This window comes from Nocardioides dokdonensis FR1436 (genome assembly GCF_001653335.1).
GTDB classification, from domain to species: domain Bacteria; phylum Actinomycetota; class Actinomycetes; order Propionibacteriales; family Nocardioidaceae; genus Nocardioides; species Nocardioides dokdonensis.
On the sequence record NZ_CP015079.1, the window covers coordinates 567,012 to 793,114 of the forward strand.

217 protein-coding genes and 6 tRNA genes (2 of these 223 cut by a window edge) are annotated in these 226,103 nt (G+C 72.2%); 70 read left to right on the top strand and 153 right to left on the bottom strand.

Features of this window, described 5'->3' with window-relative positions; translation table 11 throughout:
• Positions 1-170: the beginning of a DEAD/DEAH box helicase gene (locus I601_RS02730; protein WP_068106125.1), read on the bottom strand. The gene continues 1,972 nt to the left of window position 1, outside the view; only the first 170 of its 2,142 coding nucleotides appear in the window; its start codon is at positions 168-170; the stop codon falls past the left edge of the window.
• Between the two features lie 293 nt (positions 171-463).
• On the bottom strand, positions 464-1,207 hold the full coding sequence (locus tag I601_RS02735; protein ID WP_068106128.1) for a sulfite exporter TauE/SafE family protein: 744 nt from the start codon (positions 1,205-1,207) through the stop codon (positions 464-466).
• 116 nt (positions 1,208-1,323) lie between these two features.
• Between I601_RS02735 and casG (I601_RS02740) the strand changes: the two genes are divergently transcribed.
• On the top strand, positions 1,324-2,997 hold the full coding sequence (casG, locus tag I601_RS02740; protein WP_068106131.1) for a steroid-24-oyl-CoA synthetase: 1,674 nt from the start codon (positions 1,324-1,326) through the stop codon (positions 2,995-2,997).
• On the opposite strand, the gene dmpG is transcribed toward casG (I601_RS02740), so the two are convergent.
• The 3 genes from dmpG to I601_RS02755 are packed head-to-tail and all read right to left on the bottom strand — an operon-like array spanning position 2,994 to position 5,937.
• Complete coding sequence (dmpG, locus tag I601_RS02745; RefSeq protein WP_068106134.1) at positions 2,994-4,061, bottom strand: 4-hydroxy-2-oxovalerate aldolase; 1,068 nt, start codon at positions 4,059-4,061, stop codon at positions 2,994-2,996. The genes casG (I601_RS02740) and dmpG overlap by 4 nt on opposite strands.
• Positions 4,058-5,014: an acetaldehyde dehydrogenase (acetylating) gene (locus I601_RS02750; RefSeq protein WP_068106137.1), complete on the bottom strand. Its 957-nt coding sequence runs from the start codon at positions 5,012-5,014 to the stop codon at positions 4,058-4,060. The genes dmpG and I601_RS02750 overlap by 4 nt, the downstream gene beginning before the upstream one ends.
• Positions 5,011-5,937, bottom strand: a complete 927-nt coding sequence (locus I601_RS02755) for a 2-keto-4-pentenoate hydratase (RefSeq protein WP_084527059.1) — start codon at positions 5,935-5,937, stop codon at positions 5,011-5,013. The genes I601_RS02750 and I601_RS02755 overlap by 4 nt, the downstream gene beginning before the upstream one ends.
• Positions 5,938-6,140: 203 nt before the next feature.
• On the opposite strand from I601_RS02755, the gene I601_RS02760 reads away from it, so the two are divergent.
• A complete protein-coding gene (locus I601_RS02760; protein ID WP_068106140.1) occupies positions 6,141-6,560 on the top strand; it encodes a universal stress protein in 420 nt (139 codons plus the stop codon).
• Positions 6,561-6,720: 160 nt separating this feature from the next.
• A complete protein-coding gene (locus I601_RS02765) occupies positions 6,721-8,343 on the top strand; it encodes an ABC transporter substrate-binding protein (RefSeq protein ID WP_084527061.1) in 1,623 nt (540 codons plus the stop codon).
• 267 nt (positions 8,344-8,610) lie between these two features.
• On the opposite strand, the gene I601_RS02770 is transcribed toward I601_RS02765, so the two are convergent.
• The 8 genes from I601_RS02770 to I601_RS02805 form a co-directional block, all read right to left on the bottom strand.
• On the bottom strand, positions 8,611-9,255 hold the full coding sequence (locus I601_RS02770; protein WP_068106142.1) for an AMIN-like domain-containing (lipo)protein: 645 nt from the start codon (positions 9,253-9,255) through the stop codon (positions 8,611-8,613).
• A 106-nt stretch (positions 9,256-9,361) separates the two neighbouring features.
• On the bottom strand, positions 9,362-10,789 hold the full coding sequence (locus I601_RS02775; RefSeq protein ID WP_084527975.1) for an amidase: 1,428 nt from the start codon (positions 10,787-10,789) through the stop codon (positions 9,362-9,364).
• 5 nt (positions 10,790-10,794) lie between these two features.
• Positions 10,795-11,784 carry an ABC transporter ATP-binding protein gene (locus I601_RS02780; protein WP_068106147.1) on the bottom strand — a complete coding sequence of 330 codons (990 nt, stop codon included), beginning with the start codon at positions 11,782-11,784 and terminating at the stop codon, positions 10,795-10,797.
• On the bottom strand, positions 11,784-12,827 hold the full coding sequence (locus I601_RS02785) for an ABC transporter ATP-binding protein (protein WP_084527063.1): 1,044 nt from the start codon (positions 12,825-12,827) through the stop codon (positions 11,784-11,786). Before I601_RS02785 ends, I601_RS02780 begins: the two co-directional genes overlap by 1 nt.
• Positions 12,824-13,864: an ABC transporter permease gene (locus I601_RS02790; protein WP_068114231.1), complete on the bottom strand. Its 1,041-nt coding sequence runs from the start codon at positions 13,862-13,864 to the stop codon at positions 12,824-12,826. The genes I601_RS02785 and I601_RS02790 overlap by 4 nt, the downstream gene beginning before the upstream one ends.
• Positions 13,857-14,807 (bottom strand): ABC transporter permease, encoded by a 951-nt coding sequence (locus tag I601_RS02795; protein ID WP_179948553.1) that lies wholly within the window; start codon positions 14,805-14,807, stop codon positions 13,857-13,859. The genes I601_RS02790 and I601_RS02795 overlap by 8 nt, the downstream gene beginning before the upstream one ends.
• Before the next feature lie 179 nt (positions 14,808-14,986).
• Complete coding sequence (locus I601_RS02800; RefSeq protein WP_068106155.1) at positions 14,987-15,817, bottom strand: MaoC/PaaZ C-terminal domain-containing protein; 831 nt, start codon at positions 15,815-15,817, stop codon at positions 14,987-14,989.
• Positions 15,814-16,575, bottom strand: a complete 762-nt coding sequence (locus I601_RS02805; RefSeq protein WP_068106156.1) for an SDR family NAD(P)-dependent oxidoreductase — start codon at positions 16,573-16,575, stop codon at positions 15,814-15,816. Before I601_RS02805 ends, I601_RS02800 begins: the two co-directional genes overlap by 4 nt.
• A 192-nt stretch (positions 16,576-16,767) precedes the next feature.
• On the opposite strand from I601_RS02805, the gene I601_RS02810 reads away from it, so the two are divergent.
• A complete protein-coding gene (locus tag I601_RS02810; RefSeq protein ID WP_068106159.1) occupies positions 16,768-17,691 on the top strand; it encodes a 3-oxoacyl-ACP reductase in 924 nt (307 codons plus the stop codon).
• 16 nt (positions 17,692-17,707) lie between these two features.
• On the opposite strand, the gene I601_RS02815 is transcribed toward I601_RS02810, so the two are convergent.
• From I601_RS02815 to I601_RS02825, 3 genes are read right to left on the bottom strand one after another with little or no spacing between them, the layout of a single operon-like run.
• Positions 17,708-18,487 carry an SDR family oxidoreductase gene (locus tag I601_RS02815; RefSeq protein ID WP_068106162.1) on the bottom strand — a complete coding sequence of 260 codons (780 nt, stop codon included), beginning with the start codon at positions 18,485-18,487 and terminating at the stop codon, positions 17,708-17,710.
• A 31-nt stretch (positions 18,488-18,518) separates the two neighbouring features.
• Positions 18,519-19,274, bottom strand: coding sequence for an SDR family NAD(P)-dependent oxidoreductase (locus I601_RS02820; RefSeq protein ID WP_068106165.1), 756 nt, complete (start codon positions 19,272-19,274; stop codon positions 18,519-18,521).
• 49 nt (positions 19,275-19,323) lie between these two features.
• On the bottom strand, positions 19,324-19,956 hold the full coding sequence (locus tag I601_RS02825) for a TetR/AcrR family transcriptional regulator (RefSeq protein WP_068106169.1): 633 nt from the start codon (positions 19,954-19,956) through the stop codon (positions 19,324-19,326).
• A 214-nt stretch (positions 19,957-20,170) separates the two neighbouring features.
• On the opposite strand from I601_RS02825, the gene I601_RS02830 reads away from it, so the two are divergent.
• The 3 genes from I601_RS02830 to I601_RS02840 are packed head-to-tail and all read left to right on the top strand — an operon-like array spanning position 20,171 to position 22,442.
• Entirely contained in the window at positions 20,171-21,331 is a 1,161-nt protein-coding gene (locus tag I601_RS02830; protein WP_068106172.1) for a Rieske 2Fe-2S domain-containing protein, read from the top strand.
• Positions 21,331-21,648: a hypothetical protein gene (locus I601_RS02835; RefSeq protein WP_068106177.1), complete on the top strand. Its 318-nt coding sequence runs from the start codon at positions 21,331-21,333 to the stop codon at positions 21,646-21,648. Before I601_RS02830 ends, I601_RS02835 begins: the two co-directional genes overlap by 1 nt.
• Positions 21,645-22,442: an SDR family NAD(P)-dependent oxidoreductase gene (locus I601_RS02840; RefSeq protein WP_068106179.1), complete on the top strand. Its 798-nt coding sequence runs from the start codon at positions 21,645-21,647 to the stop codon at positions 22,440-22,442. Before I601_RS02835 ends, I601_RS02840 begins: the two co-directional genes overlap by 4 nt.
• 101 nt (positions 22,443-22,543) lie before the next feature.
• On the opposite strand, the gene I601_RS02845 is transcribed toward I601_RS02840, so the two are convergent.
• The 5 genes from I601_RS02845 to I601_RS02865 all read right to left on the bottom strand — a co-directional run bounded on the left by I601_RS02845 (position 22,544) and on the right by I601_RS02865 (position 28,873).
• Complete coding sequence (locus tag I601_RS02845) at positions 22,544-24,001, bottom strand: FAD-dependent oxidoreductase (RefSeq protein WP_068106181.1); 1,458 nt, start codon at positions 23,999-24,001, stop codon at positions 22,544-22,546.
• Between the two features lies 1 nt (position 24,002).
• Positions 24,003-24,923, bottom strand: coding sequence for a VOC family protein (locus I601_RS02850; protein ID WP_068106183.1), 921 nt, complete (start codon positions 24,921-24,923; stop codon positions 24,003-24,005).
• Positions 24,924-24,984: 61 nt separating this feature from the next.
• Complete coding sequence (locus I601_RS02855) at positions 24,985-26,169, bottom strand: acyl-CoA dehydrogenase family protein (protein ID WP_068106186.1); 1,185 nt, start codon at positions 26,167-26,169, stop codon at positions 24,985-24,987.
• A gap of 113 nt (positions 26,170-26,282) precedes the next feature.
• Positions 26,283-28,007 (bottom strand): FAD-binding protein, encoded by a 1,725-nt coding sequence (locus I601_RS02860; protein WP_068106189.1) that lies wholly within the window; start codon positions 28,005-28,007, stop codon positions 26,283-26,285.
• Positions 28,004-28,873 carry an alpha/beta fold hydrolase gene (locus I601_RS02865; RefSeq protein WP_068106191.1) on the bottom strand — a complete coding sequence of 290 codons (870 nt, stop codon included), beginning with the start codon at positions 28,871-28,873 and terminating at the stop codon, positions 28,004-28,006. The genes I601_RS02860 and I601_RS02865 overlap by 4 nt, the downstream gene beginning before the upstream one ends.
• Before the next feature lie 145 nt (positions 28,874-29,018).
• On the opposite strand from I601_RS02865, the gene I601_RS02870 reads away from it, so the two are divergent.
• Positions 29,019-29,561: a flavin reductase family protein gene (locus tag I601_RS02870; RefSeq protein WP_068106194.1), complete on the top strand. Its 543-nt coding sequence runs from the start codon at positions 29,019-29,021 to the stop codon at positions 29,559-29,561.
• Positions 29,562-29,581: 20 nt separating this feature from the next.
• Here I601_RS02870 and I601_RS02875 read toward each other — a convergent pair whose 3' ends face one another.
• On the bottom strand, positions 29,582-30,463 hold the full coding sequence (locus I601_RS02875; protein ID WP_084527065.1) for an IclR family transcriptional regulator: 882 nt from the start codon (positions 30,461-30,463) through the stop codon (positions 29,582-29,584).
• A 169-nt stretch (positions 30,464-30,632) separates the two neighbouring features.
• On the opposite strand from I601_RS02875, the gene I601_RS02880 reads away from it, so the two are divergent.
• On the top strand, positions 30,633-31,490 hold the full coding sequence (locus I601_RS02880; RefSeq protein WP_068106196.1) for a TIGR03619 family F420-dependent LLM class oxidoreductase: 858 nt from the start codon (positions 30,633-30,635) through the stop codon (positions 31,488-31,490).
• A gap of 22 nt (positions 31,491-31,512) precedes the next feature.
• On the top strand, positions 31,513-32,043 hold the full coding sequence (locus I601_RS02885; RefSeq protein WP_068106200.1) for a nuclear transport factor 2 family protein: 531 nt from the start codon (positions 31,513-31,515) through the stop codon (positions 32,041-32,043).
• A gap of 110 nt (positions 32,044-32,153) precedes the next feature.
• On the opposite strand, the gene I601_RS02890 is transcribed toward I601_RS02885, so the two are convergent.
• From I601_RS02890 to I601_RS02975, 18 genes are all read right to left on the bottom strand, one after another.
• Complete coding sequence (locus tag I601_RS02890; protein WP_068106204.1) at positions 32,154-33,419, bottom strand: HNH endonuclease signature motif containing protein; 1,266 nt, start codon at positions 33,417-33,419, stop codon at positions 32,154-32,156.
• A gap of 148 nt (positions 33,420-33,567) precedes the next feature.
• Positions 33,568-35,241 carry an AMP-binding protein gene (locus I601_RS02895; protein ID WP_068106207.1) on the bottom strand — a complete coding sequence of 558 codons (1,674 nt, stop codon included), beginning with the start codon at positions 35,239-35,241 and terminating at the stop codon, positions 33,568-33,570.
• A 94-nt stretch (positions 35,242-35,335) separates the two neighbouring features.
• Positions 35,336-36,967 carry an ABC transporter substrate-binding protein gene (locus tag I601_RS02900; RefSeq protein ID WP_169834652.1) on the bottom strand — a complete coding sequence of 544 codons (1,632 nt, stop codon included), beginning with the start codon at positions 36,965-36,967 and terminating at the stop codon, positions 35,336-35,338.
• A 20-nt stretch (positions 36,968-36,987) separates the two neighbouring features.
• Complete coding sequence (casG, locus tag I601_RS02905) at positions 36,988-38,619, bottom strand: steroid-24-oyl-CoA synthetase (RefSeq protein ID WP_068106210.1); 1,632 nt, start codon at positions 38,617-38,619, stop codon at positions 36,988-36,990.
• 73 nt (positions 38,620-38,692) lie between these two features.
• Positions 38,693-40,333 (bottom strand): steroid-24-oyl-CoA synthetase, encoded by a 1,641-nt coding sequence (gene casG / locus I601_RS02910; RefSeq protein WP_068114238.1) that lies wholly within the window; start codon positions 40,331-40,333, stop codon positions 38,693-38,695.
• 11 nt (positions 40,334-40,344) lie between these two features.
• Complete coding sequence (locus tag I601_RS02915) at positions 40,345-41,169, bottom strand: SDR family NAD(P)-dependent oxidoreductase (protein ID WP_068106212.1); 825 nt, start codon at positions 41,167-41,169, stop codon at positions 40,345-40,347.
• Positions 41,166-41,786: a PaaI family thioesterase gene (locus I601_RS02920; protein WP_218917737.1), complete on the bottom strand. Its 621-nt coding sequence runs from the start codon at positions 41,784-41,786 to the stop codon at positions 41,166-41,168. Before I601_RS02920 ends, I601_RS02915 begins: the two co-directional genes overlap by 4 nt.
• A complete protein-coding gene (locus I601_RS02925) occupies positions 41,783-42,919 on the bottom strand; it encodes a steroid 3-ketoacyl-CoA thiolase (protein ID WP_068106216.1) in 1,137 nt (378 codons plus the stop codon). The genes I601_RS02920 and I601_RS02925 overlap by 4 nt, the downstream gene beginning before the upstream one ends.
• Before the next feature lie 10 nt (positions 42,920-42,929).
• The gene (locus tag I601_RS02930; protein WP_068106219.1) at positions 42,930-44,129 is read right to left on the bottom strand and encodes an acyl-CoA dehydrogenase family protein; all 1,200 of its coding nucleotides are present in this window, start codon (positions 44,127-44,129) and stop codon (positions 42,930-42,932) included.
• Positions 44,130-44,131: 2 nt separating this feature from the next.
• Positions 44,132-45,361: an acyl-CoA dehydrogenase family protein gene (locus tag I601_RS02935; protein WP_068106222.1), complete on the bottom strand. Its 1,230-nt coding sequence runs from the start codon at positions 45,359-45,361 to the stop codon at positions 44,132-44,134.
• 40 nt (positions 45,362-45,401) lie between these two features.
• Positions 45,402-47,651, bottom strand: a complete 2,250-nt coding sequence (locus tag I601_RS02940) for an acyl-CoA dehydrogenase (protein WP_068106226.1) — start codon at positions 47,649-47,651, stop codon at positions 45,402-45,404.
• 29 nt (positions 47,652-47,680) lie between these two features.
• On the bottom strand, positions 47,681-48,835 hold the full coding sequence (locus I601_RS02945; RefSeq protein WP_068106228.1) for a steroid 3-ketoacyl-CoA thiolase: 1,155 nt from the start codon (positions 48,833-48,835) through the stop codon (positions 47,681-47,683).
• Positions 48,832-49,680: an SDR family NAD(P)-dependent oxidoreductase gene (locus tag I601_RS02950; RefSeq protein WP_068106231.1), complete on the bottom strand. Its 849-nt coding sequence runs from the start codon at positions 49,678-49,680 to the stop codon at positions 48,832-48,834. The genes I601_RS02945 and I601_RS02950 overlap by 4 nt, the downstream gene beginning before the upstream one ends.
• 4 nt (positions 49,681-49,684) lie before the next feature.
• A complete protein-coding gene (locus tag I601_RS02955; RefSeq protein ID WP_218917738.1) occupies positions 49,685-50,914 on the bottom strand; it encodes a DegT/DnrJ/EryC1/StrS family aminotransferase in 1,230 nt (409 codons plus the stop codon).
• Between the two features lie 40 nt (positions 50,915-50,954).
• A complete protein-coding gene (locus I601_RS02960; protein WP_068106234.1) occupies positions 50,955-52,139 on the bottom strand; it encodes a lipid-transfer protein in 1,185 nt (394 codons plus the stop codon).
• Positions 52,139-52,600, bottom strand: coding sequence for a hotdog family protein (locus tag I601_RS02965; RefSeq protein WP_068106237.1), 462 nt, complete (start codon positions 52,598-52,600; stop codon positions 52,139-52,141). The genes I601_RS02960 and I601_RS02965 overlap by 1 nt, the downstream gene beginning before the upstream one ends.
• Entirely contained in the window at positions 52,597-53,022 is a 426-nt protein-coding gene (locus tag I601_RS02970; protein ID WP_068106240.1) for a Zn-ribbon domain-containing OB-fold protein, read from the bottom strand. Before I601_RS02970 ends, I601_RS02965 begins: the two co-directional genes overlap by 4 nt.
• A complete protein-coding gene (locus I601_RS02975; RefSeq protein WP_068106243.1) occupies positions 53,019-53,570 on the bottom strand; it encodes an FAS1-like dehydratase domain-containing protein in 552 nt (183 codons plus the stop codon). The genes I601_RS02970 and I601_RS02975 overlap by 4 nt, the downstream gene beginning before the upstream one ends.
• Positions 53,571-53,722: 152 nt before the next feature.
• Here I601_RS02975 and I601_RS02980 point away from each other — a divergent pair, with 152 nt between their 5' ends.
• Complete coding sequence (locus tag I601_RS02980; protein ID WP_218917739.1) at positions 53,723-54,562, top strand: IclR family transcriptional regulator; 840 nt, start codon at positions 53,723-53,725, stop codon at positions 54,560-54,562.
• A 6-nt stretch (positions 54,563-54,568) separates the two neighbouring features.
• Positions 54,569-55,165, top strand: coding sequence for a TetR/AcrR family transcriptional regulator (locus I601_RS02985; RefSeq protein ID WP_218917740.1), 597 nt, complete (start codon positions 54,569-54,571; stop codon positions 55,163-55,165).
• A gap of 22 nt (positions 55,166-55,187) precedes the next feature.
• Here I601_RS02985 and I601_RS02990 read toward each other — a convergent pair whose 3' ends face one another.
• The 4 genes from I601_RS02990 to I601_RS03005 form a co-directional block, all read right to left on the bottom strand.
• Complete coding sequence (locus tag I601_RS02990; RefSeq protein ID WP_068106245.1) at positions 55,188-55,943, bottom strand: SDR family NAD(P)-dependent oxidoreductase; 756 nt, start codon at positions 55,941-55,943, stop codon at positions 55,188-55,190.
• Positions 55,940-57,487 carry an FAD-dependent oxidoreductase gene (locus tag I601_RS02995; RefSeq protein WP_068106249.1) on the bottom strand — a complete coding sequence of 516 codons (1,548 nt, stop codon included), beginning with the start codon at positions 57,485-57,487 and terminating at the stop codon, positions 55,940-55,942. Before I601_RS02995 ends, I601_RS02990 begins: the two co-directional genes overlap by 4 nt.
• A gap of 139 nt (positions 57,488-57,626) precedes the next feature.
• Positions 57,627-58,508 (bottom strand): SDR family oxidoreductase, encoded by an 882-nt coding sequence (locus tag I601_RS03000; RefSeq protein ID WP_068106252.1) that lies wholly within the window; start codon positions 58,506-58,508, stop codon positions 57,627-57,629.
• Between the two features lie 68 nt (positions 58,509-58,576).
• The gene (locus tag I601_RS03005) at positions 58,577-59,335 is read right to left on the bottom strand and encodes an SDR family oxidoreductase (protein ID WP_068106255.1); all 759 of its coding nucleotides are present in this window, start codon (positions 59,333-59,335) and stop codon (positions 58,577-58,579) included.
• Between the two features lie 120 nt (positions 59,336-59,455).
• On the opposite strand from I601_RS03005, the gene I601_RS03010 reads away from it, so the two are divergent.
• The 5 genes from I601_RS03010 to I601_RS03030 all read left to right on the top strand — a co-directional run bounded on the left by I601_RS03010 (position 59,456) and on the right by I601_RS03030 (position 63,800).
• A complete protein-coding gene (locus tag I601_RS03010; protein WP_068106258.1) occupies positions 59,456-60,220 on the top strand; it encodes an enoyl-CoA hydratase family protein in 765 nt (254 codons plus the stop codon).
• 32 nt (positions 60,221-60,252) lie between these two features.
• A complete protein-coding gene (locus I601_RS03015; protein ID WP_068106261.1) occupies positions 60,253-61,122 on the top strand; it encodes a CoA transferase subunit A in 870 nt (289 codons plus the stop codon).
• The gene (locus tag I601_RS03020) at positions 61,119-61,898 is read left to right on the top strand and encodes a CoA-transferase subunit beta (protein ID WP_068106264.1); all 780 of its coding nucleotides are present in this window, start codon (positions 61,119-61,121) and stop codon (positions 61,896-61,898) included. Before I601_RS03015 ends, I601_RS03020 begins: the two co-directional genes overlap by 4 nt.
• Positions 61,895-62,962, top strand: coding sequence for an NAD(P)H-dependent flavin oxidoreductase (locus tag I601_RS03025; RefSeq protein ID WP_068106267.1), 1,068 nt, complete (start codon positions 61,895-61,897; stop codon positions 62,960-62,962). Before I601_RS03020 ends, I601_RS03025 begins: the two co-directional genes overlap by 4 nt.
• 178 nt (positions 62,963-63,140) lie before the next feature.
• Positions 63,141-63,800: a maleylpyruvate isomerase family mycothiol-dependent enzyme gene (locus I601_RS03030; RefSeq protein ID WP_218917741.1), complete on the top strand. Its 660-nt coding sequence runs from the start codon at positions 63,141-63,143 to the stop codon at positions 63,798-63,800.
• A 65-nt stretch (positions 63,801-63,865) separates the two neighbouring features.
• Here I601_RS03030 and I601_RS03035 read toward each other — a convergent pair whose 3' ends face one another.
• From I601_RS03035 to I601_RS03050, 4 genes are read right to left on the bottom strand one after another with little or no spacing between them, the layout of a single operon-like run.
• Positions 63,866-65,029 (bottom strand): acetyl-CoA C-acetyltransferase, encoded by a 1,164-nt coding sequence (locus tag I601_RS03035; protein WP_068106270.1) that lies wholly within the window; start codon positions 65,027-65,029, stop codon positions 63,866-63,868.
• 1 nt (position 65,030) lies between these two features.
• Positions 65,031-65,648 (bottom strand): TetR/AcrR family transcriptional regulator, encoded by a 618-nt coding sequence (locus I601_RS03040; RefSeq protein ID WP_068106273.1) that lies wholly within the window; start codon positions 65,646-65,648, stop codon positions 65,031-65,033.
• 4 nt (positions 65,649-65,652) lie between these two features.
• Positions 65,653-66,456 carry an SDR family oxidoreductase gene (locus I601_RS03045; protein WP_068106276.1) on the bottom strand — a complete coding sequence of 268 codons (804 nt, stop codon included), beginning with the start codon at positions 66,454-66,456 and terminating at the stop codon, positions 65,653-65,655.
• Between the two features lie 34 nt (positions 66,457-66,490).
• Positions 66,491-67,699 carry an acyl-CoA dehydrogenase family protein gene (locus tag I601_RS03050; RefSeq protein WP_068106280.1) on the bottom strand — a complete coding sequence of 403 codons (1,209 nt, stop codon included), beginning with the start codon at positions 67,697-67,699 and terminating at the stop codon, positions 66,491-66,493.
• Positions 67,700-67,774: 75 nt separating this feature from the next.
• Between I601_RS03050 and I601_RS03055 the strand changes: the two genes are divergently transcribed.
• The 6 genes from I601_RS03055 to I601_RS03080 are packed head-to-tail and all read left to right on the top strand — an operon-like array spanning position 67,775 to position 74,204.
• Positions 67,775-69,334, top strand: coding sequence for a FadD3 family acyl-CoA ligase (locus I601_RS03055; protein WP_237089535.1), 1,560 nt, complete (start codon positions 67,775-67,777; stop codon positions 69,332-69,334).
• The gene (locus tag I601_RS03060) at positions 69,331-70,218 is read left to right on the top strand and encodes an enoyl-CoA hydratase (protein ID WP_068106287.1); all 888 of its coding nucleotides are present in this window, start codon (positions 69,331-69,333) and stop codon (positions 70,216-70,218) included. The genes I601_RS03055 and I601_RS03060 overlap by 4 nt, the downstream gene beginning before the upstream one ends.
• The gene (locus I601_RS03065; RefSeq protein WP_068106290.1) at positions 70,218-71,372 is read left to right on the top strand and encodes an acyl-CoA dehydrogenase family protein; all 1,155 of its coding nucleotides are present in this window, start codon (positions 70,218-70,220) and stop codon (positions 71,370-71,372) included. The genes I601_RS03060 and I601_RS03065 overlap by 1 nt, the downstream gene beginning before the upstream one ends.
• Positions 71,369-72,337 carry an acyl-CoA dehydrogenase family protein gene (locus I601_RS03070; RefSeq protein ID WP_068106292.1) on the top strand — a complete coding sequence of 323 codons (969 nt, stop codon included), beginning with the start codon at positions 71,369-71,371 and terminating at the stop codon, positions 72,335-72,337. The genes I601_RS03065 and I601_RS03070 overlap by 4 nt, the downstream gene beginning before the upstream one ends.
• Complete coding sequence (locus I601_RS03075) at positions 72,337-73,410, top strand: acyl-CoA dehydrogenase family protein (RefSeq protein ID WP_068106295.1); 1,074 nt, start codon at positions 72,337-72,339, stop codon at positions 73,408-73,410. The genes I601_RS03070 and I601_RS03075 overlap by 1 nt, the downstream gene beginning before the upstream one ends.
• Before the next feature lie 2 nt (positions 73,411-73,412).
• Positions 73,413-74,204, top strand: a complete 792-nt coding sequence (locus I601_RS03080) for a PaaI family thioesterase (protein WP_068106298.1) — start codon at positions 73,413-73,415, stop codon at positions 74,202-74,204.
• A gap of 94 nt (positions 74,205-74,298) precedes the next feature.
• On the opposite strand, the gene I601_RS03085 is transcribed toward I601_RS03080, so the two are convergent.
• Positions 74,299-75,477, bottom strand: coding sequence for an IS110 family RNA-guided transposase (locus I601_RS03085; protein ID WP_157519848.1), 1,179 nt, complete (start codon positions 75,475-75,477; stop codon positions 74,299-74,301).
• 325 nt (positions 75,478-75,802) lie between these two features.
• Between I601_RS03085 and I601_RS03090 the strand changes: the two genes are divergently transcribed.
• Both I601_RS03090 and I601_RS03095 read left to right on the top strand, forming a co-directional pair.
• Positions 75,803-76,177: a hypothetical protein gene (locus tag I601_RS03090; RefSeq protein ID WP_157519850.1), complete on the top strand. Its 375-nt coding sequence runs from the start codon at positions 75,803-75,805 to the stop codon at positions 76,175-76,177.
• Positions 76,178-76,511: 334 nt separating this feature from the next.
• On the top strand, positions 76,512-77,267 hold the full coding sequence (locus I601_RS03095) for a tyrosine-type recombinase/integrase (RefSeq protein ID WP_237089536.1): 756 nt from the start codon (positions 76,512-76,514) through the stop codon (positions 77,265-77,267).
• Positions 77,268-77,727: 460 nt separating this feature from the next.
• Here I601_RS03095 and I601_RS21050 read toward each other — a convergent pair whose 3' ends face one another.
• Positions 77,728-78,180, bottom strand: coding sequence for a hypothetical protein (locus I601_RS21050; protein ID WP_169834653.1), 453 nt, complete (start codon positions 78,178-78,180; stop codon positions 77,728-77,730).
• Positions 78,181-78,293: 113 nt separating this feature from the next.
• Entirely contained in the window at positions 78,294-79,466 is a 1,173-nt protein-coding gene (locus I601_RS03105; RefSeq protein ID WP_068106307.1) for a hypothetical protein, read from the bottom strand.
• A gap of 590 nt (positions 79,467-80,056) precedes the next feature.
• On the opposite strand from I601_RS03105, the gene I601_RS21055 reads away from it, so the two are divergent.
• Entirely contained in the window at positions 80,057-80,221 is a 165-nt protein-coding gene (locus I601_RS21055; protein WP_157519854.1) for a hypothetical protein, read from the top strand.
• 73 nt (positions 80,222-80,294) lie between these two features.
• Entirely contained in the window at positions 80,295-80,630 is a 336-nt protein-coding gene (locus I601_RS03110; protein WP_084527069.1) for a TraR/DksA family transcriptional regulator, read from the top strand.
• Here the strand turns inward: I601_RS03110 and hutU are convergent.
• The 10 genes from hutU to I601_RS03160 all read right to left on the bottom strand — a co-directional run bounded on the left by hutU (position 80,627) and on the right by I601_RS03160 (position 91,796).
• Positions 80,627-82,288 carry a urocanate hydratase gene (hutU, locus tag I601_RS03115; RefSeq protein ID WP_068106311.1) on the bottom strand — a complete coding sequence of 554 codons (1,662 nt, stop codon included), beginning with the start codon at positions 82,286-82,288 and terminating at the stop codon, positions 80,627-80,629. The genes I601_RS03110 and hutU overlap by 4 nt on opposite strands.
• The gene (gene hutH / locus I601_RS03120; RefSeq protein ID WP_068106314.1) at positions 82,285-83,871 is read right to left on the bottom strand and encodes a histidine ammonia-lyase; all 1,587 of its coding nucleotides are present in this window, start codon (positions 83,869-83,871) and stop codon (positions 82,285-82,287) included. Before hutH ends, hutU begins: the two co-directional genes overlap by 4 nt.
• Before the next feature lie 119 nt (positions 83,872-83,990).
• Positions 83,991-84,500, bottom strand: coding sequence for an SRPBCC family protein (locus tag I601_RS03125; protein ID WP_068106317.1), 510 nt, complete (start codon positions 84,498-84,500; stop codon positions 83,991-83,993).
• 11 nt (positions 84,501-84,511) lie between these two features.
• Positions 84,512-85,087, bottom strand: coding sequence for a TetR/AcrR family transcriptional regulator (locus I601_RS03130; RefSeq protein WP_068106321.1), 576 nt, complete (start codon positions 85,085-85,087; stop codon positions 84,512-84,514).
• Positions 85,088-85,208: 121 nt separating this feature from the next.
• Positions 85,209-86,357: a baeRF3 domain-containing protein gene (locus tag I601_RS03135; protein ID WP_157519856.1), complete on the bottom strand. Its 1,149-nt coding sequence runs from the start codon at positions 86,355-86,357 to the stop codon at positions 85,209-85,211.
• Between the two features lie 120 nt (positions 86,358-86,477).
• Entirely contained in the window at positions 86,478-86,819 is a 342-nt protein-coding gene (locus I601_RS03140) for an HPF/RaiA family ribosome-associated protein (RefSeq protein WP_068106326.1), read from the bottom strand.
• 110 nt (positions 86,820-86,929) lie between these two features.
• Positions 86,930-88,444 carry a class I adenylate-forming enzyme family protein gene (locus I601_RS03145; RefSeq protein ID WP_068106329.1) on the bottom strand — a complete coding sequence of 505 codons (1,515 nt, stop codon included), beginning with the start codon at positions 88,442-88,444 and terminating at the stop codon, positions 86,930-86,932.
• 33 nt (positions 88,445-88,477) lie between these two features.
• On the bottom strand, positions 88,478-89,203 hold the full coding sequence (locus tag I601_RS03150) for an SDR family NAD(P)-dependent oxidoreductase (protein ID WP_068106331.1): 726 nt from the start codon (positions 89,201-89,203) through the stop codon (positions 88,478-88,480).
• 8 nt (positions 89,204-89,211) lie between these two features.
• Positions 89,212-90,810 carry a flavin-containing monooxygenase gene (locus tag I601_RS03155; RefSeq protein WP_068106334.1) on the bottom strand — a complete coding sequence of 533 codons (1,599 nt, stop codon included), beginning with the start codon at positions 90,808-90,810 and terminating at the stop codon, positions 89,212-89,214.
• The gene (locus tag I601_RS03160; protein WP_218917742.1) at positions 90,807-91,796 is read right to left on the bottom strand and encodes an alpha/beta hydrolase; all 990 of its coding nucleotides are present in this window, start codon (positions 91,794-91,796) and stop codon (positions 90,807-90,809) included. The genes I601_RS03155 and I601_RS03160 overlap by 4 nt, the downstream gene beginning before the upstream one ends.
• Before the next feature lie 134 nt (positions 91,797-91,930).
• Here I601_RS03160 and I601_RS03165 point away from each other — a divergent pair, with 134 nt between their 5' ends.
• Genes I601_RS03165 through I601_RS03175 form a run of 3 tightly spaced genes read left to right on the top strand, consistent with a single transcriptional unit; the run spans position 91,931 to position 95,227 of the window.
• Positions 91,931-92,602 (top strand): PadR family transcriptional regulator, encoded by a 672-nt coding sequence (locus I601_RS03165; protein WP_068106337.1) that lies wholly within the window; start codon positions 91,931-91,933, stop codon positions 92,600-92,602.
• A 19-nt stretch (positions 92,603-92,621) separates the two neighbouring features.
• Positions 92,622-94,286, top strand: a complete 1,665-nt coding sequence (locus I601_RS03170) for an amidohydrolase (RefSeq protein WP_068106340.1) — start codon at positions 92,622-92,624, stop codon at positions 94,284-94,286.
• A complete protein-coding gene (locus I601_RS03175; RefSeq protein ID WP_068106343.1) occupies positions 94,283-95,227 on the top strand; it encodes a CobW family GTP-binding protein in 945 nt (314 codons plus the stop codon). The genes I601_RS03170 and I601_RS03175 overlap by 4 nt, the downstream gene beginning before the upstream one ends.
• On the opposite strand, the gene I601_RS03180 is transcribed toward I601_RS03175, so the two are convergent.
• Positions 95,217-96,128, bottom strand: coding sequence for an NAD(P)-dependent oxidoreductase (locus tag I601_RS03180; protein ID WP_218917743.1), 912 nt, complete (start codon positions 96,126-96,128; stop codon positions 95,217-95,219). The genes I601_RS03175 and I601_RS03180 overlap by 11 nt on opposite strands.
• A 12-nt stretch (positions 96,129-96,140) precedes the next feature.
• Positions 96,141-96,920 (bottom strand): class II aldolase/adducin family protein, encoded by a 780-nt coding sequence (locus tag I601_RS03185; protein ID WP_068106346.1) that lies wholly within the window; start codon positions 96,918-96,920, stop codon positions 96,141-96,143.
• Positions 96,921-96,988: 68 nt separating this feature from the next.
• Between I601_RS03185 and I601_RS03190 the strand changes: the two genes are divergently transcribed.
• Together I601_RS03190 and I601_RS03195 are read left to right on the top strand one after the other, a co-directional pair.
• Positions 96,989-97,711, top strand: coding sequence for an IclR family transcriptional regulator (locus tag I601_RS03190; protein WP_068106349.1), 723 nt, complete (start codon positions 96,989-96,991; stop codon positions 97,709-97,711).
• A 90-nt stretch (positions 97,712-97,801) separates the two neighbouring features.
• Positions 97,802-99,448 (top strand): ABC transporter substrate-binding protein, encoded by a 1,647-nt coding sequence (locus tag I601_RS03195; protein ID WP_084527075.1) that lies wholly within the window; start codon positions 97,802-97,804, stop codon positions 99,446-99,448.
• 66 nt (positions 99,449-99,514) lie between these two features.
• Here the strand turns inward: I601_RS03195 and I601_RS03200 are convergent, their stop codons facing one another.
• The gene (locus I601_RS03200) at positions 99,515-100,639 is read right to left on the bottom strand and encodes a Zn-dependent alcohol dehydrogenase (RefSeq protein WP_068106352.1); all 1,125 of its coding nucleotides are present in this window, start codon (positions 100,637-100,639) and stop codon (positions 99,515-99,517) included.
• Positions 100,636-102,054: an aldehyde dehydrogenase family protein gene (locus tag I601_RS03205; RefSeq protein ID WP_068106355.1), complete on the bottom strand. Its 1,419-nt coding sequence runs from the start codon at positions 102,052-102,054 to the stop codon at positions 100,636-100,638. Before I601_RS03205 ends, I601_RS03200 begins: the two co-directional genes overlap by 4 nt.
• 120 nt (positions 102,055-102,174) lie before the next feature.
• Between I601_RS03205 and I601_RS03210 the strand changes: the two genes are divergently transcribed.
• The gene (locus I601_RS03210; protein WP_068106359.1) at positions 102,175-103,590 is read left to right on the top strand and encodes an aldehyde dehydrogenase family protein; all 1,416 of its coding nucleotides are present in this window, start codon (positions 102,175-102,177) and stop codon (positions 103,588-103,590) included.
• On the opposite strand, the gene I601_RS03215 is transcribed toward I601_RS03210, so the two are convergent.
• The 19 genes from I601_RS03215 to I601_RS03305 form a co-directional block, all read right to left on the bottom strand.
• On the bottom strand, positions 103,587-104,678 hold the full coding sequence (locus I601_RS03215; RefSeq protein ID WP_068106363.1) for a Zn-dependent alcohol dehydrogenase: 1,092 nt from the start codon (positions 104,676-104,678) through the stop codon (positions 103,587-103,589). The two genes, I601_RS03210 and I601_RS03215, sit on opposite strands and share 4 nt — an antisense overlap.
• 57 nt (positions 104,679-104,735) lie before the next feature.
• A complete protein-coding gene (locus tag I601_RS03220; protein WP_068106365.1) occupies positions 104,736-106,370 on the bottom strand; it encodes a flavin-containing monooxygenase in 1,635 nt (544 codons plus the stop codon).
• Complete coding sequence (locus I601_RS03225) at positions 106,367-107,296, bottom strand: alpha/beta hydrolase (RefSeq protein WP_068106369.1); 930 nt, start codon at positions 107,294-107,296, stop codon at positions 106,367-106,369. Before I601_RS03225 ends, I601_RS03220 begins: the two co-directional genes overlap by 4 nt.
• Positions 107,297-107,333: 37 nt before the next feature.
• Positions 107,334-109,064 (bottom strand): N-acyl-D-amino-acid deacylase family protein, encoded by a 1,731-nt coding sequence (locus I601_RS03230; RefSeq protein WP_068106372.1) that lies wholly within the window; start codon positions 109,062-109,064, stop codon positions 107,334-107,336.
• 28 nt (positions 109,065-109,092) lie between these two features.
• The gene (locus I601_RS03235; RefSeq protein WP_068106374.1) at positions 109,093-109,521 is read right to left on the bottom strand and encodes a Zn-ribbon domain-containing OB-fold protein; all 429 of its coding nucleotides are present in this window, start codon (positions 109,519-109,521) and stop codon (positions 109,093-109,095) included.
• 1 nt (position 109,522) lies between these two features.
• Entirely contained in the window at positions 109,523-110,728 is a 1,206-nt protein-coding gene (locus I601_RS03240) for a thiolase family protein (protein ID WP_068106378.1), read from the bottom strand.
• Positions 110,728-111,204, bottom strand: coding sequence for a hotdog family protein (locus I601_RS03245; RefSeq protein WP_218917744.1), 477 nt, complete (start codon positions 111,202-111,204; stop codon positions 110,728-110,730). Before I601_RS03245 ends, I601_RS03240 begins: the two co-directional genes overlap by 1 nt.
• Complete coding sequence (locus I601_RS03250) at positions 111,201-111,701, bottom strand: FAS1-like dehydratase domain-containing protein (RefSeq protein WP_068106382.1); 501 nt, start codon at positions 111,699-111,701, stop codon at positions 111,201-111,203. Before I601_RS03250 ends, I601_RS03245 begins: the two co-directional genes overlap by 4 nt.
• A 20-nt stretch (positions 111,702-111,721) precedes the next feature.
• Positions 111,722-113,029 (bottom strand): CaiB/BaiF CoA transferase family protein, encoded by a 1,308-nt coding sequence (locus I601_RS03255; RefSeq protein WP_068106385.1) that lies wholly within the window; start codon positions 113,027-113,029, stop codon positions 111,722-111,724.
• Positions 113,026-114,231, bottom strand: a complete 1,206-nt coding sequence (locus I601_RS03260; RefSeq protein ID WP_068106387.1) for a CaiB/BaiF CoA transferase family protein — start codon at positions 114,229-114,231, stop codon at positions 113,026-113,028. Before I601_RS03260 ends, I601_RS03255 begins: the two co-directional genes overlap by 4 nt.
• Positions 114,224-115,375, bottom strand: a complete 1,152-nt coding sequence (locus tag I601_RS03265) for an acyl-CoA dehydrogenase family protein (protein ID WP_068106391.1) — start codon at positions 115,373-115,375, stop codon at positions 114,224-114,226. The genes I601_RS03260 and I601_RS03265 overlap by 8 nt, the downstream gene beginning before the upstream one ends.
• Before the next feature lie 9 nt (positions 115,376-115,384).
• On the bottom strand, positions 115,385-116,575 hold the full coding sequence (locus tag I601_RS03270; protein ID WP_068106394.1) for an acyl-CoA dehydrogenase family protein: 1,191 nt from the start codon (positions 116,573-116,575) through the stop codon (positions 115,385-115,387).
• 485 nt (positions 116,576-117,060) lie between these two features.
• Positions 117,061-117,136 (bottom strand) — tRNA-Ala (locus I601_RS03275).
• Positions 117,137-117,213: 77 nt separating this feature from the next.
• The gene (gene sepX, locus I601_RS03280; protein ID WP_068106397.1) at positions 117,214-118,092 is read right to left on the bottom strand and encodes a divisome protein SepX/GlpR; all 879 of its coding nucleotides are present in this window, start codon (positions 118,090-118,092) and stop codon (positions 117,214-117,216) included.
• Between the two features lie 108 nt (positions 118,093-118,200).
• Positions 118,201-118,773 carry a GNAT family N-acetyltransferase gene (locus I601_RS03285; protein ID WP_335582179.1) on the bottom strand — a complete coding sequence of 191 codons (573 nt, stop codon included), beginning with the start codon at positions 118,771-118,773 and terminating at the stop codon, positions 118,201-118,203.
• A 41-nt stretch (positions 118,774-118,814) separates the two neighbouring features.
• The gene (locus tag I601_RS03290) at positions 118,815-119,315 is read right to left on the bottom strand and encodes a MogA/MoaB family molybdenum cofactor biosynthesis protein (protein WP_237089537.1); all 501 of its coding nucleotides are present in this window, start codon (positions 119,313-119,315) and stop codon (positions 118,815-118,817) included.
• Entirely contained in the window at positions 119,312-119,800 is a 489-nt protein-coding gene (moaC, locus tag I601_RS03295) for a cyclic pyranopterin monophosphate synthase MoaC (protein ID WP_068106401.1), read from the bottom strand. The genes I601_RS03290 and moaC overlap by 4 nt, the downstream gene beginning before the upstream one ends.
• Entirely contained in the window at positions 119,800-121,044 is a 1,245-nt protein-coding gene (gene glp, locus I601_RS03300; protein WP_068106404.1) for a molybdotransferase-like divisome protein Glp, read from the bottom strand. Before glp ends, moaC begins: the two co-directional genes overlap by 1 nt.
• A complete protein-coding gene (locus I601_RS03305) occupies positions 121,037-122,425 on the bottom strand; it encodes a UTP--glucose-1-phosphate uridylyltransferase (RefSeq protein WP_068106407.1) in 1,389 nt (462 codons plus the stop codon). Before I601_RS03305 ends, glp begins: the two co-directional genes overlap by 8 nt.
• Before the next feature lie 23 nt (positions 122,426-122,448).
• On the opposite strand from I601_RS03305, the gene I601_RS03310 reads away from it, so the two are divergent.
• On the top strand, positions 122,449-123,042 hold the full coding sequence (locus I601_RS03310; protein WP_068106410.1) for a 5-formyltetrahydrofolate cyclo-ligase: 594 nt from the start codon (positions 122,449-122,451) through the stop codon (positions 123,040-123,042).
• A 6-nt stretch (positions 123,043-123,048) separates the two neighbouring features.
• Here I601_RS03310 and I601_RS03315 read toward each other — a convergent pair whose 3' ends face one another.
• Complete coding sequence (locus I601_RS03315; RefSeq protein ID WP_084527987.1) at positions 123,049-125,730, bottom strand: penicillin acylase family protein; 2,682 nt, start codon at positions 125,728-125,730, stop codon at positions 123,049-123,051.
• 146 nt (positions 125,731-125,876) lie between these two features.
• On the opposite strand from I601_RS03315, the gene I601_RS03320 reads away from it, so the two are divergent.
• From I601_RS03320 to I601_RS03330, 3 genes are all read left to right on the top strand, one after another.
• Positions 125,877-126,200 (top strand): FmdB family zinc ribbon protein, encoded by a 324-nt coding sequence (locus I601_RS03320; protein WP_068106413.1) that lies wholly within the window; start codon positions 125,877-125,879, stop codon positions 126,198-126,200.
• Between the two features lie 65 nt (positions 126,201-126,265).
• Positions 126,266-126,934 carry an SAF domain-containing protein gene (locus I601_RS03325; RefSeq protein ID WP_068106418.1) on the top strand — a complete coding sequence of 223 codons (669 nt, stop codon included), beginning with the start codon at positions 126,266-126,268 and terminating at the stop codon, positions 126,932-126,934.
• Positions 126,935-126,984: 50 nt separating this feature from the next.
• A complete protein-coding gene (locus tag I601_RS03330) occupies positions 126,985-127,350 on the top strand; it encodes an MscL family protein (protein ID WP_068106421.1) in 366 nt (121 codons plus the stop codon).
• 1 nt (position 127,351) lies between these two features.
• On the opposite strand, the gene I601_RS21320 is transcribed toward I601_RS03330, so the two are convergent.
• Together I601_RS21320 and I601_RS03340 are read right to left on the bottom strand one after the other, a co-directional pair.
• Positions 127,352-127,525, bottom strand: a complete 174-nt coding sequence (locus tag I601_RS21320; RefSeq protein WP_169834654.1) for a hypothetical protein — start codon at positions 127,523-127,525, stop codon at positions 127,352-127,354.
• Positions 127,522-128,754 (bottom strand): LCP family protein, encoded by a 1,233-nt coding sequence (locus tag I601_RS03340; RefSeq protein WP_237089538.1) that lies wholly within the window; start codon positions 128,752-128,754, stop codon positions 127,522-127,524. The genes I601_RS21320 and I601_RS03340 overlap by 4 nt, the downstream gene beginning before the upstream one ends.
• Before the next feature lie 193 nt (positions 128,755-128,947).
• Between I601_RS03340 and I601_RS03345 the strand changes: the two genes are divergently transcribed.
• Positions 128,948-129,020, top strand: a tRNA-Arg gene (locus tag I601_RS03345).
• Here the strand turns inward: I601_RS03345 and I601_RS21950 are convergent.
• Both I601_RS21950 and I601_RS03355 read right to left on the bottom strand, forming a co-directional pair.
• The gene (locus I601_RS21950; RefSeq protein WP_084527991.1) at positions 128,982-129,551 is read right to left on the bottom strand and encodes a maleylpyruvate isomerase family mycothiol-dependent enzyme; all 570 of its coding nucleotides are present in this window, start codon (positions 129,549-129,551) and stop codon (positions 128,982-128,984) included. The two genes, I601_RS03345 and I601_RS21950, sit on opposite strands and share 39 nt — an antisense overlap.
• On the bottom strand, positions 129,548-130,228 hold the full coding sequence (locus I601_RS03355) for an ArsR/SmtB family transcription factor (protein WP_237089539.1): 681 nt from the start codon (positions 130,226-130,228) through the stop codon (positions 129,548-129,550). Before I601_RS03355 ends, I601_RS21950 begins: the two co-directional genes overlap by 4 nt.
• 100 nt (positions 130,229-130,328) lie before the next feature.
• Between I601_RS03355 and I601_RS03360 the strand changes: the two genes are divergently transcribed.
• Complete coding sequence (locus I601_RS03360; protein ID WP_068106435.1) at positions 130,329-130,790, top strand: MSMEG_6728 family protein; 462 nt, start codon at positions 130,329-130,331, stop codon at positions 130,788-130,790.
• A 27-nt stretch (positions 130,791-130,817) separates the two neighbouring features.
• On the opposite strand, the gene I601_RS03365 is transcribed toward I601_RS03360, so the two are convergent.
• The 3 genes from I601_RS03365 to I601_RS03375 form a co-directional block, all read right to left on the bottom strand.
• Positions 130,818-131,765 carry a hypothetical protein gene (locus tag I601_RS03365; RefSeq protein ID WP_068106437.1) on the bottom strand — a complete coding sequence of 316 codons (948 nt, stop codon included), beginning with the start codon at positions 131,763-131,765 and terminating at the stop codon, positions 130,818-130,820.
• Positions 131,762-132,829 (bottom strand): DNA adenine methylase, encoded by a 1,068-nt coding sequence (locus I601_RS03370; RefSeq protein WP_218917745.1) that lies wholly within the window; start codon positions 132,827-132,829, stop codon positions 131,762-131,764. Before I601_RS03370 ends, I601_RS03365 begins: the two co-directional genes overlap by 4 nt.
• Positions 132,830-132,891: 62 nt before the next feature.
• Positions 132,892-134,103 carry a saccharopine dehydrogenase family protein gene (locus tag I601_RS03375; protein WP_068106439.1) on the bottom strand — a complete coding sequence of 404 codons (1,212 nt, stop codon included), beginning with the start codon at positions 134,101-134,103 and terminating at the stop codon, positions 132,892-132,894.
• 56 nt (positions 134,104-134,159) lie between these two features.
• Between I601_RS03375 and I601_RS03380 the strand changes: the two genes are divergently transcribed.
• Positions 134,160-134,429 (top strand): DUF2277 domain-containing protein, encoded by a 270-nt coding sequence (locus I601_RS03380; RefSeq protein ID WP_068106441.1) that lies wholly within the window; start codon positions 134,160-134,162, stop codon positions 134,427-134,429.
• Positions 134,426-135,277: a Sir2 family NAD-dependent protein deacetylase gene (locus I601_RS03385; protein ID WP_084527079.1), complete on the top strand. Its 852-nt coding sequence runs from the start codon at positions 134,426-134,428 to the stop codon at positions 135,275-135,277. Before I601_RS03380 ends, I601_RS03385 begins: the two co-directional genes overlap by 4 nt.
• A 12-nt stretch (positions 135,278-135,289) precedes the next feature.
• Here I601_RS03385 and I601_RS03390 read toward each other — a convergent pair whose 3' ends face one another.
• On the bottom strand, positions 135,290-135,976 hold the full coding sequence (locus I601_RS03390) for a metal-dependent transcriptional regulator (RefSeq protein ID WP_068106443.1): 687 nt from the start codon (positions 135,974-135,976) through the stop codon (positions 135,290-135,292).
• A 63-nt stretch (positions 135,977-136,039) separates the two neighbouring features.
• Between I601_RS03390 and I601_RS03395 the strand changes: the two genes are divergently transcribed.
• Genes I601_RS03395 through I601_RS03405 form a run of 3 tightly spaced genes read left to right on the top strand, consistent with a single transcriptional unit; the run spans position 136,040 to position 139,784 of the window.
• Positions 136,040-137,413 (top strand): cryptochrome/photolyase family protein, encoded by a 1,374-nt coding sequence (locus tag I601_RS03395; protein WP_237089540.1) that lies wholly within the window; start codon positions 136,040-136,042, stop codon positions 137,411-137,413.
• The gene (locus I601_RS03400) at positions 137,410-138,120 is read left to right on the top strand and encodes a hypothetical protein (RefSeq protein ID WP_068106449.1); all 711 of its coding nucleotides are present in this window, start codon (positions 137,410-137,412) and stop codon (positions 138,118-138,120) included. The genes I601_RS03395 and I601_RS03400 overlap by 4 nt, the downstream gene beginning before the upstream one ends.
• 38 nt (positions 138,121-138,158) lie before the next feature.
• Entirely contained in the window at positions 138,159-139,784 is a 1,626-nt protein-coding gene (locus I601_RS03405) for a glycoside hydrolase family 13 protein (protein ID WP_068106452.1), read from the top strand.
• Positions 139,785-139,792: 8 nt separating this feature from the next.
• On the opposite strand, the gene I601_RS03410 is transcribed toward I601_RS03405, so the two are convergent.
• The 3 genes from I601_RS03410 to I601_RS03420 all read right to left on the bottom strand — a co-directional run bounded on the left by I601_RS03410 (position 139,793) and on the right by I601_RS03420 (position 143,261).
• Positions 139,793-140,236, bottom strand: a complete 444-nt coding sequence (locus I601_RS03410) for a MarR family winged helix-turn-helix transcriptional regulator (protein WP_068106456.1) — start codon at positions 140,234-140,236, stop codon at positions 139,793-139,795.
• Positions 140,233-141,882 (bottom strand): MDR family MFS transporter, encoded by a 1,650-nt coding sequence (locus I601_RS03415; RefSeq protein WP_335582180.1) that lies wholly within the window; start codon positions 141,880-141,882, stop codon positions 140,233-140,235. Before I601_RS03415 ends, I601_RS03410 begins: the two co-directional genes overlap by 4 nt.
• Before the next feature lie 353 nt (positions 141,883-142,235).
• Positions 142,236-143,261: a questin oxidase family protein gene (locus I601_RS03420; RefSeq protein WP_068106459.1), complete on the bottom strand. Its 1,026-nt coding sequence runs from the start codon at positions 143,259-143,261 to the stop codon at positions 142,236-142,238.
• A 39-nt stretch (positions 143,262-143,300) separates the two neighbouring features.
• Between I601_RS03420 and soxR the strand changes: the two genes are divergently transcribed.
• The gene (soxR, locus tag I601_RS03425; RefSeq protein WP_068106462.1) at positions 143,301-143,759 is read left to right on the top strand and encodes a redox-sensitive transcriptional activator SoxR; all 459 of its coding nucleotides are present in this window, start codon (positions 143,301-143,303) and stop codon (positions 143,757-143,759) included.
• 5 nt (positions 143,760-143,764) lie between these two features.
• Here the strand turns inward: soxR and I601_RS03430 are convergent, their stop codons facing one another.
• The 5 genes from I601_RS03430 to pdxH all read right to left on the bottom strand — a co-directional run bounded on the left by I601_RS03430 (position 143,765) and on the right by pdxH (position 147,850).
• Positions 143,765-145,159, bottom strand: a complete 1,395-nt coding sequence (locus I601_RS03430) for an HNH endonuclease signature motif containing protein (protein WP_084527081.1) — start codon at positions 145,157-145,159, stop codon at positions 143,765-143,767.
• A gap of 347 nt (positions 145,160-145,506) precedes the next feature.
• A complete protein-coding gene (locus I601_RS03435) occupies positions 145,507-146,112 on the bottom strand; it encodes a hypothetical protein (RefSeq protein ID WP_068106468.1) in 606 nt (201 codons plus the stop codon).
• 83 nt (positions 146,113-146,195) lie between these two features.
• Positions 146,196-146,804, bottom strand: coding sequence for a GNAT family N-acetyltransferase (locus tag I601_RS03440; RefSeq protein WP_068106471.1), 609 nt, complete (start codon positions 146,802-146,804; stop codon positions 146,196-146,198).
• A gap of 2 nt (positions 146,805-146,806) precedes the next feature.
• Positions 146,807-147,163, bottom strand: a complete 357-nt coding sequence (locus I601_RS03445; RefSeq protein ID WP_068106474.1) for a VOC family protein — start codon at positions 147,161-147,163, stop codon at positions 146,807-146,809.
• Positions 147,164-147,187: 24 nt separating this feature from the next.
• Complete coding sequence (pdxH, locus tag I601_RS03450) at positions 147,188-147,850, bottom strand: pyridoxamine 5'-phosphate oxidase (RefSeq protein WP_084527992.1); 663 nt, start codon at positions 147,848-147,850, stop codon at positions 147,188-147,190.
• 126 nt (positions 147,851-147,976) lie between these two features.
• Here pdxH and I601_RS03455 point away from each other — a divergent pair, with 126 nt between their 5' ends.
• Entirely contained in the window at positions 147,977-149,080 is a 1,104-nt protein-coding gene (locus tag I601_RS03455; RefSeq protein WP_068106477.1) for a citrate synthase 2, read from the top strand.
• Positions 149,081-149,188: 108 nt separating this feature from the next.
• Positions 149,189-149,794 carry a class I SAM-dependent methyltransferase gene (locus tag I601_RS03460; protein ID WP_068106480.1) on the top strand — a complete coding sequence of 202 codons (606 nt, stop codon included), beginning with the start codon at positions 149,189-149,191 and terminating at the stop codon, positions 149,792-149,794.
• A 14-nt stretch (positions 149,795-149,808) separates the two neighbouring features.
• On the opposite strand, the gene I601_RS03465 is transcribed toward I601_RS03460, so the two are convergent.
• Genes I601_RS03465 through I601_RS03475 form a run of 3 tightly spaced genes read right to left on the bottom strand, consistent with a single transcriptional unit; the run spans position 149,809 to position 151,218 of the window.
• The gene (locus I601_RS03465) at positions 149,809-150,237 is read right to left on the bottom strand and encodes a nuclear transport factor 2 family protein (protein ID WP_068106484.1); all 429 of its coding nucleotides are present in this window, start codon (positions 150,235-150,237) and stop codon (positions 149,809-149,811) included.
• A gap of 53 nt (positions 150,238-150,290) precedes the next feature.
• Entirely contained in the window at positions 150,291-150,797 is a 507-nt protein-coding gene (locus tag I601_RS03470; protein WP_068106487.1) for a GNAT family N-acetyltransferase, read from the bottom strand.
• Positions 150,778-151,218, bottom strand: a complete 441-nt coding sequence (locus tag I601_RS03475; RefSeq protein WP_068106490.1) for a zinc ribbon domain-containing protein — start codon at positions 151,216-151,218, stop codon at positions 150,778-150,780. The genes I601_RS03470 and I601_RS03475 overlap by 20 nt, the downstream gene beginning before the upstream one ends.
• A 67-nt stretch (positions 151,219-151,285) precedes the next feature.
• Between I601_RS03475 and serC the strand changes: the two genes are divergently transcribed.
• Entirely contained in the window at positions 151,286-152,425 is a 1,140-nt protein-coding gene (serC, locus tag I601_RS03480) for a phosphoserine transaminase (protein WP_472459317.1), read from the top strand.
• Positions 152,426-152,434: 9 nt separating this feature from the next.
• On the opposite strand, the gene I601_RS03485 is transcribed toward serC, so the two are convergent.
• The 8 genes from I601_RS03485 to I601_RS03520 form a co-directional block, all read right to left on the bottom strand.
• Positions 152,435-152,773, bottom strand: a complete 339-nt coding sequence (locus I601_RS03485) for a DUF202 domain-containing protein (protein WP_068106493.1) — start codon at positions 152,771-152,773, stop codon at positions 152,435-152,437.
• Positions 152,774-152,783: 10 nt separating this feature from the next.
• Complete coding sequence (locus I601_RS03490; protein ID WP_068106496.1) at positions 152,784-153,158, bottom strand: YidH family protein; 375 nt, start codon at positions 153,156-153,158, stop codon at positions 152,784-152,786.
• Positions 153,155-153,646, bottom strand: a complete 492-nt coding sequence (locus I601_RS03495; RefSeq protein ID WP_068106499.1) for a macro domain-containing protein — start codon at positions 153,644-153,646, stop codon at positions 153,155-153,157. Before I601_RS03495 ends, I601_RS03490 begins: the two co-directional genes overlap by 4 nt.
• 11 nt (positions 153,647-153,657) lie before the next feature.
• Complete coding sequence (locus I601_RS03500) at positions 153,658-154,662, bottom strand: DNA topoisomerase IB (protein WP_084527083.1); 1,005 nt, start codon at positions 154,660-154,662, stop codon at positions 153,658-153,660.
• A gap of 13 nt (positions 154,663-154,675) precedes the next feature.
• Positions 154,676-155,710, bottom strand: a complete 1,035-nt coding sequence (locus tag I601_RS03505) for a hypothetical protein (RefSeq protein WP_157519864.1) — start codon at positions 155,708-155,710, stop codon at positions 154,676-154,678.
• Positions 155,703-156,923 carry a class I SAM-dependent methyltransferase gene (locus I601_RS03510; RefSeq protein WP_068106505.1) on the bottom strand — a complete coding sequence of 407 codons (1,221 nt, stop codon included), beginning with the start codon at positions 156,921-156,923 and terminating at the stop codon, positions 155,703-155,705. Before I601_RS03510 ends, I601_RS03505 begins: the two co-directional genes overlap by 8 nt.
• A gap of 96 nt (positions 156,924-157,019) precedes the next feature.
• Positions 157,020-159,917, bottom strand: a complete 2,898-nt coding sequence (locus I601_RS03515; RefSeq protein ID WP_335582181.1) for an FAD-binding and (Fe-S)-binding domain-containing protein — start codon at positions 159,915-159,917, stop codon at positions 157,020-157,022.
• A 43-nt stretch (positions 159,918-159,960) separates the two neighbouring features.
• Positions 159,961-161,229 (bottom strand): hydroxyacid-oxoacid transhydrogenase, encoded by a 1,269-nt coding sequence (locus tag I601_RS03520; protein ID WP_068106507.1) that lies wholly within the window; start codon positions 161,227-161,229, stop codon positions 159,961-159,963.
• A gap of 157 nt (positions 161,230-161,386) precedes the next feature.
• Here I601_RS03520 and I601_RS03525 point away from each other — a divergent pair, with 157 nt between their 5' ends.
• The 8 genes from I601_RS03525 (at position 161,387) to I601_RS03560 (ending at position 170,938) form a co-directional block, all read left to right on the top strand.
• Positions 161,387-162,574, top strand: coding sequence for a glycoside hydrolase family 5 protein (locus tag I601_RS03525; protein WP_084527085.1), 1,188 nt, complete (start codon positions 161,387-161,389; stop codon positions 162,572-162,574).
• A gap of 156 nt (positions 162,575-162,730) precedes the next feature.
• The gene (locus I601_RS03530; protein WP_068106510.1) at positions 162,731-162,982 is read left to right on the top strand and encodes a hypothetical protein; all 252 of its coding nucleotides are present in this window, start codon (positions 162,731-162,733) and stop codon (positions 162,980-162,982) included.
• Positions 162,979-165,120, top strand: a complete 2,142-nt coding sequence (locus I601_RS03535) for a glycosyltransferase (protein ID WP_084527087.1) — start codon at positions 162,979-162,981, stop codon at positions 165,118-165,120. Before I601_RS03530 ends, I601_RS03535 begins: the two co-directional genes overlap by 4 nt.
• Before the next feature lie 11 nt (positions 165,121-165,131).
• On the top strand, positions 165,132-166,790 hold the full coding sequence (locus tag I601_RS03540; protein WP_157519866.1) for a hypothetical protein: 1,659 nt from the start codon (positions 165,132-165,134) through the stop codon (positions 166,788-166,790).
• On the top strand, positions 166,790-167,257 hold the full coding sequence (locus I601_RS21060) for an SPFH domain-containing protein (protein WP_068106516.1): 468 nt from the start codon (positions 166,790-166,792) through the stop codon (positions 167,255-167,257). The genes I601_RS03540 and I601_RS21060 overlap by 1 nt, the downstream gene beginning before the upstream one ends.
• Entirely contained in the window at positions 167,254-168,426 is a 1,173-nt protein-coding gene (locus I601_RS21065; RefSeq protein ID WP_068106519.1) for a hypothetical protein, read from the top strand. Before I601_RS21060 ends, I601_RS21065 begins: the two co-directional genes overlap by 4 nt.
• Positions 168,423-169,865 (top strand): PstS family phosphate ABC transporter substrate-binding protein, encoded by a 1,443-nt coding sequence (locus I601_RS21070; RefSeq protein ID WP_068106523.1) that lies wholly within the window; start codon positions 168,423-168,425, stop codon positions 169,863-169,865. The genes I601_RS21065 and I601_RS21070 overlap by 4 nt, the downstream gene beginning before the upstream one ends.
• The gene (locus I601_RS03560) at positions 169,862-170,938 is read left to right on the top strand and encodes a hypothetical protein (protein ID WP_068106527.1); all 1,077 of its coding nucleotides are present in this window, start codon (positions 169,862-169,864) and stop codon (positions 170,936-170,938) included. Before I601_RS21070 ends, I601_RS03560 begins: the two co-directional genes overlap by 4 nt.
• Here I601_RS03560 and I601_RS03565 read toward each other — a convergent pair.
• The 18 genes from I601_RS03565 to rplJ form a co-directional block, all read right to left on the bottom strand.
• Positions 170,935-171,714, bottom strand: coding sequence for a lysophospholipid acyltransferase family protein (locus I601_RS03565; RefSeq protein WP_169834655.1), 780 nt, complete (start codon positions 171,712-171,714; stop codon positions 170,935-170,937). The two genes, I601_RS03560 and I601_RS03565, sit on opposite strands and share 4 nt — an antisense overlap.
• Before the next feature lie 26 nt (positions 171,715-171,740).
• Entirely contained in the window at positions 171,741-173,012 is a 1,272-nt protein-coding gene (locus I601_RS03570; RefSeq protein WP_068106531.1) for a geranylgeranyl reductase family protein, read from the bottom strand.
• Between the two features lie 48 nt (positions 173,013-173,060).
• The gene (locus I601_RS03575; protein ID WP_068106535.1) at positions 173,061-173,270 is read right to left on the bottom strand and encodes a hypothetical protein; all 210 of its coding nucleotides are present in this window, start codon (positions 173,268-173,270) and stop codon (positions 173,061-173,063) included.
• A 145-nt stretch (positions 173,271-173,415) separates the two neighbouring features.
• Positions 173,416-177,297: a DNA-directed RNA polymerase subunit beta' gene (locus I601_RS03580; RefSeq protein ID WP_068106538.1), complete on the bottom strand. Its 3,882-nt coding sequence runs from the start codon at positions 177,295-177,297 to the stop codon at positions 173,416-173,418.
• 89 nt (positions 177,298-177,386) lie between these two features.
• The gene (rpoB, locus tag I601_RS03585; protein WP_068106541.1) at positions 177,387-180,860 is read right to left on the bottom strand and encodes a DNA-directed RNA polymerase subunit beta; all 3,474 of its coding nucleotides are present in this window, start codon (positions 180,858-180,860) and stop codon (positions 177,387-177,389) included.
• A gap of 232 nt (positions 180,861-181,092) precedes the next feature.
• Positions 181,093-181,923 (bottom strand): J domain-containing protein, encoded by an 831-nt coding sequence (locus I601_RS21075; RefSeq protein ID WP_068106544.1) that lies wholly within the window; start codon positions 181,921-181,923, stop codon positions 181,093-181,095.
• Positions 181,920-182,606 carry a hypothetical protein gene (locus I601_RS03595; protein WP_068106547.1) on the bottom strand — a complete coding sequence of 229 codons (687 nt, stop codon included), beginning with the start codon at positions 182,604-182,606 and terminating at the stop codon, positions 181,920-181,922. Before I601_RS03595 ends, I601_RS21075 begins: the two co-directional genes overlap by 4 nt.
• On the bottom strand, positions 182,570-183,859 hold the full coding sequence (locus I601_RS03600; protein WP_068106550.1) for an MCE family protein: 1,290 nt from the start codon (positions 183,857-183,859) through the stop codon (positions 182,570-182,572). The genes I601_RS03595 and I601_RS03600 overlap by 37 nt, the downstream gene beginning before the upstream one ends.
• Positions 183,856-185,241 carry an MCE family protein gene (locus I601_RS03605; RefSeq protein WP_084527093.1) on the bottom strand — a complete coding sequence of 462 codons (1,386 nt, stop codon included), beginning with the start codon at positions 185,239-185,241 and terminating at the stop codon, positions 183,856-183,858. Before I601_RS03605 ends, I601_RS03600 begins: the two co-directional genes overlap by 4 nt.
• Positions 185,241-186,395, bottom strand: coding sequence for an MCE family protein (locus I601_RS03610; protein ID WP_068106555.1), 1,155 nt, complete (start codon positions 186,393-186,395; stop codon positions 185,241-185,243). Before I601_RS03610 ends, I601_RS03605 begins: the two co-directional genes overlap by 1 nt.
• Positions 186,392-187,372 carry an MCE family protein gene (locus I601_RS03615; RefSeq protein WP_068106557.1) on the bottom strand — a complete coding sequence of 327 codons (981 nt, stop codon included), beginning with the start codon at positions 187,370-187,372 and terminating at the stop codon, positions 186,392-186,394. The genes I601_RS03610 and I601_RS03615 overlap by 4 nt, the downstream gene beginning before the upstream one ends.
• The gene (locus I601_RS03620; protein WP_068106560.1) at positions 187,369-188,406 is read right to left on the bottom strand and encodes an MCE family protein; all 1,038 of its coding nucleotides are present in this window, start codon (positions 188,404-188,406) and stop codon (positions 187,369-187,371) included. The genes I601_RS03615 and I601_RS03620 overlap by 4 nt, the downstream gene beginning before the upstream one ends.
• Entirely contained in the window at positions 188,403-189,689 is a 1,287-nt protein-coding gene (locus I601_RS03625) for an MCE family protein (RefSeq protein ID WP_068106563.1), read from the bottom strand. The genes I601_RS03620 and I601_RS03625 overlap by 4 nt, the downstream gene beginning before the upstream one ends.
• 4 nt (positions 189,690-189,693) lie before the next feature.
• Positions 189,694-190,521, bottom strand: a complete 828-nt coding sequence (locus I601_RS03630) for an MlaE family ABC transporter permease (RefSeq protein WP_068106567.1) — start codon at positions 190,519-190,521, stop codon at positions 189,694-189,696.
• Positions 190,522-190,526: 5 nt separating this feature from the next.
• Entirely contained in the window at positions 190,527-191,312 is a 786-nt protein-coding gene (locus tag I601_RS03635; RefSeq protein WP_068106570.1) for an MlaE family ABC transporter permease, read from the bottom strand.
• A 16-nt stretch (positions 191,313-191,328) separates the two neighbouring features.
• Complete coding sequence (locus I601_RS03640) at positions 191,329-192,282, bottom strand: ABC transporter ATP-binding protein (RefSeq protein ID WP_068106572.1); 954 nt, start codon at positions 192,280-192,282, stop codon at positions 191,329-191,331.
• 258 nt (positions 192,283-192,540) lie between these two features.
• Positions 192,541-192,924 (bottom strand): 50S ribosomal protein L7/L12, encoded by a 384-nt coding sequence (gene rplL / locus I601_RS03645; protein ID WP_068106574.1) that lies wholly within the window; start codon positions 192,922-192,924, stop codon positions 192,541-192,543.
• Positions 192,925-193,015: 91 nt separating this feature from the next.
• On the bottom strand, positions 193,016-193,681 hold the full coding sequence (gene rplJ / locus I601_RS03650) for a 50S ribosomal protein L10 (protein ID WP_068106577.1): 666 nt from the start codon (positions 193,679-193,681) through the stop codon (positions 193,016-193,018).
• Positions 193,682-193,945: 264 nt separating this feature from the next.
• Here rplJ and I601_RS03655 point away from each other — a divergent pair, with 264 nt between their 5' ends.
• Entirely contained in the window at positions 193,946-195,229 is a 1,284-nt protein-coding gene (locus I601_RS03655) for an aspartate aminotransferase type Ic (protein ID WP_068106580.1), read from the top strand.
• Between the two features lie 88 nt (positions 195,230-195,317).
• Here I601_RS03655 and rplA read toward each other — a convergent pair whose 3' ends face one another.
• From rplA to I601_RS03680, 5 genes are all read right to left on the bottom strand, one after another.
• A complete protein-coding gene (gene rplA / locus I601_RS03660) occupies positions 195,318-196,037 on the bottom strand; it encodes a 50S ribosomal protein L1 (RefSeq protein WP_068106582.1) in 720 nt (239 codons plus the stop codon).
• 121 nt (positions 196,038-196,158) lie between these two features.
• The gene (rplK, locus tag I601_RS03665) at positions 196,159-196,590 is read right to left on the bottom strand and encodes a 50S ribosomal protein L11 (protein WP_068106585.1); all 432 of its coding nucleotides are present in this window, start codon (positions 196,588-196,590) and stop codon (positions 196,159-196,161) included.
• 140 nt (positions 196,591-196,730) lie between these two features.
• On the bottom strand, positions 196,731-197,585 hold the full coding sequence (gene nusG / locus I601_RS03670) for a transcription termination/antitermination protein NusG (RefSeq protein WP_068114287.1): 855 nt from the start codon (positions 197,583-197,585) through the stop codon (positions 196,731-196,733).
• Positions 197,586-197,671: 86 nt separating this feature from the next.
• Positions 197,672-197,911 (bottom strand): preprotein translocase subunit SecE, encoded by a 240-nt coding sequence (secE, locus tag I601_RS03675; RefSeq protein ID WP_068106587.1) that lies wholly within the window; start codon positions 197,909-197,911, stop codon positions 197,672-197,674.
• A gap of 52 nt (positions 197,912-197,963) precedes the next feature.
• Positions 197,964-198,036: transfer RNA gene (locus tag I601_RS03680), tRNA-Trp, on the bottom strand.
• A 130-nt stretch (positions 198,037-198,166) separates the two neighbouring features.
• Here I601_RS03680 and I601_RS03685 point away from each other — a divergent pair.
• Both I601_RS03685 and I601_RS20685 read left to right on the top strand, forming a co-directional pair.
• Positions 198,167-199,198: an adenosine deaminase gene (locus I601_RS03685; RefSeq protein ID WP_068106590.1), complete on the top strand. Its 1,032-nt coding sequence runs from the start codon at positions 198,167-198,169 to the stop codon at positions 199,196-199,198.
• Positions 199,195-199,650 carry a hypothetical protein gene (locus I601_RS20685; RefSeq protein WP_084527101.1) on the top strand — a complete coding sequence of 152 codons (456 nt, stop codon included), beginning with the start codon at positions 199,195-199,197 and terminating at the stop codon, positions 199,648-199,650. Before I601_RS03685 ends, I601_RS20685 begins: the two co-directional genes overlap by 4 nt.
• Here I601_RS20685 and I601_RS03695 read toward each other — a convergent pair whose 3' ends face one another.
• From I601_RS03695 to I601_RS03705, 3 genes are read right to left on the bottom strand one after another with little or no spacing between them, the layout of a single operon-like run.
• Entirely contained in the window at positions 199,651-200,718 is a 1,068-nt protein-coding gene (locus I601_RS03695; protein ID WP_068106593.1) for a UDP-N-acetylmuramate dehydrogenase, read from the bottom strand.
• Complete coding sequence (locus I601_RS03700; RefSeq protein WP_068106596.1) at positions 200,711-201,118, bottom strand: MaoC/PaaZ C-terminal domain-containing protein; 408 nt, start codon at positions 201,116-201,118, stop codon at positions 200,711-200,713. Before I601_RS03700 ends, I601_RS03695 begins: the two co-directional genes overlap by 8 nt.
• The gene (locus I601_RS03705; protein ID WP_068106599.1) at positions 201,118-201,516 is read right to left on the bottom strand and encodes an FAS1-like dehydratase domain-containing protein; all 399 of its coding nucleotides are present in this window, start codon (positions 201,514-201,516) and stop codon (positions 201,118-201,120) included. The genes I601_RS03700 and I601_RS03705 overlap by 1 nt, the downstream gene beginning before the upstream one ends.
• A gap of 155 nt (positions 201,517-201,671) precedes the next feature.
• On the opposite strand from I601_RS03705, the gene I601_RS03710 reads away from it, so the two are divergent.
• Positions 201,672-202,613, top strand: a complete 942-nt coding sequence (locus tag I601_RS03710) for a hypothetical protein (protein WP_157519870.1) — start codon at positions 201,672-201,674, stop codon at positions 202,611-202,613.
• Positions 202,614-202,688: 75 nt separating this feature from the next.
• Here I601_RS03710 and rpmG read toward each other — a convergent pair whose 3' ends face one another.
• The 8 genes from rpmG to I601_RS03750 all read right to left on the bottom strand — a co-directional run bounded on the left by rpmG (position 202,689) and on the right by I601_RS03750 (position 207,389).
• Complete coding sequence (gene rpmG / locus I601_RS03715; RefSeq protein WP_068106605.1) at positions 202,689-202,859, bottom strand: 50S ribosomal protein L33; 171 nt, start codon at positions 202,857-202,859, stop codon at positions 202,689-202,691.
• Positions 202,860-202,910: 51 nt separating this feature from the next.
• A tRNA-Met gene (locus I601_RS03720) sits at positions 202,911-202,984 on the bottom strand.
• Positions 202,985-203,036: 52 nt separating this feature from the next.
• Positions 203,037-203,109: transfer RNA gene (locus tag I601_RS03725), tRNA-Thr, on the bottom strand.
• A 61-nt stretch (positions 203,110-203,170) separates the two neighbouring features.
• Positions 203,171-204,580, bottom strand: coding sequence for an amidase (locus tag I601_RS03730; RefSeq protein WP_068106610.1), 1,410 nt, complete (start codon positions 204,578-204,580; stop codon positions 203,171-203,173).
• A gap of 46 nt (positions 204,581-204,626) precedes the next feature.
• Positions 204,627-205,316 (bottom strand): LrgB family protein, encoded by a 690-nt coding sequence (locus I601_RS03735; RefSeq protein WP_068106612.1) that lies wholly within the window; start codon positions 205,314-205,316, stop codon positions 204,627-204,629.
• 2 nt (positions 205,317-205,318) lie between these two features.
• Positions 205,319-205,693 carry a CidA/LrgA family protein gene (locus tag I601_RS03740; protein WP_068106615.1) on the bottom strand — a complete coding sequence of 125 codons (375 nt, stop codon included), beginning with the start codon at positions 205,691-205,693 and terminating at the stop codon, positions 205,319-205,321.
• Between the two features lie 4 nt (positions 205,694-205,697).
• Positions 205,698-206,279, bottom strand: coding sequence for a DNA-3-methyladenine glycosylase I (locus tag I601_RS03745; protein ID WP_068114294.1), 582 nt, complete (start codon positions 206,277-206,279; stop codon positions 205,698-205,700).
• 111 nt (positions 206,280-206,390) lie between these two features.
• A complete protein-coding gene (locus I601_RS03750; protein ID WP_068106618.1) occupies positions 206,391-207,389 on the bottom strand; it encodes a pirin family protein in 999 nt (332 codons plus the stop codon).
• Between the two features lie 129 nt (positions 207,390-207,518).
• On the opposite strand from I601_RS03750, the gene I601_RS03755 reads away from it, so the two are divergent.
• Positions 207,519-208,343: a DUF2189 domain-containing protein gene (locus I601_RS03755; RefSeq protein ID WP_068106621.1), complete on the top strand. Its 825-nt coding sequence runs from the start codon at positions 207,519-207,521 to the stop codon at positions 208,341-208,343.
• Positions 208,344-208,481: 138 nt separating this feature from the next.
• On the opposite strand, the gene I601_RS03760 is transcribed toward I601_RS03755, so the two are convergent.
• Positions 208,482-209,657 (bottom strand): homogentisate 1,2-dioxygenase, encoded by a 1,176-nt coding sequence (locus tag I601_RS03760; RefSeq protein WP_068106624.1) that lies wholly within the window; start codon positions 209,655-209,657, stop codon positions 208,482-208,484.
• Between the two features lie 91 nt (positions 209,658-209,748).
• On the opposite strand from I601_RS03760, the gene I601_RS03765 reads away from it, so the two are divergent.
• From I601_RS03765 to I601_RS03785, 5 genes are all read left to right on the top strand, one after another.
• Positions 209,749-210,582, top strand: coding sequence for a hypothetical protein (locus I601_RS03765; protein WP_068106627.1), 834 nt, complete (start codon positions 209,749-209,751; stop codon positions 210,580-210,582).
• Complete coding sequence (locus tag I601_RS03770; RefSeq protein ID WP_068106631.1) at positions 210,579-211,721, top strand: fumarylacetoacetate hydrolase family protein; 1,143 nt, start codon at positions 210,579-210,581, stop codon at positions 211,719-211,721. Before I601_RS03765 ends, I601_RS03770 begins: the two co-directional genes overlap by 4 nt.
• Before the next feature lie 63 nt (positions 211,722-211,784).
• Positions 211,785-213,569, top strand: coding sequence for an N-acetylmuramoyl-L-alanine amidase (locus I601_RS03775; protein ID WP_068106633.1), 1,785 nt, complete (start codon positions 211,785-211,787; stop codon positions 213,567-213,569).
• A 37-nt stretch (positions 213,570-213,606) separates the two neighbouring features.
• Positions 213,607-214,089: a nitroreductase family deazaflavin-dependent oxidoreductase gene (locus I601_RS03780; protein WP_068106636.1), complete on the top strand. Its 483-nt coding sequence runs from the start codon at positions 213,607-213,609 to the stop codon at positions 214,087-214,089.
• A gap of 9 nt (positions 214,090-214,098) precedes the next feature.
• Complete coding sequence (locus tag I601_RS03785) at positions 214,099-215,040, top strand: metallophosphoesterase (RefSeq protein ID WP_068106638.1); 942 nt, start codon at positions 214,099-214,101, stop codon at positions 215,038-215,040.
• Positions 215,041-215,055: 15 nt separating this feature from the next.
• Here the strand turns inward: I601_RS03785 and I601_RS03790 are convergent, their stop codons facing one another.
• Both I601_RS03790 and I601_RS03795 read right to left on the bottom strand, forming a co-directional pair.
• Complete coding sequence (locus I601_RS03790; protein ID WP_068106641.1) at positions 215,056-216,594, bottom strand: LVIVD repeat-containing protein; 1,539 nt, start codon at positions 216,592-216,594, stop codon at positions 215,056-215,058.
• A 103-nt stretch (positions 216,595-216,697) separates the two neighbouring features.
• A tRNA-Tyr gene (locus I601_RS03795) sits at positions 216,698-216,780 on the bottom strand.
• A 146-nt stretch (positions 216,781-216,926) separates the two neighbouring features.
• On the opposite strand from I601_RS03795, the gene I601_RS03800 reads away from it, so the two are divergent.
• The 3 genes from I601_RS03800 (at position 216,927) to I601_RS03810 (ending at position 220,709) form a co-directional block, all read left to right on the top strand.
• Positions 216,927-217,418 carry a YajQ family cyclic di-GMP-binding protein gene (locus I601_RS03800; RefSeq protein WP_068106644.1) on the top strand — a complete coding sequence of 164 codons (492 nt, stop codon included), beginning with the start codon at positions 216,927-216,929 and terminating at the stop codon, positions 217,416-217,418.
• Positions 217,419-217,611: 193 nt separating this feature from the next.
• Positions 217,612-219,582 carry a 2-oxoacid:acceptor oxidoreductase subunit alpha gene (locus I601_RS03805; RefSeq protein WP_068106647.1) on the top strand — a complete coding sequence of 657 codons (1,971 nt, stop codon included), beginning with the start codon at positions 217,612-217,614 and terminating at the stop codon, positions 219,580-219,582.
• Positions 219,579-220,709: a 2-oxoacid:ferredoxin oxidoreductase subunit beta gene (locus tag I601_RS03810; protein WP_179948554.1), complete on the top strand. Its 1,131-nt coding sequence runs from the start codon at positions 219,579-219,581 to the stop codon at positions 220,707-220,709. The genes I601_RS03805 and I601_RS03810 overlap by 4 nt, the downstream gene beginning before the upstream one ends.
• A 73-nt stretch (positions 220,710-220,782) precedes the next feature.
• On the opposite strand, the gene I601_RS03815 is transcribed toward I601_RS03810, so the two are convergent.
• Positions 220,783-221,193: a hypothetical protein gene (locus I601_RS03815; protein WP_068106650.1), complete on the bottom strand. Its 411-nt coding sequence runs from the start codon at positions 221,191-221,193 to the stop codon at positions 220,783-220,785.
• An 89-nt stretch (positions 221,194-221,282) separates the two neighbouring features.
• On the opposite strand from I601_RS03815, the gene rarD reads away from it, so the two are divergent.
• Positions 221,283-222,191, top strand: a complete 909-nt coding sequence (rarD, locus tag I601_RS03820) for an EamA family transporter RarD (RefSeq protein ID WP_068106654.1) — start codon at positions 221,283-221,285, stop codon at positions 222,189-222,191.
• Positions 222,192-222,206: 15 nt separating this feature from the next.
• Here rarD and I601_RS03825 read toward each other — a convergent pair whose 3' ends face one another.
• The 3 genes in view from I601_RS03825 to I601_RS03835 are tightly spaced (each overlapping or abutting the next) and all read right to left on the bottom strand, a layout consistent with a single transcriptional unit that may run on beyond the window.
• Positions 222,207-223,229: a polyprenyl synthetase family protein gene (locus I601_RS03825; protein ID WP_068106657.1), complete on the bottom strand. Its 1,023-nt coding sequence runs from the start codon at positions 223,227-223,229 to the stop codon at positions 222,207-222,209.
• Complete coding sequence (gene nuoN / locus I601_RS03830; protein WP_068106659.1) at positions 223,226-224,815, bottom strand: NADH-quinone oxidoreductase subunit NuoN; 1,590 nt, start codon at positions 224,813-224,815, stop codon at positions 223,226-223,228. The genes I601_RS03825 and nuoN overlap by 4 nt, the downstream gene beginning before the upstream one ends.
• Positions 224,815-226,103: the 3' portion of an NADH-quinone oxidoreductase subunit M gene (locus tag I601_RS03835; protein ID WP_068106662.1), read on the bottom strand. It continues 304 nt past the right edge of the window; 1,289 of the gene's 1,593 nt are visible here — the last part of the coding sequence; its start codon lies off the right edge, out of view — the gene reads right to left on this strand; the stop codon is at positions 224,815-224,817. Before I601_RS03835 ends, nuoN begins: the two co-directional genes overlap by 1 nt.

A 226,103-nucleotide genomic window follows, 5' to 3' on the forward strand; every position in this document is an offset into this window, starting at 1 on the left:
TTCGTGCGCACCGAGGGCCGGACGGCGCCGCGCTGGACCGCGCCCTCGACCTCGCGCACCGCCTTGGCCAGGACCGGGATCATGCCCTCGTTGTCGAGGTCACGAGCACGTCGCTGGGCGCGCGGCGCCGTACGGGTGCCGCCGGACCGACGCTGGCCTCGTTGAGCCACAAGCTTCCCCTCTGGAGTGACACCGATGCACTCGCGCGGCGGGGCTCCTCACCACCGTCCGCAACCCCGTGCACCCGGGCGTACGACGTGTCACGGAGCCAGCAGGCCGGTCACGACACGACGCTCCAGCACGTCCCGGCGGCGTCGGCGAGCCAGACGACGGACCAAGGGTCCGCGGGCCCGCAGCGACGGGATCGGTACTGGTCGGACCCGAGCGCACCCGGGTACTGCTCCAGCGTAGCGCGCGCGCCGGCTCGCCGGTGCATCGCCACGCGGCGGCCCGTCTGGGCCCGTCAGGCCAGCGCGCCGGCCAGCGCGGCGAGGCTCGCGACCACGAGGCCGCCGAGCACGAGCCGGCGGAACGTCGTGGGCGAGAGCTGCTCGAAGACCAGGTCGCCCAGCCACCACCCCACCAGCACCCCGACCACGCCACCACCGGAGGCGACCAGCACCGTGGTGGTCAGCAGACCGAGCACCGCGAACGCCGCCATCGCCATCACGTCGTGCAGGCAGAAGACCGCCTGGAGGGTGGCCCGGAACGAGCGCTTCTCCAGTCCGGCCCCGTCCAGGACCAGCACCAGGGGCGGACCGTTCATGGCCGTCGAGGTCAGCAGGGCGCCGCTGACCGCGCCGGCGACCCGTTCGGCCGGACGCCCGGCGGGCAGCCGCACCCCGGAGGCCAGGGCGACCACCAGGAGCAGGACGGTGACCGCGATCAGCACCGCGAGGGCACGGGTGCTCATCAGCGTGACCGCCACCAGCCCGAGCGGCAGCCCGAGGACCGCCCACCCGGTGAGACGGCGCACCCGCGCCGGGTCCACCTCGGAGCGGTGCTGTGCCCAGCCGCGGGCGGTGACGACGACCCCGACCACCACGGCCACGGCGACGGCCTGCTCCGGCCCGACCACCCACGTCAGCAGAGGCACCGCGGCCAGGGCCAGCCCGAACCCGGAGACGGCCTGGGCCGCCCCGGCCACGACGAAGATGCCGGCCGAGACCAGGGCCACGACCCAGACCGGGTCGTCCAGGAGGTGCATGCGTGGAGGCTCGCGGTCACCGGCGCGCACGTCAACCCGCCGCCCTGCTCACCGGAAGTCCCGCAGGCCGGACGGTTTCCTCGCCACGCGGGCCCGGACGTGCTTGTCTCACGCGCATGACGACCTCCGCGCCGGCCTCCGACGCCCCTTCGCCCCTGGACGCCCTGCTCGCCCCCGGCGGACCCTTCGAGCTGGTGCCCGAGGAGGTGCTGGGCAGCGTCGTGCCGGTCTTCGTCCGCCGGCGGCGCGCCCTGCACGAGCTGCTGGCGGAGTCGGTCGAGCACGGGGACCGCGTCTACCTCGCCACGGCCGAGCACCGCGTCACCTTCGCCGAGCACGCGCGACGGGTCTCGGCGCTGGCCGCCGGGCTGCAGGAGGAGCACGGCGTCGCGCCCGGCGACCGGGTGGCGATCCACGCCGCCAACCGACCGGAGTGGATCGAGACCTTCTGGGCCGTCACCTCCCTCGGCGCCATCGCGGTCGGCTTCAACGCCTGGTGGTCCGCAGCCGAGACCACCGCCGCGGTGGAGCAGACCACGCCGGTGCTGGTCGTGGCCGACGCGAAGCGGGCCGCCCTGGTCGGCCCCGGCACCCCGGTGCTCGCCATGGAGGAGGCCCTGCCCGCACTCCTGGCCCGTCACGACGGGGCGCCGCTGCCCAGCAGCGACGTCGAGGAGGACGACCCCGCGGTCATCCTCTTCACGTCCGGCACCTCCGGGCACCCCAAGGGCGTGGTGCACACGCACCGCAACGTGCTCGCTGTCGTGGAGTACCACCGCTTCAACGACGCCGTGGCCGCCATCTTCGGCGACCCCACCGACCCCCGCGACAAGACCTACCTGCTCACGATGCCGCTGTTCCACGTGGGCTCGCTGCACAACCTGGCGGTCCCGCGCCTGGCGACCGGGTCGAAGGTCGCGCTGCACCTCGGAGCCTTCGACGTCGACCGGGTGCTGCGCCTGGTGGAGTCCGAGCGCGTCACCAACTGGGGTGCCGTGCCGACCATGGCGCACCGGATGCTGGAGCACCCCGACCTGTCGGCGTACGACACCTCGTCGCTGCGCGCGTTCGCGCTCGCCTCGGCCCCCTCCTCCCCCGCCTTCAAGCAGCGGCTGCGCGACGGCCTGCCGTTCGCCTCGATGCTCGTGGACTCCTACGGGCTGACGGAGACGTGCACCGCGGTCGCCGTCGCGTCGCCGATGGACCTGGCCGAGGCACCGGGCAGCCTGGGTCGACCGGTCCTCGGTGTGCAGGTGGAGATCCGCGACCCCCAGGGCCGCGCCCTCCCCGAAGGCGTCGAGGGCGAGGTGTGCGTGCGCAGCATGTTCGTGATGAAGGAGTACTGGGGCCACCCCGAGGCCACGGCCGCGGCGCTGCGCGAGGACCGCTGGCTGCACACCGGCGACATCGGCGTGATGGAGCAGGGCCGCGTGCGGCTCAGCAGCCGCCGCGCCGACCTGATCATCCGCGGCGGGGAGAACATCAACCCCGGTGAGATCGAGGCCGTGCTCGCCGAGCACCCGGCGGTGTCCGACGTCGTGGTGCTCGGCCTCGACGACGAGGCGCTGGGCCAGGTCCCCGGCGCGGTCGTCGTGCTCGCCGAGGGCGCCCAGGTGACGACCGAGGAGCTGGCCGACCACGTCGGTGAGCAGCTGGCCTACTTCAAGGTCCCGGTGCGCTGGCGCCTCACCGACCAGCCGCTGCCGCGCAACGCCACCGGCAAGGTGGTGCGCCGCGAGGTCCCCCGGCCCGACCAGGACCGGCCCGGCCGGGCCGGCCGGGCCGACTAGGCCCCGGCCGGCACGGTCTCGCGCTGGGCGACGAGGTTGAGCGCGATGTCGACGATCATGTCCTCCTGGCCGCCGACGAGCTGGCGGGCGCCGCACTCCATCAGGATCGAGCGCACGTCGAGGTCGTAGCGGGCGGCTGCGGCCTCGGCGTGGCGCAGGAAGCTGGAGTAGACCCCGGCGTACCCGAGGGTCAGCGTCTCGCGGTCCACCCGCACCGGGCGGTCCTGCAGCGGTCGCACGATGTCGTCGGCGGCGTCCTGCAGCGCGAACACGTCGCAGCGGTGGCCGAAGCCGTAGATGTCGGCGACCGCGACGAAGGCCTCGATCGGGCAGTTGCCGGCGCCCGCACCGTGACCGGCCAGCGAGGCGTCGACGCGGTAGACGCCGTTCTCGACGGCGACGACCGAGTTGGCCACCGAGAGCGAGAGGTTCTCGTGGGCGTGGATGCCGATCTCGGTGCCCGGGTCGAGCGCGTCACGGTAGGCCCGGACCCGGTCCTCGACACCGCGCAGCGTCAGGCGGCCCCCGGAGTCGGTGACGTAGACGCAGTGGGCGCCGTAGGACTCCATCAGCTTGGCCTGGCGCGCGAGCTCGTCGGCGGGGGCCAGGTGGCTCATCATCAGGAAGCCGGAGACGTCCATGCCGATCTCGCGGGCCTTGGCGATGTGCTGGGCGGCGACGTCGGCCTCGGTGCAGTGCGTGGCCACCCGCACCGAGCGCACGCCGAGGCTGTAGGCCAGCTCGAGCTCCTTGATGGTGCCCACGCCGGGCAGCAGCAGGGTGGTGAGCCGGGCGTTCCGGATCGACTCGGCCGCCGCCTCGATCCACTGCCAGTCGGTGTGCGAGCCGGGGCCGTAGTTGACGGTGCCGCCGGCCAGGCCGTCGCCGTGGGCCACCTCGATGGCGTCGACACCGGCGGCGTCGAGGGCGGTGACGATGCGACGTACGTCGGCGGGGTCGATGCGGTGGCGCACGGCGTGCATGCCGTCTCGCAGCGTGACGTCCTGGATGAAGATCTCGGGGCCGCCGGCGGTCTCGACCGCGGGCTGGGTGGGGGTGCTCATCGGGCGTTCTCCTTGGCAGCAGCCATCCGCTCGGCGACCTGCAGGCCGGCCGAGGTCATGATGTCGAGGTTGCCGGCGTAGGCCGGGAGGTAGTGCGCGGCGCCCTCGACCTCGAGGAAGACCGAGACCTGGTGGGTGGGCCGGGTGGTCTCGCCCTCGGCGAGCAGCGTCTCGACCGGCTGGTCGGCGGGGATCTCGGTGATCTGCACCTGCTGCTTGAGCCGGTAGCCGGGCACGTAGGCCGCGACGTCGCCGACCATCTTCTCCACCGAGGCGCGGATCTCGTCGTGCATCGAGGCGTCCGGAGCCACCACGAGGCAGTAGACGGTGTCGCGCATGATGAGCGGCGGTTCGGCCGGGTTCAGCACGATCACCGCCTTGCCGCGCTTGGCGCCGCCGACCACCTCGATCGCGTGGGACGTGGTCTCGGTGAACTCGTCGATGTTGGCGCGGGTGCCGGGGCCGGCCGACTTCGAGGCGATGGACGCGACGATCTCGGCGTACTCCACGGGCACCACGCGCGAGACCGCGGCCACGATCGGGATCGTGGCCTGTCCGCCGCAGGTCACCATGTTCACGTTGGTCTCGTCGACGTGGGCGTCGAGGTTGACCGCAGGCACGGTGAAGGGCCCGATCGCGGCCGGGGTCAGGTCGATGAGGCGCTTGCCGAGCGGGCGCAGCCGCGCGTCGTTGGCGACGTGGGCCTTGGCGGAGGTGGCGTCGAACACGATGTCGATGTCGTCGAAGCCCTCCATGGCCACCAGGCCCTCGACGCCCTCGGCGGTGATCGGCACGCCGAAGCGCGCCGCCCGGGCCAGGCCGTCGGAGGCGGGGTCGATGCCGACCATCGCGCCCATCTCGAGGTGCTGGGAGTGCCGCATCACCTTGATCATCAGGTCGGTGCCGATGTTGCCCGACCCGATGATGGCGACCTTGGTCTTCTTCTCGGTCATGACTGGTCCTTCTGCTGCGCTTGCTGGTGGGCCTGCTGGTGGGCCTGCTGGTGGGCCTGCTGGTGGGCCTGCTGGCGGTCGGTGGTCGGGAAGTGCGCGGTCACGGAGCCGAGGCCGCTGATCTCGGCGACGACGGTGGCGCCGGGGGTCACCGCACGCATCGGGCCCAGGGCGCCGGAGAGCACGACCTGGCCGGCACGCAGCGGTTCGCCGAACGTGCGGGCCTGGTGGGCGAGCCAGGCCACGGCCTTGAGCGGGTCGCCGAGGCAGGCGGCGCCGGTGCCGGTGGAGACCTCCTCGCCGTCGATGCTCATCGACATGGTCACCTCGACCGGCTCCACCTCCGCCAGGGTGCGCTGCTGGGTGCCGAGCACGTAGAGGCCCGACGAGGCGTTGTCGGCGACGGTGTCGGCGAACGAGATGTCCCAGTCCTGGATGCGGCTGTCGACGATCTCGATCGCGGCGACCGCGTAGGCGATCGCGCCGCGCACCTGGGCCAGGTCCAGCGGGCCCTCGGCGAGGTCCTCGGACAGCACGAACGCCACCTCGGCCTCGACCTTGGGCTGCAGGAGCCGCTCGACCGGGATGTCGGCGCCGTCGGGGAAGCCCATGTCGTCGAAGAGCACGCCGAAGTCCGGCTGGTCGACCCCGAGCTGGGTCTGCACCGCCTCGGAGGTCGCGCCGATCTTGCGACCGACCACGCGCGCACCCGCGGCGGTCCGCGTGGCGTTGAGGTGCTCCTGCACCAGGTACGCCGCCGCCACGTCCGTCGACCCGATCAGGTCGCGCACCGGGGCGCAGGGCGTCACGCTCGTGAGGGCGAGGACGAGCCGCTCGCCGGCTTCGGTCACCGTCGCGGCGTCGACGTCGGAGCGGGGTCGCTGCACGTCACCGTGCGGCACGTCGTACTGGTTGGGGGTCATCGGGGCTCCCGGACAGGGGACAGGACGCCCCCAGTGTCCGGCAAGCCCGGCGCCCGGCACGCAGGCATCCCACTCAGCGACACCCCCGGGCGGGCCTCGCCGGGGTCCCGCTGAGCAGACCGGGGCTGCGCGGACGCCCCGAACGCGGGATCGTGGACCCGGACCGTCCGGGCCGTGCGCGCCCGGGGCCGGAGGAGAAGACAATGCGAACGATCATCGTGGGCGTCGACGACAGCGAGACCGCCGGACGGGCCGCCGTGACCGCAGCCGAGCTGGCCCGCAGCACCGGCGCCCGGCTGCACGTGGTGTGCGCCTACGCCAAGGAGAGCGTCACCGAGGTCGGCGACGGCAGCGACCACTGGCACCTCACCGCCTCCGGCGTCGCTGCCGGCACCGCCGAGCGGGTCGCCGCCCAGCTCTCCTCGATCGCCTCGGACATCGTCGGCACAGCCGTGGAGGGCAAGCCGGCAGACGCGCTGGTCGAGGCCGCGACCGAGACCGGGGCGGACCTCATCGTGGTCGGGAACCGGCGAGTGCAGGGTCCCGGTCGACTGCTGGGCAGCATCGCCACCGCCGTGGCCCACCAGGCCCCCTGCGACGTCTACATCGCCCACACCCGCTGACTCGTGGCGCCGGACCAGACCGGCGCCACGGCCACCGCCCACTGAGTGGGAGTGAGCCGGGCCACGCCGCTGCGGGCGTACCTACTGTGACGGCTCGCACAGGTTGCTCGTTCGGCCTGCAGGCACCGGCCTGTCCCGTGCACCCACTCTTGGAGGAACAGTGAACACACGCATCTCGATGCGGGCTCGAGTGGCAGCGGTGCTGTGCTCCAGCGCGCTCGTTGTCACCGGCTGCGCCAGCAGCGACAGCACCGACGAGGGGTCGTCCTCGACAGCAGAGTCCGCCAAGGAGATCTACGTCGACGGGCTCGTCAACGTCGAGGAGGCCGGTGACCCCGTGGAGGGCGGCACGCTGAAGGTCGTGGAGTACTCCGAGGCCGCGACCCTCAACCCGATCCAGACCTACGCCACCGGCCAGACCGGCCTGAACGTGATGGCGTCGGTCTACGACACCCTCATGCGCTGGGACATGGAGTCGGAGACCTGGGAGCCGCAGCTGGCCGAGTCGCTCGAGACCGACGACGACGGCACCACCTGGACCCTCACCCTGCGCGAGGGCGTGGACTTCACCGACGGCACGCCCCTCGACGCCAAGGCGGTCCTGGGCAGCCTCAACTACTACTTCGCCGGCTACGGCTTCGGCGGCAGCACCATCCAGTCGAACCTGGACTCGATGGAGGCCACCGACGAGCGCACGGTCACCTTCACCTTCACCTCTCCCTGGGCGACGTTCCCGCAGATGCTCGCCGGCGGCCCCGGCCTGATCATGGCGCCGGCCGCGTACAAGAACCCCGAGAAGTTCCAGCCCATCGGCGCGGGCCCGTTCGTGCTCGACGACCAGGCGCCCGGCGAGAAGACCACCGTGGTCGCCAACGAGGACTACTTCGACGGTCGCCCCCCGCTGGACGCCATCGAGTTCCTGCTGATCCCGACCGACACGGCCAAGTACCAGTCGCTGGAGGCCGGCGAGGTCGACGTGGCCTACCTGCGCCAGGACGACATCGTGGTCGACGCGGTCGAGGAGGGCTGGGCCGGCGCGATGAACGCCGTCAGCGGTGCGCGCACCCTCAACCTCAACGCCCGTGAGGGCACGCCGACCAGCGACGTGCGCGTGCGCCAGGCGATCAACCTGGCCATCGACGCCGGCACCTACCTGCAGCGGACCACCGACGCCTCCGACCTGGCCGACCGCAGCCTGATGGCTGACTTCTCCACCTGGAGCACCGACGTCGAGCCCGTCGAGGCCGACGTCGAGGCCGCCGCGGCACTGCTCGAGGAGGCCAAGGCCGACGGCTTCGACGGCAAGGTGCGCTACCTCGGCCAGTCGGACGCCTCCGCCAAGGCCGGCGCGGTCGCGATCAAGGCGATGCTCGAGGCCGCCGGGTTCGAGGTCACCCTCGACCTCGTCAACACGGTCGCCGACCAGGTCAAGAAGATCTACGTCGACGGCGACTTCGACATCGCCCTCGGTGGCACCTCGATCTCCGACTCCGACCCGTACTCGCGCCTCTACGTGGCCCTGAACAGCACCTCGGGCTCCAACCCGGGTCGCTACGCCAACCCCGACATGGACGCGCTGCTCGCCGAGCTGAAGACCGCGGTCGGTCCCGAGGAGGGTCTCGACACGATGGCCGAGATCGAGGAGCTGTGGAAGGACGAGGTGCCCTACATCAACCTCTCCGGCGGCGCCTTCTTCGAGGCCTGGGGCGACAACGTCCACGGCATCCAGCCCACCTCCGAGGCCGCGGTCCTCTTCGACGAGGCCTGGATCTCGCAGGACTGACCTGACCCGCACCTGACACACCCGTCGCCCCGGTCCTCCCTACGGAGGGCCGGGGCTTCGGCGCTCCCGGGACCGGCACTCCCTGCCCGGCACCAGGGGCCGAGAGACAGGGCCAGGGACCAAGGACCAAGGACTAGGGACCAAGACCAGGGACCAAGACCAAGACCAAGACCAAGACTGCGCGAGTCGGCCCAAATGTCGCACTGAGTCGGCGCGAACCGCGCGGACTCAGTGCGACATTTGGGCCGACTCGCGCGTCTCCTGGGGTCAGTCGTCGAGGACGTCGACCACCAGGCGCGGTGGGCCGGTGAGCGCGAAGACCCGGAACGGGGCCGGATCGTCGTCGATCCCGACCAGCACCTGCGTGTAGCCCTCGAACGTGCCACCGACGTGGACGTCCTCGACCTCGCCCCCGTCCCCCGGTGCGAACTGCCGGGGGCCGTCGTAGGACTCTCCGTCATCCGCCGGGTACGTCGTGCCCGAGGCGTAGATGTCCAGCACCGCACTGCCGTCGAGCGTGACGCCCTCGCCGCTCCCGTCGAGGACGGCCTCGTCCACGTAGCCCACCGCCCAGCCCGGGGTGCCCGAACCCGAGAACTCGAGCACGACGCGGTCGTAGCCCTCGTGCTCACCTACGCGCACGTCCACCAGCACGAGGTCCCACTCCCCCGAGTTCTCGGCCGTCTGGTCGGCCGTGCCCTGCGGGAAGGCCGGGGTGCCGGTGGGCTCCGACGAGGTGGTCGGGCTGCTGCTGCTCGGCTCGGTGCTGCTCGGCTCGGTGCTGCTCGGCTCGGTGCTGCTGGGCTCGGCGCTGCTCGGATCGGCACTGGTCGGCTCGGCCCCGTTGCCGCAGGCCGCCGCGAGTGCAGCGACGGCGGCCGCGCTCAGGAAAGTGGTCGTGAGTCGTCGCATCGTCCCTCCTCGGCTCGGTGCCGCCGATCGTAGCGATCAGTCGAGAAGACGTGCGTGAGCCCCGGCGTCCAACCCCAGCGCGAGTCAGCGCGACATTCGCGCCGGGTCAGCGCGACATCTGCGCCGGGTCGGCGAAGGGGGCGTGGGTCGGCCAGGGGGCCGCCTGCTCGAGCTGGGCCGCCAGGGCCAGCAGCAGGCCCTCGCCGCCGAGGTCGGCGATCACCTGCACGCCGATCGGCATCCCGCGCTCGTCGGTGCCGAAGGGCACCGAGACGGCCGGGGCTCCGGTCACGTTGCAGATCGAGGTGTAGGCCGAGATCAGCCGGCCGTGCTCGTACATCGTGTCCGGACGCCGGGGGTCGGCCACGCCCAGCTCCGGGGTCGGTCGGGCCAGGGTCGGGGTGAGCACGACGTCGAGGTCGGCGTACGTCGTGCCCATCTCGCGCGCGATCCGCTCGAAGCCCTGCAGGGCGCGCACCAGGTCGGCGGCGGAGAGGGTGGAGTAGCGCTCGTACATGGCCCGGGTGAACGGCTCGATGTCGTCCTCGCGCAGCTCCCGCCCCAGCTCCTGGAGACGGTCGTCGACGAGGGCGACGAGACCGGCCCCCATCACCCGCCCCGAGCAGGTGAGCACCTCGCCGAGGCGGTAGCGCAGCTCGGTCTCCACGACCTCGTGGCCCAGGTCGTCGAGCAGGTCGGCGGCGCGGCGCACCGCTGCCGCGCACTCGGGGTCGGTGTCGGGGCCGTCAGGGACCGTGGTGGCGACACCGATGCGCAGCCGACCCGGTCCGGCCTGCATCCGAGCGAGGAACCCGGCCGGTTCGGACGGGGCCGCGAAGAGCGCCCCCGGCGGTGTCGTCGAGGTCAGGTCGAGCAGCAGCGCCGAGTCGCGCACGGAGGTGCTCAGCACGTGGTGCACGCTGACGGGGCCCGCGAGCGAGGAGTCGTACGGCGCTCCGGGCACCCGGCCGCGGCTCGGCTTGAGGCCGAGGAGACCGCACATCGCGGCCGGGATCCGGATCGAGCCGCCACCGTCGTTGCCGTGCGCCACCGGGACCAGACCGGCGCTCACCGCGGCCGCCGAGCCGCCGCTGGAGCCACCCGTCGACCGCGAGGTGTCCCACGGGTTGCGGGTCGGGCCGTGCAGGAGCGGCTCGGTGCTGGTGCCGTTCTTGCCCAGCTCGGGGGTGTTGGTGGTGCCGAGCACGACCATCCCGGCCGCTCGGTAGCGCCGGACGAGCTCGCTGTCCTGCTGGGCGACGACGTCGGCGAAGAGCCGTGAGCCGCCCGCGCTGGGCAGCCCTGCGACGTCGGCGGCGAGCGGCTTGACGAGCGTGGGGACCCCGGTCAGGGGTCCCGGCGGGAGCCCCCGCTCGACGTCCTCGAGGGCGGCCTCGAACCGGGTGCCGATGACGGCGTTGAGGCCGGGATCGAGCCGCTCGATGCGCGCGATGCTCGCCTCGACGGCTTCCCGGGCGCTCAGCTCCCCGTCGCGGATCGCTGCTGCGAGCGCCGTGGCGTCCTGTCCTGGCACGGTGGTCACAGGACGGGGTGGTGGCAGGCGACGAACTGGCCGGGCCGGACCTCGCGCAGCTCGGGCTCCTGGGTCGCGCACTGGTCGGTGGCCAGCGGGCACCGGGTGCGGAAGCGGCAGCCCGACGGCGGGTTGATCGGCGAGGGCAGCTCGGTCGAGGTGGGAGTGAGGTCCCCGTCGCGGTCGTTCGCCCCCGGGATCGAGGAGAGCAGCATCCGCGTGTAGGGGTGGGCGGCGTGGTCGTTGATGTCCTCGGAGGCGATGACCTCGCAGGTCTTGCCCAGGTAGAGCACCATCACCCGGTCGCTGATGTTCTTGACCACCGACACGTCGTGGGCGATGAAGATCATGCTCAGGGAGTACTGCTCCTTGGTGCGCTCCAGCAGGTTGAGGATCTGCGCCTGCACCGAGACGTCGAGGGAGGAGACCGGCTCGTCGCAGATCAGCACCGTCGGGTTCATCATCAGGGCCCGCGCGATGCACACCCGTTGGCACTGACCACCGGACAGCTCGTGGGCGCGACGGTCCCAGACCACGTCCGGGTCCAGGCCCACCGCGGTGAGCGTCTCGCGGACCAGCTTCTCCTTGTCCGCCTCGCTCCCCCCGAAGCCCCAGATGGACAGGCCCTCGGCGACCAGGTCCTTGACCTTGCGCCGCGGGTTCAGCGACGAGGTCGGGTCCTGCATGATCATCTGCATCTTCGCGCGGGCCCGACGCAGCGCCCGCCCGGGCAGGCCCGTCAGCTCGCGCTCGCCCAGGAGCACCCGGCCCGAGGTGGGCGCGGGGAGCTGCATCAGGGCCCGACCGGCGGTCGACTTGCCGCACCCGGACTCACCGAGGATGCCCAGGGTCTCCCCCGGGAGCAGGTCCAGGTTCATGCCGGACACCGCGTGCACCTTCATGCCGCGCCCGACCGGGAACTCCACGACGAGGTCGTCGACGGTCAGGACGGGGCTGGCGTCGGTGCGCATGTGCGCGGTTCCACTGCCGGCCATCAGCGGGTCTCCTCGAGCAGCGTGCGCGCAGCGGCAGCAGCCGAGCCTGGCGCAGGGACGATCAGGGGGTAGTGACAGGCGATCAGGTGCGGGTTCGCGGAGCCGACGTGGTCCAGCAGCGGCGGCGACTCCTGGACGCAGCGGTCCTGGGCGTACTGGCAGCGCGGAGCGAACCGGCAGCCGGGCGGCGGCGAGATCATGTCCGGGGGCGTGCCGTCGATGGCGCGCAGCAGCGTGTGCGGCTTGTCCTCCATGCGCGGGATCGAGGCCAGCAGCGCCTCGGCGTACGGGTGGCCGGGCTCCGCGAAGACGGTGCCGGTCCCCGACGACTCCACGACCCGACCGGCGTACATGACCTGCACCCGGTCGGTGCGTCCCTCGACGGCCCCGAGGTCGTGGCTGATCAGGATCGTGGCCATGTTCAACGTCTGGCTCAGGGAGGCCAGGAGGTCGAGGATCTGCTTCTGCACCGTCACGTCGAGCGCGGTGGTCGGCTCGTCGGCGATCAGCAGGTCCGGTCCGCAGCACAGCGCCATCGCGATCACGACGCGCTGGCGCATGCCGCCGGACAGCTCGTGGGGGTACTGCGTCATGCGTCGGGTCGGCTCCGGGATGCCGACCTGCGTGAGCAGCTCGATGGCGCGGTCGCGGGCCTCGGTCTTGCCCATCGAGAAGTGCAGGCGCAGTGCCTCGGTGATGTGGGTGCCGATCTTCTTGACCGGGTTCAGCGACGTCATCGGGTCCTGGAAGACCATCGCCACCGTCGGTCCCCACAGCTTGCGGCGACGCTTCGCGCTCAGGGCATGCACGTCCTGACCGGCGATGCGCACCGAACCTGTCACGGAGGTCGTGGGGCCGTTGGAGATCAGCCCCATGATGGTGCGGCCCAGCACGGACTTGCCCGAGCCGGACTCGCCCACGATGCCGAGGGTCTCCCCCGGCTTGAGGGTCAGGGAGACGCCGTCGACGGCGCACACGGCGCCGCGCGGGGTCTGGAAGGTGGTGCGGAGGTCGTCGACCTCGAGCAGGTTCTCGGTGATCACAGCTTGGCACTCCTGGTGTCCCAACGCTTCTGGGCCTTCTCGCCCAGCAGGTTGAAGGAGAAGACGGTGAGGAACAGGAAGGCGCCGGGCACCAGCACGATGTGCGGGTAGTCCTCCATGGTGCCGCCCTCGGCCTCGGCGATCATGTTGCCCCAGGTGGGCTCCGGGGCCTGGATGCCCAGGCCCAGGAAGCTGAGGGACGCCTCGGCCACGATGAGCACCGAGATCATCACGATGACCATCGAGAAGACCGGCAGCACGACGTTGGGCACCAGCTCCCGGACCATCACGCGCAGCTTGGTGGCTCCCATCGCCCGAGCGGCGAGCACGAACTCGCGCTGGGCGAAGGCGATGGTGTTGGCGCGGGCCAGCCGGATCATGCTCGGGATGGTCAGCAGCGCCAGGGCGAGCGCGATGTTGCGGATCTTCGGGTCGAGCACCGTTCCGAGCGCGATCAGGAGGATGAGCGGCGGAACGGCGAGCAGGGCGTTGGTGAAGATCCCGATCACGCTGTCGACACCGGCACGGAAGTAGCCGGCCACGACTCCGATGGAGCCGCCGATCAGCGTGCCGATGGTGACGGCCATCAGGGAGACGATCAGCGAGGTCCGGGCCCCGTAGACCGAGCGCGCCAGCATGTCGAGGCCGTAGTTGTTGGTGCCGAGCGGGTGCTCGCTGGTCAGCACCGGGGTCTGGTAGCTCGGCTCGCTGAGCGCGGTGGCCACGTCGACGTGCTCGCCCAGCGGCAGCAGCGGCGCGAGGGCGGCGACCGCGATCAGCAGCACCAGCCACGCGGAGGCCAGCAGGAACAGCATGTCGGGGCGCTCACCGCGCCAGCCCCACACCAGGCGCGAGAGGCCCTGCACGACCAGGCCCAGGCCGAGCAGGAAGAGCAGGGCCTTCACGGCGAGGACGAGGGCCGGGGTGCTCCACCCGAAGACCATCAGGGCCAGCCCGGCGACGAGCAGGACCGCACCGAGGCCGGTCATCCGTCCGCGGGACATCGTGGTGCCGACGAGCGTCGGCTTCCTAGGCATGAACACGTCGCGTCCTCGGGTCAAGGTAGCCGTACGAGAGGTCGATGCCGGCGTTCACCACGACGTAGATGAGCGCGACCAGGAGGACGGCCCCCTGGACCATCGGGAAGTCGCCCTGGTTGGCGGCATTGACGATGAGGCTGCCCATGCCGGGCAGCGCGAAGAGGTACTCCACGATCACGGTGCTGCCGATGAGCCGTCCCATGCTGATGCCCAGCAGGGTGACCAACGAGAACGACGAGGGCCGCAGGGCGTCGGCGACGAGGATCCGGCGCGGGGACATGCCCTTGGCCCTGGCCGCGAGGATGTAGTCCTCGTGCAGCGTGACGATCAGGTCGTTGCGCAGCACCCGGGTGAACAGCGCCAGCTCCATCAGCGCGATCGTCAGCGCCGGCAGGATGGCGTGGTAGAGGTTCTGGACGGGGTCCTCGCTCAGGCGCACCCACTGTGCGCGGGGGAACCAGCCGAGCCCGTTCGAGAAGATCGCGATCAGCAGCAGCCCGGCGAGGAACGAGGGCACCGAGAGCACCGCGAACATCGAGGCGCCGATGGCCCGGTCGATCAGGCCCCCCTCGTGGGCGGCGCTCCACATCGCCAGCGGGACGGCGAGCAGCAGGGCGATGACCAGGCCCATGGCGCCGAGCTGGGCGCTGACGGGCAGCGCGCTCAGCACTCGCGAGAGCACGTCGCTCTGCGGCGGGACCAGGGAGGCACCCAGGTCGCCGGTCAGGGCGGAGCCCAACCACTCGGCGTAGCGGGAGAGGACGTTGCCGTCCAGGCCGAGCTCGGTGCGCTTGGCGGCGTACTCAGCCGGGGTCCGCCCCTCACCCAGGATGGAGACCGCGGGGTCCCCGGGCAGGAGCGAGACCAGCATGAAGACGCCGAAGCTCACCAGGAGCAGGACTACTGCCAGCTCGGAGAGCCGTTTCAGCGGTGTGCGCATCAGTGCTCACCTCGACGTGGTGGTCGGTGGGGTGCTGGTCGCATCCGGTGCATCCCTTCGGGTGGGGGCCGCGAACGGCCCGGTCAGGAGAAAGAGTAGGTAGGGGTGAGCCACGACACAGGGCTTCTCCCACTGACCGGGAGGACGTTGCGAGTGTCGGACCCGAGCGGCGGCCGGCCTCAGCCCACGGTGAGCGCGCCGCCGCTGATGGCCAGTCGGGTGTCGGTCGTGACGGCGAAGCGCAGGTCCCGGTCGGTGTCGCCCGCCCAGGAGTCGACCTCCAGCACGTCGCCGGGGAAGACCGGGGCGGCGAAACGCCCCTCGAGCAGGCGTACGTCGGCCGGGTGCGCGCCGAGGCTGCGCGCCAGCGGCAGGCTGGCCCCGACCAGCGAGGCCAGGCCGTGCAGGAACGGCCGCGGCTGGCCGGCGGCCCGCGCCGCCTGGGGCACGACGTGCATGTGGTGCCGGTCCCCCAGGAGCCGGTAGAGGACGGCCTGGTTGGCCGCGGTCGGGACCAAGTGCTGCCCGGTGGGCTCCCCCTCCGGCCGGCCGGGCGCACGCGGGCCGCGCTCGCCGCCGAAGCCGCCCCGACCCGGCGCGAACAGCGACCAGGTGGCGAGGAAGCAGCGGCTCTCGACGGTGACGTCGAAGACCGCGGCCGTGCCCTTGTCCCACACCGCGGTGACCCGGGCGCTGAGGTCCAGCTCGCCGGCCCGCGGCAGCACGTCGAGCACCTCGAGCCGCTGCGACCCGTGCACCGCGGTGGTCACGTCGAAGGCGCCGGCGCGACCCAGCGCGTCGGGAGCCCACTGCGCCAGGGTCAGCGCGAAGGTCGGCAGCACCCGCAGCCGGTCCTCGAGGACCAGGTCGAGGTCGTCGGGCGCGGCCCCGACGGCCAGGGCGTAGAGGATCGCCCGGGTCTCGTCGTAGCCGACGGTGCGCTCGCCCAGGTGCACGCCCAGCCAGTCGCCGGCGGGGGCGTCGGGGCCCGGAGCAGCGACCGTGCTCATCCGAAGAAGGCCTGGCCGCCGTCGAGCGGGAGAGTGGCGCCGGTCAGGTAGCGCAGGTCGCTGCCGACCAGGGCGACCACCGCGCGACCGATGTCGTCCTCGCAGTCACCGATGCGCCCCTGCGGGATCGTCGCGACGAACTCGGCGGCCTCCTCGGGGAAGCGCTCGGTCCAGCCCTTGAGCCCGGGCGACAGCGCGTGCGGGGCGATGTTGTTGGCGCGGATCCCGTCGCGGGCCCACTCGACCGCCGCGGTGCGGGTCAGGGAGCGCACCGCCTGCTTCGCCGCCGCGTAGGCGCCGTACGTCGTGGGGTCCCAGCGCACCATCGCGGAGGTGACCAGGTTGACGATGTGCCCGTCACCCCGGGCGGACAGGTGCGGGTGGCAGGCCCGCATGAACGCCAGCGTCGCGAGCGGACCGGACGAGAACGAGCGCTGCACGGCCTCGTCGGTGAGGCTGAGCAGCGGCCCGTAGGCGCCGGTGTAGGCGTTGTTGACGAGGATGTCGATGCGGCCCATCGTCTCGGCGACCTGGTCGACCACGGCGGCGATGGTGTCGACCTGCACGATGTCGCAGACGAAGGGCTCGGCGCGCACCCCGCGGGCCCGCAGCAGCTCGCAGGTGGTCTCCAGCGTGGCGGCGGTGCGCCCGACGACGGCGATCTCGACCCCCTCGGCGGCCAGCGCGAGGGCGATCCCCTGCCCCACGCCCTGCCCGGCACCGGTCACGAGCGCGACCTGTCCTGTCAACGAAGCCATCGTCCCACCTCACGTCGAGCGCCCGCGGGGTCGCGGATCGCGCCCATCATGGGTGCCGATGCCGAGGCCCCGCCCGCTGCTCTCCTGCTCAGTGGAACCTCCGGGGGGACCATCCGACGACCGCTCCTAGGGTCGGGCCGACCGGCCGGGGCACCAGGTCCCGACGCCGAGGACTCGAGGAGACGTGAGCCGATGGGCAGCACCGACCTGACCGGACGCACCGCGATCGTGACAGGCGCCGGCGCCGGCCTGGGCCGGGCCGAGGCGCTCGCCCTGGCGGCCCAGGGCGCCAACGTGGTGGTCAACGACATCGGCGACGCCGCCGACGCGGTGGTCGCGGAGATCCAGGCGATGGGTCCCGGGGCCGTGGCCGTCAAGGGCGACGTGGGCAGCTGGGCCCTGGGCGAGGAGCTCGTCGCGGCGGCCGTCGACGGGTTCGGCAGCCTCGACGTCGTGGTGAACAACGCCGGCATCACCCGCGACACGATGCTGTTCAACATGTCCGAGCAGCAGTGGGACGACGTCGTCCGGGTGCACCTCAAGGGGCACGCCGCGGTGTCGCGGGCGGCGGCCGTGCACTGGCGCTCGGCGTCCAAGGCCGCCGGTGGCCCCGTGTACGGGCGCGTGGTCAACACCGCCTCGGAGGCCTTCCTCTTCGGCGCACCCGGCCAGGCCAACTACGCCGCCGCCAAGGCCGGCATCGTCGCGCTGACGCTGTCGACCTCCCGCGGGCTGTCGCGCTACGGCGTCACCGCCAACGCCATCTGCCCCCGCGCGCGCACCGAGATGACCTCGAGCGTCTTCGCCGACGACGCCGACACCGGCCGTCTCGACATCCTGGCGCCGGAGCGGGTCGCCACGCTGGTGGGCTACCTCGGCTCGCCGGCCTCCGAGCGGATCAGCGGCCAGGTGTTCATCGTCTACGGCGACTTCGTGGCCCTGATGGCCGCCCCGACCGTCGAGAACACCTTCACGGCCGCGGACGGCACCTTCACCACCGCCGAGATGGACCAGCAGCTGGGCTCCTACTTCGCGGACCGCCCGGAGCACCGCACCTACGCGGCGTACAGCGTCGCGAAGCTGGACACCACCGGGATCGAGACCCTCAACGGCTGAGTCCGGCCCGACCGGCTCAGAAGTGGTCGGCCGACCGCAGCGTGGCCTCGGCGCCGCCGTCGACGTAGACGACCTGGCCGGTGACGTGGGTGTTCTCCGCGCTCACCAACCAGGCGGCGAGGGCGGCCGGGGCCGCCGGCGGGGCGTAGCCGTGGAGCGGCATCGGCACGGCGGCGTCCATGACCTGCTTCATCTGCGGGTCGGCGACCAGGGCGGTGGTCATCGGGGTCAGCACCACCCCGGGGGCGACCACGTTGACGGGGATGCCGGCGTCGGCCCAGCCGGGTGCGACGCAGGTGCGCCGGGCCCACTGGGCCAGGGCCGACTTCGTCGACGGGTAGATCTGCGACGGGTGCCCGGCGGCGACGACCACCTCGTCGGCCCGCTCGAGCGCCTGCTGCTCGTCGTCGGCCAGCAGGGCCTCGACCAGCGGGGCGTACGACGGCTGGGTCCCTGAGATCGAGCCGACCAGCACGACCCGGCCGTCCGAGGAGGCGGCCAGCAGCGGCTGCAGGCCGGTCGCGAGCTCGGTGCTGCCGAAGTAGTTGACGCGGACCATCGCGGGCCCGGGGATCGAGGTGCCCGCACAGGTCACCAGCCCGTCGAGCCGGCCGTCGGCCCTCTCGGCGATCGCCCGGACCGCCGCGGCGCGCCCCTCGGGGCTCGCGAGGTCGGCCACCACGTCGGCGTCGGCGAGGTCGACCCCGATCACGGTGTCGCCCCGCTCGGTGAGCAGCGCAGCCAGGGTGGCCCCGATGCCGGAGGCGGATCCGGTGACGGCGATGGTGCGGTTCATGGGGCCTCCAGGGGCTCGGGTGTCAGAGGTGTCAGATGTGGGAGCCGCCGTCGACCCGGAGGTCGACGCCGGTGAGGTAGGCCGCGTCGCGCGAGGCCGCGAAGACGATCGCGCCCGCGAGCTGGTCGGGGGTGGCCGGCCCCCAGGGGGACCGGATCCGGTCGAAGTAGGAGAAGTCGAGACCGGCCAGGGACGCATCGCCCCCGACCGCACGGGTCAACGGGGTGTCGACCTGGCCCGGCGAGACCGGGACGACCCGGATGCCTCGCCCGGCCAGCTCCGCGGCCAGGCTGAGGGTGAAGCCGAGCACGGCGCCCTTCGAGGCGGAGTAGGCGCTCATGTAGGGGTTGCCGTGCGCCGCCGACGACGACGCGACGTTGACGATCACGCCGGCGCCCTCGGGCAGGTGCGGCACCACCTCGCGGCAGAACACGGCGGTGCCGACGAGGTTGATCTCGAACAGCTCACGCAGGTCCGGGACGCTGAGGGTCTCGATGGGGGTGGTGCGGTGGACCCCGGCGGCGTTGACGAGCACGTCGATGCTCCCCAGCTCCTGGTGGGCCCGGGCGACCGCAGCGACGACGGCCGCCTCGTCACGCACGTCGACGACCTCCGTGACGACGCGCCCGCTGCCCAGCGCCCCCTGCGCCGTCTCGGCCAGGCCGTCGCCGTCGCGGTCCACGACGTACACCGCGGCCCCCTCGGTCACGAGACGTTGGACGGTGGCGCGTCCGATGCCGGACCCGCCACCGGTGAGGACGACGTTGGTGCCGCTGAAGCGGTGCATGCCGGGGAGCGTAGGGATCCGGGTCACACCCGGGGACCGAGGATTCCGATCAGCGGGAGGAGCGTTCCTCGGCGCGGGGGTACTCGCTGTCGACCAGGAGCCGGCAGGCCACCCGGACGTCGTCCTCGGCCTCCTCCATGGGGATGCGGCCGTTGAGGACGGACGTCAGCACGCCGTACCAGCAGTGCACCACCAGCCGGACCCGCCGGTCGTCCTCGGTCGAGGGCTCCGCGATCCCCGCGGTGTCGAGCACCAGCTGCTGGAACGCGACGTCGTTGGGGCTCTGCTCCCCCGCGGCGGAGGCCAGGGCCTGGGTCTTGTTGTTGGCCTGCATCATCGCCAGGGAGAGCAGGGGGCTACGCACCATCTGGCGGGTCATGGAGATCAGCAGGTCGGCGATCGCGCCCGCCGGATCCTGCGCGCTGCCCGAGGACGGGGCGGAGTAGCCGCGCGACACCTGCCACCGCATCACGGCGGTGAAGAGGTGCGCCTTGGAGGGGAAGTAGCGGTACAGGGTGGCGATCGCGACCCCGGCCGCCTTGGCGACCTCGTGCATCTGGACCCGCTCGTAGCCGCTCTCGGCGGCCAGCCGGGCCGCCGCCACCAGGATCCGCTGGTAGCGCTCGTGCTGCTCCGCCGAGCTCGGCTCGGCCGGTGCTCGGTCCTCCGCGATTCGTGGCACGTCGTCCTCTCCGACCTGGTGGCACGACGATGCTGGGCGCATGCTGTGGATGTGCGGCCCCATCGTACCGATGAGTGGGACCGATCACACGTCGCCGGCAGGGGCCGCCGCAGACTCGCACGAGAGAGCACCAGCGTCGCTGGGCAGGACGAGGTGGGGCCGGACCGGTCGGCACCACCTCCGTCCGCCCGGCACAGGGAATAGGGAGAGACACATGGCTGAAGTCCAGGACGAGGTCCGCCAGATCGAGTCGGGGGCCGCCCCCACCCGGTACGCCCGTGGGTGGCACTGCCTGGGGCTGTCCCGGGACTTCGCCGACGGCGAGCCGCACGAGATCAAGGCCTTCGGCCAGAAGCTCGTGGTGTTCGCGGGCGAGGACGGCCAGCTCAACGTGCTCGACGCCTACTGCCGCCACATGGGTGGCGACCTGTCCAAGGGCACGGTCAAGGGCAACGAGATCGCGTGCCCCTTCCACGACTGGCGCTGGGGCGGCGACGGCCGCTGCAAGCAGATCCCCTACGCCCGTCGCGTCCCGCTGCGCGCGCGCACCGCCACCTGGCCCACGATGGTCCAGGACGGCATGCTCTTCGTCTGGAACGACCCCGAGGGCAACAAGCCCCCCGAGGACGTCACCATCCCCACCATCGCCGGCTACTCGGACCCCGAGTGGACCGACTGGGTCTGGTACACCACGACCATCCAGGGCGCGAACTGCCGCGAGATCGTCGACAACGTCGTGGACATGGCGCACTTCTTCTACGTGCACTACTCGTTCCCGACCTATTTCAAGAACGTCTTCGAGGGCCACGTCGCCACCCAGTTCATGGAGGGCGTCGGTCGCGAGGACATCGCCCGTCCCACCGCGAGCACCGAGGGCCCCAAGAGCCTGGGCACCCACTCGGTCGCCAGCTACTACGGGCCGTCGTTCATGATCGACGACCTGACCTACCGCTACGAGGGCGGCCACGACGTCCCGAGCGTGCTCATCAACTGCCACTACCCCGTCGACGAGAACACCTTCGTCCTCCAGTACGGCGTGATCGTCAAGAAGCAGCCCGGGCTCGACGACGAGCAGGCCACCGCGATGGCGCAGACCATGGGTGACTTCATCCGCATCGGCTTCGAGCAGGACGTCGAGATCTGGCGCACCAAGGCGCGCATCGACAACCCGCTGCTGTGCGAGGAGGACGGGCCCGTCTACCAGCTGCGTCGCTGGTACGAGCAGTTCTACGTCGACGTCGCCGACATCGAGCACGAGATGACGGAGCGCTTCGAGTTCGAGATCGACACCACGAAGCCGAACGAGGCGTGGCGCCGGGAGGTCGAGGCCAACATCGCCCGTCGCGCGGCGGCCTCGCAGGAGCAGACCGTCTGATGGCGGTGCGTCCCGACGTCCGGCTCGAGACCGCGCCCATGCAGGCCGTGTCCTGCGGCACCTGCGGCGCCCGCGTCCAGGCCCGCAAGAGCAGCTGGGAGCAGACCAGCATCCAGTGGACCGACGAGGCGGTCGCGTCCTGCGTGGAGCGTCGTGCCTCCTCCCCCCGGCCCGGTCCGAACGGGGGGACCTTCACCGGCTGCGTCGCGCTGCGCGACTCGCTGCGCGAGGCCGCCGTCCGCGGCGACCTCGAGGTCGTCTCGGGTGAGCCGCTGCCGACCAACCCCGACGCCCTGCACGAGGAGAGCCGCTCATGATCGACGTCTCGACCTACGGCCCGTGGGCCGTCATCGCCGGTGGCTCCGAGGGAGTCGGTGCCTCGTTCGCCGACCAGCTCGCTGCGGCCGGCCTCAACCTCCTGCTGATCGCCCGCAAGCCCGGGCCCCTGGAGGAGACCGCCGAGGCCGCCCGCGCCCACGGCGTCGAGGTGCGCACCCTGGCCCTCGACCTGACCCTGCCCGACTCGGTCAAGCGCATCCAGGAGGCCACGGCCGACGTCGAGGTGGGCCTGCTGGTCTACAACGCCGGCGCCAACGCCTACGGCTCCGAGTTCGTCGAGGGTGACCTGGAGCGCTTCCAGCAGGTCATCGACCTCAACATCACCGCCCAGCTCGCGCTGGTGCAGCACTTCGGCGCGGCGATGAAGCAGCGCCGTCGCGGTGGGCTGCTGCTCATCGGCTCGATGGCCGGCTTCATGGGCGCGGCCCAGATCAGCATCTACGCCGCGGTCAAGGCCTTCTGCCGCACCTTCGCGGAGGGCCTGTGGCTGGAGATGTCCGACCACGACGTCGACGTCCTCGAGTTCGTGCTCGGGGTGACCCGGACGCCGGCCATGGTCCGCGGCGGGCTCAACATGGACATCCCCGGCTTGCACGTCTCCGAGCCGGAGGACGTCGCCCGCCAGGCGCTGGCCCAGCTCAAGAACGGGCCGGTCCAGATCGCGGAGGGCAACCAGCGGCTCATCGAGAAGCGCAGCGGTCACGACCGCGCCACGCTGCTGCGCGAGGCACGGGAGCGCTCGAAGAAGATGCTGCCCCCCAGCACGAGCTGACGGTCCCCAGGACCGACGAGGAGAGCCGGAGCCCCCGCGGGGGCTCCGGCTCTTCCTGTTCGAGGGTCGTGCCGTGGCGGGGGCTCGTGCCGTGGGGCGGGTCAGCCGCGGGCGGCGCGCCGACCCGCACGGCGACCGAAGAAGGTGCCGTCGCCCAGGGAGGTGCCGGAGATGTAGCCGTCGCCGTGGACCCCCGAGGCGGCCCGACCCGCGGCGTACAGGCCCGGGAGGAGCCCGCCGCCGACCGTGCGCACCTCGCCGTCCACCGTGGTGGCCAGCCCGCCCAGGGTGAAGCCCTGGAAGCCGGTGCCCGCCGGGGCCGCGCTGCCCTGGGCGAAGAACCCGATCCGCGGGTCGACCGCGGCCCAGGGGCCCTCGAGCACCCGCAGCCAGCGCGGGTCCTTGTGGAAGAGCGGGTCCGCTCCCCCGGCCGCGTGCCGGTTGTACTCCGCGACACCGGCCTCGAGGCTGCCCGGCACCATGGCGAGCTCGGCCTCCAGCTCGGCCAGCGTCTCGGCGGCGTACGTCGGGCGCACGCCCATGGCGTCCTGCTCGGGGACCGACTCCAGGCCGGCCTCGTCCATCAGCACCCAGCAGGGACCGGGCTGGTGCAGCGCCGCGTGACTGTAGAGCCCGGGGTAGACGTCCTCGTTGATGAAGCGTCGTCCGTGGGCGTTGACCAGCATGCCGCGGCACGCCATCGCCGGGACGGCGGTGTAGGCGGCCTCGACGGAGCCCATCCGGCGGGTGGCCGCGCCGAGGACGCTGGCCATCTCGATGCCGGAGCCGTCGTCGAGCCCGTCGCTGACCTTGCCGTGGCCCAGGAGCACCGGCGCGTGGTCGGTGAGCATCTGCTCGTTGTCGACGAACCCTCCGGTGGCCAGCACCACCCCGCGCCGGGCGCGGTAGTGGACGGTCTCGCCGAAGCGCGTGGCCCGCAGGCCCACGACCCGGCCGGACGCGTCGACGACCAGGGACCGGGCACGGGTGTCGACGTGGGTCTCGACACCGGCGGCCTCGGCGGTCGCGAGCAGCGCCGTCATCACCGTCTGCCCCGCCCAACCGCTGGTCGCGGGCCGGTGCCCGCGAGGCACGGGACGGGCCGCCTCGTTGTAGGGCCAGGCGTTCTCGCCGAGCCACATCAGGCCGTCCTGGGTGAACGGCATCCAGGTCGGGGCGTCGTACAGGGAGCCCTCGAAGGTGATCCCGCACGAGCGGAACCACTCGAAGTGCTCCAGGCTGCCGTCGCAGTAGAGCCGCAACTTCTCCTCGTCGGCGTGCGGCCCGAGGGCAGCGACGAGGAAGGCGAACATGTTGTCGGCGTCGTCCTCGAAGCCGCACGCCTGCTGCACCGCGGTGCCGCCGCCCAGGTAGAGCTCACCGCCGGACTGCGCGGAGGAGCCCCCGGGGCCCGAGGCGCGCTCGAGGGCGAGCACGGAGGCGCCGGCCCGCGCGGCCTCCATCGCCGCCGCCGCGCCGGCACAGCCGACCCCGACGACGAGCACGTCGACCTCGTGGTCGAACTCCGCCACGTCGGCCAGGTCCACGGCGCGGGTCATCTCAGCTCGTGGGGCTGAAGGCGGCGAGCGGTTCGGAACCCGACCAGTCGTGGCCCCAGTAGCTGTCGGCGGTGATCTCCTCGGCGGTGTACCAGCTCTCGTCGACCAGCGATCCCTCGCAGCCGTACTCGAGGTCCCAGCCGCCGGGGGCGCGCACGTAGAACGACACCATCTTGTCGTTGGTGTGCCGGCCCAGGGTCGAGGAGAGCGAGAAGCCGTGCTTGTTGACCTCGTCCAGCGCCCGGCCGACGGCGTCGAGCTCGTCGACCTCCATCATCAGGTGCACCAGGCCTGGTGCCTCACCGTGCGGCGCCGGGCAGACGGCCAGGCTGTGGTGCCGCTCGTTGACACCTATGAACCGGACCCGGCGCGCGGGGCCGGGGGCGGCAGGACCGCCGAGCCGGATCGCCCCGCGGGGCAGGAAGCCGAGGACCTCGGTGTAGAAGGCCACGGTCTCCTCGGGGCGCGTCGTCGGGAGGACGACGTGGCCCATGCCCTGCGAGCCCGTGACGAACTTCTGGCCGTAGCCGGTCAGCACCGGGCTGTGGTCCAGGATCGGGCCGAAGAAGACCTCGGTCGGGGTGCCCGCGGGGTCGTCGAAGCGGATGGCCGCCTCGACCCGCCGGTGGTCGCACTCCTCCTGGGACAGCACCTTGACCCCGAAGCCTGCGGCCTCGACGGCCCGACCGACGTGGGCGAGCGCGAACTGGTCGCGCACCTCCCACCCGACGGCGAGCACGTGGTCGGTGTCCCCCGGCGAGACGACCAGGCGCGCGGCCCGCTCGTCCATGCGCAGGTGCAGCGCCCCCGCCTCGGGACCGGAGGTCTCCTGCAGGCCGAGGCACTCCACGGTCAGCTCGCGCCAGCGGGGGATGTCCTGGCTCTGGACCAGGAGGTAGCCGAGGCCTCGGATCTGGGTCATGGTCGTTGCTCGTCCTTCGTGTCGGGGGTGGAGCGGGTCGTGCCGGGACAGACCGGAGGGGTCAGATCATCGAGAGCATCGGGCCCGGAGGCGGCATGAAGTCCATGTCCGTGAGGGCGGAGACGTGGAAGACCGAGCCCGGGACGTGGATGGCGTGCACCATGCCCATGTGCCCGTCGCGCCAGAAGCGCTGGATGGGGTTGTCCATGCGCATCCCGTTGCCGCCGGAGCGGGCGACGATCTCGTCCATGGCCCGCACGGCGCGCCACGCGGCGGCCACCTGCGTACGGCGCGAGTGCGCACGGTCGGCGAAGGTGATCTCCTCACCGTTCTGGACCTTGTCGTAGAAGCGCCGGACGTTGTCGATGAGCGCCACGCGCGAGGCGTGGATCTCGGCGGCGGCGTCGCTGAGCGCGAAGAGGACGTACGGGTCGTCCTTGACCTTGGTGCCGGTGATCTGGACCCGCTTCTGCTGGTACTCCAGCGAGGCGGCCAGCGCGCCCTCGGCGATGCCGATGACCGCGGAGGTGATGCCCAGCGGGAAGGCCGTGGTGAACGGGATGTGGTAGGTCGGGCTGGTCAGCCCGGCCTCGCGCGGCTGCGAGCCGTCCATGAACTTCGAGAACGGGATGGCGCGGTAGTCAGGGATGAACGCGTCCTTGACGACGACGTCCTTCGACCCGGTGCCGCGCAGTCCGACGACGTCCCAGGTGTCCTCGATGATCTCGTAGTCCGAGCGGGGCAGGATCACGTGGTAGTTCTCCGGGGGCATCAGCATGGTGCCCTCGGCGTCGCCGAGGAACGCGCCCAGGAAGATCCAGTCGCAGTGGTCGGTGCCCGAGGAGAACTGCCAGCGGCCGTTGAACACGAAGCCGCCCTCGACGGGACGCAGGATGCCCATCGGCGCGTAGGGCGAGGCGATCCAGGTCTCGTGGCTCTCGCCCCAGACCTCCTCCTGCACACGGGAGTCGCACATCGCCATCTCCCACGGGTGCACCCCCACGATCCCGGAGACCCAGCCGGTGGAGCCGTCGAGGCTGGCCAGACGCATCACGGCCTCCGCGAAGTCGGCGGGGTGCGCCTCGTGGCCGCCGTACTTGGCCGGCTGCAGCATCTTCATGACGCCGACCTCGCGCAGCAGCTCCGCGCTGCGGTCGGTCAGCCGCCCGAGCTCCTCGTTCGCGGCGCCGAGCGAGGCGATCTCCTCGGCCCGGTCCTCGATCAGGTCCAGCACTGACTTGCTCATGACATCCACCACTTCCTTGACCGGACCCCGTGCCCGCTCTCCAAAGGTCGCACCCGGGGGCACCACCCTGCTGGCCGACCTCCCGCTGATCGGGACGTCGCTGACTGCTCGGCTCAGCCGGTCCCGAGCGTGCTGGCCGCGTGCCGGCCGAGCTCCTGGCTCGCCGCGTGGCGGGCCGCGATGTAGCCGAAGACGATCGAGGGTCCGATCGTCGCGCCGGGGCCGGCGTACTCGTTGGCCATCACGGCCGCGGACGCGTTGCCGGTGGCGTAGAGGCCCTCGATGACCGAGCCGTCCTCGCGGAGCACGCGGGCGTGCTCGTCGCAGACCAGGCCGCCCTTGGTGCCGAGGTCGCCGATCTGGATGCGCACCGCGTAGAACGGCGCCTTGTCGATGACGTCGAGGTTGGGGTTCGGCAGCGTCGGGTCGCCGTAGTACTGGTCGTAGACGCTCCTGCCGCGACCGAAGTCCTCGTCGGTGCCGCTGCGGGCGAAGCCGTTGAACCGGTCGACGGTGCGCTCCAGGGAGCCCTCGGGCACGCCGATGCTCGCGCCCAGCTCGGCCAGCGTGTCGGCACGGTGCACCGTCCCGGCGTCGTAGAACGACTGCGGGAACGGCACGCCCGGGAGGATCTGGGCGTAGGGGTAGCGCGAGCGGGCCCGCGAGTCCATGACGCACCAGGCCGTCAGGTGCTGGCCCTCGAGCTGGTCGTGGACGAAGTTCACGTAGGGCGAGGCCTCGTTGGTGAAGCGCTCCCCCGTCGCGGAGACGATGACCTGGCCCGGGATGGCCCGCTCGGAGACCAGCGGGATCGTGGCACCCGAGGGGTGCTCGACCGACGGCATCCACCAGGCGTCGTCCATGAAGTCCAGCGCGGCTCCCAGCGACCGGCCGGCCAGGATGCCGTCACCGGTGTTCTCGACCGCGCCCAGGCTGTGGTTCTCCTGACCGCCCTCGGGCAGGTACGTCGCACGCATCTCGGCGTTGTGGTCGAATCCGCCGCTGGCCACCAGGACGCCGCGGCGTCCGCGCAGCCGCTCGGTGCGCCCCTCGCGGGTCACCTCGATGCCCGCGACGCGACCGGACTCCTCCACGAGCCCGGTCATCGTGGTCTCGAGCCACAGCGGGACGGAGGCGTCCTTGAGGGCCATCCGCATCCGCGCGGCCAGGGCCCGGCCGCCGGTGGCCATGTGCCGCCGGCGCACGACGTTGGAGGAGACCCGCCAGGCCGCGACGACCGAGGCCCAGCGGCCGCGCCAGGTGCGCTTGACCATCGCCAGGTCGTGGTAGTCCTTCGCGGTGATCCAGAGCCCGAGCGGGCCCTTCATGCTGTTGGGGCGCTGGAAGACCTCGTCCTCCTTCAGCTTGCGGGTGTCGAACGGCTTGCACTCGACCGAGCGGCCCAGCGGGCGCCCGCCCTCGAGCTCGGGGTGGTAGTCGGCGTAGCCCTTGGTCCAGCCGAGCTTCATCCACTTGGAACGGCCGATCAGCTCCATCGCGGCCGGGCCCTGGTCGACCAGGGCCTCGAGCCGGGCCTGCGGGACCTTGCCCTCGGTGAGCGCGTTGAGGTAGGTCAGGATCGACTCGCGCGAGTCGTCGTGGCCCAGCTTGCGCAGCGTCGGGTTGTTGGGCACCCAGATGCCGCCACCGGAGATGCTGGTGCTGCCCCCGAACTTGCTGGCCTTCTCGACCACGACGACGCTCAGCCCGACGTCGACCGCGGCGAGGGCCGCGGCCATCCCGCCGCCGCCTGAGCCGACGACGACCAGGTCGAACTCGTGGTCCCAACCCTGAGCGCTGTCCTGGGTGCTGGCCCGGGTGCTGTCCGGGGTGCTCATGCCTGCTCCTCCGCGGTGAGGAAGGCCAGCACGGTGGACTCCCAAGCGTGCTTCTGCTCGATCATGGCCCAGTGCCCGCACTGCGGGAAGATGTGCACCTGGGCGTCGGGGATGGTCCGCATCGGGATCAGCATCATGTCCAGGGGGCTGACCCGGTCGTCGCGCCCCCAGGTGATCAGGGTCTTGGCCTTGATCTGGTCGAACTGGGCCCAGCCCGGCGTCGCCTGGGCCGAGGTGCCGGACATCGCGAAGGCCGCGTCGATGGCGGCGCGGCTGTACATCCGCCGGGCCACCTCGAGGGTCGCCGGGTCGGTCGCCTGCGCCCAGCGCTGCTCGATCAGCTCCTCGGTGACCATCGCGGGGTCGAAGACCATCGAGCGCAGCCACGACACCAGCCGCTCGCGCGTGGGGTTCTCGGTGAACTCGACGAGCAGGTTGATGCCCTCACCGGGCGCGGGGCTGAAGAGGTTGCGCCCGATGCCGCCCACGGTGACCAGGCGGCGTACGCGGTCGGGCTGGGCGATGGCGAAGCGGGTGGCCACGCCGCCGCCCATCGAGTTGCCGATGACGTCGACGCGGTCGAGCCCGAGGCCGTCGAGGAACCTGCCGACGGCGGGCAGCGCCGCCATCATCGGGTGCTGGTCGGTGGTGTCGCTGACCCCGAAGCCGGGGAACTCGAGCACGAGACAGCGGAAGTGCTCGGCGAACGCGGCGAGGTTGTCGCCGAAGTTGCGCCAGCCGGTGACGCCGGGGCCGGACCCGTGCAGCATCAGCAGGGGCGGGCCGTCGCCGGCCTCGTGGTAGCGCAGGACGCCGGAGTCGGTCGTCAGCTCGCGCAGGGTGGATTCGTAGGTCAGCTCGCTCACCCGCTCAACGTAGGCGGGTCGATCGCGTGCCCGCGCGAGCGTCCCGGTGACCGGGAGGTGGGGTCCGGGGTCGGGCGCGGTGCAGGTCTAGGTTCAGTCAGGTGACCTCGGACCAGCACCGCTCGAACCCCCAGGAGGGCCCCCGATGAGCAGCACCGACCTCACCGGCCCCACACCCGTGGAGATGCGTCAGGCGATGGGCTGCTTCGCCAGCGGCGTCACCGTCGTGACCGGCGTCGACGACGGCGAGCCGGTCGGCTTCGCGTGCCAGTCCTTCGCCTCGGTCTCCCTCGACCCGCCGATGGTGCTGTTCTGCGCCGATCACCGGGGCCGGGCGTGGCCACGCATCCAGGCGGCCGGGGTGTTCACCGTCAACGTCCTCGGGGAGCACCAGGCCGACCTGTGCGACCGGTTCGGCTCCAGCCGGGGCGCGAAGTTCGAGGGCCTCGACTGGACACCGTCCGCGATCGGGACCCCGAGCCTGCACGACGTGCTCATGCGGGTGCACGCGGAGGTCCACGAGGTCGTCGTCGCCGGCGACCACGACGTCGTGATCGGCCGCGTGGTCCAGCTGGAGACCCCGGCGCCGGAGCGCCCGATGCTCTTCTTCCGGGGCCGATTCGGGGTCGAGGACCAGCACGAGTACACGGCCCCGGACCTGTGGGGCTGGGGCGACCACTGGGGCTGAGCCCCGGCGGGAGCCGGAGGTCAGCGCCCGCCGACGAGGTCGCCCATGGTGCGGGCGGTCCAGGGACGGGTCACGAGGTCGGCGTCGCGACGGGGCGCCTGGCGCTGGGCGCCCAGTCCACCGAAGAGCTCGACCGAGACGGCGCGGGCCGCGGCCAGCACCAGCGGCGCGATGCGCTCGACGTTGACCGCGAGGTCACCGACCAGCGAGATCGCGCCCAACGGGCCCTCGGGGCCCCGCACCGAGGCGGCGGCACAGGCGATGTCGGGGAAGCTCTCGCCGCGCTCGATCGCGATGCCGTTGCGGCTGCGGATGCGGTGGAGCTCCTGGTGCAGGGCGTCGAGATCACCGATCGTGCGACCGGTGAAGCGGTTCAGGCCGCCGGCGAGACGACGGTCGACCTCCTCCGGCTCGAGCCAGGCCAGCATGGCCTTGCCCAGGGCGGTCGAGTACGCCGGGGCGTGCCCGCCGACGCGGCTCGGCACGGCCGTGGCGAAGCGTCCGCCGAGCTTGTCGAGGTAGACGACGTCCGCCCCGTCGAGGGAGGCCAGGTGCGCGACGAGCCCCGTGCGGACCTGCAGGTCGTGGAGGACGGGGGCGGCGGCCGCCCGCAGCTCGCCGTCGACCTTGTCGCCCCCACCGAGGTCGAGGGCGCGCTTGCCCAGCGAGTAGCCGAACGGGGTGTGCGTGAGCCAGCTGAGCTTGACCAGCTGGTCGAGGATGCGGTGGGTCGTGGAGCGCGGCAGGTGCGTGCTCCGCGCGACCTCCTCGAGCGTCAGGCGGGCAGTGGGTGAGCCGAAGACGTCGAGGATCAGCGACATCCGCTCGACCATCGAGGGCGGCAGCTGGCGCGCCTCGGCGTCGGGGCCCTGGCCGGTCTGTTCCACGATCTGAGCGCTCATCACACATCTCCCAAAACTGAAATGAATTCTACCCTCGTGGCGAGAGTAGCAACACAGGGGTGTGTTGGGAAGCGGTCCCGCTGTCGCGCCTCCCGGTGACCGGGAACCTTTACCCGGACGAGGGCCGCCGGTGTTTCGCTCGAGCGAGCAACCGTCACGGAGGAGACCCATGAAGCTCGGCATCGTCAGTCCGGTCGTCACCGCCAACCCCGGCGCCCACGGCGACTGGGAGGCCAGCGCCGACATCGAGGAGCTCGGGCGGATCGCGGAGGCTGCCGACCGGCTGGGCTTCGACCACATGACCTGCAGCGAGCACGTCGCGGTCCCCACCGAGATCGCCCAGCAGCGCGGCGCGACGTACTGGGACCCGCTGCCCACCTTCGGCTACCTCGCGGCCCGCACCACCCGGTTGCGCCTGCTGACCCAGGTCCTCGTGATCGGCTACCACCACCCCCTGGAGATCGCCAAGCGCTACGGCACCCTGGACCGGATCAGCGGCGGCCGCCTGATGCTCGGCATCGGCGTGGGCTCGCTCGAGGAGGAGTTCGAGCTGCTCGGCGCCGAGTTCGCCGGCCGCGGCGCGATCGCCGACGACGCGCTCGCCGCGCTGCGCGCCTGCTGGGGCCGGCGCGAGCCGGAGTACCACGGTCCGCACTTCGACATCTCGGGCTTCATCGTCGAGCCGCACGGGGTCCAGGCCCGGGTGCCGATGCTCATCGGCGGCCGCACCCCGCGCTCGCTGCGTCGCGCCGTCGAGCTGGGCACCGGGTGGGTGCCGTTCGGTCTGTCGCTGGACCAGCTGCGCGACATGTTGGCGACCCGCGAGCTGCCCGAGGACTTCGAGGTCATCCTGTCGACCGGCAGGCTGCTCGACCCGAGCGCCGACCCCGAGGCCGCCGTCGAGCGCCTGCGCCGGGTCCGCGCCGCCGGCGCCACGTTGCTGACCACCACCGTCCAGGCCGAGTCGGCCGAGCACTACTGCGAGCAGCTCGAGGCGCTGGCCGTCCTGGCCCGCGACCTCGACTGAGAACCGGACCCAGGAGATCACCGTGAGCACAGACCAGACCGCCGATCAGACAGCCGAGCAGACTGCTGCCCGGCTCGCCGCGCTGGAGCAGCGGCTGCAGGTGCTCGAGGACGAGCGCGAGATCGTGGCCCTGCTCAGCACCTACGGCGCACTGGCCGACTCCGGCAGCGCCGAGGAGGTGGCGGCGATCTGGGAGCCCGACGGCGTCTACGACAACGACGAGGTCAGCATGGTCGGTCGCGACCAGCTGGTCGCGATGATCAACTCGGGCGGACACCAGGGCTGGATCCGCGGCGGCTGCGCCCACTTCAACGGCCCGCCCGCCGTCACCGTGCACGGTGACACCGCGGTGGCGGTCACCCACTCGCTGATGGTGGTCCACACCGACGACGGCTTCGTCGTCCGGCGTGCCACCGCCAACCACTGGCAGCTGCGGCGGGGAGCCGAGGGCTGGCGCGCCACCGTGCGCACCGGCCGACTGCTGGACGGGCGCCCGGAGTCGCCGGCGCTGCTGGCCGCCGGGGTGCGCGGACAGCTGCCTCCCCGGGCCTGATCCCCCTACCGGGGGAGCGGGACGTAGCCGCACAGGACCGCACGCCGCTCCCCCACCAGCTCGACGCCTTCGACGAGGTGCCGCAGTGGGGCAGCCGAGTGGACCTGTTCCTAGGTCCGTCGGTGGAACCGGACCTGGTTGTCGGCGCCGACGTCGGCCTCGTACTCCGGGTCGTGGATGCGGCGGTGGTGGACCGGGCACAGCAGCCGGCCCCGGGCGACTTTCGTACCGTGCCCGTGGGACCAGGGGTCGTCGTGGTGGGCGTGGCACATCGCGGGCGGGGCGTCGCAGCCCTCGGCGGTGCAGCCCCGGTCCCGCACTGCGAGAGCGATCCGCTGGGCGTAGGTGAAGAACCGGCGGGTCCTGCCGACGTCGAGGGGTTGGCTCTTCCCACCCAGCACGACCGGGATGATCCCGGCCTCGCACGCCAGCCGCCGTGCGGTCGCGGCGGAGACCCGAGCACCGGTGTCGAGGGTCGCGGCGGCCAGTCCGCCCATCAACGACGCTGCGGTCATCGTCACCACCACGGTCGCGTTCACCCCGCCCGCCCGAGGCAGGGCTGCGGGGTCGAGACGCTCGATCAGCTCCACGAACGCCGCACCCAGACGCTGTGCGGTCGGCCGACGTACCGGCACCGGCGCCTGATCGTCCTGGCCGTCTTGTCCGGTGCGCGTAGCGATCTGGTGCTTGGGTGCGGCGAACGCCAGCAGCGCCCGCTCCAGCATCTGCCCGACCAGCAGCGGCACCGTGAAAGACCCCTTGCAGCGACCCTCGCCGTCCTCACGGATCCGGAACACCGCCGCCTTCTCCGCCTCCCGCTCGGCCTTGGCCAGCTGCTCGGCCTCCCACGCCTCAGCCACCTCCGGGGCGACGACCTCGAGGATCCGACGCCCCAGGATCCTCAACGCCTTCGCGTCGTGGATCTCGGCGTAGGCGACCAGCGCCTTCGCGGCCTGCTCCAGCACCCCGGCGTCCAGGTCATCGGGCAGCACCTCCAGCGCTGCGGTGATCACGCCCGCCTGCTCGGCGTTGAGCTCACCACGACCCAGCGCCTCACGCACGACGCCGTACCGCTCCAGACCGGTGGCGAGGCGGACCTCGCGGAACGACTCCCGCTTCGTCGACCGGGTCGCGTAGGCGTGCCACACCGCCAACGACGGCGAGGCGTTGCGATCCTGGACCGCCACGGCCTCCGCCTGGACCAGCGCCCGCGAGCGGAGCTCGACCAACCTCGCCTCGGCCCGTGCGATCTGCACCAGCACCTCAGCGGCGTCGGCCTGGCCCATCGACCAGGCCGGGGTCTCAGCGACGTCGTCCAACACCGAGTGCACCCGCGCGACAGCGTCGCCGATGGGGTGCAGTGCCGTCGCGGTCATGGGGCCATTCTCCCAAGCCGCTAGGTAAAACGCCAGGTCAAACGGCGTTTTCCACAGGCGGATCGAAAACTTTTTCGAGCGTGCATAAAGTGACTGCTCGAGGGTGCAGAGGTGACTGGTCGATGGTGCAGAAGTGACCGCTCGGCTGTCAGCCGGAGACCGGTGCGGCCGGCAGCAGCGCCGAGCGGCCGTGCTCGGCGAACTCGGCCTCGATGGTGCGCCGTCCGGCGTCGTCGAGCGGGACGTACGCGCTGGTGCGGCCCACGCGCACGAGGACCGGGTCCCGGGTCAGCCAGCCCTCGCGGCGCAGCGGAGCCTTGTCGACCTTGCCGCTGCCGGTCAGGGGCATCTCGGCGACGATCCGCACGAAGCGCGGCCACCACTTGGCACCCATGTCCGGGGCCTGCTCGAGGTGGGCGCCGAACGCGACGGGGTCGAGGTCGACACCCGGCTCGAGCTCCAGGGCCGTCATCACCTGGTCCCCGGTGCGGGGGTCAGGCACCGCGAAGACGGGAGCCGATGCGACCCCGTCCATGCGTTGCAGCAGCCGCTCGACGGGCGCCGCGGAGAAGTTCTCGCTGTCAACGCGCAGCCAGTCCGAGGAGCGACCGGCGAAGTAGAAGAAGCCGTCCTCGTCGCGGTAGCCGAGGTCGCCCGACCAGAAGTCGTCGCCCTTGACCCGGTCGGCGTACGCCCCGGGGTTCTTGTAGTAGCCCTCGAAGGTGTGAGCAAGACCCACGGCGACCAATTGGCCGACGGCAGCGGGATCGACCAGCCGGCCCTGCGCGTCGAAGCGCGCCCGCGGGCACTCGACACCGGTGCTCTCGTCGAGCACCCGCACGGCGGCGTCGTTGGCGGGGAGCCCCAGCGCACCCGTCGGGGTGTCGGGGGTCCGGTTGATCCGGAACACGCCCTCGCTGAGGCCGTAGCCCTCCATCACCTCGCAGCCGAAGCGGGCGCTGAAGTTCGCCACGTCGGCCTCGGAGGCCTCGGTGCCGAAGGCGAGCTCGAGCGCTGAGTCGGCGTCGCGAGGGTCGACGGGCTTGGACAAGGCGTAGGACAGCGCCCGGCCGACGTAGTTGACGTAGGTGGCGCCGAAGCGGTGGAGGTCGTCGCCGAAGGCGCTGGCCGAGAACTTCCGGGTCATGCAGACCTGGGCCCCGACCGCCATCGCGGGAGCGAGGTTCATCATCACCGCGTTGCCGTGGAAGAGGGGCATGCACAGGTAGGTGATCGACGAGGGCCGCATCCGCACGCGCCCCACGATCGCCTGGGTCAACCGGCCGAGTCGACCCTGGCCGACGACCACGGCCTTCGGGGCACCGGTCGAGCCGGAGCTGAAGAGCAGCATCGCCAGCTGGTCGGGGGCCGGGAGTTGCGCCGGCAGCGCCGCTCCCCGGTGGGGGGCCAGGAGGGCGGCGTACTCCGCGGTGTCGACGTCGAGCACCAGCTCCTCGGGCACGCCGTGCCCCGTGTCGGTGACCAGGTGCCGCAGCCGGGACTCGGTGACGATCACGTCGACGTCGGCGTGCTGGACGTCCTGGGCGATCTCGGGGCCGCTGCGGCTGGCGTTGATCCCGACGACGACGGCCCCGGCGAGAGACCCGGCGCCGACCCAGAAGACGAAGTCGGGCACGTTCTCGAGCAGCACCCCGACGTGGACCTGACGGTCGTCCGGACGCGGGACCCGTGCGGCCAGCGCGGCGGCCCGGTCGGCGGCCTCCTGGACCACCTCGCCCCAGGTCCAGCTCCGGTCCTCGAACCGCAGCCCGATCGACGGGTCGCCGGCCCGGCTGCGCACCACCTCGGCAAAAGTCTCCACGTCAGTCCCCTCGATCACGTCGTGCCGATGCAACCAGTCCCCCGTGCGGGGCGCGGTCCGGCTCCCGTTGACCGAGAGCCGGACCGCGGCCCGGTCAGTCGATCCAGGCGTCGGCCATCAGGATCATCGAGCTGGCCAGGCCCACGACGCCGTGGACGTCGGTGTCCCAGGCGATGTACTCGGCCCACGGGCTCCAGTTCAGGAACGGGATGGACTCGTTGTACTCCTGCTGGATGCGGTCCATGACCTCGACCGCGGCGTCCTGGTCGGCGGTGGCCTGGAGCTCCTCGAGCAGCGCGTCCCGCTCCGGGCTCGTGGCCATGCCGTAGACCTGGGTCCCGTCGCTGTGCAGGGTCGAGTACATCTTCGAGAACGGGTCGGCCTCGCGGTAGTTCAGGCCCCAGGCGGCGACGTCGTAGTCACGGTCGATCACGATCGCGGTTATCTGCTCGGCGATCGTGCGCATCGGCCGCAGCGTGACTTCCATGCCGACCGCCTCGAGCGAGGCCTTCACCGCCTGCATCGTCTTGCTGGAGCCGGGGTCGGTGCCGTCGAGGTACTCGATCTCGCCGTCCCAGCCGTCGGCCTTGGCCTCCTCGACGAGCGCCTTGGCCTCGTCCGGGTCGTGCCCGGGGCCGCCGGTCTCGGTGTGCCACACGGAGTAGTCCTGGAAGAGCTGGTCGCCGTTGAGCCCAGCGCCCTCGAAGGCACGCTGGGCGAGGAGCACGGGGTCGATGGCCAGCGCCATCGCGCGACGCACGCGCGGGTCGGCACCGGGGCGCCCCTCCGTGGCGTTGATGAGCGCCATGTTGGAGGCCGCGGTCATGCTGACGTAGCCGGGCAGCTCCTCCTCGACCACCGTGTTGACGACGTCGGGGTCCCGAGCCACGGCGAGGTCGACGCCGCCGCCGCGCAGCGACTCGACGCTGGTGACCTGGTCGTTGAGGTAGACGATGCGGAACTCGTCGAGGTGCGGGGCGCCGTCCCAGTAGTCCTCGCGCGCCGAGAGCACCATCTCCTCGTCGCGAGCCCAGCTCTTCAGCTCGAAGGGCCCCGCGCCGACCGGCTCGAACGCGTCGTCGCCGCCCTTCACGGAGGACTCGGCGACGACCATGCCCGGACCGGTGGACAGGATGCTGGGGAAGCCGGGCCAGGGCCGGGCCAGCTCGTAGACGACCGTGCGGTCGTCGGTGGCCTCCACGCTCTGGACGTTGCCGTTCCACAGCGCCGCCTCGGGGGCCGGCATCCCGGCGTAGCGCTCCTGGCTCCAGACCACGGCCGCCGCGTCGAGGGTCTCCCCGTCCGAGAAGGTGACCCCGTCGCGCAGGGTGAGGGTGAAGGTGTCGAACTCGTCGTCCGCCTCGAGGCTCTCGGCCAGCTGGGGGACGAAGTCCTGCTCCTCGCTGTCGTAGCGCAGCAGGGTGTCGTAGATGTTGGCCATCTCGATGCCGCCGGTGGTGGCGGCCGCGATCGTGGTGCCCGGGTCGAGGGCGCCCGGCTGTGCGTAGCCGGCGTACGTCGCGGTGCCGCCGTCGACCGGGTCGCCGGCGTCGGTGACGCCGCGCATGCCCTCGGTGAGGGCGGTGGTCTCGGGCGGCTGCTCCGACTTCTGGTCGTCGGTCGAGGCGCAGCCGCCGAGGGCCAGGGCGCCGACGAGCGCCGCGCTGCTGAGGCGCGCCACCCGGGTGCGGGTGCTGCGCATGGTGCGGGGTGTCTGGAGGGTCATGGCTTCTCTCTGGTCGCGTGTCATGGACGGACAGCCACCGCGAGCTGGCCTCGGTTGACCTTGCCGGTGGCGTTGCGGGGCAGGGGCTCGTGGCCCAGCGCCCAACGGGTGGGGACCTTGTAGCGCGCGACCCGGGCCGCGACGTGGGCCGCGAGGTCGCCCTCGTCGGTCGCGGCATCGGGACGCAGCACGACCAGGGCCATCACCGCCTGCCCGAAGTCGGCGTCGGGGACCCCGATGACGATGCACTCGTGGACCGCCGGGTGGCTGGCGATGACGTGCTCGACCTCGGCGGGGTAGATGTTCTCGCCGCCGCGCAGGATCAGGTCGGAGCGCCGGCTGGAGATCCGCAACCGGCCGTCCCGGAGCGTCCCGAGGTCGCCGGTGCGGTACCAGCCGTGCGGGGCCGTCGAGGCGGCGGTCGCCTCGGGGTTGCGCCAGTAGCCGAGCATCATCTGCGGACCGCGCAGGCAGACCTCGCCCTCGACGCCGTCGGGCAGCACGTGGCCGGCGTCGTCGCGGACCTCGACCTGCATGGTCGGCACCGCCCGGCCCACCGTGTCCGGGTCCGCCTCGAGCTCCGCGGCCGTGGCGACGGTCGCCGCGGTCGACGACTCGGTCAGCCCGTACGTCGTCGCCAGCGAGCGCGCGGCGACCGGGAGGGCCTCGCGCAGGGCGGCCTTGAGCCGGGGGGACGAGGGGGCGCTGTTGACCGAGACCGAGCGCAGCGAGGTCAGGTCGTAGTCCGCGAGCCGGTCACCGAGCTCGACCACCCGCGAGAGCATCGTGGGGACGGCACCCCAGTTGGTCACGCGCTCGGCCTCGACGAGGCGCAGGACCCGGTCCACGTCGAAGCGGCCGAGGTGGATGACCGCGGTGTCACCGACCGCCAGTCGGATCACCGCCAGGTTGTGCAGGGCAGCGATGTGGAAGAGCGGGGTGGCGAGCAGGAACCGGCGCCCGGACTGCGGGACCCCCATCTCGGCGGCGACCGCGTCGTTGAGCAGGTGGTACCAGAGCGCGCAGAGCACGTTGCGGTGCGAGTGCGTGGCGCCCTTGGGTCGCCCCGTCGTCCCGCTGGTGAAGAGGATGACGGCGGGGTCGTCCTCCCTGACCGGGGTCTGATCCAGCGCCGCGCCGCGGTGCCGGGCGACCATGGCGGGGAGATCGGTCTCGATGCTGAGCACCGGGAAGGACTGCTCACCGGCGAGGGCCCCTCGCGGTCCGTCGACGAAGAGCACGCGGGGCCCGGTCAGCTCCAACCCGTGGGCCAGCTCGGGGGCCGCCCACAGGGAGTTCGCACCGACCGCGACGGCACCCAGCGAGATCGTGGCCCAGAAGACCAGGATCCACTCCGGGCAGTTGGCGGCGCTGATCGCCACACGGTCGCCCTTGCCGACGCCGTGCTCCTCGCGCAGTGCCTGCGCCAGGGCGGCGACCTCGTCCAGGTGCTCGGTGAAGCCGAGGCGACGCTCGGTCGTCACCAGGTACTCGGCGTCCCCGAAGCCGCGCGAGCGCTGGAGCAGCTCGCTCAGGGAGCGGTGCCGGTGGGCGAAGACCTCCATCGGCTCCCCCAGCACGTCCTCGGTGTGGATCTCGAAGGGCGCTCCGGGCGCCGTCAGCCGCGCCACCGCCTCGTCTCGTGTCGTCACGGGCCGATGCAACCAGTCCCCCGGACCCGGCGGGGGACGGCTCCCGGTGAACGAGAGCCGCCCGCGGCCGGGGTCAGCCGATCCAGGCGTCAGCCAGGAGCACCAGCTGGCTGCGGTCGACCTTGCCGGTGGCGTTGCGGGGCAGGGGCTCGGTGCTGAGCACCCACCGGGTGGGCACCTTGTAGCGGGCGATGGCGGCGATGACGTGGGAGCACAGCTCCTCCTGTTCAGTCCGGGCATCCGGCCGGAGCACCACGAGCGCCGCGACCGCCTGGCCGAGGTCGGGGTCGGGGACGCCGACCACGGCGCACTCGTGGACGGCGGGGTGGCCGGCGATCACGTGCTCGACCTCGGCGGGGTAGACGTTCTCGCCGCCGCGCAGGATGAGGTCGGAGCGCCGGCTGGAGATCCGCAACCGGCCGTCCCGGAGCGTCCCGAGGTCGCCGGTTCGGTACCAGCCGTGCGGGGCCGTCGAGGCGGCGGTCGCCTCGGGGTTGCGCCAGTAGCCGAGCATCATCTGCGGACCGCGCAGGCAGACCTCGCCCTCGACGCCGTCGGGCAGCACGTGGCCGGCGTCGTCGCGGACCTCGACCTGCATGGTCGGCACCGCCCGGCCCACCGTGTCCGGGTCCGCCTCCAGCTCCGCGGCCGTGGCGACGGTGGCGGCCATGGCGGCCTCGGTCAGTCCGTAGCTGGTGCCGAAGCTGCGAGCGGCCTGCGGCAGGGACCTGCGGACCGCCACCTTCAGCTCCGGGGACGAGGGCGCGCTGCTGACCGACAGGGTCCGCAGCGAGGACAGGTCGTAGTCGCCCAGCCGGTCACCGAGCTCGACGACGCGACCGAGCATCGTGGGCACCGCGCCCCAGTTGGTGACCCGTTCCGCCTCCACCAGTCGGAGGACCCGGTCGATGTCGAAGCGGCCGAGGTGGATGACCGCGGTGTCACCGACCGCCAGCCGGATCACCGCCAGGTTGTGCAGGGCAGCGATGTGGAAGAGCGGGGTGGCGAGCAGGAACCGGCGCCCGGACTGCGGGACCCCCATCTCCGCGGCGACCGCGTCGTTGAGCAGGTGGTACCAGAGCGCGCAGAGCACGTTGCGGTGCGAGTGCGTGGCGCCCTTGGGACGACCCGACGTGCCGCTGGTGAACAGGACGACCGCGGGATCGTCCTCGTCGACGGCGGTGGGGTCGGACGCGGTGCCCCGGTGCCGCGCGACGATGGCCGGCAGATCCGCCTCGATGCTGAGCACGGGGACCGACTGCTCCCCCGCGAGCGCTCGGCGCGGCTCGTCGGCGATCAGCACCCGGGGTTCGGTGAGGTCCAGCCCGTGCCTCAGCTCGGGGCCGGCCCACATCGAGTTCATCCCCACGGCCACAGCACCCAGCGACACCGTGGCCCAGAAGGCGACGACCCACTCGGGGCAGTTGGCTGCACAGATCGCCACCCGGTCGCCCTTGCCGACGCCGTGCTCGACGCGCAGCGCCTGCGCCAGGGCGGCGACCTCGTCCAGGTGCTCGGTGAAGCCGAGGCGACGCTCGGTCGTCACCAGGTACTCGGCGTCCCCGAAGCCGCGCGAGCGCTGGAGCAGCTCGCTCAGGGAGCGGTGGCGGTGGGCGAAGACCTCCATCGGCTCCCCCAGCACGTCCTCGGTGTGGATCTCGAAGGGCGCTCCGGGCGCCGTCAGCCGCGCCACCGCCTCGTCTCGTGTCGTCACCTGCTGGCCCCTCACCGCACCGTGAGCTGTCCGCCGTCGACGTTCCAGGCCTGTCCGCTCACCCACGCAGCCTGGTCGCTGGCCAAGAAGACCGCGGCGTACGCGACCTCCTGGGGCGTGCCGACGCGTCCCAGGGGGAGGTTCGCGGCGACGTAGGCCTGCCACGTCTCCGAGGACTGGTCGTCCAGGCGCCCGGTCTCGGTGACGCCGGGGCAGATGGCGTTGACCCGGATCCGGTGCTTGCCCAGCTCCTTGGCGGTCGAGGACGTCAGGGACTGCACCCCGGCCTTGGAGGCGGAGTACGCCGCCGTCCCGGCGCCGCTGAGCTTGCCGCCGATCGAGGAGATGTTGATGATGCTGCCGCCCTCGCCCTGCACGACGAGGTGGCGGGCGAAGGCGCGGGTCATCAGGAACGTGCCGCGCAGGTTGATCGCCAGCACCCGGTCCCAGGCCTCGACCTCGAGGTCGACGACGGGCACCCGGTCACCGCCGCGGGAGGCGGCGGCGTTGTTGACGACCACGTCGACGCGACCCAGCTCGTCCACGGTGCGGGCCAGCAGGTCCTCGACGGCAACCTCGTCGGAGACGTCGCACACGACCGGGAGGGCGCGCCGTCCCAGCGCCCGGACCTCCTCGGCGACCGAGTCGATGTCGCGCCAGCCTGCGGCCTGCTCGTCGTCGGGGTAGCCGCTGGGGTCGCGTCCGGTGCCCGTGATCACGACGTCGCACCCGGCGCGGGCGAGCTCGACGGCGATGGCGCGCCCGATCGAGCGCATCCGCCCGGCGCCGGTGACGACGGCGACCTTGCCGTCCAGGCCGGTCAGCTCCACGGTCATCGCGTGCGCCCGGTGATGTCGATGAAGAGCCCGTGGGCCTCGACGGTGCGCACCCCGTCGTGCTCGATCCAGCCCTCGGCGCGCGTACGGCGCCCGGTGGTGTCCACGACCCGCGCGTGCAGGTCCAACGGGACGTCGAGCGGGGTGGGCGCCAGGTAGCGCAGGTCGAGCGTCGCGGTGACGGCACGCAGCCCCAGCGACTGCGTCAGGGTGCCCAGCAGGCTGTCGAGCAGGTGGGCGGTGAAGCCGCCGTGGACCAGGCCGGGAGGTCCCTCGTAGAGGGAGTTGGCCGTGGTCCGCGCCCGCGCCGACCGGCCGTCGAAGTGCATCTCGAGGGGGAACGCCTGGGGGTTGTAGGCGAAGGAGCGCCAGGGTGAGTCGGGACCGCCGGCGCGGGCGTCGGCGGGTCCGTCGAACGGGGCCCGCAGGGCCCGGGGGCGACTGCGGGCGGAGAGGGTGCGGGTGAGCGCGTCCATCGCCCGGCCCGCCGCACGGACCTCATCGGGGTCGAGGTCGGTGGTGGCGGCGGCCAGCATCAGCCTGCGGGTGGCCTCGGTCAGCTCGGCGGCGGCCGCGACCTGGTCGTGCCCGACCTCGCTGGTCGTCACGGCGCTCACAGGCGCTCGATGATCGCGCCGGTGACCTGGGCGCCGCCGGCGCAGATGGCGACCATGCCGAAGGTCTGGTCACGCCGCTCGAGCTCGTCGACCAGGGTGGCGATGAGCCGGATGCCCGTCGAGCCGACCGGGTGGCCCAGGGCGATCGCTCCCCCGTTGACGTTGAGCCTGTCGGGATCCACGCCGTGGACCCGCTCGAAGGAGAGCGGGACCGAGGCGAAGGCCTCGTTCACCTCGAAGAGGTCGATGTCGCTGATGCTCATACCGGTGCGCTCGAGCAGCCGTTGCCCGGCTCGGACCGGGCCGTCCAAGAGGTACTGCGGCTCGGCGCCGAGCAGGCACTGGGCCACGATCCGGGCGCGCGGGCGCAGCCCCAGCTCGCGGGCGCGGTCCTCGCTCACGAGGAGTGCGGCGGTCGCGCCGTCGGAGATCTGCGAGGAGGTGCCGGCGGTGTGCAGCCCGCCCTCCCGGATGGTGCGCAGGCCGGCCAGCACCTCGGTGCTGGTCTCCCGCAGGCCCCCGTCGCGGTCGACGACGGTCCCGTCGGCCAGGGTCACGGGCATCACCTGGCGGTCCAGACGGCCCTCGTCCCACGCAAGGCGGGCGCGCTGCTGCGAGCGGGCGCCGAAGGCGTCGAGGTCCTCCCGGGTCAGTCCGCGCCGGTCCGCGATCCGGTCGGCGGCCTCGAACTGCGCCGGCAGGTCGACGGCCCAGTCGTCGGGGCGGGTGCGACCGTACGAGCCGTCGCCGAGGTTGGCCAGCAGCGGGACCCGGCTCATCGCCTCCACGCCGCAGGCGAGGCCAGCGTCGATGTGGCCCATTGCGATCTGGGCGGCGATCAGGTGCACGGCCTGCTGGGCGGAGCCGCACTGGGCGTCGATGGTGGTCGAGCCCACCTCCTGCGGCAGCCCACCGTGCAGCCAGGCCATCCGCACGACGTTGCCGGACTGCTCGCCGGCCTGCGTCACGCAGCCGCCGATCACCTCACCGACGAGCTCGGGGTCGAGGCCGGTGCGGTCCAGGACACCCTGCTGGGCGCGGGCGAGCAACTGGACGGCGTGCATGCTCGACAGGGCGCCGCCGCGGCGGCCGTACGGCGTGCGGGCCGCGTCGACGATGACGGGTGCTGGCATGGCTCTCTCCTCAGGACGGTACGGACGAACGTAGGCCGGGTCGACCGTGCGAGGGAGCCGAGCTCCCGTTGGCCGGCACTCGTGCCGACGCTCCGACCGCCGGCGCCGTCTCGAGGGTGTCGCCGAGCTCGGCGGCAGTGGCCTCGGCCCCGCCGAGGTAGCAGGCCAGCTGACGGCCCCACAGGAAGTAGCGGTGGATCGGGTAGGTGATGTCGGCACCGATGCCGCCGTGCAGGTGCTGCCCGGAGAGGACGACGCGCAGGCCGCCCGTCGCCGCCCACCACTTCGCGACGAGCGAGGCGCTGCGGGCCGCCGCCTCGGCACCCGAGTCGAGCAGCCAGGCAGCCTTGTAGGTGGTCAGCCGGATCGCCTCGGTGTCGAGGTAGCAGTCAGCGGCACGGTTGCTCACCGCCTGGTTCGTCGAGATCGGGCGGCCGAACTGCACCCGCTGCGAGGTGTACTCGGCGGTGATGCGCAACGCCTCGGCGCACACGCCGACCTGGACCGCGGCGAGGGCGACCCGGATGCGGGCGCGGGTCCAGTCGACCACCTCCTGACCATCGGCCGGGAGCAGGTCGGCGCCACTGACGACGACCTCGGCGAAGGTCCCGGTGGCGGCGTTCTCGTGGCTCGTGACCGAGATCGGTGTGAGGCCCAGCCCCGCAGCCGTCGTGGGCACGACGGCCACCCGCAGGCTGCCGTCGTCGAGGGCGACGGGGACGACGACGGCGTCGGCGACACCGCCGGCCGGGACGTGGAGGACCTCGCCGGAGACGACCAGGTCGTCGCCCTGGAGGCGGCCCCGCAGCGCGGCCCGCTCCCCCGGCGCCGCGTCGAAGGCGCCGGTGATGATCGAGGTGCCCTCGAGGAGGCCGGGCAGCCAGCGCCCGGCCTGCTCCTCGGTCGCGAACTCCGCGATCGGCAGCGCAGCACCGGCCACCACCGACCACAGCGGCACCGCGGCCAGGCGCCTGCCCTGCTGCTCCAGCAGCGCGACGAGGCCCAGCAGGCCGAGTCCGGCGCCGCCGTCAGCCTCGGGCACGGCGATGCCGAGCATCCCGGAGTCGGCCAGCACGCCGTACAGCGTGCGGTCGAAGCCGGCCTCGTGGGTCTCGACCTCGACCACCCGGTCGAGGCCGGCGAGGTCGGAGAAGATCTTGGCGGCGAGGTCGCGGACCTCGACGTGGTCGTCCTGCAGCTCGAACTCCATGGTCAGCTCCCGGCCTTGTCGGTGGTCTTCAGGGTCGTCGTGTCGGCGTCGGCCTTGCGACGCGCGCCGAGGGTCATGCCGAGGGTCTTGGCAGCGACGATGTCGCGCATGACCTCGTTGGTGCCGCCGCCGAACGTGTTGTTCTGGGCACGGCGGGCCAGCTGTTCGACGCGGCCCTCGAGGGCAGCACCGGGCGTCCCCGGACGCAACAGCCCAGCGGCGCCGAGCACCTGCTGCAGCTGGCCGTAGGCCTTGACGACGGCCTCGGTCCCGAACACCTTGGCGGCCGCGGAGTCCCCGCCACCCAGCGTGTTGGTGGCGACGTCGGCGACCAGGCGCAGACTCATCAGGTCGGCCGCGGAGAGCAGCGCGTAGACCTCGGCGAGGGTGCTGCGCACCCAGGGGATGTCGTAGAAGCGGCGGTCGCCGATCTTCTCCTCCAGCGCCCAGCGCAGCACCTGGTCGTACATCTCGTTGGCGATGCCGTTGCGGGCAGCGAGCGCGACGCGCTCGTGGTTGAGCTGACCGGTGAGCAGCTTCCAGCCCTGGTTCAGCTCGCCCACGACGTTGCTGAGCGGGACCCGCACGTCCTCGTAGTAGGTCGCGGCGGTGCTGATGCCACCCACCGTGTGGATCTCGGTGACCGAGAAGCCCGGTGCCGAGGTCGGCACGAGCACGATCGAGATGCCCTGGTGCCGGGGCGCGTCGGGGTCGGTGCGCACAGCGAGCCAGACCCAGTCGGCGAAGACGCCGGCGCTGGTGTAGATCTTGTTGCCGTTGATCACGAGCTCGTCGCCGTCGATGCGCGCCCGGGTCTGCAGGGACGCCAGGTCGGTGCCGGCACCGGGCTCGGTGTAGCCGATCGCGAACATCAGCTCGCCCTTGAGGATCGGGGGCAGGAAGAAGTCCTTCTGCGCCTGGGTGCCCTGGTGCATCAGGGTCGGTGCGACGGTGTTGAGCGTGACCAGCGAGAGCGGCGCCCCGGCGCGGATGCACTCGTCGTAGAAGACGAAGAGCGCCTCGGGGTCCTCCCCGCGACCGCCGTACTCGGCGGGGAAGCCGAGACCGAGCCAGCCGTCGGCACCCATCTGGCGCAGGATGCGGTCGAAGGTGGGCCCGCCCTCGGTCTGGGTGACCAGGTCGGCCCGGTCCTGGTCGCTGATGGTCCGAGCGAAGTACTCGCGCAGCTCGGCGCGCAGGACCTTCGAGGAGTCTGACAGTTCTGGGTGCATGGCAGCGCCGCTTCCTAGGGTGGTGGTCGATGGGGTGCTTTCAGCGGGGCAGCCTGAGCACCCGTCGGGCGATGACGTTGAGCTGGATCTCGATCGTGCCGCCGCCGAAGAGCACCGACGGCAGACCGATGTGGTCGATGACCGGGTCCGACTCGGTGCCGGCCGCGGTGCGCTCGCGGGCCGGGCGGGCCACGGCGCCGCACGGACCCAGCACGCTGAGCAGGTCTCGGGAGTTGTCGCGCTGGGCGATCGCGTTGAAGACCTTCTGGACGCTGATCTCGGCCCCGAGGTCGAGGTCGGAGAGCCGCGCCAGCACGCTGCGCAGGTTCAGCGACGACAACGCCATCTCCCGGCCCACGCAGCGTCCGAGCACCCGCAGCACCTGCTCACGGGTGGCGGCGTGGGTGCCTTCGTCGATCACCGAGCGCACCAGCGCGGTGGAGCCGTGGCTGAGCCGCGCCCCCATGGACAGCCGCTCGTTGGACAGCGTGGTGACCGCGAGCCTCCAACCTTCGCCGGGGCCGGCGACCAGGCACTCGTCGGGCACGAACACGTCGTCGAGGAAGACTTCGTTGAACTCCGAGAGACCGGTGGCCTGCTTCAGCGGCCGTACGTCGACCCCGGCCGAGCGCATGTCGACCAGGAAGTAGGAGATCCCCTGGTGCTGGGGGGCGTCGGGGTCGGTCCGTGCCAGACACACCCCCCAGTCGGCCTCGTGCGCCATCGAGTTCCAGACCTTCTGCCCGGTCAGCGACCAGCCGCCCTCGACCTTGCGGGCGCGGGTGCTCAGCCCGGCCAGGTCGGAGCCGGCGCCGGGTTCGCTGAAGAGCTGGCACCAGAAGATCTCGCCACGCAGCGTGGGGCCCATGAAGCGCTCCTGCTGCTCGGGCGTGCCGTGCACCATCAGCGTCGGCAGCACCCACTCCCCGATAACGGTGGAGGGCTGGGCGAGACCGCGGCGGACGAACTCGCGGGCGATGACGGCCTGCTCCTCGGGCCCTGCTCCGCGACCCCACGGGGCGGGGTAGTGCGGAGCGACGAGCCGCGCCGCGGCGAGCGCCTCCTGGCGGCTGCCGCCCCGCGACGGCGCCCAGCCGCTGGCCGGGAGCCCGTCGTCGGGCAGGCCGACGACGGTGTCGAGCACCTCGCGCACCTCGGCAGCGAGGTCGGGCAGCGAGTCGTCGTCGACGAACGAGAAGTCGCGCTCGACCCCGAGCGCGGTGGCGCCGAGCCGGCCGACCCACTCCTCCTCGGGTCCCCCGAGCGAGGCGAGACTGATGGCACGACGCCAGTAGAGGTGGGTGTCGTGCTCCCAGGTGAACCCGATGCCGCCCATCAGCGCCACGCACTCGAGCGCGGTGTCGACGGCCGCCGGCAGGGCCGAGACGTGTGCCTGGGCGGCCGCCAGGCGCTGCTGCTCCAGGGGGTGGTCGTGGGCGCGGGCGGCGTCCCACGCCGCGGCGCAGATGATCTCGGCGCGCACCAGCATCATCGAGGCCTTGTGCTGCACGGCCTGGAAGCTGCCGACGGGACGACCGAACTGCTCACGGGTGCTCACGTGCTCGACCGCGGTGTCGACGCACCAGCGGGCGACGCCGCTGGCATCGGCCGCGAGCAGGGCGCCGGTGACGAGGTCGAGATGGTCCGGGGCCGCCGCGGGCAGCAGGTCGGCGGCGCCGACCCGGTGACCCCGGAGCTCCAACCGGCCCACCGAGCGGGTCAGGTCGGTGGGCTCGTCGACGAGCACCTGCGCGCTCGGCGCGTCCGCCAGGCGGAACCAGACCGGCTCGGCGGCCGGGTCGGCGCTCTGGTCGGTGCGCACCAGGACGATCTCGGCCCCCGGTAGCCCCAGCACGGGCAGCGAGGTGCCGTCGACGACCCAGCCGTCGCCGTCGCGGGTGGCGCTCAGCCCGCTCGTGGCCACGAGCGCACCGGTGGCGCCGCCGGCGTACGCCTCGACCAGCTCGCCGGCCAGCGGGTGCTCGGGCAGGCTCGCCGCCACCGCGCTGGCGATCACGGTGCTCAGCAGCGGGCCGGGGAAGAGCGCACGACCCAGCTGCTCGACGACGACCGCGAGGTCGGGCAGGCCGGCGCCGGCGCCGCCCCGCTCCTCGGACAGGTGGATGGCGTGCAGACCCTGACGCACCAGTGCGTCCCAGGAATCGAGGCGCTTGCCGGCCCCCAGGTCCGTCAGCTGGGCGCGGGTCGACTCCACGGAGGCGGCGCGGCGCGCCCAGGCCGCGACGGAGTCGGCGAGGTCGCGGTGCTCGGAGGTGAGGGCGAGGGGCATGAGGTGCTTCCTGGGTGCGGTGGACGGGGTCAGGCGCGTTCGAGGATCAGGCAGGTCGTCGAGGCCGAGGCACAGATCGCCACCATCGCCAGCTGTGCGTCCCGACGCTCCAGCTCCTCGATGGCGGTGGCGATGAGGCGGATGCCGGTCGCGCCGGCCGGGTGGCCCAGCGCGATGGCGCCGCCGCTGGGGTTGAGCTTCTCCTCGTCGACCCCGTGCACCTGCGCGAAGGACATCGGCACCGAGGCGAACGCCTCGTTGACCTCGAACACGTCGATGTCGCCGATGCTCAGCCCGGTCGAGGCCAGCACCTTCGACGCAGCCGCCACGGGACCGTCGAGGAGGTACTCGGTGTCGCCGCCGATGAGGCACTGGCCGAGCAGGCGGGCCCGCGGCGCGTGACCCAGGGCGCGGGCGCGCGCCTGGGACATCAGCACCGCGGCGCTGGCGCCGTCGGAGACCTGCGAGGAGGTGCCGGCGGTGTGCAGCCCGCCCTCCTTGACCGGGCTGAGCCGCGCCAGGGCCTCCATCGACGTCTCGCGCAGCCCCTGGTCGCGAGTGACCACGGTGTCGCCATCCGCTCCGGGAGCCGTGATCGGGATGATCTGGCCGTCGAAGCGGCCGGCGTCCCAGGCGGCCCGGGCGCGCTGCTGCGAGCGCAGGCCGAAGGCGTCGAGGTCCTCGCGGGTGAACCCGCGGTTGACGGCGATCCGGTCGGCGCCGGTGTACTGGTCGGGGCTGTCGACGGCCCAGCCCTCGGGACGGGCATGGCCCAGGCCGAGCCCGGTCTTGTAGGTCAGCGGCACCCGCGACATCAGCTCCACGCCGCAGGCCATCCCGACCTCGAGCGAGCCGAGGGCGATCGAGCCGGCGACGAGCTGGAGCGCCTGGGCAGCGGTGCTGCACTGGGCGTCGATCGTGGTGGCACCGGTGTGGTGCGGCAGCCCGGCGTGCATCCACGCCGTGCGCGTGACGTGGCCGAACTGCTCACCGATCGGGGTGACGCACCCGCCGATGACCTGCTCGACGGTCTCGGGGGCGAGGTCCAGCCGCTCGAGGACGCCGCGCTGGGCGGCGCCGAGCAGCTCCGCGGCGTGCACGCCGGACAGCCAGCCCTCCCGCTTGCCGAAGGGCGTGCGGGCGGCGTCGACGATGACGGGTCGGTTGCTCGGGTCGGTGCTCATGCGGGGGTCCTCTCCCAGGGGCGGGCGTCGAGACCGTGGACGGTGAGGTCCCAGTCGCGGATCAGGTCCAGGCTCACGGTGGTGCGGCCGGTGACGCTCTCGGGGCAGTCGCAGAGCGCGAGGACGCCCTCGACCATCTCCTCGAGCGACTCCACCTGGTCGGGGCGCAGGGTGTCGCCGACGAGCTCGGCGGCACCCTCGCTGAGCACCGCTGCCCGCGGCTGCACCGCGTTGACCCGTACGCCGCTGCCGTGCAGCTCGGCGCCCAGTCCGTTGGTCAGGCGGTTCAGCGCGGCCTTCGAGGCGGCGTACACCGCCAGGTCCGCCCCGGGTTCGACGAGCTCGAAGGGCGGGCCGGGGAAGTGCCGGGCGCTCGCGCTGGATACGTTGACGATCCAGCCCTGCCCCGCGGCCCGCATCCCCGGCAGCGCAGCCTGGATCAGGTCCATCGGCGCGTGCACGTTGACCTCGAAGGTCAGCCGGCGGCGCTTCAGCGAGAAGTCGGCCATCGGCTGGTAGATCGCCGCGGCCGCGTTGTTGACCAGGACGTCGACGGGGCCGCCGAGCAGCTCGGCGGCGGCGGGGACGACGCGGGCCCGGTCGTCCTCGTCGGTCAGGTCTGCGGCCAGGGTCTCGACCCTCGTCCCGTACGCCTCGAGCCGCTCGGCGGTCTCCCGCAGGCTGCCGCCCAGCGGGTTGCCGCCGGGCTCGAGCGTGCGGGCCACGAGCACCACGTCGGCACCCTCGGCCGCGAGGCGCTCGGCGACGCCGGCCCCGATCCCCCGGCTGGCGCCGGTGACCAGGGCGCGGCGTCCCCCGAGACGCCCCGTCGTGTCCTGGGTCATCGCGTCACTTCTTGGAGGTGGCGAACGCGTCGATGCTGGCGCCGATGTGGGCGACCTCGGCGTCGGTGAGCCCGTGGCTCATGCCCAGGGTCATCCCGCGCTCGAAGACGGCGTCGGCGTGGGGCAGGCCGCCCTCGGGGACGCGGTGCTCGACACCCTTCATCATCGGGTGCCGGGTGACGTTGCCGCTCCACACGGTGCGGGTGTCGATGCCGGCGTTCTCGATGAACTCCTGCAGCTCGCTGCGGGTGAAGGGGGCGTCGGCGTTGATCAGCACCGGGTAGCAGAGCCAGGCGGTGTCCAGGCCCTCGGTCTCGCGCGGGGTCGTGAAGAACTCGGGGTGCTTGGCGTAGGCGGCGGTGTAGGCCGCGAAGGTGTCCTTGCGCCGCTTGTAGTTGGCCTGGAGCTTGTCGAGCTGCACGGTGCCGTAGGCGGCGCCGAGCTCGGACGGCTCGAAGTTCCAGGGCAGCAGGTCGAAGATGAAGTCGTTGTCGTACTCGACGCCGTCGAGGTCCTCGCGGAAGACGCGGCCCCTGCCGTTGCCGAACAGGTTCGGCTCCGAGCGACGGCCCCAGCGACGCAGCAGCAGCGCCTTGTCGCGGGTCTCCTCGTCGTCCATCAGGACCATGCCGCCGGTGCCGGCGCAGGTGATGATGTGGGCCATCGAGAAGCTGGTGACCACGATGTCGGCACGGGCGCCGGTGGGGGTGCCGCGCAGCGTGGGTCCGAGCGCGTCGCAGGTGTCCTCGATGACCTTGAGGCCGTGCTTGTCGGCCACCGCGCGGATCTTGTCCCAGTCGGGGCAGTTGCCCGCGAGGTTGGGGATCAGGATCGCGGAGGTCTTGTCGGTGACCATCGCCTCGATGGCGTCCTCGTCGACGTTGAACGTGTCAGGGGTGACGTCGACGAAGACCGGGATGAGGCCGGCGCGCACGATCGGGGCGACGTCGGTGGAGAAGGTCAGCGGCGAGGTGATGACCTCGCTGCCCTTCGGCAGGTCGAGGAGCTCGATGGCCAGGTACAGCCCCGACGAGCCGGAGTTGCACATGACTCCGAACTTCTTGCCGCTCAGCTCGGCGACACGCGTCTCCATCTCCTTGACGTGCTTGCCGATGCGCAGGCCCTGGTGGCCGCTGCGCAGCACGGCCATGACGGCGGCGATCTCCTCCTCGCCGTGGGTGGCGCGGGCGTAGGTGATGCGTTCGGTCAGGGGCGCGGGAGGGGTCTGGGTCATGGGAGTTCTCCTGGAGATGTGGGGGCGCGCCCCCGGGGTGTCAGTGGTCGGTGGAGAGGACGAGGGCGCTGTGCGGGACCGGCGAGCCGCCGGTCACGAGCACGTTGTCCAGGGTCTTGGTGGGCTGGTTGACGGAGGTACCGCGGATCAGGCGCACGCCCTCGGCGATCCCGTTGACGCCGTGGATGTAGCCCTCGCCGAGCTGCCCGCCGTGGGTGTTGATCGGCAGCCGGCCGTCGAGCTCGAGGTGGCCGTCGGCGATGTAGTCCCGGGCCTCGCCGCGACCGCAGAAGCCGTACTCCTCCAGCTGCAGCAGCACCATCGGGGTGAAGGCGTCGTAGAGGATCGCCGCGTCGATGCCGTCGGGACCGGTGCCGGACTGCTCCCAGAGCTGGCGCGCCACGAGCTCGACCTCGGGCATGTGGTCGATGTCGTCGCGGTAGTAGCTGCTCATCGAGATCTGCTGCGGGCCGACGCCCTGGGCAGCGCCGGTGATGACGGCGGGCGGGTGCGGGAGGTCGCGGGCGCGCTCCGCGCTGACGATGACCAGCGCCTGGCCGCCGTCGCTCTCCTGGCAGCAGTCGAGCAGCCGCAGCGGGTCTGCGATCATCCGCGAGGCCTGGTGCTCCTCGATCGTGATCGGGCGCTCGTGGAACCACGCCTTCGGGTTCGTGGCGGCGTGCTTGCGCGAGAGCACCGAGATGGCGCCGAAGTCGGCGCTGGTGGCGCCGTAGCGCTCCATGTAGGTCCGCGCGAGGAACGCCTCCTGCTGGGCGGGGGTGAGCAGCCCGTAGGGGTTGATCCAGTTGCGGTACTCCTGGTCGGTGTTCTGGTTGTAGGCGAACGGCGGGGGTCCGGCGCCGAAGCGGTGGCCCGAGCGCTCGTTGAAGGCGCGGTAGACGACCACGACGTCGGCCACGCCCGAGGCCACGGCCAGCGCGGCCTGCTGCACCGGCGCGCACGCGCCGCCGCCGCCGTGCGGGATCCGGCTGAAGAACGTCAGCTCGGGGATGCCCAGCGCACGGGCGACCGCGATCTCGGGGTTGGTCTCCATGGTGAACAGCGCGAAGCCGTCCACCTCCTCGACGCCGATCTGGGCGTCCTCGAGCGCGGCCAGGGTGCTCTCGCACGCCAGCTGCCACTCGCTGCGACCGGAGTCCTTCGAGAACTCGGTCGCGCCGATGCCGGCGATCGCGGCCTTGCCGGAGAAGCCGAAGCCGGTCATCAGTTGTCTCCCTCGTCGCTGGATGTGGGGCGGGTGGGCACGAGCCGGACCTCCGCGGTCACGTGCGCGCCGCGGGCGTTCCTGCCGACCACCGAGACGGTGAGCGTGGCGCCGTCCACCTCGACCACCTCACCGGTGAAGGTCATCGTGTCGCCGGGGAAGTTCGGGACGCCCAGCCGCAGCGAGACCTTGCTGATCCGCGCGGTCGGGCCGAAGACGTCGGTGACGTAGCGGTCGATGAAGCCGTTGGTGGAGTTGATGGACATGAAGATGTCCGGGGTGCCGCGCTCGGTGGCCTTGCCCGGGTCGTGGTGCACGTCCTCGAAGTCCTGCGAGGCCATCGCGGTCGCCACGACCAGGGTGCGGTCCAGCGGCAGGTCGAGCGTCGGCAGGGCGGTGCCCACGACGCAGTCCTCGAACGACAGGGTCCCGGTCACGACCGGGGCGAAGAGGATGCTCATGCCGCTCCCCCGCTCCGCGGGCGCAGCTGCGGCAGCACCTCGCCGTGGGCGTGCTCGGAGAAGCCCACCTCGAGCTCCAGGCCGATGCGCAGGTCGTCGTGGTCGACCCCGCTGATGTCGGCCACCAGCCGGGTGCCCTCCTCGAGATCCACCAGGCCCACCGCGAGGGGGTAGTCGAAGGCGTCGTCCTTCGGGTGGTGGATGACCGTCCAGCTGTGCAGGGTGCACCGGCGGGTGGAGTCCACGCTGTCCCACTCGAAGGACCGGCACGACGGGCAGGCGGGTGCCGGAGGGTGGCGCAGGGTCTCGCAGGAACTGCAGCGCTGGATCGCCAGGCGTCCCTCACGGGCGGCGGTGAACCAGAACTCGTTGTCCTGGGTGATGGTCAGGTGCGGGACCGAGGTCCGCGGTGCGTCGCTCATGCGATCTCCTTCGATCCGGGGTTGAAGCGCAGGATGACGAAGCGCTCGTCCACGACGAGCTCGTCGCGCTGGTCGACGTAGCGCTTGCGCAGGGTGATGAAGCAGCCGAGCCCCAGACCGGTCCTCTTGAGCGGTGAGATCGACTCGATGGTGAAGTGGCAGGTCACGCGGTCGCCGGGGTGCAGCTCGCGCAGGTACTCCTGCTCCTGGCCGGTGGCGACGACGGAGGTGAAGCCGTGGTCGTCGAGGAGCGCGAGCAGGCGCGAGTAGGCGTGGCTCTCCTGCTGCCCCTCGGCTCGCAGCTGCTGCACCTCGCGCCAGCGCCGGTAGCCCTGCATCACCCAGGTGGTGATCATGGCGGGCGGGCAGATGAGGTCGTCGCGACCCGTGGCACGCGCCGCGTCCCGGTCGACGTACACGGGGTTGCGGTCGTCGTGGGCCTCGACCCAGTTCCGGATCATCGCCTCGTTGACGGCGTACCTCGCCACGCGAGGCGGCTCGGCCACCTCGCCGACGAACTGCTCGAACTGAGCCTCGAGCTCGTGCACGGCTGCACCTCCGACATTGTTGAGCAAGCGCTTGGGTAAGGTGAATGAACCACACTTCGGCCGTCTTGTCGCCACCTCGGTCCCACTGGGTGCGACCTGGCCCGGACGGTGCTAGTTTCACTTGAGCAAGCGATTGAGAGGTTCCTGTGACAGTGCTGACGCAGCACCATGACCGGCCGGTCGACGCCCACCCCGAGGACGACCCCGCGACGGCCCCTCGGCCCGGGGTCGTGGAACGGATGACGCAGATCCTCGACCTGTTCCTGGCCCACGATGGCTACCACCGGCTCGAGGACATCAGCGCCGGCACCGGGCTGCCCCGCTCGACCACCTTCAGGCTGCTGAGCCAGCTCGTGACGCTGCGGTGGCTCGAGCACGATGCCCACGGCTACCGCGTCGGTGGCCGCGTGCTCGGCATGACGGCCCGCGCCACCGACCACGGCGAGCTGCGCAGCGCCGCCGCCGACCTCCTCAACGAGCTGCACGCGCGCACCGGGGCCGTCGCCCACCTCGGCGTCCTCGACGACGCGTCGGTGAGGTACCTCGACAAGATCGGCGGCCGGGCATCACCGACGCTGCCCAGCCGCGTCGGCGGGCGGCTGCCCGCCCACCGGACCGTGCTGGGCCGGGCCCTCCTCGCGTGCCTGCCGGCGGAGCGCGTCGACGCGCTGCTGGCGGCGGATCCGGCCCCCGGACACCCACGCCCGGACCTCCCCCGGCTGCATGCCCAGCTGCACCAGATCCGCCTGCGCAACGGCGTGTCCGCGCACGAGGTGCACAAGCTCGGGCCCGACGTCACAGCCGTCGCGGTGCCCGTCCGGGGACCCGACGGAGCGATCGCCGCGATCTCGCTGGCCGGGCGGGGCTCGCTGCGGCTCGACTCGATGATCCCCCTGGTCGTCGCTGCCGCTCGGCGCACCTCCCAGCTGATGTTCCCCCACTGGGAGCCGCAGCACGCGGCGCCGACGACGCGCTCCCGCGCGGCGGGCTGAGACGTCGTGGGAGCCGCACTGCCCGAGCGCCGGGCCCAGATCATGGCCGTCTCAGCGGAGCTCTTCGCGACCCGGGGCGTCACCGCGACGACCGTCCGCGACATCGGTGACGCCGCGGGGGTCCTCTCGGGGAGCCTCTACCACTACTTCAAGTCCAAGAACGCGATCATCGCCGAGGTCCTGGCGGGCTTCATGGACGACATCCACGCACGCTTCAGCGAGGTCGCCGGGACGTCGACCTCGCCCGAGGAGACCGTGCGCGGCCTCGTCCACGCCACGCTGCTGACGATCGAGCGGCACCCGCACCCGACGGCGATCTACCAGAACGACCGGCAGTACCTGCGCGAGCACGGGCTGCTCGACCCGGTCGACAGGACGTCCCGCGAGATCCGCGGCTTCTGGCTGGCCGCGATCAGCGCGGGCATCGCGGACGGCACCTTCCGCGACGACGTCCCCGCCGAGATCTTCTACCGCTCGCTGCGCGACAGCCTGTGGGCGACGATGCACTGGCCGAACCGTGCCCAGTACTCGACCGCGGACTTCGCCGACCTCGTCGCCACGCTGTTCCTGAGCGGCTTCACCCCGCGCCCGCCCCAGGGGTGATCGAGGTCCCGATCGGGCGACCTCAGCGCAGCATGGTCGCGCCGCCGTCGGCCATCAGCGTCTGACCGGTCATGTAGCGGCTGGCGTCGCTGAGCAGGAACAGGACCACGGGCGCGACGTCCTGGTCGGGGTCGCCCCACCGGCCCATCGGGTTCTTCGCGACGATCCCCTGGTACTCCTCGGGGAAGCGCTCCGCCCAGGCCATCACCCCGCCGGTCGCGGCGATCGGACAGACGACGTTGACCCGGATCCCGTCACCCGCCCACTCCTGCGCGGCCACCCGGCTCAGGCCACGGACGGCCTCCTTCGCCGCGGCGTACGACGCCTGGGTCGGCATCCCGGTCAGCCCGGACCCGGAGGCGAAGTTCACCACCGAGCCGCCGGTCTCGAGCAGGTGCGGGTGCGCGGCCTTCATGAAGTTGAAGGTGGCGTGCAGCCCGGTCCCGAGCGCGAGGTCGAAGTCGGCGCGGTCCTGCTCCAGGAGCGGTGCCTGCCTCGAGGCCTGGGCGACGTTGACCAGCATGGCGGGCGGCCCGAAGGACTCGACCGCGGCCGCCACCGCCCGGTCGGCGGTCGCGGGGTCGGCGACGTCGCCGCCGATGAACCGGGTGCGCTCGCCGAGCTCGGCCACCACCGCGGCGCCGGCCTGCTCGTCACGGTCGACGACCACGACCCGGCACCCCTCGGCCACCAGGGCGCCCACGATCGCGCGGCCGATCCCGGCGGCGCCACCGGTCACCACGCCGACGCGGTCCGACCACTCGGTCGTGCCCGTCATAGCGACGCGTCGAGCATGTCGCGCACGGCCAGGGCGCTGAAGACCATGGCGGTGCCGATCGGGATGCCGGGCCCGGGGTAGAACGCGCCGGCCATCGAGGCGCTGGCGTTGCCGGCGGCGTACAGGCCGGCGATCACGGTGCCGTCCTCGCGCAGCACGCGGGCCGAGGTGTCGGTGCGCAGCCCACCCTTGGTGCCGAGGTCGGAGAGCACGAGCCTGGCGGCGACGTACGGCGGCTGGTCGAGCGGGACCAGCGCGGGGTTGGGCCCCGTGCCGATCGCGAAGAAGCGGTCGAACTCGTCGTCGCCACGACCGAAGTCCTCGTCGCGGCCCTGCTCGGCGAACCCGTTGAAGCGCTGCACGGTCGCGGTGAGCGCGTCCGCGGGCAGGCCGGTGGCCCCGGCGAGCTCCTCGAGGGTCGGGGCCTGCACCCAGGTGCCGGACTCGAGGTGCTCGGCGGGGCTGCGCGGCGGGAGCGAGATCGCCGGCAGGTCGCCGCCGGAGCGGGCGTCGAAGACGAACCACGCCGGCACGTGACCGGGCTCGGCGAACATCTCGCGACCCATCCGGTCGTAGGGCAGCGACTCGTTGGCGAAGCGGTTGCCGGTGGCGTCGACGACGACGCCGCCGCGGAAGCCGAGGGTGAACGCCGCGGACCCGTCGGGGTGGGCGATGCCGGGGCACCACCAGCCCTGGTCCATCAGCTCGGTGGCGGCGCCGACGGCGACGGCGGCCTCGATCGGCTCGCCGGTGTTGGTGCCGGCCGGGGCCATCGCCCAGTCGGCCGCGCCGGGCACCCCGTGGGCGCTGCGCATCTCCTGGTTGCGCTCGAAGCCTCCCGAGCCGAGCAGCACCCCGCGCCGAGCGCCGATGCGCCGTGGTCCGTCGAGGGTCTGGGCGACCACGCCGACGACGCGCTCGCCGTCCGTGACGAGCTCGGTGACCGCGTGCCCGGTCCGGACCTCGCCGCTGCCGGTGCGGTCGAAGGCGAGCAGCAGCCGCCCGATCAGGGCCCGGCCGCCGACGAGCTGGGCGCCCTCGGCGTGGCCCAGCCCCTCGCGGTCGCGCTCGACCGGGGGACGGACCAGCGCGAGCAGCTCCCCCAGGTCGGCCTGCTCGATCTCGAGCGGCACGATGGAGCGCCCCATGGGCACGCGGCCTGCGGCGTCGAAGTAGTCGGGGAACGGCTGCAGCCGGAACTCGAGCGCCGGGTCCTTCTCGAGCTCGGCGACCAGGCCGGGCGCCGTGGCCACGAACGCCTCCACCTTCTCCGGCTCGGAGCCGCCCAGCACCGCGGTGAGGTAGTCACGCGCCGACTGCGACGAGTCGGCGCTGCCGGCCCGCTGCTGGACCTCGCTGCCGGGCAGCCAGCAGGCGGCGCCGGAGTACGCCGATGTCCCGCCCAGCCGACCGGCCTTCTCCAGCACCACGGTGTCGTGCCCGTCGCGGGCCGCCAGGTAGGCGCCCGTCAGGGCTCCCGCACCCGATCCCACGACGACGACGTCGTGCTCCTCGTCCCAGCTGTCGTCCCGGCTCACAGTCATCCCAGTCCTTCGTCGCAGTCGGCGGTCGGGGCGACCGCCTCGCACGGTCACACCTGTGCCGGTCAACGTCGCAGCAGGTGACAGACGTCGCACGCCCCTCTCCCGCTGTGCGGGACAGGGGCGTGCGCGGGGCAGGGGGTCAGCTGCCGTAGACCTTCTCGGGGGCCGGGGCCTGCTCGATCAGCGCCCGCAGCCGGGTGCCGACCTCGGCGGTCTCCCAGCGCCGACCCAGGTCCTCGGCGGGGCCGTGGGTCCAGCCGTTCTCGACCGTGACCTTGCCGCCCTCGATCTCGATGACGCGACCGGTGACGTCGCCGGCCTCCTCGGAGGCGAGCCAGGCGACGACGGGCGAGTTGTCGGCCGGGTCGGGCATGGCGGAGGTGTCGAAGGCACCCTCGGTCATCCGGGTGCGCGCGACGGGCGCGATCGCGTTGACGGTGACGCCGTACCGGCTCATCTCGGCGGCGGCGACCAGCGTCATGCCGGCGATCCCCGCCTTGGCTGCGGAGTACGTGGTCTGCCCGATCGAGCCCTGCAGCCCGGCGCCCGACGAGGTGTTGATGACCCGGGCCGCGCGCTGGCGGCCCTCCTTGGCCTCGGCGCGCCAGTAGGCGCCGGCGTGGCGCAGCGGGGCGAAGTGGCCCTTGAGGTGCACCCGCACGACCGCGTCCCACTCCTCCTCGGAGGTGTTGACCAGCATCCGGTCGCGCACGAAGCCGGCGTTGTTGACGAGGACGTCGAGCCCGCCGAAGGTGTCGATGGCCTGGCGGACCATGGCCTCGGCCTGGTCGAAGTCGGCGACGTCGGCGCCGTTGGCGACCGCGCGGCCGCCGGCCGCCTCGATCTCCGCGACCACGGAGTCGGCGGGGGTCTCACCGTCGCCCTCACCGGCCAGGGAGACGCCGAAGTCGTTGACGACGACCGCGGCGCCCTGGGCGGCGAGCTCGAGCGCGTGGGCGCGGCCGATGCCGCGGCCGGCGCCGGTCACGATGGCGACGCGTCCTTCGAGGATCTTCTTCACGGGTGCTCCTTGGGTCAGCGGGTGGGTTCGGGAGGAGGGTTCAGGGTGCGGGGATCAGGGTGCGGGGATCAGGCGTTCTGGACCGCGGTGAGGAACACGGGGGGCTCCCCGCCACCGTGGCAGGCCAGCGTGGCACCGCTGACGTAGGAGGCCAGGTCGGAGCCGAGGAACAGCGCGACCGAGGCGACCTCGCCGGGGCGGGCCATCCTGCCCAGTGGGATCGTCGCCTCGATGGCCGCGACCTGGGCGTCGCCGCCGTAGTGGTCGCCGGTCAGCTCGGTGCGGCACAGCCCGACGTTGACGCTGTTGAGGCGCACCTTGGGGGCCCACTCGATCGCGAGCGAGGCGGTCAGCGAGTCGACGCCGGCCTTGGCGGCGCCGTACACGGCCGTGCCCGGCGAGGGACGCAGCGCACTGATGGAGGAGATGTTGACGATCGCGCCGCCGCTGTCCTGGCCCTGCATGACCTTGTTGGCGGCCTGGGCGACGAGCAGCGGTCCGAAGAAGTTGAGGTCCATCACCTTCGCGTGGAAGCGCGGCGAGGCGTCGGCGGCCAGCGCGTACGGCGCCCCACCGGCGTTGTTGACGGCCACGTCGAGGCGACCCTCGGTGGCGGCGACGTCCTCGACCATCGCCGTGACCGCGTCGGGGTCGCGCACGTCGCAGGTCACGTGCCGGGTGCCGGCCAGCGGCTCGGCCCCAGAGCGGGCACAGGTGACGACCCGCGCGCCGGCGGCGACGTAGGCCTCGGCGATCGCGCGGCCGATGCCCTTGCTCCCGCCGGTGACCAGGACGACCCGGTCGGTCAGGTCCAGGGTGACGCTCATCGAGGTGTCCTTCGGTCGGGGGCAGGCGGACCAAGCAAGTGTTAGGGTACCAAGCAAATGCTAGGTCGTGCACCGTACGACCCACTGCGCGACCCACTCGTCCCCTGTGAGAGGCACCCCATGGCGATCACCTCCGAGCTGCGAGCCGACGGCATCCGCGTCGTGACGATGCAGCATCCTCCGGTCAACGCATTGACGGTCCAGGGCTGGTACGACGTGGCCGCGGCCCTCGACGAGGCGAGCCGTGACATGGACACCCACGTGGTCGTGCTGCGCGCCGAGGGCCGCGGCTTCAATGCGGGCGTCGACATCAAGGAGATGCAGCACACCACCGGCTTCGACGCGTTGATCGGCGCCAACAAGGGCTGCTACGCCGCCTTCAAGGCCGTCTACGAGTGCGCCGTACCGGTCGTCGCGGCCGTGCACGGGCACTGCCTGGGCGGCGGGGTCGGCCTGGTCGGCAACGCCGACTGCATCGTGGCCAGCGAGGACGCCTACTTCGGCGTGCCCGAGGTCAACCAGGGCGCGCTCGGCGCCGCGACCCACATGGCGCGGCTGGTGCCGCAGCACATGATGCGCACCCTCTACTTCACCGCCCGCACCATCAAGGCCGCCGACCTGGTGCAGTTCGGCTCGGTCCTCGAGGTCGTCCCCCGCGACGAGCTCGACGAGGCCGCCCTGGCGGTCGCCGGCGAGATCGCGGCGAAGGACACCCGGGTGATCCGTGCGGCCAAGGAGGCCCTCAACGGGATCGACCCCATCGACGTCAACAAGAGCTACCGGTTCGAGCAGGGCTTCACCATGGAGCTCAACCTCGCCGGGGTGGCCGACGAGCTCCGCGACGGGTTCGCGGGCACCGACAAGGCAGGAAAGGCACACCAGTGAGCCCCAGGAGAACAGGACCCCGCGACAAGCGGATGACCATCGACGAGGTGGTCGCTGAGCTGCGCGACGGCATGACCATCGGGATCGGCGGGTGGGGACCGCGGCGCAAGCCGATGGCCCTGGTCCGCGCGATCCTGCGCTCGGACCTGAAGGACCTCACGATCGTGAGCTACGGCGGCGCCGACGTCGGCCTGCTCGTGCGTGCCGGCAAGGTGCGCAAGCTGGTCTACGCGTTCGTCTCCCTCGACACCGTGCCGCTGGAGCCCAACTTCCAGCGCGCCCGCCAGAACAAGGAGATCGCCGAGGTCGTCGAGCTCGACGAGGGCCTGTTCCAGGAGGGCCTGCGCGCAGCGGCCCACCGGCTGCCGTTCCTCCCGATGCGGGCGGGCCTCGGCTCCGACGTGCTGGTCAACAACCCGCACCTCAAGACCGTCACCAGCCCCTACCCCGACGCCGACGGCGTGCACGAGGAGCTCGTCGCGATGCCGGCGCTGACCCTCGACGTCGCGCTGGTCCACCTGAACCGGGCCGACAAGCACGGCAACGCGACGTACCTGGGTCCTGACCCGTACTTCGACGACCTGTTCTGCATGGCCGCCGACAAGGCGTACGTGTCGGTCGAGCAGATCACCGACACCGCCGGCCTGACCGTCGACACCCCGGTCCAGCGCCTGCTGCTGAGCCGGATGATGGTCAGCGGCGTCGTGGAGGCGCCGAACGGCGCGCACTTCACCACGTGCACGCCCGACTACGAGCGCGACGAGTTGTTCCAGAAGGCGTACGCCGCCGCGGCGTCCGGCTCCGACGAGGAGTGGGCCGCCTTCGAGCAGCGCTTCCTCGCCGGTGACGAGGACGCCTACCAGGCCGCAGTGCAGGCCTTCGCCCAGGAGGAGGAGAAGTGAGCGAGTTTTCCCGCGCCGAGGTCTGCGCCGCAGCCATCGCCGACGCGTTCCGTGACGACGGCGAGATCTTCGCCAGCCCCATGGGCATGCTGCCGATGCTCGGGGTCCGGCTGGCCAAGCTGACCTCGAACCCCGACCTGGTGATCTCCGACTCCGAGTCGCTGTTCCTGGCCGGCGTGCCCCCGCTGTTCGCCAAGGGCGACGTGGTCGAGGGCTGGATCCCCTTCCCCAAGGTCTTCGACGTGGTCGCCTACGGCAAGCGGCACGTGATGATGGGCGCCACCCAGGTCGACAAGCACGGCAACCAGAACATCTCCGCCATCGGCGACTTCGCCCAGCCCAAGCGCCAGCTCCTCGGCGTGCGCGGCGCCCCCGGCAACACCGTCAACAACCGGACGTCGTACTGGGTGCCCAAGCACTCCCCGCGGGTCTTCGTCGAGGCCGTCGACATCGTCTCCGGCGTCGGGCCCAAGAACGCCAAGGCGGCCGGGGCCGGGGCGTCGAAGTACAACGACATCCACCGCATCGTCACCAACCTCGCCGTCCTCGACGTCAAGGGCGCCGGCGACACGGTCCGGCTGCTGTCGGTGCACCCGGGCGTCACCGTCGACGAGGTGCGCGAGGCCACCGGCTTCGACCTCGAGATCGGCGCCGACGTGGTCGAGACCCGCTCCCCCACGACCGAGGAGCTGGTGCTGATCCGCGAGGTCATCGACCCCAGGACCCTGCGCGACCGCGAGGTCAAGCCGGTGGAGGCCCCGGTGGTGAACCCGTGATCGAGCAGCAGCTGCGCACCGCGCTGACCGACCTGGTCGGCGTGCGCCACCCCGTCGTGCAGACCGGCATGGGCTGGGTCGCGGGTCCGCGGCTGGTCAGCGGCACCGCCAACGCCGGCGGCCTGGGCATCCTGGCCAGCGCCACGATGACCTACGAGGAGCTCGAGAAGGCGATCATCGAGGTCAAGGGCCGCACCGACCAGCCCTTCGGCGTGAACCTGCGCGCCGACGCGGGCGACGCCTCGGACCGCTGCGACCTGCTGATCAAGCACGGCGTCAAGGTCGCCTCCTTCGCGCTCGCGCCGAAGCAGGACCTGATCAAGAAGCTCAAGGACCACGGCATCGTGGTCATGCCGTCGGTCGGGCTGCCCCGCCACGCCGAGAAGGTGGCCTCGTGGGGCGCCGACGCGGTGATGATCCAGGGCGGCGAGGGCGGTGGCCACACCGGCTCGGTGCCCACCACCCTGCTGCTGCCCAGCGTCCTGGACGCGGTCGACATCCCCGTCGTCGCGGCCGGTGGCTTCTTCGACGGTCGCGGTCTCGCGGCCGCACTGGGCTACGGCGCCGCCGGCATCGGGATGGGCACCCGCTTCCTGCTCACCGCCGACAGCGCGGTGCCGCAGGCGGTCAAGGAGCTCTACCTCTCCCACGACGTCAACGGCACCGTGGTGACCGCCAAGGTCGACGGGATGCCGCACCGGATGCTGCGCACCCCGCTGGTGGAGGAGATCGAGGAGACCAGCGCCGTCAAGCGCCTGGCCCCCACGATGCGCCGCACCCTGGAGTTCAAGCGCACCAGCGGCATGTCCTGGCTCGAGCTGGCCAAGGACGGCCGGTCCATGAAGAAGACCCAGGGCCGCACCTTGGCCCAGATGACGCTGGCCGCCAACACCCCGACGATGCTCAAGGCCGGCCTCGTCGACGGCGACACCTCCGCGGGCGTGCTCGCCTCGGGCCAGGTCGTCGGCGTGCTCGACGACCTGCCGACCTGTGAGGCGCTGATCGACCGGGTCGTCACCGAGGCCGCGGCCTCGCTGCGTCGTACCGCCGGCTTCCTCGCCTGACGAGTCGGCCCACATGTCGCACTGACCCGGCGCAGATGTCCCGCCGAGTCGGCCCGCATGTCGGGCCGACTCGGCTCATCTGTCTCCCCACCCGGGCGTGACTCGGCCGGGCCTCTTGCGCAGCGCGCCGGGCGGGCGCACGCTCAGAAGGAGTCTCCGATGCGCGTAGGAGGCTGCCGTGGACAGCGACCGCTCCCCCCAGGGCCTGGACCCCGAGCAGCGCTGGGTGGAGATCGCGGCCGCCCGGATCGCCTTGGCCGGGCTCCTGGCCGACCTCACGCCCGAGGAGTGGGAGCGGCCGTCGCTGTGCAGCCGGTGGCGGGTGCGGGACGTGGCGGCACACGTGGCCATGACCCCGGCCGGCGAGCCGGGGACGTGGGAGATCATGACCGGCCTGGTCAGGGCGCGCGGCGACCTGTGGGCGTTCGGGCGCGAGGTCGCCGTCGCCTGGGCGGGGCGGCCCACCGACGAGATCGTCCGGACGCTGCGCACGCGTGCGACGTCCCGCTCGATGCCCCGGGTCACCAACGCGGCGAACGTGCTCCTCGACGTGCTGGTGCACACCCAGGACATCGCGGTGCCGCTGGGACGACAGCTTCCGGTGCCGTCGGGGGCCGGTCTCGACGCCCTGCACCGGGCCTGGCAGATGGGCTGGCCCTTCCACGCCCGCAGGAGGCTGGCGGGCGTCTCACTGGTCGCGAGCGACGCCGACGTCGTGCTCGGCTCGGGCCCCCTGGTCGAGGCTCCGCTCGGCTCGCTGCTCCTGCTCACGACGGCGCGCGAGACTGCCTCGGTGCCCCACCTCACCGGCCCGGGGCTGGCCCTGCTGCCACGCTGATCCGGCAGTCCGTCCCAGGCCGGGTCAGGGTGACATCTGGGCCGGGTCGCGGTGGCGCTCCTGGGTCAGAGGCGCTCGATGATGGTGACGTTGGCCTGGCCGCCGCCCTCGCACATCGTCTGCAGGGCGTAGCGGCCGCCGGTGCGCTCGAGCTCGCCCAGCATGGTGGTCATCAGGCGGGCGCCGGTGGCGCCGATGGGGTGGCCCAGGGCGATGCCGCCGCCGTTGACGTTGACCTTCTCGTGCGGCGCGCCGGTCTCCTTCATCCAGGCCAGCACGACCGAGGCGAAGGCCTCGTTGCACTCGAAGAGGTCGATGTCCTCGATCGAGAGGCCCGTCCTGGCCAGCGCGTGCTCGGTGGCGCGGATCGGGCCGGTGAGCATCCAGACCGGGTCGTCGCCGCGCACCGAGAGGTGGTGCACGCGGGCGCGGGGCTTGAGCCCGTGCTCGGCGACGGCCGCCTCGGAGGCCAGCAGCAGCGCGGCCGAGCCGTCGCAGATCTGGGAGGCCACGGCAGCGGTGATGCGGCCGCCGGGCTCGAGCGGCTGCAGGCCCGCCATCTTCTCCATCGAGGTCTCGCGGGGGCACTGGTCGGTGTCGACCACGGTGCCGTCGGGCAGCGTGACCGGCTCGATCTCGGCCTTGAAGCGGCCGTCGGCGATCGCGGCGAGGGCGCGCTGGTGCGACGTGAGCGCGAAGCGCTCCATGTCCTCGCGGCTGATGTCCCACTTCTCGGCGATCATCTGCGCCGAGCGGAACTGGCTGACCTCCTGGTCGCCGTAGCGCGCCAGCCAGCCCGGCGACTCCGCGAAGGGGGTGCTGAAGCCGTACTGCTGGCCCGCGATCATGGCCGCCGAGATCGGGATGGCCGACATGTTCTGCACGCCGCCGGCGACCACGAGGTCCTGGGTGCCGGACATGACGCCCTGGGCCGCGAAGTGCACGGCCTGCTGCGAGGAGCCGCACTGGCGGTCGATGGTCACGCCGGGCACGTGGTCGGGCAGACCGGCCACCAGCCAGGCGGTGCGCGCGACGTCGCCGGCCTGCGAGCCGATCGTGTCGCAGCAGCCGAGGATCACGTCGTCGACGGCCCCCGGGTCCACGCCGGTACGCCGCATGAGCGCGGCGATCGAGTGGGCGGCGAGGTCGGCGGAGTGCACGCCCGCCAGGGAGCCCCCGCGCTTGCCGACCGGGGTGCGGACGGCGTCGATGATGTAGGACTCGGACATGTCAGGGCCTTTCGTGGAGCTGCGGGGTGGTGGTGGAGATGCCGTCGAGGAGGATCGTGAGGTACTGGTCGGCGACCTCGGTGTGGCTGTGCCTGCCGCCGGGGCGGTACCACTTGACCGCGACCCAGACCGTGTCGCGGATGAAGCGGTAGGTCAGCTCGATGTCGAGGTCCTGGCGCAGCGCGCCGGCCGCGACGCCCTCGGTGAGCAGGGCGACCCACACCTCGCGCGACTGCGCGTTGCGCTCGGCGAGGTAGCCGAACCGTTCGAAGGCGCCGAGGTAGCCGGCGTCGTTCTGGAAGATCGCGACCTCGTGCGGGTGCTGGTCGATGGCCTCGAACGACAGCCGCACCGCACGCTCGATCTTGGCGCGCGACTCCGCGTCGCTGGCCAGCACGGCGTCGTAGGCCGCGAAGAGCTCCTCCTGGAAGGTCGAGAGGATCTCGTCGACCATCGACTCCTTGGAGTCGAAGTGGTGGTAGAGGCTGCCGGAGAGGATGCCCGAGGCATCCGCGATGTCGCGCACGGTGGTGTTCTTGAAGCCCTTCTCGGCGAAGAGCCCGGCCGCGATCGCGAGCAGCTGCTCGCGTCGGGTCGCCTTGGCGGTCTCGGCAGCCACCGGGTCAGGCCTGCTGGCTGCTGACGGCGACGACCTCGCCGGTCATGTACGACGCGTAGTCGCTGGCCAGGAACACCATCACGTTGGCGACCTCCCACGGCTCGGCGGCGCGACCGAAGGCCTCGCGCTGCTTGAGCTCGTGGAGCAGCTCGTCGGAGGTCACCTTGGCCAGGAACGGGTGCATCGCCAGGCTCGGCGAGACGGCGTTGACGCGGATGCCGTGCGGGGCCAGGTCGATGGCCGAGCAGCGGGTCAGCGCCATCACGCCGGCCTTGGCCGCGGCGTAGTGGGCCTGGCCCTCCTGGGCGCGCCAGCCGATGACGGAGGCGTTGTTGACGATGACGCCCTTCTTGCCCGCCTGCGACATCCGCTGGCCGGCGGCCCGCACGCAGCGGAAGGTGCCGGTCAGGGTGATGTCGAGGACCCGGCTCCACTGCTCGTCGGTCATCTCGAGCACGGAGGCGGTGCCGCCGAGGCCGGCGTTGTTGATCATGATGTCGACGCCGCCGAACTCCTCGGCGGCGTCGAGCAGCGCGGTGACCTGGGCGTCGTCGGTGACGTCGCAGACGAGCTGCCGCACGCGTTCGGCGCCGAACTCGGCGGCCAGCGCCTCCTCGGCCTCGGCCAGGCGGCGCGCGTGGGTGTCGCTGAAGACGACGGCCTTGGCGCCCTCCTCGAGGACGCGCCGCACGACCGCGGCACCGATGCCGGCGCCGGCCGCGGCGGTGACCACGACGACCTTCCCGGCCAGCAGGTCGTGGCCGGGCACGTAGTCGGGGACGGGCTGCTCGGGGCGTTCGGCGGTCATCAGGCTCCCTGGGGTGGTGGGTGAGTAGCGGAGGTCAGGCGGGACGGGGTTCGCGAGGCAGCCCGAGGACGCGCTCGGCGAGGATGTTGCGCTGCACCTCATCGCTGCCGCCGTAGATCGTGTCGGCCCGCGAGAATAAGAAGAGCCGCTGCAGCGGGTCGAGGTCGTACGGCGCTCCTCGGGCGGTGAGCCCGTCGGCACCGGCGACCTCCATCGCCAGCTCGCCGAGCCGGCGGTGCCAGCCGCCCCAGACCAGCTTGGCGATCGAGCCGGCTCCTCCCCCGGCGGAGGAGTCGGAGCCGGCGGTGAGGGCGGAGAGCCCGCGCAGCGCGTTGACCCGCATCACGTCGAGCTCGACGGCGGCCCGGGCCAGGCGGTCGCGCAGCACCGGGTCGTCGTACGCGCCGTTGCTGCGGGCCAGCTCGACGACGGTCTCGAGCTCGCGGGCGAAGCCGACCTGCTGGCCCAGCGTGGAGACGCCGCGCTCGAAGCCGAGCAGGCCCATCGCGACGCCCCAGCCATGGCCGGGCTCGCCGACGACGAGGTCGGCGTCGGTGCGGGCGCCGGTGAAGAAGACCTCGTTGAACTCCGAGCCGCTGGTGATCTGCTCGATCGGGCGGACCTCGACGCCGTCCTGGTCCAGCGGCACCATCAGGAACGACAGCCCCTGGTGCCGCTGCGAGCCGGGCTCGGTGCGGGCGATGACGAAGCACCACTGGGAGAACTGGGCCAGCGAGGTCCAGACCTTCTGCCCGTCGATGACCCACTGGTCGCCGTCGGGGCCGGCCTCGAGGCGGGCCCTGGTCGAGACGTTGGCGAGGTCGGAGCCGGCGCCGGGCTCGGAGTAGCCCTGGCACCACAGCTCCTCGACCGCGACGATCGGTGGCAGGAAGCGCTGCTTCTGCTCCTCGGTGCCGAAGGCGATGAGGGTGGGCCCGAGCAGCTCCTCGCCCAGGTGGTTGACGCGGGCGGGGGCGTCGGCGCGGGCGTACTCCTCGTGGAAGATCACCTGCTGCATGAGGCTGAAGCCGCGCCCGCCGTACTCCTCGGGCCAGCCCAGCGCGGTCCAGCCGTGCGCGGCGAGGTGCCGGTTCCAGGCGAGCCGCTCGTCGTGGGCCTCGTGGTCGCGGCCGGGGCCACCGAGCCCCTTGAGCGCGGCGAAGTCACCGGTGAGGTGGTCCTGCAGCCAGGCGCGCACCTCGGCCCGGAAGGACTGCTCCTCTGTGGAGTAGGTCAGGTCCATGGTGTTCCTCTCGACGGACAGGCGCTAGGCTACCCTAGCAAGCACTTGTTTGGTTTGACCATGAGGAGCACACCGGTGACCCAGCCACAGACCGTGCCCGCAGCGCTGCGGGCCGCCGCCGCAGCGCACGCCGACCGGGCCGCGGTGGTCGACGGCGCCACCACGCTCTCGTTCCGCGACCTGCACGCAGCCGTGCGGGACACCGCCCGCGGCTACGTCGCCCTGGGCCTCGAGCCCGGCGACACCGTGTGCCTGTGGGCCCCCAACACCTGGGAGTGGGTCGTCGCCGGGCTAGCCGTGACGTACGCCGGCGGCGTGCTGGTCCCGGTCAACACCCGGTACAAGGGCGAGGAGGTCGCCGACATCGTCGAGCGCTCCGGCGCCCGGCTGTGCGTGGTGGCCGACGGCTTCCTGGGCCGCAGCCAGGTCGAGGAGCTGCGCACCGCACTGCCCGGGATGGGCCGCGTCACCGCGATCGTGAGCATCGGCACCACCCCGGCCGCCGGCACGACCGCCTTCTCGTCGCTGCCCGACCTGGGCGCGGGCGTCAGCGGCATCGACGCGATCGCGACCGGCGTGGGCGCGGACGACATCGCCGACATCCTCTTCACCTCCGGCACCACCGGTCGCTCCAAGGGCGTGCTCACCACCCACGCGCAGACGCTGGCCGCGGCCCGGGTCTGGACGCAGAACTGCCAGGTCACCGAGCAGGACCGCTACCTGGTGATCAGCCCGTTCTTCCACTCCTACGGCTACAAGGTCGGCATCATCGCGAGCGTGGTCAGCGGCTGCGCGCTCTACCCGATGGCCGCCTTCGACGCCGACGCGGCGCTGGCGATGATCGAGGCGGAGCGCCTCACGATCGTCCCGGGCGCGCCGACGATCTTCCACTCCATGCTGGAGTCGCCGGCCTTCGCGACCACCGACACCTCGTCCCTGCGCCTGGCCAACATGGGCTCGGCCAGCATCCCGCCGCGCCTCATCGAGCGGATGCTCAGCGAGCTCTCCTTCGAGCTGGTGATCCCCGCCTTCGGCATGACCGAGTGCGTGGTCGCCACGATGTGCCGCCCGGGCGACCCCGACGAGGCCATCGCGACCTCCAACGGCCGTGCGGTCGACGGCCTCGAGATGCGGGTCGTGGACCCGGCGACCGGCGAGGTCTGCGAGTCGGGCACCGCCGGCGAGATCCAGCTGCGCGGACCGATGGTGATGCAGGGCTACCTCGACGACCCGGAGGCCACCGCCGCGGCGATCGACGCCGACGGCTGGCTGCACACCGGCGACGTCGGCACCGTCGACGCCGACGGCAACATGCGCATCACCGACCGGCTCAAGGACATGTACATCTCCGGCGGCTTCAACGTCTACCCCGCCGAGGTCGAGGCCGCCCTGGCCCGCCTCGACGGCGTGGTCGAGGCCGCGGTCGTGGGGGTCCCCGACGAGCGGATGGGCGAGGTCGGCAAGGCCTTCGTCATCCAGCGCGAGGGAGCCGACCTGACCCAGGAGCAGGTGGTCGCGTTCCTGCGCGAGCGGCTGGCCAACTTCAAGGTGCCGCGCCACGTCGAGATGGTCCCCGACCTGCCCCGCAACGCCTCCCACAAGGTGCTCAAGCCCGAGCTGCGGGCCCGCGGATGACCGCCTTCCAGGAGGGACCGGCCGCCCCGGTCGTGACCTACGACGTCGAGGGCCCGGTCGCGCGCATCCGGCTCAACCGCCCGGAGTACCGCAACGCCCAGAACTCCGCGATGACCTACGCCCTCGACGACGCGCTGCGCCGCGCGACCGACGACGACGCGGTCAAGGTGATCGTGCTGTCCGGCAACGGCGAGCACTTCAGCGCCGGCCACGACATCGGCACCCCGGGCCGCGACGTCGACCAGAGCTTCGAGCGCCGCGCCGTGATCTGGTGGGACCACGTCGACAAGGAGGGCGGCGACGCGCGCTTCGCCCGCGAGTCCGAGGTCTACCTGGGGATGTGCCGCCGCTGGCGCGAGGTCCCCAAGCCCGTGATCGCGATGGTGCACGGCGCCTGCATCGCCGGCGGGCTGATGCTCGCCTGGTCCTGCGACTTCATCATCGCCTCCGACGACGCCTTCTTCGCCGACCCCGTGGTGCGGATGGGAATCCCCGGGGTCGAGTACTTCGCGCACCCGTGGGTGCTCAACCCGCGCGCGGCCAAGGAGCTGCTCTTCACCGGCGACCGGTTCTCGGCGCGCCGCGCGATGGAGCTCGGCATGGTCAACCAGGTCGTCGCCCGCGACGAGCTGGAGCCGACCGTGCTGGCCATGGCCGAGCGGATCGCCCAGATGCCGCGCTTCGGCCTGGCCCTGACCAAGCGCGCGGTGAACCTCGCCGAGGACGCCCAGGGCCTGCGCCAGGGCATGGACGGCGTCTTCGGGCTGCACCACTTCGCCCACGCCCACAACGGTGAGACCGCGGCCGACTCGCTCGGCGGGCTCGGTGCCCGCGAGATGGCCGCCCACAACAAGTCCCGCACGGCCCCGACGGAGGACGACTGATGGACCTGACGCTCAGCCCCGACGAGCTGGCCTTCCAGGCCGAGGCACGGGAGTGGTTGGCCGCGCACGTGCCCACCACACCGCTGCCCTCGATGGACACCGAGGCCGGGTTCCGCGCCCACCAGGAGTGGGAGGCACGCCTCGCCCAGGCCCGCTGGTCGGTCGTCTCCTGGCCCGAGGAGTTCCACGGCCGCGGCGCCTCGCTGGTCGAGTGGGTGATCTTCGAGGAGGAGTACTACCGCGCCGGCGCCCCCGGTCGGGTCTCCCAGAACGGGATCTTCCTGCTCGCCCCGATCGTCTTCGACCACGGCACCCCCGAGCAGCAGGCCCGCTTCCTGCCCTCGATGGCGACCGGCGAGCAGGTCTGGGCGCAGGCGTGGTCCGAGCCCGAGGCCGGCTCCGACCTGGCCTCGCTGAAGTCGACCGCCCGACACGACGAGGCCCGCGGCGGCTGGGTCCTCAACGGCCAGAAGACCTGGTCCTCGCGTGCGGCGTACGCCGACTGGGGCTTCGGGCTGTTCCGCTCCGACCCGGAGGCGCAGCGGCACTCGGGGCTGACCTACTTCCTCTTCCCGCTCGACGCCGCGGGCATCACCGTGCGCCCGATCGCCCAGCTCGACGGCGAGCCTGGCTTCGCGGAGATCTTCTTCGAGGACGTCTTCGTCCCCGACGCCGACGTGCTCGGCGCCCCCGGTGACGGCTGGCGGGTCGCGATGAGCACCGCCGGCAACGAGCGCGGCCTCTCGCTGCGCTCCCCCGGCCGCTTCTGCGCCGCCGCCGACCGGCTCGTCGCCCTGTGGCGCGAGCACGGCGAGGCGGTGCCCTCGGCCGCCCACGGCGTCGTCGACGCCTGGGTCAAGGCCCAGTCCTACCGCCTGTACACCTGGGGCACCGTGACCCGCCTCGCCGGCGGCGGCGAGATGGGGGCGGCCGGCTCGGTGAACAAGGTCTTCTGGTCCGAGCTGGACATCGCGCTGCACGAGACGGCGCTCGACCTGCTCGGCCCCGAGTCCGAGGTCGACTCGCGGTGGCTGGACGGCTACCTCTTCTCGCTGTCCGGGCCGATCTACGCCGGCACCAACGAGATCCAGCGCAACATCGTCGCCGAGCGCATCCTCGGCCTGCCGCGCGAGCCGAAGGGAACCGGTCGATGAGGTTCGTCCCCACCTCCGAGCAGGAGGACTTCACTGCGTCCCTGGACCGGCTGCTGGCCGGCGCCGACACCGTCGCCGCCGCCCGCGGCTGGGCCGAGGGTGACACCGCCGCCGGACTGGCGCTGTGGCGCCGCCTGGCCGAGCAGGGCGTGCACGCGCTGCTGGTGCCCGAGGAGCACGGCGGCATGGGCGCGAGCCCGACCGAGATGGTGCTGGCCCTCGAGCTGGTCGGGAGGCACGCGGTGCCCGGGCCGTGGGTCGAGTCGGTCGCCTACCTGCCGCTGGCCCTCGGCTCCGGTCCGGTCGTCGAGGCGCTCGCCGAGGGTGCCGTCGGCACCGTCGCCGTCGCCCCGCACGTGCCCTACGCCCTCGACGCCGACCTGGCCGAGCACCGGTACGCCGTCGTCGACGGCGCGCTGCACGCTGCGGAGGCCGGGGAGCAGCACACCTCGGTCGACGGCACCCGCCGACTGTTCTCGGTCACGTCCGCGAGCCCTGCGGAGACCGCCGGCGACCTCGACCGGGCCTTCGACACCGCGGTGCTCGCCACCGCGGCGCAGCTGCTCGGCGCCGGCGAGCGGATCCTCGCCGACTCGGTCACCTACGTGAAGCAGCGCAAGCAGTTCGGCCGCGAGATCGGCTCCTACCAGGCCATCAAGCACCAGCTCGCCGACGTGCGGATCGCACTCGACTTCGCGCGGCCGCTGGTCCAGGGCGCGGCGCTGGCCGAGCCCGGCACCCTGTCCCGCGACGTCTCGGCCGCCAAGCTCGCCGCCGCCGACGCGGCGTACCTCGCGGCCCGGGTGGGCCTGCAGGTGCACGGCGCGATCGGCTACACCCTGGAGTTCGACCTGAGCCTGTGGATCACCAAGGTCCGCGCCCTGGTCGCCGCCTGGGGCACCACCGCCTTCCACCGCGACCGGGTGCTGGCTGCCCTGGTCGCCGAGCAGGAGGTCGGGGGCTGATGGAGTTCGCACTGAGCGAGGAGCAGGTCGAGCTGGCCTCGACCCTGCGCACGCTGCTGGCCAAGCGGGCCGACAGCGGCGCCGTCCGAGCCGCTGCCGAGTCCGGGGACGGCTACGACCGGGCCCTGTGGGAGCTGCTGTGCGAGCAGATCGGGGCCGCGGCGCTGGCGGTGCCCGAGGAGCACGACGGCGCCGGCTTCTCCGTCTTCGAGACCCTGGTCGTCCTCGACGAGCTGGGCCGCTCGCTGGCCCCCTCGCCGCTGCTGGCCTCGCTGGTCACCTCCGAGGCCCTGCTCGCGAGCGGTGATGCCGACGCCTGCGCGCGGCTGCTGCCGCGCATCGCGGCCGGCGAGGTGGCCACCCTGGCGTGGGCCGGCGTGCGCGGCCCCGGGCGCACCGAGCCCGTGCACGCCGACGGCGACACGCTCACCGGCACCGTCACCGACGTGCTCTTCGGCGACAGCGCCGAGGTGCTCCTGGTCGCGGCCCGCACCGACGACGGGGTCGCGCTCTTCGAGGTCGACCCCGCCGCGGCGGGCCTGACCCGCACCCACACGCCCGCGATGGACACCACCCAGCGCCTGGCCACGCTGGTCCTCGACGGCTGCCCGGCCACGCTGGTCGCCGCCGACGCCACCGGGGCCCTGGCCCGGGCCCACCTGGTCGGCACCGTCGGCGTGGCCGCGCTGCAGGTCGGTTGCGGCCAGCGGGCGCTCGACATGACGGTGGCCTACTCCAAGGAGCGCGTGCAGTTCGGCCGCCCGATCGGGTCCTTCCAGGCCCTCAAGCACCGGATGGCCGACATGCTGGTGCTCGTCGAGACCTCGCGGTCGATCTCGTGGGCGGCGGCGTACGCCGTCTCCGTCGGCAACGACGACGCCGTCCGGCTCGCCGCGAGCGCCGGGTCGTACTGCTCGGACGCGCTGTCCCAGATCGCCTCGGACACGGTGCAGCTGCACGGCGGCATCGCCATCACCTGGGAGCACGACGCCCAGATGGTCTTCAAGCGCGCGCACGCCCTCGGTCAGCTCTTCGGCCAGGCGCACGAGCACCGACGCGCCGTGCTGGCCTGAGGATGTCCGGCGACCGGGCGGCGTACGACTGGGAGACCGGGCCGGCCGAGCTGGCCTTCGCGGTCACCCGACGCCACGTCCCGGACGGCGCGACCGGCCGGATGCCGATCGGTCCCTGGGTGTGCGGTCCCGACGCGGCGCCGGCGGCGGGCGCGCTGGGCCTGCTCGTCGACAGCGTGCTCAGCCTCTGGGCCTTCGCGGCCCAGGACCGGGGCATGGTCTCGACCGAGATCGCCTTCGACGTGCTCGGGGCGCTGCCCGCGGCGGGCTCGGTCGCACGCGCGGTCACCGACCGGCTCGACCTCGGCCCCGACAGCGGGTTCGTGACCGGCTCGGTCCTCGACGACCACGGGCGTCCGGTCCTCGCCTGCCGCCAACGCGTCCGGCTGATCCCCGCCGGCTCCCCGGCAGAGGGAGGCACCACCCCGGCCCCCGTCCCGCCGCTGCCCGAGGCCCCGTCCCTGGCGGCGCTGCTGGGTCTGCAGGAGGGTCCCGCCCACCTGGTCCACCCCGCCGCCCCGCACCTGTGCAACGCGATGGGCAACCTGCACGGCGGCGTGATCCTCGCTGCCGCCGAGGCCGCCGCGCACCACGCCGTCGACCGGGACGGCGGCCCCGCGCTGCCGACCGCGTCGGTGCACGTCACCTACCTGCGCGCCGTCCCTGGCGGCGCCGAGGTCGAGCTGCGCCCGAGCGTGCAGCACCGGGGCCGCAGCCTGGCCGTCGTCGACGTGGTCGCGCACGCGCAAGGTCGCGCGTGCGCCCTGGTCAGGGTGGTCCTGCAGGCCACCTGAGCGGCCCACTGGTCGCCAGCACGGGGGGTACTTGGACTAGAAGAAGGGCGCCCGCTCCGCGAGGAGAAGCGCCCGCTCATGGCTCCCCTCTGTGTCAAGACACCCGGGGCAGGGGCGTTCTAGGCTGGGTGGTGACGGGTCCTGGAGTGGCTTGTCCGAAGAGCCGGTGTTGGGGTTGTGAGCCGGTCGCGCTGGAGTCAGAGTCGCTACCTCGTTGCCCTCCCGGGCCCGTCGCCTTCGCTCTCACGGCGTCGTCGAGCATGGTCTTGTAGACGATGTTCGAGAGCCGTCGTTTCAATGCGCGCATGGCCTCCATCGACGTCTTCCCCTCGGCTTTGCGGCGGTCGAAGTAGGCACGTCCCTCGGTGTCGTTGCGCAGCTGGACGGTGGCCATGATGTGCAGGACCCGGTTGATCTGCCGGTTCCCAGCCCGCGATAGCCGATGCCGGACGTTGTCGCCGGAGGAGGCGTCGATGGGGGCGGTGCCGTTCCAGGACGCGAAGTGGTCTCGGTTGGGGAACCGGGTGATCTCACTGACCTCGACGAGCAACCGTGCGGCACCAGACGGGCCGATGCCGTGCAGGTTCATCAGGCTCGTCCCGGTCTCAGCGAGCAGCTCCTTGAGCTCCTTGTCCGCGGCCTTCTTTCGCGCGTAGACCCGTTCAAGGTCCGCGATCAGCTCGGCAGCGACCCGGCGGCGTGCCTTGCCCGCGGTGTCGCGGGGACGAACTGTGGCCAGCAGAGCCTTGGCCTGGGCGGCGGACAGGTCCTTCTTCGCACCGCCGGGGATCAGTTCCAGCAGTAGCTGGTGGAGCTGGGAGATCATCCGCGTGTGGTCATCGCCCAGCGATCTGCGGCGGTCCACCAGGAGTCGGAGCACGGCGAGCTGCTCATCGTTGACCACCGGACGAAGCCCCGCCATCCGGGTGCCGACCAGGGCAACGGAGTGGGCGTCAGTGGCGTCGGTCTTGCGTCCTTGACCGGTGGCGAAGACCCGCGCACGAGCAGACAGCTTCGGTGGGACGTCGACGACCTCGTGACCCTCAGCCAGTAGCCGCATGGCGACGTGGCGTCCGATGCCGTTGCAGCCCTCGATGGCCCAGACCCGGTTCGGCCACCGGCTCGCGTAGTCGAGCATCGCCTTGAAGCCGGCGGCGTCGGTGCCGAATCGGCCACCGCCCAACACCTGCTCATCGGCAGCCATGACCTCGATGGTCACCGATCTCTTGTGCGGATCCATCCCGATCACGACCCGCTCGCCGCTGTTCGTCATGCCTTGTCCTCCTGCCTCGATCACCCAGTGGTTGTCGAGTCGGGAGGGCAACGCTGCTTCGAGCTGTGCAAGCCCCTCTTGAGCCTCTCCTGACCCTGGCGACGCCCGGGCCGCGCAGGCCAAATGAGAGCCACACGACCAGCGTGGGCAGCCGATGTGAGAGCGACGGCCCGGGCGCCTGAACCGAGCCTCGCCAGGCACCGGTTCTGAGGTCAATGGAACAAGCAGCCGATGAGCGGACGCCCGTTGGAACTCGGCGTCGGAAGTGGCCGGATGAACACTTGGCTGGCCACTGTGGGAGTTTCGTCTGGATAGTCTCATCATCGTGGCGGACGACGGACCTTCGGCTCGGCAAGGGATCGCCGGACCGCTGGCTCTGGGGTGCGCGGTAGTTGGTTTGGGCGGGTTCGGCTTCACGCCGTGGCTGGCGTACATCCCGGCTGTGCTCGCATTAGCGTTGTTCACCCTGGTCATCTGGTTCGGGGTCTGCGACTCGTTCGCCCGAACGTCCGTGCCGTTGCGTGCTGCCGCGACGCTCGTTGTGGGACTGGGAAGTAGTGCCCTGTTCTGGGTCGATGCGCCGCCGTGGTTCCTGATTCCAGCACTCTGGTCCAGCCTTGCAGCGCTCTCTACCCGCACCGGCGCGTGGGCAGCCACAGCGTGCCTAGCGGTCGCTTACGGCGTCTGGTTGATGGTCTAGCGGCGACGCACGCTCTTGCCGCTGTCCGCTCGGTTTCGACGACCAGCGGACGGGGCAGCTAGTGCTGCTGTTCAAGTACTTGCCTGCCACCAGTGCCAGATCCCACCGCCGCCATTGACCAGCATCTGTCCGCCACGGCGTTGACGGCTTCACGATGCAGGTTCTTGCTGAAGTGATGACTGCTGACGCCGCACTCCCCGTGACTATCGACATCAACGACCAGGTCCTTCATCTGGCTGTTGCCGCACACCTCGCCCGCTAGAAGGGCCAGAGCCGCACCCACACCGCCTCCGACCTGAACACCTACCTGGCGTGGTGCCGCGACCACGGCCTCTTGCCGCTGCAGGCCACTCGAGCTCACATCGAGCTCTTCCTGCGATGGATGCAGGAAGTTCGGCAGCTCAAGCCCTCCACGGTGTCCCGACGCCTGTCGGTCCTGACGGGCTTCTACCGGACCTGCGTCATCGACGGCGTTCTCGAGCACTCCCCAGCCGAGTACGTCCGCCGACCGAAGGTGACCCCCGAGTCGCCAACCCTTGGGCTAAGCCACCTGCAGTTCGAGGCGATGCTCACCGCTGCCCGCGACTCCAGCAACGTCAACGACTTCGCTCTGGTCGCCATGTTGGGTTTGCTCGGACTACGCATCTTCGAGGCCACCGGCGCCGACATCGACGCACTCAGCGAAGTCCGCGGCCACCGAGTGCTCCGCGTCCATGGCAAAGGCGACAAGGTCGTCCTGGTGCCACTTTCACCCGCGGTAAGCCGAGCCATCGATCGAACTGCCGGACACCGCGAAAGCGGCCCGCTGCTACTCAACCGCGAAGGCCGACGCATGGACCGTCACGCCGCGACCCGTCGACTACGAAGACTCGCCAAGACGTCTGGCATCACCATCGAGCGCATGCATCCCCACATGCTCAGGCACACCTTCGTCACCACCATGCTCGACGCCGGAGTCGATCTGCGCGACGTTCAGATTGCTGCCCGCCACGCCGACCCCCGCACCACCATGCGATACGACCGAGCACGCACGAACCTCGATCGCCACCCCAACTACATCCTGGCCGCCTACATGGCCTCGGCTACCTGACCTGGGCCGTGACAAGCCTCGCGCGCTCGTGCCGATGAGCGCACGGATTCGCGGTGAACTGTTGTCCTGCCGACGAGCGACGATGAGGTTCCGCCGATGTGTACGCCGGCGACTACCCGCACGGCGCGTACGGGTCGGCGGAGCGGCTTGCCGCTACTGACGAAGACGAGGCTGCGGATCATCCACATCAGTGGGACTACAGCGTGCGGATTCCGCTGTGGGATGCCGAGGGGCTACTGCCTGAGGAACCTGAGTGGTTACGCGAAGCACTTGGGTTGAGCGACTGACTTATCGTGGATCTCGGCAGGTGGGGCTTCGACATGGATGCCCTTTACGCGACTCCGAGCGCGGAGGACGACGAAGCGAATGCAAGCCCTCGATGCCTGCGCACGAGAACTTGCGAAGCGACTGCAACACGAGTTGGGCTCTCGACCCGCGGTTGAGTACCGGCCGTGCCCTGTCAACCATTCGCGTGAAGGCGAGCACACTTGGTATCTGTCAGCGCTGGCGGGCAAGTTACCTGCCTCGCCGGTAGAAACTTGGAGTACGCGACATCTCCAATCGTGTACTCGATTGTGATGCCCTCCCTTAGGGCTATCACAGGCTCGTGCACTTCGAATCCAAGAATGACCATGTAACTCTTGCCCGCGAGCAGTGTCGCCCCCTCGGCAGGGCTTTGGAAGCGACGAGGCACGGCCGCTGGCGGGTAGCCCTCCATTCGCTGGTTGAAGTCATCTGGCCGCCCAGGAAGCCCCAAGCGTGCGCCTAGGAACTCAACAGCCTCCTCGCCGCCTTGAACGGTGACATCAGTGACGGTCGCCTCCTCCGGTACGGAAATAACCTCAAGTCCATCGCTAAAGACTTGCCCGCGCTCCACGACGAAGTAGGAGGTGTGAGGCGGCTGTCCAGTCATGGGGCCGCTCTCGAGCGTCTCGGGATTGTTCTTGGGTAGCGATCCGCTACACGATGAGGCCAGAGCGGCCATGACCACGGCGACAACGAGTGCCGCCGTGGTCGACCCTCTGGTCAGGACGAGATCTCCCTCACGAAAGCGGACGTTCCTAGGCCCGAACTGTTGCTTCCGCAGTATCTGGCCGTCTGGCCAGAGTCGGGGTCGACGACAAGTTTCGTCACGGTCTCTTGCGTCTGGGTGTTATCCATTCTGACGCCGATGATCTCGAACCATCCTCCCCAGGTCACCTTTGCTGATTGGGTGAACTCAGTACGCGCCGAAATGGGGCCTTTCGTGTTGCACGTGAAGGTGGGGTTGTTGTATTCGCCCTTTGTGTACTCCATGGCCTTTTCAGGGACCCACTTGAAGACGTCTTGAGCGACGGTGGTGCCCGGCTCGCCTGCGTAATAGCACATGCGCTGATGCTTCCGGTATCGCCACTTCATGCGAACCATTTTTGAAGTACTGTTGGGCCAATCCGGCTTGATGGAAAGGTCGCTAAGTTCAGTGCTAGATGAAGACAAGCCGCCCCCGTAGTTGGAGCCGCCTTCCGGATTAATTGCGATTTCAAGGTCGGTTTTTTTCGACGTCGTCCAGTGATAGAACAACCTGGACTTGCCTAAGGTCTTCGATGTCTTGAGGGGTGCCCAAACACTCTTGCGCTTGCTCTTTGAAACCCAGATGTAGTAGCCCCCACTGCAGTCGCTGCTGTTCCCCTCAACGGCATCGACGTCAGGGCTGTCCGTGGCGTCTGGCTCGTCCACGGCCTGATCCACCTGCTCGGGTGCTGCCACGATGGGCGCCTCGCCCCCGAAGGCGCTGGAGGCGGAGTAGGCGCTACCACGCGCCGATGCCGTGCGCGCCGGTGCCATGACGAGACCCATCCCCGACTGCAGCGTGATCCCGCTGGGGATGCCCGCCCGGGCGACGAACTGCCGAGCGGTCTTGGACACTCGCTGGTGGGCGGTGTTCTCCATCGGGAAGTTATCTATCAAACTCGCTCCGTCGACAACCGCTGTAACCTCGACGGCTTCCACGGTGGCAGTTGGCGTTTGCTCGAGGAGGATCTCGAACCGCCCCTCACTATCGGTAACGTCATCTCCGAGGAATGTCGTGTGCTGTACACCGTCCTTTACTGGACGCAGCGCAGACGCTTGGATGGGGGCGAAAGGCGCGGGAGTCCCGTCACGTGAGAGCACCTGCCCTCGAACGATGGTCTCGCCGGTCTCGGCCGAAGCCGTCGACACTGGATACACGGTAGACGCCACAAGAGCGATCAGTGTGCCACTTGCTAAGCCCACGAGAGCGCGGCTGTGCATATTCAACTGTTTTCCCCGTTCGCAACCGCTGCCCCCGATGACAGCGGTGACAGCGGTGAGCGGAGCATGCCACACGGTCCTGCCCCGCGGAATAGCCAGAGCGGGTGAATTTCTGCCCGCGTGAGACGTCTTCAGGTCAGGCGCTTTGGTAGCACCCTGCTGGTTGTCGGTCGTGAAGCAAAGTCAGCCGGTGAGCCGACGGACACGCGCCGCGTCACCACAATGCGTATCACGCGCATTCAAACAACCGGAAGCGAAGACGTCGAACGAGTGCAGGTGGTGAGCGGACCCGTCCTACCGCGCCGAAGCACGCGTCACGCTGCTCATTGCCTAGTTCCGCCAGCGTGTCGAACCGCACCCTCGTGCCGCCTTGAGGGCGCCCGCGCAGGAAGCTGGGAAGGTGCTGGGCCTCTGGATTTTCGGCCATCCGTCACCCCTTGCTGGCGATCAAGAGTGGCCCTCCACAGCCCCCAGGACGGCGGCTGGCCGAACCTGAGGGACTGGCCTATGGTCGGGCCATGACCAGGCAGTGGGCAGCGGAGCAGACGGGGACGGCCGAGCCGTCGCACGTGCCCGCCGGCGCCGCCCTCCTCGCGATCATCGCGGGCGAGCTGGCGCGTGGCTGCCGTGGTCTCGACGTGCTGCACCGCAGCGTCGACCGCGCTCCGCCGTCGTCGTACTGACGCCGCCGCGCGTCACGTCGACCCCACGCACCGGTCGTGCCGGTGCGTCCCCCTTGCTGTCCGAGGAGCACGCATGTCCCTGTCCTTCCCCACCACGTCCACCGCGTCCGCCGCGTCCACCGCGCGCCGTCGCTTCCCCGACCAGCTGCGCCCCGTCCTGCTCAAGGCGGCGTACGCCCGCACCAACCAGCTGGCCCAGCTGCCCCCGCTGAGCGACCCGGACGACCGGGTCGCCGCGGCGCACAAGGCCTGCGTCCGGCGCATCCTCGCCGAGATCCACACGGCCCTCGACCGCATGGACGCCGGCACCTACGGCGACTGCGTCACCTGCGGCGGCCTGATCCCGCTGGCGCGGCTCGAGCACTGCGCCTGGACCCTCGACTGCGAGCCCTGCCAGCGACGCCGCTAGTCCTCCATCGGGATGCGCACGTCGCGCTCCGCGGCCACCTCGACGGCGCGGTCGTAGCCCGCGTCCACGTGGCGGATCACGCCCATCCCGGGGTCGTTGGTCAGCACCCGCTCGATCTTCTGCGCGGCCAGGTCGGTGCCGTCGGCGACACAGACCTGGCCCGCGTGGATCGAGCGGCCCATCCCGACGCCGCCGCCGTGGTGGATCGAGACCCAGGTGGCGCCCGAGGCGGTGTTGACGAGCGCGTTGAGCAGCGCCCAGTCGGCGATCGCGTCGGAGCCGTCGAGCATCGCCTCGGTCTCGCGGTAGGGCGAGGCCACCGAGCCGCAGTCGAGGTGGTCGCGCCCGATCACCACGGGCGCCTTGAGCTCGCCCGAGGCGACCATCTCGTTGAACTTCAGCCCGGCGAGGTGCCGCTCGCCGTACCCGAGCCAGCAGATCCGTGCCGGCAGGCCCTGGAAGGCGACCCGCTCCCCGGCCATGGTGATCCACTTGTGCAGCCGCTCGTTGTCGGGGAACAGCTCGAGGATCGCCCTGTCGGTGGCGGCGATGTCGGCCGGGTCCCCGGAGAGCGCGGCCCACCGGAAGGGCCCCTTGCCCTCGCAGAAGAGCGGTCGGATGTAGGCGGGCACGAAGCCCGGGAACTCGAAGGCCCGGTCGTAGCCGCCCTTGCGCGCCTCGTCGCGGATGGAGTTGCCGTAGTCGAAGACCTCGGCGCCGCCGTCCTGGAGCTCCACCATCGCCCGCACGTGGGTCGCCATGGACGCCTGCGCGCGCAGCGTGAAGCCCGCCGGGTCCTCGGTGCGCTCGCGCTCCCAGTCCTCGAAGGCGGTCCCGGCCGGCAGGTAGTAGAGCGGGTCGTGGGCCGAGGTCTGATCGGTGACGATGTCGATCGGCGCACCGCGCTCGAGCAGCTCGGGCAGCAGCACCGCGGCGTTGCCGAGCACACCGATGGACAGCGGGCGACGCTCGTCGCGGGCCGCCACCGCCAGCTCGAGGGCGTGGTCGAGGGAGTCGGCCTGCACGTCGAGGTAGCGGTGCTCGATGCGGCGCTCGATGCGGGCCTGGTCGCACTCGATGCAGATCGCCACGCCGTCGTTCATGGTGACGGCGAGCGGCTGGGCGCCGCCCATCCCGCCGAGCCCGGCGGTGACGGTGATCGTCCCCGCCAGGGTCCCCGAGAAGCGCTTGTCGGCCACAGCGGCGAAGGTCTCGAAGGTGCCCTGCAGGATGCCCTGGGTGCCGATGTAGATCCACGAGCCGGCCGTCATCTGGCCGTACATGGTCAGCCCGAGGTCCTCGAGGCGGCGGAACTCCTCCCAGTTGGCCCAGTCGCCGACCAGGTTGGAGTTGGCGATCAGCACCCGCGGCGCCCACTCGTGGGTGCGCATGATGCCGACCGGCTTGCCCGACTGCACGAGCAGCGTCTCGTCGTCGGCGAGGTCGCGCAGGCTGCGCACGAGGGCGTCGTACGCCGCCCAGCTGCGCGCCGCCTTGCCGGTGCCGCCGTAGACGACGAGGTCCTCGGGTCGTTCGGCGTTCGCCGGGTCGAGGTTGTTCATCAGCATCCGCAGTGGCGCCTCGGTCTGCCACGAGCGGGCCGAGAGCTCGGTGCCGGTGGCGGCGTGGATGGGCAGGCGGGGGTTGGCGGCGCTCATGCGAGGGCTCCGATCTGGTGCTCGACGGCGGACAGGACGGCTCCGGAGGCGACCAGGCCGACGGCGGTCTCGATCTCCGGGGACAGGTGGCGGTCGGGGCCGGGGCCCTCGACCCCGGCCTCGCGCAGCAGCGCGACGACAGCGGCGGTGGCGGGCGAGGGCTCGAGCGGAGCGCGCAGGTCGAGCGCGCGGGCGGCGGTGAGCACCTCGATGGCCACCACCCGGGTCAGCCCGTCGACGGCGCGGCGCAGCTTGCGCGCCGCCGACCAGCCCATCGACACGTGGTCCTCCTGCATGGCGCTGCTGGGGATCGAGTCGACCGACGCAGGCGCGGCCAGGCGCTTCATCTCCGAGACGACCGCGGCCTGGGTGTACTGCGCGATCATCAGTCCGGAGTCGACCCCGGGGTCGTGGGCCAGGAAGGGCGGCAACCCGTGGTTGCGGGTCTTGTCGAGGAACCGGTCGGTGCGCCGCTCGCTGATCGAGGCGACGTCGGCGGCGACGATGGCCAGGAAGTCCAGCGCGTAGGCGACCGGGGCGCCGTGAAAGTTGCCGTTCGACTCCACCCGCCCGCCCGGCCCGTCGTCGGCGGCCAGCACCACGGGGTTGTCCACGGCGCTGGCCAACTCACGCGAGGCGACGAGGTCGCAGTGCTCGACGGTGTCGCGCGCAGCACCGTGCACCTGCGGGGAGCAACGCAGCGAGTAGGCGTCCTGCACCCGGTGGCAGTCGGGGCCACGGTGGGAGGCGACGACGCCGGAGCCGTCGAGCAGGCGCACCAGGTTGGCCGCGGAGGCGGCCTGGCCGGGGTGCGGACGCAGCGCCTGGAGGTCGGCGTCGAAGACCCGGTCGGTGGCCAGCTGGCCCTCCACCGACATCGCGGCGGCGACGTCGGCGGTGCGCAGCAGCATCCGCAGGTCGGCGATCGCCAGCACCAGCATGCCGAGCATGCCGTCGGTGCCGTTGATGAGCGCGAGGCCCTCCTTCGCGGCCAGCTCGACGGGGGCGAGACCGGCGGCGGCCAGCGCGTCGGCGGCCGGCACGAGGTCGCCGGCGGCGTCGCGCACCGACCCCTCGCCCATCAGCGCCAGGGCGCAGTGGGACAGCGGCGCGAGGTCGCCGGAGCAGCCGAGCGAGCCGTACTCGTGGACGACGGGCGTGATCCGGTGGGTGAGCAGGTCGGCGAGCAGCTGCGCGGTCTCGAGCCGGATGCCGGTGTGCCCGGTCGCGAGGGTGGACAGGCGCAGCAGCATCAGCCCCCGCGTCACCTCGACCTCCACCTCGGGCCCGGATCCGGCCGCGTGCGAGCGCACCAGGGAGCGCTGCAGCTGGGCGCGCATGTCGGTGGGGATGTGCCGGGTCGCCAGCGCGCCGAACCCGGTCGAGATGCCGTACGCCGGCGTGCTCGCCGCGGCCAGCTCCTCGACCACCGCACGGGCCCGGTGGATCGCTGCGACGGCGTCGTCGCCGAGCCGCACACCGGCCCCGCCACGGGTCACCGCCACCACGTCCTCGGGCGTGACCGGGCCGACGCCCACGGTGATCGTCGACGGCGCGGTGCTGGAGGTCTCGGGAGCTGCCATGCCCCCATCGTCCGGCTGCGGACGACCGCTCCACCAGCCTCGCACCGGTGAAGTCGTCTCGGATACCAGACTCGTCGACGTGGCCGACGCTGCCGCATCCGGTCACGGCGTGGGCCCCATCACCTGCTCCCGGCCGGCGTGTGGTCCGACTCTACGAGCCTGGCGAACCTGCGCAGCATGAACCTCAGCCCGGCCGTCATCACCGGAGAGACCACCCGGTCGACCAGCTTCGGGGTGCTGCCGGTGTCCATCGCCATCGTCCACTCCACGGCGCTCCGTCCGCCACCGAGGTCGCTCACCCGGTAGTCCTCCGCGAACGCCCGCACACCCTTCCTGGAGGCCTCGTTGAAGCGGAACGCCATCCGGGAGCCGTGCTCGTAGGCGATGAACTCCTCGTAGCCCACCAGGCCGCCGCGCATGTGCACGGTGCGCGTCGAGCCGACCTCGAGCGGGAAGCCCGACGTCCACTCCACCGCGGTGATCGGGAACGCCCACCGCACCCACGCCTCGGCGTCGTGCAGGAGGTCGAAGATCCGCTCCGGCGTGGCCGCGACCTCCACCCGGGCTCGGTGGACGCTGGGCGCGGTGTCGAAGAACTCGACATCGACCTTGTCGCAGGGGACGGTCATGGTCTGCTCCTTCATCGGGGGGTCGGGGACACCAGCAGCGGTGCCACGAACGTCTCGAGCATCGCCCGCTCGACGCTGGGATCCTCGGCGGGCATGGCCAGGAACGAGACGATGCAGCGCAGCAGCCAGGCGCCCCGCAGCTCGACCTCCGCACCCGAGCGTGCGTCGGGGTCCAGCGCGCCCGCCAGGGCGGTGGTCATCGTCCGCAGGAGCTCGGAGTCCTGGCTCACCGCGATCGGGATGGCCACGTTCTCCGGCTGGAACCACGCCGCGAGGAGCGGATCGGCGCGGATCGCGGCGATGCCGGCGGCGACCAGGTCGACCATGGCGCCCGCGCTGCGCGTGGCGGAGGCGGGCGCCAGGTCCGCGGCGATGCGGAGCGCCGCCCGGTGCACGAAGGCCAGGTGGAGGGCCTCGCGGCTCGGGAAGGACCGGTACAGGGTCGCGCGCGAGCACCCGGCCGACCGCGCCACGTCGATCATCGTCGTCCGCGCCACCCCGTGCTCCGCGAACGCGCGGGCCGCGGCGTCGAGGAGGTCGTCGACCTCGACCCTGGCACCGGTTCGCCGCCCGTCATCGTAAGACACATCGGGCAGTCTGTCTCAGTCGATGTCCTCGTGGCAACGCCCGGAGCCTCGGATGGTCGGCGGGTGCGGTCGCGCCGTGGTCGGAAGGACCGAAGGGACCTGGAGCAGCGCGATGGCCCGCTCAGTAGCGGAAGATCGCGGCTACCTCGCTGTCGGGTGCGACGACCTGCGAGGTGGCGTGGACCTGGCCGCCGTTGCTGAGGGTCGCCACCGCCGCCGCGTCGAGATCCTCGCACGCGGCGTACCGCTCGTCGCCGCCCAGCCGCACGACCGGCTCGGGGTCGTCGGAGACTCCCTCCCAGCACCACGGGTCGGCCTGGACGAACAGCGTCTCGACCCGGCCCTCGGCCGCCGCCTGCGCCACCGTGGGCAGGTCGCTGGAGACCCGGCCGGTGCCGTTCAGCTCGTGGAAGTGATCGATCACGCCGGCCCGACGCTCACGCAGCCGGCGCTCGACGACGGGCCAGGCCCGCTCGTGCAGCTCCTCCACGGAGAGCTGGTCGGGGTTGTGGTCGACCGCCTCGTCGAGGACGTGCCCGTAGCCGTTGACCTCGCGGTAGGCACCGACGAGCTGGGGCAGCCCCACCAGCACCATCGGCGAGGTCACCCCGCTCAGCGCGTCCTCGAGACCCGTCGAGACGGCCCGCAGGAAGCGGACCACCTCGTCGTCCTTCAGGTGCCGGTCGCCGGCGCCGTGGCCGTAGAACACCGCACGCCCGCCACGGCCGGCGTTCCCCGCGGGTCGAGCCATCGTGTCCGAGCGCGTCTCCTGCGGCTCGACGACGTCCCTCAGGCTCGTCGGGACGTCGCTGAGCCGGACCTCCTCGACGCTGTGCCGGCTGCCCTCCATGAGGCGGATCTCGCGTTGGCTCAGCGCCAGCACCAGGAAGTGCTCGTCGCCGGAGAGCAGGCGCAGCAGCGGCCCCATCACCAGCCGCTCCCCCACCGTGGCCAGCGTCGGCATCGGGGCCGGGACCCGGTAGGTCCGGTGCCAGTCCGGGCGCAGGAACATCGCCAGCCCGTCACTCATGTGCTGCCAGGTCTCCGCGTCCTCGAGCAGCTCACGCGCCGGAGCGAGCAGCGCGTCGACCTGCGGGCGGCGCAGCTGGTCGGCGAGCACTCGCTCGATCCCGGTGAGCAGGTTCTTCCACCGCAACCGGTCGGCGTCCACCCCCTCGAAGCGGTGCGTCGGCATGAACAACGACACCTGGGGCTCTCCGGGTGCCGGCTCGGCGAGCAGCGTGAGCTCCGTGCGGGTCAGCAGGTGCATGGACATCCCTTCGTCGCAGTGGACACGAGCCTGCCCGGTGCCGCACGCGTCCCACCAGGGCCCTAAGACCCTGGACGCACGCTCGCCATCGGTCGATCCGCGCCACGGGTGAGCGGGGTCCTAGTGACCCCGGATCGTGTCCCGCGACTCGTGGCCCTCCTTGCGTTCGAACGTGCTGGTCAGTCGAGCCTCGATCCTGTCCGTGGCGCCGCTCAGCGCGTCGGTGAGAGTCGCGGCATGGTGGGTCACCGCGATGGGGTCCATGCCCGCCGGCCGAGCCTCGATCAGGCAACGGAAGTCGTCCCCCGTCGGGCGGCCGGCGCTCTCGTTGCCGAGGTGGACCTCGACTCGCGTCACGCGGTCCTCGAACCTCGCCAACGACTGCGCGATCTCGGCGGTGATCTCGTCGCTGCGTGCCTCGTGGACGTCGACGTTCGTGTCGGTGTTGACCTGGACCTTCATGTGATCTCCTTCTCGCTGGAGAGGCTGGAGCCGAGGGCCTCGGTGGACGATGCGCTCTGAGTCTGCGGTCGTCGAGGTCCCCGCACCAGGGACCAAGCGCCCGCGAGGACCTACCGGTCCGTCGCGCCGGAGATCGGGCCCGTCCCGGCGTCGACCCGGCCGCGCAGGGCGGCCCGCGAGACCTTCTCGGTCCGGGTCCGCGGGAGCTCGTCCAGGAACACGAACTCGCTCGGCACCTTGTACCCCGTGAGCCTGGCCCGCACGTGGGCGGTCAGCGCCTCCGGGGTCGGCGGTTCGTCGGCGACCACGACACACGCCACGAGCCGTTGACCGCGACGCGCATCAGGCCCGCCGACGACCGCGACGTCGGCGACGCCCGGGTGCTCGCGCAGCACCGCCTCGACCTCGCGGGGGAAGACGTTGAACCCGGACACGATCACGGTGTCGTCGGTGCGGCCCACGATCGCCAGTCGACCGTGCGCGTCGAGCCGGCCGACGTCGCGGGTGTCGAACCACTCGTCCGGGTGGCCCGGCTGGAGGCCGGCCCGGAGGTCGGGGGCACCGGCGTACGGACGGCTCACGGGGTAGCCACGGACCTGCACGGCGCCCGGCACACCCGGCGGCAGGGGGGCGCCCGAGTCGTCGCAGACGCGGACCTCGACGCCCGGCATCGGCGACATCCACGGCAGCAGGTCGTCGGGATCGGCCGGCAGCTCCCCGACCGCCACCGTCCCGCAGGTCTCGGTCATGCCGTAGCCGACGACGACGCGCGGGATCGCGAGCCGTCGGGCCAGCCGCGCCGTGTCCGGGGCCGAGACCTCGGTGCTGCCCACGATCGCCAGCCGAGTGTGGGCGCCTGCCACACCCGGGTCGATCTCGGCGAGGTCGTGGTAGATCGTCGGCGGCCCGGCGAGCACGCTCACCCGCTCGCTGCGCAGCACCCGGACCAGCCGCTCTGGGCGGTAGTCGGGCAGCAGGCGCACGCAAGCGCCGGCCAGGAACGCCACGAGCAGGATCCCGTTGATCCCGAAGGAGTGCGCCAGCGGCACCACGCCGAGCCAGACGTCATCCTGCTCGACGTCGAGGGCCGTCCGCACGTCGTCGTACATCCGGAGCAGCTGGGCGTGGCTCATGGGCACGGCCTTGACGGCACCCGAGGTGCCCGAGCTCGTGAGCACCAGCGCCGGGGAGGTGGGGTCCACCGCGGGGAGGTCGGACGGCTCGGGGACGGGCGCCAGCGCCTCTAGCCGGCTGAAGGCGATGCCTCCCGGCACGGCGGTGCCGGAGTCGTCCTGGAGGACCAGCCGGGGCGCCAGCAGGTCGAGGAGACCCTGCCGCTCCGCGTCGGGCACCCGGTGCCCGATCGGCACGACCGTCGCGCCGGCCAGCAGCACGCCGTACGCCGCGACCACCCAGGTGACCCGGTTGGCACCGTGGACCACGACCCGGTCGCCCACCTGGACGCCCTGCTCGCCCAGGAACCGGGCGACCACCCGGGCGCGGGCGGCCAACGAGGCGAAGTCGAGCTCGAGCTCGTCGTCGCGCACCGCGGGACGGGTCGGGTGCGTGCGCGCGCGCAGCTCGCAGAGCTCACCGAGCGTGCGCGCGTCCACGAGGTCGGCCATGCCTGGATCCAACCAGTCGCCGGGGAGCACCCGTCAGGCGGTCGCCCCGCCGTCGACCACGAAGTCGGCCCCGGTGGTGTAGGCGCTGGCGTCGCTGGCCAGGAAGGCGACCATCGCGGCCACCTCGTGCGCCGTGCCGCGGCGCGGCACCGGGAGGTGGGAGAGGTCCATGGTGCTGGACGCGATCATCGGGGTGTCCACGGACCCGGGGCACACGCAGTTGACCCGGATCCCGCGAGGTCCCAGCTCCCGGGCGGCCGAGCGGCTCGCCCCACGCAGCCCCCACTTGGAGGTGGCGTACGGCAGCGCACCGCCGTGGCCGCGCAGTCCCGAGATGGAGGCGACGTTGACCACCGACGAACCGCGCGGCATGAGAGGGACCATCGCCTGGAGCCCCAGCAGCGGGCCGATCAGGTTGATGTCGAACAGCGCGCGGAGCTCGTCCTCTGGCCACTCGACGATGTCGCCGGTGCGGTAGATGCCCGCGTTGTTGACCAGCACGTCGAGGCGACCGTGGTCGGCACGCACCGTCTCGGCCACCGTGCGCCACGCGGCACCGGACCCGGTGTCGTGGACGTGGGCCGTGGCCCGCTCGCCCAGGCCGCGTGCCACCTCCTGCACCTCGTCGCCGAGGACGTCGGTGAGCACCACCGTCGCCCCCAGCTCGACGAAGAGCGCGGCCTCGGCGGCACCCTGGCCGCGCGCGGCGCCGGTGATCAGGGCGACCTTGCCGGTGAGGTCCACGAGAGGAGCGGTCATGTCAGCGCTCACGATCCCAGCACGAAGCCGGCGTAGCCCTCGTCGCGCGCCTCGTCGCAGAGGGCGCCGTACGTCGCGAAGCCGCCCAGGTAGGGCATGAAGCCCCGGGCCTTCCCCTCGACGTTGGCGCCCATGTACCAGGAGTTCGCGCCGACGAAGAGCGTCTTGGAGGCCACCTCGTCGACGTGGCTGCCCCAGGCCTCGGCCGCGTCGAGGCGGGCCTCGACCTGGGTGTGACCGTGCTCGTCGCAGTGGTGGATCAGGTCGACGAGCCAGTTCACCTGCTGCTCACCGGTGAGGACCATGTTGGCCAGCACCGAGGGGCTGCCGGCCCCGGAGAGGCTGAACATGTTGGGGAAGCCGGGGATCGCCATCCCGAGGTAGGTCAGCGGGCCGCCGGACCATGCGTCGGCGATCCTGTGGCCGCGCGGGCCCTCGATGTCGATGCGGGTCAGCGCCCCGGTCATGGCGTCGAAGCCGGTGGCGAGCACCAGCACGTCGAGCTCGTGGGAACCCTGGTCCGTCTTGATCCCCCACGGCGTGATCGTGTCGATGGGGTCCTTGCGCAGGTTGACCAGCGTCACGTCGTCGCGGTTGAACGTCTCGAAGTAGCCGCTGTCGGTGCAGATCCGCTTGGTGCCGATGGGGTGGTCGGTCGGCACCAGGTCGTCGGCGACGGCCGGGTCCTGGACGATCTCGCGGATGCGCTCCTCGGCGAACTGGCGCGCGAACTCGTTGATGCGCGGGTCGATCGTCTGGTTCGCGAAGGTCTTGCCGAAGAGGACCCCGCCGCGCTGCCAGAACTCCTCGAGCACCTCGCGGCGCTCCTCGTCCGTCATCGTCAGCGGGTCGCCGGGGTGGCTGGTGTGCGGCGACCCGGCGCCGCCGGCCCACGACGTACGACGACGCTCGGGGTAGGCGGCCAGTGCCTGCTCCCACTCCTCGTCGTCCAGCTCGCGGTTGAAGGCGGGCACCGAGAAGTTGGGGCTGCGCTGGAAGACCGTCAGGTGCTCGGCCTGGGCCGCGAGGACCGGGATGACCTGGATGCCGGACGACCCGGTCCCGATCACGCCGACCCGCTTGCCGGACACGTCCGGGTCCGTCTGGGGCCAGCTGCTGGTCATGTAGACCTCGCCCGCGAAGTCCTCGAAGCCCGCGATGTCGGGGACCTTGGGCGCCGAGAGGCTGCCGGTGGCGAGGAGGAGGAAGCGCGCCCGGTACTCCTGACCGGCATCGGTGCGGACCACCCAGCGGCTCGCGTCGTCGTCGAACCGGGCCTGGGTGACCCGGGTCTCGAACCGGAAGTGGCGGCGCAGGTCGAAGCGGTCCGCCACGTGCTTGATGTAGCTCAGGATCTCCGGCTGGGTGGCGTAGCGCTCGCTCCAGCGCCACTCGCGCTGGAGCTCCTCGTCGAAGGAGTAGGAGTAGTCGAGGCTCTCCACGTCGCAGCGCGCGCCCGGGTAGCGGTTCCAGAACCAGGTGCCCCCGACCTCGGGAGCGGCCTCGATCCCCACGACCGACCACCCCTCGGTCCGGGCCTTGTAGGCGGAGTAGAGACCGGCGAACCCGGCGCCCACGACCACCACGTCGACGTCGAAGCGGGTCATGCGATCTCCTTCGTGGCGCTCGCCGCGGACCCGGTCGGGTGCGCGAGGAGACGCCTCATGTCGTGCCAGAGCAGCTCGCGAGCAGCACCGGCGGGCCCGAAGGAGCCGATGGTCAGGAAGCCGTGGAAGAGCTCGGGGTAGTGCCGGTGGCGGACCGGAACGTCGGCGTCCCGGAGCGCGGCGGCGTACTGCTCGCCCTCGCTGCACAGGGGGTCGCGACCGGCGGTCACCACGACGGCGGGCGGCAGCCCGGCCAGGGAGGTCGCCCGCAGGGGGACGACGTGCTCCGCGGGCTCGGGCAGGGCCGCGCTCGACGGGTCGCCGCCGACGTACTGCTGCCAGTACCACTGCATCGCGTCGCGGGTGTTGAAGTGCCCGCTCGCGTAGCGCTCGTAGCTCGGCGTGGAGAAGTCGGGGGCCAGGACGGGGTACAGGAGCACCTGCCCGGCGAGGGCCGGCCCGCCGAGGTCGCGGACCATCAGCGGGACGACCGCGGCGAGGTTGCCGCCGGCGCTGTCGCCGGCCACGACGATCCGGTCCGGGTCGACCCCGAGCCGCTCGGCGTGGTCGGCGACCCAGCACACAGCAGCGTGGGCGTCCTGCGCAGCGGCCGGAGCGGGGTGCTCGGGCGCCAGCCGGTAGTCGACGGAGACGACGACCGAGTCGGTGTGGCGGGCCAGGCGCCGGCAGAAGCCGTCGTGGGACTCGATGCTGCAGAACACGAACCCGCCACCGTGCAGGAACACCACGACCGGACGGGGCTGCGCCTCGCCGTGGGGGTGGTAGACGCGCACCGGGATCGAGCCGTGCTCCGCGTCGATGCCCAGGTCCTCGGTGCGGTCCACGTCGTCGAGGTTGTCCACCGGTGGCACCCGCGCCTCGACCAGGGCACGGGCCTCGGCTCCGGACATCGTGTGCACCGCGGGGAAGCCGGTGTCGAGCATCGTCAGCATGCGCGACGTCTCGGCCAGCACGTTCTCGAGCACGGGGCCTCCTGTTTCGGGTGAAAGTATGCCTATTCGGCATACTACGCACAGATCACCACAGCGTCGAGGCCTCGCGCCCGACATATTTCGCCTCGGCACATTTCCACGCAGTCGGCCCGCGTTACGCTGAGCCGGTGAGCGACGACGCGGAGGACCCGACCCCAGGCCCGACCTCGGACCGGGCCTCGGGCCCGTCCCTGCGTCCTACGAGCTGGGCGGTGCTCGGCCTGCTCTCGTTCGGCGAGGAGCTCTCCGGCTACGACCTGAAGAAGTGGGCCGACTGGAGCCTGAGGTTCTTCTACTGGGCGCCGTCGTACAGCCAGATCTACAGCGAGCTGCGCAAGCTCGAGGAGATCGGCTACGCCTCCTCCACCGTCGTCAACAAGGACGACGTCCGGGGCAAGCGGATGTACCGGATCACCCCGGAGGGCCAGGACGCCGTGGCGCACTGGGCGGCCGAGTCTCCGGTCGAGCCGGCCGTGCTCAAGCACGGCGTCATGCTCCGGATGTGGCTGGGGCACGCGAGCGACCCCGAGCGGTTGCGCGCGATGCTCGAGGAGCACCGCGACCAGTCGGAGAAGATGCGGGTGCGCGCCCAGGTGGACGCGGTGGGCGCTGCGGACGAGCCGGGGTGGGCGTTCCCGGAGATGGTGCTGCGCTGGTCTGAGCGCTACTACGCCGATGAGCGGGACCGGGCCGAGACGATGCTCACCGAGCTGGGCGAGGCTGTGGCCAAGCGCAGCTCCACGGTCGAGCAGGACTCGGCACGGCGGTCGTCGCAGGAGCTGCGCCAGCACAAGGCCTGACCCCACAGGAAGAAGCGCCATGACCGTGCCCCCGGTGACCGTGTACGCCGCTCGACTCGTGCGGACGATGGACCCCGCGCGACCGACCGCGGAGGCGGTCGCGGTGGTCGGCGACCGCGTACGCGCGGTCGGCTCGATGGCGGAGCTGGAGCAGTACCCCGGTGTCACCGTCGACGACCGGTACGCCGACGCGGTGCTGTTCCCGGGGTTCGTGGAGGCGCACGCGCACCCGTTCGGCGGCGCCCTGTGGGACTTCACCTACGTCGGTCGCTACGACGCGATGAGCCCGGACGGTCGGACGTGGCCGGGGTGCCGCTCGACGGAGGCGGTGCTCGCGCGGCTGCGTGAGGTCGATGCGACCCTGCCGGAGGGCGAGCCCCTCCTGGCCTGGGGCCTGGACCCGATCTACTTCCCGGGCGAGCGCCTGGACAAGCGTCACCTGGACTCGGTCTCCCGGACCCGGCCGATCGTGGTGATGCACCAGAGCTTCCACCTGATGACGGTCAGCTCGTTCGTGCTGGACGCGGACGGCATCACCCGAGACACCCCCGTCGAGGGGGTCGCCAAGGGACCTGACGGCGAGCCGAACGGCGAGCTCCGGGAGCCGGCCGCCATGGGGCTGGTCAGGAGCACCCCCTCGATGCTCGCCGGCCCCGGCGGGTTCCACGAGGCGGCGTGCCGCAACTTCGGGCTGGATGCGCGCAACCACGGGGTCACGACCCTGACCGACCTGGGCAGCCGCGCATTGGCCGACGACGACTACGTCGCGGCCTACCGGGCGGTCGTCGAGGCGGAGGACTACCCGGCCCGGATCTCCGCGTTCCTGCTGGGGGCGACCGGCAGCGCCCTGGCGGGGCTCGGGCCGCAGGCAGCAGCGGCGCGCGCCCGCGAGCTGCGCGCGACCAGCGGCGACAAGCTGCGCTTCGGCCACGTCAAGCTGATCCTGGACGGGTCCATCCAGGGCTTCACCGCACGCCTGCAGGCCCCGGGCTACCTGCCGGACGACCGCAAGGGCATCTGGGTGATGGCGCCGGAGGCCTTCGTCGAGTCGTTCCGCGCCTTCCACGACGCGGGGCTGACCGTGCACGTGCACTGCAACGGCGACGAGGCCACCGAGCTGTTCCTCGAGACCGTGGAGGAGGCGCTCGAGCTGCACCCGCGGTGGAACCACCGCCACACCGTGACCCACTCGCAGCTGACCACCCCGGCCCAGTACCGCCGGATGGCCGAGCTGGGCATGTGCGCGAACCTCTTCAGCAACCACCTCTGGTACTGGGGCGACCAGCACCGCGACGTCGTCCTCGGGCCGGACCGGGCGAGCCGGATGGACGCCGCGGCGACGGCGGCGCGCTGCCGCGTGCCGTTCACGCTGCACTGCGACAGCCCCGTGACGCCCCTGGACCCGCTGGCGACCGCGTCGTACGCCGCGGCACGCGAGACACCGAGCGGGCAGGTGCTGGGCGAGCACGAGCGGATCAGCGTCGCGATGGCGCTGGAGGCGGTCACGCTCGGGGCGGCGTACACGCTGAAGATGGACCACGAGGTCGGCAGCATTGAGGCGGGCAAGTACGCCGACCTCGCGGTGCTCGACCGGGACCCCTTCGTGCTCGAGGCGGCCGAGCTGCGCGACGTCAGGGTGCACGGCACGGTGCTGGGCGGGCGACACTTCCCCGTCGGGACGTGAGCCCCGTCCCGCCGCTCCTCGTCACCATCGTCGGCGGCTACCTCGGGTCCGGGAAGACGACCCGGCTCAACGAGCTGCTGGCCTCCTGGGAGGGCGACCCGGTGGCGGTCGTCGTCAACGACTTCGGGTCGGTCAACATCGACGCGTCACTGATCCGGTCGCGCGACGGGGACCTGCTCGAGCTGGAGAACGGCTGCGTGTGCTGCGACCTGAGCGAGGGGATGGCGTCGGTGCTGGACCAGCTGCGGGCGCGCGACCCCCGGCCCGCCCACGTCGTCATCGAGGTCAGCGGCGTCGGCGACCCGGCCGGGGTCGCCCCCTGGGCTCGGCACCCGGGCTTCGCGCTCAACGGGACCCTCGTCTGCGTCGACGCCGAGACCGTCCGGCGACGCGCCACCGACCGGTGGGTGGCGGACACGGTGCTGGCCCAGCTCCGCTCGGCCGACGTCCTGCTGCCGACCAAGGTCGACCTCGTCGAGGAGCGCCAGCGGGTCGAGGTCGAGGGATGGCTGCGTGACGTCGCGCCTGGGACGCCGCTCGCGACGGATCGGGGTGCGCTGGCGGCCCTGCTGAGCTCCGGGGCGGCGCTGGAGTCAGCGGTCCCGGCGACGTCGGCCTTCCCCGGAGCGCACGCGGTCGACGCTCACCGCTCGTGCTCGGCCTCCACCTCGGAGCCGGTCGACCTCGACCGGGTGCGGGCGTTCCTCGAGGGGCTGCCGGCCGGGGTGGTCCGTGCGAAGGGGGTGCTGCGCACCCGCCAGGCCCCCACCCGGCGCACGGTGGTGCAGCTGGTCGGCCGCCGGCTGGAGGTCCGCGAGGACGGCGACGCGGACCCGGCCGCCCCGTCGACCCTGGTGCTCATCGCCACCGCCGAACCGTCGGTCCCGGGCGACCTCGAGCACGCGCTGGCCGAGGCGGTCGGACCTCCCGTCACACCGTGAGGTGGGCGGCGACCTTCCGGGCGACCGCCGCCCAGATCCGCTCGCGGATGTCGGCGGTGATGGCTGCGGCATGGGGCGTGACGACCACCCCGGGCGCCGTCCACAGGGGGTGGTCGGCGGGGAGCGGCTCGGGATCGGTGACATCGAGGATCGCGTGCAGACGCCCGGTGCGGCTCTCGGCGAGCAGCGCGTCGGTGTCCACCAGGGGGCCGCGGCCCACGTTGACCAGGACCGCTCCGTCCCTCATCGAGGCCAGGAAGCCTGCTCCCACCATCCCGGTCGTCGACTCGACGAGCGGGAGGGCGAGCACCACCACGTCGTGGGCGGGCACCGCAGCCACCCCGGCCGCCTGGTCCAGCACGCCGGCACGGGCGGTCCGCCCCACCATGGTGACCTCGCAGCCGAACGGGACCAGCCTGGCCCGGACCCCCTCACCGATGTCGCCGGAGCCGAAGACGAGCACGCGGGCACCGACGAGGGTGCCGGTCCGGTGCGCCTCCCACCGGCACTCCTGCTGCTTGGTCCGGTAGGCGGCGAGGTCGCGGACGTGTGCGAGCAGCTGGGCCACCACCCACTCGGCCACGGCGACCCCGTGGACGTGGTCGGCGTTGGAGAGGCGCACCCCCTGCGGGACCACCCCCACCCACCGCTCGACGCCCGAGCTGAACAGCTGCACCATGCGTAGCCGTGGCAGCGCGGCCAGCAGGGGCGGTGCGTCCTCGGGCTCGATCCCGTGGGCCACGAGGACCTCGGCCCGCGCGGCCTCCGGTGGCAGCGGCGCGCCCGGCCGGTAGACGACCGCTCGGACCCCCGGCAGGCGGGTCAGGACCGAGGCACCCGGGTCTTCCGGGACCAGGACCACGACCGGTGGCGCACCGGGCGCCTCGGGCAGGTCAGGCACGTGGGTGACGCCTCAGATCGCGATGTGGGTCGGGCCCGAGGCGAGGCGCGAGTCGATCGCCGCGGCCAGGGCGGGGTCGCGACGCAGCTCTGCGCGCACCGTGGCCTCCCAGAAGCCGTGGAAGCCGTTGCCGTCGCTCCTGGCCATCCGCTCGAGCCACCAGTCCGGCAGCGACGACGTCGCGGGCCCGTTCGCGACCCGCACCATCCAGGCGTTCTTGCAGCGCTGCTCGAGCGCCACGGCCCGCAGGTAGACCGCGCGGGCGGTGCTGCCGAGCACGAACACGCCGTGCCCGCCCAGCAGGGCCCGGTCGGCGTCGCCCATGGCCGCGATCGCCTTGGTCGCCGCCTCCATGCTGTCGACGGCACCGTCGTACTCGTCGACGAGCACGACCTCCCCGCCACCCAGGCTCGAGCTCTGGTCGTGGGCCGGCGGCACCTCGCCGATGTCGGACCACACGGTGCCGTACTCGGAGTGGTTGTGCAGGGCGATCTGCACGTCCGGACGGGCGGCGTGCAGCGCCAGGTGCAGCGGGATGCCCAGCGGGGCCGGCCAGTCACCCTCGACGAGGTTGCCCTCGAGGTCGATGCGGATGATCTGGTCGGGCATGACCTCCTCCCAGGTGAGCAGCCACGGGTTGCACAGCAGGGTGCCGTCGCCGAGGTTGTAGGTGATGTGGCCCGACAGGTGGTCGCGGTAGCCCTCGTTCCACAGGGCGCGACCGAGCAGCACGACCTGCTCGCGGGGGTCGAGGTCCGGGACCAGCTGGTCGACCGTGGGAACGAAGCTCATGTCATCACCCTTAGTATTGCTATGTGATACTTTGGATCACTGAATGCCCTACCGTAGGAGAGGTCGACATGACCGTCAAGACCCTGGGCACCCTGGCCCGCGGGCTGCGCGTGCTGGAGAGCGTCGCCGCGCTCCAGCCCGTGGGCCTCACCGACCTCGCCCGCCGGATGGGCGAGGACAAGAGCGCCCTGCAACGCACCCTGGCGACCTTGCACGCCGAGGGCTGGATCCGGCCGCTGCCCGGCTCGCCACCACGCTGGGAGGTCAGCCACAAGGCGCTCGTGGTCGCCTCGGCGGCTCTGGTCGCCTCTCCCCTGCCGGTGCGCGCGCGGGCGCTGGTGGGGACGTTGCGCGACGCCACCGCCGAGACCGCCTACTTCACGATGCTCGAGGGCAGCACCGCCGTGGTGGTCGACGTCGCCGAGGGGTCGCAGGTGGTGCGCACCGCGCTGCAGGTCGGGCGCTCGCTCCCGCTCGAGGGCAGCGCGGTCGGGCACGCGCTCTTCGCCCACCTGGCACCCGCCGAGCGGGAGCAGTTCCCCGTCGACCCCGCCACCTGCCTCGACGAGGACGCCTACACGGAGATCCGCGGTCGCGGCTGGTCGCTGTCCGAGGGGTCGGTCAAGCAGGGCACGACCAGCATCGCAGCGGCCGCGCTCGACGAGTCGGGTCGACCGATCGGTGCGGTCGTCGTCAGCGGCCCCGACACCCGCCTCACCCCGGCCCGGTACGCCGAGATCGGGGCACTGGCCCGCGACGCCGCCGCCGAGCTCAGCAGTCGCCGCGCCTGAGCGCTCACCCGAGCGGGTGCGCAGAGCACATTCGGGACGATGAGACGGAAACCTGTACACCGGCCTGACTGCCATATACCTTTTCGAACTATGACTATCTACTCCAAGCGCAGTCCGCTTCGCCGCAGCCGCAGTCGCCCGGTCGCGATCGCGCGGGCCGCGATCCCCCTCACCGCCGCGCTCCTGCTGGTGGCCTCGTGCACCTCCTCCGCCTCGGACACCGACACGAAGGAGGACGCCGGCTCCAGCACCGCTTCGTTCGCACCCGGCCTGGTGAACCTGCCCGCTGCCGGCGACGTCGTCGAGGGCGGCACCCTGACCTACGGCGCCTACGCGGAGCCGCTCGCGCTCGACCCGGTCTCGACGATCGTGGCCGGCACGACGGGCGGCACCGAGATGGCTGCGATCTACGACGTCCTCCTGCGCTGGGACGAGGAGTCGCAGACGGCCGTCCCGCAGCTCGCCGAGGCGTTCACCCCGAACGACGACCACACCCGCTGGGAGCTGGTGCTGCGCCCCGACGTGGAGTTCAGCGACGGCACCGCCCTGGACGCCGACGCAGTGGAGTGGAGCATCGATCGCTACGTCGAGAACGGCGGCCACGACGCCGCCCTGTGGTCGGGCAACGTCACCGACATGGAGGTCACCGGTGACCTCAGCCTGGAGTTCACGCTGGCTCGCAGCTGGCCCAGCTTCGACGCGCTCTTCACCACCGGCATCGGCATGGTCGTGGCGAAGGCCGCGGACGCCGGCAAGACCTTCACCCCGATCGGCGCCGGTCCGTTCGTCTTCGCGGACCGCTCGCCGCAGGAGAAGATGACGTTGACCGCGAACCCCGACTACTACGACGGCAAGGCGCCGTTGGAGTCGCTCCAGTTCGTCTACATCGTCGACCCCAGCGCTCAGGCCGACACGTTCAAGCAGGGTGGCCTGTCGATGGCCATCCAGCGGGATCCGGTGATCGTCGACGAGGCACTGACCGAGGGGACGGCCGGGTACCTGCAGGTGGTGGGCGCCGGCGTCACCGGGTTGATCAACGCCACCGAGGGTCGACCGGGCGAGGATGTCCGGATCCGTCAGGCGATGCAGCTCGCCGTGGACCCGGAGTTCGTCAACGAGCGGGTCAACGGCGGTGCCGGTGTGGCGTCGTCGTCGCTCTTCCCGTCGACCTCGCGCTTCCACCAGGACGGCGTCGAGGGTCTGCAGCAGGACCAGGAAGCGGCGAAGAAGCTGGTCGCGGAGGCCAAGGCGGACGGCTTCGACGGCAAGATCACCTACATCACCGGCAGCTCGCCGGCACAGCGTGACACTGCGCTCGCCTACGAGGCCCAGCTCAACGCGGTCGGCTTCGACGCCGACTCCGAGCTCCTCGGCTCCGTGCCGGACCTCATCACGCGCGTCATCGAGGGTGACTACGACTACTCGACCTGGGCCCTGAGCTGGCGCGACTCGGCGCCGTACGCCCGGATGTTCGGCATCAACCACTCCGAGGGCAACGCCGGCTACGGCACGGCGACCTCGCCGGAGATGGACACGCTGATCGAGGACTTCCAGGCGGCGGCCACCGAGGAGGAGCAGCTCGCCGCGGCCCAGGCGTTGCAGGAGGGCTGGAACGAGCTGTCGCCGGCGCTCATCGTCGGCCCGACGGCCGAGTTCGCCATGTGGCAGGAGGACGTGCACGGCGTCCAGACCAACAGCAACACGATCGTGCTCCTCGACGAGGCCTGGGTGTCCTGACCCACGCGACCCGAGGAGAGGGCGGCGGGGAGTGGCTCAGGCCGCCCCCCGCCGCCCTCTCCTCGTTCAGCTGTCGCCGAACGTGACCACCACCCGCGCGGCCTCGCCGCGGCGCATCAGGTCGAAGCCCTCGTTGACCTGCTCGAGCGGCACCCGCTGGGACACGAGGGCGTCGAGCTCCAGGCGGTCCTGCAGGTAGAGGTCGGCCAGCAGCGGCAGGTCGCGTGGGAAGTAGTTCGCTCCCATCAGCAGCCCCTGGACGCCCTTGGCCTGGGTGACCATGGACAGGCCGGGCAGGACGATCTCCTCCCCCATGGGCGGGATGCCCACCATCCACGCGGTGCGCCCGGGGCGCAGCATGGCCACGGCGGAGCTGATCGTCCGGCTGCGACCCACGACGTCGAAGACGTGGTCGACCCCTCCGGTCAGTTCCTGCACCGCGGTCACGGCGTCCTCGGCACTGCTGTCGACCACGTCCGTCGCGCCGAAGCGCCGCGCCAGCTCCAGCTTCTCCGCGGACAGGTCGACCGCGACGATCCGGGACGCCCCGGCGATCCGCGCTCCCTGGAGGACGTTCAGCCCGACGCCTCCGCAGCCGATCACGGCCACGGTCTCCCCGGCGCGCACCCGGGCCCCGTTGACCACCGAGCCCACGCCGGTGAGCACGGCGCAGCCCAGCAGGGCCGCCCGGTCGGCCGGCACCTCGGTGGGCACGCGCACGACGGAGTTGCGGTGCAGCACCGTCACCTCGCTCAGCCCGCCCAGCCCGGCCACCTGACCGACCGGTGCACCGTCGCGCACGAGTCGAGGCTGCGGACGGTCGACCCGCCCCAGGTCGTGGCGGCGCTCGCAGATCCACGTCCGGCCGGTGCGGCACGCCACGCACCGCCCGCAGAACATCGACAGGCAGGCACTGACCCGGTCCCCGACCGCCAGGTCGTCCACGGACGACCCGACCGCCTCCACGGTCCCGGAGATCTCGTGACCGGGGACGGTGGGCAGCACGACCGGGAACTCACCCTCGAGCATGTGCAGGTCCGAGTGGCACAGCCCGCAGGCCAGGACCCGCACCCGCACCTCGTCGGGGGCCAGCCAGTCGTCCACGTCCACCTCGGTGAGCACCAGGCGTCCGGGCGCCTGGTCGAGGACGGCGGCGCGGACCCGGGTCCGCGCGGGGGAGGATGCACTCACAGCTGCACCGCCTTCGTCTCGAGGTACTCGTCCAGGCCGAAGCGCCCGCCCTCGCGGCCGTACCCGGAGCGCTTGTAGCCGCCGAACGGGGCGGAGATGTTGAACGCGCCGCCGTTGACGGCGACCTGTCCGGTGCGCAGGCGTCGCGCCACCGCCAGGGCACGGTCGGGGTCGGCCGACCACACCGCCCCCGACAGCCCGTAGTCGGTGTCGTTGGCCACGGCGACCGCCTCGTCCTCGGAGTCCACGGCGATCACGCACAGCACGGGCCCGAAGACCTCCTCGCGCGCGATGCGCATGCTCGGCTCGACGCGCAGCACCGTGGGACGCACGTAGTAGCCGCCCGCGGGCACGCCCTCCGGTGCGTCCAGGCCGCCGGAGACCACGGTGGCGCCGTCGTCCAGGGCACCTCGCAGGTGCTGGAGCACCCGGTGGTGCTGGGCGGCCGAGGCCACCGGCCCCACCGCCGTGTCCGGGTCGCGCGGGTCGCCGACCCGCAGCTGCGCGACCGCGGCCGCGAGGATCTCCTCGACCTCGGCGAGCCGGGCCCGGGGCACGATCAACCGGGTGAGCGCCGCGCACGTCTGGCCGTTGTTCAGCAGGCAGCCGTTGAGCGTGGCGGGCACGGCGGTCGCCAGGTCGGCGTCGTCAAGCAGCACGCTCGCGGACTTGCCGCCCAGCTCGAGGGTCACCCGGGTCACCCCGGCCGCGGCCAGCTCGGCGATCCGGACGCCGGTCCGCGTCGAGCCGGTGAAGCTCACCGCCCCGACCCGGGGGTCGGTGACCAGCGGCTCGCCGGCCTCCGCTCCCGTGCCCACCACCAGGTTCGCCACCCCACCGGGGAGGCCGGCCTCGGCCAGGGCCTCGAAGAAGCCGATGGTCGTCAGCGGAGCGATCTCGGAGGGCTTGAGGACCACGGTGCACCCCACGGCCAGCGCCGGCACCAGCTTGGTGGCGAGCTGGTAGAGCGGGTAGTTCCACGCGGTGATGGCCGCGGCGACACCCACACTCTCGCGGAGCACCAGTGAGCTGCCGACCCGCTCCTCGAAGGTGTGGCTCTCCACCTTGTCGGCGACGTCGCGCATCGTGGCCGCGACCATGTGCCCGTGCACGATCGGGGCCATCCGGATGGGGGTCCCGACCTCCTGCGCCGCGGTCGCGCCGAGCTCGTCGGCCCGCTTCTCGACGAGCTCGGCCGCGGTGCGGAGCAGGTCGGCCCGGTCGGTGACCGGCGTCGCCGCCCACCCCGGCCAGGCCCGGCCGGCGGCCGCGCAGGCCCGCGCGACGTCCTCGGCCCCGGCCCCCTGGAAGCGGGTGAGGACGGAGCCGTCGGCGGCGCTGGACACCTCGACCTCCGTGCTGCCCGTCCCCGGCGCCCATGCCCCGTCGACGTAGGTCGCCTGCACTGTGCGCATCCCGTACCACCCTCCTCGCCGACCGCCCGGTCGCGATCAGCCGCGGACCTTGCCAAGTCGGGATATGTTCAATAGGAATAGAACAACCTAGACCACTTCCGTCGGCCACGAGGATGAGCGATGCAGACCAGGGACCAGATCCACATCGACGGGCAGTGGGTCGAGCCGCACGGCGACGAGGTGCTCAGCCTCGTCGACCCCCGCACCGGCGAGCAGCACGCCCGGGTCCGCCTGGGCGACGAGGTCGACGTGGACCGCGCGGTGCTGGGCGCCCGACGGGTGCTCGACGAGGGGCCCGCGTGGCCCCTGGCCGACCGGATCGCGGCGCTGCGGGCCCTGCACGCGCGGATCACCGAGCGGGCCGAGGAGTTCGCGGACACGATGTCCGCGGAGATGGGATCTCCGGCGGCGTTCGCCCGTCAGGTCCAGGTCGGGATGCCGCTGGCGACGCTGGCGACCACCACCGACGTCGCCGAGGCCTACCCGTTCGACGAGGCGCTCGGAGCATCCACGCTGGTGCGCGAGCCGGTCGGCGTCGTGGCCGCGATCAGTCCCTGGAACTTCCCCCTGCACCAGGCGCTCGCCAAGGTCGGCTCGGCGCTGGCCGCCGGCTGCCCGGTGGTGCTGAAGCCGGCGGAGACCACCCCGTTGACCGCCTACCTGCTGGTCGAGGCCGCGCGGGACGCCGGTGTCCCGGCCGGCTGGCTTCAGCTGGTCCCGGGCCGCGGCACCGTCGTGGGCGCCGCGCTGGCCGAGCACCCCGGGGTCGACATGGTCTCGTTCACCGGCTCCACCGCGACCGGCCGGGAGATCGCTCGCACCGCCGCGGGCACGCTCAAGCGGGTCGCCCTCGAGCTGGGCGGGAAGTCCCCCAGCGTGCTCCTCGACGACCTCGACGACGAGGCCTTCGCGACCGCCGTCCGGACGAGCGCCGGCTTCTGCATGATGAACACCGGCCAGACCTGCGCGGCCTGGACCCGCCTCATCGTGCCCGAGGACCGCTACGCCGACGCGGTCGCGATCGCCTCGCAGACCGCCGCGGCGTTCGTGCCGGGCGAGAACCTCGGCCCGCTCGCCTCCCAGGTCCAGTGGGAGCGGGTGGCCGGACACCTGCACCAGGCCGTCGAGGAGGGCGCCACGGTCGAGCACGGCGACCCCGCACCGGCCCAGCCGGAGCGTGGCTTCCACATGGCACCCGTCGTGCTCGGCGGGGTCACCCCCGACATGCGGATCGGTCGCGAGGAGGTCTTCGGTCCGGTGCTCGCCGTCCAGACGCACCGCGGCGACGACGATGCCGTACGCCTGGCCAACGCCACCGACTACGGCCTCTCCGCGGGCGTGTTCGGCGCCGACCCCGACCGGGCCGGCGCCGTCGCCCGGCGGATCCGTTCCGGGACGGTCCACGTGAACGGGCTCAACAACAACCGGCTGGCGCCGTTCGGCGGGATGAAGCAGTCCGGGATCGGGCGGGAGTACGGCGTCCACGGACTCGAGGAGTTCCTCGAGGTGAAGTCGATCCAGCCGCCCGCCGGCTAGTCGAAGCTGAGCAGCTGCCGGGCGACGCCGCCACCGGTCAGCCGGTCGTAGGCCTCGTTGACCTCGGCCAGGGGCACGGTGCCACTGATCAGGTCGTCCAGGCGGAGGCGTCCCCGCAGGTAGAGGTCGACGTAGCGCGGGATGTCGACCAGGAACTGGTTCGACCCGATCTGCGAGCCCTGCAGCCGCTTCTCGACGAGCAGGTCCAGCCCCGAGATCGAGACCTTCTCCCCCGGCGGCAGCATCCCGACCACGGTCGCGGTGCCGCCTCGGCGTGCCATGGCGAAGGCCTGCTCGGTGGTGACCGCCAGCCCGACCGCCTCGAAGGCGTGGTGCACGCCGCCGCCGGTGAGCTCGCGCACCGCCTCGACCGGGTCGGTGGTCGAGGCGTCGACGACGTCGGTGGCACCGAACGTCCGGGCCAGCTCCAGCTTGGCGGGGTCGGTGTCCACGGCGATGATCCGCCCGGCCCCGACCAGCTCCGCGCCGTGCACGGTGCTCAGGCCGACCCCGCCGCAGCCGATCACGGCCACGGACTCGCCGGGCCGGACGGCGGCGGTCCGGAAGACCGCGCCCAGCCCCGTGACCACGCCGCAGCCGAGCAGCGCAGCCGGGCCGAGGGGCATCTCCGGTGCGATCCGGACCAGGGCGTTCTGGTGCACCAGGGTCAGCTCGGAGAAGCTCGAGAGGTTCAGGAACTGGGTGAGCGGGGCACCGTCCAGGCTGAGCCGGGGCGGCGCGCCCGCAGGCCGGTTCACCCCCTGCTTGAGACACAGGGCGGGGTTGCCCGACAGGCAGAACTCGCACCTGCCGCAGAAGACGGACAGGCAGGCCACCACGTGGTCCCCGGGCGCCAGTGCGGTGACCCGGTCGCCGACCGCCTCGACCACACCGGCCGACTCGTGGCCGAGCACGGTCGGGAGCGGGTACGGCATCACCCCCTGCATGAAGTGCAGGTCGGAGTGACACACCCCGGCTGCCACGGTGCGCACCAGCACCTCGTCCGGGCCGGGGTCGTCGACGTCGATGCGGTGGATCTCGAGCCGTCCCGGGCTGGTCGTCAGGACGGCTGCTCTGCTGCTGCTCACGGGGGCTCCTCGGGTGGGCGGACGCGCGGGGGTGGGGCGGTGGGACGGGCGGGCCGCTCAGGCGGTCGCGAAGCCGCTGTAGCCGTCGTCGGCGAGCGCCTCGCACAGGGCCCGGTAGTGGCCCACGCCGCCGATGTAGGGCAGGAAGACCCGCGGCTTGCCGGGGATGTTGGCGCCCATGTACCAGGAGTCGGTCTGCGGGTAGAGCGTCGCGTCGCCGACGTTCTGCACGTGCTGGGTCCACTCCTTCTCCGCCACGCAGTCGGCCTCGATCACCGTCAGACCGGTCTCGGTGGCGTGGGCGAGCAGGCGGGCGAGCCACTCGACGTGCTGCTCGATCGACACCACCGCGTTGCTCAGGGCCGACGGGCTGCCCGGACCGGTGATCGTGAACATGTTGGGGAACCCGGCCACGGCGATGCCCAGGTAGGACGAGGGGCCCTCGGCCCACCTCTCGCCCAGGCGCTGCCCCTCCCTGCCGATCGGGTCGATGCCGAGCAGCGGCCCGGTCATCGCGTCGTACCCGGTGGCGAAGACGAGGACGTCCAGCTCGTGCTCGCCGGCACTGGTGCGCACACCCCGCTCGGTGATCCGCTCGATCGGGGTCCGCCGGAGGTTGACCAGCTCCACGTCATCACGGTTGTAGGTCTGGAAGTAGCCCGTGTCGAGGCAGGGCCGCTTGGTGCCGTAGGCGTACCCACGGGGCATCAGGTCCTCGGCCACCTGCGGGTCGTCGACCATCTCGGCGATCTTGGACCGCACGAAGTCGGCCGCGGTGTCGTTCGCCTCCTGGTTGCGGACCAGGTCGTTGTAGGCCTGCAGGATCCCGGTGAGGGTGCCCTCGCGCCACCGCTCCTCGTAGGTCGCCAGCCGCTCCTCCTCGGCGACCTCCAGGGCCCCGCGGGTCGGCGGTTCGAGGAGGATGCCGTACGACGAGCGGCGCACCTGGTCCCGGACCGCCGCGTGGTCCTCGATCAGCCGCCGCACCCCGTCGGGGTCGGGGGCGCCGTTGAGCGCGGGGAGGCTGAAGTTCGCGGTGCGCTGGAAGACCGTGAGGTGCTCGGCCTGCTCGGCGATCCGCGGGATCGCCTGGATGCCGGAGGACCCGGTGCCGATCACCCCGACCCGCCGGCCGCTCAGGTCGACCGGCTCGTGCGGCCACCGGCCGGTGTGCAGGACCGGGCCGGCGAAGTCGTCCCGTCCGGGGATGTCGGGCAGGTTGGTGCTCGAGAGCAGCCCGACCGCCAGGACCAGCCAACGGGCGGAGACGACCGCGCCGTCCTGCGTGGTCACCCGCCACCGGTCGTCCCCCTCGTCGTACCTGGCCTCGCGGACCCAGGTGTCGAAGGAGATGTCGCGGCGCAGGTCGTAGCGATCGGCCACGTGCTGCAGGTAGGCCAGGATCTCCGGCTGCCCGGCGTACTTCTCGCTCCATTGCCACTCGCGCGCGAGGTCGGCGTCGAAGGAGTAGCTGTAGTAGATGCTCTCGATGTCGCAGCGGGCTCCGGGGTAGCGGTTCCAGAACCAGGTGCCTCCCACGTCGGAGGCGCCGTCGACGACGTGCACGTCCAGACCCTGACCGCGCAGCACGTGCAGGGCGTAGAGGCCGGCGAAGCCGGCGCCGACCACGAGGGCGTCCACGGTGCGCACCGAGGCGTCCGGCTGGGCAGAGGATCGGGCGGTCGTGCTCATCGGGAGTCCTCTCGGAGGTGGGGGTCGAGCAGGGAGGCCACGTGGGCCACGGCCTCGGCCTGGGCGGGGAGCAGCCCCACCATGGTGAAGAAGCCGTGCATCTGGCCGTCGAACTGGCGCACGTCGACCGCGACCCCGGCGCTGCGCAGCGCCGCGGCGTAGGCGGCGCCCTCGTCCCGCAGGGCGTCGTGCTGGGCGAGCACGACGATCGCGGGCGGGAGCCCGGCCAGGTCCTCGGCGCGGGCCGGGGAGACGTCGGGGTCCGGGCGCTGGGCGGGTGCTGCGTACTGGTCCCAGAACCACCGCAGGGTGTCCCTGTTCAGGGCCAGCTGGTTGGCGGGGTCGGTGTAGGAACCGTTGTCGAAGTCGTGGTCGGTCACGGGGTAGACCAGCACCTGCGCGGCGATCGCCGGACCGCCGGCGTCGCGGGCCCGGCGGGCGAGGATCGTCGCGAGGTTGGCCCCGGCGCTGTCGCCGGCGAGGACGAGCGGGAGGTCGGCCCCGAGGTCGGCCCGGTGCTGCTCCACCCAGGCCAGCGCCGCACCCGCGTCCTCGAGCGCCGCCGGCCAGGGGTGCTCGGGGGCCAGCCGGTAGGAGGCCAGCACCACGGCGCACCCGGTGGCCTCGACGAGCTGGCGCCCCAGCGCCTCGTGCTCGTCGATGCTGCCGACGACCCAGCCACCGCCGTGCAGGTAGAGCAGCACGCCCCGGGGGGTCTCGGGAGCCAGCACCCGGGCCCGCAGGCTGCCACCGGGGCCGGGGACCACCACGTCGTCGGTGCGCGCAGGCTCCGGCCCGAGGAGGTACATCGTGGCGAGACCGGCCATCCGGGCGCGCGCCTCGTCGGGTGGGACCTCGTGCATCGGGGCACCGCCGGCGGCGGCCAGCTGCTGGAGCAGGGCGGTGGTGGCGGCGTCGAGTGCCATGGTTCTCCCTCGGTCTCGGTGGGTGGCGGGCTGCGGATCAGCGGCGTGGGTCGGCCTGCCCCCCGCGCACCAACCGACCCGGCAGCTCACCGGTGGCCTCGCCGTCGACGTAGGTCTCCACACCGGAGACGAAGGTGTGCCGATAGCCGTCGGCGCGCTGCAGCAGCCGTCGACCGCCGGCAGGCAGGTCGTGGTGGATCTCGGGCTTGTGCAGGCGCAGGCCCTCCAGGTCGATCACGTTGAGGTCCGCCTTGTAGCCGGGCACCAGCAGGCCACGGTCGAGGAAGCCGACCGCCTCCGCCGTGGCCCTGGCCTGGCGCTGCACGACGAACTCCAGCGGCAGCCGGCCCCGCTCCCGGTCGCGCACCCAGTGCTGGAGCAGCGTGGTGGAGAAGCTCGCGTCGCAGATCGTGCCGACGTGGGCGCCACCGTCCGAGAGCCCGGGGATGGTGAAGTCGTGGCTCAGCAGCTCCAACGCACCGTCGAGGGAGCCGTCGACGTAGTTCGTGAACGGCTGGTAGAACATCCCGCGGCCCCCGTCCGAGACGAGGACGTCGTAGATCAGCTCCGCGACGGGCACCCCTGCACGGGCGGCCCGCCGGGCGATCGTGTCTTCGGGGTCGGGCTCGTAGCTCGGCGGGTCGGTCAGCTCGAACATGACCTCCACCCGGTCCAGGAACCCTCCCCCGATCAGGTGCGGGGCCTTGATGATGCCGTGCTCGAGGATCTCGCGGCGCAGTGCCGGCTCAGCCATCAGCCGGGCCTGCTCGGCGACGGGCAGGTGCGAGATCCGCTGGTAGGCGGGGTTGGCCTTGAAGGGGTTGAGGGTGCACTCCAGCCCCATCAGCAGCCCGATGCCGCGCGCCGCCACCTGGCCGCGCAAGCGGTGCCCCTGGCCGTTGGCCTCCTCCAGGAAGCGCAGCGCCGAGCGGAACCGGTCCGGCGCCGACAGGCTCTGGGCCAGCGAGAAGGACATCGGCCGGCCGGAGGCCTCCACCATCGAGCGGATCAGGTCGAAGTCGGTCTCGATCGACTCGTCGTCCCAGTCGGTCACCAGCTGCAGGACACCCTTACCGGTCCGCCCGATCGCCGCGGCGATGGCGCGCAGCTCGTCGCGCCCCGCGGCGTACGACGGCGTCAGCTCGCCCGAGATCGACTTGTGGTTCAGCGTCCGGGAGGTGCTGAAGCCGACCGCACCGGCCTCGATGGCCTCCACGGCCAGCGTGGCCATCATCGAGATCTCCTCGTCGGTGGCCAGCGTGTGCGCCGCGGCCCGCTCGCCCATCGAGCGCACCCGCAGTGCCGCGTGCGGCACCTGGGCCGCGAAGTCCATGTCGTGGGCGCGCTCCTCGAGCGCGTCCAGGTACTCCGGGAACGAGCGCCACGCCCAGGACAGCCCCTCGGCCAGCGCGACGCCCGGGATGTCCTCCACGCCCTCCATCAGCTCGATCAGCCGGTCGTGGTCCTCGGGCACCACGGGGGCGAAGCCCACGCCGCAGTTGCCCATCACGACCGTGGTGACCCCGTGCCAGGACGAGGGCTGCAGGTAGGAGTCCCAGGTGGCCTGCCCGTCGTAGTGGGTGTGCACGTCCACGAAACCCGGCGCGACGACCGCGCCGTCCGCGTCCACCTCGCGCGTCGCCGAGCCGGACACCCGGCCCACCTCCGCGACGACGCCGTCGCGCACGGCCACGTCGGCGGTGCGGGCCGCTTCCCCGGTGCCGTCCACCACGGTGCCGCCGCGCACGATCAGGTCGAACTCGCTCATGGGTGCCTGCTCTCGTCCACGTCCCCGGCTACCGATCCGTGCTGGGTCGGTAGTGGAGCAGCGTCATCTGGGACTCCGCGTCGTCGTGGAAGACCGGGCTGACCCGCATCCCGATCCGGATGTCGCCCCGTTCGACGTCGACGAGCTCGGTGCTCACGCGCGGCCCCTCGTCCCACTCGACGACAGCCAGCAGCTGCGGGACCGCGTCCGCCCACGGCGGTGCGGTCGGCCGCTCCGCGACGGTGAACGTGTAGAGGGTGCCCTCCCCAGAGATCTCCCGCCACTCCAGGTCGTCGGCCAGGGTCCCGGGGGCGAGCAGGCGCGGGTAGAAGACGTGCCGGCCCAGCGACGGCGAGTACTGGATCTCGATCCGGTGCTCGCGCAGGGCGTCCCAGTAGGGCTGGGAGACGGGCGTCGCCTCGGGGACCGGCTTGGACTCGATCGGTTGCTGACTCATCTCAGGCTCCCTGGAGCAGGAGGGCGACCTGCTCGCTCATGATGCCGCCGTTACCGGTGACGAAGGCGGTGTCGCAGTCGGCGACCTGGGCGTCCGCGGCGCGGCCCATGACCTGCCGGGCGGCGTCCACCACGTGGTGTATGCCGCCGGCCATGCCGGCCTGGCCGAAGGACAGCTGGCCCCCCGCGGTGTTCACCGGGAAGTCGCCGCGGAAGGTCAGGTCGTGGTCGTGGACCCACTGCATGCCGGTGCCCTTGGGACAGAAGCCGGCGTCCTCCAGGCTCATCAGGACCGTGATCGTGTAGCAGTCGTAGATCGAGGCCATGTCCACGTCGGACCGGTCCAGGCCGGCCATCGTGAAGGCTCGGTCGGCGGCCCGGGCGATCGGCGTGCGGACCAGGTCCTCGGCGTAGGTCGGGGTCTTGAACGCCAGGTGCTCGCCGAAGCCGGCGATCCGCACCGGGCGGTGGCGCGACCGACGGGCGAGGGCGGCGTCGGCCACGAGCACCGCTGCACCGCCCTGGACGCGCATCACCACCTCGAGCATGTGGATCGGGTCGGCGATCACCGGGCTGGCGAGCACGTCGTCGATGGTCAGGGGCTTGCCGTGGAACACCGCGTCGGGGTGGCTGAGGGCGTTCGTGCGCTGGTCCACCGCGATCTTGGCGGTGGCCCGCGGGTCGTAGCCGAACTCCGCGGCGTACCGGTTGGCGATCTGGGCGTACGGCGCGTTCTGCCCCACGTTGCCGTAGGGGATCTCGAACTCGGCCTGGGGCGATCCGTACTTGCCGCTCGACGCGCCGTACCAGAGCGGGTGCGCGGGCGTGGCGGGTGCGCGCTGGGAGCGCGGCAGCATCAAGGACCCCGGCACCACGCACAGCACGGCCTCGCAGATGCCGAGCTCGACCGCGGCTGCGGCCCGCCAGATCATCCCCGCAGCGGTGGCGCCGCCGAGGTCGACCCGCTCACCGAAGTCCAGGGGGATGCCCAGGTACTCCGACAGGGTCGCCGGGGCGAACATCTCCGACTCCTGGATGCCGTGCGTGACCAGCCCGTTGACCGCCGAGGCCGGCAGCCCGGAGTCCTCGATGACCAGCTTGGCCAGGTGCGCGTACTGGTCGAGGGTGGACCGGGCCGGTCCGCTCTGCTTCTTCTCCGCCGGCAGCTCAGCGATGCCGACGATCGCGGCCTCGCCCCGCAGCCCCATCAGGAGCCCGCCGCGGTGCTGGACTGCGCGCGCACGGGCAGCTCGACGGTCGCGGTGCCGGGCATCAGCACGTCGTCGCCGCGTCGGCCGACGACCTCCAGGTCGACCAGGCCGCGCCCGTCGGCCAGGCGGGTCGCGGTCACCGTGCCCCCGAAGGAGAGCTCCTCGCCGGGGAAGGCGACGGCCCGGTTCTGGGCCGAGAAGCTCACCAGGCGACCGGCGCCACCGATCCAGTCGGTGACCGCCCGCGCCAGGAGCGCGGACTGCAGCGGCCCCTGGACGAGCACGTCGTCGTAGCCCTCGCGGTCGCTGGCCCACGACGTGTCGTAGTGGATGCGGTGGCCGTTGTAGGTGGCCGCGCTGAAGAAGAACATCTGGGTCTGGTCGACCGTCGTGGTCAGGGTGGGGATCGCGTCGCCCACGGCGACGTCCTCGAAGTGCAGCTGCTCGGTGGGCATGCCCGTCCTCTCGCTCACGGCCGCGCGATCATCGAGGTGGTGGCCTCGGCCACCAGCTCGTCGCGCTGGTTGGTGTACGTCGTGCGCCAGGTGACCAGCACGAACGGCCCGGACCGGCCCTGCTTCTGCACGATGGACTCGATGCGGCGCTCCATGGTGATCTCGTCACCGTGGTAGCAGGGGCGGTGGAAGGTGGTGCTCTCCCCGCCGGCCATCCGTCGCGGGGCGTCGGGGAACGCCAGGCTCCCCGAGACCGCGCCGGAGGAGCCGTCCGCGCGCAGCCCGTCCAGCGGGGTCACCCCGAGCACGGCGTACTGCACGTAGAGCGGCGGTGCGACCACGTCGTCGTAGCCGTGGGCGCGCGCCACCTCGGCGTCGAACCAGAGCGGGTTGTGGTCCTCGACCGAGACCGCCCAGCGCTGCCAGTCGCGGCGGTACACCTCGCCGACCGCGACGGCCGCGACGGTGCCGACGCGTTCTTGCACCTCGGCGGGGATCAGGGACTCGACGGTCATGGGTTCCTCTCGGTCGGGGCTCATGCCAGCTGGTGGTCGGTGACCAGGCCACGGGCGACGAGGTCGTCGTAGGTCTCCCGGTCGTAGCCCAGGACGCCCAGGTAGACGTGCTCGTTGTCCTCGCCGAAGCCCGGCAGGGGGCGTCCGTGGGCCAGCTCGACGTCGGCGCTGCGCCAGGGGTGGCCGGGGTAGCGGTGGGTGCCCACGGACGGGTGGCTGCGCTCCTGCCACCAGCCGCGCTCGGCCAGGTGCGGGTCGTCGAGCACCTGGCGCTCGTCCAGCACCTCGCCCGCCGGGATGCCGAGGGCCTGCAGGGTGGAGACCACGTCGTCGGCCGTCCGGTCCCGGCACCAGTCGGCCAGCACCTCCCGGATCGCCGCGCTGTGCTCGCGGCGGGTCGCGCCGTCGGCGTCCGGCGCCGGCAGGCCGGGGGCACCGCCGAGACCGTCGACGGTGTGCAGCGCCGCCCAGTCCCGGTCGTCGCGGATGCTCACGGCGACCCAGCGGTCCTCGCCGAGCACCTGCAGGACGTCCTGGACCATCCACGGGTCGGTGTTGCCGAGCACGACAGGGTCGCGGTGGTTGACCTGGTGGTCGAGGAAGAACTCCCCCACCTCGGCCATCACGGTCTCGGCCTGGGCGAACTCGATGAGCCCACCGACGCCGGTCTCCTCGCGGTCCCACAGGGCGGCGGACACCGCGAAGGCGAGGCCGGCGGGAGCGGCCTCGTCCATGTGGTAGTTCTCGCCGGCGGAGTCCGGCTCCTCGCCCTCGTAGCCGTCCATCGCGGCGATGCCGACCAGGCTGTTGAAGTTCGGGCCGTAACCGAGGTAGTCGCTGATCGGGCCGCTCAGCCCGAGCGGCGGCATCCGGGCCACCACCAGGCGCGGGTTGATCTCGAGCAGGCGCTCGTGGGGGATGCCGAGCTTCTCCAGCACGCCGGCGGAGTTGTTCTCCACCAGCACGTCGCTGACCGCGACCAGGTCCAGGAAGGCCTGGTGGCCCTCCGGGGCGTCCAGGTTCATGCACGCGGCGAGCTTGTTGCGGGCGTGCCAGTTGAACAGCGCGGAGCGGTCGTACGGGCGGGCTCCCGGGTCCTTGTCGGGGTAGGTGCCGCCGTGGTAGCCGGTCTTCTCGAAGGACTCCTTCGTCACCGTGGCCGACACCTGGCGGCTGACCCGGTTGTTGCCCTCGACCCGGATCACCTCCGCGCCCATGTCGCCCAGCAGCGCGGTGGCTCCGGGACCGGACCACACGACGGTCAGGTCGATGACCCGGATGCCGGCCAGCGGCAGGTCGGAGTCGGTGGGACCCAGGTCGCCGGTCATGCCGTCACCTCCGTGGTGTCGTGCTGGGCGGTGGAGAGCTCGGCGCGCACGTCGGCGCCGTGCTGGTCGAGCAGCGGGGCGGTGCTGCGCAGCGCGTAGCCGCGCTCCATCCGCCACGGCGCCCCGGCGTACTCCAGCCGGCCGGCGGCGGGGTGGTCGCCCACCTCGAACGCGCCGCGCTCCCGGAAGTGCGGGTGCGCCATGACCTCGGAGACCGCGAGGTAGGCGGTGACCGGGATCCGTGCCCCCTCGGCCGCCTCCATCACCTCGATCTTCGGTCGCGCCGCGATCCAGGCCGTGACGTGGGCCATGAAGTCCTCGCGGTCCTCACCGACCACGGTCTGCCGGTCCAGGAAGCGCTCCCGGAACGCCGGGTCGTCGGCCGCGATCAGATGCACGAAGCGGTTCCAGAAGGCCTGGTTGGTGACGTAGACCATGACGAAGCCGTCGGCGGCGCGGAAGGGGCCGGTGAACGTGGCTCCGTGGCGGTGCGGGCTGCGGGCCCCGCGCGGCGCGATGATGCCGGAGTACGACGCCGAGAGCAGGTACGACGCCCGGCGGTCGGCGCCCGCGAGCAGGACCTCTTGGCCCGAGACGTCGATGGTGGCGCCTCGACCGGTGCGTCGGGCACGCAGCAGCCCGGCCATCGTGGCCTGGGCGGCGGTGCGTCCGACGGTGTAGTGCTCGAGCAGGCCCGGCTTGCGCAGCGGAGCCCGGTCGGCCTGACCGGTGGCGTGCATCGGGCCGCCGGCGCCCTGCAGCACCAGCCCGGTGGCCTCGCGGTCGCGGTAGGGGCCGCTCTGCCCGAACGCGCTGATCCGGGTGAGCACCAGGCTCGGGTTGAGCTCGCGCAGCACGTCCGGGCCGAGCCCGAGCTCCTCGAGGTGACCGGGGCGGAAGGACTCGACCACGGCGTGCGCGCTGCGGACCAGGTCGAGCAGCACCTCGCGGTCGGCGTCGTCGCGCAGGTCGAGCGCGACCGAGCGCTTGTTGGTGTTGAGGTGCAGGAAGAGCGCACTGCGCTCCGGGTCCGGCACGTCGTCCGGGAAGGGACCCCAGGCCCGGGTCAGGCTCCCCTCGCCGGGACGCTCCACCTTCACCACGTCGGCGCCGAAGTCACCGAAGAGCTTGGCGGCGTACTCGCCGGCGACCCAGCGGGACAGGTCGAGGACCCGGACCCCGGACAGCACCTGGTCAGTCAAGACCGATCTCCTTCTCCAGCCAGCGGCCGGCCACGTCGGGCCCGCCTCCGAGGACACCGAACCTGCGGGCGCGCTCCGACCACAGGTGCAGGTCCGTCTCCAGGACGTAGCCCATGCCGCCGTGCAGTTGGTGGGCGTCGAGCGTGGCGCGACGGTAGGCGGTCGAGGCGTGCATGACCGCCACCGCGGTCTCGCGGGTGGCGAGCCGGCCGCGGCCCAACCAGAAGAGGGCGCTGCGCGCGGCCAGCCGGGCCGCCTGCACCGCGATGTGGATGTCGGCGACGAGGTGCTGGGCGGCCTGGAACGACGCGATCGGGCGACCGAACTGCTCGCGGCCGGTGGTGTAGTCGACCGTGCGCTCGAGGACGGCCTGCGCACCGCCGACCATGTCGAGGCACTGCAGCGCGCGGATCGTCAGGGCGACCCGGCGCACGTCGTCGGCGGCGAGCCCGTCACCGGTGGGCCCGGCCAGCACGTCGGCGCCGGCCACCCGCACCCGGTCGAGCCGCAGGCGCTGCCAGCGGTCGCCGTCGCTCGCCGGCAGCGGCGTCATGGCGACGCCGGCGCTGGCGGGGTCGAGGAGCAGTCCGATGAGGCGGTCCGGCTCGCCGTACGTCGTGACGCGCGCGGTGAGGAGGAGCTGCTGCGCCTGGTCGGCGTCGCCCACGAAGTCGACCTCGCCGTTGACCTCGAAGGCGGGGCCGTCGGGGCCGGTCACCGGCTCGGCGGCGAGCCGGGGTCGGACGTCCGTCGCGTCGTAGGGGCTGTTGACGGCGACGGTGCCGCGGACCTCGCCGCGGCAGATCGTCGGCAGCAGCCGCTTGCGGTGCATGTCGTCGCCGAGGGCGTCGACCGCGAGGCCGAGGTGGAGGGTGCTCAGCACGACGCTGGGGCACAGCGCCCGACCCGCCTCGACGGCGAACACGGCGAGGTCGTCGAGCGTGCCGCCGGCACCTCCGAACTCCTCGGCGAAGGGCAGGCCGAGGACGTCGGCGTTGGTCAGCGCCCGCCACAGGTCCTGCGGGACGCCCCCGGCGTCCGCCTCGAGGGACCGGCGGACCACGTCGGTGGTGCAGTGGGTGGTGAGCACGTGGCGCAGCGCGTCGGTGAGGTCGCGCTCCTGCTCGGTGGCGATGAGCTTCATGGGTCCTCCTCAGCGTCCGTAGGACGGCATCGCGTGGCCTCGCTGCGCGATGACGTCGCGCAGCACCTCGTTGGCGCCGGCACCGAACCGCATGAGCGGGGCGATCCGGTAGAGCCGCTCGAAGCGGCCGTCGTCAGGAGCGTCCGGGGTGCGGTGACCCAGGAGGCCGTCGGGCCCGAGCAGGTCGAGAGCCACCTCGGCGATGCGCTGGCGCAGCTCGCTGGTGAAGATCTTCTCGGTGCTCACCTCGATGCTCGGGATGATGCTGTCGGCGAGCATCGAGGCCGCCTCGAACCCCATCAGCTTGGCCACCTCGACGTCGGCGTCGAGCTGGGCGAGCCGCCGCCGCACGGCCGGCTCGCTGGCGGGCACGACGCCGTCGCGGCGCGGGCGGCGCGCCAGGTCGAGGAGGTCGTCGACCGCTCGGCGCAGGTCGCCGGCGTTGGTCAGGGCCCCGCGCTCGAGGTCCAGTGCTCCGGTGATGTAGCGCCAGCCCTTGTTGGCCTCGCCGACGAGGTTCGTGGCGGGCACCCGGACGTTGTCGAAGAACGCCTCGTTGGTGCGGTAGCCGGACCAGGCGACCAGCGGCCGGATCGTCACGCCGGGGGCGTCGACGGGCACGATGATGACCGAGATGCCCTTGTGCTTGGGCGCGTCGGGGTCGGTGCGCACGCAGAGCCACTCGTGGGTGGACCGCTGGGCGCCGCTGTTCCAGATCTTGGAGCCGTTGATGACCCACTCGCCGTCCTCCATCGTCCCCTCGAGGACGGCGCGCGTGCGGAGGCTGGCGAGGTCGGTGCCGGCGCCGGGCTCGGAGTAGCCCACCGCGCAGATCAGCTCACCACGCGCGATCGGCGGGAGGAACTCGCTCTTGTTGTGCTCGGTGCCGTGGCGCATGATCATCGGCGCCACCGAGGTCACGGTCAGGTCCGGCCCGGGGACGCCCCAGTACTCGAACTCGCTGACCAGCAGGTGCTGGCGGATCGGTCCGAGCCCGAGGCCGCCGAACTCCACCGGCCAGTTGAGGCCGAACCAGCCCTTCTCGCCGACGGCGCGCCGGAACGCGGCCACCTCGCCGTCGAGGACCTCCAGGTCGGAGGCGGCCAGCTCGGCCCGCAGCTGCGGCGTGACGTGCTCGCGGAGGAAGACGCGGACCTCCTCACGCCAGGCGCGCTGGTCTGCGTCGAGCTCGAAGTCCACCCTGTTCGTCCTCTCCAGACGTACGCCGTTCCGAACTATGCCGATTCGGCATATAGGCAGTCAAGGGCATCAGACGCACGCTGTCAACGAGTGGTCCCACCCGCAGAGGAAGGCACGGGGACAGCCCGAGAGGACCGGGGAAGCGCCCCCACCCGAGCGCTTGTCCCTAGCCTCGATCGCTGGTCCCGTCCGCGCGCCAGACCATCCCGCAGCTGGTGCACTCCGAGGCCACCGATGGCGTGGGGACCCACTTGCCCTTGAGCTTGACGTTGGTCTCGAGCGGGCGCAGCGGCCCGCCGCAGTCTCGGCACCTGGCATCCGCTGGATCTGTCATCCCTGCACCTTGTCGGCTCCCGCGCTTCGCCACAACAGGCTGATCCCGAGACCGGGGTCGCAGATGAGGTGGGCGGAGCCGGCCGAGTGTCCCCACGAAGAAGAAAACGCCCCTCACCAGCGTCGCGGCTGGTGAGGGGCGTTCACCCACATGGTGGAGCTGAGGGGATTCGAACCCCTGACCTTCTCATTGCGAACGAGACGCGCTACCAACTGCGCCACAGCCCCATCGCGTCCGAGGACGCGGGTGAAACGCTAGCACCCGGGACGGACCGGACCGAATTCGGACCCGGGCCCGGGCTGGGTCAGGAACCGACCGCGCGGCCGGCCTCGCCCTGCTCGCGCTGCGCCCGACGCTCACGGTCGGCCTGCTCGCCCTCGCGGGCCAGGGCCGAGTCGGCGTCGGTGTGTCCCGAGGTCCACACGCCGGTGGAGTCGAGGTCGATGGTGCGCACCGTGCGTCGCTCGGCCACCGGCTTGGTGACGTAGGTCGGGAGCGTGACCGGCACCAGGTCCCAGCCGCCGGGCTCGCGCAGCTGGTTCCCCGTCACGACGGGGACCTCCTCGGTGACCGGACCGTCGTCGGTCATCACCGTGATCGTCATGCTGCCGGTGGCGTGCATGGGCTCGTCCGCGTCCTCGAGGTCCTCGAGGTCCTCGGCGTCCTGGGCGTCCGCCTCGTCCTCGGGGGACGCGCTCGGCTCGAGCGGCACGCCGGGGATGCGGGCGAGCGGCCCGGCGAGACCGCTCTCGCGGCGCACCATGAGGCGGCAGACGACCAGCCAGGCGACGAGCAGCACCCCGGGCACGGTCAGGGTGAGCCAGCCGACGACGCCGCCGAGGGCGAGGGCGCCGAGCAGCGCCAGCGCGCCGAGCAGCGCGACCAGGACGCGACGACGGCGGCGAGCGGCGCGGTTGGCCGCGGTCCGGCGCCGGTCGGGGGTCGCGACACCGCTGGCCTTGGTGACCACGACCGGGGGCGCGGCGGCCCGCCCGGGGGTGACCACGAGGCGCGCCGAGCGCCGGCTGACCGGCTCGCGCCGGGCCAGCACCCGCATCGTGTGCGAGAAACGGTCGACCGAACGGCTCTTCACCACGTCGTCGTGGTGCTTGAGCGCCTTCGGAACCAGGTAGACGGCCCACGCCACAGCGAGGGCGACGAAGATCAGTGCGCTCAGGTCCACGGGCAGCAGCCTAGGTTCGATAGCGCAGCACGGGGCGGATGTCTACGCGTGTGTCGCAAATTGCTGGTGTGACTCGTGGGGCGAGCGGTGTCGCCGATGGACGCGCGCTCAGCCCAGGACCAGCGCCACGAGCCCCCCGGGGGGCACGTCCTCGACGGTGATCGCGTAGAGCCGGTGGTCGCGCCAGGCGCCGTCGATGTGCAGGTAGCGCGGGGCGTAGCCGACCTCGTGGGCGCCGAGCTTCTCCACCACGCGCAGGGAGTTGGAGTTCTCGGGCCGGATCGCGATCTCGACGCGGTGCAGCCCGAGCTCGGCGAACGCGTGGTCGATCACCATCGCCACCGCCAGCGGCATCACCCCGCGCCCGGCGAAGCGCCGGTCGATCCAGTAGCCGACCGACGCGAACTGCGCCGACCCGCCGACCACGTTGTTGAGCGTCACCTGCCCGGCGAACTCCCCGTCGACCTCGACCACGAAGGGGTACGTCGTGCCCCGCCGGGCCTGGCGACGCATCCGCCACACCAGCGCGCGGAAGGTCGTGGGCCGCGGGTCGCCACCGGGCGGGACTGTCGCGTCCCACGGCACCAGCCACGCGGCGTTCTGCTGCCGGGCCCGGCGCCAGTCCTCGGCGTCGGAGACCTTCATCGGGCGCACCGCCACGTTCTCGTGCCGCAGCCGCACCGGCCAGCCGCGACGACCCGGACGACTCGACCGGGAGCGGCTCAATGGTCGCTCCCGACGACCTGCTCCACGGCGTGCACCAGCACCGGGCGCAGCACCTCCAGGCCGTCCTTCACCCCGCCCCGCGAGCCGGGCAGGTTGACCACGAGGCAGGCACCGACGACGCCGGCGAGCCCGCGCGACAGCAGCGCGGTCGGCACGCCCTTGGCCAGGCCGTGGGCGCGGATCGCCTCGGCGATGCCCGGCACCTCGCGCTCCAGCAGGGCTCGGGTGGCCTCCGGCGTGCGGTCCGTGGGGGTCAGCCCGGTCCCTCCGGTGGTGAGCACCAGGCGTGCGCCCGCAGCGACGGCAGCCGCGATCGCGTCGCGCACCGGGTCGCCGTCGGGCACCACGACCGGGTCGCCGACGGTGAAGCCCAGCTCCTCGAGGGCCGTGACGATCAGCGGCCCGGTGGTGTCGTCGTACACGCCGGCGGCGGCCCGGTTGGAGGCGACGACGACGGTGGCGGGCAGCCCGCCCGCGTCGGCGGCCCCGGTGCTCACGCTCGGACCCAGTCGCCCGAGCGGCCGCCGCTCTTGGTCTCGACGCGCACGTCGGTGATCACGGCTGCCTTGTCGACGGCCTTGACCATGTCGACGACGGTCAGCGCCGCGACCGACACGGCGGTCAGCGCCTCCATCTCGACGCCGGTGCGGTCGGTGGTGCGCACGGTCGCGGCGATCTCGACGGCGTCGTCGGCGACGACGAGGTCGACCTCGACCCCGGACAGCGCGAGCGGGTGGCACAGCGGCACCAGCGAGGGGGTCTGCTTGGCGCCCATGATCCCGGCCAGCCGGGCGACCGCCAGGGCGTCGCCCTTGGGCACGCCCTCCCCGCGCAGCAGCGCCACGACCTGGGCTGAGACCAGCACCCGGCCCGAGGCCCGGGCGGTGCGGGCGGTGACGGCCTTGTCGGAGACGTCGACCATGCGCGCGGCGCCGTGCTCGTCGACGTGGGTGAGCCGGTCGGTGCCCGGCTGCTCGGTCATCAGTGGCCGCCCTCGAGGCCGCTGTCGAGGTGGATGACGCCCACCTCGGCCCCGGCGGGCAGGGCGGTGACGTCCTCCGGCACGACGACCAGGGCGTCGGCGGTGGCCAGGTCGCCGACCAGGTGCGAGCCGGGCCCGCCGACCGGGGTGACCCGGCCGTGGCCGGCCTCGGTGGTGGCGCGCAGGAACTGCCGCCGCCCCGGCGGCGAGGTGATGGCGTGCGTCAGGCGCATCGACACCTCCGGGCGCGAGACCGGCGCCAGCCCCATCATCGTGCGCAGCGCGGGCAGCACGAACAGCTCGAAGGACAGGTACGACGACACCGGGTTGCCGGGCAGCGTGAAGATCAGGGTGTCGTCCTCGCCGACCGTGCCGAAGCCCTGGGGCTTGCCGGGCTGCATCGCGACCGGCCCGAACCAGACGGTGCCGAGCGGGGCGAGGGCCTCCTTGACCACGTCGTGGTCGCCCATCGAGACACCTCCGGAGGTGACGACCACGTCGGCGCGCACGAGCTGGTCCTCGAGAGCGTCGAGGAAGGCGCGCGGCTGGTCCGGCACGATCCCGACCCGGTAGGCCAGGGCGCCGGCGCGGCGGGCGGCCGCGGCCAGCAGGTAGGAGTTGCCGTCGTAGATCGAGTCGTGCCCCAGGGCGGTGCCGGGTTCACGCAGCTCGGTGCCGGTGGACAGGATGACCACCCGAGGGCGCGGACGCACCGCGATCGTGCTGCGTCCCACGGAGGCCAGCAGCCCGAGGTGGCGCGGACCGAGCACGGTGCCCTCCTCGACGAGGAGGTCGCCGACGGCCACGTCCTCGCCCGCGCGGCGCACGTGCTGGCCAGCGGTGGGGGCCTTGTCGATGCGCACCCGGGCGACCCCGTGGTCGGTCCACTCGTAGGGCACGACGGCGTCGGCTCCGGTCGGCACCGGGGCCCCGGTCATGATCTTGGCGGTGGTGCCGGGCGAGAGCGCGAGCAGCTGGGCATTGCCGGCGCTGATCTCGCCGACCACGGGCAGCTCGACGGGGGCCTCCGGGCCGGCGCCCTCCACATCGGCACGGTGCACGGCGTAGCCGTCCATCGCGGAGTTGTCGAAGGGCGGCAGGGCGATCGGCGAGACCACCGACTCCGCGGCCGCCAGCCCGAGCGCCTCCATCAGCGGCTGCTGGTAGGCGGGCAGCGGGCGCACCGCCGCCAGGATCCGCGCGAGGTGCTCCTCGACCGTGATCGGCGGCGGCGCCTCAGGCATCCGCGTCGCCGCTCAGCACCGCGCCGGCGTCGATGCGCTGGGCCGAGCGGCCACCGAGCGTGACGTCGCCGACGATCTCCACCCCGTGGCCGAACGTGACGTCGCCGCCGATCCTCAGGCGCTGGGCCCGGCGCAAGGACGGCGCGCCCTCGGGGAAGCGCTTGTCGAACTCGCCGACCAGCTTGTAGAAGGACTCGTCGAGGTCGACGAAGGGGAGCTGGTCGCCGACCTGGTCGAGCACGAAGTCGGCGCCGATGTCGTAGACGTCGGAGCGCAGGACCAGCAGGTCGTTGGTCGTCTTGACCGGCACGAAGCGGTCGCGACCGACCTCGATCAGGCGGGCCTCCTCGAAGACCTCGATCGCCGCGCCCATCGCGGTCTCGACCTGCACGACCTTCGGCGACGCCGGGTCGCCGGGGTCGACGGTCTTGACGTTCTTGATCAGGGGCAGGCCCAGGATCCCCTCGCGCTGGTCCAGCGCCTGCTTCATCGCGACCAGGTCGAACCACAGGTTGTTGGTGGAGCAGTAGCGGTGCCGGTCGAGGTCGCCGAGCGCGGCCTTGTCCTCGTCGAGGGTCTGCGCGGTCTCGCGCAGCACCAGCCGGCCGTCGCTCTTGCGCCGGGCGAAGTGGCCGCCCTTGCGGTCCGAGGCCGTGCGGCGCACGGCCTCGATGGCGAACGGTGCTCCCGAGGAGGCGAACCAGCCGGCGACGGCGGGGTCGGGCACGGCCCCGAGGTTGTCGGAGTTGGAGACGAAGGCGTAGCGGTAGCCGGCCTCGATCATCTGGTCGAGCAGTCCGGTGCCCCGCAGGGCGGTGTAGAGGTCGCCGTGACCCGGCGGGCACCACTCGAGGTCGGGGTCCTTGGGCCAGGTGACCGGCGAGAGGTCCTTGGCCAGCAGCTTGGGCTCCTTGTTCTGCAGGAACTCCAGCGGCAGGCCCGGGACCTGGAGGTCGTCGTAGCGGGCCACGGCGTCCATGGTGTCGCCGGAGGTGCGGAAGGAGTTCATGAAGATCAGCGGCAGCGTCGCGCCGTGCTGCTTGCGCAGGTGCAGCACCTGCCGGGCGATGATGTCGAGGAACGACAACCCGCGGCGCACGCACAGCAGCGACTTCGCGCGGTCCATGCCCATCGAGGTGCCCAGGCCGCCGTTGAGCTTGATCACCACCGTCGCGGCGAGCGCCTCGGCGGCCACGTCGTCGGCCACCTCGACGTCGGCCAGCGACTCCATGTCGATCGGCTCGATGGTGGACTCCGGGATCATCCCGGTCTCACCGTGCTCGAGCAGCCGGTAGTAGTGCGCGAACGTGTCGATCGCGACCTCGTCGACGCCGGCGGCCTTCATCTTCTCGCGGGCCGCGCGCAAGCCAGGGGAACCCATGCGACCGATCGTAGGCTCGACCCGTGCCCCGTGAGCAAACCCCCTCCACAGGACAGGACAAAACCGCGCTGCGCGACCGCATCAGCGCCGCCCGGCGCGGCCGTCCGCTGCCGGTGCGCGCCGAGGTCGCGCGAGCGATCACCGAGCACCTCCTCGCCGCCCCGGAGGTACGCCGCGCAGCCACCGTCGCGGCGTACGTCGCGGTGGGCAGCGAGCCCGGCACCGCTCTGCTGATCGAGGCGCTGCGCGCCTCGGGGCGCCACGTGCTGCTGCCGGTGCTGCTGCCCGACGGCGATCTCGACTGGGCCGCGCACGCCGGCGACGAGCACCTGCGTCCCGCCCGGCTCGGCCTGCTGGAGCCGGAGGGCGAGCGGCTCGGACCCGCCGCGGTCGCGGGCGCCGACGTGGTGCTGGTGCCCGGGCTGGCGGTCGCGCCCGACGGGATGCGTCTCGGGCGCGGCGGCGGCTCCTACGACCGCGCGCTGGCGCGGGTGCCGGTCGGCACCTTCACCTGCGTCCTGCTCCACGAGGACGAGGTCGGCCTCGACGTGCCCCGCGAGCCGCACGACCGGCCGGTCACCGCGGCGGTCTGCCCCGCCGGGCTGACCCGCTTCTGACCCCGCTCAGCCCTCGGAGGCCGGGCGCAGGGTCAACGTGTCCGCGCCCGCGTCGTGGACGGCCCCCGAGCCGAAGAGCCACGGCAGGGTCTCGCCGCGCGCCCACAGGTCGGTCTGGTCGGTGTAGTGGCTGCTGGCCGGGTGCCCGGAGACGCCCGTCAGGTTGATCCAGCGCGAGGCGTCCCAGTCACCCGGGCTGGTGACCATCCGCATCGACGGCGCCGCGGTGACCGTGTAGCCCTCGGCAGCGTCCCAGGCGGTCGCGTCGACGATCGCCGCCCCGCCGCCCACACCCCAGCCGTCGCGGTTGAACAGCGCCTCCACCACGGCGACCCCGGACTCGCCCAGCGTGGCCGATCGCAGGTCCAGGCGGTGCAGGTGGCCCCAGGTCCAGTCGTCGGCGTCGCGGGCCTGGCGGCGCACCAGCTCGTCGGCGGCGGCGAGCATCGCCACCTCGATCGTGTCGTCGCGCTGCTCGACCTCGTCGGTGGTGACGTCGTCCCACCACGGGTCGTCCGGCCGGTCGAGCAGGTCGGTGACCACGGCCATCCAGCGCTGCCCGCCGTCGGCAGCGAGGTCCTCCGGCAGCTCGTCGTCGAAGACGCGGTCGAGCAGAGTGGCCCACACGACGTTGTAGTAGGCCGCCGCCGCCGAGTGCTCGCCCTCGGCGGGCTGGGTGAAGTCCCAGTCCCCCAGCAGCCGCTGCCCGTCGTCCTGGTAGCCCTCGGGCAGCCGCGCGCCGAGCAGGTGCGGCACCAGCACCGGGGCCATGGGGTTGCGGGTGTCGAGCTGCATCTCGAGCATGTCGGCGGCCGTGACCGGGCCGGCCTCCAGCCGCTCGGTCAGCAGCTCGCGGAGGCGTTCGGACCGGGCGCCGCGGTCCCAGTCGTCCGTGAGGAAGTAGGGGTAGGACCGGTCGACGACCGCCTGGTTGGCGGTCACCAGGAAGCCCTCCTCCGGGTCCAGGACGCTCGGCAGCGCGTCGAACGGCACGAAGGTGCCGGTCCAGTCGTTCTCGGGCAGCCACCCCGCCGACGGCACGGTGCCGTCGTTGCCGGACTTGCGGATCGGGATGCGCCCGGGGGCCTGGTACCCGATCCGGCCCGCGGTGTCGGCGTACACGAGGTTCTGCGCAGGGGCGTCGAACTCCGAGGCGGCCGCGCGGAAGGAGTCCCAGTCGGAGGCCAGGTTCAGGGCCAGGATCGCGTCGGCGGTGGTGCCCGGCTCGAGCGCGGTCCACTTCAGGGCCACGGCCGCCTCCTCCTCGCCCAGGACCAGGCTGCCGGGGCGGCGGCTGGCGGCCTCGGCGACGTCGGAGAGCTGGTCGGCGACGTCGGAGACCAGCGGCCCGTGCCGGCCGGCGCGCACGGTGATCCGCACGTCCTGGCCCCCCTGCACGCGGATGACCTCCTCGCGGATCCGCAGCGGGCGCACCTCGCCGTCGTACACGGCGTCCTCGCCCCGGACCCGCTCGACGTAGAGGTCGGTGACGTCGGGGCCCAGGTTCGTGAAGCCCCAGGCGATGTCGGCGTTGTGCCCGATGATGACGCCGGGCACCCCGGAGAAGGTGAAGCCGCTGACGTCGAGCGGGCAGGCCGGGCTGACGTCGCGGCAGTGCAGCCCCATCTGCATCCACACCCCGGGCAGGCTCGAGCCCAGGTGCGGGTCGTTGGCCAGCAGCGGGCTCCCGGTCTCGGTGAGGTCGCCGTCCACGACCCAGGAGTTCGAGCCGAGGCCCTCGCCGCGACCGAGCCAGGCGGGCATCCGGGCCAGGCCGTCGCGCAGGTCGCGCAGCGCCGTGCGCTGGTCGGCGTCGAAGGCGGGGCGCATCGGGTTGCGGGTCTGGCCCTGCTGGGCGTCCTGCTCGTAGACCTGGTCGACGACCGCGCCCTGGGTCACGATCGGGGTGACCTCGCCGTAGGGGTAGCCCGGGAAGAGCTGGGCCGCGCGCTCCTCACCGACGGCGTCGGCGGTGAGCACCCGCTCGGCCTCGTCGTCCATGTTGCCGCGCAGGTCCCAGGCCATCGCCTTGAGCCAGGCCAACGAGTCCACGGGGGTCCAGTCCTCGGGCTGGTAGTCGAGGCCGCCGAGCCGCAGCACGGTGTACTCCAACGAGATGCTGGAGGTGCCCCGACCGTCCAGGTAGGCGTTCACCCCGTCGGCGTAGGCCTCCAGGAACGTCCGCGTGTCCGGGGTCAGCAGCGCGACCTCCTTCTCCGCCACCCGGCGCCACCCCATGGTGCGCACGTAGGCGTCGCTCTCGACCGCGTCCTCGCCGAACAGCTCGGCCAGGCGGCCGGCGGTGGCGTGGCGGCGCACGTCCATCTCGAAGAACCGCTCCTGGGCGTGCACGTAGCCCTGACCGCGGGCCAGGTCGCTCATCGAGTCCGCGTAGAGCTGCGCGATGCCGTGCTCGTCACGGACCACCTCGACCTCACCGTCGAGCCCGGCGACCTCGATGGTGCCGCTGGTCTGCGGCAGCGGTCGGCGCACGAGGACCGTCGCGGTGAGCGCCAGGACCACCAGCGTCAGGGCGAGCGCGAGAGCGACGTAGACCGTCAGGCGCAGCGCGACCGGTCTCGTCCGGAAGCGCCGCCAGCCGCTGCCCAGGGCTGCGGCGACCGCACCGGCCGGGCCTCCGGGGGGCGGGGGGCCGTCGCCGGCGGCAGGGGCTGGGGTGTCGGTCATGGTGCCGGTCATTCTGCCCTGACGTAGGATTGGCAGTCGTCGCGGCAGAGTGCCAGTACCCGCACGGCCCGGTCCCGGGTTCCGCTGCGACAGCCGCCCCATCCGTCCCACCAGCGCCCCCGGGCGCCACCTCCGCGGAGTGACGAATGCCGACCTACCAGTACGCCTGCACCGAGTGCGGCCACGCCTTCGAGCAGTTCCAGAGCTTCTCCGACGACACGCTGACCACCTGCCCGGAGTGCCAGGGCAAGCTGCGCAAGCTCTTCAACGCCGTCGGCGTGGTCTTCAAGGGCTCGGGCTTCTACCGCACCGACAGCCGTCCCACACCCAGCGAGTCGGGCTCCTCGTCCAGCTCGTCGGCCAGCTCGTCGGCCAGTTCATCGGCCAGCACCTCGGCAGCGCCGGCCAAGGCGTCCAGCACCAGCGCGAGCACCACCGGCTCGTCGAGCAGCAGCACCGCCGCGTCCTGAGCGGCCCGGCCGAAGGGCTGTGGAGGGCCTCGGCGCAGTCGCGCCGGGACCTCTAGCCTCGCCGGATGCTGTCCGCCGACCCCCGCCGCCCCGACCCACCGCTGACCCGGCTGCGCCGCGCCGCCCACGGCGTACGCCGCTCCGTGCTGGCCCGGCGTCGCCTGCTGGCCGCGCTCCTCACGGCCGTCGCGGTGACCGCTGGGCTGCGCGCGGCGAGCGCCCCGGCTCCCGCGACCGTGGCAGTCACGGTGGCCGCGCACGACCTGCCCGGCGGGGTGGTGGTCGGGACCGACGACGTCACGACGTCCCGGTTCGCGCCCGGCAGCGTGCCCGACGACCTGGTCGAGCAACCCGTCGGGCGACTGCTGGCGGCGCCGCTGACCCGCGGCGAACCGGTCAGCAGCGCCCGCCTGGTCGGCCCCTCGCTCTCGACCTCAGCACCCGCGGGGGTGCAGGCGATGCCGGTGCGGCTGCCCGATCCCGCGACCGCGGCGCTGCTGCGGGTCGGCGACCGGGTGGACCTGGTGTCGACCGACCCGGCCGAGGGCGGCTCCCGGGTGCTGGCCTACCGCGTCGCGGTGCTGGCCCTGCCCGGGCCCTCCGGCCAGAGACTCGGCGCCGCGGCGACCGGCCTGGGCGGGCAGGTGGTGGTGCTCGGCGTCGACGTCGCAGCCGTCCCCAGCATCAGCGATGCGGCGGCGCGGACTTTACTGTCCTACGTCTGGTCCCGGTAAGGTCCAAGCGGCCCGGACGGGTCGAACAGCAGGTGAAAGGACCTAGAACCATGGGTGGTTTCAAGAGCTTCGTGCTCCGTGGCAACCTCGTCGACCTCGCGGTCGCCGTCATCATCGGCACCGCCTTCGGAGCCGTCGTGACGACCTTCACGAACTGGCTGACCGACAAGCTGCCGAAGAGCGCCGACAAGTACTTCTCCAACGTGGAGAACTCGTTCGGCGCCTTCATGAACGCGGTGATCTCGTTCCTGATCCTGGCCGCCGTCGTCTACTTCCTCGTCGTGCTGCCCTACACCAAGGCCAAGGAGAAGTACTTCCCCAGCCCGGATCCCGGCACCCCCGAGGACACCGTGCTGCTGCGCCAGATCCGCGACGCGCTGCTCACCGGTCAGGGTCAGGCGCCCCCGACCGTGTGAGTCAGTGGCCCCCGTGGTGCGGGGGCACCTGCGCCTTGAGCCACGCATCGGTGTCAGCCGCGCGGGCCTCTTCCGGCGCCCGTTCGTCGCTCGTCGTCTCGGGCAGCGCGTCGCCGAAGACCTCGGCCAACCGGCGGCGTCGCTGCCACTCGGTCTCGCGCTCGGGGTCGCTCACGTCGTGCACAGCCCGGCGGCCTCGAGCGCCTCGTCGCTGGCCAGGCCACCGCTGCCGTCTCCCCCACCACTGCCGCTGCCGGAGCTGTCGCCCCCGCCGGACGAGGACCCGGGGACCTTGCCGGCGCTGATCACGTCGCTGCGCAGCCGCCGGCTCAGCGGCTCGTCCTTCTTGAGCGTGTTCCAGACCCCGGCGGCGTCGTCGGTCCACACCAGCTTGTTGGGGTCCTGGGGGTCGACGGTGTTCGGGATGGTCATGAACTGGATCTTGTCGGCACCGATGCCCCGGAACTCGTAGCCCAGCTTGGCGATCTCCACCAGGTTGCCCAGGTCCTCGTCGAGGGTCAGCGACTCGGTCGCGGCCTCGAGGAACTTGAGCAGCCGGTCGGGCCGCGCCATGGTGTCGGAGGAGAGCACGGTGCTGACCATGGAGGCGATGAACGCCTGCTGGCGCTTCATCCGGCCGATGTCGGAGCCACCGGAGAGCGCGTAGCGCTCGCGGACGTAGTTCAGAGCCTGGATGCCCTCGAGCTTGCGGGTGCCGGCCTCGAGGTAGATGCCGTGCGCTCGGTCGTCGATGGTCTCGGGGATGCACACCTCGACACCGCCGACGGCGTCGACCATGCCCTGGAAGCCCTCGAAGTCGACGACCACGAAGTGGTCGAGGCGGATGCCGGAGAGCTCCTCGAACTGCTGGATCGTGCAGGCCGGCCCCGCGAGCTGGAAGGCCTCGTTCCACATCTGGTAGCCCTCGGCCGGGATCTCGGCGCCGTCCTCGGTGCGGCACGTCGGACGGTCGACCATCGAGTCCCGGGGGATGCTCACGCCGTACGCCCGCTCGCGGTCGGCCGAGAGGTGCAGCAGCAGGGTCGTGTCCGACCGCTCGCCGTCACCGGTGAGCCCGTCGATGTTGTTGACGTCGCCCTCACGGCTGTCCGAGCCCATCACCAGGACGTTGAGCGGCTCCTGCGGTCCGGCCACCTCGACCTTGTCGGGCCGCTCGCCCACGAGCTGGTCGTCGATGTCGAGCACGGTGAGGTTGCCGCTGTAGTGCCGGTAGAGGTAGGTGACCCCGAGGCCGGCGACCATCCCGAGCACCACCAACGAGGCCACGAGCACCTTGGCCACGGTGTGCGAGCGGCGCGGCTTGGCCCGGCGGCGACCGGCACGGGCGCCTGCGGGTGACGGGGTCGCCACCTCGCCCGGCGGCGTCGGGTCGGCGTGGGTCACTGCTCACCTCGGTCAGGGATGGAAGGGCGCTGCGCGCCCGAACTCCGATTGTGCGGCGTGCCCGGCGCCTCCTCCAACTCTGCTCAGCACTCTCTCAGGGGCCTCCGCCGCCACGACCGACCGACGCACCGCTCACCCGTCACGCGGCCCCGCGTGCGGCGCCAGGGCGTTCTGCTGACAAAATGTCCCCGCAGCCCCAGTAGCTCAGCGGATAGAGCAGCCGCCTCCTAAGCGAAAGGTCGCAGGTTCGACTCCTGCCTGGGGCACCGCCCAGCCGTGGGCACTCGCCCCAGGAAGGCCACCAGACGATCACTGGGGCCGGCCCTGCCGGGGACGTCGACCGGGGCGGCGAAGCTCTCCCCCCTCGTGTCGTCGTCGAGGGCGGCCGAGACGAGCGTGAGGACGTCGTCGGCGAGCTCCGCGGGGATGCGGTGGTCGGGGTCGCGGGCCGCGCCGACGTCCCAGGCGTGCGTCGTCAGCTCCACGGTGCCCGCTGTCGCCGCGCTCTCGACCCAGGTCGCCTCGGCTGCGACGGAGAAGGCGTGCGCCAGCTCCGCCCACCGCTGCTCCACCAGCGCCACGGGGTCCGGGGCGCTGGTCCGCGGTGGCTGCGGCATCGCGAGCACCCCCGTCTCGAGCAGCCCCGTCAGGGCGTCGATGACGTCCGCGAGGTGCACGACCACCGTCCCCGCATCCCACTCCGCACACGGCGTCGGCCGCCGGAGGTCGTCGTCGCCCAGCTCCGAGAGGACGCCACGCGCGTAGTCGGAGGCTCGACCGAACAGCTCGGTGCTCATGCGTGCGATCCCTCCGGCATGGTCCACGGCGCGGTGGGCAGCACGTCCCCCGTCTCCAGCAGCGACTTGAGGTTGGCCAGCACCGCCGGCCAGCCGCGCGAGATCCCGTTCAGCATCTCGGCGTTCGGGAGGTTCTCGTGGGTCACCGTCAGCCGCACGATGTCGTCATGGGGCTCGATGGCGAACGTCACGACGGACGCACCGTCCGGCCGGTGCTCCTCGGAGTCCTCGAACGTGATCACGAGCCGGGTGGGCGGCTCGGCCGCGAGCACCCTGCCGGTGACGTCGACGGCGCCGGAGCCGTCGGCCCGTCGGTGCTCCCAGGGTGAACCGGGCTGCCAGTCGGACACGTTGGCGTGCCCCCAGTAGCGCGCGGTCAGGTCGGCGTCGGTCAAGGCCCGCCACACGTCCTCACCGCTCGCACGGATGTAGGTGACGTAGACGTATGTGGGCACGGACGTCGTGGTCTCGGTCATGGCGTGCTCCTCTGCTCGATGCTTGATGGCGCTGATCGCGGCCAGTCGGGGTGCCTCGTACGCCGCGATCCAGCGCTCTCCTATCTCGTGGATCGGTACCGGGTTGAGGTAGTGCAGGCGCTCCCGCCCCTGCCGCACCACGGTGACCAGCTGGGCCTCTGCCAGTAGGTCGAGATGCTGCGTCGCCGCTTGGCGTGTCATCTCGAGGCTGCCGCAGAGCTCCGTGAGCGTCTGCCCGTTGCGACGCCGGAGCCACCCGACGGGTGAAGCGCACGCCGGGCACGCGCGCCAGCGTGGCGGCATGCAGACCTTCCTGCCCTACGCCGACTTCGCCCGGTCGGCGCAGGTCCTCGATGCCAAGCGGCTCGGCAAGCAGCGCGTCGAGTGCCTGCAGGTCGTCCGCGGTCTGACCGTCGAGGGCTACGGCTGGCGCCGCCACCCCGCGGTGCTGATGTGGCGGGGCCACCTCGAGGCGTTGGGTCGCTACTCCCTGACGTGCTGCGAGGTGTGGGTGGCCGAGGGGCGCGCCGACACCGTCGCCGCCACGCTCCGCGCCGACCTGGCCGCGGCCGGGGTCACCGAGGTGCGCGACCAGGCCGGGCTCGAGACCGTCGGCGCCCTACCGGCGTGGCTCGGCGACGAGGCGTTCCACCTCAGCCACCGCTCCGCGCTGGTCCGCAAGGACCCCGACCACTACCGCCCGCTGTTCCCCGACGTGCCCGACGACCTGCCCTACGTCTGGCCCACGCACGCAGCGGACTGACCCCGGCAGTCCGCGGACCAGCGCGCCCTACAGGTCCAGGTGCAGCTGCGCGTCCGGCGTCTCCGCGCGCGCCACGACCGGCTCACCGGGGGCCACCTGCGCGGCGACGTCGGGGAGCGCGCCCTCCAGCAGCCCGTGGCGTACGGCGGCCGCGTGCAGGTCGGCACGGAAGGCGTCCAGGTCGGCGAGGGCGTAGAGGCCGTCGATGCGGTGCGACTCCAGCAGGGCGTGCATCCGCCGGAAGTCGCCCTGCCGGCTCAGCCAGCCGATCCCGTCGACGACGGCCAGGACGTACTGGTGGGCGAAGGACACGTTCGCCATGTCCATCACCTCGGTGACCGCTGCGGTGAGCTTGGAGCCGGTGGAGTCGAAGCCCTTGCAGGCCACGGCGATCAGCGCATCCTCGAAGCCGGGCACCGCCAGGTCGGCCGGACCGGTGTCGCCGTTGCGGCCCACGAACCGGCCCCGCATCTCGTAGGGCAGCCCCAGGTCGCGCACGATCTGCTCGACGGCGTCCTCGATCAGCTTGCCGGCCACTCCGGCCCGGCTCGCGGTCTGCCGGCTGGTGCCGCGGGCGGCCAGCACGTCACCGAAGGTGTAGACGCGGTGCCGCTGGGCCTCCAGCGCCGCGAGCAGCCCCAGCTCGTCGTCGAGCCACTCGACCAGCGCCTGCGGGTCCCGGGTGGCGGCCTTGACCCACGAGGTGGTGCCGAAGGCGACCCGCAGCAGGTTCTTCAGCTTCTCCTGCGAGAGCCCCACGGTGAGCCCCAGCGCGTAGACGTCGGCGGGACGCGAGCGCACCCACCGGGTCACGGCGTCGAGCGAGACCTCGTCGAGCGCGGCCAGGCTCGACCCGGCGGCCACGATCGCGTCGGCCTGCTCGGAGGCGTCGTCGACCGCGACGTGGCTGGTCAGCCGGCGCAGCCGGCCCAGGTAGGCCTGCATGGCACCGGTGCCGGCATCGGAGGAGCTCACCGGGCGAGGAAGAGGTACTCGTCGACCTGCCGACGCACGGCGGTGCGGTGGGTGCCGTAGTGGTAGGTGTGCGGCACCCGGCGGACCTCGACGTCGTCCTTGGCCTCGCGCAGCAGCCCCACCAGCGTGTCCAGGTCGGGCAGCGCGTTGGAGGAGTAGGACAGCACCAGCGGCGAGTCGTGGAACTGCTTGAACACCTCGCGGAAGGCCTCCTCGATGGTGCGGCGGGACGAGAACTTGGTGACCCGCTTGGGCAGCTTGCGGCTCTTGGTGTCCCACATGATCGTGTCGCCCACCCAGTAGCGCGAGAGCCCCTCGAGGAAGTGGAAGCGCTTGGTGTAGTCGTTGTCGTCGGCCGGTGGGGCGTACGGCGGGTCGAGGTAGACCAGGTCGTAGCGGCGCGGCTCGAGGGCACCGATCTCGAGCGAGGACACCTCGCAGTCGCGCGGGCCCGCGAAGACGGCGGCGTTGTAGTCGGCGACCCGCTCCGCGAAGTGCTCGCGCAGGCTCAGGCGCAGGTCGCGGCGCCCGTCGTCGTACCGGCTCAGGTCACCGGTGAGCGTGAACACACCCCGCGGCTGCTTGCGGGCCGCGGCTAGGCACAGCGCCGCGATCGCCACCGCGCGCCCGCCGCCCTGCATCCGGTCGATGTGGCTCCACGCGGAGTCGAGGAACTCCAGGTCGTCAGGGGTGAAGTAGACCCCGGTGAAGGTGCGCCGCACGAAGTCCCGGTCGTCGGCGGCCGGGCCGAGGATGCGGGCCACGTCGTCGGCGTCGAGCCGGGTGTCGTGGTTGACCACGCCCGCGCTCGCCACCACGCCGGGGAAGCCGAGGTAGTCGTTGCTGTGCACCGCCCAGCCCTGGTGCTTGAGCAGGTAGGAGACCACCCCCGAGCCGCTGAAGGCGTCGAGCGCCGTGCCCGGCCCGTCCGCGGGCGCGATGTCGGCGAACGCCTGCGCCAGGTGCGGGAGGAGCTTGTGCTTCGAGCCCATCCAGCGCACCCGGGGGAACACCGCGGCCCGGGTCGCCGCGTCAGCGGGGGCGGGCAGCAGTCGGGGAGGCACGAGGACATCCTGCCGCAGCCCACCGACAGTCCTGGCCCGCCGCGCAGGACCAGCCGCCGTGCTCAGCCCTCCTGCTGGGCCTCGACGGTCTCGAAGCGGATGCCCGCGGCCATCAGTCGGGCGGTGAGGTTCTCCCCCATCGCCTGGGCGGTGGTCACGCAGCCGGCGGTGGTCGGGTTGTCGTCGTGCAGGAGGCACAGCGCCGACTCCGCGAGCATCTTCGAGGTCTCGCCGTAGCCCGGGTCGCCACCGGAGACGCGCGTGTGGATGGTGCGTCCGTCGCCCTCGCCGACGAAGTCGACGGTGAACCAGCTCTTCTCGCGTCGCGCCGGTGAGGGCCCCTCGCCCTGCTTGATCCGGCTCTTGAGCAGGTTGCGCACCGGCGGGACCTGCGCGGCCACACCGATCCCGACCAGGCCGGCCATCCCGCCGAGCGCGTAGCGCAGGGTCTTGGTGCCGATGTAGTGGGAGTAGCGGAAGTCCGTGCCGTAGGACTCCAGCGCCGCGCCGCTGCGCGCGACCACCTGCGGGTCGAGCGTGGGCAGCGGCAGCAGGTAGTAGCCCAGCTCGCCGTCACGGTGCGGCTTGCCCGCCACCGCGCGGCTGCGTCGGCCCTCCGGACGCTTCTCGGCGCCCCGCCGCAGCGTCGCGGCCTCCCGGGTCTGCTTCATCCGCGAGGTCGCGCCCATCGCGGAGTGGAACGTGCCGCCCGAGAACGTGCCCGAGGCGCGCACCACGCCGCGCACCGTGACCGGGCCGGCGGCCTGCAGCTGCTGCACCGTGTACCAGGCACCGAGGTCGTGCGGGATCGAGTCGAAGCCGCAGGCGTGCACGATCCGGGCACCGGTGCGCTCGGCGGTGGCGTGGTGGGCGAGGTACATGCGGTCGACGAACTCCGGCTCACCGGTCAGGTCGACGTAGTCGGTGCCGGCTGAGGCGCACGCGGCCACCAGTGGCTCGCCGTGCTCGAGGTAGGGCCCGACGGTGCTGATCACGACGCGGGTGCTCTCGGCCAGCGCGGTCAGGGCGGCGGCGTCGGCGGAGTCCGCGACGACCAGCGGCAGCTCGGCCAGCGCGGGGTCGATGGCGGCCAGGTCGTCGCGGACACCGGCCAGCTTGTCCGGGTTGCGCCCGGCCAGCGCCCACCGCAGCCCCGAGGGGGCGTGGCGGGCGAGGTACTCGGCGGTGAGGGCACCGGTGAAGCCGGTGGCCCCGAGGAGCACCAGGTCGAGGTCGCGGTCGGCGTTGCGGGGCGCGTCGGGGTTCGCAGGCATGCGCACATGCTCGCAGCCCGCCCTCACCCGCGCGACGCCGACGTATTCTCGACGCCATGTGCCGCAACATCCGCCAGCTCCACAACTTCGAGCCGCCGGCCACCACGGACGAGGTCGACGCCGCTGCCCTGCAGTACGTGCGCAAGGTCAGCGGGTCGACCAGGCCCTCGCAGGCCAACCAGGAGGCGTTCGACCGGGCCGTGGCGGAGGTCGCCCACGCCACCCGGCACCTGCTCGACGCGCTCGTCACCACCGCCGCACCCAAGGACCGCGAGGTCGAGGCCGCGAAGGCGCGGGCGCGGTCCGCGGAGCGGTACGCCCGGTGACCCTGTCCCCCACCCGCGCGCCGGCCCCGGCCACGGACCGGCATCCGGCGTACGACGCGGCGCTGGCGCTGCTGGCCGACCGGCCGCTGGTGGTGCTCACCGGTGCGGGCCTCTCGACCGACTCAGGCATCCCGGACTACCGCGGGCCGGGAGCGCCGCGTCGCACCCCGATGACCTACCAGGAGTTCGTCTCCGGACCAGGGCCCCGGCGCCGCTACTGGGCGCGCAGCCACCTGGGCTGGGGCCGGATGCGGCATGCCGAGCCGAACGACGGGCACCGCGCGGTCGCCCGGCTCGGGGCGGGCCTGGTCATCACCCAGAACGTCGACGGCCTGCACGAGGCGGTGGGCACCCCCGACCTCGTCGCCCTGCACGGCCGGATCGCCGACGTGGTCTGCCTGGGCTGCCGCGCCACCGGCTCGCGCGCCGAGCTGCACGACCGGCTGAGCGCCCTCAACCCCGGATTCGCCGAGCAGCACCACGACGTCACGCTCAACCCCGACGGCGACGTCGCCCTGGAGGAGACCGACGGCTTCGTCGTTCCCGACTGCTCCTGCGGCGGACTGCTCAAGCCCGACGTGGTGTTCTTCGGCGAGAACGTCCCCGCCCCGCGGGTGGCGCGCTGCTACGACGCCGTCGATGCGCTCCGCGACGGCGGGGCGCTGCTGGTGGCCGGCTCCAGCCTGACCGTGATGAGCGGGCTCCGCTTCGTCAAGCGCGCCGCGAAGGCGGGCACCCCGGTCGTGGTCCTCAACCGCGGCGCCACGCGCGGCGACGACCTGGCCACGCACACGGTGCACGCCGGGTGCAGCGACTTCCTCACCGCCCTGGCCGACCGGCGCCGCTGAGCGGCGGTCCGCTCAGAGGGGCCGGACGAAGATGTGGTCGGCCGCCTCAGGCACGATCTCGGCGCTCTCGCCCGCCGCACCCACCAACACCCCGGCCTCGGTGGCCACGATCGTGACGCTCTTGTCCGGCAGCGCGCCGACCCGACGCAGCGCGCTCATCAGCTGCTCGTCCTTCTGCATCTCCTCGGAGATGCGGCGCACGAGCACCCGCGTCTCGGTGGGTCCCGCGGCCTGGGTGAGCGACTCCAGCCCCGCCATGAACATCTCGGCCGTGTCGGTCTGGCCGAGCTCGTCGAGCCCCGGGATCGGGTTGCCGTACGGCGACTCGGTGGGGTTGCCGAGCAGCTCGAGCAGGCGTCGCTCCACGGTCTCGGACATCACGTGCTCCCAGCGGCACGCCTCCTCGTGGACCAGCTCCCACTCCAGGCCGATGACGTCCACGAGCAGCCGCTCGGCCAGGCGGTGCTTGCGCATCACCCGGGTCGCCAGGCGCAGGCCCTCCTCGGTGAGCTGGAGGTGCCGGTCGCCCTCGACCGTCAGCAGCCCGTCGCGCTCCATCCGGGCCACCGTCTGCGAGACGGTCGGGCCGCTCTGGTGCAGGCGCTCCGCGATCCGGGCGCGCAGCGGCACGATGCCCTCCTCGACCAGCTCGTAGATGGTCCTCAGGTACATCTCGGTGGTGTCGATGAGGTCGCTCACGCCGCCATTGTCCACCACGGGGGGTGTGCAGCGGGCCGGTGCCACCCTGGGAGGCTCGGACGCGTGGTCAGCGTCATGTGGTTCCGCCGCGACCTGCGGGTCGCCGACAACCCCGCCCTCGTCGAGGCCGCGGCCGACGGCGAGGTGCTGCCGCTCTTCGTCCTCGACCCCCGGCTGTGGGGCCCGGCGGGGCCGAGCCGGCGCGCCTACCTCGGGGCGTCGCTGCGGGCGCTCGACACCTCGCTGAGCCCATCAGGGGGCCGATCAGGGGACCGGCAGGGCGGGCTCTCGGTGGTGCGCGGGGACCCCGTCCGGCGGGTGCTGCTCGCCGCGCAGGCCGTCGGGGCCGACCGGGTGCACGTCGCCGCGGACTTCGGGCCCTACGGCCGCGAGCGCGACGCGGCGGTCGAGCAGGCGCTGGGCGACGCCGGGATCGAGCTGGTCCGCACCGGGTCGGCGTACGCCGTGGGACCGGAGCGGGTGCTCAACGGCTCCGGCGAGCCGTACAAGGTGTTCACCCCGTTCTCGAAGGCCTGGGCCGACCACGGCTGGCGGGCCCCGGCCGACCCGCCGACCGGGGTGTCCTGGCTCTCCCTCGACGAGGGCACCACGGACATCCCCGACCCACCGGTGCCGGCCGGTCTCGACCTGCCCGAGGCGGGCGAGGCAGCGGCGCTGCGGCAGTGGGCGGAGTTCCTGGACCGCGTCGACGACTACGACACCGACCGCGACCGTCCCGACCGGGACGGCACCAGCCGGATGTCGATGCACCTCAAGTACGGCGAGGTGCACCCGCGCACCCTGCTCGCCGACCTGGGCTCGCGACGCAGCAAGGGTGCGCAGACCTATCGCACCGAGCTGGCCTGGCGGGAGTTCTACGCCGACGTGCTGGCGCGGCGGCCGGACTCGGCCCGCGACTACTACAAGCCCGAGTACGCACGGATGGACTACGACCGCGCCGGCGACCAGCTCGAGGCCTGGCAGGAGGGACGCACCGGCTTCCCGATCGTCGACGCCGGGATGCGTCAGCTGCGGGCCACCGGGTGGATGCACAACCGGCTGCGGATGGTCACCGCCAGCTTCCTGGTCAAGGACCTGCACGTGGAGTGGCAGCACGGTGCCCGGCACTTCCTGCACTGGTTGGTCGACGGCGACCTCGCCAGCAACAACCACGGCTGGCAGTGGACGGCCGGCAGCGGCACCGACGCCTCGCCGTTCTTCCGGGTCTTCAACCCCACCACCCAGGGCCGCCGCTTCGACCCCGACGGTGCCTACGTGCGGCGCTGGGTCCCCGAGCTGGCCGATCCCGACCAGGTGCCCGATCCGCACGAGCCGGACCCGGACACCCGCGACCTCGTCGGCTACCCGGCCCCGATGGTCGACCACGCCGAGGAGCGTCGCGAGGCCCTGGACCGGTACGAGAGGATCAAGCAGTGACCTCCTTCGACCCGCTCCTGGTCCCTGCTCGCTTCAACGGCCCCGCCGGCTCCGGCAACGGCGGCTGGAGCGCCGGTGCGCTCGCGTCGTACGTCGATGCCGACGGCGGGCCGGTCGAGGTGACGCTGCGCCAGCCGCCGCCGCTGGACACCCCGATGGAGGTCGTCGAGGACGACGGCACCTGGACCGCGCTGCGCGACGGCGCGGCCGTGCTGAGCGCGCGTCGCTCCGACCTGGTGCTGGAGGGCGTGCCCGGCGTCTCGATGGTCGAGGCCCGCGCGGCCGTCGACCGCTACCCCGGCCTGCACCGGCACCCCTTCCCCACCTGCTTCAGCTGCGGCACCGACCGCGAGCCGGGCGACGGGCTGCGGATCTTCCCCGGCCGGGTCGACACCCACGACGGGCGCCCGCGGGTGGCGGCCACCTGGCTGGCCACCGACGACGACGTCCCGGTGGTGTGGGCCGCGCTCGACTGCGCCGGCGCCTGGGCCGCCGACATCGAGGAGCGGATGATGGTCCTGGGCCGGATGACCGCCGAGGTGCTGCGCCGTCCGGTGGTCGGCGAGGAGCACGTCGTCGTCGGGCTCGCCCGGCGCTCCGAGGGCCGCAAGCACCTGACGGCCACCACCGTGCTGGACCCGCGGGGCGAGGTCGTGGGCCGCGCCGAGCAGGTGTGGATCGAGGTCTCACCCGACGCGTTCGCCTGAGCGTGCACCCTGCTCCAAGCATGTGCCAGACTCGAAACATGACTTTGAACGATCCAAGCCAGGTCGAGTGGTGGCGCCACGCGGTGATCTACCAGGTCTACCCGCGCTCCTTCGCGGACGCTGACGGCGACGGGGTCGGCGACCTCCCCGGCATCACCGCGCGGCTGCCCTACCTGCGCGACCTCGGCGTCGACGCGGTGTGGATCTCCCCGTTCTACCGCTCGCCGCAGAAGGACCACGGCTACGACGTCAGCGACTACTGCGACATCGACCCGCTGTTCGGGTCGCTGGAGGACGCCGACGAGCTCGTCGCCACCGCGCACGAGCTGGGCTTGAGGATCATCGCCGACCTCGTGCCCAACCACTCCTCCGACCAGCACGAGTGGTTCCAGGCCGCGCTCGCCGCCGGACCGGGCAGCCCCGAGCGCGCCCGCTACCTCTTCCGCGAAGGGCGCGGCGCCCACGGTGAGCAGCCGCCCAACAACTGGAGGTCGGTGTTCGGCGGGCCGGCGTGGACCCGCGTGGACGAGGACGCCGGCGACGGCCCCGGCGATGCCCAGTGGTACCTCCACCTCTTCGACTCCTCCCAGCCCGACTTCGACTGGCGCAACCCCGAGGTCGGCGACCTGTTCGAGGAGGTGCTGCGCTTCTGGCTCGACCGGGGGATCGACGGCTTCCGGGTCGACGTCGCGCACGGGCTGCTCAAGGAGGAGTCGCTGCGCGACCAGGTCGTCGAGGAGGGTGAGGAGCCCCATGGCTCCGCATCGAGCGACGAGGAGCGCTCGATGGTCGAGCGGACCTTGCGCGACGAGCCGATGTGGGACCAGCCCGAGGTGCACGACGTCTACCGGTGCTGGCACGACGTCCTAGCGGAGTACGACGGCGATCGGATGCTGGTCGCCGAGGCCTGGACCCAGACCCCCGAGTCGATGGCCCGCTTCGTCCGACCCGATGAGATGGCCCAGTCCTTCAACTTCGCCTGGCTGCTCGCACCGTGGTCGGCCCCGGCCTTCGAGGAGGTCGTGACCGGCACCTTCGCCGCGCTGGCCGAGACGACCGCCAGCCCGACGTGGGTGCTGAGCAACCACGACGTGGTGCGCCACGCGACCCGGTACGGCGGCGGCGCCCAGGGCCTGGCCCGCGCCCGCGCCGCCACCCTGACGATGCTCGCGCTGCCCGGCTCCTCCTACCTCTACCAGGGCGAGGAGCTGGGGCTCGAGCAGGTCGACGTCGCGCCCGAGCACCGCCAGGACCCCGCCTACCTGCGCACCGGCGAGGTCGGCCGCGACGGGTGCCGGGTCCCGGTGCCGTGGTCGGGGACGGCAGCGCCGTACGGCTTCGGCCCGGGCCCTGACCAGCCCTGGATCCCGCAGCCCGACGACTGGGCCGACCTCACGGTCGAGGCCCAGCTCGCCGACGACTCCTCGACGCTCGCGTTCTACCGACGCACGCTGGCGGCTCGACGCGAGCTGGCCGGCAGTCCCGACGACGTGGAGATGCTCGACCTCGGCGCGGACGTGCTGGCCTTCCGGCGCGGTGCGGTGACGGTGGCGCTCAACTGTGGCGCCGCCCCGGTCGCCCGCCCCGCCGGGGAGGTCCTCGTCAGCAGCGGTCCGGTCACCGACCGGCTGCCTGCGGACACGGCCGTGTGGGTGCGTGCCTGAGCGCCGCCTCAGACGTGGTTGAGCGCCTCGTTGTAGCGGCTCAGCAGCGCGATGAAGGTCTCGAGCTCGTCGGGGTCCCAGTCGTCGAGGCGGTCGGCGATCCAGCGACGACGCTGCTCCTTGACCTCCTCCAGCCGCGCCACCGCCGCGGGGCTCGCCGAGACCAGGGAGGCGCGGCCGTCGTCGGGGTCCTGGGTGCGCTCCACCAGGCCCAGCTGGGTCAGGTGGGCGACCTGGCGACTGATGGCGCCCTTGTCGATGGTGAAGGTCTCGGCCATCGACGAAGCACGCACGGGGCCCTGGTCGGCCAGGTAGGACAGCATCAGGTACGACGCCGGCTGCAGCTCGGGGTGCACGGCACGGGACCGCAGCCCGATGACCCGCCGGATGCGACGGATCAGCACGCTGACCTCCTGCTCGAGGCGCTTGAGCGGCTCCGCGGGCGCGGTCATCGCGCGCCGCCCGCCGGCGTGCTGCTGGCGTCGCGGACCTCGGTGTCCTCCACCAGCTCGGCGGTGGCCTCGGGGGCGGTGTCCGCAGGCACCATGTCGTGGGTGGTGCGCAGCGGCACCTCACGGATGGCCAGCACGCAGAGCAGGGCCGCCAGCGCGAACGGCGTGGAGACCAGGAACAGGTAGCCGATGGAGTCGCCGAAGGCGTGCTCGAAGACCGCCCGCACCGGTGCCGGCAGCTGCGACAGGTCCGGGATGTCGTGGCTGGTGTGGCCCGCGTCCTCGATGCCCAGCCCGCGCAGCCCCTTCTGGACCGAGTCGGCCACCTGCGTGGCCAGCAGGGCGCCGAGCGCCGAGACGCCGACGGAGCCGCCGAGGGAGCGGAAGAAGGCGACGACCGAGCTGGCCGCCCCCAGGTCCGAGAGCGGCACGTTGTTCTGCACCGCGAGCACCAGGTTCTGCATCGTGGCACCGAGACCGACACCCAGGACGGCCATGAAGAGCCCGACGAGGGCGAGGGGGGTCGTCTCGTCGATGGTGCCGAGCAGGCCGAGGCCCACGACGACGAGGACCATGCCGCCGACCAGCCAGCGCTTCCACAGCCCGGTGGTGGTGATCCTCCGTCCGGAGGTGATCGAGGAGACCAGCAGGCCGCCGACCATGCAGATCGACATCAGGCCCGCCGCGGTGGGGCTCATGCCGCGGGCGATCTGGAAGTACTGGGACAGGTAGACCGTCGAGCCGAACATCGCGACCCCGATCAGCACCGAGGCGGTGGTGGCCAGGGCGATGGTGCGGTCGCGGAAGAGCCGCAGCGGCACCACCGGGTCGATCGCCACGCGGGCCTCGACGTACACCGCACCCATCACGACCAGCAGCCCACCGAGGACCATCAGCACCGAGGCGGTCGAGAACCAGTCGAACTGGTTGCCGCCCAGGCTGACCCAGACCAGCAGGATGCTGACACCCGCGACGATGAGAGTGGCGCCGGCGTAGTCGATGTGCACCTCGCGCTTCACGATCGGCAGGCGCAGGGTCTTCTGCAGCAGCACGAAGGCGAGCACGGCGACCGGGATGCCGACGTAGAAGGTGCCGCGCCAGCCGAGCGGCGAGTCCACGATCAGGCCGCCGATGAGCGGTCCGGAGACGGTGGCCAGGGCGAAGACGGCGCCGATGTAGCCGCTGTAGCGACCGCGCTCACGTGGCGGGATCATGCTGGCGATGACGACCTGGACCAGCGCGGTCAGGCCGCCGACGCCGAGGCCCTGCACCACCCGGGCCCCGATGAGGACCTCCATGCTCGGTGCGAGGCCGGCGATGAGCGAACCGATGCTGAAGATCACCAGCGCCGTCTGCACCAGCATCTTCTTGCTGAACTGGTCGGCGAGCTTGCCCCAGATCGGGGTGGTCGCCGTCATCGAGAGCAGCGTCGCCACGACCACCCACGTGTAGCCCGTCTGGCTGCCGTCGAGGTCGGCCACGATGCGCGGCAGCGCGTTGGAGACCACGGTGCTCGACAGCATCGCCACGAACATCGCGAGCAGCAGCCCACTGAGCGCCTCGAGCACCTGGCGGTGCGTCATGGCGACATCGACGTCGGCGGACGCTGACGACGCGGTCGCCGGGACGGGGGCTGGCTGGGTCACTGACTCTCGTTTCACGGGGGAGGTAACGGTTGACCTGAGCAACCTTATTCCCCGTGGCGTCGATCTGCCAACCGAGCGCGCACCCCGGACGTGCAGCGACCCGCAGGTGTGGCTCTCGTGGAGAGCCGCACCCGGCGGACGGAGCCGGGTCACCTGCGGGTCGGGCAGCTGCTTGGAATTCGCCAGCAGCATCAGGGGCACTCCTGCCCCGTCGTCCTGCTGGGGCTGCTAGCGGGCAGCCACCTCACTCGTCCTGGAAGAACTCATTCTCCGGACCACCTCCTTCCCGTGTACCGAAAACGGTACGACGCCGGGCACGGTCCGACAAGGGGTTTTGACACGCTCCCACGCAGCTACGCGTCGAGGTCGATCGCGGTCAGCACGGCGGCCAGGGCGAGCGGCTCCTCGGAGCTCGTCCGAGCCCCCAGCGCGGTGTCGGCGAGCTTGATGACGTGCTCGCCTCCGTGGGCGAGCGCCTGCTCGAGCACCTCGTCCGGGGTGTGCGCCCCCAACCGCGGGACCGGGCGGGTGTCGGGTGGCAGGTACGCCGCCACGACGGCCGCGGTCGCCGACCAGGCCGCCTCGAGGCTGGCGGACCACATGGCTTCCGGGAGCGAGGGCAGGGCGTTGAGCACGGCCTGGGGTGCCGTCGCCGCGTGCACGAGCATCGTCGCGTTGCCGTGGGCGCGGGCGGCGTACTGCGCGAGGACGGCGTCGACCAGGGACCGGAGGGCCTCGGGGACGTCGGCGGACCGATCGGGCGGCGCGAGCGACCTGACCGCCCGGCGCCAACCGCCGGTCTCGTCCAGCTGGGCGATCCGGTTGCGGATGCCGTGCTCCTGCCGGGGCACGGGCGGCACCAGGGTGAGCGCCCGCGCCGCGCTCAGCCGACCGGCCGGCGCGACCTGCGGCACCGGCTGCCAGCGCGCGGCCCAGTAGGCCAGGGCGTGGGCGAGCTCCTGGCGGCGCGGCGCGGTCTCCTCGGCGCGCAGCGCCCGGACCGCGTGGCCGACCCGGATCACGCCGTGCGTGGCCCCGGCCGCGATGCCGGGCAGGAGCCGGGGCCACCAGCGGACCAGGGTCGTGGCCCAAGCCTCCTGCTCGACCTCGGCGCGGAAGAAGTCGATCCAGTCCCCGCTGCGCACCGGGTCGCCGAGCGGGTCGCGCCAGGCCGCGGCGTCGATGCGGTCGATCCCTCGCGGGACGTCCTCGAGCCCCCTGATGTAGCCGTCGGTCCAGCGGTGCACCCGGTCCTCGTGCCCGAGCCTGGCCAGCGCCTCGGCGACCATCGGGCCGTGGTTGGAGAGCCAGCCCTCGCGCTCGGGACCCGTGTGGTGGAAGCGCTCGAGCGCCTCGTCGTAGCTGCCGGTGGTGATCATGCGACGATTCGATTACATCAAGTGGACTTGAGGTCAAGCATGGATCGACGGGACCTGCTCACCATCGGCGAGGTGGCGCGGCGCTCGGGGGTCGCGCCCTCCGCCTTGCGCTACTACGAGTCGCTGGGTCTGGTCACCAGCACCCGCACCCCCGGAGACCGGCGGCGCTACGAGCGCGCGGCGCTGCGCCGCGTGGCGGTGATCCGCGCGGCCCAGCGGGTGGGGCTGAGCCTGGAGGAGATCGGCGCCGCCTTCGAGGGCGTGCCGGTGGACGCAGCCCCCACCCGCGCCCAGTGGACCCGGATGTCCGCACGGTGGCGGCCGGCGCTCGAACGGCGCATCGCCGACCTGGAGCGGGTGCGCGACGACCTCACCGGCTGCATCGGGTGCGGCTGCCTGTCCCTGCAGCGGTGCCGGCTCTACAACCCCGACGACGACCTGGGCGACGAGGGCTCCGGCTCGCGCCGGCTGTTCCCGGACGAGACCGACGCGGACTGAGGAGCCTAGGCGGCGTAGGCGAGGTCGATCTGGAGGTCGGGTTCGTAGATCTCGAGGGTGCTGGTCGGCTGTGGGCGTCGGGGTGTCTGGGGTAGGCGTCGGGTGCCGGTGTGGTCGACGAGGTAGTGGGCGCCGTGGGGGTCTTGCCAGAGGTAGATGCCGGGGACGGGTTGGTGGACCTGCCAGTCGCCGTGGGTCTTGATGCGGTGGTGGGTGGTGGTGAGGGGGCCGTAGTTCCCGAGCACGCTGGGACCACCGGTGCCGTCTGGTTGGTAGGGCACGGTGTGGTCGATCTGCATCGTGGTGCTGGTGCAGGTGGCGTAGGGGAAGGTGTCGGCCGGCGTCATCAGACGCACGGCCTGTCGATGTCGGGCGGGGATCTCGTAGGCATCGACAGGGACCTGGTGGGCGAGGTCGATGACGGGCTGGATGCGGAAGCGGGCCCGGGGGCCGAGGGTTTCGCGGAGCCAGGTGGTGGTGAGGGGGCCGTGGCCCTCGAGTCGGGCGATGGGTTCGAGGGGGTGACCGTGGGTGTCGAGCTCGTGCTCGCCGCGGCCGTCGAGGTGCACCACCAGGGTCACGTCGAGGTCCGGCGTCTGGTCGGGGCCGGTGCCGGTGGCGAGCTGGAGGGCGGCCAGGACGCGGCGGTCGTCGATGGTGATGCTGCGCTCGTCGGTGCGGGTCTCGTCGTCCTCGTCGTGAGCGCCTGGTTCGTCGGGCAGGGTCTGGGCGAGCTGGGCGGCGCGGGTGGTGATGGCGGTGTCGAGGGCGGTGATGGTGGCGATGTCGGCGCGGATGCGGAAGGAGGCCATCCCGTGCTCGCCTCGGCCGATGATTTTCGCGAAGCGGGCCTTCTTGGCGCGTTCTTCCTTCTCGCGGGCCAGGGCGGGGGCGGCGGTGGCGACCTTGCCGGCGACGAGGGCCTCGAAGCGGGTCCAGGGGATGCGTCCGTCGGCTGATTCGGCGACCTCGGCGTCGACGTGGGCGGCTTCGGCGAGCGACAGCTCGCGGGTCTTGGTCACGACGTGGCGGGCGTAGGAGGCGCGGACCTCGCCTGCTTGGACGCGGGCCCAGAGCACCGGGTGGCGGTGGCGCAGGTCCTGGGCGTCGGCGATCAGGGCGATCGCGGCGTGGGTGGTGCGTCCGATGCGGGCGCCGAGCTCGGCGGCGGCGAACTCGGAGACCTCGCTGACCCCGGTGCCGCCGTAGCGGCGGCCCTGCTCACGTCCCGGGAGCCGGGTCTGGTGCGGGTCGAGGCGGTCCACGGAGTGCAGGACGGCCCACTGGTAGGCGACCTCGAGGAGCCCGACCTCGGAGCGTTGCAGCAGCTCGGCGTGGCGGGAGGCTGCGTCGAGGACCTGGTCCTCGCTCATGTCCTCCCGCGCCTGTGTCCCGAGCATGCCCCCGATTTTACTCGCACACCAGTTCGAGTCAAGAGGTCTCCCACCGTCTGTGGACAGCCGTCGGGCTGGTCGCCAGCACCGGCCGCGCCTGCCGCCGTCGGCCCGCGGTCGTGCCGCGGTCAGGCCGCTGGGCGGTGCCGCAGCAACCATGTCCACCCTGCAACTGGTTGCTGACGCACCGCCCAACCGCCCGGCTCCTGCCACGTAGCGTGCCCCCGCGGCCTGGCGGCTGGTGAGTACTCAGCTCGAGGTATTCGTCCATCTTGTCGACCTACCGCCGGTGCGACAACGGCCAACGGAGGCGTTCCCCGAGGGCGCGGGCACGCTGGCTCCGGAGCACCCCGTCAGTCGTGGCCGACGTCCCAGAGCTTCGAGACGACCTTGCCGTTCTTGAAGGTGATGAACGACCACCGCCAGAACGCCATCATGTCGTAGACGCAGGTCCTCCGGCCGTTGTAGGCGGAGCAGTCCTTGCCGCGGAAGCCGACCACCTCACGCACCTCCGACCGGGTCATCCCGCGCCGCACCTTCTTGAACTCGCGTCGCGAGACGGTCTTCTTGTACGTCTTCTGGTCGACGTCGACCTCCTGGACCCGGATGGCCTTGTTGCCGTTGCACCAGGCGGTGGTCCGGGAGCGGTAGGTGCCGACATCGACCCGGGGGAAGTGGACGCCGGGCAGGGCGCCGCGCCAGCGGTAGGTGTTCGACTCGTCCGTCTCGAGGTTGGTGAGGACCCACTTCACGCGGGGCGCCACCTGGTTCTTCGAGCAGCTGACGTAGGGGCTCTGCACGCCGCCCTGCTCGTTCTTGGGAGCGGGGACGCCGTACGCCGCCGAGATCCTGGGGGTCGCCGGCGACCCGGCGTGGGCGACAGCGGGGACGCCGGCGGTGAGCAGTGCCGTGGCGAGCAGCCCTCCGGCGAGGGCGTGGATGGAATGACCCTGGTGCATGTCGATCTCCGGTCTGGGGGGTGGTCGACAGCGCTCGTCGCCGTCACCGACCTCTCGAGCATCCGCCGCCTCCAGGACAGGCGCTACCCGCAGATGGGGGATGCGGGCAGGTAGCGGCGCACCACGAGCCGCGGCATCGAGCTCGCGACGGCGTCGGTGGTCCCGACCACCTCGAAACCCACCTTCTCGAACATGGCTCGGGTGCCGACGAAGGCCATCGTCAGGTCCATCCGCTCCCCCGCCGGGTCGACCGGGTAGGCCTCCACCGCCGGCGCGCCCTCGGCGGCGGCCCACGCGACGGCACCCTCCAGCAGCGGCGTCGTCACCCCCTGACGCCGGTGCCCGGCGCGCACCACGACGTAGATGATGCTCCACACCGCCACGTCGTCGAGCGGACGGTTCACCCGCGACGAGACCAGCCTGGGGTTGTCCGCGCGCGGACCGATGCTGCACCAGCCGGCGGGCGTGCCGTCGCGGTAGGTGAGCACCCCCGGCGGCCGCTCGCGCTCGCACAGCGCCCGCGCGGCCCGCTCGCGGCTGCCCTGACCCAGCTCCTCGATCTGCTTCGCCCCGAGGCGGTGCGAGAGGCACCAGCAGTGCGACGCACGCCGGTTCGGGTTGAGGACGTCGGCGAAGTCCTCGAACCGGTCGGGGGTGACCGGGTGCGTCTCCCAGGTCGTGGCGCCGGCCATCGTCAGCCGAGCTGCTGCAGCGCCCAGGAGTTGCCGTCGGGATCGCTGAACCGGGCGTACCGGACACCGCCCATGTCCTCGACGTCGGTGACGTCGACCCCGCGCTCGCGCAGCTCCGCGCAGGCGGCGTGGACGTCGTCGACGACCAGGTGCAGCCCGGCGACGGGGGCCGCCTCGGGGCCGCCGACCCCGAGGACCACCGAGCAGGCCGATCCCGGCGGGGTCAGCTGGACGATCCGCATGCCGTTGCCGGGCTCGACGTCGTGGTCGAGCCCGAAGCCGACCTGCTCGACGTAGAAGGCCCGGCTCCGGTCGATGTCGGTGGAGCGCAGCGGTACCAGCTCGAGTCGCATGTCCATGCACCCACCCTGGCGCCCCCGGGCTCAGGGCGCCAGGCGCTCGACGTCCCAGCCGGCGCCCGAGCGGCGGTAGACCAGCCGGTCGTGCATCCGGCTGGGGCGGCCCTGCCAGAACTCCACGACCTCGGGCCGCACGACGTACCCGCCCCACTCCTGGGGCACCGGCACGTCACCTCCGGCGAAGCGCTCCTCGGCGGCGGCGTACGACGCCGCGAGCTCCTCGCGCCCGGCCACGACACAGGACTGCGCCGAGGCCCAGGCGCCGAGCTGGGAGCCCCGGGGCCGCTGCGCGAAGTAGCCGGCCACCGCGTCGCGGGAGAGCACCTCGACGACCCCCTCGACCCGCACCTGCCGCTCGAGGGGGTGCCAGGGGAACAGCAGCGAGCAGCGCGGGTTCTCGGCGAGCTCGCGACCCTTGCGCGACCCGTGGTTGGTGAAGAACACGAACCCGTCGGCCCCTCCCGAGGAGAGCCCCTTGAGCAGCACCGTGCGCACCGACGGCACCCCGGCCGCGGACGCCGTCGCCACCACCATCGCGTTCGGCTCGTGCAGGCCCGCCGCGCGCGCCTCCTCGAACCAGCGTCCGAACATCTGCATCGCGTCCGGGGCCAGGTCCGCCTCGCTGAGCCCCGCGGCGGCGTACTCGTGGCGCAGCCTGCGCAGCGCGTCTTCGGTGGGGATCGACATGCCCTCACGGTAGCCACCGGGGAGCCCCACCCCACGGGGTTCTGGAACGCGGGCTGCCGTCCCGCGAGCAGGACTGACACAATGCGACGGTTTGGACGCTGCCGCACACGACACAGGAGTCATGCGATGACCGAGGTACACCACGGACTGGAAGGCGTCGTCGCCTTCGAGACGGAGATCGCCGAGCCCGACAAGGAGGGATCCGCGCTCCGCTACCGCGGTGTCGACATCGAGGACATCGTCGGCCGGGTCCCGTTCGAGAACGTCTGGGGCCTGCTGATCGACGGCGCCTACACCCCGGGCCTGGAGCCCGCCGAGCCCTTCAACCTGCCGGTGCACACCGGTGACGTGCGCGTGGACGTGCAGGCCGCGGTCGCGATGCTCGCGCCGGCCTTCGGCTTCGGCCAGACCTACGACATCTCCGACGAGCAGGCGCGCGAGGACATCGGCCGCCTCGCCGTCATGGTGCTCTCGTACGCCGCCCAGTCGGCGCGTGGCCTCAACCAGGCCATCGTCCCCCAGAAGACCGTCGACGAGGGCGCGACCCTGGCCGAGAAGTTCCTGATCCGCTGGAAGGGCGAGGCCGACCCCAAGCACGTCAAGGCCATCGACGCCTACTGGAGCAGCGCTGCCGAGCACGGCATGAACGCCTCCACCTTCACCGCGCGCGTCATCACCTCCACCGGTGCCGACGTGGCCGCCGCCTTCTCCGGCGCCATCGGCGCGATGTCCGGCCCGCTCCACGGCGGCGCCCCGAGCCGCGTGCTCGGGATGATCTCCGACGTCGAGGAGTCCGGCGACGCCGAGACCTACGTCAAGGGCCTGCTCGACCGTGGCGACCGGCTGATGGGCTTCGGTCACCGCGTCTACCGCGCCGAGGACCCCCGCGCCCGGGTGCTGCGTCGCACCGCCAAGGAGCTCAACGCCCCGCGCTACGCGGTCGCCGAGGCCCTGGAGAAGGCCGCCCTCAAGGAGCTGCGCGAGCGTCGCCCCGACCGCGTCCTCGAGACCAACGTGGAGTTCTGGGCCGCGATCGTCCTCGACTTCGCCGAGGTGCCGCCGCACATGTTCACCTCCATGTTCACCTGTGCGCGCACCGGTGGCTGGTCGGCGCACATCCTCGAGCAGAAGCGCACCGGCCGCCTGATCCGCCCGTCCGCGATCTACACCGGCCCGGGCGCGCGCCCGGCCTCGGAGATCTCGGGCTGGCAGGAGGCCTGGGGCGCCTGAGTCCCCTCGGCACCGCACGACCGGCCGGCCCCCTCCCTCCTGGAGCGGGCCGGCCGTCCTGCGCCTGGGGCTCGCAAGCGGCGCCGTCATGACCTAAGGTCGAGGGCCATGACGAGCTCCGCAGCTGTCCGACTATGGGACGCCGAAGCACCGGCCTTCGACCTGGCCGCCGACCACGGGTTGCTCGACCCCGCGGTCCGGGCCGCCTGGTCGCGACTGATGGGCGACCTGCTGCCCCCGCCCTGCAGCCGGGTGGCGGACCTCGGCTGCGGCACCGGCACCCTGGCGCTGCTGCTGGCCGAGCACGGGCACGTCGTCGACGGTCTCGACTTCTCCCCCGAGATGGTCGCCCGCGCCCTGGCCAAGACCGCCCACGAGCGCGACGTCAACGTCATCGAGGCCGACGCCTACGACCCCCCGCTGTGCGCGGGCGAGTACGACGTCGTGCTCTCGCGCCACGTCCTGTGGGCGATGCCCGACCCGGTCGAGGCGCTGCGCCGCTGGTCGGCGCTGCTGCAGCCGGGCGGTCGCCTGGTGCTCGTCGAGGGTCACTGGTCGCAGGGCGACGGCACCCGGGGCGGCCTGACCGCCCACGAGGTCGTGGACGCCCTCGCCTCGATCGGGCGCACCGGCACCGTGCACCCGCTGCCCGACCCCACGCTGTGGGGCAAGGAGATCGACGACGAGCGCTACGCCGTCGTCAGCCCGGCCTGATCAACCCGGCCTGATCAACCCAGCGTGACCAGCAGCTCCCGGCTGTGGGTGACCGGCTGGGTGCCGGTGAAGAGCTCGAAGCGCCATCTGCGGCGGTGCCGGCTCAGGATGCCCGACAGCTGCAGCCGCACGCACTCCCGGAGTCCGTCGGGGTAGTCGAGGACCGCCTCGGCGTCGGAGACGAACCACATCACGTCGCCGCGCCGCCGGGACCAGGTCTCGCCGACCTCCCAGCCCAGGGTGCAGGTCTCCTCGAACACCTCGGCCAGGAACAGCCGCAGCTCCTCGGTCCCGTGGGCGTGCTCACCGAGGTCGTCGCCGTAGACCGCGCCCTCCGGGGAGAAGCACGCGACGGCTCCGTCGACGTCGCGGGCCCGGAACCGCTCGGAGAGCCGGTCGAGGGCGGCGACGACGATCTGCTGCTGGACGTCCGACGTGCTCACGACCCCTCAACGACGCGGCGGTCCCGGGGGTACGCACCCCCGGGGGCGGGTGCTCACAAGCGCTTGCCGAAGCAGCGCGACAGCGGTGCGTCCTTGTAGTACCCGAAGCCCGGCACCGGCGCGTAGCCCGAGGACGTGTACAGCGCGATCGCCTCCGGCTGCATCGTCCCGGTCTCCAGCACCACCGCCTGGGCGCCCGCCTCGGCGGCGCTGCGCTCGAGGTGCGCGAGCACCAGCCGCGCGAGCCCGCGCCGCTGCGCCCGTGGAGCGACGTACATCCGCTTGATCTCGACGGTCACCAGGCCTGGGAAGGCGCCGACGACGGTACGCCGCCACGCCCCGGTCGCGACCGGCTCACCGTCGAGACGGCCGACGTAGAAGCTGCCGGTGGGTGGCTCGAACATGGCCGGGTCCAGCGGCGTCTCGTCCGGACCGCCGTAGCGCTCGGTGTAGAAGGCCTGGACCTCGGTGACCAGCCGGGTCACGTCGGGGTGGCCGAAACCGACCCGCTCCAGCTCCCACCCCGTCCCGCGGGGCTCCTCAGGCGAGGGACGTGCCACAGCCGTCACAGAACCTCGCGTCCGCGTCGTTGCGCACCCCGCACGAGCGGCAGTACGGGCCCGCCGCGGCGCTGCCAGCCGGAGCGCGGTCGCCGGCCGTGCGGCCCACGCCCAGGATGCCCTCGCCGTCGGTGAGGTAGGCCGCCGACTGCTTGACCGTCGGCATCGTCTCCCCCGCCACGTAGCGCGACTGGGCGCCGATGGTGCTCATGTTGAGGGCGCCCAGCCCCAGCCCGATCATGGGCAGACCACCGAGGAAGGCGAGGATGGCCAGGCCCGGCGGTCCGTCGAATCCCTCGTAGGTGAACACCGTGTAGGCCCCCCAGCCGAACACGACCACCCCGACCAGCAGCAGGACGGCGCCGCCGACCCGCAGTGCCGTCCGGGTCCGGGCGGTGTCCGGCAGTCCATGGGGGGTCATTGCGTCTCCAGGTGTCGAGGGCCCGCCACCCACACCCGTTGTGGGCAGCGCCCGGCCACCGGTGAGAATAGGGCCTGTGAGCGACCCCGTGACGGACCTGAGCATCCCTGTCGACCTGCTGCCCCTCGACGGCCGCTTCGGGTCCGGTCCCTCCAAGGTGCCCGCCGGTCGCCTCGACGCGCTGGCCGGCCCCGGCGCGGCCCTGATGGGCACCTCCCACCGCCAGGCGCCGGTGCGGGCCCTGGTGGGCCGGGTCCTCGAGGGGCTGGCCACGCTCTTCGACCTGCCGGAGGGCTACGAGGTGGTGCTCGGCAACGGCGGGTCCACCGCGTTCTGGGACGTCGCCACGCACGGTCTCGTCGAGCACCGCAGCCAGCACCTGACCTACGGCGAGTTCACCGCCAAGTTCGCCACCGCCGCCGGCGCCGCACCCTGGTTGGCCGAGCCGTCGGTGCGCGAGGCACCGGCGGGCTCGCTGGCCCACCCGCTCGCGGAGTCCGGGGTGGACACCTACGCGTGGGCGCACAACGAGACCTCGACGGGCGTGATGGCACCGGTGCGCCGTCCCGAGGGGACCGACCCCGGCGCCCTGGTGCTGGTCGACGGCACCTCGGGTGCGGGCGGGCTGCCCGTGGACCTGCGCGAGAGCGACGTCTACTACTTCGCCCCGCAGAAGGGCTTCGCCTCCGACGGCGGGCTGTGGATCGCGATCATGTCGCCCGCCGCGATCGAGCGGACCCACCGGATCGCCGCGACGGACCGGCACGTCCCCGCGTTCTTCGACCTGCCGACCGCGATCGACAACGCGCGCAAGCAGCAGACCTACAACACCCCGGCGATCGCCACGCTGTTCCTCCTGGCCGAGCAGCTCGACTGGATGAACGGCCTCGGTGGGCTGCCGGCCATGGTCGAGCGCACCACCCGCTCCTCGCAGCACCTCTACGCCTGGGCCGAGGCCGCCTCGTGGGCCTCCCCCTTCGTCGCCGACCCCGAGCACCGCTCCCTGGTGGTCGGCACCGTCGACCTCGACAACGCCGTCCCGGCGGCGACCGTCGTCTCCGTGCTGCGTGCGAACGGCGTGGTCGACATCGATCCCTACCGACGCCTGGGCCGCAACCAGCTGCGGGTCGGGATGTTCCCCGCGGTGGAGGCCGCCGACGTCGCGGCGCTCACGGCCTGCGTCGACTGGGTGGTCGAGCGGCTCTGATCCCGGCCGCTAGTCCAGGCCGGGACCGACCAGGATCGCGGCCAGCTCGGTGAGCCCCACCAGCACGACGGTGCCGGCCAGCAGGAGCGTGACCCGCCCACCGCGGTGGGCGGGCTCGGCCACCGGGTGCGTGCGCCGGGTGCGGTAGCGGGCCACGCCCTCGAGGGCGACCCATCCGCCCAGGACCAGCCCGGCCAGCGCCACCACGCCCACCCCGGCACCCAGACGTCCGACGGTGAGCCTGGCCACGACCATCGCGCCCAGCACCACCGACAGCGCGGTGCGCTGCCAGGCGAGGGCGGTGCGCTCGTTGGCCAGGCCGGGGGACTCGCCACCGTGGGACGTCACAGCGCCCTCGTCACAGGAGCAGGGCCAGCACCGCGGCCACGGCGACCACCGCGACCCCGAAGACCATCAACCCGCCGGCCGACGGCAGCGCGACCCCGCGCCGCATCGCCCGCTCCGAGCGCGCCCACCGGACCCAGGCGAGCACCGCGAACGCCAGCCCCGCGCCGACGAGCAGCACGCTCAGACCGCGCTGCAGCGCGGGCGCGGCGTCGAGCTCGATGACGTCGACCGCGACCCCGGCCGCGACCAGGGCCAGGGCGGTGCGGATCCAGGCCAGGAAGGTGCGCTCGTTGGCGAAGCTGAAGCGGTGGTCGGGCTCGTGGCCGCCGTCGTAGACCCAGCCCGGCCAGCGACCCCGACCCCCTGCTGCGCGTCGCCTCGTCACAGCGCCGCGCTGACGACGTCGTACGACGCCGGGCTGAACGCCACGAAGCGCGCCTCGCCCACGTCGGTGTCGGTGGTCCGGAACGCCTCGAGCGCCGCGGTGACAGAGTCGGAGACCGACCAGCCGTAGACCCCGGCGCCGACCAGGGGCAGCGCCATCGTGCGGGCGCCGAGCTCGTCCGCGACCTCCAGCGCGCGGGCGTAGCAGGAGACCAGCAGCGAGCGGTCGTCCTCACCGGCGTGGCGGTTCGGCCCCACCACGTGCACCACCCAGCGTGCCGGCAGGTCCCCGGCGGTGGTCCACCCGGCGTCACCGGTGGCCAGGCCGCGGGGGAAGCGGCGACGGCAGTCCTCCAGGACGGCCGGGCCGCCGGCGGCGTGGATGGCGCCGTCGACTCCCCCGCCGCCGCGCATCCGGCGGTTGGCGGCGTTCACGACCGCGTCGACCTGCTGGGTGGTGATGTCGCCGTGGACGACGGTGATGTCCACTCGGGTCCTCCTCAGGAGTCGCGGATGAGCCGCAGCGTGGCGCGCTCCAGGGCGGCCTGGCGCTGGTCGGGGGTGTCGTGGTGCAGGCGGGTGGTGCCGTGGATGGTGCGGCCCTCCTCGTAGGCCTCGACCACGCGCGGGTCGACGTACGACGAGCGGGCCAGGGTGGGGGTGTTGCCCAGGAAGCCGGAGACCTCGGTCATCGCCGCCGACACCGCCCGCTTGCGCGAGGCCTGCGTCTCGCCGTGCTCGGTGGTGCTCGCCAGGGCCGCGGCGGCCAGCACGGTCGCGTGCCACGTGCGGAAGTCCTTGGCCGTGGCCTCCAGCCCCGTCGAGGCGCGCACGTACTCGTTGACGAGGTCGGGCAGCACCGACCGCCACGAGCGGCCCTCCTTGAACGACAGCAGCCGCAGGTCGCCGCCGCGGCGTCGGCGCATGACCTCGAGGGCCTCGATCACGGTCACGTCGTCGATCTCGATGCGGTGGTCCACCCCGGACTTGCCGGTGAAGGTGAACACCAGCCGGTCCTGGCGCCGGCGCACGTGGCGCCGCTCGAGCGTGGTCAGGCCGAAGGAGCCGTTCTCGTCGGCGTAGACGTCGTTGCCGATGCGGAAGTAGCCCAGGTCGAGCAGCCGCACGGCCGCCGCGCAGGCACGCTCCATCGGCATCCCCTCCTGGCCGAGGTCGCGCACCACGAGCTCGCGCGCCCGGGAGAGCGCCTTGCCGAACTCCAGCATCCGGTCGAACTTCTCCGCGTCGCGCTTCTCGCGCCAGGCCGGGTGGTAGAGGTACTGGCGGCGCCCGGCGTCGTCGGTGCCGACCGCCTGCAGGTGGCCGTTCTCGTGCGGGGTGACCCACACGTCCTTCCAGGCCGGGGGGATCACCAGGTCGCGCACCCGCTGCGCGTCCTCCTCGGGCAGCCGGTCGCCGCCCCCGTCGAGATAGACGAACCCGCGGCCGGCCCGGCGCCGGGTCCACCCGGGCTGGTCGGGAGAGGTCCTGCGCAGCCGCACCATGCGCGCAACCTAGTCAGCGTCGCGTCCGCCCACCATCACCCGCACGGCGGACGGCGCGCACGAGCAGCCACCCGGCCAGCAGGATCGCGGTCAGGGCGCCGAGCAGCCAGCTGAGCGGGACCGTGCGCAGCCCCTCGTCCGCCGGTGCGGGCGGGGCGACCTCGGTGTCCGGCGCCGCCGGCGCCGTGGCCGTGCCGGTCGGCTCGCTCGGCGCCGGGGCCAGGGCCTCCTGCAGGTCGGCGGGCAGGGGCACCTCGAGGACGTCGCTGAACTGGCCCTCGGTGCTCACCAGCACCCGCCCGTCGCCGGTGACGGCGATCCCCTCACCCTGCTGCTGGTCGGGCAGGTCGAGCTCCCCGACCGAGCGCAGGGAGGGCCAGGCGTAGACCTCGGCCCGACCGTAGTCACGCACGACCAGGTGGCGACCGTCGGGGAAGAACGCACCGTCGGTGGCGATCGGCAGCACCCCGCCCACCTCGCGCAGCTCGTTGGGCCGGTCGGGGTCCAGGCGCGCCGGAGCCTCGTAGAGGGTGCCGCCGAAGAAGCTCTTGCTGGCCACGTAGAGCCGCCCGGTGCGCGGGTGCGCCACCAGGGTCTCGGCGTCACGGGCGCCCCCCGGGTAGACCAGCTCGTACGTCGCACCCGCGGCCTCGGCACCGGCGTCGATCGGCCCGCGGCCCACCGGCACCCGGGCCACGGAGACCGAGTCGCGCGCCGCGGCGTTGTCGCCGATGTCGCCGACCCAGACCTGCCCCGGGCCGGCCGGGGCCAGCGCCTCCACGTCGACCGGGGAGTCCGACCACGTGGTGACCCCGACCGTGCGTCCCTCGGGGCCCACGGCGAAGACCCGCCCGGTGTCGCCCGAGTCGTTGGTGGTCACGACCAGCCCGTCGGTGACGACCAGGCCGCTGGACTCCAGCACCTCCGGGTCGGCGAAGGTGAGGACGACGTCGGCGCCGTCCCCGGTCGCGGCGTGGGCGGCGTACCCGACGACGAACGGCAGGGCCAGCGCGAGCGCGACCAGCGGCCCGCGCAGGCGTTCAGGCACCCGCATCCTGCTGCTCCAGGAGCACCGCCAGTCGGGGGGTGAGCGACCAGGTGCCGACCAGGTCCTCGTACTCGCTGCGCTGTGCGCCGCCGCGCGCCGGCGCCCCGGTGCGGGTGGCGCGCAGGAGCGTGTTGCGCGGGGTGTGCTGGCTCTCGACGAACTGCACGACGTCGACCTTGTAGCCCTCCAGCCGCATCAGCGAGGCCCGCAGCGCGTCGGTGAGGGTGTCGGCGAAGCGCTCGCGCAGGATGCCGTGCCGGGTCAGTGCGGCGTACGGCGACGGCGCGGGCACCCGGCGCAGCTGGGCGGCGACGTCGTGGTGGCAGCAGGGCGCCGCGAGCACGACCGGCGCCTGCCAGGCGACGGCTCGGGCGAGCGCCTCGTCGGTGGCGGTGTCGCAGGCGTGCAGGGCGAGCACAACCTCGGGGGCGGGGTCCACGACGGCGTCGGTGATGGTGCCGACGACGAAGCGGGCGTCGGCGCCGAGCCGGGTCGCCACCGCGCTGTTGTGCTCACGCGACTGCTCCTTGACGTCGACCCCGGTCATCGCGACCGGCAGCCCGCGCACGTGGCTGAGGAACCGTTGGGCGGCGAAGGTGAGGTAGGCGTTGCCGCAGCCCAGGTCGACCACGCGCAGCGGCTCGGCCTCGGTGGGTCGGCGCAGGTGCCCCTTCTCGACGGCCTCCACCACGGTGGTGTCGAGCAGCCGGAGGAACTCCTCGACCTGGCGGTACTTCGCCTGCCGGCTCGGCTTGAGCCGGCCCTGCGCATCGGTGAGGCCGAGCTCGCGGAACAGCGGGTCGTCCTCTGGGAGCAGCCGCTCCTTGTCGCGGTCGTGGCCTCGGGTGACCTCGACCGGCCGGGCCCGGTCGCTGGTGTGCACCAGCGCCTCGCCCTTCTTGGTCACCCGCAGCTGGTGGCTCTGGGTGGTGGTCTCGACGTGCCAGTTGCCGAACGCGTCGCCGAGCAGCGCGTCCACGGCCGCCCCGGCCGCGGTGCCGACGGCGTGGTTCGCGGTGTGCGCCTGCTGCTCGTCGTACGACGTCACCTGCAGGTGGCGACCGGCCTTCAGGTCCACGTAGCGCAGCTCCACGCGCCGCCACTGCGGGGCGCGGCTCCTCTGCCGCCCCGAGGCCACCGCCCGCACGAGCGTGTCGGGATCCAGCAGGTGGGGGCGCAGGCGGTCGAGACCGTCGAGCAGGGGCTCGCTCATCGCGCGCTCACACCAGTGCGGCGATCAGGACGAGCAGCAGCAGCAGGCCGAGCGCCACCGGGATGATCAGGCGTCGCTGCTGCGGTTTCAGCGGGCTCATCGCCCCAGCCTAGAAGCCCACAGCTCGGCCAGGTGCATCGTCGGGACGCCCGCGAGGTCGTCGAGCTGGACCCGGCACGACATCCCGTCGGCCAGCACCACCGCGTCGGGTTGGGCGCGCACCGCGGGCAGCAGGTGGGTCTCGGCGACGGCGACGGAGACGTCGTAGTGCCCCTTCTCCATGCCGAAGTTGCCGGCCAGCCCGCAGCAGCCCGCGACGCGGGTGACCCGGGCCCCGGCCCGCTCCAGCAGCGCCTGGTCGACGTCCCAGCCGAGCACGGCGTGCTGGTGGCAGTGCGGCTGGGCGACGATCTCGACGCCCGCGAGGTCGGGCAGCGGCAGGTCGAGGCGGGTGGCGAGCTCGGCGAAGGTGAGCACCCCGTCGGCCACCTGCTGCGCGCGGGGGTCGTCGCTGAGCTCGACCAGGTCGCTGCGCAGGGTCGCCAGGCACGACGGCTCGAGCCCCACGACCGGCGTGCCGGTGGCGACGTACGCCGCCAGGGTCGCGGCGGTGCGGGCGGCGATCTCGCGCGCCCGGGTCAGCTGGCCGGTGGTGATCCAGGTCAGGCCGCAGCAGGCCTGCTCGTCGATGACGCGGACGCGCAGCCCGGCGGCCTCGAGGACCTCGATCGCGGCGCGCCCCGAGCCGGGCAGGAAGTGGTCGGTGAAGGAGTCGGCCCAGACCCAGACGTCGGGGGCATCGGCGGCGCTGACGTCGCGCAGGCGGGCGGTGGCGGCGTCGCGGCGCAGCGTGCGCGGGGCGAAACCGGGGATCGAGCGGCGCTGGTCGATGCCGGCGGTCGCCTTGGCCAGCCGCGCGAGCGGACGCAGCCGGAGGCTGCGGTTGAGCACCGGCGCCAGCGGCGCGGCCAGGCGCGCCCACATCGGCAGCCGGCCCAGGGTCAGGTGGCTGCGCGGACGGCGCTCGGTGGCGCCCTCGCCGTCGTGGCGCTGGTGCAGCGCCTCGGCCTTGTAGGTGGCCATGTCGACGCCGGTGGGGCAGTCGGAGGCGCAGCCCTTGCAGGCCAGGCAGAGGTCCAGCGCCTCGGCCACGGCCGGGTCGCCGAGACCCTGCACGAGCTCGCCGTCGAGGGCCTCCTGGAGCACGCGGGCCCGCCCGCGGGTGGAGTCCTTCTCGTCGCGGGTGGCCTGCCACGAGGGGCACATCACCCCGGTCGACGCCGCGGTCTGCGGGGCCACGCACTTGCCGACGCCGGTGCAGCGGTGCACCGCGGCACCGAGCGAGCCCTCGTCGTGCAGCAGCCGGAGCACGGTGCGCGGCTCGTGCCGGGGACGGGCCGGGCGCAGGTGCGCGTCGAACGGGTCGGGGTCGACCAGCACGCCGGGGTTGAGCAGGTCGTCGGGGTCGCACACGGCCTTGGCGGCGCCGAAGAGCCGCAGCGACTCCTCGTCGTACATCACCGACAGCAGCTCGGAGCGCGCGCGCCCGTCGCCGTGCTCGCCCGAGAGCGAGCCGCCGTGCTCGCGCAGCTTGTGGGCGCAGGCGGTGAGGAAGTCGCGGAAGCGGCGGCGCCCGGCGTCGGGGTCGCTGTCGCGGTCGGAGAAGTCGAAGTCGATGCGCACGTGCACGCAGCCGTCGCCGAAGTGGCCGTAGGGCACGCCCTGCAGGTCGTGGCCCACGAGCAGCTCGTCGAAGTCGCGCAGCCAGGCCCCGAGACGCTCGGGGGGCACCGCGGCGTCCTCCCACCCCGAGAGCGCCTGGCGGTCGAGGCTGCGCGCGGCGAGGCCGGCGCCGTCCTCACGGATCCGCCACAGGGCGGCGGACTCGCGGGCGTCGGTGACCAGGCGGTGCTCGAGGGCGTCGGCCGCCGCCAGCACCGGGGTGACCAGCCCGGGGTCGGTGAGCTCGACGAAGAGCCAGCCACCGCCGCGGGGCAGGTCGGGCACGCTGCCGCGGGCGCGCACGAGGTCGACGATGCGCGCGTCGAGACCCTCGCACGCCACCAGCGGCGAGCCGCTCGGGCTGCCGTGCGCGTCGGGGCCCCCGGGCGTGCGGGCCGCGGCCAGGATGGCCGGCACCGCGTCGGCGGCCTCGACCATGGAGGGGTAGCCGAGGACCAGCATCTGGCGCACCGGCTCGTCGGGCACCAGGCGCACGGTGGCGCCGAGCACGACCCCGAGGGTGCCCTCGGAGCCGGCCAGGAAGCGCTCGAGGCGTCGCCCGTTCTCGGGCAGCAGGTGCTCGAAGGAGTAGCCGCTGACCTGGCGGGTGAAGCGGCCGAACTCGGTGCGCACGTGCGAGAGCGAGGCGTCGGTGATGGCAGCCAGGGCGTCCGCGACCGCGGACGGACCGCCACCGGTCCACACCTCGCCGGTGCCGAAGGCCACGTCGAGGCCCACCACGTTGTCGGCGGTGCGCCCGTAGCCCAGCGCCCGGGAGCCGCAGGCGTTGTTGCCGATCATCCCGCCGATGGTGCAGCGCGGGTGCGTCGAGGGGTCCGGGCCGAAGCGCAGCCCCTGGGCGAGCGCGGCGCGCTGCAGGGTGGCGTGCACCGTGCCCGGTTCGACGACCGCGGTGCCGGCCTCGGCGTCGATGGACAGCACCCGGTCGAGGTGGCGCGCGGTGTCGACGACGATGCCGGGCCCGACCGCGTTGCCGGCGATCGAGGTGCCCGCACCACGCATCGTCACCGGCACCCCGGTCGCCCGCGACGCGTCGAGCACGGCGAGCAGCTCGTCGCGGTGGCGCGGGCGTACGACGACGCGGGGCGGCACGCGGTAGAGCGAGGCGTCGGTGGAGTACAGCGCGCGGGCCAGGGTCGAGTCGTCGACATCCGCCACGCCCCGCCGGCGCAGCTCCGCGACGACGTCGTCGCCGCCGGGACCGCCGGCGCCGTCCGCGCTGCCTGGGGGGCTGCTCAGGGTCTGGCTCACCCGCTCATTGTCCCGGGTGCCTGGTCGGGCCCCGCCGCCGGTCTCACCAGTGGTGCATGGAGGCGCGGAAGATCGCGGCCAGGTCCTCGGGGGTCACCTCGCGGGGCGCCGTCGCCAGCAGCCGCTGCTGCTTCAGCGCCCCGTCGACGAGTCCGTCGACGTCGGCGTCGCCGTAGCCGATCTCGGCGAGTCCGCTGGGGATGGCGATGTCACGCATCAGCCGGGCCAGCACGTCGGGCAGCACGTCGGGACCGGACGCCGAGGCGCCGAGCGCGGGGTCGAGCAGGCGCGCCGCGGCGAGGTGCCGCTCGGGCGAGGCCTCGAAGGTGAAGCGGAAGGCTTCGGGCGCGGTCAGCGTCACCGCCATCCCGTGCGGCACCATCGCCTCGACCTGCGGGTAGCCCGCGGGCCGGTAGTCCCGCACCCGGCCGGCGATCGGGTAGGCGTTCGCGTGCGGGATGTGCACGCCGGCGTTGCCGAAGCCGAGACCGGCGAAGGTGGCGGCCATCGCCATCTGCTCGCGGGCCACCACGTCGCTGCCGTCGGCGACCGCGGCCCGGAACGACGTGGCCAGCAGCGACATCGCCTTCTCCGACCACAGGTCGGCGATCGGGTTGGCCCCGCAGTAGGGCACCCGCTGCTCGGGGGTCTTGGCGTCGAAGTCGCCGAACCACTTCGCGGTGTAGCTCTCCAGCGCGTGGCACAGGATGTCCATGCCCGCCGCGGCGGTCACCATCGCCGGCTGGCCCATGGTCAGCGCGGGGTCGACCACCGCCATCGTCGGCCGCAGCGCCGGGTGGCTGATCCCCGTCTTCACGTGCAGGGACAGCACGTCGAGCACGCAGATGGTGGTGCTCTCCGAGCCGGTGCCGGTCGTGGTCGGCACGGCGACCAGCGGCAGCAGCCGCTGCGTCGGTGCCTGCGCCCGCCCGACGGGCGCGTTGATGTAGTCCATCAGCTCGCCCGGGTTGGTGAGCAGGAGGTTGACGGCCTTCGCGGTGTCGATCGAGGACCCCCCGCCGACCGCCAGGATCGCGTCGAAGGGCCCGGCGTCGCGGGCGAACCCGATCGCGTGCGCCATCGACTCGTCGGTGGGCTCCACGTGCACCTCGTCGTACGTCGTCACCTCGATGCCGCGCGCCGCCACCTGCTCGGCGATGCGGGCGGGGTGCCCGGTGGCCGCGACCCCGGGATCGGTGACGAGCAGGACCCGGCGCGCGCCGTGGCCCAGGAGATCGTGCCCGATCTCGGCGGAGGCCCCGGTGCCGAACTTCAGCGCGGGCGCGGCGTAGGTGAACACGGTCTCGGTCACGGTGGTGCTCCTGGGGTCGGGACGGGCGCCTGGCGGGTCGCACCGTGGCGCTGCTCACACCCTAGGCGGCGTCCCCACGGGAGTTCCCGAAGCCCGCCCCGGCGGCCGCGGCCGCCCGTAGGATCCGGCCGAGCGACGGCACAGGAGGGGGGACGTCGTGCATCGACCGACCCTGCGCGTCGTCCGGCGGGCGGGCGCGGCCGTGGCGCTGCTCGTCGCCGCCGCTGCCGCCGCCGTCGTGCTGCCGGGCGTCCTCGCGGACGACGAGGCTGCCACCGGCGCTGCTCCGCAGCCCGTGGTCGAGGGCAACCGGCTCGTCGACCAACGCACCGGGAGGACCTGGGTCCCGCGCGGGGTGAACTGGAGCAGCATGGAGTACGCCTGTGCCCAGGGCTGGGGGCTGTCCTCGCTCGACGCCGGGGGCACCGACCCGATGGGCACGCAGGCGGCCGCCATCGCCTCGTGGGGTGCCGACACCGTCCGGCTGCCGCTCAACCAGGACTGCTGGCTGGGCACCCGCGGCGCCCCGGTCAGCGACGAGTACACCGAGCGCACCCCGGCCGACTACCGCGCCCAGGTGGCCGACTTCGTCGACGCCCTCAACGCCCACGGGCTGGTCGTCGTGCTCGACCTGCACAGCCGCAAGCGGATCGGCGTCCCCGAGTTCGGCAACCTCGCGATGCCCGACGCGGAGTCGCTGGCGTTCTGGCGCTCGGTGGCCCAGGAGTACGCCGACCACCCCTCCGTCATGTTCGACGCCTTCAACGAGCCCTACTCCCGCTACGACGCGGCCGACCGGCTGGTCTTCGACCTGACGTGGGAGTGCTGGCGCGACGGCGGCTGCGCCGCGCCGGCCGAGGACGACCGCAGCGCCACCACCGGCCGCACGACGTACGCCGCGCAGGGCATGCAGGCGGTCGTCGACGCGATCCGCGACGCCGGCGCCGAGCAGCCGGTGCTGCTCAGCGGACTCGACTACGCCAACGACCTCTCGCGCTGGCAGGAGTTCCGGCCCGACGACGACCAGCTGGTCGCGGCCTTCCACAGCTACGACTTCAAGGAGTGCGGCACCCGTGTCTGCTGGGACGAGGTCCTCGCGCCGCTCGCGCGCACGGTGCCGGTGCTGACCAGCGAGCTGGGAGCCACCGACCCGCTGGACGGCTACGTCGACGACTACCTCGCCTGGGCCGACGACCACGGGGTCGGCGCGCTGTTCTGGGTGTGGGCCGACCACGCCGGCGACCCGATGTCCCTGGTGCGCGACCGGCTCGGGAGCCCCACGGCGTGGGGCCTCCTCGCGCAGTCCTGGCTGGGCGGCGAGCCCTCCGCGGCCTCGTCCGACTAGCTGCGCCCAGGTTGTGGCCGGCCGGCCCCGACCTGTTACCCGGGTGTGGCCCCTCTGTTCCAGAGGTGCAGCAGGAGCCGCCCTACTGTCGGTCTGCAGGCTCGGGGAGAGCAGGTGGCCGCGGCGGGAGCCGGGGCCCGAGGAGGGAGCGCACCGATGGCAGTCCAGGTGTCCACCGCACGTCAGGGCAAGTCCGTGGGAGCCGGCGCGGTCGGCGTCGTCGTGACCCTGCTGGTCTTCGTCGCCGTCTTCATCGGCTTCCTCCTCGCTCCGCTGGTGGTGCTCCTGCTCGCCTTCCTCGCCTGGTCGGTCGCGGGCGCCCGCGGCGAGCGCAGCGCCCCGCCCGCACCCGGTCCGCGCAGCACCGACGAGGCCACGCTCCACGGCTTCGGGACCGGCGCCCGATGACGACGACCGGCTCGACCACCCGGGCGGCCGTGCGGCTCACCGACGGGTTCGACGCCGAGCTCGCACAGCTGCTGCCCGAAGGGATCTGCCGCACCTTCCGGGTCCTCGCCTACGCGGTCGTCGACGGTCAGGTGCTCGTCGCCGCCACGGATCCCGACGACCCGATCACCGAGCACGTCGTGGTCGAGCGCGTCGACGCCCCCGTCCTGCTGGTGCGGCACACGACAAACGAGATCATGGCGGCCATCGACCTGGCCCACCCCCCGGTCGACCGGGACGTCGAGAGCGCCGAGACCCGCCGGGCGCGCACCCAGATGGCCCAGATGCTCACGCGGAGCGGGCTGGTGACCACCGAGCAGATGCAGCGCGCGATGCTGGAGTACTCCCGCACCGGGGACCCCCTGGGCGACATCCTCGTGGCCCACGAGTCGATCGACGAGGACGTCCTGGTCGCGGCGCTGTCCGAGATCCACCAGCTGCAGCGGGTGTCCCTCGACGACTTCGAGCCCGATCCCGACCTGGCCCGCCGGCTGCCCGAGCCGCTGGCCCGCACGCTGCAGACCGTGCCGATCGCCGACTCCGAGGGCGTCCTGCTCGTGGCCGTCGCCCGCCCGCTCGCCGGCCCGTCGCTGCGCGACGTCGAGACGGCCCTCGGGCAGCCGGTGCGCCAGCTGCTGGCCAACCGCACCGAGCTCGACCAGCTGCTCCAGCGGGTGCACAGCGAGCACTACGCCGACGTCGCCACGACGCACCTGATGGACAACGCGCCGGAGTCCTCGGCCCACGTCGTGGTCTCGCCGACCCAGAAGGCCGTGCTGGTGCTGACGGTCGTCGTGACCGTCCTGTGCGGCCTGCTCTGGCCGATGAGGACCCTCGTCGCGCTGGTGGGCCTGGCGAGCCTGCTCTACCTGCTCGTCTCGGTCTACAAGTTCCGCCTCACGCTGCGGGCGCTGGGCACGCACCTGGAGACCGACATCACCGACGAGGAGATCGCGGCGCTCGACGAGCGGCACCTGCCCGTCTACACGATCCTGGTGCCGCTCTACAAGGAGGCCGGCATCGTCGCTCGGCTGGTGCGCGACATCAACGCCCTCGACTACCCCCGCACCCGCCTCGACGTGAAGCTGCTGTGCGAGGAGGACGACGTCGAGACCGTCGAGATGATCCGCGGGATGCGGCTGCCGCCGCACTTCCACCTCGTGGTCGTCCCTGACGCGAAGCCCAAGACCAAGCCGAAGGCCTGCAACTACGGTCTGCAGCTCTCGACCGGCAGCTTCTGCGTCATCTTCGACGCCGAGGACCGTCCCGACCCCGACCAGCTGAAGAAGTCGGTGCTGGCCTTCGAGCGGGTGCCCGGCAACGTCGTGTGCATCCAGGCGAAGCTCAACTACTTCAACCAGGACCAGAACATGCTCACGGCCTGGTTCGCCAACGAGTACTCCATGCACTTCGAGCTGGTGCTCCCGGCGATGGGCGCCTCCGAGTCGCCCATCCCCCTGGGCGGCACCTCCAACCACTTCATCACCGACGTGCTGCGCGACCTCGGCGCCTGGGACCCCTTCAACGTCACCGAGGACGCCGACCTCGGCATCCGGTTGCACCGCGAGGGCTACCGGACGGCGATGATCGACTCGACCACGCTCGAGGAGGCCAACTCCCAGGTCCCGAACTGGGTCCGCCAGCGCAGCCGCTGGATCAAGGGCTACATGCAGACCTGGCTGGTGCACATGCGCAACCCGGTCGCCCTGCTCAGCCAGACCGGTCTGCGCGGCTTCCTGTCGTTCAACCTCACGATGGGCAGCGCGTTCGTGCTGCTGATGAACCCGGTGTTCTGGGCCCTGACCACGCTGTACGTGCTGACCCAGGCCGGCTTCATCCAGCAGCTCTTCCCGGGGCTGGTGTTCTACGCCGCCAGCGCGATGCTCTTCATCGGCAACTTCGTCTTCGTCTACCTCAACGTCGCCGGCAGCCTGCAGCGCGGGGAGTTCGGCCTCACCCGGACCGCCCTGCTCTCCCCGCTCTACTGGGGCCTGATGAGCTGGGCGGCCTGGAAGGGCTTCATCCAGCTCTTCACCAACCCCTTCTACTGGGAGAAGACCGAGCACGGCCTCAACGAGCCGACGGCCGGGGGGCACTGATGAGCGCGACGGTGCAGCCGAGCCCCCCGACCGCAGCGAGCCCCCTCCACCGCCAGCGCCTCACCAGGGTGGTGCAGGCCGTGGGCCGCCGACCCGCCGACGTGCCTCGCCGACCCTGGGAGAGCCTGCTCGTCTTCGTGCTCTTCACCGCGGCGTACACCTGGTTCGGCTACTGGCTCGTGGTCCAGCAGCACGTCGTGGGCTTCGAGACCCTCGACCGCCTCAACCGGGCCCTGATGATCTGGCACAACGACCCGGCGAAGCTCTCCGCGCTCGGCTTCGACTACCCGCCGCTGGCCACCCTGCTGGTCTCGCCGCTGACCATCGTCCCGGCGCTGGCCCGCTCCCTGGTGATCGTGCCGCTGGCCTCGGCCCTGTTCGCGGCCTTCACGATGGTCGTGCTCAACACGATGCTGCGCCGCGCCGGCGTGGTCGCCGCGCTGCGCGTCCCCGTGCTCGTCGCCCTGGGCGCCAACCCGCTGCTGGCCCTGTACGCCGCCGGCGGAGCCCGCCACATCATCTGGCTGTGCTTCGTGGTGACCGCGCTGGGGGCCCTGTTCGCCTGGTACGTCACCGCCGACGTCCGCTTCGTGATGATCGCGGGGCTCGCCTACTCGGTGGCCGCCCTCGCCGGGTACAGCAGCCTGCTGTGGTTCCTGGTCAGCGCCGTCCTCGTCGGGGCGGTCCTGGCCCGGATGGGGGCCGACGGCACCGAGGTCGAGGGCACCACGATCGGCTTCGCCGCCCCCACGGTCTACGTCATCGCCCTCTGGACGGTCTTCAACCTGGTGCTCCTGGGCAACCCGATCTCGTGGATCACCTCGGCCAGCGACGCCTCGACCGCGCTCACCGAGACCTTCACGTTCGTGGAGCTGGCCCGCCGGACCGGCGAGCTGGTGCTCTTCGGGGCCCCGATCGCGATCGTGGTGCTGCCCGCCCTGCTCTTCGCCGGGCTGGCACGGGCGAACACCTTCGCGCTGTGGCTGGGCGTGCTGCTGGCGGTGGCGGTCCTCTCCCCGGGCTTCGCAGTCGTGCTGGGCCTCTCGGACTCGCCGATGGCGATGCGCAACGCGCTGCCCGTCCTGCTGCTGGCCACGGTGGGCGCGATCTGGCTGGCCCGCTCGTCGGGCAGCAGCGCGACCCTGGTCAGCGCCCTGCTCGTCGTCGGTCTGCTGCTCAGCGTCCCGTGGACGTTCCAGGCCATGAAGACCTACCGCTACCAGAGCCTCGAGTCCACGTTCGCGGCCGCGCTGTCGACGGGCCAGAGCCAGGAGGGCGCCCGCACGCTGGACGACCAGGTCGTCGGTGTGGTCGACGAGCAGGCCATGGCCGCCTTCCTGCGCGACAACGTCGAGCGGCCCGGCTCGATCCTCACCGACAACGCCCAGACCTACGCCGTGATGCTCTTCACCGGACAGCCCGACCTGTTCTTCGACCGGGTCGACGAGTCCGACGGACCCTGGCAGGAGGCGGCGGCCGACCCGGTCGAGCACGTCGACTACCTGCTGCTCTCCACGGGCGGCGGCGACCTGCTCTCGGAGCGCTATCCCGAGGCCGCCCGCGGCGAGGACCCCGTGCTCAACGCCGTCTACCGCACCGAGCGCTACACGCTGGTGTCCGTCCCGCCCGGCTTCCGCCCCGCGGCTCCCGCCGACACGGAGGCTCCCTGATGCACCCCGCGATGAACCACGGGCGGACCCGCACCGCGGTCGCACCGCCACCGTCCCTGGACGACATCCTCGGCGCCGCCGACAGCGCCCGCATCGGCCGCGTCGACTTCACCCACCCCCTGGCGTCGGACGTCCCTCCCGCGCCGGAGCCCGCCCCCGACCCCGACCCGGAGCCGGAGCCGGAGCCGGAGCCGGGCCCCGAGCCCGAGCCCGACCTCGCCCCCGGCCCCGAGCTGGAACAGGTCACCGCGCGTGTCCGTGCGGACCGGGACGCCGCACTGGCCCACCTGGCCGCGGTCGAGGAGGAGGTGGCTCGGCGCTGCGAGCTCATCACCGCCCAGGCCGAGCTCGACGCCGAGCGGATCCGTCTCGAGGCCCGCCGCGAGGCTCAGTCGATCCTCGCCGCCGCCGCCGTCGCGCGGCTGAGCGACGACCTCGAGCCCCCTCGCACGGGCGGGCACCGATGAGCACCGCGATCCGGCCCCGCGCGTCGGCCGCCCTCACGGCCTCCGTCCTCGTCGCGGCCCTGGCCGCGTGCGGCGGCTCCACCGACCGCGACGCGGGCCGGTCCCCCTCGGGCGACCTCGTCGTCACCGCCGGGGCGGACTCCGCGTCGACCGTGGTCGGGCCCGACGGCGCGGCCGTCGTGGCCGAGCGACGCCACTTCAGCGCCGACTCCCCGTGGAACGCCCGGGTCGACGGTGCGCCCGTCGACCCGGCGTCCGACCGGCTGATCCGCCGGTCCCAGGTGCGCGAGGGCGTGGTCGAGGACGGGGACCGGGTGCGTGTGCAGACCGAGACCGTCACCGACCCGCTCTACGTCAACACCGAGGCCTGGACCGTGCCCGTGGTCGCGGGCGGCGACCCGACCCCGGTCGTGTGCCGACAGGCGCAGTGCGGGGACGGCGACGACGAGATCACCCTCGACATCCCCGCCGACATCGATCCCGACCCCCGCTACGACGGCTGGTTCACGGTCTTCGACACCACCGAGTCCGTGGCCTACGACCTGTGGCGGGCCCGTCGCGAGGACGACGGCTCCATCTCGTACCACTACATGAAGCGCTGGGACCTCGACGGCCCCGGCTTCAGCGCCCCGCAGGAGGTCAGTGCCCGCGGCTCCGGCCTCCCGCTCTTCGCCGGCCTGATCCGGCCGGGCGAGCTCGAGGCAGGACTCATCGAGCACGCCCTGGCGATCAGCCTCCCCGGGCCGGCGCAGAACGTCTTCGTGTCGCCGGCGTCCTCGACCGACGGCAACGGCTCCGCCGACTCGCTGCCCGAGGGGGCCCGGATCCGGCTGCGTGCGGACGTGGTGCCCGAGCGCCCGCGCGACCCCGGGACCGGCAGGTTGATCCCGCTCACCGACCAGCAGCGCCGGATGGCCGACGCCATCGTGCTGGCGCTGCGCACCTACGGCGCCATCGTCGTCGACCGCGCCGAGGTGCCCACCCTCTACGCCCAGCGCGACGTCACGGCGGGACTCATCGACGGCAACGAGCTGCAGGGGCTGGACCTCACCGACTTCGAGGTCGTCGAGCTCGGCGACCGCTACCGCTACCCGCCCGCGCAGGGTTCGGACGGATCCGGCCTGGTCCTGGAGCAGACCTCCACGAGCGCTTCCCAGGAGCAGCAGTGAGCACCCGCCGGGCCCGCGCCCTCGCCGCCACCCTGGTGCTGGCCGCCCTCGGGACGGCCGCGTGCTCCGAGGAGCCGAGGCAGGACGCGACCGACGTGGTCGCCGACGCCCAGGCCCGCGACTACCGCGACGGTCAGGCCGAGGCGCAGCGGGTGCGTCAGGCGCAGCGCGCCCTGCCCTCCCCCACGTCGGGCGTCGTCGAGATCGATGGCATCGACGGAGCCCTCACCGCCCAGCAGCGTCTGTCCTACGTGCGCAGCGGGAGCGCCACCGACGTCCGGACCGCACACCGCGGCGAGGACGCGGCGTTCGCGTCGCTCTGCGCGGGCGAGGTCGATGTCGTCGACTCGACCCGCACGATCAGCGCCGCCGAGCTGGGAGCCTGCCACGCGGTGGGGCTGGACGTGGTCCAGCTCCAGGTCGCCTCCGACGCCGTGGTCGTGGCCATCAAGAACGAGACCGACGTGGGGGGCGACTGCCTCAGCACCGCCCAGGTGCGCGAGGTCTACCGCGCCGGCTCCCCCGTCACCGCCTGGTCCCAGGTCGGTACCGGCTACGACGACGTCCCCCTGGCGGTGGCCGGACCCAACCGCGAGAACAACGCGTTCCGGTTCTTCGGCCGCACCGTCCTCGACGCCCCGGACCCGTCGCTGATCAACCTGCGCTCGGACTACCGCCCCTTCGACACCGACCAGGGTTCCCGGCTCTTCGTCGTCGGGCGTGAGCGCGACGAGGACCTCGCGCTGCAGCTGCGCGACCGCTCGCGCGAGCGGGACCTGGTCAAGAGCCGGTTGGAGGAGCACTGGCAGGTCGTCAACGACGCCAAGGCCGAGGTGGAGGTCGCCCGCGCCGAGGTGGCCAAGGGCGAGCGCGACCAGCGTCCGCCGGCCCAGCAGGCCGCCGACCGCGCCCGCCTGGTGCGTGCCGAGCAGGACCTCGCGCGGAAGCGGGAGCTGATGCTCACGCTCACCGACGAGAAGGACGGCGTGGTCGCGCGCTACGACGCCGCGGCCGCCGCCCGCGCCCGGGTGCAGCGCACCCGCGGCCACGTCGGCTACTTCCTGTTCAGCTACTACGAGCTGTTCGAGGACCAGCTGCGTCCCTTCGAGATCACCGGCACCGACGGCGAGCGCAGCTGCATCTTCCCCTCGCAGCGCACCATCACCAGCGGCGAGTACCCGCTCTCCCGTCGGCTCCTGCTGACCACCACCACGCGGTCGATGGACCGCCCCGAGGTCGCGGACTTCCTCCTGCACTACCTCGACGGGGCGGGCGCCGCCGCCGTCGAGGCGCAGCTCGTCGCCCTGTCGCACGGCGACATCGAGCAGCAGAAGGACTGGGTCACCGGACGCGAGGCGCCCGACCTCGTCACCGCCGACGCGCAGGAGGCGCCCGAGCAGGCCGCACCCGCTCCGGCGTCCGGGGAGCCGGCCCGATGACCGGCCCGACGACCCGCCCGACGACCCGTGCGACGACCGGAAGGGCCGCCGGCCTGGTGGTCACGCTCCTCGCCCTGGTGCTCACCGCGCTGGGACCGCTCCAGCCCGGCCTCTCCCCGGCAGGGGCCGAGGAACGGGTCGGGCCGCCGGTCGCCCCGCGTCGGGTCGAGGGCGCCCTGACCCGCAAGGTCGTCGTCGACTGGCACGGCACCGACGGACGCAAGGCCAGGTCCGCCCCCGTGCCGGGCATCGGCACGCTCACCCTGGTCTGCAGGCCGCGCAACACGATGGTCCGCCTCACCCCCTACGACCGGTCGGCCGAGACCCAGCTGTGGGTGGCCAAGCACGAGGACAAGGCCGGTCCCGCCGTCGCGGTGAAGAACGTGCGGGTCTACCGCTGGGCCGGCGCGGACGACGACGGCAGGGGTGGCACCGGCCGCTCGGCCCACGAGGGGCTCAACCAGGCCACCCCGGTCGAGAACTACGCGCAGGGCTTCATGCACGGCGTGATCAGCCAGCGTCCGGGTCGCCACCGTCCCGCGGCCACGGCGCCGCGGCTCCCGTCCACCTCGCTCGAGCTGTCCTGGTACTGGAACGGCTTCGACCACCCGCGCGCCTACCGCTCGTGCCGCATCGCGGTGACCCTGGAGACGGTCGTGGACCGCTCGGTCGGGGTCGACTGGCACGGAGACGTGGACGGCACCTCCGCGCCCACGACCCAGGTGCTCCCGCTGGCGGGTCTCGGCGAGGTCGTGCTGACCTGCAGCCCCGACCTCGGTGACGGAGGTCGTCAGGAGATCATGCTGCGCACCGACGACCCCGACTCCTCGCTCTACGTCGAGCGCATCGAGGGCGAGGGCGCCGTCGAGGACCACGTCGAGACCGACCACCTCGACCACGACCCGGTCCTCGGTGGCGTGCCCCCGGTGGCGCTTCCCGAGAACGGCATGCTGCGGCTGTGGTGGACCGCCCACGGGCGGACCCGTCGCTTCGTGCTCTCGTCGTACTACGTCGTCAACGACGCCGAGCACCCCGGGCTGAACCTCTGCGAGGTCGCGGCCGCCGACTTCTAGGGGCGCGCCCGCGTAGGCCCCCCGGTCGGGCCCCAGGTCGGCCACTGGGCACGGCGGGGCAGCTGGTCGAGACCGCGGGCCTCCTCGCGCGTGGGCGCCGTCCCGCCGAGGTGACGGGGGTACCACCGGGCCCGCTCCCCGGGGCGGGGGCGGTGCTCGGGCAGGTGCTGCAGGCCCTCGAGCAGCTCGGTGAGCCGGTGGCCCAGCTCGGTGGTGGCGCTCGCCGGGTCGGCAGCGCGGCCCAGCCACAGGGGCGCCCCGAAGCGCACGTCGACCGTGCGCCCTCGGGTGAGCGCCGGAGCCGGCGGCGGCTCGCTCACGTGGCGCTGCAGCGGCCAGAGCCGCTGGGTGCCCCACACGGCCACCGGCACCACCGGCAGGTCGAGCTCACGTGCCAGGGCCGCGACCCCGGGCATCAGGGCGCGCACGGTGTAGGAGTGGGAGACGCCGGCCTCCGGGAACAGGCACACGCTCTCCCCCGCCCGCAGCAGCGCCCGGGCGTGCAGGTACGCCGCGGCCGGTGCCGCGCGGTCGACCGGCACGTGCCGCATCGCGGTCATGGCGCGGCCCACGAGGGGGGTGTGCCAGACGTCGTGGCGGGCCAGGAACCGCACGTACCGACGCCGGGCCAGGGCCGCTTGCCCCACGAAGAGGAAGTCGGGGTAGGCCACGTGGTTGCTGGCCAGCAGCACCGGGCCCCGGGTCGGCACGTGCTCCTCGCCCGACCAGCGGCTGGTGACCTGCAGCGAGCGCAGCAGCGCGCTCCCCAGGCGCACCGTCGACCGGTAGGTCCGCTCGGTGCTCAGGAGAACGGGGGGCGGGCGTCGAGAGCCAGCGAGCGCCGACCGGCCCAGCGCCACACCCGGGCCGCCCGGTCGCGGTCCTCGTCGGTGACCAGGTTGCCCATCCAGCGCAGTGCCAGGGTCATCAGCCAGTCCGAGCGCATCCCGACCGGCCCCAGCGCGGGCAGCAGCCGCGGCACGGTGACCAGGCCCGCCAGCCGGCGCGCCACCGAGAAGGACTCGCCGTAGTGCTCGCTCAGCAGGGCCGGCCACTGCGTGGCGAGGCGGTCGCGGTCGGGGTTCAGGTCGGCCATCAGCTCGGCGACCATCCGGCCGGTCTCGAGTCCGTAGTCGATGCCCTCGCCGTTGAGCGGGTTCACGCAGCCCGCGGCGTCACCGATCAGCGCCCAGTTGGGTCCGGCGACGCCCGAGACGGCTCCGCCCATCGGCAGCAGGGCCGAGGTGGGTGCGCGCAGCTCGCCGCTCAGCCCGAAGCCCTCGCGCCGCTGGTCGGCGTAGAACTGCATGAGCGGCTTGACGGCGATGTTGGCCGGGCGCTTCGCGGTGGCCAGCGTGCCGACCCCGAGGTTCACCTCGCCGGTGCCGAGCGGGAAGATCCAGCCGTAGCCGGAGAGGATCTCGCCGTCCTGGCCGCGCAGCTCGAGGTGCGAGCTGATCCACGGGTCGTCGGACTCGGTGGAGGCCACGTAGGAGCGACCGGCGACGCCGTACACGGTGTCACGGTGCCACTCGCGGCCCAGGACCTTGCCCAGCGGGGAGCGCACACCGTCGGCGACCACGAGGCGCCGGCACGCGACCTCGACCCGCTCGACGTCGTCGCGACCGCCGGGGCCGCGACGCTCCATGACGACGGCACGGACCCGGTCGCCGTCGCGGACCACGTCGACCGCGCGCACCCCGTCGACGGCCCGGGCCCCGGCCTTGATCGCCACGGTGCGCAGGTGGTCGTCCAGCTCGGTGCGGGCCACGGCGCTGCCCCACGAGGGCAGCGAGCCGCCGGGCCAGGGCAGCAGCAGCGTCTGGCCGAAGCCGTGGGCGCGCAGCCCCTGGTTGACGGTGTGGGTGCGCAGCCAGTCCTCGAGCCCGAGGAGCGACAGCTCGTGGACGGCGCGGGGGGTGAGCCCGTCACCGCAGGTCTTGTCGCGCGGGAAGGTCGCCGCGTCGGTCAGCAGGACGTCGAGCCCGGCCCGCGCGGCCCAGGCGGCCGCGGCCGACCCGGCGGGACCGGCACCGACGACGAGGACGTCGGTCTGGGTCGGGAGGCTGCTCACCCCGCGATTCTCTCAGGACGCTGGTGAGCGGCCCAACTCAGCGCCGCCTCAGGTGTCCTGCTCCTCCAGCGGCGGGTACGGCGCCGGGGTCGCCCCGTAGTCGTCACGGTCCTCGAACATCCCGTGCTCGGGGTCGAAGTCGCGACCGGTGTTGTCGATCTCGGCACCGTCGGGCCGGTTCTCGTCGGCCAGGCGGCGCTCGCGCTCCTCCTCGATCTCGGCCTCGCTGGGCTCGTGCGCTGCCTGCTGCTCGTCCACGGTTCCTCCCGAGTGTCGGACCTGCCCAGACCACCATGCGCCGGTGGCGCCGGTCACACCCGCGCGGGCGAGGAGGTCCCGGGGACGCCGCAGGGCCCCACCCGGATCGGGTGGGGCCCTGCGGTCGTGGTGCGGGAGCCGAGGATCAGCTCTGGTACGACCCGAAGTCGAAGTCGTCCAGGGCCACGGCCTGGCCGCCGGCGTTGCCACCGAACTCGTAGTCGTAGGAGTCGTAGCCGGTGACGGAGTACGCCGCGGCCCGAGCCTCCTCGGTCGGCTCCACCCGGATGGCGCGGTACCGCTCGAGGCCGGTGCCCGCCGGGATCAGCTTTCCGATGATCACGTTCTCCTTGAGACCGCGCAGCGAGTCGCTGCGCCCGTGGATCGCCGCGTCGGTGAGCACGCGGGTGGTCTCCTGGAAGGAGGCCGCCGAGAGCCACGACTCGGTCGCCAGCGAGGCCTTGGTGATGCCCATGAGCACCGGACGACCCGACGCCGGCTTGCCGCCCTCGGAGACGACCCGACGGTTCTCCTCCTCGAACCGCACGCGGTCCACGAGGTCGGAGGGCAGCAGGTTCGTCTCGCCCGACTCGATCACCGTGACGCGACGCAGCATCTGGCGCACGATGATCTCGATGTGCTTGTCGTGGATCGACACGCCCTGCGAGCGGTAGACCTGCTGGACCTCGTCCACCAGGTGCTCCTGGGCGCGACGCACACCGAGGATCCGCAGGACGTCCTGCGGGTCCGGGGTGCCCGACGTGAGGTGGTGGCCCACCTCGATGTGCTGGCCGTCGTCCACGTTGAGACGCGAGCGCTTGGAGACCGGGTACTCCTGGACCTCCGAGCCGTCGTCGGGCGTGACGAGGATCTTGCGAGCCTTGTCGGTCTCGTCGATCTCGACCCGGCCGGCCGCCTCGGCGATCGGCGTGCGGCCCTTGGGCGAGCGTGCCTCGAAGAGCTCGACCACGCGGGGCAGACCCTGCGTGATGTCGTCCGCGGAGGCCACACCGCCGGTGTGGAAGGTACGCATGGTCAGCTGCGTGCCCGGCTCACCGATCGACTGGGCGGCGATGATGCCGACCGCCTCGCCGATGTCGACGAGCTTGCCGGTGGCCAGCGAACGGCCGTAGCACTTGGCGCAGGTACCGGTCTTGGCGTCGCAGGTCAGCACGGAGCGGACCTTGACCTCCTCGATGCCGGCTGCCACGAGCTCGTCGATCTTGACGTCGCCGAGGTCCTCGCCGGCGGCGGCGAGGGTCTCGCCGGTCTCCGGGTGGGTGACCTCGGTGGCCGCCGCGCGGGCGTACGCCGCGGTCTCGGCGTTCTCCGCCTTGACCACGGTGCCGTCCTCACGACGCTCGCCGATCCGCTTGGGCAGACCGCGCTCGGTGCCACAGTCGTCCTCGCGGATGATGACGTCCTGCGAGACGTCGACCAGGCGCCGGGTCAGGTAGCCCGAGTCGGCGGTACGCAGGGCGGTGTCGGCCAGACCCTTGCGAGCACCGTGGGTGGAGATGAAGTACTCCAGGACCGAGAGGCCCTCACGGAAGTTCGCCTTGATCGGGCGCGGGATGATCTCGCCCTTGGGGTTCGCCACCAGACCACGCATGGCGCCGACCTGACGGATCTGGTTCATGTTTCCGGACGCGCCCGAGTCGACCATCATGTAGATGGGGTTGGTCCGGTCGAACGCCTTCTCCATCGCGTCGCCGACCTTGCGGCTGGCGTCGGTCCAGATCTCCACGAGCTCCTGACGGCGCTCGTCGTCGGTCATCAGACCGCGCTCGAAGTCCTTCTGCACCTTCGCGGCCTGGGCCTCGTAGGGCGCGAGGATCTCGAGCTTGTCGGCCGGCGTGGTGACGTCGTCGATGGAGACGGTGACACCCGAGAAGGTCGCGAAGCTGAAGCCGGCGTCCTTGAGGGCGTCGAGCGAGGCCGCGACCTCGACCTTGGTGTAGCGCTCCGCGAGGTCGTTGACGATCGCGCCGAGCTGCTTCTTGCCGACCTCGTAGTTCACGAACGGGTAGTCGGCGGGCAGGGTCTCGTTGAACAGCGCGCGACCCAGGGTGGTCTCGACGGTGGTCGTCTCGGCCTTCGGTCCGCTCTCGTTGAACTCGGCGCCGGAGCCCGGCACCACGTCGTCGAGACGGATCTTGACCTTCGACTGCAGGGTGATCTCCGAGCGGTCGAAGGCCATGATCGCCTCGGCCACGCTGGAGAAGGCCCGGCCTTCGCCGACCTCGCCGTCGCGGTCCGTGGTCAGCCAGAACAGGCCGATGATCATGTCCTGCGACGGCATGGTGACCGGGCGGCCGTCCGAGGGCTTGAGGATGTTGTTCGTCGACAGCATCAGGATCCGGGCCTCGGCCTGGGCCTCGGCCGACAGCGGCAGGTGCACCGCCATCTGGTCACCGTCGAAGTCGGCGTTGAACGCGCCGCACACGAGCGGGTGGATCTGGATGGCCTTGCCCTCGATGAGCTGGGGCTCGAAGGCCTGGATGCCCAGGCGGTGCAGGGTGGGGGCACGGTTCAGCAGCACCGGGTGCTCGGTGATGACCTCTTCGAGCACGTCCCACACGACCGGACGAGCGCGCTCGACCATCCGCTTGGCGGACTTGATGTTCTGCGCGTGCGACAGGTCGACCAGGCGCTTCATGACGAAGGGCTTGAAGAGCTCGAGCGCCATCTGCTTGGGCAGACCGCACTGGTGCAGCTTCAGCTGCGGACCCGACACGATGACCGAACGGCCCGAGTAGTCCACGCGCTTGCCCAGCAGGTTCTGACGGAAGCGACCCTGCTTGCCCTTGAGCATGTCGGACAGCGACTTCAGCGGCCGGTTGCCCGGGCCGGTGACCGGGCGACCACGACGGCCGTTGTCGAACAGCGAGTCGACGGCCTCCTGGAGCATCCGCTTCTCGTTGTTGACGATGATCTCGGGGGCACCGAGGTCGAGCAGCCGCTTGAGCCGGTTGTTCCGGTTGATCACGCGGCGGTACAGGTCGTTGAGGTCGGAGGTCGCGAAGCGGCCACCGTCCAGCTGGACCATGGGACGCAGGTCCGGCGGGATGACCGGGACGGCGTCGAGCACCATGCCGCGGGGCTCGTTGCCGGTCTTGCGGAAGGCGTCGACGACCTTGAGGCGCTTGAGGGCGCGGACCTTCTTCTGGCCCTTGCCGTTGGCGATGGTGTCGCGCAGCGACTCGACCTCGGCGGCGATGTCGAAGTCCCGCAGGCGCTGCTGGATCGCGGCGGCGCCCATGTGGCCCTCGAAGTACTTGCCGAACCAGGCCTTCATCTCGCGGTAGAGCATCTCGTCGCCGGTCAGGTCCTGGACCTTCAGGGACTTGAACGTGTTCCAGACCTCGTCGAGGCGGTCGATCTCGCGCTGCGCTCGGTCGCGCAACTGCTTCATCTCCCGCTCGGCGCCGTCGCGCACCTTGCGACGCTGGTCGGCCTTGGCACCCTCGGCCTCGAGGGCGGCGAGGTCCTCCTCCAGCTTCTTGGTGCGGTCCTCCAGCGACTGGTCGCGACGCTTCTCGAGGCGCTCGCGCTCCAGGCCGATCTTGCCCTCGAGCGAGGACAGGTCGCGGTGGCGAGCGTCCTCGTCGACGGAGGTGATCATGTAGGCCGCGAAGTAGATGACCTTCTCGAGGTCCTTCGGGGCCAGGTCGAGCAGGTAGCCCAGACGGCTGGGCACGCCCTTGAAGTACCAGATGTGCGTCACCGGGGCGGCGAGCTCGATGTGGCCCATCCGCTCGCGGCGGACCTTGGAGCGGGTCACCTCGACGCCGCAGCGCTCGCAGATGATGCCCTTGAAGCGCACGCGCTTGTACTTGCCGCAGTAGCACTCCCAGTCCCGGGTGGGACCGAAGATCTTCTCGCAGAAGAGACCGTCGCGCTCCGGCTTGAGTGTGCGGTAGTTGATGGTTTCCGGCTTCTTGACCTCGCCGTGGCTCCACGTGCGGATGTCGTCCGCGGTGGCGAGACCGATCTGAAGCTGGTCGAAGAAGTTAACGTCGAGCACCTTGGCTGCAACCCTTCATTGGTTCTTGGAAAGTCAGACGTGGGGGGCGGGAGCAGCGGCCGGCGCGACATGCGCGCCGACCGCCGTGCTCACACCTCTTCGACCGAGCTGGGCTCGCGACGCGACAGGTCGATGCCGAGCTCCTCGGCGGCGCGGAAGACGTCTTCCTCCGCGTCGCGCAGCTCGATGCTGGTGCCGTCCTGGGAGAGGACCTCCACGTTCAGGCACAGCGACTGCATCTCCTTGACGAGCACCTTGAACGACTCCGGGATGCCGGAGTCGGGGATGTTCTCGCCCTTGACGATCGCCTCGTAGACCTTGACGCGACCAGGCACGTCGTCGGACTTGATCGTCAGCAGCTCCTGCAGGGCGTAGGCGGCGCCGTACGCCTCCATCGCCCAGACCTCCATCTCGCCGAACCGCTGGCCACCGAACTGGGCCTTGCCGCCCAGGGGCTGCTGCGTGATCATCGAGTACGGGCCGGTGCTGCGCGCGTGGATCTTGTCGTCCACGAGGTGGTGCAGCTTCAGGATGTACATGTAGCCGACCGAGACCGGGTCCGGGAACGGCTCGCCCGAGCGACCGTCGAACAGGTCGGCCTTGCCGGTGCCGTCGATCATCCGCACGCCGTCGCGGTTGGGGATCGTCGAGCCGAGCAGGCCGATGATCTCGTCCTCGCGCGCACCGTCGAAGACCGGAGTCGCGACCTTGGTGCGCGGCTCCGCCTTCTCGGCGTGGATCTTGATCAACCGCTGCTTCCAGTCGGTGTCCGAGGTGTCCTCGGCGAGGTCGAGGTCCCAACCCTGCTGGGCCAGCCAGCCGAGGTGGAGCTCGAGGATCTGACCGATGTTCATCCGTCGCGGCACACCCAGCGGGTTGAGCACGACGTCGACCGGGGTGCCGTCCTCCATGAACGGCATGTCCTCGATCGGCAGGATCTTGGCGATGACACCCTTGTTGCCGTGGCGTCCGGCGAGCTTGTCGCCCACCGAGATCTTGCGCTTCTGGGCCACGTAGACGCGGACCAGCTGGTTGACGCCCGGAGGCAGCTCGTCGCCGTCCTCGCGGTCGAAGACGCGCACGCCGATGACCGTGCCGGACTCACCGTGCGGCACCTTCATCGAGGTGTCGCGCACCTCGCGCGCCTTCTCGCCGAAGATCGCGCGCAGCAGGCGCTCCTCGGGGGTCAGCTCGGTCTCGCCCTTGGGCGTGACCTTGCCGACCAGGATGTCCCCGGTCACGACCTCGGCACCGATGCGGATGATGCCGCGCTCGTCGAGGTCGGCCAGACCCTCCTCGGAGATGTTCGGGATGTCCCGCGTGATCTCCTCGGGGCCCAGCTTGGTGTCGCGGGCGTCGACCTCGTGCTCCTCGATGTGGATCGAGGTGAGGACGTCCTCCTGCACCAGGCGCTGGGAGAGGATGATCGCGTCCTCGTAGTTGTGACCCTGCCACGGCATGAAGGCGACGAGCAGGTTGGTGCCCAGCGCCATCTCGGCCTCGTCGGTGCAGGGGCCGTCGGCGATCGGGCTGCCGACCTCGAGGCGGTCACCCTCGACGACCAGCGGACGCTGGTTGATGCAGGTGCCCTGGTTGGAGCGGCGGAACTTCGCGAGCTTGTACGACGAGTAGCTGCCGTCGTCGTTCATGGTCTCGACGAGGTCGGCGGAGACGTCCTTGACGACTCCGGCCTTCTCCGCGACGACCACGTCACCGGCGTCGACCGCGGCGCGGTACTCCATGCCGGTGCCGACCAGCGGGCTGTCGCTGCGGATCAGCGGGACGGCCTGGCGCTGCATGTTGGCGCCCATGAGCGCACGGTTGGCGTCGTCGTGCTCGAGGAACGGGATGAGCGCGGTCGCGACCGACACCATCTGGCGCGGCGAGACGTCCATGTAGTCGATCTCGCCGGCCAGGATCTCGGAGACCTCGCCGTCACGGGTGCGCACCAGGACGCGCTCGTTGACGAAGCGCAGGTCGTCGTCGAGCACGGCGTTGGCCTGCGCGATGACGAAGCGGTCCTCGTCGTCGGCGGTGAGGTAGTCGATCTGGTCGGTGACCTGGCCCTCGACGACCTTGCGGTACGGGGTCTCGACGAACCCGAACGGGTTGATGCGGCCGTAGGAGGCCAGCGACCCGATCAGACCGATGTTGGGACCTTCAGGGGTCTCGATGGGGCACATGCGGCCGTAGTGCGACGGGTGCACGTCGCGGACCTCCATGCCGGCGCGGTCGCGCGAGAGACCGCCCGGGCCCAGCGCGGACAGGCGACGCTTGTGCGTCAGGCCCGCGATGGGGTTGGTCTGGTCCATGAACTGGCTCAGCTGCGAGGTGCCGAAGAACTCCTTCAGCGCCGCCACCACCGGCCGGATGTTGATCAGCGACTGCGGCGTGATGGCCTCGACGTCCTGGGTGGTCATCCGCTCACGGACCACGCGCTCCATGCGCGCCAGACCGGTGCGCAGCTGGTTCTGGATCAGCTCGCCCACCGTGCGCATCCGACGGTTGCCGAAGTGGTCGATGTCGTCGGAGGCCACGTCGAGCGGGCCCGAGGGCGCCTCGACCTGGTCCTGGCCGTCGTGCAGCGCGACGATGTAGCGGATCGCGGCGACGACGTCGTCGACGGTCAGGGTCTGCTGGTCGAAGGCCTCGGTCAGACCGAGCTTCTTGTTGATCTTGTACCGGCCGACCTTGGCCAGGTCGTAGCGCTTGGGGTTGAAGTAGTAGTTGTTCAGCAGGGTCTGCGCGGCCTCCTCGGTGGGGGGCTCGCCCGGGCGCAGCTTGCGGTAGATGTCGAGGAGCGCGTCCTTCTGCGTCTCGGTGTGGTCCTTCTCCAGCGTGAGCATCATCGACTCGTACTGGCCGAACTCCTCGCGGATCTGCTCGTTGGTCCAGCCGAGGGCCTTGAGCAGCACGGTGACGTTCTGCTTGCGCTTGCGGTCCAGGCGGACGCCGACGAGGTCGCGCTTGTCGATCTCGAACTCGAGCCAGGCGCCGCGGCTGGGGATCAGCTTGGCGGTGTAGATGTCCTTGTCGGACGTCTTGTCCGCGGAGCGCTCGAAGTAGACGCCCGGGCTGCGGACCAGCTGGGAGACGACGACGCGCTCGGTGCCGTTGATGACAAACGTGCCCTTGGGGGTCATGAGCGGGAAGTCGCCCATGAAGACCGTCTGGCCCTTGATCTCACCGGTGTCGTTGTTGGTGAACTCCGCCGACACGTAGAGCGGCGCGGAGTAGGTGAAGTCCTTCTCCTTGCACTCGTCGACCGTGTACTTGGGGTCGTAGAAGACAGGGTTCTCGAACGAGAGCGACATGGTCTCGCTGAAGTCCTCGATCGGCGAGATCTCCTCGAAGATCTCGGTCAGACCGGACTTCTCGGAGACGTCGTCGCCGTTGGCACGGCGGCGCTCGACCTCCTCGGTCCACTTGTCGTTGCCGACCAGCCAGTCGAAGCTGTCGGTCTGGAGAGAGAGGAGCTGGGGAACCTCGAGGGGTTCGGCGATCTTTGCGAACGAGATGCGGCGGTTAGCACGAGAAACGGCGGAAGCGGTGCGCGCGGCCAAGAGTGAGTCCTTCGACGGGTCTGCTCATCGATGGCGCCGCCGACCACCACACAGCCACCGGGAAGGCATGAGGGCATTTGAGGGCAGGCGCAAGGCGCTACACTACCCGAGGACCGATTGCGCGACAAGACGAGCACGCATCGTCGACGATGGATGTCCCGATGATGATGAGCCCCCGCGGGCCGCAGGTCAAGCACCGCGGCCGCGTGCGGCGCCGATCAGCGGAGCTCTCTCAGTCCTCGAGCTGGTTCGTGGACAGGTCGCCGACCAGCCACTCGCCGTCCTCGCGCACCATGCGCATCGTCACCTGGTCCTTGTAGACCTCGGCCTGCTCCATCCCCTTGCGCAGGGTGGGACGGTTCACGAAGACCAGCACGTCGACGCGGTCGCCGCTGGTGCGCACCACGGCGGAGTCGACCACCTCGACCTCCACCACCGGCTGCACCTCCTCGAGGTTCGGCTCGAGCGCGGCGACGAGCTGGTCGTACTCCTGCTGGTAGCCGGTGGTCATGTACGAGCGTGCGGCAGCGGTGGACTCCTCGAAGGTGCGGTAGTCGTAGGACAGCACCGGACCCACTGCCCGCTCGGCGACGGCGCGCGCCTGCTCGGCCGACGCCTCGATCGCGTTGCCGCCGTCCGCGGAGGACACGATGCGCTCGTTGGGCTGGACCCACACCAGGACCGCAGCACCCACGGAGAGCACGGCCAGCACCGTGAGCACCACCAGGACCCACCCGGGCACCAGGGGCAGCGACGACGCCCTGGCCGGCCCAGCGGACGGCGCAGCGGACGGTTCAGCGGACGGCGCAGCGGACGGTTCAGCAGACGGCGTGGCGGACGGTTCAGCAGACGGTTCAGCAGCGTCGGCTGCCAGGGCGGCGTCGTGCTCGGCGCGACGCTCGGGGTCCAGCAGGACCTCGGCGGCCTGGTTGAGCAGCCGGAAGCGGCGTTCGCTGGGGTCGAGGTCGGCGATGCCGGCGCGCCAGGCCTCCCGCACCTGCTCCGGGCTCGCGTCGGGCTCGACGCCCAGGACGTCGTACCAGCTGGCCACGGAGGCGCTCACTGCTCTCCCCCGTCGGTGCTCGGATCGCTCGAGGGGCCGGTGGGGTCCGTCGGGTCGGTGGCCGGTCCGGTGACCGGGGCGAAGGCGTCGACCTGCCACTCGCCGCCGACCTTGACGAGCTCGACGCGCACCCGGAACTGGGCGGGAGCGCCGTCGACCCGCTCCTCGTCCTTGCCCTGAGGGAAGGAGTTGGTGAACTGCCCGGCCACCAGCGCGGTGGCCGAGTCGGAGTCGAGGGTGGACACACCGACGGCGTACACCTCGCTGGCACGACCCAGACCGGCCTCGGCCACGGTCTGCTCGGCGGTGCCGACCTGCTCCTCGAAGTCGGCGCGGAACTTCGCGGTGATCAGCTCGGAGACCAGGTCGCGGTACTCCGGCATCTGCCCGTCCTCGTCCAGCAGGTCCGGGCCGTAGGTGTTGACGCGGAGCATGAACTGCGACGCGACGTCCATGACCTGCTCACGCTCGTCCTGGATCTCGTTGCGTCCCTGCGCGACGTTGGCGACCCGCTCGGCGAGGTTGCCGTCGGTGCTCGAGCTGCGGGTCAGCACCACGACGGCGACGAGCACGAGGCCCGCGACCAGGAGCAGCGCCAGGACGCCCGCGAGGACGAGCCGGAAGGCGGGGGCCGAGGCCCTGCCCGTCAGCGGTCCGCGACGAGCGGCTGGAGGAACAGCCACTTCCAGGACTCCTTCCCGAGCGTCGGCGGGGCCACGCTACCGGGTGCGGCCAGCTCGGCCGGCGGGCGCTCCCCCCAGCTCAGCTCCCCGGTGTCGGGATCGAAGGAGGCGACCACCGAGGAGGGGTCGTAGGAGGCGGCGGGTCGCGGGTAGACGTTCTGGGCGCCCCGGGCGTTGCTGACCGTGGGCGGCTCGGTGCACCGTGCCTCCTCGTTCATCGGCCGGTTGCCACCGTCCTGCGGAGGACGGCGGTCGGTGCTCTGGTAGCCCGCGTTGCAGATGGGGGTGTCGGTGAGGATCAGCCCGAAGTGGGCGTCGTACAGCCCGGTGTCCGGGGACTTCGAGACGACGGTGAAGCCCCCCTCCACCACGTAGGGGTAGATCACCAGCAGCTGCTCGATCCCGTCGAGGTGTCGGACCACGACCTCGCCGGTGGTGACCAGGTTGTTGATCAGGCTCCCGAGCTCGATGCGGTTGTCCTCGATGAGCCCGCGCAGCTGCACCGCGGCCGGGGAGCCGTTGGCGATGAGGCGGCGCAGGTCCGGGTCGGCGTCGGCCAGGGTGCCGCTGAACAGCGAGAGCTGGCTGGCGAAGGTGCGGATCGCGCTCTCCGAGCTGATCTGGCCGTTGAGCACCACGTTCGAGTCGCGGATCAGCGCGGTCGTGACGTCGAAGTTGTCGTTGGCGGTCTCGATGAAGGAGTTGCCGGTGTCGATGATGCGCTGCAGGTCCTCGCCGGTCCCCCCGAAGGCGGCGCCGAGCTCCTCGACGGTCGTGCGCAGCGCGTCCCGGTCGACCGAGGAGACGGTCGTCGACAGGTTCTCGAGCAGCGTCTCGGTGGCGATCGGCGTGCGGGTGTCCTCGACGGCGATCTCGGAGTCCTCCTCGAGGTAGGGCTCGGAGTCCGTCTGCGGTTGCAGCTCGACGTACTGCTCGCCCACCGCGGAGCGGTTGCCCACCACGGCGAGGGCGTCGGCAGGGATCGTGTCGTAGTCCTTCTCGATCGAGAGGTGGACGTCGACGCCGTCGTCGGTGAGCACGAGCCGGTCGACACGCCCGATCCCGACACCGCGGTAGGTCACCTCGCCCTGGGCGAAGATGCCCCCGGAGCGCTCGAAGTGCGCCACCACGGTGTAGGAGCTGTCGTAGAAGAGCCGGTCGAGGCGGGCGTAGCGGGCCCCGACGTAGGAGACGCCGACCAGCGTGATGAGCACGAAGACCATCAGCTGGAGCTTGGTGCGGCGGGTGATCATCGGGCCACCATCCCGGGCACGAGCAGCATCACGAGGTCCTCGTCGTAGATCTGGGCGAGCTGGCCCAGGGTGGGCCCGCGGTCGGTGTCGAAACCGGGACGCAGCAGGCCGCCGACGATCGGGAGGTCCGGCAGGCCTCCCCCGCCGCCGGGCGTGTTCGGCAGGCCCGGCAGGTTGCCCAGCAGCTGGCAGACGACGGTGTCCTTGTTCTTCTTCTTCAGGCACTGCTCCTGCAGCTTGAGGAGCTTCTCGGGGGTCTGCAGCACCTTGGCGCAGGCCTTCGAGGTGAGGCTGCCGCTGGCCAGGCACTTCGCGACGTCACCCAGCAGCTTCGTGGGGTCGAGGTCGGTGGGCAGCACGGTGGGCAGCTCGCTGGGGATGCCGGTGACGCCCCCGGAGAGGTCGATCTCGAGCTGGATGTCGAGGTTGGTGTAGTCGCCCATGTGCAGGTTGCGGGCCACCTGCGGGTCCCGGCCCACGACCTCGTCGACGAAGGGGTAGGTCAGGAACACGTTGAAGGCCTTGACGAAGGCGTCGCCGGAGTCGGCGAGCGAGGTCAGCACCGGCTGGAGCTGGGTCAGGGTGTCGATGGTGTCCTGCTTGGTCGCCCGGATCACCCGCACGCCCACGTCACCGAGGCGGTCCAATGCCTTGAGCATCGTGACGAGGTCGTCACGCTGGCGGTCCAGGGACACCAGGGCGGAGGGCAGCTCGTCGAGCGCCAGGTTGATGTCGCCCTGCTGCTTGCGCACCGCGACCGCCAGGTCGTTGAGGCGCGCGATGGCGTCGACGATGTCGGCCTTGTTGTCGTCGAGGGTCCCCATGAGGGTGTCGACCTGGGTCAGCACGGACTTCGCGGCGTCCTCGCGCCCCTCGAGGGCGAGGTTGAGCTCCTGGGTGATGGTCTTGAGCTGGGCGACGCCGCCGCCGTTGAGCACCAGGCTCAGCGCGCCGAGCACCTCCTCGACCTCCGGGTTGCGCCCGGTGCGGTCCAGGGAGATGACGTCGCCGTCGCCGAGCTCGCCGCTGCCGCCGTCGGCCGGGGCCGCGAGCGAGACGAACTTCTCGCCCAGCAGGCTGGTCTGGCGGATCTGGGCCAGCGGGGCGTCGGGGAGCTCGGTGTCGTTGCGCAGCTCCATGGTCACCTCGGCGACCGTGCCGTCGAGCTCGACGCTGAGCACCTTGCCCACGTCGACCTCGTTGTACTTGACCGTCGACTTGGGGACCAGGTCGAGGACGTCGCGGAACTGGGCGGTGACGGTGATCGGGTCGTCGCCGGTGTCGGTGCCGCCGGGCAGGGGCAGCGAGTAGACGTCGAAGTCGCACGCGCTGAGGCTCAGCGAGGCCGCCAGCACGACCAGCGCGAGTCGCATCCTGCGCATCAGCGGTTCACCCCCACGAGACCACCCAGGGTCGGGTCGAACGGATCGGGACGGGTGCCGGCCGCAGCACCCTTGCCACCGCGGAGCGCATCGAGCGCGCCGGGGCGGGGCAGGGTGTCCTGCAGGATGTCGCAGAGACCGCCGGTCGGGTCCACGGAGTTGACCACGGTGCACAGCAGCAGCGCCGGCTCGGTCTCGAGCTGGGTGATCGCGTTGCCGATGTTGGCGTTGGTGTCGAGCGTGCCGGCCTGCGGGTTGTAGGTGAGCGCCAGGTTGTTCAGCGCCAGCGGCGCGGTGCCGAGCACCTCGTCGAGCGCCGAGCGCTGCTTGACCAGGACCTTCGCCACCCGGTTCAGCCCCTTGACGTCGCGTCCGAGGACGTCGCGGTTGGTCTTGACGAAGTCGTTGACCTCGCCCAGCGCGGTGGACAGGTTCGCCAGCGATCCGGCCAGCTCCTGGCGCTCGCCGGCGAGCAGCTCCGAGACGTCAGCGAGGGACTGGTTGAACTGGCGCACGGTGGTGTCGTTCTCGGCCAGGGTGCTGACGAAGGACTGCACCTCGGCCAGCGACGAGAAGAGCTCGTCCTTGTTGTCGTCGAGGGTCTCGGAGAGGCGGCTGAAGTCGCCGATGGTCTGCTTGAAGGCCGCCCCCTGGCCGCCGAAGTTCTCCGCGGTGACCTTGAGCAGGTCGTTCAGCGCGCCGTTCTTGTTGGCGCCGTCGGGGCCCAGGGCCACGTTGAGGCGGTCGAGGCTGGCGTAGATGTCGTCGAGCTCGAGCGGCACCGAGGTGCGGTCGACACCGAGGATCTCGCCCTCGGCGATCTCGTCGCCCTCCTCGTAGACCGGGGTCAGCTGGATGTAGCGGTCTCCCACGATCGACGGGGCGATGATCACCGCGCTGGCGTCGGCCGGGACCTGCACGTCGGCGTCGTAGCTCATCGTGACCAGCACCTCGGTGCCCGAGGGGACCACGGTCTCCACCTGGCCGACCGGGACCCCGAGGATCCGCACGTCGGAGCCCTCGTAGACCGACACGGTGCGCGGGAACTGAGCGGTCAGGGTCTTGGGCTCGTCGCCGCCGAGGAAGGTCAGGGCGGCCGCGATGAGCAGGGCCACGATCACCAGCGGCGCGGCGAACTGACGTACGGCGCTCACGAGATGCCACCTCCGTTGAGGACCTCGGGGATGGGCGGGAAGTTCTGGATGTAGGTGTCGAACCACGGGCCGTTGCCCAGCGTGTTCGCGAAGACGCGGTAGAACGGCGCCATCAACCTGATGCTGTTGTCGATGTTGTCCTCGTTCTTGTTCAGCACCGCCAGGACGCCCTCGAGCTCGTCGAGCGCCGGCTTGAGGTCGCCACGGGTGTCGCGCACCAGGCGGGTCAGCTCCTGCGAGAGCTCGCTGGTCGACACCAGCAGCCGGTGGACCTGGTCACGGCGGCGCACCAGCGCCTGGAAGAGCACGTCCGCGTCCGACATCAGGTCGACGAGGTCCTCGTCGCGGTCGTCGAGCACGGTCGCGACCCGGTCGAGGTTGGTCAGCAGGCTGCCGATCTCCTCGTTCTTGTCCGCGATGTTCGAGGAGAGCCGCGAGACGCCGTCGAGCGCGGCCCGGAACTCCTCGGGCGTGTTGCGGGTCAGGTCGGCCAGCGTGGTGAGGGAACGCGCGAGCTGGTCGGTGTCGATGTCCCCGGCGGTGTCGGCGAGCCCCTCGAAGGCCTCCACGACGTCGAACGGCGAGGAGGTCCGCTCCACGGGGATGGTGGCGCCCTCCTCGAGCTGGCCGGAGCCGGCGGGGTCGACGGAGACGTACATCGCGCCGAGCAGGGTCTTGACCCGGATGTCGGCGCGGCTGTCGGGACCGAAGCCGGAGTCGGTCTTCACCTGGAAGGCCACCCGCACGACACCGTCCTGGAGCTCGATGCTCTTGACCTGGCCCACCCGCACACCGGCGATGCGGACCTCGTCGTCGGGCTGCAGGCCGCCGGCCTCGCTGAACTCGGCGTAGTAGGTGTCGCCGCCGCCGATCAGCGGCAGGTCCTGGGCCCGGAAGGCCGCGACCAGGAGCACGGCCAGCACGCTGAGGCTGACCAGGCCGATGATCACGGGGTTCCGCTCGTGGAAGGGCTTCATCCCAGATCACACCTGTCCGCGCCGGTCTTGAAGTTCACTGGCAGCGCCTGGCCGCCGGGGAGGCGCACACGGCCCTCGAAACCACACAGGAAGAAGTTGAAGTAGCTGCCGTAGATGGCGGTGCGCCCGACCTTGGTGAGCTTGATCGGGAGCACCTGCAGGGCCCGGTCGAGCTCGCCCTTGTTGCGGTTGATGTTGCCCGCGAGGCGGCGCAGCTGCTTGACGTCCTCGGTGAGCGGCTGCCGGATGCCGGACACGAGACCGGCGGTCTGCTCGGACAGCAGCGAGATCTGCTCGAGCGAGCCGAGGATCGCGCCCCGGTCCTGCTTGAGCCCCTTGACCAGGGTGCGGAAGTTCAGGATCAGGTCGCTGAGCTGGTCGTCGCGGTCGGCGATGTTGTCGAGCACCTGGTCGAGGTTCGTGATCAGGTCGCTGATCAGCTCGTCGCGGTCGGCCAGGGTGCTGGTGACCGAGGCGGTGCTGGCCAGGAGGCTCTCGAGCGTGCCGCCCTCGCCCTGGAAGACCTGGACGACCTCGTAGGAGAGCTTGTTGACGTCAGCGGGCGACAGCGCCTGGAAGAGCGGCTTGAACCCGTTGAACAGCACGGTGAGGTCGAGTGCCGGGGAGGTGTTCGCGACGTCGATCGTGTCGCCCTCCTCCAGCTCGGTGGTGTCGCCGACCTGCTGGGTCAGGGAGATGTAGCGCTGCCCCACCAGGTTGCGGTAGCGGATGGAGGCGCGCGAGGCGTCGGTGAGCGTCACCTCCTCCTCCAGGTCGAAGCTGACCAGGGCCCGGGTGCGGTCGACGACCTCGACGCCGGTGACGGTGCCGACCTTGACGCCGGCCACGCGCACGTCGTCGCCCTTCACCACGCCGGTGGCGTCGACGAACTGCGCCTTGTACTCCTTGGAGTCGGCGAAGGAGATGTTGCCGATCGTGATGATCAGGATCCCGGTCGCCATCAGCGTGATCACCACGAAGATCATCAGCTTGACCAGCGCGCTCAGGGTCTGGGCGTCGAGGAGCTTCCTCATCTCAGGCTCACCTCCGCGCCACGCGCCATCGGCCCCAGCAGCAGGGCGCCCAGGTCAGGCACCTCCGAGGCGCTCACGCCCATGCCGGGGGCGAGCAGGGACTTCAGCAGGTCGAACTCGGCGACGCTGCCGGCGTACCCCTGTCCGGCGCTGGAGGAGAATCCGGGAGTCACGCGGCTGGTGCCCTTTCCGGTCGGCTCGTCGACGCCGTCGTTCCAGTTCGGCTGGTCGCCGGGGTTCGACTGGCTGAACGGCGGGTTCGGCAGCGTGAGGCAGCTCGGGCCGCTCTTGTCCGCGTAGCGCGGCTTGTCGTTGACGTTGTAGGCGCGCGGCTGGTTGGGCAGCGTCTCCAGGACGATGTGCAGCGTGAAGTTGCGGAACGCCTCGGCCTGCAGCTTGCCGGCGTTGACGATGCCGCGGGTCAGGCAGGTGAACTCCGGGGAGTACTTCGCGAGCAGGCGGACCTGCGGCTCGCTGACCTGACCGAGCCGGATCAGGTTCTTCTCGTTGTCGGCCAGGAAGGTCCGGGCGCTGCCGGAGAAGGCGGTGACGTCGCGGAACAGCGCGTTGAGGGTGTCGGACTGCTCCTCCAGGGTGCCCAGCGTCGTGACCTGGTCCCGCAGGATCTGGCCCACCTCGGGCAGCACGTCGGCGTAGATGTCGGAGACCTGGGCGGTCAGGCGCAGGTCCTCGATCGCTCCCGGCAGCTGGGGGTTGAAGCGCTTGAGGTAGCTGTCCAGGGTCTCGAGGTTCTCGCCCAGCTGGTCGCCGCGGCCCTCCAGGGCGGTGGCCAGCGCGTTGAGCGTCATGTTCAGCTCGGCCGGCTGGACGGTGCGCAGCAGGGGGTAGAGGTCGGAGAGCACCTTCTCGACCTCGGTGGCCACCTCGGTGCGGTCGATGACGTCGCCGGCCTCGATGGTGGGCCCGGACGACGTCTTCTCGCCCTCCATCACCAACGCGACGTACTTCTCGCCGAAGAGGGTCTTGGGGACGATCGAGCCGGTCACCCCGGCGGGGATCGTGCCGGTCTCCTCGGGGTAGAGGCCCAGCGTGATGTCGGCACCGGCCTCGGTGGGCACGTAGCCGAGCACCTCCCCGACGATGACGCCGCGGATCTTGACGTCGGCACGCTCCGGCAGCTGCAGGCCGATGCGGGAGGTCTGCAGGGTGACCTCGTCGTACTCGACGAACTTCTTGGTGAAGATCGCGTAGGTCAGCCACGCCCCGCCGACGAGCATGGCGAGGAAGAGGATGCCGAGGAGCTTGGTGTGTCGAAGGATCATCGTCTCAACCCGCCAACCGGACAGTGGTGCTGGAGCCCCAGATGGCCATGGACAGGAACAGGTCGATCACGTTGACCGCCACGATGCTGGTCCGCACCGCACGACCCACGGCGACGCCCACGCCGGCAGGACCGCCACCGGCGTTGTAGCCGTGGTAGCAGTGGATCAGGATCACCGCGACAGCGAAGACCAGCACCTTGCCGAAGGACCACAGCACGTCACCCGGTGGCAGGAACAGGTTGAAGTAGTGGTCGTAGGTGCCGGGGCTCTGGCCGAAGAACTGCGTGACCGTCAACCGGGTCGCGAAGTAGGAGGAGAGCAGGCCGACGACGTACAGCGGGATGATGGCGATCAGGCCGCCCACGATCCGGGTGGTGACGAGGAAGGGCATCGAAGGGATCGCCATCACCTCGAGGGCGTCGACCTCCTCGGAGATGCGCATCGCGCCGAGCTGGGCGGTGAAGCCGCAGCCGACGGTGGCCGCCAGGGCGATGCCGGCGACCAGGGGCGCGATCTCGCGGGTGTTGAAGTAGGCCGAGACGAAGCCGGCGAACGGGGCCGTGCCCAGCTGGTCGAGGGCGGCGTACCCGGACAGGCCCACCTGGGCGCCGGTGAAGAAGGTCATCGCGAGGATGACGCCGACGGTGCCGCCGATGACGGCCAGCGCCCCCGAACCGAGGGTGACCTCGGCGAGGATCCGCAGGATCTCCTTGGGGTAGCGCTTGATCGAGCGCGGGGTGGCCATCAGGGCGCGGATGTAGAACGCCAGCTCCTCGCCGAGGCGGTCGAGGGCGCCGGCGGGCCTGGTGTAGACCGACTTGATGCTTGCCATCTGCCTCAGCCCGTCTTCGGAGGAATGACTTGGAGGTAGATCGCGCTCAGGACGAAGTTCACGATGAACAGCAGCACGAAGGTGATGACGACCGACTCGTTCACCGCGTCACCCACGCCCTTGGGCCCGCCGTTGGCGTTCATGCCCTTGTAGGCGGCCACGATCGCGGCGATCATGCCGAAGACGAGGGCCTTGAGCAGCCCGACCCACAGGTCCGGGAGCTGGGCCAGGGCCGTGAAGCTGGCGATGTAGGCGCCGGGCGTGCCGCCCTGGAGGCCGACGTTGAAGACGTAGCCGCCCGCCACCCCGACGACGCTGACCAGTCCGTTGAGGAACACCGCGACCAGCATCGCCGCGAGGACGCGGGGCACCACGAGCCGCTGGATCGGGTCGATGCCCAGCACCATCATGGCGTCGAGCTCCTCACGGATCTTGCGCGCTCCCAGGTCGGCCGCGATGGCGGAGCCGCCTGCCCCGGCGATGAGCAGCGCCGTGCCGATGGGCGCGGCCTGCTGGACCACCGCCAGCACGGAGGCGGAACCGGTGAACGACTGGGCCCCGAACTGCTTGATCAGCCCACCCACCTGGAGCGCGATGACCGCACCGAAGGGGATGGCGACCAGGGCGGTCGGGATGATGGTCACCGACGCGATGAACCAGGCCTGCTGGATGAACTCGCGCAGCTGGAAGGGTCGCCGGAAGAGGGCGCGCCCCACGTCGAGGGCGAAGGCGAAGAGCTTGCCGGCCGCCCCCACGGGGGCGAGGACCCGGGTCGCCGTTGTCGATGCCACGTGTCTCAGGTCCCCCTCAGACCCCGGTGGACATGGAGACGTTCTCGGCGAACGACCCCGGGGGCGGGGTCACCCCGCGCTCGCGGCACCAGGCGCCGGGCTCGCGCTGCGAGCGACGGGCGATGCCGTTGGAGGGCTCGAGCTGGAGCGGGATCGGCGGCAGCGGCGGCAGCTCCTGGTCGGACTCGGCCGCCAGCTCGTCGGCGTCCTTCTCCTCGGACATCCCGATGGGGCCGATCTTCTGCGCGTTGAGGAACTGGCGCACCACCGGCTCCTCCGAGCTCAGCAGCATCTCGCGGGGACCGAACATCGCGAGGTGCTTGTGGTAGAGCAGACCGATGTTGTCGGGCACCGTGCGCGCGGTGTTGATGTCGTGGGTCACGATCAGGAACGTGGCGTCGATCTGGGCGTTCAGGTCGACGATGAGCTGGTTGAGGAACGAGGTGCGGACCGGGTCGAGGCCGGAGTCGGGCTCGTCGAAGAGCACGATCTCGGGGTCCAGGACCAGCGCGCGGGCCAGGCCGGCGCGCTTGCGCATGCCGCCGGAGATCTCACCGGGCAGCTTCTGCTCGGTGCCGATCAGACCGGTGAGGTCCAGCTTCTCCATGACGATCGCGCGGATCTCCGACTCGCTCTTCTTGGTGTGCTCGCGCAGCGGGAAGGCGATGTTGTCGTAGAGGTTCATCGAGCCGAACATGGCGCCGTCCTGGAACAGCACGCCGAAGAGCTTGCGGATCTCGTAGAGCTCCCGCTCGGAGCAGGAGGCGATGTCGGTGCCCTCGATGATGATGGAGCCCCGGTCGGGCTTGAGCAGGCCGATGAGGGTCTTGAGGAAGACCGACTTGCCGGTTCCCGAGGGACCGAGCATCACGCAGATCTCGCCCGCGGGGACGGTGAGCGTCACGTCCCCCCAGATCAGCTGCTTGCCGAACGACTTCGTCAGGTCGTTGACCTGGATCTCCACGCCCATGCCGTGCTCCCTCCGTGGTGGTCCGCGCCGGACTGCTCCCGTGCAGGAACCCGAACGGGTCCACACTCATCGGTAACAACGCTGCCTGCGCGGTGAGGTTACGCATTATTGTCGGCTGCGTCACTCGGGGGTGGCGTTTCGAGACCAAGCTGTCATCCGGTCTCCAGGATCTGGACGCACCGCGCCCGACCTGCACAAATGCAAAGACCTCCGCCGACCCGAGGGTCGACGGAGGTCTGAGGCGTCAGTGACGTGAGGTCACTTGAGGCTGACGGTGGCACCGGCGCCCTCGAGCGCCTCCTTGGCCTTGTCCGCCGCGGCCTTGTCGACCTTCTCCAGGATCGCCTTGGGGGCGGCCTCGACCAGCTCCTTGGCCTCCTTCAGGCCGAGCGAGGTGAGGGCGCGCACCTCCTTGATGACGTTGATCTTCTTGTCACCAGCGGCCTCGAGGACGACGTCGAACTCGTCCTGGGCAGCGGCCTCCTCGCCGCCGCCGGCGGCGGCGGGGGCAGCGGCCACGGCAACGGGGGCCGCGGCGGTGACGTCGAAGGTCTCCTCGAACTGCTTCACGAACTCGGAGAGCTCGATGAGGGTCATCTCCTTGAACGCGTCGAGGAGCTCGACGGTGCTGAGCTTCGCCATGGTGGCGGTTCCTTCCGTTAGGTGGCCGGCACCCCTACGGGTGCGGGTCGGCCGGGTTTCAGGTGGTGTGCTGCCGAGCTGACCGGGCAGGTCAGGCCTCGGCGGTGTCGCCCTCGTCGGAGGTCTCCGCCGCAGCGGGGGCCTCGTCGGCGGGGGCCTCGGCTGCCGGCTCGTCGGCCGGGGCAGCAGGGGCCTCCTCGGCGGCGGCCGGGGTACCGGCACCACCTGCGAGGATCGAGGGGTCCTGCTCGGCCTTGGCCTCCAGCGCACCCGCGAGACGGGCGACCTGGGCGATCGGGGCCTGGAACAGGGAGACGGCGTTCTGGAGCGACGCGAGCATCGCGCCGGCCAGCTTGCCCAGCAGAACCTCACGCGACTCGAGGTCGGCCAGCTTGGCCACCTCGGCTGCGGAGAGCGGGGTGCCGTCCATGATGCCGCCCTTGATGATCAGGGCGGGGTTTGCCTTGGCAAAGTCACGCAGACCCTTCGCGGCCTCGACCATGTCACCTTCGATGAAGGCGATGGCGGTGGGGCCGACGAGGATGTCGTCGAAGCCGGAGATGCCCACCTGATTGGCGGCGATCTTGGCCAGCGTGTTCTTGACCACGGCGTAGTTGGCGTTCTCGCCGAGGGAGCGGCGCAGGGCCTGGAGCTCCTTCACGGTGAGACCGCGGTAGTCGGTCAGCACTGCGCCAGCAGAAGCGTTGAACTGCTCAACGATGTCTGCGACGGCTGCCTGTCGTTCTGGCCGCGCCATGGGTCTCCTTCCGGACGGTGAGACCGTGGTCCGGTGGTCCTGGCCCTGAAATGACGAACGCCCCGAGCGCAGGCTCAGGGCGTGGTGCCCGTCGAGGACGGGCTGCTCTGTCTCCTGCGCGGGTCGCCCGATCTCTCGGAGCTTTCGGTCCCACCACATGCATGGTGCGACGACCGGCGGTCTCTGGTTACGAGCAGGACAGTACGGCGTCCGTGCCGGGACGGCCAAATCGGCTCGTGCCCGCGGGACTGGCAAGATCGGCCCATGACCTCGCGCGTGCCGCTCCGCTCCCTGTCCCCCGATGAGCTCGCCTCCTTCCTGGCCCACCAGCAGCAGGCCTATGCCGACCTGCAGGCCCGGGGGCTGAAGCTGGACCTGACCCGCGGGAAGCCGGCGCCCGACCAGCTGGACCTCTCGGCGGCGCTGCTGGACCTGCCGACCACGACGCTGGACCGCAGCGGCGCCGACGTGCGCAACTACGGCGGCCTGGAGGGACTGCCCGAGCTGCGGGAGATCTTCGCCGAGCTGCTGGGCGTCGAGGCCGCGCAGGTCCTGTGCGGCGGCAACTCGAGCCTGACGATGATGCACCAGGTGCTCACCTTCCTGCTCCTGTGGGGCGGGCCGGGTTCCGAGCGGGCCTGGAAGGACGAGCCGGTGATCAAGTTCGTCTGCCCGGTGCCGGGCTACGACCGGCACTTCTCGATGCTCGCCGACCTCGGCATCGAGATGCTCACCGTCCCGATGAACGCCGACGGCCCCGACGTCGACGCCGTCGCCGCGCTGGTGGCCGACGACCCGGCCGTCAAGGGCATGTGGGTGGTGCCGACCTACGCCAACCCGACCGGCTCGGTGGTCTCCCCCGAGGTGGCGCGGGCACTGATGGCGATGCCGACCGCGGCGCCGGACTTCCGCATCTTCTGGGACAACGCCTACGCGCTGCACCACCTCACCGACGACGAGGTCGCCAGCGCGGACGCGCTCGGCCTCGCTGCCGCTGCCGGCAACCCCGACCGCCCGGTCCTGTTCGCCTCCACCTCGAAGATCACCTGGGCCGGGGCCGGCGTCGCGGTGATGGCCTCCTCGGAGGCCACGAAGGCGTGGTTCCTCAAGCACCTGTCGATGGCCTCGATCGGCCCGGACAAGGTCAACCACCTGCGCCACGTCGAGCTGTTCGGCGACGCCGAGGGCGTGCGTGCGCACATGCGCAGGCACCGGGAGCTGATCGCCCCGAAGTTCGCGGCCGTCGACGCCGCGCTGACCGCCGGGCTCGAGGGGCTCGAGATCGCGGAGTGGACCCGGCCGACCGGCGGCTACTTCGTGAACCTCGACGTCCTCGACGACACCGCATCGCGCGTGGTGGCCCTGGCCAAGGAGGCCGGGATCGCGCTGACGCCCGCCGGCGCCTCGTTCCCGCACGGGCAGGACCCCCGCGACCGCAACATCCGTCTGGCGCCCACCTTCCCGCCCCTGGACCAGGTCGAGGCCGCGATGGCCGGCGTCGCCACCTGCGTGGCCCTCGCAGCGGCCGAGCACCTCACCGCGGGCTGAGCGCCACCCCGACCACTCCCACAACGCAGCCGGCCCGGCCCCTCCGAGGAGGGGCCGGGCCGGTGTCGTTCGTGGTGGGGCTGGGCGCTCAGGCCTGGCCCTCGTCCTCGGAGGCGACGTTCTTGATGCGGTTCGGGTCGACCTGGACGCCGGGGCCCATGGTCGTCGACACGGTGACCTTCTTGAGGTAGCGACCCTTGGAGCTGGCCGGCTTGAGCCGCAGCACCTCCTCGAGGGCAGCGGCGTAGTTCTCCGCGAGCTGGGCCTCGGCGAAGGACGCCTTGCCGATGATGAAGTGCAGGTTGGCGTGACGGTCCACGCGGAACTCGATCTTGCCGCCCTTGATGTCGTTCACGGCCTTGGCCACGTCCGGCGTCACGGTGCCGGTCTTCGGGTTCGGCATCAGGCCGCGGGGGCCCAGCACGCGACCCAGACGGCCGACCTTGCCCATCATGTCGGGCGTCGCCACGACGGCGTCGAAGTTCAGGTAGCCGCCGGCCACCTTCTCGATCAGCTCGTCGCCGCCGACCTCGTCGGCGCCGGCCTCACGGGCGGCCTCGGCCTTGTCGCCGTTGGCGAACACGAGGACGCGAGCGGTCTTGCCGGTGCCGTGGGGCAGGTTGACGGTGCCGCGCACCATCTGGTCGGCCTTGCGGGGGTCCACGCCGAGGCGCATGACGACGTCGACGGTCTCGTCGAACTTCTTCTTGCTGGTGGTCTTCGCGATCTTGATCGCGGCCAGCGGCGCGTGGAGCTCGTCCTTGTCGAACTGCTCGGCCGCCGCGCGGTAGGTCTTGCTGCGCTGCATGTCTGGTCTCTCTCTTCTTGGTCCAGGTGTGGTCAGGTGGGCCAGCGCGGCCCTGCCACAGGTGCGGTACGCCGACTCGCGCCCGGCGCGTCGACGTGCTCCGCCGACTCGGGTGGGTCGATCAGTCGGTGGTGACGCCCATGGAGCGGGCGGTGCCCTCGACGATCTTCATCGCGGCTTCGACGTTGTTCGCGTTGAGGTCGGGGAGCTTGGTCTCGGCGATCTCGCGCACCTGGTCCTTGGTCAGCTTGCCGACCTTGTCGGTGTGCGGGACGCCCGAGCCCTTCTGCAGCCCGGCGGCCTTCTTGATGAGCTCGGCGGCCGGGGGGGTCTTCGTGATGAAGGTGAAGGACCGGTCCTCGTAGATGGTGATCTCGACGGGGATCACGTTGCCACGCATGGACTCGGTCTGCGCGTTGTAGGCCTTGCAGAAGTCCATGATGTTGACGCCGTGGGGGCCGAGGGCCGTACCCACCGGCGGGGCGGGCGTCGCGGCGCCGGCCTGCAGCTGCACCTTGACGAGTGCGGCGATCTTCTTCTTCTTGGGAGGCATGAAGCTGGTTCTCTTTCTCTCTCGTGGTCATGACGAGGACGACCTGTCGTCCTCTGCCACCTGCGTGTTGCTCGTTGCGTCCCCATTGTGGGACGCGGGCGCCCCTGGTGCCCAATCGGGTGGGCGCCGGGGCGGGAGCCTCAGACCCGCTGGATCTGGCTGAAGCTGAGCTCGACCGGCGTCTCGCGGCCGAAGATCTCGACGAGCGCCTTGACCCGCTGGGCCTCGGCGTTGATCTCCGTGATCGTGGCGTGCAGCGTCGCGAACGGACCGTCGACGACCATGACCGAGTCGGAGACCGAGAAGTCGGCGACCTCGACGGGCTTCTTCGCGGTCGTCGAGGAGCCGGGCGTCGCGGTGCCGGCGGCGACCGCCTCGGCCTCGGCACGGGCCACGACGGCGGGGGCCAGCATGTCCTCGACCTCACGCATGGTGAGCGGGACGGGCTGGTGGGAGTTGCCCACGAAACCGGTCACGGACGGCGTGTGGCGCACCGCGGACCAGGACTCGTCGGTGAGGTCCATGCGGACCAGGACGTACCCGGGGAGAACGGTGCGCTTGACCATCTTGCGCTGGCCGTTCTTGATCTCCGCGACCTCCTCGGTGGGGACCACGATCTCGTGGATGTAGTCCTCCATGTTCAAGGAGATGATGCGGTTCTCCAGGTTCGACTTCACCCGGTTCTCCATGCCGGAGTAGGTGTGCACGACGAACCAGTCACCCGGCTTGGCCCAGAGCTCGCGGCGGAACGCCTCGAGCGGGTCGTCGGGGTCGGGGTCGGCATCCTCGTCGGAGGCCTCCAGGTCGGCGTCCTCGGCCTGCGAGGCCTCGGCGTCCTGGTGCGCCTGCACGGCGCTGTCGTCGACGGCACCGTCGACGGCCTCGTCGGCCTCGGGGTGCGCCAACGGCTCCGCGGGGTCGACCTCGGGGGTCGCCGACGTCTCCGTCTCCTCGGTCTCGACCGAGTCGTACTGCTCCGTCACGCGCTGCTCCATCACGTTGCTGTGCAAGTTGCCTGCGTCCGGCGTGCGCCGGTCGCGGGGGGCCGTCACCGCGGCGGGTCCACCCGTCGCGGCTGCGGTCACTGGTCGGACTGGCCGGTGAACACGGCGAACGCCAGCCGGCCCAGACCGAGGTCCAGGGCCGAGATGATCGCCATCATCACCAGGACGAAGACCATCACCACGATGAAGTAGGTGACCAGCTGCTCCTGGGTGGGCCAGACGACCTTGCGGAGCTCGGCGACCACCTGTCGGTAGAACGTCACCGGGTTCGTGCGCTCGGCCTTCTTGCCGTCGCGGACCGCTTCGCTGTCCGACACGCCGTCACCATTCCTTCGCTCGTCCGTCCGGCCTCACCGACCAGATGTCCTGCAGGGCACGAGGGACTTGAACCCCCAACCTTCGGTTTTGGAGACCGATGCTCTGCCAGTTGAGCTAGTGCCCTCCGGTGGCCCCCGGGCATGCCGCAGCATGTGGGCAAACCACCAGTCGAGGAGTCTACGGGGAAGGGCCCGGCCTCGTCCAAACCGGTAGGTCCTAGGGTGAACGCATGTCACCTCGGCAGGCTCAGCAGCGTGCGTGATCTGCACGGGCTGCCCAAGGCCCATCTCCACCTCCACTTCACCGGCTCGATGCGGCACGGGACGCTGCTCGAGCTCGCCGAGCGGGACCGCATCGTGCTCCCGGACTCGCTGGTCCAGGACTGGCCGCCCGAGCTGAGCGCCGCGGACGAGAAGGGCTGGTTCCGCTTCCAGCGCCTCTACGACGTGGCCCGCTCGGTGCTGCGCACCGAGGACGACGTGCGCCGCCTGGTGCGCGAGGCGGCGGAGGACGACGTCCGCGACGGCAGCCGCTGGCTGGAGATCCAGGTCGACCCCAGCGGCTACGCCGCCCGGTTCGGCGGCGCCACGGCGTTCACCGACCTGGTGCTCGACGCGGTGGCCGAGAGCTCACGCGAGACCGGGCTGGGGATCGGGGTGGTGATCGCGGCCAACCGGACCCGCCACCCGCTCGACGCCCGCACGCTGGCGCGCCTGGCATCGCAGTACGTGGGCCGCGGGGTCGTCGGCTTCGGGCTCTCCAACGACGAGCGCCGCGGCGACACCACCGACTTCGCCCCCGCCTTCCGGATCGCCTCGCGTGCCGGGCTGCTGCTGGCCCCGCACGGCGGCGAGCTGCGCGGTGCGGAGCACGCTCGCCTGTGCCTGGACGAGCTGGGCGCCGACCGGCTCGGGCACGGGGTGCGCGTCGTGGAGGACCCGGCACTGCTCGAGCGGGTGGCCGCCGACGGCGTGACCCTGGAGGTCTGCCCGGTCTCCAACGTGGCGCTGGGGGTCTACTCCGACCTCACCTCGGTGCCGCTGCCCACGCTGCTGGAGGCGGGGGCACAGGTGGCCCTCGGCGCCGACGACCCGCTGCTCTTCGGGTCGAGCCTGGCGGGTCAGTACGCCACGATGCGCGCGGCGCACGACCTCGACGACACGGTCCTGGCCGAGCTGGCGCGGATGTCGCTGCGGGGCTCGCGGGCGCCGTCCGACGTGCTGGCGCGCGCGCTCAGCGACATCGACGCCTGGCTGGCGGCCCCCGATGAGAGGATGCAGGCGTGAGCGACCGGGAACCCGAAGACACGACGCCCCCCACCCACCAGCCCTACGGGCACGACCCGTACAACGCGCCCCCGCCGCCGCCGTACGGCCAGGACCCGTACGCCGCGCAGCAGCCGCCGGCGCAGTACCCGCAGCCCGGTCAGGGCTACCCGGCCCCGGTGCACGTGCCGCCGAACCACCCCTCCGCGAACACGGCGCTGGTGCTGGGCATCGTCGCCCTGGCCGGTGGGCTGCTCTGCGGGCTGCCGCTGCTGGCCGGACCGTTCGCCTGGTACACCGGCCGCAAGGTCAAGCACGAGATCGATGCGAACCCGCAGCAGTACGGCGGGCGCAGCGAGGCCAGCGCCGGCATGGTGCTGGGCATCGTCGCCACGGTGCTGCTGGCCCTGGGTGTGCTGATGATGGTGGCGGTGATGGCCATCGTGGTCGTCGGCGCCGGCACCTCGACCTGATCAGTCCTCGAGGTCGCAGCCCACGAGCACCGGCTCGTTGACCAGGCGGACCCCGAACCTGCGCTCGACCCCGTCCCGGACGTGGCGGGCCAGCGCCAGCAGGTCGGCCGTCGTGGCGCCGCCGCGGTTGGTGAGCGCCAGGGTGTGCTTGGTCGACAGCCGGGCCCGACCGGTGCCGATGTCGGCGCCGTAGCCGCGGGTGAAGCCGGCGTGCTCGATGAGCCACGCGGCGCTGGTCTTGACCCGGCCGTCGGGCTGCTCCCAGGCGGGCGCGCCCTCGGGCAGCAGATCGGGCTCGAGGACGGGGTTGGTGAAGAACGACCCCGCGCTCCAGGTGTCGTGGTCGCCTGCGTCGAGGACCATCCCCTTGCCCGCGCGCAGCGCGAGCACCGCGTCGCGGACCTCGCCCAGCGGTGCTCGTCCGCCCGCTTCGACCCCGAGGGTGCGGGTGAGCTCACCGAAGCGCACCGGCGCGCCCAGCGTGCCGATCGCGAGCTGGAAGGTCACCGAGAGCACGACGTGGCGACCCGGCTCGGCCTTGAAGCGGGAGTGCCGGTAGGCGAACCCGCAGTCGGCGTTGGCCAACGTGCGCACGGCGCCGTCGCGGCGGTCCCAGGTGCGCACCCGGGCGATGGTCTGCGCGACCTCCTGACCGTAGGCCCCGACGTTCTGCACCGGGGTGGCGCCCACGCAGCCGGGGATGCCCGAGAGCGCCTCGACGCCCACCCAGCCGCGCTCGACGGTGGTGGCGACGAAGGCGTCCCAGTCCTCCCCCGCAGCGACCGTGACGAGGACGCCCCCGCAGGTGGGGTCGGCGTCGGACCCGGGCTCGATGTCAGGGGTGATGCCCCGGGTGGCGACCTCGACGACCGTGCCGTCGAAGCCCGCGTCGGCGACGACGAGGTTGCTGCCACCGCCCAGCAGGAGCACCGGCTCCCCGGCCCGGTCGGCCGCGGCGACGGTCTCGACGAGGTCGGTCTCGGTCGCGGCCCGGACCCACCGGGTCGGCGGACCGCCGAGGCGCAGCGTGGTCCGCTCAGCCAGACGGGGGCGTCCGGGCTCACCCATCGACGACGACCACGGCGCGGGGCATGCCCAGGACCTTCTGCTCGCCCGAGCGGACCTCGAGGGCCAGGGTGGCCCGGCCGTCCTCGACGCTCTTGACCGTGCCGGCCACGACCACGACCACCCCGATGTCGTCGTCGGGGACCACGACGGGCTGGGTGAACTTGCAGCCGAGCTCGAGCACGGTGGCGTCGTCGGTCCAGGTCGAGACCGCTCGCGCGGCGAGCGCCATCGTGTACATGCCGTGCGCGATGACCCCGGGCAGCCCGACGTGGGTGGCGACCCGCTCGGACCAGTGGATCGGGTTGAAGTCGCCGCTGGCACCGGCGTAGCGCACGAGGTCGGCGCGGGTGACGGCGTACTCCTGCGCAGGCAGGGCGGCGCCGGGCTCGAGGCGCGTCATCACTGCTCCCCCCGGTGCACCAGCGTCGCGCTGGCGGTGCAGACCAGCGCCCCGCGCTCGTCGTGGACCTCGCTGCGGGTGCCGATCACGTCGTTGCCGCCGATCTGGCGCAGGCTCGCGACGCTCAGGGTCGCGGTGAGCACGTCGCCGGGCACCACCGGACGCTCGTAGGCGAAGCGCTGCTCGCCGTGCACCACCCGGCGCAGCTCGACCTGCTCGGCCTCGAGGAAGGCGTTCATCGCCTCGAAGGCCAGCACGATGGGGAAGGTCGCCGGAGCCGGGCCGCCCTCCCAGGACGCACCCGTCGCGGCCGCGAAGGTGCGCAGCCGCTCCTCCGTGACCGGATACGGTCGCGTGCGTGGGAAAGACCGACCGACGATCGAGGGGTCCACAGCCATGCCCCCAACCTAGTCCCCGATCCGGAGGCCTCGGGCGGGGGCGTCCTGCCCGGTCGGTGGCGGTCGCGGCACTGGCGCTGGCACTCGCGGCTCTCGCAGCCTGCACCGCCGACGGCCGAGGCGCCGGTGACGACGGGCCCGGCGGGAGCGACCCCGTGGCCACCCGCCCCACCCCCGGGCTCAGCCGGTGCGACCCGCTGCGCACCCGCGACGTGCGGGGCCGCCCGCCCGGCTACCTCGCCGACACCCTGGGCACCCGCCTGACCCCGCTGGCGATCAGCACGGCGGTCTGCGGGGGCCGATGGCTGCCGCGCATGCAGTCGGGGTTCATCCCGCAGGGGGTCGCGGTCTCCGGCGACACCGCCTGGGTCTCCGGCTACGACCCGGGCCCCGTCTCCCGCCGCTTCTGCCGCCTGCTCAAGGTCGACCTCGCCTCCGGCGAGCTGATCGACGAGGAGGCACCCGTCGCCGGCGCGGTCGGGACGGGTCCGGTCGTGGAGTGCCGCCACGGTGGCGGGGTGCTGCTCGACGAGCACGGCCTGTGGCTCGCCGAGAGCCCCCGCCTGTGGCTGCTCGACCCCGGGTCCCTGGCCGTGCGGCGGGTGTGGCGCCTCGACGACCCGGTCCAGGGCTCCTTCAGCGTGCTCGACGGCCGCGGCCGGCTGGGTCTGGGGCGCTTCCGCAGCCCGGGCGGCAACCCGGGTCAGCCCGGTCGCCCGGCCCTGGACTGGTTCGACCTCGACGACGTGCTGGCCCCGGGCACGTCGGTGCTCGACACCGACCTGGCCGTGGGGTCCCGCTCGATCCCCCGCCTGGCCCAGGGCGGGATGTGGGCGCGCATCGACGGTCGCACCGGGCTGTGGATCGCCTCGTCGGTCACCCGCTGCGGCGTGCTCACCGGCCCCGGCGGCGTACGCCGTGCGTTCCTGCCGGGCGCCGAGGGCCTGGCCCCGGCCGGGGACGGCACGGTGTGGGCGGTCAGCGAGTCGACCGGGCGGCGCTTCGCCGAGGAGGGCGGTCGGCCGGTGGTGGCGCCGCTGACCCTGGTCGACACGCGGCGCTTCGACCGCTGGCCCGAGCCGACCTGCGAGCCCTGACCCCCTGGGGTGCGGGCCCGCAAATGACCACGACCCGCCCGAGTGGCTCGGGCGGGTCGTGAACAGGACCTGGTGTCAGCGGGTCTCGCGGTGCGTCGTGTGCTGACGGCACCGGGGGCAGAACTTCGACAGGTCCATGCGGTCGGGGTCGTTGCGTCGGTTCTTCTTGGTGATGTAGTTGCGCTCCTTGCACTCCACGCAGGCGAGAGTGATCTTGGGGCGAACATCGGAGCTCTTGGAGGCCACGGGGAAGTCCTTGCGTCGGTCGGGCTGCTGGGTTTCGCGCGTCAGGTGCAGTAGCGGGAGCGGGACTCGAACCCGCGACACCACGATTATGAGTCGTGTGCTCTAACCACCTGAGCTACCCCGCCACGGGGCCGGGTCCGCCCGCCAGAGTAGTCCAGCGGGCCAACCCTCTCCCAGAGCCCCTTTACGGAATCGAACCGTAGACCTTCTCCTTACCATGGAGACGCTCTGCCGACTGAGCTAAAGGGGCAACGCGGAAGAAGATTACACACCCTCCCCGAGGACGGGAAATCGAGGGTGGGTCGCTGTCGTCAAACCGCTGCTGACCTGCACAGATGCGTGAACGGGCGGGCCAGCTCCAGCTCGTGCGAGAGCTCGAGGAGGAGCGCCTCCCGACCGCTCGCGGCGCTGAGCATCATGCCCAGCGGCAGCCCGTCGGCGGTGCTCGCCAGCGGCAGCGACACGGCCGGGTCGCCGGTGGCGTTGTGCCAGGGCGTGAACGCCACCCACTCCAGCAGCCGCTCCAGCACCTGCGCGTAGCCGTGCCCGGGGGCGAGGTGGCCCACCGCCGGGGTCGCCGTCGCCAGCGTCGGGCACAGCAGCACGTCGTGACGCTCGTGGAAGCGCGCGGAGACCGCACTGGTCCGGCGCAGCCGGGCCACCGCGCCCGGCAGCCGCACCAGGTGTCGTCGGGCGTGCGCGGACAGGCCGTGGGTGAGCTCGTCGAGCTGGTCGCGGTCGAAGGTGCGCCCGTGCTGGCGGCGCCCCCCGGCGAGCGTGGCGGTGGCCAGCGAGGCCCAGTAGAGCAGGAAGTCGTCGGCGAACGACTCCGGCGCCGGCGCGGGGACCTCCTCGACGTGGTGGCCCAGCTCCTCCAGCAGCGCCGCGGTGCGCAGGGTCGCCGCGGCCACCTCCGGGGAGGCGGCCCGGCCGGCGCCGGCAGTGGTGACGCCGATGCGCAGGCGCTGCCGTCCCGGTCGGGTGATGTCGCCCACCGGCGGCAGCGACAGGTCGCGGTAGACCTTCTCGGCCTCGCGCAGGAAGGCCGCGGTGTCGCGGACCGAGCGGGTCAGCACCCCGTCGCTGACCAGGCGCACCGGCATCCGGCGCATCAGCACGTCCTGGGCCAGGCGGCCGCGGGTGGGCTTGAGGCCGACGAGCCCGGTGGCGCTGGCCGGGATCCGGATCGAGCCGCCCCCGTCGTTGGCGTGGGCGATCGGCACGGCCCCGGCGGCCACCAGCGCCGCCGACCCCGCCGAGGAGGCGCCGGCCGTGCGGGAGGGGTCCCACGGGTTGCGCACCGGGCCGAGGCGCGGGTGCTCCGCGGCGGCGCTGAAGCCGAGCTCGGAGAGCCGTGCCTTGCCCAGGGTCACGAGCCCCGTCGCCAGGTACATCCGGGCCAGGTCGCCGTCGCGGCGGGCGGGGCGGCCCACGAAGGCGTCGGTGCCGTGCAGCGTGGGCATCCCGGCGACGTCGACGTTGTCCTTGACGAAGGTGGGCACCCCGGAGAAGAAGCCGCCGCGCGGGCTGCGAGCCTCCGTCCGGGCGCGGTCCCACGCCCGCCAGGCCACCGCGCCGAGGGTGGCGTCGACGCGCTCGGTACGGGCGATGGCCGCGTCGACCACCTCGGGAACGCTGACCCGTCCGGCGGCGATCGCCGCCGTGAGGCCCACCGCGTCGAGGTGGCCCAGGGCGTCGTCGGAGAAGGCGTGCACGCTCATGCGCACGAACCTAGCGTCGGACGGGCGCGCGGGTGGTCGCTCCGGCTCAGAGGAGCAGTGCCACGAGCACCGGGGCCACCACGCTGGTGACCAGGGCGGTGAGCCCCATGGAGAGCCCGGAGAACGCGCCCTCGACGGGGTGGTCGACGATCGCCCGCCCGGTGCCGATCCCGTGCGAGGCCGCACCGATCGCCAGCCCGCGGGCGCGGTGGTCGTGCACCCGCAGCAGGCTCAGCACCCCGGGGCCGGCGACCGCGCCGAGGATGCCCGCGGTGATCGTCACGGCGGCCGTCAGCGGAGGCAGGCCGCCCAGCGTGTCGGCCACGGCGATGGCCACCGGTGTGGTCGTGGACTTCGGCGCCATGCTGCGCGCCAGGAGCTCGTCCCCGCCGGCCAGGCGCACCAGCAGCACCGCGGACGCGACCGAGACCACCGCGCCGGCCACGACGGCGACCAGGAGCGGCAGCACGAACCCGCGCAGCCGGTCGAGCTGGCGGTGCAGCGGCACCGCGAGGGCCACCGTGGCCGGTCCGAGCGCGAAGGTGATCAGCGCCGTGTCGTCGGCGTACGACGCGTAGTCGACGTCGAGGAGCACCACCAGCGTCCCCACGACGACGATCGCCACCAGCACCGGCTGGGCCAGCGGGTGGGCCCCGGTGCGGTCGCGCAGCCAGCAGCCCAGCTGGTAGGCCAGCAGGGTCACCACCAGCCAGAGGAGCGGCTGGTCGAGCAGCATGCTCACGACGCCCCCGGCCCCGGCGCGTCGACGACGCGGGTGCGGCGACCCAGCCGGTCCGCCAGCACGCCCACCACCGCGAGGCCCAGGAACCACGAGCCGACCAGCGAGACGAGCACGGCGAGCAGGTCGTCGCGCAGCACCCCGGCGTAGGCGACGATGCCCACCCCGGCCGGGACGAACAGCAGCTGCAGGTGGGGCAGCAGCACGTCGGCGGTGCGGTGCACGGGGCCGTCCTCCGGCGGGCGGCGCACCGTGAGGACGAGCAGCAGGAGCACCATCCCCACCACCGGGCCCGGGACGGGCACGCCCGTGGCCTCGACGACCACCTCGCCGACGAGCTGGCAGCCCAGCAACCAGAGGAGTCCGCGCAGCACCGGCTCAGTGTGCCCGACGGTGGCAGCCCACGAGGTGCGGGTCGAAGAGACCGGTGGCCTCCATCAGCGCGAACATCGTCGTGGGTCCCACGAACGCGAACCCGCGCCGCTTGAGCTCCTTGCTCAGGGCCGACGACTCCGGCGAGGTGGTCTGCTGCTCGGCGGTGGTCCGCGGGGCCGGCGGGTCCTCGGGGGCGTGGGCGAGCACCAGCCGCTCCAGCCCCCCGTCGTCGCGCAGGGCCAGCGTCGCGCGGGCGTTGGTCACCGCCGCCTCGATCTTGCGGCGGTTGCGGACGATGCGGGCCTCACCCATGAGCCGCTCGACGTCGGCGGCGGCGTACGTCGCCACGACCTCGGCGTCGAAGCCTGCGAAGACCTCGCGGAACGCCGGTCGCTTCATCAGGATCGTCGACCAGGACAGCCCCGACTGGAACGCCTCGAGGGTCAGCCGCTCCAGGTAGGCGCTCTCCCCGTGGACGCGCCGACCCCACTCGTGGTCGTGGTAGTCACGCATCGTGCCCGCGCCGGCCCACGGGCAGCGGGCCAGGCCGTCCTCGCCCGTGACCGGTCCGACGGTTGTCTCCATGCCGGCATCGTGCCGCACCTGCATGAATCCCCGGTCGGCCGGGGACTCATGCACTTGATGGGCGTTGCAACACCCATCAAGTGCAGGACTTGCCTGACAAGGATCTGCGGATCAGCCGCGTTCCCGGAGTCGAGCGTTCGGCAGGGGCGGCGCCGGGATGGGGGGCAGGTGGTCGCCGGCCACCACGCCGAACCGCCCGGGGGCGACCTGCTGGGCGTCGGAGACCACCGCGCCGTCGTGCTCGACCTGGTCCTGCCACTCCTGGCGGAAGGCCACGACCTCCTCGTGGCTGCGGCCCACGAAGTTCCACCACATCACGATCGACTCGCCGAACGGCTCGCCGCCGAGCACCAGGAGGCGGGCCCCGTCGGCGCCGGCGACCAGGGTCAGCACGTCCCCTCCCGGCGGCACGTACGCGAGCTCGCAGCGGTCGACCTCGACCCCGTCGACGACCACCGGGCCGAGGTCGACCAGCACGCCGTGCTCGTGCGCGGTGTCGACGTCGAGGCTCAGCGAGGTGCCGGGCTCGAGGAGGACCTCGGCGCCGAGCAGCGGGGTGTGCGTGCGCACCGGCGACGTGGTGCCGAGCAGCGTGCCGAGGAAGACCCGCACCTCCCAGCCGGGCCCGGTGAGCGGCGTCGGCGCGTGGTACTCGAAGCCCGGGTCGCAGTGGCGGGTCGCGTCCGGCAGCGCGACCCACAGCTGGGCCCCGTGCAGCGTGGTGGTGCCCGCGGTGGAGATCTCGGAGTGGCTGATGCCCCGCCCGGCCGTCATCAGTCCCAGCTCCCCGGGGCGCACCATCGCGTGGCTGCCCACGGAGTCCCGGTGCTCGATCTCGCCGGTGAACAGCCAGCTCACCGTCTGCAGCCCGGTGTGCGGGTGCGGGGCGACCGACATGCCCCCGGTGACCGCCACGTCGTCGGGGCCGTAGTGGTCCAGGAAGCACCACGCGCCGATCAGCGAGCGTGAGCGCTGCGGGAGGGTGCGGCGTACGAGCATGGCGCGGGGACCGCCGAGCGGCACGTCGCGGGCCGGCAGCACCTCCACGGTGCCCGTGAGAGGGCCCTGCTCGCAGTCGATCTCCGTGGGATCCGGGTCCGGGTTGCTCACGCGACCAGCCTAGTCCGCGTCCCGCCCTTGACCTGGCGGACACCTCTGGACCACCTGGCCACCCCCGACCGGGAGGGTTAGGTTGCCGAGGACGGACGACACCGGCCCGCAAGGACGAAGGAGCCCGCCTTGAGCGACCACCAACCGCCCCCGCCGCCCCCGCCTCCCCCGCCGCCCCCGCCGCCCGGTGGCGGGTACGGCGCACCGCCGCCGGGACCCCAGGGGCCCCAGGGTCCGTACGGCTCCCAGCCCCCCGCGGGCGACGCGTGGTCGCTCGGGGGCGCGCTGGGCTGGGGCTGGGCGAAGTTCCAGGCCAACGTCGCGCAGATCCTGCTCTCGGCGCTGGCGCTCGTCGTCGCGATGCTCCTCATCGGCGGGATCGGCTTCGCACTGACCGGCCTGCTCACCTCCGACCCCCAGTGCGGCTACGACGCCTCGGGCCGCTTCGACTGCGACGGCGGCACCGGCTTCGTGCTCGGCCTCGTCGTCAACGCCCTGGTGAGCGCGCTGATGCTGCTGGTCGCGCTCGTCGTCGGCGCCGGGCTCGTGCGTGCCAGCCTCGCGGTCACCGAGGGCCGCTCGTTCCAGTTCAGCGACGTGATCCGCACCGACAAGCTCGCCCCGGTCGTGACGGCCGCGGTGATCATCGCGGGACTCACGTTCATCGGCACGCTGCTGTGCTACCTGCCCGGCCTCGTGGTCGGCTTCGCGACGTCGTACACGATGTTCTTCATCATCGACCGCGACATGGGCGCCGTGGAGGCGATCAAGGCCAGCGTGCAGTTCGTGATGGCCCACCTCGCCGACACGATCGTCTGGTACCTCGTGGGCGGCCTCGTCGCGGCTGCCGGGTTCCTGGCCTGCGGCGTCGGCGCCCTGGTCACCGTCCCGGTCGTCCTGCTCGGCACCGCCTTCACCTACAAGCGCCTCACCGGCCAGCCGGTCGCCGCCTGACCCCCACCGACGAGCGGTCACTTTCGCACCACCCAGCAGTCAGTTCTGCACCCCTGGCCTCGTCCGAGACCGAGCAGAAGTGACCGCTCGGCGGTGCAGAAGTGACTGGTCGATGGTGCAGAAGTGACTGGTCGTGGGTCAGAGGCGGCGGCCCGCCCAGCTGAACGGGTAGTCGGGGTCCTCGACGGCGAGGGCGCCCTCGCCGAGCTCGAGCGGGGCGAAGGTGTCGACCATGACCGCGGACTCCTCGAAGGACTCGGCACCCAGCGAGGCCTCGATCGCCTCGGGCTGCGGGCCGTGGGCGTGCCCGCCGGGGTGCAGCGAGACGGACCCGAGCCCGATGCCCGAGCCCTTGCGCGCCTCGTAGTCGCCGGCGACGTAGAACATCACCTCGTCGGAGTCGACGTTCGAGTGGTAGTAGGGCACCGGGATCGCGAGCGGGTGGTAGTCGACCTTGCGGGGCAGGAAGTTGCAGATCACGAAGTTGTGCCCCTCGAAGACCTGGTGCACCGGCGGCGGCTGGTGCACCTTGCCGGTGATCGGCATGTAGTCGTCGATGTTGAACGTGAAGGGGTACAGGCAGCCGTCCCAGCCGACCACGTCGAAGGGGTGGGTGTCGTAGACCATCCGGGTGCCCACGACCCCGGCCGAGGTGCGGTGCTTGACCAGCACCTCCACGTCGCTCCCCTCGTGCAGCAGCGGCTCGCCCGGCCCGTGCAGGTCGCGCTCGCAGTACGGCGCGTGCTCGAGGAGCTGGCCGTAGCGCGACAGGTAGCGCTTGGGTGGGGCGATGTGGCTGTTCGCCTCGATGGCGTAGAGCCGGCTCGGCTCGGCGGGCACCCAGCGGTGCGTGGTGGCGCGCGGGACCACCACGTAGTCGCCGGCGCGGTAGGCCACGGCTCCGAAGACGGTCTCCACGACGCCGCTGCCGGCCTCGATGAAGACGCACTCGTCCCCGATCGCGTTGCGGTACAGCGGCGAGGCGCCGGTGCCGGTGACGACGTAGGAGATCCGCACGTCGTTGTTGCCCAGCACCAGCCGGCGGTCGGTGACGGCGTCGGGTCCGGTGCCGAGGTCCTGCAGGCGCAGGTGGCGCGGGGCCAGCGGGTGGTTGGGGGTGCGGGTCTGGTCGGGCACCTCCCAGATCTCGGTGGCCACGACCGCCGACGGCACGCCCCGGTGGTAGAGCAGGGAGGAGTCGGAGGAGAAGCCCTCCTCCCCCATCAGCTCCTCGCGGTAGAGCCGCCCCTCGGGGTCGCGCAGCTGGGTGTGGCGCTTGCCGGGCACCTCGCCGAGGCGTCGGTAGTAGGCCATCTCCGGGTTCCCTCCCGCCGGCTCGCCGCGGCGAGCAGTTCGATAAACGGACACTTGCGTCCGCTATCCGCGTCGTGGCTAGAGTATCCGGGTGCCTGCAACGACGGAACCTCTCTGGAGCGGCCTCGTCGACGACGCCGCGATCTTCCCGCCCGGGGACGCGCCGCTCGACACCGCGGTGCGTGCCTACCTCGAGCGCCGCGAACCCCTCGTGGGCGCGTTCGTGCTGCGCGACACCGACCTGCCGCACGTCGAGCCGGGCCCGCCGCTGGCCGTCGTGCTGACCGGCGGCGCCGGCCAGGTCGCCGGCCCCGCCGCGCTCGCGACCCGCACCGGACACACGCTGGCCGCGCTCGAGATCGCGCTGCGCGACCCCGACGACCTCGCCGGCAACGCCCGCCGCGTGGTGGCCGCCGTCGACGTGGCCCGCGCGGCCGGGGACCTCGACGAGGACGTCGCCGTCCACGTCGAGCTGCCCGCGACGCCCGGCCCGCCGTCGTACGGCTGGTTGGCCGCGGCCGACGAGGTCGCCGCGGCCGAGCTGCTGCTCAAGTTCCGCACCGGCGGCCTGGATGCCGACGCCCACCCCGCGTCCGCGACGCTGGCGGCCTGGATCGACGCCGCCCTCGACCGCGAGACCCCCTTCAAGTGCACCGCGGGACTGCACCGCGCGGTGCGGCACACCGGCACTGACGGCGTCGAGCGCCACGGCTTCCTCAACGTGCTGCTCGCCACCCGGCGCGCGTTCGACGGCGCCACCCCGACCGACGTGGTCGCGACGCTGGAGGAGCGCGACGGCGCCACCCTCGCCGCCGCCGTCGGCACCGAGGACCTCGCCGGCGCGCGCCGCTGGTTCCGCTCCTTCGGCTCCTGCTCGATCTCCGAACCGCTCGCCGACCTCGACGCCCTGGGGGTGCTCGCATGACCCACGCCAGCGACGACGACCGGGAGGACCTGGGCGGCTTCGGCCTCGACCACCTGCCGTACGCCGTGTTCTCGCGCGACGGCGGTCCGCGCCGGGTCGGCGTCCGGGTCGGCGACACGGTGCTGGACCTGCACGAGGCGACGGGTCGCCCCGAGATGGCGGCGTCGTCGCTCAACCCGTTCCTGGCGCTGGGCCCCGAGGTGTGGCGCCAGACCCGGGAGCAGGTGGGCGACCTGGCGCGCACGACCGAGGGGATCGCACTGGCGGACGTCGAGCTGCACCAGCCCTTCGAGGTCGCCGACTACGTCGACTTCTACGCCTCCGAGCACCACGCGACGAACCTCGGCCGGATGTTCCGTCCGGACAGCGAGCCGCTGCTGCCGAACTGGAAGCACCTGCCGGTGGCCTACCACGGCCGCGCCGGCACGGTCGTGCCCAGCGGCACGCCGGTGGTGCGCCCCTCGGGCCAGCGGCGACCGGCCCCGGGCCAGGGCGACGCCCCGGTCTTCGGGGCCTCCCAGCGCCTCGACATCGAGGCCGAGCTCGGCTTCGTCGTCGGCGCCCCGTCCGCGCTCGGCGATCCCGTCCCGGCCGCCGGGCTGGCCGACCACGTCTTCGGCGTGGTGGGGGTCAACGACTGGTCGGCGCGCGACATCCAGGCCTGGGAGTACGTGCCCCTCGGGCCCTTCCTCGGCAAGTCCTTCGCGACGTCGATCAGCCACTGGGTGACGCCGCTGGCCGCCCTGGAGGCCGCGTGGTGCGACCTCCCCGGGCAGGACCCGACACCCCTGGGCTACCTCGCCCCCGGGCAGACCAGGGGCCTCGACATCGACGTCGAGGTGGTGCTCAACGGCGAGGTGCTCACCCGCCCGCCCTACCGCTCGATGTACTGGTCACCCGCACAGATGCTGGCCCACCTCACCGTGAACGGCGCCAGCCTGCGCACCGGCGACCTCTTCGCCAGCGGCACGATCAGCGGCCCCGGCGACGACGAGGTCGGCTCCCTCATCGAGCTGTGGCGCGGCGAGCGGTTCCTCGGCGACGGCGACGAGGTGGTGCTGCGCTACTCGGCGCCCGGCACCGGCGGCGGGCGGATCACCCTCGGCGAGGTCAGCGGTCACGTGCTCCCCGCCCGCTGAGGCCGAGCGGCCGCGCAGCGTGTCGGACCTGATCGCCCCGCTGACGCTGAGACGATCATCCGCGTGCCCACCTCGTCGGAGTCGCCCCAGCACGGCCTGACCCACCGTCGCGCCCTCGTCCGTGCCGCCGTCGGTGGAGCGGTGGCGGTCGGCGCTCTCGGCGGGGTCGTGCGCCTGACCCAGGGCACCGACGACGGCGACGCCGGCTCGCTGACCCTGGCGGCCGAGGACGGCTCGGACGTCGCGTTCCTCGCGGTGCCGATCGCGGCACGCCTGGTCCGAGGACGCGACGGCGTGCACCAGAGCGCCGCGCTGCCCACGTCGACGTACTCGATGGCCGCCGTCACCTGGCGCGGCACCGAGGCGCACCCGCGCGTGTCCGTCCGCGCGCGTCGGGACGGCACCTGGACCGCCTGGACCCCGCTGCCCCGCATCGACGACCGGCCCGCCGAGGACCGGGACCGAGACGTCCGCGAGGGCACCGTCGCCTGGTGGGCCGGGCCCAGCCGCTCGATCCAGGTGCGGGTGCAGGGCGCCCTGCCTCCCGAGCTGACCCTGGTGCTGCTGCACCCCGCCCCGCGCGACGCCGATGCGGGCGCCGGGTGGGCCCCACCGGAGACCCTCGGTCGACGCACGGTCGACCGCCCCGCCCCGCAGCCGGCCATCGTGACCCGCGCCCAGTGGGGGGCCGACGAGTCCTGGCGCGACGGGTCGCCGCGCTACGACACCACGATCGCCCAGGTGCACGTGCACCACACGGCGAGCGGCAACACCTACAGCCGCACCGACGTGCCGGCCCTGCTGCGCGGCTTCTACCGCTACCACACCCAGAGCCTGGGGTGGTCCGACATCGGCTACAACTTCCTCGTCGACAAGTTCGGGCGCACGTTCGAGGGACGCGCCGGAGGCGTGACCCGGCCCGTGCGCGGGGCCCACACGCTCGGGTTCAACACCGACTCGACCGGGGTCTCGGTGATCGGCAACTACGACCAGGTCGCCCCCACCGAGGCGATCATCGACGCCGTGGCGGCGGTCGCCGCCTGGAAGCTCGACGCCTTCGACCGTCGCCCCCAGGGGACCACCACCGTCCGGTCCTCCGGCAGCGACAAGTACGCCGCCGGCGCGAGCGTGCGGCTGCCGGTGATCGACGGCCACCGCGACACCAACGACACCGCCTGCCCCGGCTCGCAGCTCTACCAGCGGCTTCCTGACATCCGCTCGCGCGCGCAGGCCGTCGCCGCGAGCACCGGCGCCGGGGAGCCGCAGCCCACGGAACCGCCCGCACCCTCCGAACCGCCCGGCCCCACCCCGGTCGCCGTGGTCACGGCCTCCGTGGTGAGCGGGGCGCGCCTGGTCGGACGGCCGGTGCAGGCCCGCAAGGGCAGCTTCGACCCGGCGACGGCGCGGACGGCCTTCCAGTGGCTGCGCGACGGCGCACCGATCGAGGGCGACACCCGACCGCGTCACCGCTGCACCGAGGCCGACGTGGGGCACGAGCTGGCGGTGCGGATCACCACCTCGGCCAAGGGCCGCACGCCCGTCGTCGAGCTGCTGCCCGCCGGGCCGGTGCAGGCGCCGAGCACGATGACGGTGGACCCGGAGCGACGTGAGCGGGGTCGGCTGCGGGTGCAGGTGGACCTGCAGGCTCCCGCCGGGGTCGACGCGCCACCCACGGGCGAGGTGACGGTCCGCATCGGTGATCGCCGGGTCGTCGTCGCGGTCGAGGACCTCGACAGGCCGATCGTGCTCGGGCGCCGCCGCCCGCTGGTGCCGTCGGCGAACCGGCTCGTGGTGACGTACGGCGGCGACGCCAGCTTCACGGGCACCGAGGTCGCGCTGCGGGTCTGAGCCGGCCGCGCCCCGCGCAGCCACTAGATTGCCCGCCATGGGACTGCTCACTCCGCTCGCCGTCCGCCTGGGCGCCCAGCCGTGGATGCCTCGCCGCCTGCCCCTCGTGGTCCGGGTCGACACCCGGCTGCAGCGCCTCACGCGCGGGCGGGTGACGCTGCTCGACATCGCCGGACTGCCCAACCTCGTCCTCACGGTCACGGGACGCAGGAGCGGCATCCCCCGCTCCACCCCGCTGCTCTGCGTGCCCGACCAAGGGACGTGGCTGATCGCCGGCTCCTACTTCGGCGCGCCCAAGGCGCCGGTCTGGGTGCACAACCTGCGCGCGGCAACCACCGCCACGATCGACGCCGGGAGTGGCACGGTCGAGGTGAGCGCCAGGGAGCTGGCCGACGACGAGCGGGCGCGGGCGTGGTCGACGATGCTCGAGGTGTGGCCGAACTACGCCCACTACGAGGCCCGCACCGACCGCCTGATCCCGGTCTTCCGGCTCTCCCCCACCGGGACCCACCCCGCCTAGGCTCCACGGATGACCTCCCCCGTGCCGCTGGGCCAGCACCCGCCCGCGACCCACGTGCTGGCGCACCTCAGCGACCCGCACCTGCTCGCCGGCGGCGCGCTGCAGTACGGCGTCGTGGACCCCGAGGCCGGGCTGCTGCTCGCCCTCGAGCGGCTGCGGCGCATGCACCCCGCGCCCCGGGCGCTGGTGTTCACCGGCGACCTGGCCGACCGGGCCGAGCCGGCGGCGTACCGACGGCTGCGCGAGCTGGTGGAGCCGGCTGCGGCCGAGATGGGCGCCGAGGTGGTCTGGGTGATGGGCAACCACGACGAGCGGGCGGCGTACGCGCTCGGGCTCTTCGGGGAGGACGCCGACCCCGACGCGCCCCAGGACCGGGTGCACGACGTCGACGGGCTGCGGGTGATCGCGCTCGACACCAGCGTGCCCGGCTACCACCACGGCGAGATCACGCCCGCCCAGCTGGTGTGGCTGGCCGAGGAGCTGGCCGTGCCCGCGCCGCACGGCACCGTGCTGGCCATGCACCACCCGCCGATCCCGCTGCCGATGCTGCGCGCCGCGGAGACCATCGAGCTCGCCGACCAGCACCTGCTCGCGGACGTCCTGGCCGGCTCCGACGTCCGCGCCGTCCTCGGCGGGCACTACCACTACTCCAGCCACTCGACCGTGGCCGGCATCCCGGTCAGCGTGGCCTCGGCGACCTGCTACACCACCGATCCCGCGCCGCTGGCGCGCTTCGTCTCCGGCGTCGACGGCCACCAGGGCCTCAACGCGGTGCACGTGTACGCCGACCGCGTGGTGCACACGGTCGTCCCGCTGTCGGCGGCTCCCGAGGTCAGCGGCTTCCCCGCCGACGTGACCGCGCAGGTGGAGGCCCTGACCCCCGAGGAGCGCCGCGAGCTGATCTCCCGCAAGGACTCCCCGTTCAACGCCGGCACCCTGCCCCTCCACTGAGCGGCTGCTGCGACCTCAGTCCCGGCGGCGCCGGGCGGAGCGGCGGTGCAGCAGCAGCGCGCCGAGCCCGGCGGGCACCACCAGTGCGAGGCCGGCCGCGGTGGAGGCGTCCACCCGGGTCGACGCGGCCGTGGCGCTGCGGCGCGGCTTGAGGTCCCGCGGCCGCAGCGGCTTGACGTCGCCGATGGTCGAGCCGTCGTAGCGGAAGACGTCGAACCCGCGGACCAGGTCGTTGGCGTAGCCGAAGAAGGAGCCGTTCCTCTTGATCTTGTTGGTCTTGAACGACCAGGCGTCGGAGTCGGGCATCGTGAAGTGGCCGACCTCCTTCATGCCCACACCGTCACCGAAGGCGACGGTGGCGGGGCCGGCCTGCGGGTCAGCGGCGGCGTCGGCGAGCCCGGAGATGTCGAGGACCCGCACGCCCTTGGCGTACCAGGCGATGGTCAGCAGCTTCTGGCGCGGGTAGATGCGCAGCACGTGGGAGGTGCAGGTGGTGCCGTCCTGGACGGAGTAGGTCGGGGCGAACCAGGTGCCGATCTTGGCCGGCGCGGACTCGAGGTCACCGGTGATGTCGTAGAGGTGCAGCCCGCCGCCGGGGCACTCCGCCGACGCGGCGGCGCCGGCCCGCTCGTCGGTGACGACCAGGACGGTGCGCCTGGTGCCGTCGGAGTCCTTCAGGGTCACCGGGTCGGCCTGGTGGGAGACGTTGACGGCCGGGTCGACGATCTGCCCGATCACCGACGGGTCGGCGGGGTCGGTGGTGTCGAGGACCAGGGTCTGCGAGAGCGCGGCGGAGTAGGCGCGGGTGCCGTCGGCGCTGAAGGTGATGTCGTGCGACTCCGAGCCCAGCGAGGTGGGCACGAACGGGATCGCGAAGTCCTGCACCTTCACCGGCCGGGTCGGGCGACGGATGTCGTAGATGGTGATGGTGGGCTCGGGGCCGGCCGTGAGCAGGTCGGAGTTGGAGTTGTAGAGCCACTTGCCGCTGGGGTGGATGGTCATGTTGTGCGAGCCCGCGCCGACCGGCAACCAGCTGACGGTGCCCGGCCTCCTCGGGTCGGTGAGGTCGACGATGACGGTGCCGGCGTCGTCGGCCTCGAGGCCCAGCTCGGTGCCGCAGCGCGAGGCGGCCCCGGCCGTGCCCACGGTGCCGTCAGCGGTGTAGCTGGCCAGCACCCGGCCGCGACGCTTCCAGACCTGGATGTCGCCCTGGGAGATCCTGCAGTCGTAGACCGAGACCCGCTTCGGCTGGCGGGGCCGGGTGATGTCGATGACCTGCAGGCCGCCGCGCAGCGTGCCGGCGAGCGCGTACTCACGCTTCCCGAGCCGCATGAACTCGATGTCCGAGCCGTTCTGCGCCTCCCCGGTGTCGTCGTACTGCAGGTTGGCGACGTACTCCATCGCCACTCCCTCACCCTGCGTCGTGACCTCGGCCGCGCGGGTGTTGGTGGGCAGGTCGCCGTCCTGGTGCGCGAACGCCGAGGGCGCGGCGAGCACGGGGGTGAGGGCGGCGAGGGCCAGGGCGAGCAGGGCGGAGCCGGCGCGTCGGGTCATGCCCCCACAACGGGGGACAGCTCCTGCGGTTACGTCGCGCACGATGAGTGCGAGGGCCCAGCACGCAGAAGCGCCCCCGGTCCGGGGACCAGGGGCGCTGCTGTGGCAGGTGAAGGATTCGAACCTTCGAAGGTATACACCGACGGATTTACAGTCCGTTCCCATTGGCCGCTCGGGCAACCTGCCGGGGTGTCGTCGTGCGGTGCGTTTGGCTCCGCGACAACGAGAGGAAACAATAGCGCAGCCCCCGGGCACGACCGCAAACCGCCGAGCACCCTCGCCGCGACCAGCGCCGCGCCCACCCGCTCACGACCCGGAAACAGGTGGACCCCATGGCCGACTCGTCCTTCGACATCGTCTCCAAGATCGACCGCCAGGAGGTCGACAACGCGCTCGGGCAGACCGCCCGCGAGATCGCGACCCGCTTCGACTTCAAGGGCACCGGCGCGAGCATCGAGTGGTCCGGTGAGCACACGATCGAGATCACCGCCTCCGCCGACGACCGCGCCAGCGCCGTGCTCGACGTCTTCCAGGGCAAGCTGGTCAAGCGCGACGTGTCGCTGAAGGTCCTCGACGCCGGCGAGCCCCGCCCCTCGGGCCGGGAGTCGAAGATCTCGATCACGCTCAAGGAGGGCATCAGCTCCGAGGACGCCAAGAAGGTCTCCAAGCTGATCCGCGACGAGGGCCCCAAGGGCGTCAAGGCGCAGATCCAGGGCGACGAGCTGCGGGTCTCCTCCAAGAAGCGCGACGACCTGCAGGAGATCATCGCCCTGGTCAAGAGCCAGGACCTCGACTTCCCGGTGCAGTTCACCAACTACCGCTGAGCGGCACGTCCGGCGCCGACGTCAGCACCGGGTTCACCCCTCGGCGCAGGCTCGGGGCGGTCTCGGCCCGCCCGTACAGTGGGCAGCGCCCGGACGAGCCCGGGAGCAGGGAACTAGAACAGGTTCTCATTTCGACATACCCGGAGTATGCTCGCCTCGTCCACCCGGGCAGCAACGACAGGAGTGGCACCTCGTGGCCGAGAACATCAAGCAGGTCAAGCAGCTCGATCGCGTCATCATCCGCTTCGCGGGCGACTCCGGCGACGGCATGCAGCTCACGGGTGACCGCTTCACCGCCGAGTCGGCGTCCTTCGGCAACGACCTCGTCACGCTGCCGAACTTCCCGGCCGAGATCCGCGCCCCCCAGGGCACGCTCCCGGGCGTCAGCTCCTTCCAGGTGCACTTCGCCGACCACGACATCCTCACGCCGGGCGATGCCCCGGACGTGCTGGTCGCGATGAACCCGGCGGCGCTCAAGGCCAACCTCAGCGACCTGCCCAAGGGCGCGACGATCATCGTGGACTCCCACGACTTCTCGGCTCGCAACCTGACCAAGGCCGGCTACGACGCCAACCCGCTGGAGTCGCTGGAGACCCCCGGCTCCGAGCTGGACGGCTACAACGTGCACACCGTCGACCTGACGGGGATGACGGTCGGCGCGGTCAAGGAGTTCGGCCTCTCCCGCAAGGACGCCGCCCGGGCCAAGAACATGTTCGCGCTGGGGCTGCTGTCCTGGATGTACGGCCGCCCCACCGAGGGCACCGAGACCTTCCTGACCCGCAAGTTCGCCAAGAACGCCGCGGTGCGCGACGCCAACCTCACGGCGTTCCGCGCCGGGTGGAACTTCGGCGAGACGACCGAGACGTTCGTGGTGCGCTACGAGGTCAAGCCGGCCCCCATGTCCGCCGGCACCTACCGCAACATCACCGGCAACCTGGCCCTCTCCTACGGCCTGGTGGCCGCGGGCGTGCAGTCCGGGCTCCCGGTCTTCCTGGGCTCCTACCCGATCACCCCGGCCAGCGACATCCTCCACGAGCTCTCCAAGCACAAGGGCTTCGGCGTGACCACCTTCCAGGCCGAGGACGAGATCGCCGGGGTGGGAGCCGCGATCGGCGCCGCGTTCTCCGGGTCGCTCGGCGTGACCACGACCTCCGGGCCGGGCCTCGCGCTGAAGTCCGAGGCGATCGGCCTGGCCGTGATGACCGAGCTCCCGCTGCTCGTCGTCGACGTCCAGCGCGGCGGTCCCTCGACGGGCCTGCCCACCAAGACCGAGCAGTCCGACCTGCTGCAGGCGATGTTCGGTCGCAACGGCGAGGCCCCGGTGCCGATCGTGGCCCCGCAGTCGCCCGGCGACTGCTTCGACGCCGCGATCGAGGCGGCGCGCATCGCCATCACCTACCGCACCCCGGTGCTGCTGCTCTCGGACGGCTACCTGGCCAACGGCTCCGAGCCGTGGCGGATCCCCGAGGTCTCCGACCTGCCGGGCATCGACCCCGCCTTCGCGACCGGGCCCAACCACACCGCGACCAGCACCGCCAAGGACGGCACGGTCACCGAGACCGAGGACTTCTGGCCGTACCTGCGCGACGAGGAGACCCTCGCGCGTCCCTGGGCGATCCCGGGCACCCCCGGGCTCGAGCACCGCATCGGCGGTCTCGAGAAGGCCGAGGGCCACGGCAACATCTCCTACGACCCCGCCAACCACGACCTGATGGTGCGCACCCGCCAGGCCAAGGTCGACCGCATCGCCGAGTCGCTGCCGCCGCTCGTGGTCGACGACCCCTCCGGCCGCGCCAAGGCCCTGGTGCTCGGGTGGGGCTCCACCTACGGCCCGATCGGTGCCGGCGTACGACGCGTGCGCCGGGCCGGCTACGACGTGGCCCAGGTCCACCTGCGCCACCTCAACCCGTTCCCGAAGGACCTCGGCGAGATCCTCGCGCGCTACGACAAGGTCCTCGTCCCCGAGATGAACCTCGGTCAGCTCTCGATGCTGCTGCGTGCGAAGTACCTCGTCGACGCCATCGGCTACCACCAGGTCAACGGCATGCCCCTCAAGGCCTCCGAGCTGGCCGAGGCCATCGGTCAGCTCGTCGCCCAGGCGGAGGGGATCCCCGCCGACGAGCTCGACCTGTCCGTCGCCACCAGCCAGGAGGTCCACCAGTGACGACCACATCCACCCCGGCCGACCTGGGCCTGCCCGGTCTGCGCTCGGGCACCGAGTCGGTCCCCGCCTACGAGGGTGACGCCCCGCAGACCGGCAAGGACTACACCTCCGACCAGGAGGTGCGCTGGTGCCCCGGCTGCGGCGACTACGCCGTCCTCAAGGCCGTGCAGTCCTTCCTGCCCGACCTCGGGCTGCGCCGCGAGAACATCGTGTTCGTGTCCGGGATCGGCTGCTCGAGCCGGTTCCCCTACTACCTCGACACCTACGGCATGCACTCGATCCACGGCCGGGCCCCGTCGATCGCCACGGGCATCGCCACCGCGCGCGAGGACCTCTCGGTGTGGGTGGTCACCGGCGACGGCGACGCGCTGTCCATCGGCGGCAACCACCTGATCCACGCCCTGCGCCGCAACGTCAACATGACGATCCTGCTGTTCAACAACCGGATCTACGGGCTGACCAAGGGCCAGTACTCCCCCACCTCGGAGACCGGCAAGGTCACCAAGTCCACCCCGATGGGCTCGGTCGACCACCCCTTCAACCCGGTCTCGCTGGCCCTGGGCGCCGAGGCGTCGTTCGTGGCCCGCACCATCGACTCCGACCGCAAGCACCTCACCGAGGTGCTCGCCGCGGCCGCCGCCCACCGGGGCACGTCGCTGGTGGAGATCTACCAGAACTGCCCGATCTTCAACGACGGCGCCTTCGACGCCATCAAGGACCGCGACACCAAGGCCGACGCGATCATCCCCCTGGTGCACGGCGCCCCGATCACCTTCGGCGTCCCCGACGAGGACGGTCGTGCCACCAAGGGCGTCGCCCACGACCCGGCCACCGGCGGCGTGCGCGTCGTCGAGGTCGGTGCCGGCCCCGGCCAGGTGACCGAGGCCGACCTGCTGGTCCACGATGCGCACAACCCCGACCCGTCCGTGGCGTTCGCGATCAGCCGGCTGACCGACTCGGGCTACCTGAACACCAGCCCCATCGGGATCTTCCGCCAGGTCGAGCGCGAGACCTACGACGACCAGGCGCGCTCCCAGCTCGCCACCGCCGGCGCCGCCACCAGCGACGACCCCAGCGACCGGTTGGCGGCCCTGATCACCGGCGCCGACACCTGGACGGTCGTCTGACCGGCAGCGTCACCGGACGCAGCAGAGGCCCCCATCCGCACGGATGGGGGCCTCTGCGCTCTGCGGTGCCGGCTCAGTAGATCCGGTGGATGTAGACCGCCTGCGAGGAAGCGCCCTTGTACTTGTCGTTGGGCTTGGTCTTCACGCGGTAGTAGACCCGCTTGACGCCCTTGCGAAGACCGCGCACCTGCTGGGTGTAGCGACCCTTGTTGTTGGTCTTGATCTGGCGGAAGGTCTTCCAGCTCTTCTTGCAGTTGGAGTCGGTGCCGCACTCCTTGAACTGCACGATGGCGTTGATCTTCGTGCCCGTGGGCGGGGTGACGCGGCCCTTGAGCACGAACTTGTTGGGCTTGGGCTCGGTGCCCTTGATGGTGATCTCGCGCGCGATCTTCTCGGCGGCGTTGGCCGGCGCCGTGACGGACGTCAGCCCGGCGACGAGGAACAGCCCGGTGAGGACTGCGAGGACGCGGTGGATGGTCCGCATGTGTGCTCCTGCTGAGGGTGTGGGGGGTGTGTCCGGCTTTACCTGCCCCCGCTGCGACCTGGCCAAACACCGGTGCCTAACCTGCTGTCGTGGCCGAGTCGCGCCGCGGTGTCCTGCTGGGGACCGCCGCCTACCTGATGTGGGGAGCCTTCCCCCTGTACTTCCCCCTGCTCGAACCCGCAGGTGCGCTGGAGATGCTCGGCCACCGGGTCGTGTGGTCGGCGCTGACCATGACGATCGTGGTGGTGGCGCTGCACCAGGTCACGGCGCTGCGCGCCCTGCTCGCCGACCGGCGGCGCACGACGCTGCTGGTGGCCGCGGCGGCCACGATCACGGTCAACTGGGGCGTCTACATCTACGGCGTCACCCACGGCCGGGTGGTCGAGACGGCGCTCGGCTACTACATCAACCCCCTGGTCACCGTGCTGCTCGGCGTCCTGGTCCTGGGTGAGCGGATGCGCCGGCTCCAGTGGATCGCGCTCGGGATCGCGGCCACCGCCGTGGTCGTGCTCACCATCGGCTACGGGCGACTGCCCTGGGTGGCGATCGTGCTGGCCCTCTCCTTCGGCAGCTACGGGCTGCTGAAGAAGACCGCCAACGCCGGAGCGGTGCCGAGCCTGACCCTGGAGACCCTGTTCATGGCGCCGGTCGCGCTCGGCTACCTCGCCCTCCTGGGCAGCAGCGGCAACGCCGACTTCGGAGCGCACGGCCTGAGCCACGCGCTGCTGCTGACGACCACCGGCGTCGTGACCGCCGTCCCGCTGCTCTGCTTCGGCGCCGCGGCGACCCGCATCCCGCTGACCACCATCGGTCTCCTGCAGTACCTCACCCCGACCCTGCAGTTCCTGCTCGGGGTGCTCTACTTCCGCGAGGACATGCCGGCCGCGCGCTGGGCCGGGTTCGTGCTCGTCTGGATCGCTCTCGCGATGTTCACGTTCGAGGCGCTGCGCCACCGGCGCCGCCAGCTGCGCCTCACCGTGGCCGCCGCCGTCGGCTGAGTGCGCCCGCCCGGCTCAGCCGGTGCGGACGGCGACGAGGTCGGCGAAGTCGGCCAGCGCATCGCGCACCGGGCCCGGGGCGAGCACGTCGAGGTGGCGCTTGGCCTCCTCGGCCCGGGCCAGGACGTAGTCGCGGGCCTCGTCCATCGCCGGGTGTCGGCGCAGCAGCATGAGGGTCTCGGCGAGCAGCGCGTCGTCCTCGAGGTCCGCGTCGAGCAGCTCGAGGAGCCGTACGTCGGCGGGGTCCTCGGAGCCGGCGCAGCCCGCCCGGGCCATCAGCACCGGCAGCGTGGCCACACCCTCGCGCAGGTCGGTGCCGGGCGTCTTGCCGGACTCGTCGGACTCCGAGGCGACGTCGAGGATGTCGTCGGAGAGCTGGAAGGCCGAGCCGACGATCTCGCCGTACGCCGCCAGCGCCTCCTCGACCTCCCGTGAGGCGCCGCTGAAGCGGGCGCCGTAGCGGGCCGAGGTGGCGATCAGCGAACCGGTCTTGCCGGCCACCACGTCGAGGTAGTGCTGGAGCGGATCCTCACCGGGACCGGGGTCGACCGTCTCGAGGATCTGCCCCTCGACCAGGCGGGTGAACGTCTCGGCCTGGATGCGGACGGCGTCGGCGCCCAGGCGGGAGGTGAGCTCGGAGGACCGGGCGAAGAGGAAGTCGCCGGTGAGGATGGCGACCAGGTTGTCCCACCGCGCGTTGGCCGAGTCCGCGCCGCGACGCAGCGCGGCCTCGTCCATCACGTCGTCGTGGTAGAGCGAGCCCAGGTGCGTGATCTCGACGACGCAGGCGGCCGTCAGCACGTCCTCGGCACCGGGGTCGTCGCCGGCCTCGGCGGCCAGCAGCACCAGGAGCGGGCGGAAGCGCTTGCCGCCGGCGGCCAGCAGGTGCGCCGCCGCGTCGGAGACGTACTTGGTGCGGCCCTGGACGTAGCCGGCGAGCAGCTCCTCGATCGCGTCGAGGCGCTCCTGCAGACGGGTCGCGAGGGCCGCGTCACTGACGGGCAGGGCCAGGTTGGCCAGGGGCGGGGTCGAGCTCACCTGATGAATTGTCCGGCATCCGCCGCCAGGTCCAGCACCGGCCCCGGCACGACGCCCAGGGCCAGGGTGCCGATCACCCCGACGGCGATGACGACGGTGGTCAGCATCGACGGCGTGGTCACCGAGGCGACCTCGCCCTCGGGCTCGGCGAAGTACATGATCCGGATCTGGTTGACGTAGAAGTACACCGACAGCACGCTGGCGAGGATCGCCACGAGCACGACCGGCCAGGCCCCTGCGGCGAGCGCGACGGTGAAGACCGCCCACTTGCCGGTGAAGCCCGCGGTCAGCGGGATGCCGGCCATCGAGAGCAGGAAGAACGCGAACGCGCCGGCCACGATCGGCGAGCGCCGCCCGAGCCCGGCCCAGCGCGCCATCCGGGTCGCCTCACCGGAGGAGTCGCGCACCAGCGTGACGATCGCGAAGGCGCCCATGGTCGCGAAGCTGTAGGCCGCCAGGTAGAACAGCACCGACTGCAGCGCGGTGATCTGGCCCTCGGCGAGCTCGCTGGCGCTCTGCACGCCGAGCACGCCGGTGATCAGGAAGCCGGTGTGGGCGATCGCGGAGTAGGCCAGCATCCGCTTCACGTCGGTCTGCACGATCGCGAGCACCGCGCCCACGAGCATCGTGAGGATGGCCACGACCCACAGCATCGGCTGCCAGGACCAGCGCTCGGCGCCGAAGGCGACGTAGAGCAGGCGCAGCATCGCGCCGAAGGCGGCGACCTTGGTGCCGGCGGCCATGAAGGCGGTCACCGCGGTCGGGGCGCCCTGGTAGACGTCCGGCGTCCAGGAGTGGAACGGCACGGCGCCGACCTTGAAGAACACGCCGACCATCAGCATGCCGATGCCCACGAGCAGCAGGGCCCGGTTGCCGGTGTCGTTGCGCACCGCCGCGTCGATCGCCGCCAGGTCCATGGACCCGGCGAAGCCGTAGACCAGCGCGACGCCGTAGAGGAAGAAGCCGGAGGAGAACGCGCCCAGCAGGAAGTACTTCAGCGCCGCCTCCTGGCTGAGCAGGCGCCGGCGTCGCGCCAGGCCGCAGAGCAGGTAGAGCGGCAGCGAGAGCACCTCGAGCGCCACGAACATGGTCAGCAGGTCGCCCGAGGCCGGGAAGAGCAGCATGCCGGTGACGGCGAACATCAGCAGCGGGTAGACCTCGCTGTGGTCGAGGCCCTGGGCCCGGCGCTCGGCCTCGGTGCCCGGGAGGGCTGCGGCCTGGCCGGCGAAGGCCGAGACCCCGCTCTCGAGGCGGCGCTCGGCGAAGAGCGCCACGCCACCGAGGGCGAAGACCAGCAGGAGCCCCCAGATGAAGACGGTCGGGCCGTCGACGACGACCGACCCGGCCGCACCGATCAGGCCGCGGGCGGCGCCGCCCTCGGTCGGCTCCAGGTCCATGCCGATCAGCACGGTGCCCACGAGGGCGGCGAGCAGACCGGCGACGGCCAGCACCACCTGGACGCCGTGACGGCGCTCGCGGGGCAGGAAGGCCTCAGCGAGGAGCCCGAGGCAGGCGACGCCGAAGACCACGAAGAGCGGCCAGATGCTGGCGTACTCCATCAGCGGCTTGGTGAACTCGGGGCCCATCAGTTCTCGCCCTCCTCGGCGGTGTCGCTGTCGCTGTGCACGTCGGTGCCCGCGGCGGGCGCGGTCACCTCCGGCGGGTCGTCACTGACGCCCACCTGGCTGAGCAGGTCACCGACGTAGGGGTCGGAGGCCTCCATCAGCGGCAGCGGGTAGAAGCCGAAGAACACCAGGCCCACGAAGAGCGGAGCCACGGCGACCGTCTCGCGCAGCGTGATGTCGCGGGTCGTCGCCACCGTGCCGGGCACCGGGTCGAGGCCCGGGCCGGTCATGGTGCGCTGGTACATCCACAGGGCGTAGATGGCGGCCAGCACGATGCCGGTGACCGCCACCGCGCCGACGTACCAGGCGTACTGGAAGGCCGCGATGATGACGAGCATCTCGGAGACGAAGGTGCTCAGGCCGGGCAGGCCCAGCGCCGCCAGGCCGGCGATCAGGAACAGGCCGGCGAGGACCGGGGTGAGCTTCTCGATCCCGCCCATCTCGCGGATCGAGGCGGTGCCCCGGCGCTGGACGATGAAGCCCGCCACCAGGAACAGCGCCGCGGTGCCGAGACCGTGGTTGACCATGTAGAGGATCGAACCGGTGCCGCCCTGCGTCGAGAAGACGAAGATGCCCAGGGTGATGAAGCCGAAGTGGCTCAGCGAGGTCAGACCGATCAGGCGCATCAGGTCGTCCTGGCCGATGGCCACCAGCGCGCCGTAGACGATCGAGACCAGCGCGAGGACCACCACCAGGGGGGTCGCCCACTGCGAGGCCTCGGGGAACAGCCCCAGGCAGAAGCGGAGCATCCCGAAGGTGCCGATCTTGTCGAGCACGCAGACCAGCAGCACCGCGGTGCCGGGGGTGGCCCGCTCGGTGGTGTCGGCCAGCCAGGTGTGCACCGGGAACAGCGGCGCCTTGATCGCGAAGGCGATGAAGAAGGCGGCGAAGAGCCAACGCCCGGCACTGGTGCTGATGTCGAGCTCGGCGAGGTCGGAGAGCAGGTACGACGGCGTGCCCTGCTGGGCGGAGACGACGTAGAGGCCGATGACGCCACCGAGCAGCACCAGGCCGCCGGCGAGCTGGAACATCAGGAACTTGATCGCGGCCGCGCTGCGACCCACCCGCCCGAAGCCGCCGATGAGGAAGTAGGCGGGGATCAGGGTCGCCTCGAAGACGACGTAGAACAGGAAGACGTCGGTGGCCATGAAGACCGCGAGCGAGAGGGCCTCGAGGGCCAGTGCCCAGGCGACGAACGCGGCGGGCGAGCCCTGCTCGCCCCCGTCGAGGTAGCCCTCGTGGTCGCGCC

What these genes read in the sequence shown, in the direction of transcription:
- soxR (WP_068106462.1), top strand. Translation starts at nt 143,301, where the DNA reads ATGGATCGACGGGACCTGCTCACCATCGGCGAGGTGGCGCGGCGCTCG.
- I601_RS21050 (WP_169834653.1), bottom strand. Translation starts at nt 78,180, where the DNA reads ATGACTGGACAGCCGCCTCACACCTCCTACTTCGTCGTGGAGCGCGGG.
- I601_RS03605 (WP_084527093.1), bottom strand. Translation starts at nt 185,241, where the DNA reads ATGCGCAGGATGCGACTCGCGCTGGTCGTGCTGGCGGCCTCGCTGAGC.
- I601_RS02960 (WP_068106234.1), bottom strand. Translation starts at nt 52,139, where the DNA reads ATGACCGGCTTCGGCTTCTCCGGCAAGGCCGCGATCGCCGGCATCGGC.
- I601_RS02900 (WP_169834652.1), bottom strand. Translation starts at nt 36,967, where the DNA reads ATGACCCTCCAGACACCCCGCACCATGCGCAGCACCCGCACCCGGGTG.
- moaC (WP_068106401.1), bottom strand. Translation starts at nt 119,800, where the DNA reads ATGACCGAGCAGCCGGGCACCGACCGGCTCACCCACGTCGACGAGCAC.
- I601_RS03745 (WP_068114294.1), bottom strand. Translation starts at nt 206,279, where the DNA reads ATGGAGACAACCGTCGGACCGGTCACGGGCGAGGACGGCCTGGCCCGC.
- I601_RS02955 (WP_218917738.1), bottom strand. Translation starts at nt 50,914, where the DNA reads ATGACCCAGACCCCTCCCGCGCCCCTGACCGAACGCATCACCTACGCC.
- I601_RS02755 (WP_084527059.1), bottom strand. Translation starts at nt 5,937, where the DNA reads ATGACCCCCAACCAGTACGACGTGCCGCACGGTGACGTGCAGCGACCC.
- I601_RS02870 (WP_068106194.1), top strand. Translation starts at nt 29,019, where the DNA reads ATGAGCAGCACCGACCTCACCGGCCCCACACCCGTGGAGATGCGTCAG.
- nusG (WP_068114287.1), bottom strand. Translation starts at nt 197,585, where the DNA reads ATGGAGCAGCGCGTGACGGAGCAGTACGACTCGGTCGAGACCGAGGAG.
- I601_RS03510 (WP_068106505.1), bottom strand. Translation starts at nt 156,923, where the DNA reads ATGAGCGAGCCCCTGCTCGACGGTCTCGACCGCCTGCGCCCCCACCTG.
- I601_RS03355 (WP_237089539.1), bottom strand. Translation starts at nt 130,228, where the DNA reads ATGACACGCCAAGCGGCGACGCAGCATCTCGACCTACTGGCAGAGGCC.
- hutH (WP_068106314.1), bottom strand. Translation starts at nt 83,871, where the DNA reads ATGGCAGCTCCCGAGACCTCCAGCACCGCGCCGTCGACGATCACCGTG.
- glp (WP_068106404.1), bottom strand. Translation starts at nt 121,044, where the DNA reads ATGCCTGAGGCGCCGCCGCCGATCACGGTCGAGGAGCACCTCGCGCGG.
- I601_RS02990 (WP_068106245.1), bottom strand. Translation starts at nt 55,943, where the DNA reads ATGACGGGCACGACCGAGTGGTCGGACCGCGTCGGCGTGGTGACCGGT.
- I601_RS03475 (WP_068106490.1), bottom strand. Translation starts at nt 151,218, where the DNA reads ATGACCCCCCATGGACTGCCGGACACCGCCCGGACCCGGACGGCACTG.
- I601_RS03375 (WP_068106439.1), bottom strand. Translation starts at nt 134,103, where the DNA reads ATGCCTGCGAACCCCGACGCGCCCCGCAACGCCGACCGCGACCTCGAC.
- I601_RS03735 (WP_068106612.1), bottom strand. Translation starts at nt 205,316, where the DNA reads ATGCTGCTCGACCAGCCGCTCCTCTGGCTGGTGGTGACCCTGCTGGCC.
- I601_RS03240 (WP_068106378.1), bottom strand. Translation starts at nt 110,728, where the DNA reads ATGGGGCTGCGGGGCGAGGCCGCGATCGTCGGCATCGCTGAGCTGCCG.
- I601_RS02860 (WP_068106189.1), bottom strand. Translation starts at nt 28,007, where the DNA reads ATGAGCACCCCGGACAGCACCCGGGCCAGCACCCAGGACAGCGCTCAG.
- I601_RS03500 (WP_084527083.1), bottom strand. Translation starts at nt 154,662, where the DNA reads ATGGTGCGGCTGCGCAGGACCTCTCCCGACCAGCCCGGGTGGACCCGG.
- I601_RS02880 (WP_068106196.1), top strand. Translation starts at nt 30,633, where the DNA reads ATGAAGCTCGGCATCGTCAGTCCGGTCGTCACCGCCAACCCCGGCGCC.
- I601_RS02875 (WP_084527065.1), bottom strand. Translation starts at nt 30,463, where the DNA reads ATGAGCGCTCAGATCGTGGAACAGACCGGCCAGGGCCCCGACGCCGAG.
- I601_RS02735 (WP_068106128.1), bottom strand. Translation starts at nt 1,207, where the DNA reads ATGCACCTCCTGGACGACCCGGTCTGGGTCGTGGCCCTGGTCTCGGCC.
- I601_RS03320 (WP_068106413.1), top strand. Translation starts at nt 125,877, where the DNA reads ATGCCGACCTACCAGTACGCCTGCACCGAGTGCGGCCACGCCTTCGAG.
- I601_RS03070 (WP_068106292.1), top strand. Translation starts at nt 71,369, where the DNA reads ATGAGGTTCGTCCCCACCTCCGAGCAGGAGGACTTCACTGCGTCCCTG.
- I601_RS03785 (WP_068106638.1), top strand. Translation starts at nt 214,099, where the DNA reads ATGACCTCCCCCGTGCCGCTGGGCCAGCACCCGCCCGCGACCCACGTG.
- I601_RS03250 (WP_068106382.1), bottom strand. Translation starts at nt 111,701, where the DNA reads ATGACCGTCGAGTCCCTGATCCCCGCCGAGGTGCAAGAACGCGTCGGC.
- dmpG (WP_068106134.1), bottom strand. Translation starts at nt 4,061, where the DNA reads ATGAGCACCCCCACCCAGCCCGCGGTCGAGACCGCCGGCGGCCCCGAG.
- I601_RS03800 (WP_068106644.1), top strand. Translation starts at nt 216,927, where the DNA reads ATGGCCGACTCGTCCTTCGACATCGTCTCCAAGATCGACCGCCAGGAG.
- I601_RS02780 (WP_068106147.1), bottom strand. Translation starts at nt 11,784, where the DNA reads ATGGCCGGCAGTGGAACCGCGCACATGCGCACCGACGCCAGCCCCGTC.
- I601_RS03150 (WP_068106331.1), bottom strand. Translation starts at nt 89,203, where the DNA reads ATGACCGCTCCTCTCGTGGACCTCACCGGCAAGGTCGCCCTGATCACC.
- I601_RS02915 (WP_068106212.1), bottom strand. Translation starts at nt 41,169, where the DNA reads ATGACCGTGGAGCTGACCGGCCTGGACGGCAAGGTCGCCGTCGTCACC.
- I601_RS03815 (WP_068106650.1), bottom strand. Translation starts at nt 221,193, where the DNA reads ATGCGGACCATCCACCGCGTCCTCGCAGTCCTCACCGGGCTGTTCCTC.
- I601_RS03170 (WP_068106340.1), top strand. Translation starts at nt 92,622, where the DNA reads ATGACCGTGCCCCCGGTGACCGTGTACGCCGCTCGACTCGTGCGGACG.
- I601_RS03305 (WP_068106407.1), bottom strand. Translation starts at nt 122,425, where the DNA reads ATGGGTTCCCCTGGCTTGCGCGCGGCCCGCGAGAAGATGAAGGCCGCC.
- rplJ (WP_068106577.1), bottom strand. Translation starts at nt 193,681, where the DNA reads ATGGCGCGGCCAGAACGACAGGCAGCCGTCGCAGACATCGTTGAGCAG.
- I601_RS02950 (WP_068106231.1), bottom strand. Translation starts at nt 49,680, where the DNA reads ATGACCCAGGACACGACGGGGCGTCTCGGGGGACGCCGCGCCCTGGTC.
- I601_RS02750 (WP_068106137.1), bottom strand. Translation starts at nt 5,014, where the DNA reads ATGACCGAGAAGAAGACCAAGGTCGCCATCATCGGGTCGGGCAACATC.
- I601_RS03700 (WP_068106596.1), bottom strand. Translation starts at nt 201,118, where the DNA reads ATGACGCGCCTCGAGCCCGGCGCCGCCCTGCCTGCGCAGGAGTACGCC.
- I601_RS02795 (WP_179948553.1), bottom strand. Translation starts at nt 14,807, where the DNA reads ATGCGCACACCGCTGAAACGGCTCTCCGAGCTGGCAGTAGTCCTGCTC.
- I601_RS03460 (WP_068106480.1), top strand. Translation starts at nt 149,189, where the DNA reads ATGACGAGCTCCGCAGCTGTCCGACTATGGGACGCCGAAGCACCGGCC.
- I601_RS03255 (WP_068106385.1), bottom strand. Translation starts at nt 113,029, where the DNA reads ATGACCGGCGACCTGGGTCCCACCGACTCCGACCTGCCGCTGGCCGGC.
- I601_RS03010 (WP_068106258.1), top strand. Translation starts at nt 59,456, where the DNA reads ATGGCGATCACCTCCGAGCTGCGAGCCGACGGCATCCGCGTCGTGACG.
- I601_RS03655 (WP_068106580.1), top strand. Translation starts at nt 193,946, where the DNA reads ATGACCTCGCGCGTGCCGCTCCGCTCCCTGTCCCCCGATGAGCTCGCC.
- I601_RS03695 (WP_068106593.1), bottom strand. Translation starts at nt 200,718, where the DNA reads ATGGGTGAGCCCGGACGCCCCCGTCTGGCTGAGCGGACCACGCTGCGC.
- I601_RS02805 (WP_068106156.1), bottom strand. Translation starts at nt 16,575, where the DNA reads ATGGCTTCGTTGACAGGACAGGTCGCGCTCGTGACCGGTGCCGGGCAG.
- I601_RS03210 (WP_068106359.1), top strand. Translation starts at nt 102,175, where the DNA reads ATGCAGACCAGGGACCAGATCCACATCGACGGGCAGTGGGTCGAGCCG.
- I601_RS02815 (WP_068106162.1), bottom strand. Translation starts at nt 18,487, where the DNA reads ATGAACCGCACCATCGCCGTCACCGGATCCGCCTCCGGCATCGGGGCC.
- I601_RS03185 (WP_068106346.1), bottom strand. Translation starts at nt 96,920, where the DNA reads ATGAGCTTCGTTCCCACGGTCGACCAGCTGGTCCCGGACCTCGACCCC.
- casG (WP_068106131.1), top strand. Translation starts at nt 1,324, where the DNA reads ATGACGACCTCCGCGCCGGCCTCCGACGCCCCTTCGCCCCTGGACGCC.
- rplA (WP_068106582.1), bottom strand. Translation starts at nt 196,037, where the DNA reads ATGCAGCGCAGCAAGACCTACCGCGCGGCGGCCGAGCAGTTCGACAAG.
- I601_RS02810 (WP_068106159.1), top strand. Translation starts at nt 16,768, where the DNA reads ATGGGCAGCACCGACCTGACCGGACGCACCGCGATCGTGACAGGCGCC.
- I601_RS02925 (WP_068106216.1), bottom strand. Translation starts at nt 42,919, where the DNA reads ATGCCAGCACCCGTCATCGTCGACGCGGCCCGCACGCCGTACGGCCGC.
- I601_RS03435 (WP_068106468.1), bottom strand. Translation starts at nt 146,112, where the DNA reads ATGCACCAGGGTCATTCCATCCACGCCCTCGCCGGAGGGCTGCTCGCC.
- I601_RS03440 (WP_068106471.1), bottom strand. Translation starts at nt 146,804, where the DNA reads ATGGCCGGCGCCACGACCTGGGAGACGCACCCGGTCACCCCCGACCGG.
- I601_RS02855 (WP_068106186.1), bottom strand. Translation starts at nt 26,169, where the DNA reads ATGAGCAAGTCAGTGCTGGACCTGATCGAGGACCGGGCCGAGGAGATC.
- I601_RS21060 (WP_068106516.1), top strand. Translation starts at nt 166,790, where the DNA reads ATGCACCCCGCGATGAACCACGGGCGGACCCGCACCGCGGTCGCACCG.
- I601_RS02995 (WP_068106249.1), bottom strand. Translation starts at nt 57,487, where the DNA reads ATGACTGTGAGCCGGGACGACAGCTGGGACGAGGAGCACGACGTCGTC.
- I601_RS03630 (WP_068106567.1), bottom strand. Translation starts at nt 190,521, where the DNA reads ATGGCAAGCATCAAGTCGGTCTACACCAGGCCCGCCGGCGCCCTCGAC.
- nuoN (WP_068106659.1), bottom strand. Translation starts at nt 224,815, where the DNA reads ATGGGCCCCGAGTTCACCAAGCCGCTGATGGAGTACGCCAGCATCTGG.
- I601_RS03110 (WP_084527069.1), top strand. Translation starts at nt 80,295, where the DNA reads ATGTCCCTGTCCTTCCCCACCACGTCCACCGCGTCCGCCGCGTCCACC.
- I601_RS03195 (WP_084527075.1), top strand. Translation starts at nt 97,802, where the DNA reads ATGACTATCTACTCCAAGCGCAGTCCGCTTCGCCGCAGCCGCAGTCGC.
- I601_RS03315 (WP_084527987.1), bottom strand. Translation starts at nt 125,730, where the DNA reads ATGACCGACACCCCAGCCCCTGCCGCCGGCGACGGCCCCCCGCCCCCC.
- I601_RS02830 (WP_068106172.1), top strand. Translation starts at nt 20,171, where the DNA reads ATGGCTGAAGTCCAGGACGAGGTCCGCCAGATCGAGTCGGGGGCCGCC.
- I601_RS21065 (WP_068106519.1), top strand. Translation starts at nt 167,254, where the DNA reads ATGAGCACCGCGATCCGGCCCCGCGCGTCGGCCGCCCTCACGGCCTCC.
- I601_RS03220 (WP_068106365.1), bottom strand. Translation starts at nt 106,370, where the DNA reads ATGAGCACGACCGCCCGATCCTCTGCCCAGCCGGACGCCTCGGTGCGC.
- I601_RS03380 (WP_068106441.1), top strand. Translation starts at nt 134,160, where the DNA reads ATGTGCCGCAACATCCGCCAGCTCCACAACTTCGAGCCGCCGGCCACC.
- I601_RS03615 (WP_068106557.1), bottom strand. Translation starts at nt 187,372, where the DNA reads ATGAAGCCCTTCCACGAGCGGAACCCCGTGATCATCGGCCTGGTCAGC.
- I601_RS03330 (WP_068106421.1), top strand. Translation starts at nt 126,985, where the DNA reads ATGGGTGGTTTCAAGAGCTTCGTGCTCCGTGGCAACCTCGTCGACCTC.
- I601_RS02940 (WP_068106226.1), bottom strand. Translation starts at nt 47,651, where the DNA reads ATGCCCCTCGCCCTCACCTCCGAGCACCGCGACCTCGCCGACTCCGTC.
- rplK (WP_068106585.1), bottom strand. Translation starts at nt 196,590, where the DNA reads ATGCCTCCCAAGAAGAAGAAGATCGCCGCACTCGTCAAGGTGCAGCTG.
- I601_RS03360 (WP_068106435.1), top strand. Translation starts at nt 130,329, where the DNA reads ATGCAGACCTTCCTGCCCTACGCCGACTTCGCCCGGTCGGCGCAGGTC.
- I601_RS03730 (WP_068106610.1), bottom strand. Translation starts at nt 204,580, where the DNA reads ATGAGCGTGCACGCCTTCTCCGACGACGCCCTGGGCCACCTCGACGCG.
- I601_RS03325 (WP_068106418.1), top strand. Translation starts at nt 126,266, where the DNA reads ATGCTGTCCGCCGACCCCCGCCGCCCCGACCCACCGCTGACCCGGCTG.
- I601_RS03560 (WP_068106527.1), top strand. Translation starts at nt 169,862, where the DNA reads ATGACCGGCCCGACGACCCGCCCGACGACCCGTGCGACGACCGGAAGG.
- I601_RS03265 (WP_068106391.1), bottom strand. Translation starts at nt 115,375, where the DNA reads ATGAAGCTCATCGCCACCGAGCAGGAGCGCGACCTCACCGACGCGCTG.
- I601_RS03065 (WP_068106290.1), top strand. Translation starts at nt 70,218, where the DNA reads ATGGACCTGACGCTCAGCCCCGACGAGCTGGCCTTCCAGGCCGAGGCA.
- I601_RS03625 (WP_068106563.1), bottom strand. Translation starts at nt 189,689, where the DNA reads ATGATCCTTCGACACACCAAGCTCCTCGGCATCCTCTTCCTCGCCATG.
- I601_RS02890 (WP_068106204.1), bottom strand. Translation starts at nt 33,419, where the DNA reads ATGACCGCGACGGCACTGCACCCCATCGGCGACGCTGTCGCGCGGGTG.
- I601_RS21950 (WP_084527991.1), bottom strand. Translation starts at nt 129,551, where the DNA reads ATGAGCACCGAGCTGTTCGGTCGAGCCTCCGACTACGCGCGTGGCGTC.
- I601_RS02770 (WP_068106142.1), bottom strand. Translation starts at nt 9,255, where the DNA reads ATGCGACGACTCACGACCACTTTCCTGAGCGCGGCCGCCGTCGCTGCA.
- I601_RS02790 (WP_068114231.1), bottom strand. Translation starts at nt 13,864, where the DNA reads ATGCCTAGGAAGCCGACGCTCGTCGGCACCACGATGTCCCGCGGACGG.
- I601_RS03410 (WP_068106456.1), bottom strand. Translation starts at nt 140,236, where the DNA reads ATGACCGCGCCCGCGGAGCCGCTCAAGCGCCTCGAGCAGGAGGTCAGC.
- I601_RS02840 (WP_068106179.1), top strand. Translation starts at nt 21,645, where the DNA reads ATGATCGACGTCTCGACCTACGGCCCGTGGGCCGTCATCGCCGGTGGC.
- I601_RS02820 (WP_068106165.1), bottom strand. Translation starts at nt 19,274, where the DNA reads ATGCACCGCTTCAGCGGCACCAACGTCGTCCTCACCGGTGGCGGGTCC.
- I601_RS02760 (WP_068106140.1), top strand. Translation starts at nt 6,141, where the DNA reads ATGCGAACGATCATCGTGGGCGTCGACGACAGCGAGACCGCCGGACGG.
- I601_RS03060 (WP_068106287.1), top strand. Translation starts at nt 69,331, where the DNA reads ATGACCGCCTTCCAGGAGGGACCGGCCGCCCCGGTCGTGACCTACGAC.
- I601_RS03145 (WP_068106329.1), bottom strand. Translation starts at nt 88,444, where the DNA reads ATGGCCGACCTCGTGGACGCGCGCACGCTCGGTGAGCTCTGCGAGCTG.
- I601_RS03075 (WP_068106295.1), top strand. Translation starts at nt 72,337, where the DNA reads ATGGAGTTCGCACTGAGCGAGGAGCAGGTCGAGCTGGCCTCGACCCTG.
- I601_RS03230 (WP_068106372.1), bottom strand. Translation starts at nt 109,064, where the DNA reads ATGAGCGAGTTCGACCTGATCGTGCGCGGCGGCACCGTGGTGGACGGC.
- I601_RS03045 (WP_068106276.1), bottom strand. Translation starts at nt 66,456, where the DNA reads ATGACCGCCGAACGCCCCGAGCAGCCCGTCCCCGACTACGTGCCCGGC.
- I601_RS02845 (WP_068106181.1), bottom strand. Translation starts at nt 24,001, where the DNA reads ATGACCCGCGCCGTGGACCTGGCCGACGTGGCGGAGTTCGACCACGAG.
- I601_RS03530 (WP_068106510.1), top strand. Translation starts at nt 162,731, where the DNA reads ATGGCAGTCCAGGTGTCCACCGCACGTCAGGGCAAGTCCGTGGGAGCC.
- I601_RS03600 (WP_068106550.1), bottom strand. Translation starts at nt 183,859, where the DNA reads ATGATCACCCGCCGCACCAAGCTCCAGCTGATGGTCTTCGTGCTCATC.
- I601_RS03135 (WP_157519856.1), bottom strand. Translation starts at nt 86,357, where the DNA reads ATGCACCTGCTGACCCGCACGGAGCTCACGCTGCTCGCCGAGCCGGCA.
- I601_RS03535 (WP_084527087.1), top strand. Translation starts at nt 162,979, where the DNA reads ATGACGACGACCGGCTCGACCACCCGGGCGGCCGTGCGGCTCACCGAC.
- I601_RS03190 (WP_068106349.1), top strand. Translation starts at nt 96,989, where the DNA reads ATGACCGTCAAGACCCTGGGCACCCTGGCCCGCGGGCTGCGCGTGCTG.
- I601_RS02850 (WP_068106183.1), bottom strand. Translation starts at nt 24,923, where the DNA reads ATGACCCAGATCCGAGGCCTCGGCTACCTCCTGGTCCAGAGCCAGGAC.
- I601_RS03205 (WP_068106355.1), bottom strand. Translation starts at nt 102,054, where the DNA reads ATGCGCACAGTGCAGGCGACCTACGTCGACGGGGCATGGGCGCCGGGG.
- I601_RS03140 (WP_068106326.1), bottom strand. Translation starts at nt 86,819, where the DNA reads ATGAAGGTCCAGGTCAACACCGACACGAACGTCGACGTCCACGAGGCA.
- I601_RS03235 (WP_068106374.1), bottom strand. Translation starts at nt 109,521, where the DNA reads ATGAGTCAGCAACCGATCGAGTCCAAGCCGGTCCCCGAGGCGACGCCC.
- rplL (WP_068106574.1), bottom strand. Translation starts at nt 192,924, where the DNA reads ATGGCGAAGCTCAGCACCGTCGAGCTCCTCGACGCGTTCAAGGAGATG.
- I601_RS03155 (WP_068106334.1), bottom strand. Translation starts at nt 90,810, where the DNA reads ATGACCCGCTTCGACGTCGACGTGGTGGTCGTGGGCGCCGGGTTCGCC.
- I601_RS03430 (WP_084527081.1), bottom strand. Translation starts at nt 145,159, where the DNA reads ATGCTCGGGACACAGGCGCGGGAGGACATGAGCGAGGACCAGGTCCTC.
- I601_RS02935 (WP_068106222.1), bottom strand. Translation starts at nt 45,361, where the DNA reads ATGCACCCAGAACTGTCAGACTCCTCGAAGGTCCTGCGCGCCGAGCTG.
- I601_RS03015 (WP_068106261.1), top strand. Translation starts at nt 60,253, where the DNA reads ATGACCATCGACGAGGTGGTCGCTGAGCTGCGCGACGGCATGACCATC.
- I601_RS03770 (WP_068106631.1), top strand. Translation starts at nt 210,579, where the DNA reads ATGACCCACGCCAGCGACGACGACCGGGAGGACCTGGGCGGCTTCGGC.
- I601_RS03225 (WP_068106369.1), bottom strand. Translation starts at nt 107,296, where the DNA reads ATGGCACTCGACGCCGCCACCACCGCCCTGCTCCAGCAGCTGGCCGCC.
- I601_RS03035 (WP_068106270.1), bottom strand. Translation starts at nt 65,029, where the DNA reads ATGTCCGAGTCCTACATCATCGACGCCGTCCGCACCCCGGTCGGCAAG.
- I601_RS02945 (WP_068106228.1), bottom strand. Translation starts at nt 48,835, where the DNA reads ATGAGCACCGACCCGAGCAACCGACCCGTCATCGTCGACGCCGCCCGC.
- I601_RS02930 (WP_068106219.1), bottom strand. Translation starts at nt 44,129, where the DNA reads ATGGAGTTCGAGCTGCAGGACGACCACGTCGAGGTCCGCGACCTCGCC.
- I601_RS03005 (WP_068106255.1), bottom strand. Translation starts at nt 59,335, where the DNA reads ATGAGCGTCACCCTGGACCTGACCGACCGGGTCGTCCTGGTCACCGGC.
- I601_RS03790 (WP_068106641.1), bottom strand. Translation starts at nt 216,594, where the DNA reads ATGACCCGACGCGCCGGCTCCGCCCTGCTCGCCCTGGCCCTCGCCGCC.
- I601_RS02970 (WP_068106240.1), bottom strand. Translation starts at nt 53,022, where the DNA reads ATGAGCGACGCACCGCGGACCTCGGTCCCGCACCTGACCATCACCCAG.
- I601_RS02835 (WP_068106177.1), top strand. Translation starts at nt 21,331, where the DNA reads ATGGCGGTGCGTCCCGACGTCCGGCTCGAGACCGCGCCCATGCAGGCC.
- I601_RS03640 (WP_068106572.1), bottom strand. Translation starts at nt 192,282, where the DNA reads ATGGGCGTGGAGATCCAGGTCAACGACCTGACGAAGTCGTTCGGCAAG.
- I601_RS03705 (WP_068106599.1), bottom strand. Translation starts at nt 201,516, where the DNA reads ATGGCTGTGGACCCCTCGATCGTCGGTCGGTCTTTCCCACGCACGCGA.
- pdxH (WP_084527992.1), bottom strand. Translation starts at nt 147,850, where the DNA reads ATGTCGATCCCCACCGAAGACGCGCTGCGCAGGCTGCGCCACGAGTAC.
- I601_RS03780 (WP_068106636.1), top strand. Translation starts at nt 213,607, where the DNA reads ATGGGACTGCTCACTCCGCTCGCCGTCCGCCTGGGCGCCCAGCCGTGG.
- hutU (WP_068106311.1), bottom strand. Translation starts at nt 82,288, where the DNA reads ATGAGCGCCGCCAACCCCCGCCTGCCCATCCACGCCGCCACCGGCACC.
- I601_RS03405 (WP_068106452.1), top strand. Translation starts at nt 138,159, where the DNA reads ATGACTTTGAACGATCCAAGCCAGGTCGAGTGGTGGCGCCACGCGGTG.
- I601_RS03760 (WP_068106624.1), bottom strand. Translation starts at nt 209,657, where the DNA reads ATGGCCTACTACCGACGCCTCGGCGAGGTGCCCGGCAAGCGCCACACC.
- I601_RS02800 (WP_068106155.1), bottom strand. Translation starts at nt 15,817, where the DNA reads ATGAGCACGGTCGCTGCTCCGGGCCCCGACGCCCCCGCCGGCGACTGG.
- I601_RS03050 (WP_068106280.1), bottom strand. Translation starts at nt 67,699, where the DNA reads ATGGACCTGACCTACTCCACAGAGGAGCAGTCCTTCCGGGCCGAGGTG.
- I601_RS03085 (WP_157519848.1), bottom strand. Translation starts at nt 75,477, where the DNA reads ATGACGAACAGCGGCGAGCGGGTCGTGATCGGGATGGATCCGCACAAG.
- I601_RS03080 (WP_068106298.1), top strand. Translation starts at nt 73,413, where the DNA reads ATGTCCGGCGACCGGGCGGCGTACGACTGGGAGACCGGGCCGGCCGAG.
- I601_RS02965 (WP_068106237.1), bottom strand. Translation starts at nt 52,600, where the DNA reads ATGAGCATCCTCTTCGCCCCGGTCGTGACCGGGACCCTGTCGTTCGAG.
- I601_RS03125 (WP_068106317.1), bottom strand. Translation starts at nt 84,500, where the DNA reads ATGACCGTCCCCTGCGACAAGGTCGATGTCGAGTTCTTCGACACCGCG.
- I601_RS03620 (WP_068106560.1), bottom strand. Translation starts at nt 188,406, where the DNA reads ATGAGGAAGCTCCTCGACGCCCAGACCCTGAGCGCGCTGGTCAAGCTG.
- I601_RS03455 (WP_068106477.1), top strand. Translation starts at nt 147,977, where the DNA reads ATGACCGAGGTACACCACGGACTGGAAGGCGTCGTCGCCTTCGAGACG.
- I601_RS03445 (WP_068106474.1), bottom strand. Translation starts at nt 147,163, where the DNA reads ATGGACATGCGACTCGAGCTGGTACCGCTGCGCTCCACCGACATCGAC.
- I601_RS21055 (WP_157519854.1), top strand. Translation starts at nt 80,057, where the DNA reads ATGACCAGGCAGTGGGCAGCGGAGCAGACGGGGACGGCCGAGCCGTCG.
- I601_RS03420 (WP_068106459.1), bottom strand. Translation starts at nt 143,261, where the DNA reads ATGATCACCACCGGCAGCTACGACGAGGCGCTCGAGCGCTTCCACCAC.